This is a genomic window from Streptomyces sp. NPDC104367 (assembly GCF_055583825.1).
Map to the genome: position 1 here is coordinate 456,235 of NZ_JBVJND010000001.1, position 169,354 is coordinate 625,588.

Here is a 169,354-nt window from a genome sequence, read left to right on the forward strand (position 1 = left end):
GTCGAAGATCCACAGGGGCAGCGTCTGCACGCCGGGCCCGGCGGTGAACGTCGTCACCACGATCTCGTCGAAGGAGAGCGCGAAGGCGAGCAGCCCGCCCGCGAGCAGCGCCGAGCGCACCAGCGGGAAGGTGACGTCGACGAAGGCCCGGAAGGTGTCGGCGCCGAGGTCGGCCGCCGCCTCCTCGTAACTGCCGGAGGTGCGGCGGAGCCGGGCGACGACGTTGTTGAAGACGATCACCACGCAGAAGGTGGCGTGTCCGACGACCACGGTGAACAGGCCGAGCCCGACGCCGAGCGGCTCAAGGACCGTGCTGAACGCCGAGTTGAGGGCGATGCCGGTGACGATGCCGGGCAGCGCGATCGGCAGGACGACCACGAAGGAGAGGGCGTCGCGGCCGAAGAACCGGTACCGGGCGACGGCGAAGGCGACGAGCGTGCCCAGCACCAGCGCGATCGCGGTGGCGCCGAGCCCCGCCTTCACCGAGGTCCACAACGCCTCCCGGGCCCCGGAGCTGTGCCAGGCGACCGTCCACCACCGGGTGGTCAGACCGGGCGGCGGCCAGCTCGCGCTGCGGTCCGGGTTGAGGGAGTTGACGAGAACGAGCAGCAGCGGGACGTAGATCAGGGCGAAGCCGAAGGCGGCGGCGCAGCGGAGCGCGATACGGGCGGGGCGGGAGAGTGTCATGTGTGACATGTGAGGTACCACTCTGTCCTCAGAGGCTGCTCAACGCCCCCGTCCGCCGCATCGCCAGCAGGTACAGCACGATGACGACGACCGGGACGGTGGCGAGCGCGGCGGCCATGGGCAGGTTGAGTTCGATGTTGGCGTACACGAGGTTGCCGATCAGCTGGGTCTTGCCGCCGACGATCTGCACGGTGATGTAGTCGCCGAGGCTCAGCGAGAACGTGAACACCGACCCGGCGGCCACCGACGGCAGCACCATCGGCAGCACCACGGACCGGAAGGTCCGCCCGGCCCGGGCGCCCAGGTCGGCCGACGCGTCCAGCAGGTTGTCGGGCAGCTGCTCCAGCGCGGTGTGGACCGGCAGGATCATGTACGGCAGCCACAGGTAGGTCAGTGTCAGCACGGTGGCCGGCAGTCCGAAGCCGGGCCCGCTCAGTCCGAACGGCCTGAGCAGCCAGTCGGCCAGCCCGCCCTCGGACAGGATCAGCCGCCAGGCGTACACCTTGACCAGGTAACTCGCCCACAGCGGCGTGAGGATGGCGACCACCAGCAGGGGCCGCCGGCTGGGCTTGGCCACCCGGGCGGTGTAGAAGGCGACCGGGAAGGCGATCACCGCGCACAGGGCGGTCACCGCGAGGGCGACGCCCACACTGCGCAGGATCACCTGGCGGAACACGGGGGTGGTGAACAGCTCGTGGAAGTTGTCGGCCGACCAGACCTTCACCACCTCGGAGGTGAAGGAGTCGGTGGTCCAGAACGCGGACAGGAACAGCACCGCCAGGGAGCCGAGGTAGAGCACGGCCAGCCACAGCAGCGGGGCGGTCAGCAGCAGGGCGAGGCGGAGCCGGGGGCGCCGGTGCAGCGCCCCCGCGGTCCGGGTGAGCACGGTCATGGCTCAGCCCTTGATCTCGGTCCAGGCCTGGACCCACTTGGCGTACGGCACGCACTTGACGTCGGTGCGGCCGTCCAGGCACTGCTCGATGGGCGTGTTCCAGAACGCGATGTTCTTCCAGTAGCTCTCGTCGGTCGCGTGGTAGGTGGCGCAGAAGTTCTTGTCGCTGGTCAGGTCGCAGGCCTTGGCGTTGGCCGGGGCCTCGCCGAAGTACTCGGCGACCTCGGCGTTGACCTTCGGGGAGACGATCCAGTCGAGCCACTTGTAGGCGCAGTTGGGGTGCTTGGCCTTGGCGGAGACCATCCAGGTGTCGGACCAGCCGGTCGAGCCCTCCTCGGGCACGAAGGCCTTGACCTTGGCGCCCTCGTCGGCGGCGAGGTTGGCGATGACCTGCCAGCTGGTGCCGATGACGGAGTCGCCGCTCTTGAAGGCGGAGATCTCCTTGAGGTAGTCGCTCCAGTACTCGCCGATGTCCGCGTTCTGCTTCTTGAGCAGGGCCACGGCCGCGTCGAACTGCTTCTGGTCCAGGGCGTAGGGGTCCTTGACCTTCAGTTCGGGCTTGGTGGCCTTGAGGTACAGGGCCGCGTCGGCGATGTAGATCGGTGAGTCGTACGCCGTCACATGGCCCTTGTACTTCCCCGCGTCGTCGAAGACGGCCGCCCAGGAGGTGGGCGCGGGGCTGACCTTCTGGGTGTCGTACATCAGCAGGTTGGCGCCGCGGCCGTGCGGTATGCCGTACATCTGGCCCTTGACGGAGTTCCAGGCGCCGTTCTTCAGGCCGCTGAAGATGTCCTTGTAGTTCGGTACGAGCTTGGTGTTGACGGGGGCGGCGTCGCCGGAGGCGATCAGGCGCAGGGAGGCGTCGCCGGAGGCGGAGACGGCGTCGTACTGGCCGGTCTTCATCAGCTTGACCATCTCGTCGGAGCTGGCGGCGACCTTGGAGTTGACCTGACAGCCGGTCTGCTTCTCGAAGTCGGTGACCCAGTCGACCGCGGGGTCGTCGGAGCCGTCCTCGACGTAGCCGGCCCAGGCGACCAGGTTCACCTCGCCCTCGGTCTTGCCGAGCTTGGCGAGGGGCTTGAGGTCGGGCGGGTTCAGGCCGGACGAGGAGTCCGAGCCGGAGGAGCCGCAGGCGGTGGCGGCCAGCAGCAGGGCGGCGACGGCGGCCGAGGTGAGGGGGCGGGTGAGGCGCACGGCGTACTCCAGAGGTGAGGGACGGCGGTCCGGAGGCGGGGACGGCGGATCAGTCGGGGACGTGGACGGTGTGCCGGCGCTGCCAGCGCAGCCGGACGCGGGTGCCGCGGTAGGCGGCGACGTCCTCGGCGGAGGTGTCGAGGTTCTGCTGGAGCGCGGTGAGCCGGCCGCCGCCGTCCAGGTCGACCAGGAAGCGGGTGGCGTCGCCCAGGTAGACGACCTCGGCGACGGTGCCTACGGCGGAGGCGTGACCGGTGTCGGCGGTGTCCTCGGCGCCGTGGGTGCCCTCGGCGCTTTCGGCGTCTTCGGTTTCCCTGAGGACACGGATCTTCTCGGGCCGGACGCTGTGGGTGCCGTTCTCGCCGAGCACGCGCCGGGCGGTCTCGCCGGTGAGCAGGTTGGAGGTGCCGACGAAGGAGGCGACGAACGTGGTGGCGGGGCGGTCGTAGATCTCGGCGGGGGTGCCGACCTGTTCGATCCGGCCCTGGTGGAAGACGGCGACCCGGTCGCTCATGGTCAGGGCCTCCTCCTGGTCGTGGGTGACGAAGACGAAGGTGATGCCGACCTCGCGCTGGAGGGCCTTGAGCTCGATCTGCATCTGCTCGCGGAGCTTGAGGTCGAGGGCGCCGAGGGGTTCGTCGAGGAGCAGGACACGGGGGCGTCCGACGAGGGCGCGGGCGAGGGCGACGCGCTGGCGCTGGCCGCCGGAGAGCTGGGAGGGGCGGCGGGCGCCGTAGCCGTCGAGGCGGACCTCGGCGAGCGCCTTGCGGGCGCGGACCAGGCGTTCGGCCTTCGGTGTGCCGCGGACCTTCAGGGAGTAGGCGACGTTCTGCTCGACGGTCATGTGCGGGAACAGGGCGTAGTCCTGGAAGACGGTGTGCACGTCGCGCTCGAAGGGGGCGCGGCGGGTGACGTCCTGTCCGGCGAGTTCGATCACGCCCGCGGTGGGGGCCTCGAAGCCGGCGATCATCCGCAGGACGGTGGTCTTGCCGGAGCCGGAGGGGCCGAGCATCGAGAAGAACTCGCCGTCCCGGATGTCCAGGTCGACCCCGGCCACGGCGGTGGTGTCACCGAACGACTTCCGTAGATCCCGCAACCGGATCGCGCTGGCCTCCATGGGCGGGAACCTTTCTGCCGTTCTCTTGCGTTGCACCTGGTGACCGGAAAGATATGAAGTCATAGTTCATATCTCAAGACCCTTCCGAGGTAAAGGTTGGGTCAACGCATAGGGTGGTGGGCCGTGAGAGAGCAGCAGACGGTCGGCGGCGCCCGAAAGGCCGTCTTCGCCCCGGTGGACGGCGGGGCGCGGGTGGACGCGGTCGTGCGCCGGATCGGCGACGCCATCGAACTCGGCCTGCTCGCCGACGGGGAGCAGCTGCCCGGCGAGACGGAGCTGGCGGGGCGGCTCGGGGTGTCCACGGTGACCCTGCGGGAGGCGCTGATGGCCCTGCGCCAGCAGGGGCTGGTCGTCACCCGGCGGGGCCGCGGCGGCGGCAGCTTCGTCGCCTCCCCCGAGGTGCCCGACCAGGAGCGGCTGCGGGCCCGGCTGCGCGGCTGGAGCCCCGAGGAGCTGCGCGACCTGGGCGACCACTGGGCCGCGCTGTCGGGAACCGCCGCGTACCTCGCGGCGCAGCGCACCGAGGACCACGACCTGGACCAGCTGCGGCGCACCATGGACGAGCTGTGCAAGGCGCCGGACGCGCCGGCGCGCAGCAGGGTGTACGGCCGCTTCCACGTGGAGCTGGCCGCCGCGGCGCAGTCCGCCCGGCTCACCCGCGAACAGGTCGCGCTCCAGACGGAGATCGGGGCGCTGCTCTGTCTTGTGCTCGGCGACGACGAATATCGTGAAGAGGTGGCAGACCGTCACCGCTCCGTAATCTCGGCCGTGCAGGATGGGGCGCACACTTCGGCCAGGGAGCTGGCCGAGCGGTGCGTGCGGGACTCGACGGGGCGGCTCATCGCGCTGCGTCTGGCCCTGTAGCCGCGCCGCGCCCGGTCTTCCGTCCGCTGGAGGGCACGATGAGCCGCAGCACCGCCCCCTCCGGCCCGGCCACCACGACGCTCGACGCCGCGGAGGAGTACGTGGCCGAGCGGGTCGGCCGCGCCCTGGAGTCGGTGTTCGACGCCGTGGCGCAGACCCGCGCCGACACGGCCGCGCTGCTGGCCCGGGTGACCGCCCAGGGGCGTCCGCCCGTCACGGCGGACCTGGCCGCGCTGCGCCCGGGGCTCCATCTGCGGCTGGCCCGGCAGGAGTTGGTGTCCGGCGTCGGCTTCGTCGCCGCGCCCGGGCTGCTGGCCGACGTGCCGGCCTGGCTGGAGTGGTGGCAGTCCGACGCCCAGGGCGACGTACGGCCGCTGCTCCTCGACCTCGATCCGCGGTCCTCGGCGTACTCGGACTACACGCACTGGGACTGGTTCGCGCTGCCCCGGGACACCGGGCGGCGGGCGGTCGCGGGGCCGTACGTGGACTACCTCTGCTCGGACGAGTACAGCCTCACCCTGTCCGCGCCGGTGGAGCTCGCCGGGCGCTTCCTGGGCGTGGCCGCGGCCGATGTGTACCTGCGGCACTTCGAGGCGGCCGCGCTGCCGCTGCTGCGCGAACTGCCGGGCCCCGCACGGCTGGTCAACGCCCGGGGCCGGGTGGCCGCGTCGGCGGACCCGGCCCACCTGGCGGGCTCCCTGACCAAGGGGCCGGACTTCGCGACCGTCCTGGAGACCGGCCGCCCGGCCACCGTCCGGGGCAGCCGCCTGCTGCCCTGCGGAGCCGTGCCCCTCGTCCTGGTCGCCCCGGCGGACTGAGCACGGAGCCTGCCGGTGCGGGCCCGGACGTGGTGGAGGTGACCGGCCCGGCGCCGTCGGCGACCTGAACGCCGGCGGTGCCGGGTCAGGCGTCGGGGGCGGGGACCACGGTCAGGTGGGCGCCCAGGCCGCCCGGGCGGCGCGAGCGGCGCGGCGCGGTGACCGGACGGGGGGTGGCGCGCAGGACCAGTGTGTAACGCGCGTAGCCCATGTCCTGGAGGGTCTTGGGGGTCTCGCTCACGATCCGGCACTCGGTCGGACCCACCAGCGGGTCCGGGTGCTGGAGCGGCCGGACCGCGCCGTCGAGCCGGGCGCCCTCCTCGCCGACCGCGCGCAGCCAGTGCGGCAGGCCGTGCCGGAAGGCCGCCTCCATGATGGGGTCCTGGGCGATCTCCCGGCGGATCGACTGGAGTTCGTGGTCGTGGCCGTACCGCTCCAGGGTGGTCTTGAACTGGGCCAGCATCGGCAGGCACCAGCCCGACTCGTGCGCGCCGAGCACGGTGCCGGCGTCCGGGTGGAAGAGGACGAACCGGAGGAAGTTGTCCCCGGGCATGGCCGCGGGATACGGGGCGACCCCCCGGAAAAGTGTCCCGAACGCGCCGTTGGCCAGCACGACGTCCCAGCGGTGGTCCACCACCAGGGACGGGAAGGGGATCGCGTCCAGCAGCAGTGCGTAGTCCTGGAGGTACGCCTGGGCCGCGGGACTCCCGGGGACGGACAGCGGCTCCGGCCGCCGCCCACCTGCCTGATATGCCATCGGGAGGTCACCCCTCTTGCCTATGCGGCCTTCTCGCGGCGATGTGATCCTGCTGCCCCACCCTGAGTCATGTCAACTATCGTGGCATTTCATGCCTGTTGACGGCCGAAATTGGCCACAGTTGTGGCGAGACCTGGATGTGAGTTCGAAGCACCCGCTAATCTCCGGGACGTTCGCGCCGCATGTTCACGGCGACCGCTTGTGAGAAGCCCCTGATTCCCCTGAGAGACGTAGGAGTTCTGTCGGTGACGGATGGCTACGAGGATCCGGGCGCCACGGCGACCGCCCAGCTGCCGGCCGTCGTCGCCCGCGTCACCGCGCTCGCCGACCGGCTCGGCGTACCGTACCCCGAGGTCTTCGACATCGGGCGGCTCTCCTACGCCTGCGGTGTCCCCGAGTCCGTGGTCAAGGCTCTGCTGGGCGGCCGCCCGGCGGGCGAGCCGGACGTCCAGGCCCGCTTCCTGCAACGCCTGGACCTGCTGCGCCGCACCCGGCTCAAGCCCAATGGCCGAAAACACACCCAGCAGGAGATGGCCGACGGCGCGGGCATGTCCCGGCAGCAGGCCGGCGCCCTGCTCAACGGCGACCGGCGGCCGACCATGGAGCACTGCGACGCCCTCCAGCGCTTCTTCCGCGTGCACGCCGGCTTCCTCACCGCCGAGGACCCCGAGGCCCTCGCGGGCGCCCTGCAGCGCGTCGAGCAGGAGCTGCTGCAGAAGCTGGCCGACCGGGAGCGGGCCGCGGCCGAGGCCGCCGCGGACCCGTTGCAGCGGCTGCTCCAGGACCACGGGGTGCGCGGGATCGCCTGGCGGGCCGCCCAGCTGCCCACCGACCAGCACCGGGACAAGGTCGCGGAATGGCTGGACATGCTCCTGGAGAGCGTCAAGCGGCCCGAGTCGTGAGCCGGGGGGAGAACAGTGGGCATCGGCAGGGACATGCGCCGGCTGAGCGGTGAGCTGGTCGGGGAGCTGACGCTGCCCGCGCCCGCCGCGCCGCCGGAGCTGTACCGGGCGCTGTGCGACGCCATGGGCCGCCGCCGCGGCCGTCCCGTCACGTTCCGTACGGCCGTCTTCCCGGCCGGCACTGCCAGCGGGCTCTGGCTCGACCTGCCCGACCGGGACCTGGTCGTCGTCGAGGAACGCACCGCGCCCGACCACCAGTTGGTGATCCTCGGTCACGAACTGTGGCATCTGCACGCCGACCACCACGGTCACACCGTCGCCGTCGGTGGCGACGCGGACGTGGACGCGGACGCGGACGGCGCCGGTGTCCGGGTGGCCGCGCGGCTCCTCGGCGAGGGCGCGGGCGCGGAGGGGGTGGCGCTCCGGAGCGCGGTGCAGCGGATCGCCGCCCGGACCCGCTTCGACCGGGCCGAGGAACGGGACGCGGAGAGCTTCGGGCTGCTGCTGGCCAGCAAGTGCCGGACCTGGCTCGCGGGTTCGGCGCTGCGCGGACCGGTGCGGCGGCACGACGTGGCGGGGCGCATCGAGGTGTCACTGGGCTATCCGGGGAGGTGACGCCGGTTCGGCCGAAATCCGTTGCCGGCCGGGCGAAGAGACGTTCCCTCACGGAGGTGCGCGGGTGCGGTTCCGCGTCCGCTGAGCGGGCGAACCGGCTCGTCGCCGGAGGGCGTTGTCAGTGGCGGGCGGCAAGCTGGGGGGTGCGCACCGCACACGCGGCGTGCCCGCGCCGTACGGGCGCGTGACCGTGACGACCGACGGGGAGAGCCGACGATGCCCACCGCCGTACTGACCGACCGCGAGCGCACCGCCGTACAGGCCTATCTGCGGCTGCTGCACACCGTGCGCGCGGCCTTCGACGGACCTCCGGACGAGGACGGCCGGCCCCTCCTGGTGCCACCGGCCGTGCTGGCCGAGGCCGAGGCGGCGCTGGACCGGGCGGGCCTCAGAGGGAACGAGGAGGCGTTCTTCCGGTTGCTGTCGGACTGGTGCCCGCCCACCTGAGCCGTGCCGGGGGCGCTCAGCGGTGCGGCACGACCACGGCCGAGGTGAGCGTGGAGTGCCCCACCCGCCAGCGCCCCTCGAAGACCTGGAGCGGCTCCGCGCCGACGCGCGGGCCGGGGACGAGGAGGCGGGCGCGCAGGGTGCCGTACGGCCTGCCGCCGGGCTCCGGCACCAGCTCGATGTCGGCCTCCATGAAGTCCAGCCACTTCCCGGTGAGGGGGAACCACGCCTTGTAGACGGATTCCTTGGCGCTGAACAGCAGCCGGTCCCAGTGCACGTCGGGCCGCTGCGCCGTGAGCCGGCGCAGCCGCTCGCGCTCGGCGGGCAGCGCGACGGACTCGGCGACGCCCTCGGGCAGCGGGGCGTGCGGTTCGGCGTCGATGCCGAGGGAGACCAGGTCGGCGGCGCGGACCAGGGCGGCGGCGCAGTAGCCCTCGCAGTGGGTCATGCTGCCGACCAGCCCCTCGGGCCAGCGCGGGGCGCCGCGCTCGCCGCTCACGACCGGCTGCGGCTCCACCCCGAGCTTCTCCATGGCGCGCCGGGCGCAGGCGCGCACGGCGGAGAACTCGCGGCGGCGCTTGGGCACGGCACGCGCGACGAGCGCCTCCTCCTCGGGAAAGAGCGGGGCCTCGCGGATCGCCTCGTCACCGAGCATCTCCACGGCCACCACCGAGTCCGGGAGCAGCTCCTCGATCACCGGTTCCGACCTCCATCGGCAGAATGCGGCGCAGTTCGCCCGGGGGCCCCGGGCGCTTGCGCCACTCACGGGGGTATCCCACCGAGACCTCCTGGAAGCGGACGCCGTCCAGCCAGGTGGTCCGGGGGATGTGCAGATGACCGTAGACCATGGTCGCGACGCGGAACCGGCGGTGCCAGCCGGCGGTGCGGGTGGTACCGCACCACATGGCGAACTCGGGGTACCAGAGCACGTCCGTCGGGTGCCGGTCCAGCGGGTAGTGGTTGACGAGCACGGTCGGCAGGTCCGCCGGCAGCTCGGCGAGCCGGCGTTCGGTGGCCTCGACCCGGGCCGCGCACCAGGCGTCGCGGGTCGGGTACGGGTCGGGGTGCAGCAGGAACTCGTCGTTGCAGACGATGCCGGTGCCGTGCGCGTAGGCGAGGCCCTCGTCCTTGGTGGCGCAGCCGGCCGGCAGGAAGGAGTAGTCGTACAGCAGGAACAGCGGGGCGACGACGGCCGGGCCGCCCGGGCCCTCCCAGACCGGGTAGGGGTCCTCGGGGCTGACCACGCCCAGCTCCCGGCACAGTTCGACGAGGTGCTCGTAGCGGGCGACCCCGCGCAGGGTGACCGGGTCCTTGGGGTGGGTCCACAGGTCGTGGTTGCCGGGGGCCCACAGCACCTTGCGGAAGCGGCCGGCGAAGGTCTCCAGCACCCAGCGGATGTCGGCGACGGTCTCGGCGACGTCACCGGCGACGATCAGCCAGTCCTCGTCGGTTTCCGGTCGCATCCTCTCGACGAGCTCGCGGTTCTCCGGGTACGAGATGTGCAGGTCGCTGATGGCCAGCAACCGTCCGGCACCGGCCGTGGACTCCACCTCGCACACCCCTTCCGATCATGTCGTCGGGCACCACCTCAGCACATGACCGGTGCGGCGAACAAGGGGACCCGGCCGGGCGCCCGCGCGGTCGAGGAAACCGCCGGGGACGGTGCAGGAAAACGCGCGTGGACCGGCCGGGGGAATCCGTAACACTGGCGTTGCACGCGGGGCCCCTCGAAAGCCGTATGATCCCCCCAACACCACCGCCACGAACTTCCCTTCATCCAGGGCGGTTTGGTGACCCTCCAACCACCCTGCCCGGGCACGGGCCCGCTGAGCCCTGCCCAAAAACCCCGGAAGGCGGCATTAATGCGCTCTCGCGTACGCGTCTGGCTCAACCGCACGTACGCGGAGAACGTGTTCTTCATGGATCAGCTGCGGAAAAATCCCAGCGACCGGGCGGTCGAGATCCATGCGACGCACGGTGACGCCGACTCCCCCGTGCTGGCCGCCGCCGACACCGCCGAGCTGGAGCCGGAGGGCCTGTCCCCGGCCGGCTACGTCGAGTACGCGCTCGACCAGTGCCAGCGCCGTGGCATCGACGTGTTCGTGCCCCGGCTGCACCAGTCGGCGATCGTCGCCCACCGGGCCGACTTCGAGGCGGTCGGCACGGCGCTGCTGGCGCCGACCGCGGAGGGCGCCGCGGTCTTCGAGGACAAGGCGACCGCGTACGAGGCCGTCGCCTCGGTCGGGGTGCCGGTGCCGCCGTGGTGGCGGGTCCGCACGGCGGACGAACTGGTCGACGCGGTCGAGAAGCTGGAGGCCGACGGGCACAAGGCGTGCTTCAAGCCGGCCGCCGGTGCGGGTGGGGTGGGCTTCCGGGTGATCACCCGCTCCCCGTTCTCGCTCCTCCACCTCAGCGGGTTCCCCGGGCCCCATGTCCAGCTCGACCTGGTCCTGGACGCGCTGCGCCGCGCCGACCACGGGGTGGACTGGCTGGTGATGCCGCGCCTGGAGGAGCCCGAGGTGTCCGTGGACTGCCTCACCGGGCCCGACAACCGGGTCCGGCTGGCCGTGGGACGCACGAAGAAGGGCCGGCGGCGCGGGTTCACCCTGGACGAGCGGTGGCTGGCGCCGGCGCGGCTCATCGCCGAGGGCTTCGGGCTGCACTACCTGTCCAACATCCAGTTCCGCATGTACGGCGACGAGCCCGTGCTGCTCGATGTCAACACACGTCCCGCCGGGGGGCTGCACCAGCTCGCGCTCTGCGGCGTCAACGCACCGTGGGCCGCCGTGCAGCTGGCGCTGGGCGAGGACACCGGGGTGATCGAGCCGCCGTTCCTGGGCCAGGACTACGCGGTGATCTCGGGTCCGAAGCCGGTCCTGCCGTCGGTTCCCGTGCAGCGGGAAGAGGCGGACGAGGTGGTGCTGCCGGCGCCGGCGGCCGCGCCCGTCGCCGTGAGTCCGGTGGAGGCCGCGGCCGAGGCGCTGCCGCTCTAGCCCACAGGCCGAACATCCCACCGGTATGGACCAATTCACGTCACTCTCCTTGACACGCGGATTGGTCCATACCAGCTTTGTCTGCGCACCACCCCGCACCTTCGTGCACTCCCGAACACCCCCATTCCTTCAGGGAGATCGCGTGCGCAACTCACTCAGGCGTTCCAGACGCCGCCTACTCGCCCTGCTCGGTTCCGCCGCCCTCGCGCTCGCCGGGGCCATCGCGCTGCCCGGTACCGCGCAGGCGGCCAACATCCTGTCCAACCCCGGCTTCGAGTCCGGAAGCCTCTCGCCCTGGTCCTGCACCGGGAACCTCGGCTCCGTCGTCTCCTCCCCCGTGCACGGCGGCGCCAAGGCCCTCGCCGGGGCCGTGAGCTCCAGCGACAACGCCCAGTGCACCCAGACCGTCGCCGTGCAGCCGAGCACGACGTACTCGCTGAGCGGCTGGGTGCGCGGCTCGTACGTCTATCTCGGCGTGACCGGATCCTCCTCCACCTGGACCTCCTCGCCCTCGCAGTACAGCCGGCTCAGCGTCTCCTTCACCACCGGGGCCGCGCAGACCAGCGCCCAGATCTACGTGCACGGGTGGTACGCGCAGGGGACCTACTACGCCGACGACATCAGCCTCGACGGGCCCGGCGGGAGTTCGGACACCCAGGCGCCGAGCGCGCCCTCGAACCTCACCTCCACCGGGAAGACCTCGTCGACCGTGTCGCTGTCGTGGTCGGCCGCGAGCGACAACGTCGGGGTGACGGCGTACGACGTCTACCAGGGGTCGAGCCGGGTGCTGAGCGTCTCCGGGACCACCGCCACGGTGAGCGGGCTGTCGGCGAGCACCGCGTACTCGTTCAGCGTGAAGGCGCGGGACGCGGCGGGGAACACCTCGGCCGCCTCCAACGCGGTGAGCGTCACGACCAGCGCGGGCAGCGGCGGCGGAACCGGGTTCAAACAGGCCGCGCCCTACCTGTACGAGGGCTGGGGCGATCCGCCGAGCCCGTCGACGGTGATGAGCGCCACCGGCGTCAAGTGGTTCACGATGGCCTTCATGCTGGACTCGGGCGGCTGCACCCCCGCCTGGGACGGCAGCCGCGCGCTGACCGGCGGGGTCGACCAGACCGCGATCAACCAGATCCGGGCGGCCGGCGGTGACGTCGTGCCCTCGTTCGGCGGCTGGCAGGGCAGCAAGCTCGGCGCCGACTGCTCGTCCGCGAGCGCGCTGGCCGGGGCCCTCCAGAAGGTGATCGACGCCTACGGGCTCAAGGCCGTCGACATGGACATCGAGAACACCGACGAGTTCGAGAACGAGGCCGTGCAGGCGAGGATCCTGACCGCCCTGAAGACGGTCAAGGCGAACAACCCCGGCCTGCGGACGATCGTCACCTTCGGGACGTCCACCACCGGTCCGACGTACTACGGCAACCGGCTGATCGAACAGGCCCAGTCGATCGGCGCCGACATCGACGTCTTCACGATCATGCCGTTCGACTTCGGCGGCGGCTCCGACATGTACGGCAACACCGTGAACGCGGCCGAGGGGCTGAAGGCCAAGCTGAAGTCCACCTTCGGCTGGGACGACGCGACGGCCTACGCGCACATCGGGATCTCCGGCATGAACGGTCTGTCGGACCAGCAGGAGACCACGACCCCGGCGATCTGGACGTCCGTCCGGGACTGGGCGAACACGCACCACATCGCCCGGCTCGCCTTCTGGTCCGTGAACCGGGACCGGGGCTGCGCGGGCGGTGGCGTGGTGAGCAACTGCTCCGGGATCAGCCAGGACAACTGGCAGTTCACCAAGATCACGGCCGGGTTCACCGGCTGACCGGGGAACGCGGGGCCGGCGTGGGGATGCCTAGACGGGGTATCCCCACGCCTTGGCTATCTCCGCGAGCCGGGGCGGGAGTTCGGCGGTGGGGTCGGCCTGGCGGGCGGCCTGGATCCGGCCGGACCTGATCTCCCGGGACCAGTCGCCGAGCTTCGGCCGGAAGGAACCGTGGTCCTGCCTGCCGTAGTCGAGCATGCCGCTCTCCCACTCGACGCCGAGGTACTCGCACAGGCCGCGGGTGACCCGCTCCGGTTCGGCGGTGAGGTCCTCGTACGTGATCACGTGGGCGCCGGGGAGCCGCCGGCGGGCCTCTTCCAGCTTCTCCGCGTAGCCCAGGACCTCGGCGCGGATCCCCTCGTGGTCGGGGTCGGCGCGGCGGCTGGTCAGGGACTGGATGACGGCGCCGGGGTGGCGCAGCAGCAGGACGAACCTCGCGTCGGGCCAACATCGTTCCAGCCGGGGCCAGATGAGGGTGTTCGGCGGGGTCTTGTCGACGATGACGTCCTTGCCGCTGCGGGTGAGCTCCAGGTGCAGCACGCGGTCCCACAGGACGTGCTCCAGCTCCTCGCGGTCGAGGGCCAGCTCCTTCATCGCGTCCGCCGTGAAGTCCCGGGACATCCGGACGTGGACCGTGCGCAGGTGCATCTCGTGCGGGGCGCGGATACGGCTGTGGCTGTTGAGGACGACCCGCAGCAGCGTGGAGCCGGAGCGCACCGAGGACAGGACGAGGACCGGGCGCTCCACGAGGCGCGGGGCGCGCGGGGCCACGTAGGCCTCGGCGGCGGACCGCTGCGGCTGCTGCTGCGCCGGGCGCTGCGCCGGGATCGCGTCGAGGGTCCTGCGGGGCGGGCTCACGGCCTGGGCCATGAGCCGTCCGCGGCGCTTCAGCCCCTTCGCGATCGCTGACATTCGCGGGTCTCGCACGGTGATGCCTTTCTCTCGTCCCTGCCGTCACGCATCCCAGGGGTGGAAGGCGAACCCAAGGTGTCCGAGAGGGAAACCGGCGGGGGCTGCGCGGCCCGAAAACCCGCTGTGACCTGCCAACTTACCGATCTCTTAATTCTTCATATGAGAATTCCCGGCCTTTACGGCAAACCGGGGCGGACCCTGCCGGGTCCGGCAGGGTCCGCCCCGGGCAGGACGGCGTACCGGCCCCGGCGCGCGAGGCGCCGGGCCCGGCCCGTGGGGTGCTACCGGTCCGCGTCCGCGCGCTGGAGACGGAGCGTCAGGATCTGGAAGGGCCGCAGCGTCACGGCGACCGAGTCGCCGTCGGCGTCCGCCGCCTCCAGGGGGCGCTCCAGCAGGTCGGTCACCTGGGCGCCGGCCAGCGGGAAGCCGGTGCGCAGGACGCCCTGGGCGCGGCCGCCGCGGGACTCGTAGAGCCGGACCACGACGTCGCCGGAGCCGTCGTCGGCGAGCTTGACCGCCTCGACGGTGACGCCCTCGCCGGCCGCCGAGACGACCGGCGTCGGCTCGCCCGCCGCGTCGGCGACCCGGAGCGGGAGGTTGAGGGCGTAGCCGGCCGCGACCGCGTCCTCGACGCTCGCGCCGGGCAGCAGCGCGTAGGTGAAGCGGTGGCGGCCCTGGTCGGCGCCCGGGTCCGGGATGCGCGGGGCGCGGACCAGGGAGAGGCGGACCGTGGTGGTCGTGCCGCCGTCCTCGCGGACGGTGCGGGAGACGTCGTGGCCGTACGTCGAGTCGTTGACGACGGCGACGCCGTAGCCGGGCTCGGCGAGGTGCACCCAGCGGTGGCCTGAGACCTCGAAGCGGGCCGCCTCCCAGCTGGTGTTGGTGTGCGTGGCCCGCTGGACGTGGCCGAACTGGATCTCCGCGGAGGAGTGCGCGGCGCGGATGTCCACCGGGAAGCCGGCCTTGAGGAACTTCTCGGCCTCGTGCCAGTCGAGGTCCGTCTCGATGTCGATCCGGGGGCTGCCGGCGCGGACGGTGATCGTCTGGGTGATCCGCGAGCCCTTGCCGAAGGAGCTGGTGACGCTGATCGAGGCGAGCAGCGGGTCCGCGTCGGCGACGGTGATCTCCGACGGCTCCAGCAGGTCCGTGTAGCGGTTCTGGTAGTGCTTGTCGACGTCCCAGGCGTCCCAGTAGTTCGGCAGGTCGGTGTGGAGCCGCAGCAGGTTGCCCTGGCCGGCGAGGACCTCGCGACCGGCCCGGTGGTCGTACACGGAGGACAGGGTGCCGTCCTCGGCGACCTCCACCCGGACGAGTCCGTTGTCGATGACCCGGCCCTCGACCGTGACCGGCAGCGGGGCCTGGGCGGCGGGCGCGAGCGGGGCGCTGCCGTTCGCGGGGACCTCGACGTAGACCGGGGTGCCGGCCGCGTCGCGGACGACCTCGGCGCGGTCGTAGGGGCTGGTGTTGAAGACCCGGGCGGTGCCGCCGCCGAGCGCGGTGATCGCCTCGGTGGTCAGCGTCTCCAGTTCCGCGGCGACGCGGGCGTACTCGGCCTCCGCCTCGCGGTGCACCCAGGCGATCGAGGAGCCCGGCAGGATGTCGTGGAACTGGTGGAGCAGGACCGTCTTCCAGAGCCGGTCCAGCTTCTCGTGCGGGTAGCTGTAGCCGGGCGCGTGCAGGGCGGCCGTGGTCGCCCACAGCTCGGCCTCGCGCAGCTTGTGCTCGCTGCGCCGGTTGCCCTGCTTGGTGCGGGCCTGCGAGGTGTAGGTGGCGCGGTGCAGTTCCAGGTAGAGCTCGCCGACCCAGACCGGCGCGTCCTCGTACTCGGCGCGGGCCTTGGCGAAGAAGGCGTCCGGGTGCTCGACCTCGACCCGGGGCGAGCCCTCCAGGTCCTTCAGCCGGCGGGCCCGCTCCATGATCTCGCGGGTGGGGCCGCCGCCGCCGTCGCCCCAGCCGAAGGGGGCGAGCGAGCGGGTGGCGGCGCCCTTCTCGGCGTAGTTGCGGACCGCGCGGGACATCTCCTCGCCGCTGAAGCGGGCGTTGTAGGTGTCCACGGGCGGGAAGTGGGTGAAGATGCGGGTGCCGTCGATGCCCTCCCACCAGAAGGTGTGGTGGGGGAACGTGTTGGTCTGGTTCCAGGAGATCTTCTGGGTGAGGAACCAGTCGTTGCCGGCCAGCTTGGCGAGCTGCGGGTAGGCCGCGTTGTAGCCGAAGGAGTCCGGCAGCCAGACGCCCTTGGTCTCGATCCCGAAGTGCTCGATGAAGAACCGCTTGCCGTGCACGAGCTGGCGGGCGATCGCCTCGCCGCCGGGCAGGTTGCCGTCGGACTCGACCCACATGCCGCCGACCGGCGCCCACTGGCCCTTCTTCACGGACTCCTGGATGCGCGCCCAGACCTGCGGGTAGTTGTCGCGGACCCACTCGTACTGCTGGGCCTGCGAGCAGGCGAAGACGAACTCCTCGTACTCGTCCGCGAGCGAGGTCACGTTGGAGAAGGTCCGGGAGGTCTTGCGCTTGGTCTCGCGGATCGGCCACAGCCAGGCCGAGTCGATGTGCGCGTGGCCGACGCCGGAGATGACGTGGGCGCTGGCGTGCGCGGGCTTGGACAGCGCCGGCTTCAGGGCCTCGCGGACGGCGGCGGCGGAGCCGGAGACGTCGTCCAGGTCGAGCAGGTCCATCGCGTGGTCGAGGGCGTGCGCGATCTCGTGCCGGCGCGGGTCGCGCTCGCCCAGCTCCAGCATCAGCTCGCGCAGCACCTGGATGTCGAGGTCGAGGTGCCAGACGTCCTCGTCGAGGACGGCGATGTCGGCGCGCTTGAAGGTGTAGAGCGGCTTGTCGCCTGCGGTCAGGACGTCGCCCAGGAGCGTGGGCTCGCGGAAGTCGTTGGCGAGGATGTCCGGGTTGGAGGCGGCCTCGACCAGGTAGTCGACGACCTCGCCGCCGGTCGCCGGGTGCGCGATCCGCACGTACTGGTTGAGCGGGTTGACCGCCTTCAGCGGGGTCCCGTCGGTGAGGTGCACCAGGGCCTCGGCCTGGTTGCCGGGCCAGTCGCCGACGAAGCCTAGGTCGATGACGGCCTCGACGCGGCGGCCCGCGAACTCGGCGGGCACCTCGCCGTGCATCCGGAACCAGGTGGTGCCCCAGGGCGGTCCCCAGGGGGTGTCCATGGCGAAGGGCTCGTAGGGGGCAGCGGCCGCCTCCTCGAAGGACACCGGCTCGCCGGGGGCCTGCCAGGCGGTCACCTCGAAGGGGACCGTGGCCGCGTAGATCGCGGGCCGGATGCGCTGGTTCTGGAGGCGCTCTACGCGCTCCTCGATCCGGCGGCGTTCGTCGTGCATGGAAGTCTCCAGAAGAGGGATGGAAAGCGCTTTCCGAGCGGCTGGCTACTTAAGATACGCGAGGCCCGGGTGGACCTCGGAGTACCCCTCCACCAGCCTGCGGGCCACGTTCACCGAGTCCACCAGCGGGTGCAGCGCGAACGCCTTCACGGCCGTCGTACGGGATCCGGACTCGGCGGCGGCAAGCACCTCGCGCTCGACGGCCTTGACCGAGCAGACCAGGCCGGTGGCGTGGTCGGGCAGCGGGGCGACGGCGACCGGGTGGGCGCCGTTGGCGTCGACCAGGCAGGGCACCTCGATGACGGCCTCGCCGTCGAGCACCGAGAGGGTGCCGCGGTTGCGCACGTTGAGGATCAGGGTGGTGCGCTCGTCGCGGGCGATGGCCCGCATGAGGGCCAGGGCGACCTTCTCGTAGCCGCCGGAGAGGTCGTCGGCGTCGCGCTCGCCGGCGCCGGCCGCCTCCCGGTTCTCGGCCATGTAGGTCGCCTCGCGCTCGGCGCGGGTGCGGTCCCAGGCGTCCAGGGCCTTCACGGCCGGGTCCCCGACCTGCTCGTAGAAGTGCGCCTGCTGGTCACGCAGGAAGGCGCCACGGGTCTTCTCGGCCTCCTGGTAGGCGCGGACGGCCTCGCGGTTGAAGTAGTAGTAGTGCAGGTACTCGTTCGGGATCGCGCCCAGCGACCGCAGCCAGTCGACGCCGAAGAGCTTGCCCTCCTCGAAGGAGCCGAGCAGGCCGGGGTCGGCGAGCAGGCGCGGGAGTTCGTCGCGGCCCGCGACGCGCAGGCCGCGCACCCAGCCGAGGTGGTTGAGGCCGACGTAGTCGATCCAGGCCTCCTTCGGGTCCGCGCCGAGCACCCGGGCGATCCGGCGGCCGAGGCCGACCGGGGAGTCGCAGATGCCGATGACGCGGTCGCCGAGGTGCCGGGACATGGCCTCGGTGACCAGTCCGGCGGGGTTGGTGAAGTTGATGACCCAGGCGTCGGGCGCCAGCCGGGCCACCCGCCGGGCGATGTCGACGGCGACCGGGACGGTCCGCAGGCCGTAGGCGATGCCGCCGGCGCCGACCGTCTCCTGGCCGAGGACGCCCTCGGCGAGCGCCACCCGTTCGTCGTTCGCGCGGCCCTCCAGGCCGCCGACCCGGATCGCCGAGAAGACGAAGTCGGCGCCGCGCAGGGCCTCGTCCAGGTCGGTCGTGACGGTCACCGAGGGGGCACCGGGGACGCCCGCCGCCTGTTCGGCCAGGACCCGGGCGACCGCGGACAGCCGGCCGGCGTCGAGGTCGTGCAGCACGACCTCGGTGACCCGGCCCTCGGCCCGGTCCGTCAGCAGTGCGCCGTACACGAGCGGCACGCGGAACCCGCCGCCGCCCAGAATCGTCAGTTTCACGCTTGAGCCTTTCCTGCCAGGACCACCTCGACGCCGGCCTCCTCCAGAGCCGACCGGGTCGCCGGGTCCACCGGCGCGTTGGTCACCACCATGTCCAGGTCCTCGGGACCGCAGACCTTCGCCATGCCCGTACCCGGGAACTTGGCCGAGTCGGCCAGCAGTACGACGGTGTCGCTCGCGTCGATCATGGCGCGCTTGACCGGCACCTCCACGACCGTCGTGTCCATCACCTGTCCGCCCGGGCGGACCCCGCTGGTGCCGAGGAAGAGCCAGTCGGCGTGCAGCTGGCGCAGGTTGTCCTCGGTGAGGAAGCCGACCAGGGAGCGGTACTCGCGGCGGAGCATGCCACCGAGCAGCACCAGCTCGATGCCCTCGTCGTCGGCGAGCTCCTCGTAGACCACCAGGTTGCTGGTGATGACGGTGAGGCGGCGGCCGTGCAGCTGCCGGGCCAGCCGGAAGGCGGTGGTGCCGATGTCGAGCAGCACCGACTGGCCGTCCTTGACCAGCGCGGCGGCGCGCGCCGCTATCGCGTCCTTCTCGGCCACCCGCACCTCGGCGACCTCGGCGAAGGGCTGGTCGCCCTCGTCCGCGACGGCGCCGCCGTGGACGCGGGTGAGCAGCCCGTCCTCCTCCAGCTTGACCAGGTCGCGCCTGATCGTGGCCGGGCTCACACCCAGCTGCTCGGAGAGGTCGGTCACAGCCGCGGGGCCGCCGGAGCGCAGGGCCCGCAGGATGAGTTGGTGTCGTCGTTCTGCCAGCACCTGACGAACACTACTCGTCATCTTCAATCAAATCCATGCTCAGTTCTGCTCGGGTATTGACCAATCCCACAGAGCGGCGCACGATTCCGGTCAACCGGTTATCGGAATTGACGAGTTTTGACGAGAGGGTGTGCGCGTGGACGACGACAGGCCCGATGTGCTGCTGACCGGACTGCTCTTCTACGACCTGGTCCTCACGGGCCTCGGCAGGCCGCCGACGCCGGGCGAGGAGATCTGGACGGCGGGCATGGGCTGCGGCCCCGGCGGCATCGCCAACCTCGCGGTGGCGGCGTCCCGCTTCGGTCTGCGCACCTCGCTGGCCACGGTCTTCGGGGACGACTTCTACGGCGAGTACTGCCGGGACGTCCTGTGCGACCAGGAGGGCGTCGACCTCGCGCTCTCCCGCACCGCGGACGGCTGGCCCACCCCCGTCACCGTCTCGCTCGCCACCGGCGACGACCGGGCCCTGGTCACCCACGGCCAGGAACCCCCCTGCTCGCAGGACACGCTGATGGGCGACCCGCCCGAGGCGCGCACCGCCCTGGTGCACCTGGAGGCGGAACCCCGCGCCTGGCTCGGCAAGGCCGCCGCGAACGGCACGCACATCTACGCCGACGTGGGCTGGGACCCCACCCAGGAGTGGTCCCGCGACCTCCTGGACCAGCTGGCCCTGTGCCACGCCTTCCTCCCCAACGAGACCGAGGCGATGGCCTACACCCGCACCGACAGCGCGCGGGCCGCGCTCGGCACGCTCGCCGAACTGGTCCCGGTCGCCGTGGTGACCCGCGGCGGCGACGGCGCCCTGGCCGTCGACCAGACCACCGGCGAGTACGCGGAGGTCCCCGCCCTGCCCGTGGCCGTCCTGGACGCGACGGGCGCCGGTGACGTCTTCGGGGCGAGTTTCGTCGCCGCCTCGCTCGGCGGCTGGCCGCTGGCGGAACGGCTGCGGTTCGCGGTCCTGGCGGCCGGGCTCTCCGTCGGCCGGCACGGCGGGGCACTGGCCGCCCCCGGCTGGTACGGCGTCGACCGCTGGTGGCGCGCTCTGACCGACCCGGAGCTGAGACAGTCCTACGGCTTCCTGGCCGACCGGCTGCCGGCCGACCCCGGACCGCCGGTCCGCCACGCGCCCGTCACTCCCCCCGCACGGTCGCACTGACCCCACCCCCACGCTCATGCGAAGTCCCGAAAAGATCCGAAAGGCGGTGGGAGCTGTGCGGCTCTCACGTAGAGGCCTGCTGCGCGCGGGCCTGGCCGGTACGGCCGCCACGGCGCTCGGCGGCCTGGCGTCCGGCTGTGCCGTTCCGACCGGTTCCACCGGCCGGAACATGGTCCTGTGGTACTGGGACGGCGGCCTCGGTGACACGGTCATCAAGAACGCCAAGGCCCGCTACGACGCGAACGTCGACCTGCAGGCCATCAAGATCGGCGGCTACTACCGGTCGAAACTGCTCACCACGATGACGGGACGGGCCCACGTCCCCGACATCGCGGGCCTCAAGGGCGAGGACATGGCGTCCTACCTGCCCGACGCCGACCAGTTCGTGGACCTGCGCACGCTGGGCGCGGACACGTACGAGGACCGGTTCCTGTCCTGGAAGTGGGCGCAGGGCATCGCCGACGACGGCACGATGGTCGGCTTCCCGATCGACTGCGGCCCGGTCGCCCACTACTACCAGTACCAGGTCTTCCGGAAGGCCGGGCTGCCGTACGAACCCGACGACGTCTCGGCCGAGCTGGACACCTGGGAGAAGTTCTTCGCGGCGGGCGAGCGGCTCAGGACGCGGATCCCGGGGACGTCCCTGGTCACCGACGTCAACTCGATCTTCGAGAACGTGGTGCAGCAGGGCGCCGAGCGGTACGTCGACAAGGACCGCAACTTCATCGGCGACCAGGACCATGTGCGCCGGGCGTGGGCGCTGGCCGTGGAGGCCAAGCGGCGGGGGATCGTCTCCGACCTGGTCAGCGGTACGCCGGACCAGCTCTCCGCGCTCCAGGACGGCAAGCTGCCCAGCCAGCTCAACGCCTCCTGGGCCACCAACGACATCAAGTCGGGCGTCCCGAAGACCAAGGGGAAGTGGCGGGTCGCGCAGATGCCGGTACGGCCGTCCAACAACGGCGGCTCGTTCCTGTCGATCACCAGGGCCTGCCGGGAGCCCGAGCAGGCGTTCCGGATCATCGCCTGGATGCTGGACGCCACCAACCAGGCGCAGGGCTTCGTCGACGCGGGACTCTTCCCGTCGACCCCGGCGTCGTACGCCATGAAGACGCTGCGCGAGCCGGACCCGTTCTTCGGCGGCCAGGTCACCATGGACGTCTTCGGGCCCGCCGCGCAGAAGATCGCGGTCGCCTACAACAGCCCGTACGACGTGGCGCTCGGGCAGCCCCTGAAGGACGAGATCAAGAACGTCGGCGTCCTGGGCAAGAACCCCGACCGGGCCTGGAAGGACGCCATGAGCAAATGCCGGCGCATCGCCAAGCACCTGGGGGTGACCTACTGATGGCCACCGCACTCGAGAAGCCCGCGCCCGGCGTGGAGCGCGCACCCGCGCCCGGTCCCCGCACGGGGCTGCGCAGGTACTGGCACCTCTACGCCGCGATCTCCCCCTTCTACCTCCTCTTCGTCTGCTTCGGCCTGATCCCGGTCGGCTTCTCGCTCTACGTCTCCCTGCACCGCTGGGACGGCCTCGGGTCGATGGAGTGGGCGGGTCTGTCGCAGTACCGGTACCTGCTGAGCGACACCGACTTCTGGACCGCCGTCGGCAACACCGTCCTCATCTGGGCGCTCGCCACCTTCCCCATGATCTTCCTGGCGATGGTGACGGCCGTGATGCTCAACTCGGCGGTCCGCTTCAAGAACGTCTACCGGTTCGCCTACTTCCTGCCGAACGTCACCTCGGTGGTGGCCGTCGCGATCATCTTCGGCTCGGTGTTCTCCACCAACTTCGGCCTGGTGAACGCCTTCCTCAACGCGGTCGGCCTGGACCAGGTGGCCTGGCTGAACACCCCGTGGGGCATCAAGATCGCCATCGCCACCCTGATGACCTGGCAGTGGACCGGCTACAACGCGATCATCTTCCTCGCCGGTCTCCAGACGATCCCGGGCGAGCTGTACGAGGCGGCCCGGATGGACGGCGCCGGTCCGGTGCAGACCTTCTTCCGGATCACCCTGCCGATGATGCGGCCGGTCCTGCTGTTCGTGCTCGTCGTGTCGACGGTCACCGGTCTGCAGAGCTTCTCCGAACCGCAGGTGCTGCTCCAGACCACCTCCAACGACTCGACGTTCGCGGGCGGTCCGGGCCACGCGGGCCAGACGATGGTCCTCTACTTCTTCCAGCAGACCTTCGACAACAACGACTTCGGCTACGGCGCCGCCGTGGCGTGGGGCATCTTCCTCGTCGTGATCATCTTCTCCATCGTCAACTGGCGCCTGGTGCAGCGCCGGGGCGAAGACTAGAGAGGCCGCACACCATGGCATCCATCCAAGGAACCCGCCGGCCCAGGGCCGTCAAGGGCACCCGGGGCCGCGGCATCGCCCTGCACGCCGTCCTCGTCGTCGGTCTGCTGCTCTCGGCCTTCCCGTTCTACTGGGCCGTGATCATGTCGACGCACACGTCGTCGGAGATCTTCTCCTACCCGCCCAAGCTGCTGCCGGGCTCGCACTTCCTGGAGAACCTGCGCGGCCTGTTCGACAACATCGACTTCTTCGGCTCGATGTGGAACTCGCTGCTGGTCGCGGTCTCGGTGACCTTCCTGGTCCTGTTCTTCGACTCGCTGGCGGCCTTCGTCTTCGCCAAGTTCGCCTTCCCTGGCAAGAACGTGCTGTTCGCCCTGCTCATGGTCATCTTCATGGTGCCGGCGCAGCTGGCCGCCATCCCGCAGTTCGTGATCATGGCGAAGCTGGGCTGGATCGGCTCGATGACCTCGCTGATCGTGCCGGCCGCGGCCAACGCGTTCGGGATCTTCTGGATGCGCCAGTACATGAAGGGCGCCATCCACGACGAACTCCTCGACGCCTCCCGCATCGACGGCGCGCACTTCCTGCGCCAGTACTGGCACGTGGCCCTCCCGGTGGTCCGGCCGGGCCTCGCCTTCCTCGGCATCTTCACCTTCATGGGCCAGTGGAACGACTACGCCTGGCCCCTGATCGCCCTCACCAACCCGGACAACGTCACCCTCCAGGTGGCCCTGTCCCAGCTCAACGGCACCCACGGCACCACCGACTACGGAATGGTCATGACCGGCGCACTCCTGGCCCTCGTCCCGCTGCTGATCGTGTTCGCGATCGGCGCCCGGCAGATCATCGGCGACCTGGCCAAGGGAGCCATCAAGTGACGGACCCGCTGCTGGCCGTCCGCCCCTGGGAGGCACCTGAGGTGACCTCCTGGGGGCGTCTGCCCATGAACGCCGTCGACCGCCGTCCGGGCGCCCGCTCCCTGGACGGCACCTGGCGGTTCCAGCTGCTGCCGGACCCGCAGGCCGTACCGGCCGAGGAACTGTGGTCGACCGCGCACGTGCCCGGCGCCTGGACCATGCAGGACACCGCGGACCTCCCGCAGTACACCAACGTCACCATGCCGTTCCGGGAGTTCCCGCCCGGGGCGCCGGCCGCCAACCCGACGGGCCTGTACGAGCGTGAGCTGGACGTGCCCGCCGAGTGGGCCGGACGCCGGATCGTGCTCCAGGTGGGCGCGGCCCACAGCGTGCTGCTCGTGCACGTCGACGGGCGGCCCGTGGGCGTCTCCAAGGACTCGCACCTGGCGGCCGAGTTCGACCTGACCGGGCTGGTACGCCCCGGCGGGCGGTCCCTTCTGCGGCTGACCGTCGTCAAGTGGTCGGACGCCACGCACATCGAGGACCAGGACCACTGGTGGCACGGCGGGATCACCCGCTCCGTGCTGCTGTACGCCACCGACCCGCTGCACCTCGCGGACGTGACCGCGCGGGCGCGGCGGGACGGCGAACTGCGGGTGGACTGCCAGGTGCGCAACGCGGCCGGCGACCGGGCGCTGCCCGGGGGCTGGTACGTCAGCGCCGACCTGGACGGCACACCGCTCGCGCAGGACGCCGAGTTCGACCGGTTCAACACCGAGGACGACCGGGTCTCCGACTTCCTCGGCGAGGCCCGTGTCCACGCCGTCGTGCCCGGGGTGCGCACCTGGAACGCGGAGCAGCCGGAGCTGTACGGGCTGACCGTCCGGCTGCACCGCGCGGACGGCACGGTCGCCGACACGGCACGGCTGCGCGTCGGCTTCCGGGACGTCGAGATCACCGGCCGGGACCTGCTGGTCAACGGCGAGCGGGTGTTCATCAGGGGCGTCAACCGGCACGACTTCCACCCGCTGACCGGGCGCACCGTGTCCTACGACGACATGCGCGCGGACCTGGTGCTGCTGAAGCGGTTCGGGTTCAACGCGATCCGCACCTCGCACTACCCGAACGACCCGGCGCTGTACGACCTCGCCGACGAGCTCGGCTTCTACGTCGTGGACGAGGCGGACATCGAGTCCCACGACCACGCCCACGAGATCGCCGACGACCCGCGCTATCTGAACGCCTTCGTGGACCGGGTCTCGCGCATGGTGCTGCGCGACAAGAACCACCCGTCGGTCATCGTCTGGTCCCTGGGCAACGAGTCCGACTACGGCGCCAACCACGACGCGGCGGCGGGCTGGCTGCGCCGGCACGACCCGACCCGGCCGCTCCAGTACGAGGGGGCCGCCAAACGCGGCTGGGCGGACCCGGACGTGGCCTCCGACATCGCCTGCCCGATGTACGCGCCGCTGGCGGACTGCGTGGCGCACGCGCTGTCCGGGGAGCAGACCAAGCCCCTGATCCAGTGCGAGTACTCGCACGCCATGGGCAACAGCAACGGCACGCTGGCGGACCACTGGGCCGCCATCGAGTCAACTCCCGGGCTTCAGGGCGGGTTCATCTGGGAGTTCTGGGACCACGGAATCCTCCAACGGGTGAGCGACGGAAGACCGGTCGGGCGCACGGGCGCCGGACTGTATGCCAACGGTGTCGCCGCGCCCGGCCACCGCTGGGCGTACGGCGGCGACTTCGGCGAGGCCCTGCACGACGGGGCGTTCGTCGCGGACGGCGTCGTCTTCCCCGACCGCACGCCCAAGCCCGCGCTGTACGAGCACCGGGAGACCGCGGCACCCCTGCGCATCCGGTCCTTCCGGCACGAGGGCGTCGTGCTCGCCAACCACCAGCACTTCCGCACGCTGGACTGGCTGGCGGGCACCTGGGAGCTGGCGCTGGCCGACGGCCGGACCCTGACCGGTCCGGCGGCCCTGCCCGCACTGCGGCCCGGCGAGAGCGCGGCCGTACCGCTGCCGTTCGCGGTGCCCGCGGACGGCGGGGAGGCCTGGCTGACGCTGCGGGTGACCGTCGCCGAGGACCAGGTGTGGGCGCCGGCCGGTACGGAGGTGTGCGCACCGCGGATCCGGCTGCGCGCGGCCGGACCGCGGGGCGTGCCGGCGGCGGCCGGACCGGCCGTCGAGGTGGACGGCGAGGGGCTGCTGCGGCACCCGTCGCTGACGGCCGCGCCGACGCTGTCGCTGTGGCGGGCGCCCACCGACAACGACGAGCTGGGCGGCATCGCGGCGCGCTGGCGGACCTGGGGCCTGGACCGGCTGGTCCGCAAGCTGGTCTCGGTGCGCCGGGACGGCGGCCGGGTGACGGTGCTCGCCGAGTACGCGGGGACCACCGGGGTCGTACTGCACCGGCAGGAGTTCACACCGGTCGAGGGCGGGGTCCGGATCGACGAGTCGGCGGAGCTCCCCGAGGAGTTCCACGACGTGGCCCGGGTCGGGTCGGTGTTCGAGACGGTGGCCGGGTTCGACCGGCTGGAGTGGTTCGGTCAGGGTCCCTGGGAGTCGTACCCGGACCGGGCCGCCGGAGCCCCGGTCGGCCACCACTCGCTCCCCGTGGACGAGTTGTTCACGCCGTACCTGCGGCCCCAGGAGAGCGGCGGCCGGCACGGCGTACGGCGGTTCACGCTGTCGGCGCCCGACGCCACCGGGCTCGCGGTGGAGCTGGACGAACCCCGCCAGGTCTCCGTCACCCGCCACCGGGCCGAGGACCTCACGGCCGCCGCGCACCACGACGAACTCGTGCCGCGCGCCGGCTGTGTGGTCCACCTGGACGCCGCGCACCGGGGCCTGGGCACGGCGTCGTGCGGTCCCGACACCTTCCCCTCCTACCTCGTCGCACCGGGAATCCACCGCTGGAGCTGGACCCTGCGCACCCGCTGAATCCCCCCACGCACTCCGACGTCACTTCCGCTTTCCCACGGAGCACACGTGTGTACTTCGCATGACCACCCCCAGGGCGAGGCCGCGCAGGCCGGAGCCGGACGACGCAGTTTCCTCAGGGCGACCGCGCTCCTCGGCGCCGCCGCGACCGCCGCCACGGCGGGGGTGGCCCTGCCGGCCGCCGCCGAGGCGGCCACCGCCGCCGGCTCCGGCCGCCGGCCCGACTCGGAGAGCCGCCGCTTCACCCTCGCGGTGATGCCCGACACCCAGTACCTCTTCGACGGGCCGAGCATCGACCCGGCTCCCGTCGAGGCCTCGCTGCGCTACCTCCTGGAGCACGCGGAGGACGAGAACATCGTCTTCCTGTCCCACCTCGGCGACCTCACCCAGAACGGGGCGCGGGAGGAGTTCGCGGCGATCGGCGACGCGTTCGGGATCCTCGACCGGCACGGCGTCGGCTACAGCGTGCTGGCCGGCAACCACGACATCAGGTCGTCCACGGACGACCAGCGGGGCTCCTCCGCGTACCTCGACGCGTTCGGCCCGCGGCGCTTGCGGGACAAGTCCACGTTCGAGGAGGCCTCCCCGGACGGCTACAACACCTGCCACCTGTTCCGGGCGGGCGGGCGCGACTGGCTCGTCCTGGCGCTGGACTGGCGGCTGTCGGCGAGCGGCTACGCCTGGGCGAAGGACGTCATGGCCCGGCACCCGAGGACGCCGGTCATCCTCACCACCCACGAACTGGTCGTGGACGACGACACGTTGTCCTCGTACGGGCAGCAGCTGTGGGACCGGCTGATCGACGAGCACGACCAGATCTTCCTCACCCTGAACGGCCACTACTGGCCGGCGGCCCGCGCGACCCGGAGGAACGCGGCCGGCAACGAGGTGCACCTGCACCTGACGAACTACCAGAACCGTTACTTCGGCGGCGCGGCGATGATCCGCCTCTACCACTTCGACCTCGACCGCGACGTCATCGACGTGGAGACGGTGTCGCCGTGGATCCTCGGCCGGGCCGGGAAGGGCCTCGACGAGCTGGAGCGGCAGGAGATCGAACTCAGCGGCGACGCCGACCGCTTCTCCGTCGGCATCGCCTTCGCGGACCGCTTCGCCGGCTTCGACCCGGTGCCGGTCCGCGCCGCACGGCCGGCCGCGCAGCTGCTGGTCCGCGGCACGGCCGCCTACTGGCGGTTCGACTCGGCCGTCTCCGGCACGGTCCGCGACCTGTCGGGCCACGGCAACGACCTCACCGTGGTGCCGGTCGGCGGCGGCACCCTCGGCTGGTCGGCTGACCACCACCCGGACCAGCCGGGCCACGGCAGCCTGGAGTTCACCGGGTACAAGTCCCCGCTGAAGGGCGCGTACCTGAGGACCGTCGACGGGGCGCCGCTCAACTCGGCCGTCTTCGAGGACGGTTACACCATCGAGGCGTTCTACCGGCTGCCGGCCGACTGGGACCCGAACCACAACGCCTGGTCCGGGCTGGTCAGCCGGACCGGCACCGGCGGCGCCGCGGGCAAGACCGGTGACGACCCGGACGAGCCCCTCGCCACCCTCTCGCTGTCCAACGACCGCGAGCCGCAGTGGGCGATGCGCCCGCTCAACCAGGAGGGGATCGCCACCAACTGGGGCCAGGAGACCCCGTTGGAGACCTGGTGGCACCTGGCCGTCGTCAACGACGGCCGGCACACCACGCTGTACGTCGAGGGCTGCCCGGTCGTCCGCAACCCGAAGGCAGCGGCGGTCGGCATCGCCTCCGTCGGCCTGCCGTGGCTGCTCGGCGGCTACGCGTACGCCGACAGGATCGACCAGATCCTGCACGGCCGCCTCGGCGACGTGCGGATCGTCTCCCGGGCGCTGCCCGTCTCCTCCTTCATGACCCGCTGACCCCCCTGACGAGGATCACCGTGACCGAGCAGCAGCTCCCCACCTGGGCCGACCCCGCCGTCGCCCCCGCCGAGCTCGACGCGCAGGGCGTGTCGAGACGTCAGCTCCTTCGCCGCGCGGGCCTGTTCGGCGCCGCGTTCGCGCTCGGGTCGGCGGCGACCCCGGCGTTCGCCGCGACCCCGCAGCGCCTGGGCGGCCAGGACCCGCGCCTGGCCTACCTCGTCGGCGACCACCACGTGCACTCCGTGTACAGCCACGACGCCAAGTACACCTTCTCCCAGCAGGCCCGGGCCGCCGCCGAGTACGGCCTGGACTGGATGGTGTTCAACGAGCACTCCAACTTCGGGCACGCCTCCTACGGCGCGGCGCTGGAGCACGCCGAGATCCTGAAGGCACGGGCCGAGAACCCGCGCCAGCTGATCTTCCAGGGCCTGGAGTGGTACATCCCGGCCGCCGAGCACGGCACGGTCTTCGCCGCGCCAGGCCCGCACGAGACCGACCTGCTGACCCGGTTCGAGCTGGCCTACGACGGCAAGCTGCTGGGCTACACCGAGGGGGCCGCGGGCGCCACCGACACCGCCCGCAACGAGGCGCACGCGGTCAAGGCCATCCAGTGGCTGGCCGAGCAGCGGCGCACCGGCTACGTCGACGACGTCCTGGTGCTCGCCAACCACCCGCTGCGCCTGGGCATCGACTCCCCGCACGAGATGCGCGGCTGGCGGGACGCGGCCCCGGAGATCATGATCGGCATGGAGGGCGCGCCCGGCGCCCAGGGTGCCGCGATCCCGGGCTGGCGCGGTGCCGGCTCCGTCCGCGGCGAGTACGAGAACAAGCCCTCCGCCCAGTCCTGGGCCGGCTACCCGGCCGACGCGTACCTGACGTACGGCGGTTTCGACTGGGCGACGGCGACGGTCGGCGGTCTGTGGGACGCGATGCTGTCGGAGGGCAGGCTCTTCACGATCACCACCAACTCCGACAACCACCGCACGGTCTTCGACACCTGGAAGAACGGCGACTGGCCGGCCGGGCAGAACTTCGACAACACCGGCAGGCTGCCCGACCCGGTGAACACCGACACCGCGCAGCCCGGCAGCGACTTCTGGCCGGGCCAGTTCAGCCGCACCCACGTCGGCGTCACCCGATACGGCTACCGTGCCGTGATGGCGGGCCTGCGCGCGGGCCGGGTCTGGCTGGACCACGGCCATCTGCTGGACGGCCTCGACGTCCGGCTGAAGCGGGACCGCGACCACGGCGACGGTGTCACCCTCGGCGGCCGGCTGCGGGTCCGCAAGGGCGAGCGGATCACCCTGAACGTGACGGTGACGACCGCGTCCCGGGTCAACTCCCAGGGCATCCTGCCCCAGTTGGCGCACGTCGACGTGATCCGGGGCGCGGTGCGCGGCCCGGCCGCCGACCGGGACGGCTGGCGGGCGCCCGACACCCGGGTCGTGCGGACCGAGGACGTCGGCGGCCGCAGGGGCACGTACACGCTGCGCATCCCGGTCATCGCGGGCGACGAGTCGTTCTACGTCCGGCTGCGCGGCAGCGACGGCAAGCGCGGCGGCGCGGGTTACCTGGGCGCGTCGGTCGACCCGCACGGCCCGGTCCCGCACGAGCCGGGCGACGGCGACCCGTGGGCGGACACGTGGTTCTACTCGAACCCGATCTTCGTGGACGTGGTGGGTTCCTGACGGAACACCGACCGGCCCCGGCCCCGTTCCTGGAACAGGGCCGGGGCCGTTCAGGCGTAGAACCGCGACAGGCTCTGGAGGACCGCCGCCGGCTTGGCGGCGCCCTCGATCTCGATCGTGCCGTCGACGGCGATCTGCACCCCGCCCGGCACCTCCTCGACCGAGGCGAGCCGCCCGGACAGCCGGATACGGGAGCCGGCCTTCACCGGGGACGGGAAACGCACCTTGTTCAGGCCGTAGTTGACCTTCGTGGTGACGCCCTGGACGTCCAGCAGCCCGGTGAACAGGGGGATGAAGAGGGAGAGGGTGAGGTAGCCGTGGGCGATCGGGGCGCCGAACGGGCCCTGGGCCGCCCGCTCGGGGTCGACGTGGATCCACTGGTGGTCGCCGGTGGCGTCGGCGAAGGTGTCGATGCGCTCCTGGGTGACCTCGATCCAGTCACTGGTGCCCAGGTCGCTGCCGGCCAGCTTCTTCAGTTCGTCGAGGCCGTTGACGGTGACGCTCATGTCGCTTTCCTTAAAGAGGAGTCGGGGAGTCGGAGTTCCGGGGGCCGGCGCCGTAGCGCTTGCGCACCCGGGACTTGAGGAGTTTTCCGGAGGCGGTGCGCGGGAGTTCGTCCGCGAGCACCACGGACTTGGGGAGCTTGTACTTGGCGAGCCGCCCGGACAGCGACGCGAGCACCTCGTCGGGGTCGAGGTCGGCGCCCTCGCGGGGCACCACCACCGCCCTCGGCACCTCGCCCCACTTGTCGTCGGGCACGCCGATGACCGCGCACTCGATGATGTCGGGGTGGGCGAGGAGCAGGTCCTCGATCTCGGCGGGGTAGATGTTCTCGCCACCGGAGATGATCATGTCCTTGAGGCGGTCGACGATGAAGACGTAGCCGTCCTCGTCGACCCGGGCCGCGTCCCCGCTGCGGAACCAGCCGTCCGCGAAGGAGGCGGCGGTCTCCTCGGGCAGCCCCCAGTAGCCGGACATGACATGGGGGCCGCGGACCACGACCTCGCCGGTCTCGCCGACGTCGGCCGGGGTCAGGTCGGGCCGCACCACCCGTACGTCGCTGAAGAAGTGCGGGACGCCCGCCGAGCCGGCCTTGTCGACCGCGCGCCCGGCGTCGAGGAAGAGGGTGCCGGGCGAGGCCTCGGTCATGCCGTAGCCCTGGAGGAAGGTCAGCCCGCGTGCCTGGTAGACCGCGATCAGCGGGGTGGGGACCGGGGAGCCGCCGCAGGTGAGGATGCGCAGCGAGGACAGGTCGGCGTCCGGCCAGCGCGGGTGCCTGGCGATCCGGTCGAACATCGTCGGGACCCCGAACATGAAGGTGATCCGGTGCCGTTCGACCAGGTCGAAGGTGGCGTCGGGGTCGAAGGCCTCGACCAGCACGCAGGTGCCGCCCTGGAGGAGGACCGGCAGGGTCAGCATGTTGAGGCCCGCGGTGTGGAACAACGGGGCAAAGACCAGGGCGCGTTCGTCGGCGATCAGGTCGGTGTCGACGAGCACGTTGAGCGCGTTCCAGGTGAGGTTGCCGTGGGTGAGCATCGCGCCCTTGGGACGGCCGGTCGTCCCCGAGGTGTACATGATGATGCAGGTGTCGTCGGGGACGACGGGTTCGTCGATCGGGTCGGTGGCCGCCGACGCCAGCATCTCCTCGTACTCGGGGCCCACCTCGACGTACGTCCGGACGTCGCCGGCGCCGGGGAGCCCGGCGACGAGACCGGTGTGCGAGGGGCCGTACAGCAGCGCCCGGGCCCCCGAGTCGGCGAGCTGGTAGGCGATCTCGGGGCCGGCGAGGCGGGTGTTGAGCGGGACGAAGACGGCGCCGAGGGTGCCGGCGGCGAACAGGGTCTCCAGATAGGCGGGGTGGTTGGGGCCCAGGTAGGCGACGCGGTCGCCGCGGCGGACGCCCCGGGCGCGCAGGGCGTGGGCCAGCCGGGTGGTGCGGGTGTACAGCGTGCGGTAGTCGGACGGCCGCCCGTCGTGCACCAGGGCCGTGCGGTGCGGGGTCTTGCGGGCCCTGCGTGCGGGCCACGAGCCCAGTCCCTCGTTGCGCATCTGCGGCCCCCTACGGCTTGGTCAGCCCGAGCAGACGGGCGGCGTTCTCCTTGAGGATCTTCGGCCGGACCTCGTCCTTGATCGGCAGCTTCGCGAAGTCGGCGAGCCACCGGTCGGGGGTGAGGACGGGGAAGTCCGAGCCGAAGAGGACCTTGTCCTTCAGCAGCGTGTTGGCGTACTGCACCAGCTGCGGCGGGAAGTACTTGGGCGACCAGCCCGAGAGGTCGATGTGGACGCCCGGCTTGTGGGTGGCGACGGCGAGCGCCTCGTCCTGCCAGGGGAACGAGGGGTGCGCCAGGATGATCTTCAGGTGCGGGAAGTCGGCGGCGACGTCGTCCACGTGGAGCGGGTTGGAGTACTTCAGCCGGATCCCGCCGCCGCCCGGGACGCCGGCCCCGATGCCGGTCTGGCCGGTGTGGAAGAGGGCGATGGTGCCGGTCTCCTCGATCACCTCGTAGAGGGCGTAGGCGACCGCGCGGTCGTTCGGGAAGAAGCCCTGGATGCTGGGGTGGAACTTGAAGCCCCTGACCCCGTACTCCTCGACCAGGCGGCGGGCCTGCTTCACGCCCGCCTTGCCGCGGAAGGGGTCGACGGAGGCGAAGGGGATCAGCACGTCGGCGTTGGCGGCCGCGGCCTCGGCGACCTCCTCGTTGGGGACGGGCGGGGTGCCGGTCGCGGACTCGGCGTCCACCGTGAAGATCACGGCGGCCATGTTCCGCTCCCGGTAGTGGGCGGCGGTCTCCTCGATGGTGGGCCTGCGCGCGCCCTCGACCTTGAAGTAGGCGGAGGAGGCGTCGTGCAGGTCGTCGTCGAGGGAGGAGTGGCCCCGGGAGGAGACCTCGGCGTGCGTGTGGACGTCGATCGCGGTGAGTGCCTCGATGTCCATCACGCCTCCGGGACCACGGGCGCGGGGATGCCCACGGTCTGGAGTTCGGCGCCGACCGAGGCGGTGAAGGCGGCGGCCAGGGTGTCCGGGGTCCAGCCGCCGTCGGCGTAGGCCGCCCGGATCTCCTGGGGGTGGGACCACAGTGCCACCTTGTCGCCGCCGATGCCGATCGCCTGGCCGGTGACGGAGCGGGCGGCCTCGGAGGCGAGGAAGGGGACGAGGGCCGCGCAGTCCTCGGGGGTGCCGAAGCCCTCGCCCTTGCGGAGGAAGTCGGGGAGCGGCTCGCCGTTCTTCAGGGCCTCGACGTACGGGGCGAAGACGGGGATGGTCTCGGTCATCGCGGTGGCGGCCACCGGGACGATCGCGTTGACGGTGATGCCCGCCCGGCCCAGCTCCATCGACCAGGTGCGGGCCATGGCGGCGATGCCGGCCTTGGCGGCGGCGTAGTTGGTCTGGCCGAAGTTGCCGCGCTGGCCGGCCGGGGAGCCGACCAGGATCAGGGTGCCGCCCCCGCCCTGCTCGCGCATCCGTACGGCGGCGGCGCGGGCGCAGGTGAAGGTGCCCTTGAGGTGGGTGGTGACCACGGCGTCGAAGTCGTCGTCGGTCATCTTCCAGAGCACCTTGTCGCGCAGGATGCCCGCGTTGGTGACCAGCACGTCGAGGCGGCCGAACTCCTGGACCGCCCGGTCGACGAGCCGGTCGGCGGCCTCGGCCGTGCCGACCGGGACCACCTCGGCGACGGCGGTGCCGCCGGCCTCGGTGATGGACTTCACGGCCTGCTCGGCGACGGCTTCGTCGACGTCGTTGACGACCACGCGGGCGCCGTGGGCGGCGAGGGCGTGGGCGTAGGCGAGGCCGAGGCCCCGGCCGCTGCCGGTGACGACGGCGGCCTTGCCGGTGAGATCGATGGTGGGCACGGGCGGATCCCTTTCACGGAGGGGGACGGCTGCGAGATCGAAGCTAAGAGCAATAATTGTTGACGTCAATAGTTGTTGGTGACCTATGGGTGCGTCATGCTGGAATCACCGGAACGCATCGAGCCAGGGAGCCAGCCATCACACGCCAGCACGCCACACCACAGCCCATCGACGCGGACGAGCCGTGGATGCGCGGGCTGCACGCCGACACCGGCTACCTGCTGTACCGCCTGGGGCTGCGTTCGGGGCAGCTCTTCAACACGTTCCTCCAGGAGTCGGGGGTCAGACTGCGCCACTACGCGGTGCTGCGCTTCCTCGCCACGTCGGACGGCGTGCTCCAGCGCGAGCTGAGCACCCGGCTGGGCTACGACCCGAGCGCGATCGTCGGCCTGGTCGACGACCTGGAGAAGCTGGCCTTCGCCGAGCGCCGCCCCTCCCCCGACGACCGCCGCAGCCGGATCGTCGTCCTCACCGAGGCGGGCCGGGAGTTCCTGCGGGACACCGACGAGGCCGGCCAGCGCGTGACGAACGACCTGCTGGGCCCGCTGGACGCCGCCGAGCGCCGGGCGCTGCACGCGCTGCTGCTGCGCGTGGCCGACCGGCCATGACCGCCGCCAGGTCCGCGCCCGAGCGGCTGCTCGCGGTCCTGGCCGCCTTCGACCACCGTCATCCGGCCCTCAGCCTCACCGGCATCAGCCGCCGGGCCGGGCTCTCCCTGACCACCGCGCACCGGCTGGCCGGCGCGCTCACCGCGTGGGGCGCGCTGGAGCGGGACCCGGACGGCGTCTACCACGTGGGGCTGCGGCTGTGGGAGGTGGCCGCGCTCGCTCCGCGGGGCCTGGCGCTGCGCCAGATCGCGCTGCCGTTCCTGGAGGACCTCTACGAGGCGACGCACGAGAACGTGCAGCTGGCGGTACGGGACGGGGCCGAGGTCGTCTACATCGAGTGGCTGTCGGGGCGGTCGGCGGTGGGCGTGCACATCCGGGTCGGCGCCCGCTGGCCGCTGCACGCGACGGGCGTGGGGCTGGCCCTGCTCGCGCACGAGACGCCCGACTTCCAACAGGACTACTGCGCGGGCCCGTTGGCATCCTTCACGCCGTACACCCTCACCGATCCGGCCCGGTTGCGCCGCTCGCTCGCCGAAGTGCGGCGCACGGGCGTCGCGGTGAGCAGCCGTCAGGTGACCGACGACGCGCTGTCGGTGGCGGCACCGGTGCACGGGGCGGCCGGCCGGCCGGTCGCGGCCGTGTCGGTCGTGGTGCCCCACGCCGACGCCCAGGTACCGGTACTGGTCCCCGCGGTCCGCCTGGCGTCCCGCGGCATCTCCCGGGCCCTGGGCTGGCGGCCGTGACGGGCGGGCCGGGCAGCACCTCCGCAGCCCGGCGGCACATCCGCCCTTGCCGGGTGGACTCCCCCGGCCGCCCGGGGCGTCCAGGGTGAGCCGGGCGGCGTCCTGCGGGCGCGCGGCGCCTCGGCGAAGGTGAAGTCCTGCTCGGTGAGCGCGTCCTGGCCGCCCGGCCCCCAGGAGTTGTTCCGCACGGTCGCGTGGCCGCCGTGCAGGCCGGAAAGCAGGGAGCAGCGGGAGGGGACGCACACCGGGGCGGGCGCGTAGGCGTCGGTGGAGCGCGGTCCTTCGGCGGCGAGGGCGTCCGTGCGCGGGGTGTGCATCAGCTTCCGGCCGTAGGAGCCGAGTTCGCCGTAGCCGAGGTCGTCGGCGAGGATCACGACGAAGTCGAGCCGGTCCGGCGGCGACTGCGCGGCGGGTACGGCCGCGGCGGGCCGGGCGTCCGCGCGGGCGGGCCGCGCCCGGTCGCCGTCCTCGCACCCGGAGACCGCCGCGAGCGCGACGGGCGCGGCGGCGGCCCCGGTGAGGAAGCGGCGGCGGCTGGGCATGGGCCCCGGGGTGACGGCGCCGTGTGCTCCTGGACCGACAGTGGCCGGAGCCGTCCGTCCAGGACCACGCACACGCTGTGAACGCTCTGCTGCGACTCGGGAGAGGGAATTGGCCGGCCGGAGGTTCCCTCTCCACGACATCGGAATGATCACGAACGCGTGCGCGGACTGCGCCGCCGGGTTCAGGAGGGCAGGGCCGCGCGCAGCCTCAGGTCGCGCGGTGCCGGCTTGCGGTCCAGACGGGTGTCCAGGAGCCGGCGGGCGGCGTCGCAGCGGCCGGCCGCGACGAGCGCGTGGAGCAGGGTCTCCTCCACCACCTCGCGCTGGGCCGCACTGCCGCCGACCTTGTGCAGCACGGGCAGCAGGGCGTCGAGGCCGCGGGCCGCCTCGTGGAAGCGTTCCTCGACGAGCGCCGCGAACGCCTCGCACAGCGGCACGACGACCGTGCGCTGCACCGGGTCGGCGCCCGCCGCGTGGTCGCGCAGCCGGCGCAGCGCCGGCAGGTCGCCGGCCGCGGTGAGGGCGACGGCCGCGTGCAGCGCGGTGAAGGCCGTCGCGGGCCGCTCCAGCACCTCCCGGGCCACGGAGTCCAGCACGTCGGCCGTGGGCAGGTCGCCGTCCCAGCTGTCGCTGAGCCGCGCCCGCCACAGCAGCGAGCCGGAGTCCACCAGCGCCCGTATGCCGCGCACCCGGCCCGGCGCGAGCTGGGTGAACCAGCGGCGGCGGACGGCGGCCGGGTCGTCCAGGGCGAGTTCGTGCAGGGCGATGTGCCAGGAGAAGTGCGCCCGGTGCACGGCGCCCCGGCCCCGCCCGGACACCCACCTGTCGAGCCAGTCCCGGCCCGCCTCGTACGCCCCGCTCTCGTAGTGGACGTGGGTCAGGGCGTGCACCGCGTGCCCGGAGGCCGGCTCGGCGGCCAGCGCGCGGTGGGCCAGCTCGCCCGCCTCGTGCAGCCGCCCCTGCTCCTGGCGCAGGAAGGCCAGCAGCGAGGTGTGGAACCAGTGCCCGTCGTGGGCGGGCGAGGTCAGTTCGAGCAGTTCCAGGGCGTCGTCGTCGTGCAGGTCGCTCACGCCGGAGAACGCGATGGTCGGCACGGCGGCCGCGAGCGCCAGCGCGTCGCCCGGGTGCTCCCGCAGATGCCGTACGAGCGCCGCGTCGCCGTCCTCGCCGGTGATCCGGCGGGTGACCACCTCGACGAAGGACCGCTCCCGTTCGTCGGCGTGTTCGCGGGCGCTGCGCTGGGCGTCGGCGAGGGCGCGGGGCACGTCGACGGCGGCGGCGCACTCGTGGCCGAGCAGGGCGAGCGTGGCGTGGCCGAGGGCGAAGCCGGGGTCGAGGGCGACGGCGCGGGCCAGGGCCTCCTCGGCGCCGGAGCGGACCTTGAGGACCCGGTCGAGACCGCCGCGGTAGGCGGCGGCCGCCTCGGCGTGGGTGGACAGGGGCCGGCCGTGGCCGTCCTCCGGGCGCCGCGCGGACCGCCTGGGGCGTGGCTCCGGCAGCAGGCGCCGGGCGAGTTCGGCGGCCTGGACGCGGATCTCGGGGATCGCGGTGGTCTCCCAGAGTTCGCCGCGGCGCGGGGCGCCGAGCGTGAACAGGGGCAGTCCGCAGCGGCCCCGGGCGTCGAGGAGCTGTCCTTCGTGGGTGGCCGCGCCCATGCCGAGCGGGCCGGGGGCGGCGAGCCCCGCGGTGAACAGGGTCTGCCACAGGGGCGCGTCGAGACGGCGGCCGGGTCCTGTGCAGTCCACCACCCAGCCGACCCGCAGGGCCTGGCCGTCGGAGAGTTCGACGGTGAGGGAGCCGTCCTCGGCGGTGCGGGCGCCCACCACGGAACCGGTGTGGACGTGCAGCCGGCGGGCGGTGCGGGCGCGGGAGACGCGCTCGGCGGTGGTGGGGGCCATCCGGTGGCGGTGGGTGTTCCACAGGGCGCCCTCCCGGGCCAGGAACTCCTCGCGTTCCGGCGGGGTGAGGCTGTGCCACAGGCGGGCGGTGTGCGGGCGGAGGCTGTCCAGGCCGGGGCGCCAGTCGCCGTGGGTGCGGACCGAGCGGCTCACATGGCGGTAGACGGCGCGGCGGAGCCGGCCCAGCGAGGTGTCGCCGAGGTCCTCCGGGGCGGGCATGGCGCCGGCCGGACCGAGGGCGTGCGGCTGGGGCAGCAGCCCGCTGCGGGAGAGGGCGTGCACGGTGCGGCCGGGGCGGTCGAGGGTGAGGGCGAGGTCGACGGCGGTCAGCCCGGTGCCGACCAGCAGGACGTCGTCGGTGCCGGCCGCGGCCCCGGCGAGGGCGTCCGGGGCCCACGGGTCGCGGACGAAGCGGGGCGAGGCGCGCAGGGCGGCCGGGGCCCAGCCCGCGGTGGTGGCGGCGGGGCCGGTGGCGAGGACCGCGCCGTCCGCGAGGAGCGCACCCCCGTCGGCCAGGCGGAGTTCCACCCGGCCGTCGGGGGTGCCGGTACACTCCTGCGCGCTCGTGCGCAGCCGGCGTACGGCGACCGTGCCGTGGGCGCGGACGAGGGCCTGGCCGAGGGTGTCGGCGAGGTAGGCGCCGTAGCGGTAGCGGGTGGCGAAGTCGGCGCCGGTGACGGTGGGTTCGCCGTGCCGGCACAGCCAGCGGACGAAGTGCCCGGGGTCGTCCGGGTAGGCGCTCATGTTGCCGGCGGGCACGTTGAGGCGGTGCCGGGGGTCACGGGTGGCGTAGGCGGTGCCCCGGCCCGCTTCCGGGGCCGGGTCGATCAGGACGAGATCGAGCGGAGTCCGGCGGCGGTGGGCGGTCTCGCAGAGCTGGACGGCGGTGAGGGCACCTGCCGCTCCGGCTCCGACGACGGCCAGGCTGGGCCGCTTGCGGACGTCGGTCACGGATTACCTCCGGCGGGGTCGGCGTACTGATTCTTCACTATTCCGATCGGTTAGGTGGGAAAGCCATCCCGGGCGGGGGATCTCACCGGAAAATCAGGCCGCCGCTCGGCCGTTCATACTCTGTTCACGATCGCGGGCGGGGACAACCCGGGTTCCGGCCGACTCGGGTCCGCCCGGCGCGCCGCCCCCCGCGACCGCGCAGGGTGACGTCCCGGCTCCTCATCGGAATCTCAGGGAGCGCCCCCGGCATTCAAAGGAACCACCCATACAACGGGCGCAGGATGCGCAGACACAGGTGGACAAGTCAGGAAGGCGTGTCGTGGGCGTCCAGCACATATCGAACGGGTCCGGACGGCTGTCGGGGAAGTGGTCCCGGCGCGGGATCCTCGCCGCTCTCGGCGCGGTGCCCGCCGGGGCCGCGCTGGCCGGATGCAGTTCCTCCGCGGACGCCTCGCCCTCGACGGACGGCAAGGGTGCCACGGCCTCGGCGAAGTCCGCCGCCAAGAAGGCCACGATCACGGTCACGCCCGCCTCCGGCACCAGGAAGGCCGGCTTCGGCAGCCCGGTCGAGGTCACGGTCGCCGACGGCACGCTGGCCTCCGTGACCGTCGAGGGCAACGACGGCTCGACGCTCTCCGGCGCCTTCAACGACGCGAAGACCAAGTGGACCTCGGCCCGGAACCCGTACTCGGGGACGAAGTACACGGTGACCGCGAAGGCGCGGGGCGCGAGCGACGAGACGGTGACGACCTTCACCACCAAGTCCCCCGGCGCCACGTTCGTCGGCTACTTCACGCCCGAGGCGGACTCCACGTCCGGCGTGGGCATGCCGGTGTCGCTCAACTTCACGCACGCGGTCGCGGACCGGGCCGCGGTCCAGAAGGCGATCACCGTGACCGCCGAGCCGGAGGTCGAGATCGTCGGCCACTGGTTCAGCGACACCCGGCTCGACTTCCGCCCGGAGACCTACTGGGCGTCCGGCACCAAGATCACCCTCAGTCTGCGGCTGAAGGACGTCGAGGGCACGGACGGCGTCTACGGCGTGCAGTCGAAGGACGTCACCTTCCACATCGGCCGCGAGCAGATCAGCACCGTCGACCTGTCCACCAAGGAGATGGTCGTCAAACGGGACGGCGCCACCCACGCCACCTACCCGGTCTCCGGCGGCAACTCCCAGCACACCACCTGGTCCGGGATCATGGTGATCAGCGAGCGGTTCAAGCAGACCCGGATGGAGTCCTCCACGGTCGGGCTCGGCGACGAGTACGACATCTCCGACGTCCCGCACGCCCAGCGCCTGACCACGTCGGGCACCTTCGTGCACGGCAACTACTGGGCGTCCACCTCGGTCTTCGGCAACGAGAACACCAGCCACGGCTGTGTCGGCCTGCACGACGCGAAGGGCGCGAGCGACTCCTCGGTCGCCGGCTACAAGTTCTACGAGAGCTCGATGCTCGGCGACGTGGTGATCGTCAGGAACTCCGGCGAGAAGACCGTGGAGGCCTCCAACGGCCTCAACGGCTGGAACCTGTCCTGGGCGGACTGGAAGGCGGGCAGCGCCGCCTGACGGGCCGGGCCGGAAACCCTCCGGCGAGGGGGCGGCTTCAGAGCGTGAACTCGCTTGATAAACAAGGAGATTCTTTGTTTTAACTCTTGACGGCCGCAGGCACGGAGAGCACATTGGGCCCACTTTGAGAGCGCTCTCAGAACGATCTGGCGCTCTCGGAGCACCCACCCGCGCACCCCCTCCGTACCCGAGAGGCACCCCCATGAGCGAAACCTCCGGTATACCCCCCGCGGACCACAGACGGCGGCGCTCCTTCCGGCGCGCCCTCGTCGCCGTTCTCGCCACGATGGGCCTGGCGGCCGCGCTCGCCACGACCGCCACCCTGCCCGCCAGCGCCTCGGCACCCAGCGTGCCGTCGGGCTGGAGCCAGGTCTTCCTGGACGACTTCACCGGCACCGCCGGGACCGGCGTCAACACCTCCAACTGGCAGTACGACACCGGGACCTCGTATTCCGGCGGCGCGGCCAACTGGGGCACCGGCGAGGTCGAGACCATGACCTCGTCCACCACCAACGTCGCCCTCGACGGCAGCGGCAACCTGAAGATCACCCCGGTGCGGGACTCGTCCGGCAACTGGACGTCCGGCCGCATCGAGACCACCCGCACCGACTTCCAGCCCCCGGCCGGCGGCAAGCTGCGCGTCGAGGCCAGGATCCAGATGCCGAACGTCACCGGCACCGCCGCCTACGGCTACTGGCCGGCGTTCTGGATGCTGGGCGCGCCCTACCGGGGCAACTACCAGAACTGGCCGAGCGTCGGCGAGCTGGACATCATGGAGAACGTGCAGGGCCTGAACACGGTCTGGGCCACCATGCACTGCGGCACCAACCCCGGCGGCCCCTGCAACGAGACGACGGGCCTGGGCAGTTCGACCGCGTGTCCCAACACCACCTGCCAGTCCGGCTTCCACACCTACACGATGGAGTGGGACCGCTCGGTGAGCCCCGAGGCGATCCGCTTCTACGTGGACGGCGTCAACTACCAGACGGTCACCGCCAGTCAGGTCGACGCCACCACCTGGGCGAACGCCACGAACCACGGCTTCTTCGTCATCCTGAACGTGGCCATGGGCGGCGGCTTCCCGGACGCGTTCGGCGGCGGCCCGACCAGCGCCACCGAGTCCGGCCACCCGATGGTCGTGGACTACGTCCAGGTGCTGCAGGCCAGTGGGAGCGGTACCACCAGCTCGCCGACGACCGGCAGCCGGGACGCCTACAGCGCGATCCAGGCCGAGTCGTACGACAGCCAGTCCGGCGTCACCGCAGAGACCACCACGGACACCGGCGGCGGCCAGGACATCGGCTACATCGCCAACGGCGACTGGGCGCTCTACAAGGGGGTCGACTTCGACTCCACGGCGGCCACCCAGTTCTACGCCCGGGTGGCGAGCGGCGCGGCCACCGGGGTGAGCGGCACGGTCGAGGTACGGCTGGACAGTCCGTCCAACTCCCCCATCGGCAGCTTCTCGGTGGCCAACACCGGGGGCTGGCAGACATGGACCACGGTCCCGGCCAACATCAGCTCGGTGACGGGCACCCACGACGTGTACCTCACCTTCAGCAGCGGCCAGTCCGCGGACTTCCTGAACCTGAACTGGTTCGACTTCGGCCACTGACGGCCGGCCCGGCGGTGCCCCGCGCGCGGTGTCGCGCGGGGCACTCACGCGTCGCCGGGACCGGGCCGCCGCGTGTCTACCGCAGTTCCGCCCGGAAGGCCACCGGGGTCTGGCCGGTGTGGAGCTGGAAGAACTTGGAGAAGTTCGCGGCGTCGGGGAAGCCGACGGCCGCGCCGACACGGCCGATGGGCAGGTCCGTGTGGGCGAGCAGGCGCTTGGCCTCCAGGACCACCCGCTTGTCGATGAAGCCCTTCGGGGTCTCGCCGGTCGCGGCCCGGACCGCCCGGACCAGGGTGCGGCGTGAGTAGCCGAGGGCGTCCGCGTAGGCGCTGACGCTGTGGTTGGTGGCGAAGTCCTTCTCGACCGCGTCCCTGAAGAGGGTGAAGGTCGTGTCGGCCTGTCTGCGGGCCGCCTCCGCCGAGCTGGCGGCCAGGTGCGCGAGGCGCAGCAGGAACGCCGTGAGGGTGTGCCGCAGCACCGACGCGTGCAGGCTGGGCGGCAGCGTCTCGGTGTCCTCGTACTCGCGCCGCAGGTTCGCGAGCGAGGCCTGGAGCGCGGTGAGCCGCGCGGGGCCGGGGCTGAGCAGCGGCGGCAGGTCGTAGCGGTAGAGGCCGGTCGCCTCGACCGTGGCCCGGGGCAGGAAACCGGGCTGCATGGTCAGGACGGTTCCGCGGTACTCACTGGTGCGCGAGAACCGGTGCACCTGGCCGGGGCGGATCCACAGCAGGTCGCCGGCCCGTGCCTCGTACTCCGCGAAGTCGATCATGTGGTGCACCGGCCCCCCGGTGAACAGCATGACCACGTGGAAGTCGATGCGGTGGACGCGCTCCAGCGGGGCGTCCGCGTGCCAGCGGCGGCCGGTGCCCATCGGGCCGACCTGGATGCCGACCCCGCCGACGCTCAGATCCACCGGGAAGGGGAGCGTCCTGATCCCGTCACCGTCACCCGCCCCGCCGGGCGTTCTGTCCGCCATGTCCCTGTCGTGCCGTTCCTGCCGATGATCCGTGTCCCACTTTCACCACAGGCTGACACACTCCGACCTTCCTTCTTAAAACTCAGACTTTTACTTTTGAACGCGTCAGGGCAGCCAGACCGCTTCGAACGAGGACTTCTTGAAGATGAGCACGCAGACAGCAGACGGCTTCGAGTGGACCGACCTCGACCGCCGTGCGGTGGACACAGCCCGTCTTCTCGCGGCCGACGCGGTGCAGAAGGTCGGCAACGGACACCCCGGCACGGCGATGAGCCTGGCCCCTGCCGCGTACACGATCTTTCAGAAGGTGATGCGACACGATCCGGCCGATCCCGAGTGGACGGGCCGGGACCGTTTCGTCCTCTCCCCCGGGCACACCTCGCTGACCCTCTACACCCAGCTCTTCCTCGCCGGGTACGAGGTCGAACTGGACGACCTCAAGGCGTTCCGGACGCACGGCTCGAAGACCCCGGGCCACCCGGAGTACGGCCACACCGCGGGCGTCGAGACCACCACGGGACCGCTCGGCCAGGGCGTCGCCAACGCCGTCGGCATGGCGATGGCCGCCCGCTACGAGCGCGGCCTCTTCGACCCGGAGGCCCCCGAGGGCGGCTCCCCCTTCGACCACATGATCTGGGCGATCGTCTCCGACGGCGACCTGGAGGAGGGCGTCTCCGCCGAGGCCTCCTCGCTGGCCGGCCACCAGAGGCTCGGCAACCTGGTCCTCGTCTACGACGACAACCACATCTCCATCGAGGGCGACACCGCGACCGCCTTCTCCGAGGACGTGCTGGGGCGGTACGCGGCCTACGGCTGGCACACCCAGCGCATCGAGCCGACCGCCGAGGGCGACGTCGACGTACCGGCCCTGCACACGGCGCTGGAGGCCGCGCGGGCCGAGACCGGCCGCCCCTCGATCATCGCCATGCGCACGATCATCGCCTGGCCCGCCCCGAACGCGCGGAACACCGAGGCCTCCCACGGCTCCGCGCTCGGCGCCGAGGAGATCGCCGCCACCAAGCGGCTGCTCGGCTTCGACCCGGAGCGCAGCTTCGAGGTCGCCGACGAGGTCCTGGCCCACACCCGCCGCGCCCTGGACCGGGGCGCCGAGGCCCACGCGGCCTGGGACAAGCGCGTCGCCGAGTGGCGCGCCGACAACGAGCGGCGTGCCGCGCTCTTCGACCGCGTGCTCGCGGGCCAGCTCCCCGAGGGCTGGGAATCCGCGCTCCCCGTCTTCGAGGAGGGCACCTCCGTCGCCACCCGGGCCGCCTCCGGCAAGGTCCTCCAGTCGCTCGGCCCGGTGCTGCCCGAGCTGTGGGGCGGCTCCGCCGACCTCGCGGGCTCCAACAACACCACCATCGACAAGACGTCCTCCTTCCTGCCGGAGGGCAACCCGCTGCCCGAGGCCGACCCGTACGGCCGAACCGTCCACTTCGGCATCCGCGAGTTCTCGATGGCCGCCGAGATGAACGGCATCGCCCTGCACGGCAACACCCGGATCTACGGCGGCACCTTCCTGGTCTTCTCCGACTACATGCGCAACGCGGTCCGCATGTCGGCCCTGATGCAGCTGCCCGTGACGTACGTCTGGACGCACGACTCCATCGGCCTCGGCGAGGACGGCCCGACCCACCAGCCGGTCGAGCACCTCGCCTCGCTGCGCGCGATCCCGGGCCTGAACGTCGTCCGCCCGGCCGACGCCAACGAGACCGCGACGGCCTGGGCCGAGATCCTGAAGAGGCACGCCACGCGTCCCGCCCCGCACGGGCTCGCGCTGACCCGCCAGGGCGTGCCGACGTACGCGCCGGACCCGGACGCGGCCCGGGGCGGCTACGTACTGCGCGAGTCGTCCACCGAGACCCCGGAGGTGATCGTCATCGCCACCGGTTCCGAGGTGCACCTCGCCGTCGCGGCGCGGGACCTCCTGGAGGCCGAGGGCATCGGCACCCGGGTGGTGTCCATGCCGTCCGTGGAGTGGTTCGAGGAGCAGCCCCGCGAGTACCGCGACGGCGTCCTGCCGCCGGCCGTGCGGGCGCGGGTCGCCGTCGAGGCCGGGATCGGCCTGACCTGGTACCGCTTCGTGGGCGACGCCGGCCGGATCGTCTCCCTGGAGCACTTCGGTGCCTCCGCCGACGCCGGGACCCTGTTCGCCGAGTTCGGCTTCACCCCCGAGAACGTGGCCGCGAAGGCCCGCGAGTCCCTCGCCGCCACCCGTACCGCCTGATCAACCAGCCAGAACAGTTCCAGAAGAGGAAGATGATCACTGTGAGCGAAGCAACCGCGACCGCGGGAGCACTGAAGCGCCTTACCGACGAGGGCGTCTCGATCTGGCTGGACGACCTGTCGCGCAAGCGGATCAGCACCGGCAACCTGGCCGAGCTGGTCGCCACGAGGAACGTGGTGGGCGTCACCACCAACCCGTCGATCTTCCAGGCCGCGATCGGCTCCGGCGAGGGGTACGAGGAGCAGCTGGCCGACCTGGCCGTGCGGGGCGTCACCGTCGACGAGGCCGTGCGGATGATGACGACCGCGGACGTGCGGGCCGCCGCCGACGTCCTGCGTCCGGTGTACGACGCGTCGCACGGCGTGGACGGCCGCGTCTCCATCGAGGTCGACCCCCGCCTCGCCCACGACACCGCCGCCACCGTCGCCGAGGCGCGGCAGCTGGCCTGGCTGGTCGACCGCCCCAACGTGATGATCAAGATCCCGGCGACGAAGGCCGGTCTCCCGGCGATCACCGAGGTCATCGGGCAGGGCATCAGCGTCAACGTCACGCTGATCTTCTCCCTGGAGCGCTACCGCGAGGTCATGGCCGCCTACCTGGCCGGCCTGGAGAAGGCCGCCGCCAAGGGCCTGGACCTCTCCGCCGTCCACTCGGTGGCCTCCTTCTTCGTCTCCCGCGTCGACGCCGAGATCGACAAGCGGCTGACCGTCCTCGGCACGGACGACGCGCTCGCGCTCCGGGGCAGGGCCGCGCTGGCCAACGCGCGGCTCGCCTACGAGGCGTACGAGCAGGTCTTCGCCGGGGACCGCTGGGCGCCCCTCCAGGCCGCGGGCGCGAACCGGCAGCGCCCCCTGTGGGCCTCCACCGGCGTCAAGGACCCGGCGTACAAGGACACCCTCTACGTCGACGAGCTGGTCGCCCCCGGCACCGTGAACACCATGCCGGAGGGGACGCTGAACGCGACCGCCGACCACGGTGACATCCACGGCGACACGGTGACCGGCGGCTACGAGCGGGCCCGCGCCGACCTGGCCGCCGTCGAGGCGCTCGGCATCTCCTACGACGAGGTCGTGGGCAGGCTGGAGGACGAGGGCGTCGCCAAGTTCGCGGTGGCCTGGCAGGACCTGCTGGACGCCGTCACGAAGTCCCTGGACAGCAAGGGAGTTGACGCGTAATGAGCGAGACCGCCAAGGAGGCGCGGGTGCCGGTGGCACCCGCCGCCGACTGGGACAACCCGTTGCGGGACGCCCGCGACCGGCGGCTGCCGAGGATCGCGGGCCCCTCGGGCCTGGTCATCTTCGGTGTGACCGGAGACCTGTCCCGCAAGAAGCTGATGCCGGCCGTCTACGACCTGGCCAACCGCGGTCTGCTGCCGCCGGGCTTCTCACTCGTCGGCTTCGCCCGCCGCGACTGGGAGGACCAGGACTTCGCGCAGGTCGTCCACGACGCGGTGCGCGAGCACTCCCGGACCCCGTTCCGCGAGGAGGTCTGGCAGCAGCTGGCCGAGGGCATGCGGTTCATCCCCGGCGACTTCGACGACGACACGGCGTTCAAGCAGCTCAAGGCGGCCGTCGACGAGCTGGACGGCTCCCGGGGCACCGGCGGCAACTTCGCCTTCTACCTCTCCGTGCCGCCGAAGTTCTTCCCCAAGGTCGTCCAGCAGCTGAAGAAGGTCGGTCTGGCGACCCCGCCGGCCGGGTCCTGGCGGCGGGCGGTCATCGAGAAGCCGTTCGGGCACGACCTGGCGTCGGCGCAGGACCTCAACGCGGTCGTGCACGACGTGTTCGACCCGGACCAGGTGTTCCGGATCGACCACTACCTCGGCAAGGAGACCGTCCAGAACATCCTGGCGCTGCGCTTCGCCAACCAGATGTACGAGCCGATCTGGAACCGGTCGTACGTCGACCACGTGCAGATCACCATGGCGGAGGACATCGGCATCGGCGGCCGGGCCGGTTACTACGACGGCATCGGCTCGGCCCGGGACGTCATCCAGAACCACCTGCTCCAGCTGATGGCGCTCACCGCCATGGAGGAGCCGATCGCGTTCGACGCGGACGCGCTGCTCACCGAGAAGCTGAAGGTCCTCAAGTCGGTGCGGCTGCCGGAGGAGCTGGGCCGGCACACCGTGCGCGGCCAGTACGCGACCGGCTGGCAGGGCGGCGAGAAGGTCATCGGCTACCTCGACGAGGACGGCATCGACCCGAACTCGAAGACCGACACCTACGCGGCGGTCAAGCTGGGCATCGACAACCGCCGTTGGGCGGGCGTCCCGTTCTACCTGCGCACCGGCAAGCGGCTGGGCCGCCGGGTGACCGAGATCGCGGTCGTCTTCAAGCGGGCCCCGCACTCGCCGTTCGACTCGACGGCGACCGAGGAACTCGGCTCCAACGCGATCGTCATCCGGGTCCAGCCCGACGAGGGCATGACCGTCCGGTTCGGCTCCAAGGTGCCCGGCACCTCGATGGAGATCCGGGACGTGACGATGGACTTCGCCTACGGCGAGTCGTTCACGGAGTCCAGCCCGGAGGCGTACGAGCGGCTCATCCTGGACGTGCTGCTCGGCGACGCCAATCTGTTCCCCCGTCACCAGGAAGTGGAAGAGTCCTGGAAGATCCTCGACCCGATCGAGACGTACTGGGCGGAGCACGGCAGGCCCGCGCAGTACGAGTCGGGCAGCTGGGGACCCAAGGAAGCGGACGAGATGCTCGCACGAGACGGACGGAGCTGGCGCAGGCCATGAAGATCGACCTGACCGACACCACGGCAAGCAAGATCAACAAGGCGCTGGTGCAGGGTCGCCGCGCCATCGGAACCCCTGCGGTGGGCATGGTCCTGACGATGGTCATCGTCACGGACGAGGAGAACGCCTACGACTCGATCAAGGCGGCCGAGCAGGCCTCGCACGAGCACCCCTCGCGCACCCTGGTCGTCATCAAGCGGCACGCGCGCACCCTGCGCGACCGCACCACCTCCCGCCTGGACGCGGAGGTCAGGGTCGGCTCCGAGGCCGGCACCGGCGAGACGGTCGTGCTGCGCACCTACGGCGACGTCTCCGACCACGCCGACTCGGTGGTGCTGCCGCTGCTGCTGCCCGACGCCCCGGTGGTCGTGTGGTGGCCGGTGGAGGCGCCCGAGACGCCGTCCAAGGACCCGCTGGGCGCGCTGGCGCAGCGCAGGATCACCGACCTGTACGCGGTCGAGCAGCCGATGCGGGTGCTGGAGAGCCGCGCCCGCAGCTACGCGCCGGGCGACACCGACCTCGCCTGGACCCGGCTCACCCTGTGGCGGTCCATGCTGGCCGCCGCCCTCGACCAGGCCCGGGTGGAGGTGACCTCGGCGGCCGTCGAGGCCGAGGCGGACAACCCCAGCGCCGAACTCCTCGCCCGCTGGCTCGGGGCCCGGCTCAAGGTCCGGGTGGACCGCGTGGTCTCGCCCGGCCCGGTGGTCACGGCCGTACGGCTCGGCACCGCGAACGGCGAGATCGTCATCGACCGCCCCGAGGGCCCGCTCGCCACCCTGACCCTGCCGGGCCAGCCGCCGCGCACCCTCGCCCTCAAGGTCCGCCAGACCTCGGAACTCATCGCCGAGGAGCTCCGCCGCCTCGACGCCGACGAGATGTACGCCGTCGCCCTGCGCGGCGAGGGCACCAAGGAGAACCCCTCCCATGCCTGACACCCCCGCCGGCCCCCGGCTCACGCGGCGGCCCGAGTGGACCGCGCTGGAGGACCACCGGGCCGAGGGCCGGCCCGTCCTGCGTGAGCTGTTCGCGGCCGACCCGGCGCGCGCCGAGCGCTACGTCGTCCGCGTCGGCGATCTGCACATCGACTACAGCAAGCACCTGATCACGGACGAGACCCTCGCCCTGCTCCAGGAACTGGCCGCCGCCACCGACGTGTCCGGGCTGCGGGACGCCATGTTCCGCGGCGAGCGGATCAACGTCACCGAGGACCGGGCGGTGCTGCACACCGCGCTGCGGGCGCCGCGGGACGCGGTGGTCGAGGTCGACGGCGTGAACGTCGTGCCGCAGGTGCACGCGGTCCTGGACAAGATGGGCGCCTTCGCCGACCGGGTCCGCTCGGGCGAGTGGACCGGCCACACCGGCAGGCGCATCCGCAACGTCGTCAACATCGGCATCGGCGGCTCCGACCTCGGTCCGGCGATGGCGTACGAGGCGCTGCGCGCCTTCACGGCACGGGAGTTGACGTTCCGCTTCGTCTCCAACGTGGACGGCGCCGACCTGCACGAGGCGACCCACGGCCTGGACCCGGCGGAGACGCTGTTCATCGTGGCGTCCAAGACGTTCACCACCATCGAGACGATCACCAACGCCACCTCGGCGCGCGCCTGGCTGCTCGACGGCCTCGGGGGCGACGACAAGGCGGTGGCCAAGCACTTCGTGGCCCTGTCCACGAACGCCGGCAAGGTCACCGAGTTCGGCATCGACCCGGACAACATGTTCGAGTTCTGGGACTGGGTCGGCGGCCGCTACTCCTACGACTCGGCGATCGGCCTCTCGCTGATGATCGCCATCGGCCCGGACCGGTTCCGCGAGATGCTCGACGGCTTCCACCTGGTCGACGAGCACTTCCGCACCGCCCCCGCCGAGTCCAACGCGCCGCTCCTGCTCGGCCTGCTGGGCATCTGGTACGGCAACTTCCACGACGCCCAGTCGCACGCGGTGCTGCCGTACAGCCACTACCTCTCCAAGTTCACCGCCTACCTCCAGCAGCTGGACATGGAGTCCAACGGCAAGTCGGTGGACCGGGACGGCGACCCGGTGCGGTGGCAGACGGGTCCGGTGGTGTGGGGCACGCCCGGCACCAACGGGCAGCACGCGTACTACCAGTTGATCCACCAGGGCACGAAGCTGATCCCGGCGGACTTCATCGGCTTCGCCGAGCCGGTGGCCGAGCTGAGCGGCGAACTCAGGGCCCAGCACGACCTGCTGATGGCGAACTTCTTCGCGCAGACACAGGCGCTGGCCTTCGGCAAGACCGCCGACGAGGTCCGCGCGGAGGGCGTCGCCGAGGAACTGGTTCCACACAAGACCTTCCAGGGCAACCGCCCGACGACGACCGTCCTCGCCCGCGAACTGACCCCGTCGGTCCTCGGCCAGCTGGTCGCCCTCTACGAGCACAAGGTGTTCGTGCAGGGCGCGGTCTGGGACATCGACTCCTTCGACCAGTGGGGCGTGGAGCTGGGCAAGGTCCTGGCCAAGCGCATCGAGCCCGCGCTGACCGAGGGCGCCGACGTCCCCGGCCTCGACGCGTCCACCAGGGCTCTCGTCTCGACGTACCGCACACTCAGGAAGTGAATGACATGCAGCTCGGACTGATCGGTCTCGGCAAGATGGGCGGCAACATGCGCGAGCGGATCCGCCGCGCGGGGCACACCGTCATCGGCTACGACCGCAACCCCGACGTCTCCGACGTCAAGAGCCTCGAAGAACTGGTCGAGAAGCTCGACGCCCCGCGCGTGGTGTGGGTGATGGTCCCGGCGGGCCACGCCACCCAGTCCGTCGTCGACGAGCTCAAGGACCTGCTGTCCGAGGGCGACACGGTGGTCGACGGCGGCAACTCCCGCTGGACGGACGACGAGAAGCACGCCGCCGAACTGGCGATCAAGGGCATCGGCTTCGTCGACGCCGGTGTCTCCGGCGGTGTGTGGGGCCTGGAGAACGGCTACGCCCTGATGGTCGGCGGCGACAAGCAGCACGTGGAGCGGCTCCAGCCGATCTTCGAGGCGCTCAAGCCGGAGGGCCCGTACGGCTACGTGCACGCCGGCAAGGTGGGCGCGGGGCACTTCTCCAAGATGGTCCACAACGGCATCGAGTACGCGATGATGCAGGCCTACGCCGAGGGCTGGGAGCTGCTGGAGAAGGTCAAGTCGGTGGACAACGTCCGCGAGGTGTTCCGGTCCTGGCAGGAGGGCACGGTCATCCGTTCCTGGCTGCTCGACCTCGCGGTCAACGCGCTGGACGACGACGAGCACCTGGACCGGCTCAAGGGCTTCGCGCAGGACTCCGGTGAGGGCCGCTGGACGGTCGAGGCCGCCATCGACAACGCGGTGCCGCTGCCGGCGATCACCGCCTCGCTCTTCGCCCGGTTCGCCTCCCGTCAGGACGACTCGCCGCAGATGAAGATGATCGCGGCGCTGCGCAACCAGTTCGGCGGCCACGCCGTCGAGTCCAAGGAGTAGTGCGCCGTGGGGGACCTTCTCCTGGTCCGCCACGGTGAGACGGAGTGGAGCAGGTCGGGCCGGCACACCAGCTGGACCGATCTGCCCCTGACCGGGCACGGCGAGGAACAGGCCAAGTCGCTCGCCCCGCTGCTCACCGGCCGGACCTACGCACTGGCCCTGGCCAGCCCGCTGGACCGGGCCGCCCGGACGGCCGAACTGGCCGGTCTTTCCGGGGTCGTTCCCGAGCCCGACCTGCACGAATGGGACTACGGCGGCTACGAGGGCATCACCACGGTGGATATCCACCGCACCCGCCCCGACTGGTACCTGTGGACCGACGGCGTCCCGCCGGGCCCGCAGGGCCACCCCGGTGAGTCGCCGCGGGAGGTCGGAGAGCGGGCGGACCGGGTGCTCGCCCGGGTGGACGCGGCGCTGGCACGGGACGACGGCGATGTGGTGCTGGTGGCCCACGCGCACTTCCTGCGTGTGCTGACGGCCCGCCGGCTCGGGCTGCCGCCCGCCGAGGGACGGTTGTTCCAGCTGGCGACCGGTACGGTCAGCCGGCTGTCCCTGGAGCACGGCCGGCCCGTGATCACCGAGTGGAACAGAATGCCTTAGAAAGCTGTGTGACGGCCCGTCGGTGACAACCGGCGGGCCGTTTCCGCGTGTTGGCCGACCGGCCGGATCGGCCCCGGTGCGGGCCGCCTGTGCGAAGAGTTTCTACGGCCCCTTTCCTAACCCCTTGTCGAAAGTCCCGCCAAGCCCATAGCCTGGCGCCGCGCCGGTGCCGTCGTACGTCCCGGCCCGGTCGTGTCGGGATGGGAGGGGCAGCCGCGTGAAGCGCACATCGCGTGACATCCGCACCGCGAACCGCTACGAGGTGCTGCGCCAGATCATCGCCGAGTCGCCCACCTCCCGGCAGGAGCTGGCGGCCGCCACCGGACTGAGCGTGGCCACGGTCGCCACCCTGGTCGGCGAGCTGCTGGACCTGCGGATGATCACCGAGGTCGGCTTCGAGGACTCCGCGGGCGGCCGGCCCCGGGGGCTGGTGGCGGTCAACGCGTCGGGCGGCGCCCTGATCGGCGTCGACATGGCCGAGACGTACGTCCGCGTCGAGCTGTTCGACCTCGGACTGAACGTGCTGGCCCGGGCGGTGGAGGACCTGCGCCCCGGCGAGAGCCGCCCCGAGCAGGCGGTCGCCCATGTGGCCACGGCCGTCGGCTCGGTGGTCGCCCAGGCCGGTGTCGAGGGCGCCCGGGTGCTCGGCGTCGGGGTGAGCGTGCCGGGACAGGTCGACCGGGACACCGGGATCGCCGAGTACGCGCCCAACTGGGACTGGCACGACGTGCCGTTGCTCGACCTGCTCGCCGAGCACATCGCCTACCCGCTCTACCTGGACAACCCGCTGCGGGCGAGCGCGGTGGCCGAGCTGTGGTTCGGGGCGGCGCGCGGGCGCGAGGACGCCGTGGTGGTGAACCTCGGCACCGGGGTCGGGGCCGGACTGGTCCTGGCCGGCGGGCTGTACCGGGGCGTGAGCAACAGCGCCGGCGAGTGGGGTCACACCACGCTGGTGCTGGACGGGCGGCTGTGCCACTGCGGCAACCACGGCTGCGTGGAGACCTATGTCGGCGCCCCCGGCATCATGCTCAACCTGCGCGAACTCAGCCCGCGTTCCACGCTGTTGCACCCGGAGGACCAGACGGCGACCGTCGACGCCCTGGCCCGCGGGGTGGGCGCGGGCGATCCGGTGGCCGTCAAGGTCGTCCGCGACACCGCCCGTTACCTGGGCGCGGGCATCTCGGACCTGGTGAACCTGTTCAACCCCGAGGTGGTCGTGCTCAGCAGCTGGGTGGCCAGGAAGCTGGGCGCGCCGCTGCTCGACGAGGTGCGCGAGGCCGTCCGCCGGCACGCGCTCAGGCGGCCGTTCGCCGCCACCGAGATCGTCCTCTCCCCCGTCCCGACCGACCCGGTCTGCCTGGGCGCGGCCACCTTCGCGCTGGAGGGCGCCCTCCAGTCGGTGGGCCAGAGGACCCCCAAACGCACCACCCCCGCACGGAGCCGTACCGCACCGCCTTCATGACGACGGAAGGGATGCCGTTTTGACCCGCACCAGGAGATCGGTCCTCACCACGACCGCGGCCGCGCTGGCCGTGACCGGGGCCCTGCTCGGCTCGCCGCCCGCGAACGCCGCCGACACCGCCGGCGCCGCCGAGGTTTCCCCGCACGCCGCCCAGACCATCGACGACATCGGCGCCTCGGGCGCGTGGTGGGTCAACGACCTGCAGCACTTCGCCCCCGAGGTCCAGGCCCGGGTGGCGAGGCTGCTCTTCTCCGAGCAGGGCCTGAACCTGAGTTCGTACCGCTACAACATCGGCGGGGGCGGAGCGGGAGTCACCACCCCGGCCCGGGCCGCCGAGGACTTCCTGAACCCCGACGGCTCCTACGACTGGAGCCGAGACAAGGGCGGGCAGACCTTCCTCCGGTACGCCGCGAAGTACGGCGTCGAGGACCTGATCGGCTTCGTCAACAGCGCGCCCGCCCGGTGGACCACCAACGGGCAGAGCTGCGGAGGCCAGCTGAAGGCGGAGAACGAGGGCGACTTCGCCGGGTACGTCGCCGACGTCACCGACCACTTCGCCCGCAAGGGCGTGCGGCTGGACTACATCAGCCCCTTCAACGAGCCGGACAGCGACTTCGGTTCGTGCGGCCAGGAGGGCATGAAGGTCACCGTCGACCAGCGCGACGACATCGTGCGGGCGCTCGGCGCGGAGCAGCGGGCCCGGCACCAGAAGACGTCGGTCATCGCCGACGAGTCCAGCCAGACCACCCAGTTCGTCTCCGAGCTGCCGCAGTGGATCTCGCAGCCGGACACCGCGCAGTACGTCTCCGCGCTGGCGCACCACACGTACAACAACCCGGGCGACGGCCAGCTGGCCAACGTCTACGAGACGTCCAGGGCGGTCGGGAAGAAGTCCTGGGCCACCGAGATCTGCTGCTTCGGCAAGGGGTCGACGGGCTGGAACCAGGAGTACGACCCGTCCATCGACAACGCCCTGCTGATGTCCAGGATCATCTACAAGGACTTCGCGAGCGCCCACGACTCGGCCTTCCAGTGGTGGGTGGCCCTGGCCAGCGGCTACGGCAGCGACCCGGCCGCCAGGAACGACGAGGGCTGGAACGACGGCCTGATCTACTACGACCCCGACTACGCGACGAACGGCAACCAGACGCTGTACTTCACCAAGCGCTACTACGCGCTCGGCCAGTACAGCAGGTTCGTCACCCCGGGCTCGGTCGCGCACAACGTGACCGGGGCACCGGACGGCGTCGAGGTGTCGGCGTACGACCGCAAGGGCAAGTGGGTCGTGGTGGTCAACAACCACAACACCACGGACACGGCGCTGAGTCTGCACTTCAACAGCGGGACACCGGTGCGCGCCACGCAGGCCGTGCGCACGTCGGCCACCGAGGACTGGGCCAGGGTCGCGAAACCGTCGGTGAGTTCGGGCACGGTCTCGGCGACCCTCGCCGCCCGCTCCGTCACGACGTACGTCTTCGACCGCAAGGGACACGGCAGTTCGGCCGTGACCGGCGCGCTGGCGGGCAGGCAGTCCGGCAAGTGCCTGACGGCGGGCGCCGCCGGGGCCGCCATCGCCACCTGCACGGGCGCGGCGGACCAGTCGTGGTCGTATGCCGCCGACGGCACCCTGAAGGGCGCGAACGGCTATCTGACGGCCTCGGGTTCGGCCCTCACGACCACCGCCGACCCCACCGGCGACGCGAGCGGGCGCTGGCTCCTGAACGCCAACGGCCAGATCCTCAGCGAGGCGTCCGGCAAGTGCCTCGACGTGAGCGGGCAGGCCACCGCCGACGGCAGCAGGGTGATCCTCTACAGCTGCAACGGCGGTGCCAACGAGGCCTGGACCAGGCAGTAACGGCCACCGCTCCACCACGGACCGAGGGCCGCCGGCCACTCCCTGACCCGGCGGCCCTCAACTAGCTCCACTTCAGAGCCTGTTCGTCATTCCGAACCGGGTACAACGTTTCGCGCAGACTTCGTCCAACCTCTTGCCGAAGTATTAGCCGAAGGTTAACGTCCCGCTCCGCAGCGCAATTTCAGCCATCTGGTTCCCGAGGTTTTCAGGGCCTCACCCGGCCGCGAGCCGCAGCCGCTCTCGACAGACAAGGACGTCAGCATGTCGGCACTGAGCAACAACAACTGGTCCCGCCGTTCCATCTTCCGGGCGGCCGCGGGCATGGCCGCCGCCGGCACGCTGGCCGCGTGCGGCGGCAACAACGGGCGGGGCGGCGGCTCCGGGGCGGGCAAGCAGCTCACCCAGATGTTCCACGCGTACGGCGAGGCCGGCGTGGAGCAGGCGCTCAAGGGATACGCCGCCGACTACAAGAACGCGAACGTGACCACCCAGTGGATCACCAGCTCCGACTACGAGAGCAAGCTCTTCGCCACGCTGCTCACCAAGTCCGCGCCCGACGTGTTCGAGTTCCACCCGCAGATCCAGCTGGTGAAGAGCGGCCAGGTCGCGGACCTGAGCGACCTCATCGACCCGGTGAAGGACGACTTCAACCCGGCCGACATCAAGTCGCACACGGTCGACGGCAAGATCTACGGCATCCGGATGATCGACGACCCGCAGTTCTTCTTCTACCGGCCCTCGCTCTTCGAGAAGGCCGGGGTGAAGGTCCCGGAGACGCTCGACGAACTGATCGAGGCCGCCGCCAAGCTGACCACCAGCAAGACGAAGGGCCTCTTCCTCGGCAACGACCTGCACGCGATCATCAACCCGCTGATCTGGTCCGCGGGCGCCGACACCCTCGACGACAACAACCAGATCGCGTACCACACGGACGGCGTGGTCCAGGGCCTGAAGAAGATGCGCAAGCTGTTCACCAGCGGCGACCTGCTGCTCGGCGCCCCGACCGACTACTGGGACGCGTCCTCGCTCAACCAGGGCCTGTGTGCCATCCAGTTCTGCGGCATGTGGGCGATGCCGCAGTTCCAGAAGGTGCTCGGCGACGACCTCGGGGTCTTCCCCTTCCCGAAGACGATCGACTCCGGCAAGCAGTCCGTCTACAACGGCGGCTGGTCGATGTTCGTCAACGCCAAGGGCGACAACGTCGACGCGGCCAAGGAGTACGTCAAGTGGCTGTGGATCGACCAGAAGAAGGACCAGGAGGACTTCGCGACCTCGTACGGCTTCCACATCCCGCCGCGCTCCTCGATCGCCGCGTCCGCAAGCAAGCTCAAGTCGGGTCTGCCCGCCGAGGGCGTGAAGCTCTTCAACGAGTTCGGCCACTTCGACAACATCGGCTGGACCCAGGCGATGATCCAGGCGTCGTGGGACGTCCTGTCCAACTGCGTCCGCAAGTCCGGTGACCCGGAGAAGGCGCTCGACCAGTGCGACACGACCGTCAACCGCGAACTGAAGAAGCTCTTCGGATAAGCCGGACGGACCGGAACCATGTCGACGACCACGACGCGCGACCTCGCGCACCCCGCCCAGGCGAAGGCCGGTCCGGCCAAGCCGCGGCGGGGTCTGCGGGGCAGCCGCGCCTTCAACTTCTGGCTCTTCGTCAGCCCCTTCCTGATCGGGCTGATCGTCTTCGTCTACGTGCCGATCGGCTGGAGTGTCTACCTCAGCTTCTTCGACGCGCGCTTCACCGTCACGCCGGACAAGTTCATCGGCCTCGACAACTACACGTACATGCTGACGGACCCCAAGTTCACGGGGTCGCTCGTCACCTTCACCGTGTTCGCCGCGTTCATCGTGCCGACCACCTGGGCGGTGTCGCTGGGCCTCGCCCTGCTGGTCGAGCGCATCCGGTTCATGCGGGCGTTCTTCCGCTCGGTGTTCTTCCTGCCGACCGCGTGCAGCTATGTCGCCGCGTCGCTGATCTGGAAGATGTCCCTCTTCAGCGGGGTCCGCTTCGGCCTGCTGAACACGGTCCTCGGCTGGTTCGGCGTCGACAGCGTCGCCTGGCTGGCCTCGCCCAGCCCGCCCTGGTACTGGCTCGTCATCGTGACGCTGCGGCTGTGGCTCCAGTCCGGCTTCTACATGATCCTGTTCCTGGCGGCCCTCCAGAACATCCCGGGCGAGCTGTACGAGGCCGCCGCCATCGACGGCGCCAAGCGGGGCTGGCAGACCTTCCGGTACATCACCCTGCCCCAGCTGCGGGCCACCTCGACCGCGGTGGTGCTGCTCCTGCTCATCGCCGCCTACCAGGCCTTCGACGAGTTCTACAACCTGCTGGACAAGACCACCTGGGGCCGGCCGCCGCTGGTCGAGCTGTACTCCACCGCCCTGGGCACCTCGCAGGACTACGGCGCCGGCAGCGCGGGCGCCGTCATCCTGACCATGCTGATCATCATCGTCACCCTGTTCCAGGGCAAGATCATGGGCTTCGGAAGGGGGGAGGAGTCCAAGTGACCACCACCACGCCCGGCACACACAAGTCCGCGCCCTCGAAGGTCCGGCGCGGCGGCGGGGTGATGGGCAACACCGGTCTGTGGATCGCCACCGGTGTCGCCACCCTGCTCTTCCTCGTCCCGTTCTACGTCCTGGTGCGCAACTCGCTCACCACGGACGCCGCCATCACCGGGCCGAGCTGGCAGTTCTTCCCCACCCACCTGGAGTGGGGCAACATCAAGGAACTGTTCGACGACCCGCAGGTCGACTTCGCCCGGTCGATGTGGAACTCGCTGGTCGTCGGCGTCTCCATGACCGCCGGCATCCTGCTGGTCTGCTCCCTGGCCGGCTACGCCCTGGCCCGCATCCCCTACCGGCACGCCAACAAGGTCTTCTACCTCGTGCTGGGCACCCTGATGGTGCCGACCTCGGTGACGTTCGTGCCCAGCTTCGTGCTGGTCTCCTCGCTCGGCTGGGTGGACACCTACCGCGGCCTGATCATTCCGGGCCTGTTCAGTGGTTTCACCTGCTTCCTGTTCCGGCAGTACTTCCTGGGGTTCCCCAAGGAGCTGGAGGAGGCGGCGCGCGTGGACGGGCTCGGCTACTGGGGCTCGTACTGGCGCGTGGTGGTGCCGAACTCGCTGAACTTCTTCGCGGCGATCGCCACCATCACCTTCATCAGCGCCTGGAACGCCTTCCTGTGGCCGCTGGTCATCGGCCAGGACCCGGGGGCGTGGACCGTCCAGGTCGTGCTCTCGTCGTACATGACCAACCAGACGGTCGTCTTCCACACGATCTTCCTGGCCACCGCCATCTCCATCCTGCCCCTGGTGTTCGTCTTCCTCTTCCTCCAGCGCTGGCTGGTGCAGGGGATCGCGCAGACCGGCATCAAGGGCTGACGCCGCACACTCACGACCTGGAGACCGATGTCATTCCGCACCTCCGCCACCGACTACGTCGAGGACGTCTCGCCGGGCTCGGGCGCGCTGCCGCCCCGCGCCTGGTACCCACGCTCGGACGCCAGGTCGCTGTCGCTGAACGGCAGCTGGCGGTTCAGGCTGTCGCCGACGGCGGACGCCGGGGACGAGGCGTTCGCCGAGCCGGGGTACGACGCCGGCGGCTGGGCGGAGGTCTCGGTCCCGGGCCACTGGGTGCTCCAGGGCCACGGCGCGCCGATCTACACCAACCACCTCTACCCGTTCCCGGTCGACCCGCCGCGGGTGCCGACCGAGAACCCCACCGGTGACCACCTGCGCGTCTTCGACCTGCCGGCGGACTGGGCCGAGGGCTGGGCGGTGCTGCGCTTCGACGGTGTCGAGTCCTGCGCGCGGGTCTGGCTGAACGGCACGGAGATCGGCGAGTTCAAGGGCTCCCGGCTGCCGCACGAGTTCGCGGTCGGCCATCTGCTGAGGCCGGCCGGCAACGTGCTCGCCGTCCGGGTCCACCAGTGGTCGGCCGGCTCCTACCTGGAGGACCAGGACCAGTGGTGGCTGCCCGGCATCTTCCGGGACGTGACGCTGCTGCACCGTCCGCCGGGCGCGGCCCTCGACTTCTTCGTGCACGCCTCCTACGACCACACCACCGGCGAGGGCACCCTGTGCGTCGACTCCGACGTCGACGGGCGGGTGTCGGTGCCCGCCCTGGACATCGATGTCGCCACCGGCGAGCGGGTGACGGTCCCGGTGGCGGCGTGGACGGCCGAGACGCCGACGCTGTACGACGGGGTGCTGGCCACCGAGGGCGAGCGGGTGCCGCTGCGGATCGGCTTCCGGACGGTGGAGCTGGCCGACGGTCTGATCAAGGTCAACGGCCGGGCGGTCCTCTTCAAGGGCGTCAACCGGCACGAGTGGCACCCCGAGCGGGGGCGCGCGCTCGACCTGGACACGATGCGCGAGGACGTGCTGCTGATGAAGCGGCACAACGTCAACGCCGTGCGCACCTCCCACTATCCGCCGCACCCGGCCTTCCTCGACCTGTGCGACGAGTACGGCCTGTGGGTGATCGACGAGTGCGACCTGGAGACCCACGGCTTCACCGAGCAGGCCTGGCGGGACAACCCGGTCGACGACGACCGCTGGACGCCGGCGCTGCTCGACCGGGCCGCGCGGATGGTCGAGCGGGACAAGAACCACCCGTCGGTGGTGATCTGGTCGCTCGGCAACGAGGCCGGCACCGGGCGGGGGCTGACCGCGATGGCCGAGTGGATCCACGGCCGGGACACCTCCCGCCTCGTGCACTACGAGGGCGACATCGACTGCCGTGACACGGACGTCTACTCCCGGATGTACGCCGACCACGCCGAGGTCCAGCGGATCGGCCGGGGTCTGGACGGCGGCACCCACGGGCGCCGCCGGCTCCCCTTCCTGCTGTGCGAGTACGGGCACGCCATGGGCAACGGCCCCGGCGGGCTCGCCGACTACCAGCGGATCTTCGAGTCGTACGACCGCGTCCAGGGCGGCTTCGTCTGGGAGTGGATCGACCACGGCGTCAGGGACGAGCGTCACGGTTTCGCCTACGGCGGCGACTTCGGCGAGGAGCTGCACGACGGGAACTTCGTCTGCGACGGCCTGGTCTTCCCCGACCGGCGGCCCTCCCCCGGTCTCGTCGAGTACAAGAAGGTGATCGAGCCGGTCGGCGTCGAGGGCGACGGCTCCACCGTCCGGATCACCAACAAGCAGGATTTCGCGGACCTGTCGGCGCTGGCCTTCGAGTGGTCGTTCGAGGCCGACGGCGAGACCGTGGAGTCGGGCCGTCTGGCCGTACCGGCGCTGGCGCCCGGTGGGTCGACGGACGTGAAGCTGCCGGAACCGCCCGCCGTGACGGGCGGCGGCGAGACGAGCTGGACGGTACGGGCGCTGCTCGCGGCCGACACCGCCTGGGCGCCGCGGGGTCATGTCGTCGCCTGGGGCCGGATCCCGGTCTCGGCCCGGCGGCCGGCCTCCGTGGCCGCGACCGCGGTCCCCGGGTCCGGCGGAGGCCGGATCACCCTGGGCCCGGCCTCCTTCGACGCCCGCAGCGGCGCGCTCGCCTCCATCGGTGCGGTGGAGGTGAGCGGACTGCGCCTGGACGTGTGGCGGGCCACCACCGACAACGACGACGGCGCCCCCTGGCAGAGCGACGTCCGCCACGGGCCGCTGTGGCGCAAGCTGGGGCTGCACCGTATGCGGCACCGCCTGGACGCGGTGGAGACGGACGGCACGGCGCTGACCGTGCGCACCCGGGTGGCCCCGGCCGCCTGGGAGTTCGGCCTGTCGACGGTCTACCGCTGGACCTCGGACGGCGACCGGCTGGGGCTCACGGTCTCCGTCACCCCCGACGGCGACTGGACGGTGCCGCTGCCCCGGCTCGGCATCCGGTTCGGGCTGCCGTCCGCCGACCGGGTGCGGTGGTTCGGCGGCGGCCCCGGGGAGGCCTACCCGGACACGGCGTCGGCCTCGCTGGTGAGCCGCTGGGAGTCGACGGTCGACGCGTTGCAGACCCCCTACGTCCGCCCGCAGGAGAACGGCGCCCGCGCGGACGTCCGCTGGGCCGAGCTCGGCGGTCTGCGGATCGAGGGCGACCCGGAGTTCTGGTTCACGGCCCGCCGCTGGACCACCGAGCAGCTGGACGCGGCCGCCCACCTCACGGACCTCGTCCCGGGGGACACCGTGTGGGTCAACCTCGACCACGGCCAGCACGGCATCGGCTCGCAGTCCTGCGGACCGGGCGTCCTGCCCGAGTACCAACTGCATCCCGCACCGGCCGAGTTCTCCTTCGTGTTCTCCCCGATCGACTGAACCCGTCTGCTGAACCCGCCGGCTGGAAACAGCAGTTGGCCACATCAGCCGGGTCTGCTCCGCGCGAGGCCCCGGACCGCACCGCCGGTCCGGGGCCTCGCGCGGTCAGCGGCCCTGCCCCGGCCCGCAGCGGTACAGCGTGTAGACCGCGACGCGAACCGGCGAGCAGTGGCCGACGGCCCAGCGCACCAGCGCCCGGCCCGGAGTCCTCGCGCCCCGCGCGCGGTGGGTGAGGTCGGCGGAGGAGAGCAGGACGTAGCGGAGCCGGCCGGTGTCGATCAGACGGTGGAAGGCCGCGGCCGAGGGGTAGGGCACATGCGCGGTGAAGCCGCCCAGCGGCAGCACCGACGCGTTGTCCGAGAGGATGTACGGCGCCGCCATCTGCCAGCGGGGCACGGCGGCCAGATAGCGGGCGCCGTCCCGGTGCGCGTCGAGGTAGGCGAGGACGCGCCGCTGGGCCGGGTCCAGTTCGGCGGCGGCGTTGCGGGTGGCGATGCTGCCCGGGCCGATCCGGCCGAAGCCGCCGGGCTGGTTGTAGCGCAGGGAGACCGCGGAGGCGGACCAGACGGCGGGCACGACCAGGACGGCGGCGAGGGCGACGGCGAGCGCGGCCCGGCGCGGGCGGGAGCCGCCGACGGCGAACAGCACCAGCGCCGGCAGCGACAGGACCACCGCGACCGTCACCGACCAGGGGAAGAAGCGCGGGTAGTACAGGGTGAGGGCCGCGCACCAGCCGACGTTGACGGCCAGCGCCGCGCACAGCACGCCCCGGCGCCGTACCCGGGTCACGCCCACGGCGGCCAGGGCGGACAGGGCGACCGCCACCACGCCCATGTAGTAGGTGTGTCCGGTGACGCTGCCGAGGCTGAAGACCACGAAGAACGTCACCAGCCAGACGCCCCACAGCAGATGTCCCGCCAGCACCGGGTCGGTGCGCGGCACCCGGCGGCGCCACAGCGTCACCAGCCCGGCGGCCAGCCCGAGAACCGCCAGCGGATACAGCCAGCCCGTCTGGGTGGCGAGCCCCGGGCCGAACATCTTCCAGAGGCCGTCCCCCATCCCCGGGGTCACCCCGGCGTGCCCCGATCCGTGTCCGTGCGCCGCGACCCGGGCGGAGACGATGCTCCCGGTGCCGGCCGCGTCGATGCCCAGCGCGTGGAAGCGGGTCAGGAAGTTGTAGCCGACGACCAGGGCGAACGGGGAGTTGTCGGTGGTGCCGTCGAGATAGGGGCGGGCCGCGGCCGGGGTGAGGCCGGCCACCAGCATCCAGGACAGGGACACCGCCAGCATGACCGCGCCGGACACGGCGAGGTCCCGGAGCCGGCGGCGCAGCGGAGCGGGCGCGGCCACCAGGTAGGTCACGGCCAGCGCGGGCAGCACCGCCCAGGCCTCCAGCATCTTGCACTGGAAGGCCGCCCCGACCCAGACGCCGGCCAGGACCAGGGTGCGGGTCCGGGCGTGGAGGGTGGCCCGCCAGGTGGCCTCGGCGGCCAGCAGCAACAGCAGCACGAACGGCGCGTCCTCGGTGACCGAGCGGCCCAGGCCCACGGTCACCGGGGTGAGGGTGAGGAAGGCGGCGGCCAGCAGTCCGGCCGGGACGCCGGCCCAGCGCCGTACCAGCACGTGCAGCAGGACCACGGAGGCCACGCCCTCCAGGGCCTGCGGGATCACCAGGGACCACGGGTGGAAGCCGAGGACCAGCGCCGACAGCGCCTGCGGCCACAGGAAGCCGGGCAGCTTGTCCAGCGTGATGGAGCCGGCCGGGTCGAAGGCCCCGTAGAGGAAGGCGGCCGGGCTGTCGGTCATGCTGCGGACCGCGCTCGCGTAGAAGGCGTGGTAGGCGCTGTGCCAGATGCCCCAGCAGAAGAGGAACGCCGCGACGGCGGCGATGCCGGCGAGGAGCGGCCGCTCCAGGCGCTCGGTGCGGGTCGGCCGCGGTGCCACCGGTGGGGGCGGGCCCTCGGTGCGGACGGACGGGTCGGCGGTGACGGGGCTCGGCATCGCGGGCGGCCTCCAGGATTCCCAGGTTTCCGGGACTTCCGGCACGTCCCGGTCTCACGGCCGGCAGGACGGGCGGAATTCGGCGAACGTCACATCCGGGATGCCGGGAGCATTCCGGAACTTCGTGAGTATCCGACGTGGAACCTCGGCGAAGCCCGGACCTCGGCTGTGTCTCACCGCCCTCTCACCGAGGCCTCACCCCGGGGCCGTTCAGCGGGCGGGCCGTCCGGCGTGCTGGGCGGCGAGCCGCACCGGGGCGTTCTGGGCGCCGTATCCGCGGTAGCCGGTCCCCCTCTCCACCAGTTCGAAGAACACCCGTCCGACGGTCCGGGTGTAGCAGTGCCGGAAGAACCCGCCCGGATCGCGGTCGTAGAGGATGCCGAGTTCCCGGTACGTCTCCAGCTCGCCGTCGGCGAACTCGTACCGGGCGGCGAGGTCGTCGTAGTAGTTGGCGGGGATGGGCAGCAGGGCGCCCCCGGCCGCGCGGAAGGCACGGGCCGCGGCGACCACGTCCCCGGTGGCCAGGGCGATGTGCTGGGCGTGCAGGGTGTCGTCGGCCGGGGCCGCGCCGACGCCGAGGGCGATGCGGACGCTGCCGTCGGCGTCGGTGACGGCGCGAGAGCGCAGCAGGCCGTAGGGGTCGGCGACGTCGACGCTCTCCCGGGCGTGCAGTCCGAGGACGCTGCGGTGGAAGAGGGCCGCCTCGTCGTACTGGTGCCAGGGCTGGACCAGGGCGAGGTGGTCGATCCGGGCCGGGCCCGGCGCCGGGTCGTGCGGCACCTCGGTGAAGTCGGCCCGCCAGTCGGGGAGTCCGGGTCCGCGGCCGGTGGCGCAGAAGAACAGTTCGGTGCCGTCGGGCGCGGCGACCGCGTCCAGCGGGGCGTCCTGGGGGGCGCGGCGGCGGGGCAGCACGGGCGCGAGCAGTGCCTCGGCCCGGCGGGCGGCGGCCCGCGGATCCGGTGACTCCAGTCCGATCGCGGCGAGCTGGGTGCCGTCGCGGCGGGCGGCGGGTCCGGTGTTGACCAGGATCCGCGCCTCGCCGCGCTCCCACAGGTCGACGGGCTTGCTGCGGTGGCGGGCGGTCCGTGCGAGGCCGAGCGCCCCGAGCAGCGCCGACACGGGCTCCGCGTCCGGGGTGACCAGTTCGGCGAAGGCGATTCCGGTCGGCACCACCGGCGAGGGCAGTTCCCCGACGCCCACGGCCTCCTCCAGCACCAGCAGGGAGCGGTGCGCGTCGACGGCGGTCGGCCCGGCCTCGGCCTGGCGGAACACGTCGTTGAACACCTCCAGCGAGAGCGGCCCGTCGTAGCCGGTCCGCAGCACATGACCCACCAGCCCGGCGACATCGAACCCGCCCTGCCCCGGGAAGCACCGGTAGTGCCGGCTCCACTGGAGCACGTCCATGGCGAGCAGCGGGGCGTCGGCCAGTTGCAGGAAGAAGATCTTCTCGCCGGGTATGTCCTCGATCCCCTTGGGATCGGACCCGCGGGACAGGATGTGGAAGCTGTCGAGGCAGGTCCCGAGGGCGGGGTGGCCGGCCGCCTCGACGATCCGCCAGGCATGGTCGTAGGTGCTGACGTGCCGTCCCCAGGCGAGCGCCTCGTAGGCGACCCGGACACCGGACTCCGCCGCCAGCGCGGCGAGCCGGGCCAGCTGCTCGGCGGCGAGGTCGTCGTCGTCCAGCGCGAGCGGGGAGACGGAGGAGCAGACGAGGACGGTGTCGGCGCCCAGCTCCCGCATCAGCCCGAACTTGTGCCGGGCGCGGCGCAGGTTGCGCGCGAACTCCTCCTCCGGCACGGCCTCGATGTCCCGCACGGGCTGGTAGAGGTCGACCGTGAGTCCGAGATCCGCGCAGCGGGCCCGGATCTCACGGGGTGCCAGCGGGCTCGCCAGCAGGTCGTTCTCGAAGATCTCGACCCCGTCGAACCCGGCCCGCGAGGCGGCGCTGAGCTTCTCGGTGAGCGACCCGCTGAGCGAGACGGTGGCGATGGAAGTACGCATGACCTTTTTTCCTCACGTCCACTGCGACGCGCCCCTCGGGGGGCGCGGGGCTGTATCGATGTGCGGCCGCCATCGCGCGGGCGCGCGCAGCCACGACGGGCCGTGACCCGTCACACGACCTGGTCCGCGGAGTCGCCGGCCAGCTCCCCGATGTCGGCCAGCATCCGCGCGCTGTCCGGCTCCCTCCCCGTGAACAGCCGGAACGCGTCCGCGGCCTGGAACACGGCCATCCCGCCGCCGTCCAGCACCGCGCACCCCAGCGCCCGCGCGGTCCGCACCAGCTCCGTCTCCAGCGGCCGGTACACCACCTCGGCCACCCACAGCCCCGCGTGCAGCAGCCCGGCCGGCAGCGGCAGCCCCGGGTGCGCGGCCATGCCCGTGGGTGTCGCGTGCACCAGCCCGTCCGCGCCCGCGAGCTCCTCCGGCAGCCGGTCCGGCGTCGCGGCGACCGCGCGCCCCGCGCCGAAGTGCCGGTTCAGGGCGCCCGCCAGATCCGCGGCCCGGTCGGCGAGCGCGTCCACGACGGTGACCCGCTCGGCCCCCAGGGTGAGCGTGGCGTGCGCGACCGCGGCGCCGGCGCCTCCGGCACCGAGCTGGACGACCCGCTCCAGCGGGGCGTCCCGCAGTCCCCGGGCGAACGACGCCGCGAACCCGGTGACGTCCGTGTTGTGGCCGACCGCCCTGCCGTCGGCCCCGAACACCACCGTGTTCACCGCGCCGAGCGCCTCGGCCTGCGGGGCGAGCGCGTCCAGGTGCCCGATGACCAGCTGCTTGCAGGGATGGGTGATGTTCAGCCCGTCGAAGCCGAGGTCGCGCGCGGCCGCGACCAGATCGCCGACGGCCTCGGGCCGGGCGCCGAGCACGTCGATGTCGATCAGCCGGTACAGGTACCGCAGCCCCTGCCGGGCGGCCTCGCGCTCGTGCAGGGCCGGACTGAGCGACGGACCGATCCCGGAACCGATCAGTCCGACGAGGTATGAGTCCTTGGCCACGTGGCCCTCCCGAGCAGAACGGCGGAGCTAATGTACGAACTAGTACGTTAGCTATAACACCGGAGGCCACGGCAAGGGAAGACCCCTCGGGAACCGCCTCCGCCCGGGCTTCTACAATCTCGGCACCGGCCACCCCCGCGAAGGCACCCGTTAGGAACCCGATGACCAGCGTCGACGAACCGGCACAGACCAACGGACGGATCCGCGACGCCGCCCGCACCCGGGCCGAGATCCTCGACGTGGCCACCCAGGAGTTCGCCCGGGCCGGCTACGACGGCGCCCGCGTGGACGAGATCGCCGCCCGCACCCGCACCACGAAGCGGATGATCTACTACTACTTCGGCGGCAAGGAGCAGCTCTTCACGGCGGTGCTGGAGCGCGCGTACGGCGTGATCCGGGAGGCCGAGCAGGAGCTGGACGTCGAGCACCTGGACCCGGTGGCGGCGATCCGCAGGCTCGCCGAGCTGACCTTCGACCACCACGAGCAGCACCCGGACTTCATCCGCCTGGTCAGCATCGAGAACATCCACGGCGCCGAGCACATCGCGGCCTCCGAGAAGCTCGGCAGGATCGGCTCCCCCGCCCTGGAGGTGATCCGCCGCATCCTGGCGGCCGGGCAGGAGTCCGGCCTGTTCACTGCCGACGTCGACGCGGTCGACCTGCACGCGCTGATCAGCTCGTTCTGCTTCTTCCGGGTGGCGAACCGGCACACCTTCGGCGCCCTGTTCGGCCGCGACCTGGTGGCCCCGGCGCAGCGCGAGCACTACCGCGCGATGCTCGGCGACATGGTGATCGCCTACCTCACGGCGGAGCGCGCCGCGGACTGACCGCGGCGGGCGCCGATCCGGCACGGCCTCTTGACAGCGGCGAAACGCGAGCGCAACATCCGTACCCATCGCGACTAACTACCCAGTGGGTTAATTAGCACCCGCCCCTGGTCCGCCGACCCGTCATCCCTGGGATCCGGCCTTCTCCCCCGCCGCTCACTCCGTCTACGTTGGAGTTCCCCGAAGGAGCACCGCCGTGTCCGTCCCCGCCCGCCCCGAAGCCACCGAGGTACCACCGGGTGGCCAGCCGAAGAAGGCCGCTCTGGCCGCCTGGATCGGCAGCGCCCTGGAGTACTACGACTTCTTCATCTACGGCAGCGCGGCCGCGCTGATCTTCCCGAAGGTCTTCTTCGACGAGTCGGACCCGGCCACCGCGACCCTGCTCTCGCTGGCCACCTTCGGTGTCGCGTACGCGGCCCGGCCGGTCGGCGCGCTCTTCCTGGGCCACTTCGGGGACCGGGTCGGCCGTAAGAAGATCATGGTCTTCACGCTGATCCTGATGGGCCTGTCGACCTTCCTGATCGGCTGTCTGCCGACCCGCGCGCAGGTGGGCGGCCTCGCCCCGGTGCTGCTGGTGCTGTGCCGGGTGCTCCAGGGCATCTCGGCGGCCGGGGAGCAGGCCAGCGCGAGTTCGATGAGTCTCGAACACGCGCCGCCGGGCCGGCGCGGCTTCTTCACCAGCTTCACGCTCGGCGGCACCCAGGGCGGCCAGCTGATCGCCACCCTGGTCTTCATCGCGGTCTCCCAGCTCCCCGAGGACCAGCTGCTGTCCTGGGGCTGGCGGGTGCCGTTCTGGCTGAGCGTGGCGGTGGCGGTGGTCGGCTGGGTGATCCGCCGCAGACTGGAGGAGACCCCGGCGTTCGAGCGGCAGGCGGCGAGCGAGGGTGTCGTACGGCTGCCGCTGGCGACGCTGTTGCGGCACCACTGGGCGGACGTGCTGCGGGTGATCGGGGGCGCGCTGATCGCCTCGGTGAGCACGATCTTCACGGTGTGGGCGCTGGCGTACGCCACGAGCGACGCGGTCGGGATGTCCAGGACGTCGATGCTGTGGGTGGGCGCGCTGGCGAACCTGGTGGCGCTGGGCACGATCCCGGCGTGGGCGGCGCTGTCGGACCGGATCGGCCGGCGTCCGGTCTACCTGGTCGGCGCGGTGGGCAGCGCGGTGGCGATGTTCGGCTACCTGTGGGCGATCTCCACCGGCTCCTTCCCGCTGGTCATGATCCTCGGCGTGGTCGCCTTCGGGGTGGTCTACAGCGCGGCGAACGGGGTGTGGCCGTCCTTCTACGGCGAGATGTTCTCGACCCGGGTGCGGCTGTCGGGCATGGCGATCGGCACCCAGATCGGCTTCGCGGTGGCCGGGTTCGCGGTGACGTTCGCGGCGCAGATCGCGGGTCCGGGCGGCGACGACTGGTCGGCGGTGGCGCTGTTCACGGCGGCGCTGTGCGTGCCGCCGGTGATCGCCGCGCTGTCGGCCCGCGAGACGCACCGCGTGCCGACCGAGCTGCTCGGCGAGCGCGCGGAGCAGGAGGCGGCCCGACCGGAGACGGTCACGGCCTGAGTCCCGCAAGGGTCCCCCGGAGCCGGTGTGTACGGCTCCGGGGGACCCTTGCGTCAGCCGGTGATCCGCGCGTCAGCCGGAGACCCGCGCATCAGCCGGTGCCCCGTGCATCAGCCGGAGATCCGTGCATCAGCCCGAGACCCGCGCATCAGCCGGAACCCCGCGCATCAGCCGGAGACCAGCAGTTCCGTCCAGTCCTTCGCCACCCGGTCCAGCGAGAACCCCTCCCGCACCTGGCCGCGGGCGGCCTCCCCGGCGGCCCGCCACTCCTCCTGCCCGGCGAGCCCCGCGATCGCCTCGGCCATCGCCTCCGGGGTGTCGTGGATCCAGCGCCGGTCGTAGATCTCGTCCGCGCCCGGCCACGGCAGCAGCGCGGGCACGGCGCCGGAGGCCATGCCCTCGGCCGGGGAGAGGTGGAAGCTCTCGTCGTCGCTGGTGGAGAGCACATGGCCGACCCGGCGCAGCCAGCTCGGCACGTCGGGGCCGAACCGGTCGAAGACGACGGCCCCTTCGAGGAGCGGCGAGGTCTGCATCCGGCGCAGGACGTCGTCGTAGTGGGCGCGTTCCCCGGGCTTGTTCCAGATCCACCAGTACTCCCACGGCGGCTTGGACTTGACCGAGAGGTGCCAGCGGCGGTCGCGGGCGCGCAGCGCTTCGAGGACGTCGAGGCCGAGGTCGAGGCGTTTGCGGCTGGGCGCGATGCCGATCATGCCGAGGCGGTACCGGGCGCCTGGGGCCTTGGGCCGGTCGAGCTGGTCGACGTCGACCCAGTTGCCGATGGTGGTGATCTTCGCGGCGGGCCAGCCGGTGCGTTCCCGGGTGCTGCGGGCGTAGTACGGGCTGACGCACACCACCCGGTCGACGGCGTCGATGTCGACCTGCCGGGGATAGCCCGCGTCGAGTTCGAAGCGGTGCAGCCGCACCACGAGCCGGCTGCCGCGCCGCTTGTGGCGGCTGTACCAGATCGCGGCGGGCCCGCACCACTCGACGACCACGACGTCGGCCCAGTCGGCGAGTTCACGGCTGGCCGCCGGGTCGTGCCGGGCGAGCGCCGGCCAGGCGTCGACGCGGACCTCCAGGCCGGGCAGCGCGCGGAAGTGGTCGAGCAGGCGGGTGAGGAACTTCAGGTCGTGGCCCGCGACACCGATCCGCAGCGGGCGGGGGCGCGAGGCGACGGCGGCGGGCGCGGCCGGGAAGGCGCGGTCGAGATGGGCGCGCCAGCGGGTGGCGGCGGCCTCCATGGTGTACTCCCGGGCGGCCGCCGCGCACCGGTCGGCGGCGAGCTGCCGGGCCCCCGGGTCGCACGCGGCCACGCGGACGGCGTCGGCCGCGTCGCCGAGACTCGCGCCGCCCGCCACGAACAGCGGGTAGTCGGCGCCGAGGAGCGCCTCGTGGGCCGGGGTGCGGTTGAGCACGACCGGCAGGCCGAGGGAGCCGAACTCCAGCACCTTGGTGGAGAGTTCGAGGCTGGCGTCGAGGGCGGGGTCGCGCCAGCCGAGGCCGAGGTCGCAGTCGGCGGCGATGCGCATGGCCTCCTCGCGCGGCACCCCGCCGTGGTGGACGACCTCGGGGGTGGTGCGCAGCGCCTCGGCCATGGCGGTGTCGAAGCCGGGGTGCGCGGGATCCTTGTGGATCTTGTCGCCGACGGTGTGGAGTTCGGTCCTGACGCCGCGTTCGGCGAGCAGCGCGGGCAGCCGGGTCATCGGCAGGGTGTTCCAGCGGGGTGCGAACTTGCCGGTGTAGACGAGGCGCAGCGGGTCGTGCGGGCCGGTGCGCGGCGGGAGCGGGGGGCCGGGTTCGGGCACCGCGGGCGGGCCGAGCACGGACCGGCCGCAGGCCTCCGGCACCCAGGCCTCCAGGAAGCAGCGCAACTCCTCGGTCTGGCACAGGAGTTGCCGGGAGGCGGTGGCGATGCGGGCGAGTTCGGCGCGGGCCTCCTCGGTCATCTCGGCCGGGGACTGCGGGATGTCGGTGAGGTAGGCCCAGATCCGGCCGTCGAAGGCGCCGTCGGCGACCACCTGCCGGACCAGCCGGCGGCCGCGCAGGACCAGCAGGTCGCACGGCTCCTCCGCGTCGAGGCGGGCGAGCAGCCGCGAGGCCTGGACGGGCGAGAGCGGGTGCGCGCCCTGCCCGGGGACGAGGTGCTCCTCGTAGGGCCGTACCACGGTGACGCCGGGGAGTCCGGCCAGCGGGTCGGTCAGCCGGCCGGTCTCCACCGGGGCCTTGAGGACGAGCCGGGTGCGGCAGCCCGCGCGGGACAGCGCCTGCACGGTCGACTGGGCCCAGACCGCGGAACCGTCGATCAGGTTGAGGTCGACGTCGCCGTAGACGAGCGCCCTCGGGGCGCGGGTCATGACGGCTCCTTTCCGCGTACGGCGAACAGCCGGTGTCCCGCGCGCGACCAGGAGTCCGGCGGGGTGCCGGAGTCGAGCAGCGAGCGCCGGACGAGCAGCGGCCGCAGGGCCGGTACGAAGGCGTAGTCGTCGGCGGCGGGCGTGTGGCCCACCGCGTCCGCGCCCGAGAACTCCTGGGCGCAGAGCAGGTCGAGCAGCAGGGTGTCGGGGCGGTCCTCGGTGAGGTCCGTCCAGTCGGCGATCCAGGGCGCGGTGGCCGGTCCGGTGTGCACGGCGACCGAGGCCGCGGTGAGTTCGGCGAGGTCGAGGCCGGCCGGGTCGGCGACGACCACCTCGGCCGGGCGGTGCAGCTGGCCGAGGGTCTGGGCGACGAGCCGGGCCACGTCGGTCGCGTCCCGGGGCGCGGCCAGCACGGCGACCCGGCGTTCGGCCAACGGGTCGGGGGCGCCGACGAGTTCGGCGAGGCGGGCCAGCCGTACCCGGGTGCTGTCCTGCTGGAAGGCGTCCCGGAGGCGGTCCCGGCCGTCGGTGACGGGGTCGAGCCGGGCGAGCCGTACCCCCGTGTCGCCGTCGAGGACGGCGTCCCAGGGGAGCAGGCCCAGGCCGGGCGCGCCGTTCGCCGGACCGTCCCGCCACAGCACCGCCGTACGGCCCGACGCGCGGGCCTGGCCGACCAGTTCGGCCAGGGCGCGGTCCAGGTCGGGGGCGTGTCCGGTGCCGGTGAGCGTCCAGGGTCCGGCCTCGGCCGTGCAGGCGCCGAGCTGGACGAGGAGGACGTCCGGGTCGGTGCGCTCGACCAGCAGCCGTCCGTCGTGCGGCAGCACCCGGCTGACCACGGCGTCCGCCGCGAAGTCGGCCGCGGTGCGGTCGGTGAGCACGCCCGCGATCACCAGCCGGTCCCGGGGCGCCGTGGACAGGGCGCGGTGGGCGAGGTGGAAGCGGTCCCCGGCCCCGGTGCCCGGCTCCGGGGCGGCGGGGGCCCCGGCGCCTGCCGGGCTGGGCCGGCCCTTGCGCCGGCGCCACAGCCCGTACAGCTCGCCCGGCAGCCGGACCGCGCCGCGCCTGGGCGAGCGGGCCGCCGACACCAGGGCCCGGCCCACCCGCAGCGAGGTGGAGCCCTCCAGGCCGGTCACCCGTGACTCCAGCACGGCGACCCGTTCCCGGGCGCCGCGCAGGGCGGCCGTGAGCCGGTCCTTGTCGCGCACCGCGGCGGCGAGGCGTTCGGCGAGGCCGTCCTCGCGGGCGCCCTCCAGGGCGCGGGCGCTCTCCTCGGCGGCGCGTTCCAGGTCGAGCAGGCGGGCGCGCTGGGAGCGGGAGACGAAGTCGGCGAGGACGTACTCGTCGGCGATCCTGAGGGCGGTGGCGAAGCCGTCGGCCGGCAGCGGGCGGCCGAACCAGTCGTGCGGCGGCAGGAGTTCCTCGGTGCACGCGAAGACCGCGCCGGAGTGCAGGTGCGCGTAGCCGAGCGAGGCGGCGCGCAGCACCTGGCAGCGGTGGGCCACCAGGGCGTCGAGCAGGCGGTGGTAGGGCAGTTCGGTGCCGGGGTGGCCGAAGACGATCAGGCCGCGGCCGCCGGGGCGCATCCGTTCCAGCACGGCGAGGCAGTCCGCCTCGTCGCCGTGCAGCGCGGGGTCGGGGCCGTAGGAGAGGAGCACCAGTTCGCCCTCGCCGACGGGCTGTCCGTGGCGTCGCAGGGTGACACCGGGCGGGAGGTGCAGATAGGGGTCCAGCCGCAGTCCGCCGCTCGTCGCGTCCACGACGGAGGTCACGTCGTCCAGGTGCGGGTGGAGCAGATCGGTCAGGCGCATCAGCGGGTCCTCGTGAAGACGTGGAAGCCGACCCGGTTCTCGCGGAAGCCGTAGGGCCGGAAGAGGGTGTGGCTCAGGCCCAGGGGCTCCAGCACCCCGCGGTAGGCGGCCGCCGGGCGGTGCAGGATGTAGTCGCCGCGCGGGACGGGTTCGTCGGTGTCCTCGTCGGTGACGATGAGCCGGCCGGTGGCCCGGACCAGGGAGGCCAGGTTGCGCAGGCCGGCCGCCCACTCCTCGTCGTCCATGACGTGGAAGAGGACGTCGACGCAGAGCACCACGTCGTAGAGCCAGGGGCTGCGCCACTCGTCGAGGGCGGAGCGGGTGCAGCGGGGGCCGCCGCCCTCGGCCGTGGCGTGGGCGACGGCCTCCTCGCTGGCGTCGAAGGCGTCGACGCGGTGGCCGCAGCGGGCCAGGGAGCGGGCGAAGTGCCCCTTGCCGCAGCCCGCGTCGAGCACGAACAGCGGGGCGGCCGGGCTGGACAGGTCGCCGATCAGGGTGAGGAGCTGGCCGAGCCGTACCGCGTAGAAGATCTCGTTGCCGGGCCGGTCCAGGCCGATGTGCCCGCCGGAGGCGAGGTCGTCGCGGTCGCGGTGCCGGGCGTCCCAGTAGGTGCGGGCCGCCGCGGAGGTGTCCGGGGGGCCGGGCGCGCGGGCGGGCTGCCGGGTGCCGACGGCGTCAGTCATGGCGCTCCAGCCACTCGGTGAGCACACGGGCGATGCGGGGGCCCGCCTTGCCGTCCCACAGCGGCGGGCCCTCGGGGTCGGCGGCCGGCGGCCCGTCGAGGACCTTGCGCAGGGCGGGCACGAGTTCGCCGTGCCGCACCAGGCGGTTGGTGCCGTGGGTGACGGTGACCGGGCGCTCGGTCGTGGTGCGCAGGGTCAGACAGGGGACGCCGAGCACGGTGGTCTCCTCCTGGACGCCGCCGGAGTCGGTGATCACGGCGGCGGCCCCGCGGACCAGGCCCATGAACTCGACGTAGCCGAGCGGTTCGAGCAGGTGGATGCCGGGGGCGTCGGCGAGCCCGGCCCCCCGCAGCGCCGCGCGGCCGCGCGGGTGCAGGGGGACGGCGAGGTCGAGGTGGGTCGCGGCCTCGGTGAGCGCGCGGGCCGCCGCGGCGGCGGCCTCCGGGTCGTCGACGTTGGCCGGGCGGTGCAGGGTGACCACGCCGTAGCGCTCGGGCAGCGCGTGGGCGGCGCGGGCGGCGGCCGGGTCGAAATGGTCCAGATGGGTGAGGAGGGTGTCGATCATCGGGTTGCCGACGAAGTGCGCCCGGGCCGGGTCCACGCCCTCGCGGGCGAGGTGTCCGACGGCTTCCGGGCTGGTGACGAAGTGCAGCTCGGCCAGCTGGTCGACCAGGCGCCGGTTGACCTCCTCCGGCATCGCCGTGTCGAAGCTGCGCAGCCCGGCCTCGACATGGGCCACCGGGATGCCGAGCTTGGCGGCGGCCAGGGCCGCGGCCAGGGTGGAGTTCACGTCGCCGTAGACGACCACCAGGGCGGGGGCGCGGGCGAGCAGTTCGGCCTCCAGGGCCACCAGGAGCTCGGCGGTCTGCCCGGCGTGGGTGCCGGAGCCGACGCCGAGGTCGGTGTCCGGGGCGGGCAGGCCCAGCTCCCGGAAGAAGACGTGCGACATCCGTTCGTCGTAGTGCTGACCCGTGTGCACCAGGACCTGGTCGTGCCCGCCCGCGCGCAGCGCGGCGACCACGGGCGCGGCCTTCACGAAGTTCGGCCTGGTCCCGACGACATGCAGTACACGGCCGTCCATGTCGTACGTTCTCCGCTCTGTCGGCCTACCTTGGCGACATGGCCCGACGTCCGCTCCCCCGCCTGCCGCGCCGTGTCTCCCGGGTTCCCCGTGCACTCAGCTTGGCCGCATCCGCCGCCTGGGGCGAGTTGCGGCACGACCCGGCCCGGGCCGCGCTGCTCGGCGTACGGCTGCTGCCGGAGCGGGTGCGGCAGGGGCTGGAGCCGGTGCGCGGGCGGCTCGCCGCCCGGGCCCGTACGGACGGTCCGGCCGCGGTCCCGTCCGCCGCCCGGGTGGCGGCGCCCGCCGGGCGGCCGGTGCGGCCGGTGCCGGGCCGGGTGCTGCATCTGGTCACCAACGGGCTGCCGTTCAGGCACGCCGGCTACACCGTGCGCACCCAGGCGCTGGCCGAGGCCCAGCGGGCGGCCGGGCTCGATCCGCACGTGGTGACCCGGATCGGGTTCCCCGTGGCGCAGGGGGTGCTGGACGCCCGCCCGTCGCAGACCGTGAACGGGGTTCCGCAGCACCGGCTGCTGCCGCCGGTGCTGCCGTACGGGCAGGGCGCGCTCCTCGCCCGCAACGCGGAGCTGGCCGGGCGGCTGGTCGAGCGGCTGCGGCCGGCCGTGCTGCACGCGGCCACCGACCACGGCAACGGGCGGGTGGCGCTGGCCCTGCGCGAGACCTACGGGCTGCCCGTGGTCTACGAGGTGCGGGGCTTCCTGGAGGAGACCTGGCTGACCCAGGCGCCCGGCCGCGGCCCGGACGACGAGACGTACCGGGCCCGGCGCGCCCTGGAGACGTACTGCATGCGCCGGGCCGACCTGGTGCTGACGCTGGGCGCGGCGATGAAGGCCGAGATCGTGGGCCGGGGGGTGCCCGAGGAGCGGGTCCTGATCGTGCCGAACGCGGTCGACGAGGCCTTCCTCGCCGCGCCGCCCGACGGCGCCCGGCTGCGGGCCCGGCTGGGCATCGCGGCGGACGACTACGTGGTGGGCACCGTCAGCAGCCTTACTCCACACGAGGGAATCGGCACATTGCTCCGTGCGGGTGCCGAGCTGCGCCGCCGGGGTGTCCCGCTGCGGCTGCTGATCGTGGGCGAGGGACCCGAGCGCGCGGCGCTCCAGGCGCTGGCCGGACGGCTCGGTCTCGGCGACGGCACCGCGCTGTTCACCGGCCGGGTGCCGCACGAACAGGTCCGTGCCCACCACGCCGTTCTGGATGTCTTCGCGGTGCCGCGCACCGACGCGCGGGTCTGCCGTCTGGTCACCCCGCTCAAGCCGGTGGAGGCGATGGCGAGCGGTCTGCCGGTGGCCGCGAGTGATCTCACGGCCCTGCGGGAGCTGGTGCAGGACGGGGTGAACGGACGGCTGATCCAGCCCGGATCACCACATGCTTGGGCAGAAGCTCTCGAAGTATTGCTTTACAGTCGAGAACGGCGGCACGAATGGGGAGCGTCCGCCCACGCGCTGGTGGCGCGTGAACGCACCTGGAAAAGGGTCGCTGCCACGACCCGAGAGGCGTATCGCGCTCTTGGATGTGTCTGAGACCCCGCGCCCGGAGCCGGCACCGTCCGGGCCCTTCGGATCCACACGGCGTTCTGCCGTCGAGGGCGGAGTATCCCTATGCAGGTCGAAAAGGCCGTACCGCTCGGGGAATCGAGCCAATCGCTCGGGGACGAGGAACAGGCCGACGGCTTCGAACTGGCCGTCATCGGGCTCGGTTACGTCGGACTGCCGCTCGCGCGGGAGGCCTCGGCGGTCGGGCTGCGCGTGGCGGGGCTGGACCTCGACCCGCGGATCGTGGAGGGCCTCAACGCGGGCCACTCCCACGTCGACGACGTGTCCGACGACGATGTCGCCCGGATGCGGGAGGCCGGGTTCACCGCGTACACGGACGACGCCTGTCTGGCCCGCGCGCAGACGGTCGTGATCTGTGTGCCGACCCCGCTCGGCGAGGACGGCGGCCCGGACCTGGGCGCGGTGACCTCCGCCGTCCGGGCGGTGGCGGGCCGGCTGCGGCGCGGGCACCTGGTCGTCCTGGAGTCGACGACCTACCCGGGCACCACCGAGGAGGTGGTGCGACCGCTCCTGGAGGAGTCCGGGCTGCGGGCCGGGACGGACTTCGCGCTGGCCTTCTCACCGGAACGCATCGACCCGGGCAACACCACGCACGGGCTGCGCGAGACCCCGAAGGTGGTGGGCGGCTGCACACCGGCGTGCGCGGCGCGCGCGGCCGCCTTCTACGGCAAGCTCGTCGACACCGTCGTCCAGGCCAAGGGCACCCGCGAGGCCGAGATGGCGAAGCTGCTGGAGAACACCTACCGGCACGTCAACATCGCCCTGGTCAACGAACTGGCCATCCTGTGCCGCGAGTTGCAGGTGGACGTGTGGGACGCGATCCGCTGCGCCGGCACCAAGCCGTTCGGCTTCCAGCCGTTCCGGCCGAGCGCCGGGGTGGGCGGGCACTGCATCCCGATCGACCCCAACTACCTTTCTTACAAGGTGCGTTCGATCGGCTACGAGTTCCGGTTCGTGGAACTGGCCCGGGAGATCAACGCACATATGCCGGAGTACGTGGTCCGGCGCGCCCAGGACCTGCTCAACCACGAGGGCCGCGCCCTGCACGGTTCGCGGGTGCTGATCCTCGGCGTCACCTACAAGCCCGACGTCGCCGACCAGCGGGAGGCGGCCGCGGTGCCGGTGGCCCGGCTGCTGCGGGACCGGGAGGCCGAGATCGCCTTCCACGACCCGCTGGTGAACGCCTGGTTCGTGGACGGGGAGGCCGTGCCCCGGGTCACCGACGTGATGGCCGCCGTGCGCTCGCACGACCTGACGATCCTGCTCCAGGACCACTCGGCGTACGACCTGCCCGCCCTCGGTGACGAGGCCCGGCTGCTCTTCGACACCCGGGGGCGGATCTTCCGGCCCGGCGTCGAGGTGCTGTAGCCGACCCGCGTGGCAACTCCCCTCCCGCCGGACGGAGTCGAAGGCTCCGTCCGGCGGGGTCGAAAGGCGCTCAGATGCGGATACTCGTCGTCACCGTCGTCCACCACCCCGAGGACGCGCGCATCCTGCACCGGCAGATCGGCGCGCTGCGGGACCGGGGCCATCGCGTCGTGTACGCGGCGCCGTTCTCGGCCCGTGAGGTGCGGCCCCGCCCGGACCTCGAAGGCATCGACCTGCCCAGGGCCGCGGGCCGGGACCGCCGGACGGCGGTGGGCGCGGCCCGCGCCCTGCTGGCCCGGCGCGGCCACGAGGCGGACCTGGTCCTGCTGCACGACCCCGAGCTGCTGCTGGCGCTGCCCGGCACGTTGCGCCGCTGGCGGCGGTCCGGGACCGGGCCGGTGGTGGTGTGGGACGTGCACGAGGACACCGCGGCGGCCCTGGCCATGAAGCGCTGGGTGCCCAGGGTGCTCAGGCCGCCGCTGCGGTTCGGCGTACGGGCGGCCGAGCGGCTGGCGGAACGCCATCTGCGGCTGCTGCTGGCCGAGGACTCCTACCAGGAGCGCTTCCGCCACGCCCACCCCGTGGTCCCGAACTTCACGACCGCGCCGGTCCGGGCGCCCGAACCGCCGGGCGCCGAACGGGTCGTCTACGTCGGCCATCTGTCCCGGGCGCGCGGCGCGCTGGACCTGATCGAGACGGCCCGGCACCTGGCACCCGGGCTGCGGATCGAGGTGGCCGGCGCGGCGGACCCGGACGTGCGGGAGGCGCTGGCGGCGGCCGACCGGGACGGTGTGCTGCGCTGGCACGGCTTCCTGCCCAACGACCGCGCCCTGGCCCTGCTCTCCGGCGCCCTGGCCGGTCTCTCCCTCCTCCACGACCAGCCCAACTACCGCCGTTCGCGGCCCACCAAGGTCGTCGAGTACATGGCGCACGGCGTCCCCGTCGTCACCACGCCCACCCCGCTGGCCGCCGACATGGTCGAGCGGCACGGCTGCGGTCTCGTCGTCCCGTACGAGGACCCGCGCGCCGCGGCGGCGGCGATACGGCGGCTGAGCACGGACGCGATCCTGCGTCACACCGCGGCCCAGCGCGGCCGCGAGGCCGCCCTCACCCACTTCAACTGGCCGGACAGGGCAGACGAGTTCACCGGCGCGCTGGAGACCTGGGTACGGGAGGCGGCGGCCGGGGCCGGGCGCGCGGAGGAGGCGGCCCGTACCCGGCGGCCGCGCCGCCGCCCGGCGACCGGGGGCCCCTCACGCGGCCCCCGGCCCCGCCCCGGACGGGTCGGCTGACCCCCGCGCCCCGCGCGGGCACCCGCCGTCAGGCGCGCGGGATGCCGTACGCCCGTGCCACGCGCAGCCGCAGCACCAGCCGGCGGTCGCGGACCATCGCGGCGCGGTAGTCGTCCCAGTCCGGGTGCTCGCCGCGGACGTCGCGGTACAGGCGGATCAGTTCCTCGACGGTCTCGTCGTGCGGGTCCCGGGCGACCGGGGAGAGTTCGGCGGTGCCCTCGGCGACCGTGTAGGCCCAGCGGTCGGGGCTGGTGACGTGGTAGGAGGCGCGGGGGTCGCGGCGCAGGTTGCGGGTCTTGGCGCGGTCCTCGGTGATCGAGACGCGCACGGTCCGTTCGTCGGGGCAGTAGGCGTGGTTGACGTTGGACAGCTGGGGGCGGCCGTCGCTCCGGAGAGTGACCAGCACCCCGTCGTGGCCTTCGGCGAGCAGCTTCAGAAGAGCGTCCTGGGTCATGACGGGTTCAACCCCGCCGTGGCCGTCCGCCATTCCCCGCGCAGTAGCTCTCCGTGCGGTAGACACTGTCTACTGCCGCCTGGTAGACAGTGTCCATGACAGAGTCCGACACGGGCCTGCGGGAGCGGCTGGTCGACGTCGGCGTGCGCCTGGTCGCCGCCGAGGGCGCCCAGGCGCTGACCCTGCGGGAGATCGCCCGCCGCGCGGGCGTCTCGCACGGGGCGCCCCGCCGCCACTTCCCCACCCACCTGGAACTGCTCTCGGCCATCGCCCGCCGGGGCTTCACCGAGCTGGCCGCGCGGGCCGGGGCCGCGCCCGGCGCCGGTACGGCGGGACCGCGCGCACAGGTCGCGGAACTGGCCCGGGTGTACCTGGAGTTCGCGCGGGAGAACCCGGGCATGTACGAGCTGATGTTCCGTCACGATCTGCTGGAGAGCGGCCATCTGGGGCTGCGCGAGACCAGCCTGCCACTGTTCGGTCTGCTGGCGGAGCTGGTCGGCCGGGCCCGTCCCGGTGTGGACGCGCGGCTGGTGGCCGGCGCCCTGTGGGCGAACCTGCACGGCATCGCCCAGCTGTGGGCCTGGGGCAGCCTTCAGCTCGCCACCGGACAGGATGGCTTCGGGCCGCTGCTGGACTCGGCACTGGACGCGCACCTCGGGCCGGAGGCCGGCCGGTGAACCGGCGGCTGGCCCTGACGAGCAGTGTCGTGGGCGCCGTGGCCGTCGCGCTGGACGGCACCGTCCTCACCGTCGCGCAGCCCACCCTGCAAAGGGAGTTGCACGCCTCCTTCGCCGAGGTGCAGTGGACCAGCACCGCCTATCTCGTCGCGGTGGCGAGTCTGCTGGTGTTCGCCGGGCGGCTCGGCGACCGGTACGGGCAGCGGCGGATGTTCGGGCTCGGCATGCTCGGCTTCGGCGCCGCCTCCGCCGGCATCGGGTGCGCGCCCGGCATCGGCTGGGTGATCGGACTCCGGGCGGCGCAGGGGGTGTTCGGGGCGCTGCTGCAACCGGCCACGCTCGGCATGCTCCGGGCCGCGTACCCGGCGGACGGACTCGCCCGGCCGCTCGCGGCCCGGACGGCGGCCATCGGACTGGCCGCCGCGGCGGGGCCGTTGCTCGGCGGGGCCCTGGTGACCGCACTGGGCTGGCGGGCGGTGTTCTTCCTGCACGTGCTGCCCACGGCCGCCTTCGGGGTGCTCGCGCTGGCCGGGCGGGAGCGGCCGCCGGCGGTCCGTACGCCGCTGGACGTGCCCGGGGCGGCGCTGCTCGCGGTGGCCCTGGCCGGGCTGGTGCACGGCCTGGCCGCCGGGGCGCCGGTGTCGCTCGCGGCGGCCGTGGTCGCCGGGGCCGCGTTCGCCCGGCACGAACGGCGGACGGCGGGCCCCCTGCTGCCGCCCGCCGTGACCGGCGCCCCGGCGGTCCGGGCGGCCCTCGGCATCCTGGTCGCCGTCTCGGCCACCCTGTCCGGGACCCTGTTCGTCGGCGTGTACGCCCTGCAACGCACCCTCGGCCTCGGCCCCTTCGCAAGCGCCCTGCGCAGTCTGCCGCTGGCGGTGCTGATGGTGGCATCGGCCGCGCTGTGCCCCGTGCTCCTGCGCCGCCTCGGCCCGCGCCGCACGGTCGCGACGGCGGCGGCGCTCCTCGCGCTCGGCGTCCTGCTGCTGACCCGGCCCGCCGTCGACGCGGCCCTGTACGGCGGATTCGGGCTGCTGGGCGCCGGGTTCGGCACGGTGATGGTGGCGGCGACCCAGGTCGTCGTACGGCAGGCGGACGCCGGGACCGCCGGGGTGGCGGGCGGGCTCCAGCAGACCGCGCTCAACGTGGGGCCGACGCTCGGGGTGGCCGCGGCCGGGGCGCTGCTGGGCTCGGGGACGGTGGATCCTCTGCCGGTGCTGGCTCTGCCGGCGCTGCTCGGGGTGGTGGCGGCCCGTCGGCTGCCCGGCGTCCCCCCTATCGCGTCGGTCACACCGCACGCGGATGGGCGGGGCCGTTCCCCTCTTCCTGCGGGACGATGATGTCCGAGGTCGGACCGCACCGCGGCCGACGCGACCGGAGGAGAGCGATGGCACAGCTGCGACAGGAAGTCGATCCCGGTGAGGTCGGGCTGGACGTGAAGGCGCTGGACCGCCTCGACCAGCACTTCGCCCACTACGTCGACGAGGGGCGCCTGCCCGGCTACCTGGTGGCCGTGGCCCGCGGCGGCCGGGTCGCCCACCTCACCACGCAGGGCCACCGCGACCGCGAGGCGGGCCTGCCGGTCGAACCGGACACCATCTGGCGCGTCTACTCCATGACCAAGCCGGTCACCGCGGTCGCGGTGCTGCTGCTGGTGGAGGACGGGCTGCTGTCGCTGGACGATCCGGTCGAGCGCTATCTGCCGGAGTTCGCCGAACCCCGGGTGTACGTGTCGGGTTCGGGCGCCGACATGGTGACCCGTCCCGCCGACGGGCCGATCCGCGTCCGCCATCTGCTCACCCACACCGCCGGGTTGACCTTCGCCTTCTACCACGCGCACCCGGTGGACGCCCGGTACCGGGAGGCGGGCCTGGAGTTCTCGGTGCCTGCGGGCGCGGACCTCGCCGAGACGATGGCCGTGTACGCGCGCATGCCGCTCCAGTTCGAGCCGGGCACCCAGTGGAACTACTCCGTCGGCTTCAACGTGCTCAGCCGCGTCATCGAGGTGGTCTCCGGTCAGGACCTCGACGCGTTCTTCGCCGACCGGATCTTCCGCCCGCTCGGCATGCCGGACGCCGGCCTGCACATCGTCCCCGAACAGGCCGACCGGCTCTCGGAGTTGTACGGCGAGACGGCCGACGGCGGCATCGAGGCGATCCCCGGGCTGCCGTTGCGCGGCCGCCCCCGCATGCTCTCCGGCAGCGGCGGCCTGGCGGCGACCGCGTACGACTACCACCGGTTCATGGAGATGCTGCGCCGGGACGGCGAACTGGACGGCGTCCGGCTGCTGTCCCCCGCCTCGATCGGCCTGCTCTCGCGCAACAGCCTCCCCGGCGGCACCGACCTGCGCGCCTTCGGCGCCCCCGCCCACCAGGAGCCCGGCAACGACGGCCTCGGCTTCGGCCTGGGCGTCTCCGTGGTGATCGACCCCGCCCGCACCCTCTCCCCGAGCAGCCTGGGCGCCTACGGCTGGACCGGCGCGGCCACCACCGCGTTCTGGGTCGACCCCGCCCACGACCTGACCGTGCAGTTCCACACCCAGGTACGGCCGAAGACCCTGAAGATCTTCCCGGAGCTGCGCCGCATGGTCCACGAGGCCGTCCTGGACTGAGGCCCGGTCAGACCAGATTGGCCTCCGGACGAGGTGCGTCGGCCGCGAACCGGCCGGCGCCCAGGGGGCCGACGTCCACGAAGGGCGCCCGGCCCAGATAGAGGTCGCGGATCACCTCGCCGACGGCCGGGCCCTGAAGGAAGCCGTGGCCGGAGAACCCGGTGGCGTACAGGAACCGGGAGACCGAGGGCGCCTCGCCGATCAGGGCGTTGTGGTCCGGGGTGTTCTCGTACAGGCCCGCCCAGCCGCCGGTGCGGCGCAGGTCGAGCAGGGCCGGCGCCCGGCGCTGCATCGCGGCGCACAGACGCGGGATCCAGCGGTCGTGCGGGTCGGTGGCGAAGCCCGGCCGCTCGTCGGGGTCGGACATGCCGAGCAGCAGCCCGGGGCCCTCGGCGTGGAAGTAGAGGCTGGTCGTGAAGTCGATGGTCATCGGGAGCGTCGGCGGCAGGCCGGGCACCGGTTCCGTGACCGCGATCTGGCGGCGCAGCGGCCGTACCGGCAGGTCGACGCCGGCCATCGCGCCGACCGCGCGCGACCAGGGACCGGCCGCGCAGACCACGGTGTCGGTGGCGATCGGGCCGAGGGTGGTGTGCACGGCGGTGACACGGGGGCCGTCCAGCTCGATGCCGGTGACCTCGGTGCGGCGCAGCACGCGGGCGCCGTGGGCGCGGGCGGCGGCCGCGTAGCCGTGCACCACGGACTCCGGGGTGCAGTGGCCGTCGTCCGGGGAGTAGGCGGCGGCGAGCAGTCCGTCGGTGGTGATCAGCGGGGAGAGCCGGGCCGCCTCCTTCGGGGTGAGCAGCCGGCTGGGTACCCCGAGGTGGTTCTGGAGCCGGACACCCGCCTCGAAGGAGGCGACCTCCTCGGGCGTGGAGAGGAGGAAGAGGTAGCCGACGCGGCGCAGCCCGATGTCGTACCCGATCTCCTGCCCGAAGCGGGCGAAGGCCTCCAGGCTGCGCGCGCCCAGCTGGATGTTGAGCTCGTCGGAGAACTGGGCGCGCACGCCGCCCGCGGCCTTCGAGGTGGATCCGGCGGCCAGTTCGTCGCGTTCGACGAGGACGACGTCGCGGACGCCCGCGCTCGCGAGATGGTAGGCGATGCTGGTGCCCATCACCCCGCCGCCGACGATCACGACCTGGGCCCGAAGATTCACGCGTGTACCTCCTGTCGGTCTCCCCCGACTGCCGGTCTCCCCCGGTGCTCCTTCCCCGGGAGGCCGCCCGGTACCTCAGGACCAGTGCGCCACCGCGTCCAGGTGGGGCAGCACATGGTCGAGGCGCTCGCGCTTGGTGCGCAGGTACGTGATGTTGTTCTCGCACGGCTCGATCAGCAGCGGGACCGTCTCGGCCACCTCGACGCCGTGGCACACCAGGGACTCGCGCTTGCGCGGGTTGTTGGACATCAGGCGCACCGAACGCACCCCGAGGTCGCTGAGGATGCCGGCGGCGACGCCGTAGTCGCGGGCGTCCACCGGCAGGCCCAGGGCCAGGTTCGCCTCGACGGTGTCGAGCCCCTCCGCCTGGAGGGCCATCGCGCGCAGCTTGCCGAGCAGCCCGATGCCGCGGCCCTCGTGGCCGCGCAGGTAGACGACGATCCCGCTGCCCTCGGCGACCACCGCGCGCAGGGCGGCGGCCAGTTGGTCGCCGCACTCGCAGTGCTGGGAGCCGAACGCGTCCCCGGTCAGGCATTCCGAGTGCAGCCGGGTCAGCACCCGCTCGCTGTCGATGTCCCCGTAGACCAGGGCCACTTGTTCGTCACCGCGGTCGTGGTCCAGGTAGCCGACCGCCTGGAATTTCCCGTACACGGTGGGCAGCGGTGCATTCACGACGCGTTCCACGCCCGAACGCCGTGGGGACTTCGTGCCGAGTACGCCGATGTTTTCTGTCATGATCTGATTCCTAAGCAGAGACGAAAGGCCGTGAAAAGATGAGTGGTTCGGGCGCGCGTACGGCGGCATACGGTCTGTTGCCGGCGGACACTACGGAAGAGGTACGGGCCAGGGGGGCGGGCGTTTCAACACAGGTCGCCGTCCTTCCCGTGGGGAGTTTCGAACAGCACGGCCCCTACCTTCCGCTCGCGACGGACACCCTCGTCGCCTGTGCCATCGCCCGGGAGATCGCCGCCGCGTTCCCGGTGCACCTCCTTCCTCCGGTGACGCTCTCCTGCTCGCACGAGCACGCGGCCTGGCCGGGGACCGTCAGCATCTCCTCGGTCACCCTGCACGCGGTGGTGAGGGACATCGCCGACTCGCTGCGCCGCTCGGGCGTCGAGGCACTGGTCGTGGTCAACGGGCACGGCGGCAACTACGTGCTGGGCAACGTCGTGCAGGAGGCCTCGGCGCGGGGCGAGCGGCTGGCGCTGTACCCGGCAGCGGAGGACTGGGCGACGGCGCTGGAGCGGGCCGGGGTGGAGACCTCGGCGCTCACCGACATGCACGCGGGGGAAATCGAGACCTCCATTCTGCTGCACGCTCATCCCGAATTCGTCCGCCCTGGTTACGAGTCCGCCGATTTCACCGCTGACGACCGTCGTCATCTCCTCACCCTGGGAATGTCCGCCTATACCGAATCGGGCGTCATCGGCCGTCCGTCCCTGGGGTCGGCGGAAAAGGGGAAGGAACTCCTGGCCGCCCTGGCGGATTCCTTCGGCGCGGTTTTCGGGCTGCTCTCCTCCGGGCGGGAGTAGCGCAGCCCGGCGTACCAGCGCACGACCAGGACCGCGAGGCCGGGCAGGGCCGCCACGAAGCTGAGGACGCCGTAGACGACGGCGGTGGTGAGGCCGGCGTTCGCGCCGAGGCCCGCCGCCGCGAACGCCCAGGCGGTCACGCCCTCCCGGGGTCCCCAGCCGCCGACGTTCAGCGGCAGGCCCATGGCGACCAGGGCGAGGACCGCGATCGGGACCAGTGCCGCCACGGAGGCGGCCGAGCCCGCGACCCGCGCGGACACCACGAACATCCCGATGTGCCCGGCGAGGATGACCACCGAGGACAGGGCGACGCCCGGGCCGTTCTCCCGGGACAGCAGCGCGCGGCGGGCCTCGGCGAGGGTGGCGCGGACGGCCCCGCGGCGCCTGCCGGGGGCCTTGTTCATGCGCAGGGCGGCCACCACCGCGCAGGCGCCCACGATCCCGGCGGCCGCCAGCGGGGCGAAGCTGCGCACGTCGTCGCGGACCGGCGAGGGCAGGATCAGCAGGGCGGCGGCGCCGAACACGGTCAACGCGAGCTGCCCCGCGGTGCGTTCGAGGACGACCGCGCGCACCCCGCGCCCGATGTCGCCCTCGCTCCGCCCGTGCCGTACCGCGCGGTGCACGTCTCCCAGGACCCCGCCGGGCAGGGCCGCGTTCAGGAACAGCGCCCGGTAGTAGTCGCCGACGGCGGGCCCGAGCGGCAGCCGCAGGCCCAGGCCCCGGGCCACCAACTGCCAGCGCCAGGCGCTCAGTACGGTGGTGACCGCGCCGATCAGCAGGCCGATCAGCAGGGTCGGCGTGTCGATGCGGCGCAGTCCGTCGACGAAGACCCCGGTGCCGAGCCGCCACAGCAGCACGCCGATGATGGCGGCTCCGGCGAGGGTGCCCAGGTGGGTGCGCAGGGCGCGCAGGCCCGGGCGCCGGGACACGGCCACCGGGGCGGCGGGCGCCGTCTCCCGGACCAGGGTGGGGGTGGTCATGAGGTGCCTCCGGTGGGCCGGGCGAGCGCCAGCAGGTCGCTGTGGTGCAGGACCACCCGCAGTTCGCCGGCCGCGCAGGCGGCGAGCCGCTCGGCCAGGTAGGCCTCGGCGCGCACGGCCAGTTCGGGGCGCTGCTCGACGGCGGCGCCGACCCAGCCGCGCAGCCACTGCGCGGTGAGCGCGGCCTCGTCGGGGCCGAGCCGCCAGGGGCTGGGGTGCACCTTCACCGTGGCGCCCCGGTCGGCGAAGGCCTCGCAGGCCGCGCTGATCGCGTCGGGGCCGAGCAGTCCGCCGCGCCGCTGGTGGGCGTTGAACGCCTCGGCGATCTCCTTGTCCAGCGGGTGCGGGGGGCTCAGCTCGACGCGGCCCGCCACGGAGAGGGTGAGCAGCGCGGGGCAGCCGGCCCCGGCGCAGGCCTCGGCGAGGGTGTCGACCTCCTCCCGGGTGAGCACGTCCAGGAGCGCGGACGCGGTCACCAGCGAGGCTCCTATCAGCGCGTCCGGGGTGAGGCGGGCGACGTCGCCGCGCCGGGTCTCCACCGTGACGCGGCTGCCGTCGGCGGCGGCGCGGGGCGAGGCGACGGCGGCGAAGTGCAGCAGGTAGGGGTCGCGGTCGTGCAGGATCCAGTGCTGGGAGCCGTCCAGCCGGGGCGCCAGCCAGCGGCCCATCGAGCCGGTGCCGCAGCCCAGGTCGTGCACGACGACCCCGCCGGCCTTGCCGGGCAGGTTGGCGAGCCGGATGCGCAGCGGGTCCAGCAGGTCGTGCGCCCGGGCCGCCGCGTCGGCGCTCTCCCGCAGCTCCAGCCACTCGGGGGCGTAGCGCGGCGGCTCTTCGGGCTCGCTCTCGCGCAGCCGTACGGTGGCCCGCTCGCCCGGGCGCGTGACGGGGCCGGCCCCGGCGATCACCTCGGAAGGCGCGGGGCCGTCGGAGGCGGCCGGGTCCATTCGCTCTCGTCCCACTCCTGCATCCGTAACATCCCTGGGTCCCGGCTGCGCGGGTATCGCGCCGGTCGGAGTAGTCGTCCTCAGCTCTCCGGTCATGCCGCCCTCCGGGGTTCGTCGGGGAGCCTCAGCAGGACTCCGGCCAGGCTGCGGGCGGTGGTCGCCCAGCCGTCGAGGGCCGCGCGCCGGCCGCGCGCGGCGGCCTTGAGCCGGCGGCGCACGTCCGCCTCGCCGAACCAGCCGCGCAGTTCGGCGGCGAGCGCGGCGGGGGCCTCCGGCGGCACGAGGATGCCGGGCACCCCGCCGTCGGGGGCGCGGCCGACCGCCTCGGGCAGCCCGCCGACGTCGGTGGCGAGCACCGGGATGCCGCGGGCGAGGGCCTCGGTGACCGCCATGCCGTAGGTCTCGGCGTAGGAGGTGAGGACCATCAGGTCGGCGGAGGCGTAGCTGGCGTCGAGGTCGGCGCCTGCGCGCGGGCCCGCCAGGTGCAGCCGGTCCGTCAGTCCGTGGCGCGCGATGAGCGAGCGCAGGTGGGCGACGTACTCGGGGTCCTGGTTGAGGCCGCCGACGCAGGTGCAGGTCCACGGCAGGTCCCGGACCTCGGCGAGGGCCTCGACCAGCCGGTGCTGGCCCTTGCGCGGGGTGACGGCGGCGACGCACAGCAGGTGCGAGACGCCGTCGGTGCCGCTGGCCAGCGGGGCGATGTCGGCGCCCGGGGCGGCCACGTGGACGCGGTCGGGGGCCAGGCCGTGGTGCGAGACCAGGCGCCGTACCGCCCAGTCGCTGGTCGCGACGACCGCCGGGACCGCGCGCAGCACCTCGCGCTCCAGGGCGTCCAGCTCCGCGGCGACGGCCGGGTCGAGCCCGGTCTCGTCGCCCAGCGGCAGGTGCACGAGGACGGCGAGCCGCAGCCGTCCGGCCTCCGGGACGACGACCTCCGGGACGCCGCAGGCCACCAGGCCGTCCAGCAGGACGACCGCGCCGTCGGGCAGTTCCCGCAGGGTGCGGGCGAGGTTGTCGCGGGCGGCCTGCTCGGGGCGCGGCCAGGAGCCGGACACCACGTGCCGGGTGACCTGCCAGCCGAAGCCGGGCAGGTCCAGGCAGACCCGGCGGTCGTAGGCGTTGCCGCCGCTCGGCTGGGCCGGGTCGTCGACGCCGCCCGGCATGAGGAAGTGCACGGTGCGCAGGGACATGGGCAGGATCCCGATGTTCGCCGGGGCGTGGGTGTCAGCGGTGGCCGCGCGCTGCGCGGGCACGTAGGTGAGGGCCGGCGGCCGGCCGATCGTCACGTCGGTCACAGCGCACGCTCGTAACTCGCCCAGGCGACGTGCGACTCGTGGAGGGTGACGGTGAGCCCGGCCAGGCCCTTGGCGCTCTCGCCCAGCGCGCCCTTCTCGATCCGCTCGGCGAGCCGGTCCGCGACGACCTTGGCGAGGAACTCCGTGGAGGTGTTGATCCCGGCGAAGTCCGGCTCGTTGTCGAGGTTTCTGTAGTTCAGCTCGCTGACCACGGCGCCCAGTTCCTGGGTGGCAAGACCGATGTCGACGACGATGTTGTCGTCGTCCAGCTGCTCACGGCGGAAGGTGGCGTCCACCAGGAAGGTGGCGCCGTGCAGTCGCTGCGCGGGTCCGAACACGTCGCCGCGGAAACTGTGGGCGATCATGATGTGATCGCGGACGGTGATGCTGAACAACGGACGACCCTCCAGGTGCGGCGCGTCTGGTCCCCCGGCTGATACCTGCCGGGGGATGCCCTTAATACGGGTGCTGACTTCCCCGCGTTCAGCCCGATCTCACTCTTTTCTCAGGTCAGGCGCTCTTGCCGGGCCAATTGGACGTTCTGTCAGCCGTTGCCGGGGTAGCGGACCCGGTGACAGAGGGCCGGAATCTCCCCGGCGGCGAGCCTCGGAAGCACCTCCGGCAGCTCCTCGAACATGCTTTCCCCCGTGATGAGGGCGTCCAGCGCGGGGTCGGCCAGCAGGTCCAGCGCCAGGGCGAGCCGGTCGGCGTAGCTGCGGCCGGCCCGGCGCGGGGAGACGGTGCCGACCTGGCTGCTGCGCACGGTGAGCCGGCGGGAGTGGAAGGCCTCGCCGAGCGGCAGGGCGATCCGCCGGTCGCCGTACCAGCTGAGTTCGAGGACCGTGCCCTCGGGCGCGAGGAGTTCCAGCGCGCGGGTGAGGCCCTGCTCGGTGGCGCTGGCGTGCACGACCAGGTCGCAGTCGCCGAGGGCGTCCTCGGGAGCCGCGAAGTCCACGCCGAGCGCCTCGGCGGTCCTGGCGCGGGCGGGGTCGGCGTCGACCAGCTGGAGCCGTACGCCCGGGAAGCGGGCCAGCAGGGCGGCGACCGAGCAGCCGACCATGCCGCCGCCGATCACCGCGATCCGGTCGCCGACCAGGGGCGCGGCGTCCCAGAGGGCGTTGACGGCGGTCTCGACGGTGCCCGCGAGCACCGCGCGCGAGGGGGGCACCCGGTCCGGGACCACCGTCACCGCGCTCACCGGAACGACGTAACGCGTCTGGTGCGGATACAGGCAGAAGACCGTACGGCCGATCAGCTCACCGGGTCCCTGCTCGACCACGCCGACGCTGAGGTAGCCGTACTTCACCGGTCCGGGGAACTCGCCCTCCTGGAACGGCGCGCGCATCACGGCGTGTTGGCTGCTCGGCACGCCGCCGCGGAACACCAGGGTCTCGGTGCCACGGCTGACGCCCGAGTACAGGGACCGCACCAGCACCTCGCCCTCGCCGGGCTCCGCGAGGGTGACGTCACGCAGCTCTCCGTGGCCCGGAGAGCGGAGCCAGAACGCGCGGGCCGAGCGGTTCATCGGCATCCTCCTGAACGATCGGGAAGTTGTTCACGTACCGAGATGTGCACTGCGAGAGGTGCACAGGCCGCGCACAGTACGCGGCGTTGATCGACTCTGTCACTCGGCCGGAGGACGTGCGGTGGCCCTGAACAACACTTACGAAGCCAGGCTGGTCCAGCAGGAGACCGCTGTGGGAGCGGGCGTACAGGTCCTGTTGCTGGCCCTGCTGGGCTCGGCGATCGGCATGGGGCCGGCCGGCTGGCTGACGGGGCTCGCGTTCGCGACAGCCACGTGGGCGGTGCTCTCCCGGGCCCTGCGCCGGAGCCGGCCGCGCTCCTTCGGCCCCGCCAACCGGGTCACCCTCGGCCGCGCGATCCTGGTCGGCGGTGTGACGGCGCTGGTCGCCGACTCCTTCGAGAGCTCCCCGCCGGTCACGCTGCTGGTGGGCCTCACGGCGGTCGCGCTCATCCTGGACGGCGTCGACGGCAAGGTGGCCCGCAGGACGGGCACGTCGACCGCGCTGGGCGCGCGTTTCGACATGGAGGTCGACGCCTTCCTGATCCTGGTGCTGAGCGTGTACGTCTCGACGCAGCTGGGTCCGTGGGTGCTGCTGATCGGCGGGATGCGCTACGCGTTCGTGGCGGCGGCGAAGGCCGCGCCGTGGCTCAACGCCCCGCTGCCGCACTCCATGGCGCGCAAGACGGTCGCCGCGATGCAGGGCGTCTGCCTGCTGCTGGCCGGCGCGGACCTGCTGCCGTACCTGGCCAACCTGGGCGTGGTCCTGCTGGCGCTCGGTTCGCTGCTCTGGTCGTTCGGGCGGGACGTGCTGTGGCTGTGGCGGAACTCCCGGGTGACCGTCGCGGCGCCGGCGGAGGAGCGTCTGCGGGTTCCCGCCGAGGATCTGGAGCTGCTGGAGCTGGCGGTGCGCTGAACCGGGACGCCGAGCGGAGCGAAAGGGGGCCGGGACCGCGTTCGCGGTCCGGGCCCCCTTCGGTTCGCCCACGGGCGTCCGGCTACGACCGGGTGCCGCGCGTCCGTACGAAGGTGAACGCGGCGGCGGCCAGGCCGAGGGCGCCGACGACCAGGCCCGCGACGCCGAGGCCGCGGGCGGTGGAGTCACTGGAGCCGGCCGCGGCGGCCGTCGCTCCGGCGGTGCTCTCGGCGGCCGGCGCGGTGCTCGCGCCGGACTCGTCACCCGCCGTCAGTTCGAGGGTGGGCGCCGGGTTCTCCGGCTCGTCGTCGCCGCTCTGCGCCTCCTCGATCCAGCGCACGACCTTGCCGTCGGAGTAGGTCTGGAGGGTCTTGAAGGACAGCCGGCCGGTGTCCTCGGGCAGTTGCCCGAAGGCGATGTCGAAGTCCTCGTACTGGCCGGCGCCGATCCTGCCGCCGGTCCAGGTGACCTCGGAGACGGCCTCGGTGATGGTGCCGTCGTCGGTCTTCACGGGCGTCTTGAGCTTGGTGGTGGTCACCTTGGCGGTCCAGCCGTCCCGCGGGGTGACGAGGACGCCCAGGACCGGGTGGTCGGTGGGCAGGTAGACCTGGACCTTGGTGGTGGAGGCGGTGTCCTCCTCGTTGGGCACGCGGAAGGTCAGCACGCCGTCGGTGGCGCCCTTGGCGTAGCTCTCGGGGTGGACGGTGACGTGCGCGGAGGCGGCACCGGCGGCGACGAGGACCGAGGCCGCGGCGAGCGCGGTGACGGTACCGGCCCGGCGCAGGGTGCGGCGGGCCGCAGGGATGGCAGACATGGGTGAGTGGATCTCCGTACGAGTGAAGTCTGTAAGAGGGTCTTACCGATGGGGGACCGGGTACGGGATCAGGTACGGAGGGCCGCGCCGGCTCACCGCGTGCCGCAGCGCGAGCAGCCGGCGGGGGCGGGCCCGGTCGGCCGGGGCGCGGAGCGGGCCGTCGGCCGGGGCGGGCAGCGGGGCGTTTCGCCACCAGGCCGCGAGGCCGGGCACGAGTGCGGCCGCCCGGCGCAGCACTGACCACAGCGCGGCCTCGCCGCGCCGCAGCCACCAGGAGGCGACCAGGGCGGCGAGGACGTGGGCGGCGGTGGCGTGCGCGGTCATGGCGTGCGGGTGCTGCGCCATGGCGGCCATGGCGTGGCCGTGCGCCTGGGCCGTCTGGGTCATGTGCGCCATGTGGGGCATGCTCACGGCCGGCGCGGGGACCGTCCGGCGGGCCGCGTCGAAGCCGAGGTGCAGACCGGCCTGGGTGAGGAGCATGCCGACGCCGATCTCCGGCAGCCCGCGCTCACGCCCGGCCAGGGCCCGGACCGGGGCGAACACCACCAGGAACCCGGCGGCGTCGGCCCACAGCGGGGGCATGTCCCCCATGGCGAGCCCGTGACCGGCGGCGGCCAGGAGCACGCACACCGCGGCGAACACCGCGGCACGCAGGCTCCGCACCTCCGGTGACGCACTCATGGTGAGGGATCCTCCCATGGCCGCAGGACACGTGGGGCGCGGACGGCGGGTTCAGTCGCGCGTGGAGAGCGGGTTCCGGCCGCGCCGGGGGTCGCCCTGCCGCGCCCGCACCCGACCGGTGACCGCCGCCGCCTCCGCTCCCGCCCCCGCCCCTGCTTCCGCCCTTGCTTCCGCCCTTGCTTCCGCCCCCGGCAGCAGGACCACCGCGGAAGCGGTCACCCCGGCCAGCACCGCCCACGGCACGGCCGGCGGCAGCCACCCCGCGTCCAGGAGGGTGCCGGTCACCGCGCTGCCCGCGAGGACGATCAGGCCGCAGAGCGAGGACAGGGCACCGGTGTAGAGGCCGAGCCGGCCGTCCTGCGCGAGGTCGGGGACCCACGCGCGGGCGACGGGCGCGATGAGCATCTGTCCGACGGTGAGCAGGACGACGAACAGCGCGGCGGGCAGCAGTCCGGCCGTGCCGGTGAGACCGGCCGGCCGCAGCGCGGCGACGGCCGCGAACCCGGCGGCGGTCAGCAGCAGCCCGGCGGCCATGGACCGGCGCGGTGCCAGCCGCTCCCCCGCCCAGCGGGTGACGGGCAGCTGCGCGGCGACGACCAGCAGCGAGGACAGCGCGAACAGCCAGGCGAGCGCCGCCTGCGAACCCGTGGCGCGGGCCACCTCGGCGGGCAGGGCGAGGTAGAGCTGGTTGTAGGCGAGGAGGTAGGCGCCGTAGCCGCAGCACAGGCCGAGGAAGGCCCGGTCGCGGACCAGGTCCCCGAGGCCGCCGCGCGGTTCGGTCCGGCGCCGTCCCGGGACGTGCTGCGGAAGGAGCACGGCGTGTCCGGCGAGGACGAGGACGAAGACGCCGGCCCCGGCCAGGCAGACCGCGCGGAAGTCCACGGCCAGCAGCAGCGCCCCGAGCAGCGGTCCGGCGAACGCGCCCGCCTGTCCGGCGACGGTGAAGAGGGCGAGCACCCGGGTGCGCGGCCCCGCGCCCGCCTCCTCCCGAAGGACCGCCTGGCGGGCCACCTCGGACTCCACGGCGGGTGAGAACAGCGCCGCCGCGAACCCGATGAGCAGCACCGCGCCGATCACCGCCCAGGTCCGCTCGGCGTACCCGAGCCAGCCGAACCCGGCGATCCGCAGCGCGCACCCGGCGAGGACGACGGGCCGGGTGCCGTACCGGTCGGCCAGTGCCCCGCCCACCACGAACAGCCCCTGCTGGCTGAACGTCCGCAGTCCGAGGACGAGCCCGACCAGCCAGCCCGCCATGCCGATCGTCCGGCCGAGGTGCTCGGCGAGGAAGGGGAGCACCGCGAAGAAGCCTATGTTGAAGGCGAGTTGGGTGAGGATCAGCAGGCGCAGGAGGGGCGTCATGTCAACTCCCTTGATGTGCGGGAGCCTTCGGACGCGGCGGTCACGGCCAGCGCGCCGAGCAGGGCGAGCACGGCGGCGGGGGCGAGCACCGCCCAGGGGGCGCGTTCGGCGTACGGCTGGTTCTCGGCGAGGAGTTGGCCCCATTCGGGGGACGGCGGCAGGGCGCCGAGTCCGAGGAAGCCCAGCGAGGCGAGGGCGAGGGCGACGCCGGGCAGCCGGAGCAGGGCGTGGCGGACGACGGGCGGGAGCACGGCGGGCAGCAGTTCGTGCCGGAGCAGGTCGCGGCGGCCGGCGCCCAGCGCGCGGGTGGCGGTGAGGTGGAGGGTGGCGCGTTCCTGGCGGAGCAGTGCGGAGGTGTGGGCGGCGAGGGGTGCCCAGGCCACGGCGGCGACGGCGACGGCGGGGGTGAGCGGGCCGCCGCCGACGACCGCGGTGACCAGCAGGGCCGCCAGGACGGGCGGTACGGCGTTGACGGTGTCGACGAGCGGTCCGGACAGCCGGGGCAGCAGTCCGAGGAGGACCCCGGTGAGGAGGGCCGCGGCGCTGATCGCGAGGGCGAGCAGCAGGGTGTCGAGGGCGCCGTGCGCGACCCGGGCGAGCAGGTCCCGGCCGAGCGCGTCGGTGCCGAACGGGTGGCTGGGGGAAGGGGATCGCAGCCGTCGGCCGGTGTCGAGGGCGAGCGGATCGCGGGGCAGGCCGGTGGCGACCACGGCGAGGAGGACGGCGGCGAGCGCGACCGGTGTGCGACGGCCGCGGGCCCGGGCGGTGCGGGGCGGGGCGGGCAGCGCGCCGTCGCGCAGGGCGGGGCCGGTGAGCAGCCGGACGAGCAGCCTGGAGGCGAACGCGACGGCGGTGGCGAGCAGCAGGAGGGCGAGGGTGCCGGCCTGGAGGACGGGCAGGTCCTGGGCGAGGGCGGCCTGCAGGGTGGTGCGGCCGAGGCCGGGGATGTCGAAGATCTGCTCCACGGCGACGGCGCCGCCGGTGAGTCCGACCACGAACAGCCCGGCGTTGGGGAGGAGTCCGGGTACGCAGCGGCGTACCGCCTGCCGGGCGATGCGCCGGGCGGGCAGGCCCCGGGCGGCCGCGGCGCGGACCCAGGGTTCGGCGAAGGCACCGGGCAGCAGGTCGTCGAGGAGGCGCCCGAGGACGGCGCCGGCGGGCAGACCGAGGGCGAGGGCGGGCAGGACGGTCCACCGGGGGCCGTACCAGCCGAGGGCGGGCAGCCAGCCGAGCTGGACGCCGACGACGGTGGCGAGGACGGAGGCGGTGAGGAACTCCGGGAGCGCGGCGAGGGCGGCGGAGCCGGTGCCGGCGGAGGTTCGGGCGCCGCCGGTGCGCAGGGTGCGGGCGCAGACCGCGGCGGCCGTGCAGCCGGCGACCGCGAGGGCGGCCGACATCAGGAGCAGGGAGGCGCCGAGTGCCTGGAGCACGGCGGGGGTGACCTGCGCGCCGGAGATCCAGGACCGTCCGGCGTCCCCGCGCAGCAGCCCGCCGGCCCAGTCGGCGAGGAGGTGGAACGGGCCTTCGCCCAGGCCGAGTCGGGCGCGGATGTCGGCGAGTACGTCGGGGGTGGGGGCGCGGTCCTGGGAGCGCGCCCTGAGGACGGTGAGGGCCGGGTCGGTGTGGGCGAGCCAGGGCAGCAGGCCGATCCCGCACACCAGCGCGGCCGCGAGGGCGGCCCGCCACAACAGGGTCCGCATCGGTCAGCGCCGGGTCCCGGTGCCGACGAGGACCCGCTCGTAGGGGTCGAGGCGGACGCCCTTGACCCCGGTGCGGATGCCGGTGATCACGCGCTGGTGGACCAGCGGGACGACGGCGTCGGTGCCGAGGATCTCGGCCTCGGCGGCCAGGGCTGCGGCCTGCCGCTCGCCGGTGCCGGTGGCGGCCTCGGCCCGGGCGACGGCGCGGTCGACGTCCTCGTCGCAGAGCTGGGCGAGGTTGTAGCCGCCGTCGCAGGTGTAGTCGCCGGCGAGGACGGCGACCGGGTCGCCGGTGTCGACGAGGGTGTTGCGGGCGAGGACGAGGGCGTCGAACTTCCCGGCGAGGGCGTCGGCCTCCAGCCGCGAGTAGTCGCGCACGACGAGCCGGACGGTGAACCCGGCCTTCTCCAGCTGCTGCTTCAGCACCTGTGCCACTTCGGGGAGTTCGGGCCGGTTGTCGTAGGTGGCGAGGGTGACGGAGGTGCCGGCGGGCCGGACCGCCCCCGCCCGTCCCGTCACCGCCACGCGCCCGCCCTCGGCCCAGGTCACGGCGGGTCCGTAGATGCCGGTTCCGGCGTCGGCGTGGCCTTCGTAGACGTCCTCGGCGAGTGCGGAGGTGTCGACGGCGGCGCGGGCGGCGGCACGCAGCCCGGCCGTCCTGAACGGCCCCGACCGGGAGTTGAGGAGGAGGCTGGTGGTGCGGGTGGTGGCGGTCTCGTGGCGGGTGTCCCGGTCCAGCGTCGCGGCCTGGGCGACCGGCACCGCCTCGGCGATGTCGACGTCGCCGGTGCGCAGGGCGTTGGCGCGGGCGGTGCCGTCGGCGACGAAGCGGACGTCGATGCCGGCGGCCCGGGCGAGGCCTCCCCAGTAGTCGTCGTTGCGGTCGAGGGTGGCACTGGTGGAGCCGGTGGCCCGGGTGAGTTCGAACGGGCCGGTGGCGGTGCCGGCCGGGTCGACGCGGCCGTTCGCCTTGTACGCCCCGGCGGACAGGACGGCGAGTCCGGGGCCGGCGAGCCGCAGCGGGAGCACGGGGTCGGCGGCGCCGGTCGTGACGCGCACCGCGTGGTCGCCCTCGGCCGTGGCGGTCAGGCTGACGCCGGTCAGGGCGGCCGGGGCGGGCTCGGCCCGGGCGGCGTGGCGCAGGGCGCGGACGACGGCGGCCGGGGTGACGTCGGTGCCGTCCTGGAAGGCGGCCTCGCGCAGGGTGAAGACCCAGTCGCGGTCGCCGTCCCGGTACCAGGACTCGGCGAGCGCGGGCGTGGCGCTGCCGTTGGCGTCCAGCGAGGTGAGGCCCTCGGTCACGCCGAGCCTGCTGAGGATCGTGGCGTCGGCGCCGTACGGCGAGAGTTGTTCGGTGGGCGGGAAGGCGAGCGCGACCCGGAGCCGGGAGCCGCCTTCACCGCCGGCGGCCTGTCCGGCGCCGCCGGACTCGGCGAAGCAGCCGGCGAGCAGCGGCGTGAGCAGGAGGGCGGTGAGCAGCCGGGGACGGCGCGTGGGGCGCGGGAGAGACATGTTCCTCACATTACATGACAATCATTTTCATCAAGCCGGGACGGTCCGGCCCAGCGGAAGCTCGAAGTGCACGATCCCCTGCCCCCCGCCCGGCTCCTCGCCGCGCTCGTCCAGCACGACCTTCCCGAGCGACCGCCAGAACGCCTCGGCGCCGGGCACGGCGGGGTCGGTGTGCAGATACACGGCGCGGTACCCGCCGTCCGCGACGGCAAAGTCGACCAGCCGGGCCACCAGTTGCCGGGCGATCCCCCGCCGGCGGCACTCGGGCCGCACATACAGCCGCCGCACCTGAGCGGTCTCCCCCGAGGGGTACCGCTCGGCCAGCTCCCGGGGGTTGGGCGGATGCACGGGCCCCCGCGAGTCGAGCGCCCCGGTCCCGATCACCCGCCCATCCGCGTCGACCGCAACGAGAAGGGTGTGCCGACGGGAGGCGAGATAGGCCGCACCGGGATCGACTATGTCCCCGTGCCAGCGCGGCACATACCCGGTCCCGAAGTCCCGGTAGACGGTGTCGAGCATGACGGCGCGGGCGCCGCCGAGGTCGTCGGGGGTCGCCGCCCTGATGAGATGATCACGCACTTGCACATCATACGCAATTACTTATAGAGCATGTGTGGCCGACCCTGCCGGAGTCGAGCCGCCTGGATCAGGTCTCGGCGACGAACGCCACGAACTCCGTCCAACCGTCCCGGCCCACGGCGAAGGGCGGTCGGGACACGTCCTTGGAGTCCCGCACACAGACGGCCTGTTCGGTGACAGCGACCTCGATACAGTCGTCCCCCTGGCTACCGCTGTAGCTCGACTTGAACCAGGCGAGTTCCGTCGTGCTCATAGTTCTCCTCGCAGTCGCTCCAACAAGCCCTGCGATTCTGTGGGGTTGAGGGCCTGAGAGCGCAGTGTGTCATAGCGCTGCTGGAGCAGGCTCACTCTTTCATGTCACCGATCAGCCGCCCGTTCTGCTGCCCTTCGGAGTACGCGAACCGCCGCCCCTCCGACGTCTCCAGAAGCCGCACCGGCCCATCCAGACACGCATGCAGCCCCGCCTCCAAGGGCACGATCTGCAGCGTCACGTTCCGCAGAGCGGCCCGCTCCAGCACATGGCCGTACATCTCCCGCATCTGCTCCGCGTCCCCGAACCGCTGCCGGAACACGTGCTCCTCGACGATGAAGCTGAACGGCACCGTCGGCCGCTCGTACAGAATGCGCTGGCGCCTCATCCGTACGTCGAGCAGGTTCTCCAGCCCCTCGTCCGTGACCACCGGAATGGTGCCGTCGAACACGGCCCGCGCGTAGCGGTCCGACTGCAACAACCCCGGCACCAGCCTGCACTCGTACGTACACAGGCTGACCGCGATCCTCTCCAGCCGCGCCCACCGCCGGAACCAGACCGCCAGCCCCCTTTCCCCCCGCGTCAGGAACTGGGCCGCCTTCCGTAACGCCCCCGTGTTCCCCAGCACCTCCTCAGCCAGCTCCACGAACGCCCGGTCCGGCATCCGCCTCCCCAGCTCCACGGACGCCACCGTGTGTTTGGAGAACCGCACCAGCCCGGCGAACTCGGTCCTGCTGTACCCGGCGTGCTCCCGCAGTGCCTGGACGACGGCCCCGAAGGTCCGCAGGCTGTCGGAGGGGTCGGGCTCGCGCTCCGGCTCGCAGCCCGTCGGATCGTCGCCGTCACTCTCTTCCACACCGTTCGTCATGACGCGGCCACCTCCAGGTACGTGCGCGCTCCACTCCTCGCGATCAACGCACCCAGCGTGACGGCAAGATCCGCGTACCGTCCACGGATTGCCCTCGTACGCTGACGCAGCGTACGCACCGCACACCTGGAGCCGCCCCCGACTCCCACCAATGAGGAGGAGGCGGCGCGCGTCTCGTCCTGGGCGGGCGGAGAGGGCGGGGCCCGTCGGGCGGGGCGAGTGTCCCGCCCGGCGGGGTCCGGCGTGCCGGAGGGTCGGCTGGGGTGTCTGCGTCCGTCTCAGCGCTTCTGTTCCACCCGCACCCAGTCCACCTCGGCCTGCACTCCCCCGGCCGCGATCTTGTCCACGCTGGACTGGGGCAGGCCCCAGTAGGGGGTGGTGACCTGGTTCCAGCCGGCGGGGTAGGCGCCACCGAGGGCGAGGTTGAGGATGACGTACTGGTTGTGGTCGTAGACCCACTGGCCGCGGGTCGACTCCAGGACGTTGCGGGTGGTCTCCTGGACCAGGGTGTCGTCGACGTAGAAGCGCATGGCCGTCGGCGTCCACTCGACGGCGTAGGTGTGCCACTGGTCGACCGTGCCGCCGCCGGGGAAGGTCTGGCGGGCGCCGATGTTGCCGTCGGCCGAGTAGCCGGGGCCGTGCAGCGCGGTGCTGGTCCAGGTCGGGTAGCCGATGTTCTCCATGATGTCGGTCTCGCCGGCTGCGGGCCAGGAGACGGACGGGTTGTCGACGTTGCTGCCGAGCAGCCAGAAGGCGGGCCAGTAGCCGTCGCCGACCGGGAGCTTCATCCGGGCGCTGACCTTGCCGTACGTGAAGTCGAAGTGGGTGTTGGTGTCGATGCGGCCGGAGGTGAAGTCGTAGGTGCCGCCGCCCGCCTGGGTGCAGCCCTTGCAGTACTTCGCCTTCAGGATCAGCTCGCCGTCCCGGGTCTGGATGTTGTCCGTGGAGTCGACGTACGCCTGTGACTCGCCGTTGACCGGGCCCGTCTCGGCGCCGGTGCGCACCACCCGCCACTTGGAGCGGTCGAGGGAGGAGCCGGTGAAGTCGTCGAAGAACGTGGTCTGGTAGGTGCCGGACTGGTCGCCGGGGAGGGCGGGGTAGGCGGCCGCGGCGCTGCCGCCGGTGCCCCAGACCTGGAACTCGTAGAGGGAGTAGCCGAACTGGGCCGTGTACGGGGCCGGGTTGTAGAAGCTGCGGCGCTCCTTGCCGAGCATGCGGACGTAGCGGCCGGTCGCCGGGAAGGGGAGGGTGACGGTGTCGTGCAGGCCCGAGGCGTCCGAGGGCGACTGCACGTTCGCCCGGCGGGCGGCGATGTCGGCGGCCGAAGGCTCGTACACCGTGCCCCAGTTGACGTTGTCGTCGGAGACCTGGAGCAGGTAGTCGACGGCGAACGCCGACTCCCAGTAGAGGTCGACGGAGGAGATGGTGGAGGTGGCGCCGAGGTCGACCGAGATCCAGCGGTCGGCGTTCCAGTCGCTCGACCAGCGGGTGGAGTCGCTCTTCAGGTCGGCCGGCCAGCCGCCGTCGGTGGCGAAGGCCGGTGAGTTGCCCGCGTGCTGGTAGTAGTCGGAGTACGCCGGGTGGTTCAGGGCGAGGTTGGTGACGGTCGAGGAGGCCGGGGCCGTTTCACCGCCGTAGACCTTGAAGTTCCAGAGCGAGTAGCCGTAGGGCGTGGCGCGCTGGATGCCGCGCATGCGGACGTAGCGGCCGGTGACCTCCTGCGGGTAGGTGTGCGCGGTGACCGAGCCGCCGGTGCCTGCGGTCTCGGTGTAGAAGGGTGTCCAGTCGGTGCCGTTCTTCGAGGCCTCCAGGACGTATTTCCTGCCGTACGCGGCCTCCCAGTCCAGGACGACCCGGTCGATGCGGATCGTGCTGCCGAGGTCGATCCGGATCCAGGCGTCGTCGGCGAAGTCGCTGGACCAGCGGGTCGCGCCGTTGCCGTCGAAGGCCAGGGCGGGGGTGGTGCCGGCGTTCTCGTAGCCGGAGGCGGTGACGGCGGCCGGGTTCGCGGCGTAGGCGGTGCCCGCGCGGTCGGTGTCCCAGGCGACGGCGGCAGCGGCGGACGCCGGTGCCGCCAGGGCCGTGACGCCCGAGCCGAGCAGGGCGGCCGTCGCGAGGGCGGCGAGGAGGGCGCGGGGAATACGGGAGCGCATGCGGGTCTCCTGAGCGTCGGCGGTACTTGCATATGTATGACATGGGCATGACAGATAGGCCCATGACAGATCAAGCTCTGTGCCTGGTTCAGGTGCTTGTGCCTGTTGCTCGTACGCATGACGGTCGGGTGAGCGGTGGGCGCGGAACTCCCCTGGGCCGCGCCCACCGCGGTCGTGCCGGGTCAGGCCGCCCTGCGGACCTGTCCCCGGTGGTCGCGGATGATGTCCGCGTACCGGCGGCCACTGCCCTTGATCGTGCGGACCTGGGTGCCGTAGTCGACGTGGACGAGACCGAAGCGCTTGTCGTAGCCGTACGCCCACTCGAAGTTGTCCAGGAGCGACCAGGCGAAGTACCCCGCCAGCGGGGCGCCCTTGCGGGCCGCCGAGGCGCAGGCGGCGAGGTGGGTGACCAGGTAGTCCTGGCGCTCGGGGTCGTCGATCGTGCCGTCGGGGCGGACGGTGTCCGGGTAGGCGGAGCCGTTCTCGGTGACGTAGAGCCTGCGGGCGCCGTACTCGTCGGTGAGGCGCAGCAGCAGGGTCTCGATGCCGCTCGCGTCGATCTCCCAGTCCATGCCGGTGCGCGGGACGCCGGGGCGGCGGACCGGGCGGGCGTAGGGCGCGGGGCCCGAGGGGTCGTCCTCGATGTACGCCGGGAAGTAGTAGTTGAGGCCCAGCCAGTCGAGCGGGGTGGCGATGGTCTCCAGGTCGCCGGGGCGTTCGGGGAGTTCGACGCCGTACGTGTCGACCATGTCGTCCGGGAAGCCGCGGCCGTGCACCGGGTCGAGCCACCAGCGGTTGACGTGTCCGTCGTGGCGGCGGGCGGCGGCCGCGTCCTCGGGGCGGTCGGTGGCGGGGAACACGGTGGAGAGGTTGTTGACGAGGCCGACCTCGGCGCCGGGCGCGGCGGCGCGGATCGCCCGGGCGGCCAGGCCGTGGCCGAGGAGCAGGTGGTAGGAGGCGCGGACGGCGGCCGTGAGGTCGGTCAGGCCGGGGGCCATCGTGCCCTCCAGGTGGCCGATCCAGGCCGAGCAGGAGGGCTCGTTGAGGGTGGTCCAGTGGTGGACGCGGTCACCGAGGCGCTCGGCCACGACGGCGGCGTACGCGGCGAAGTGCTCGGCGGTGTCCCGTTCGGGCCAGCCGCCCCGGTCCTGGAGCGCCTGCGGCAGGTCCCAGTGGTAGAGGGTGACGGAGGGCGTGATGCCGGCCGCCAGCAGGGCGTCGGTCAACTCGTCGTAGAAGTCGAGGCCCTTGGCATTGGCCGGGCCGTCGCCGCCGAACCGCACGCGCGGCCAGGCGACGGACAACCGGTAGGCGTTGGTGCCGAGTTGCCGCATCAGACCGATGTCCTCGCGCCAGCGGTGGTAGTGGTCGCAGGCGACGTCGCCGTTGTCGTCGCCCGCGATCCTCCCCGGGGTGTGCGAGAAGGTGTCCCAGATGGAGGGTGAGCGGCCGTCCTCGGCGACGGCTCCCTCGATCTGGTACGCCGCTGTGGCCGTGCCCCACAGGAAGTCGTGCGGGAGTGCGGCGAGGTCGATGGTCACGTGGGTCCCTTCGGAACGGGGTGGGTTCACTTGACGGCGCCCGCCGTCAGTCCGGCGACGAGATAGCGCTGGAGGAGCAGGAAGCCGGCCACCACGGGGACGCTCACCACCAGCGAGGCGGCCATGATCTGGTTCCAGTACACGTCGTTGAGCGTGGAGTAGCCCTGGAGGCCGACGGCGAGGGTGCGGGTGGTGTCGTTGGTCATGACGGAGGCGAACAGGACCTCGCCCCAGGCGGTCATGAAGGCGTAGACGGCGACCGCGACGATGCCGGGGATCGCGGCCGGCACGACGATCCGGAACAGCGCGCCGAGCGGGCCGCAGCCGTCCACCAGCGCGGCCTCGTCCAAGTCCCTTGGTACCGAGTCGAGATACCCGATCAGCATCCAGATCGAGAACGGCAGCGAGAACGTCAGGTAGGTGAGGATCAGCCCGCCGCGCGAGCCGAACAGGGCGACGCCGGTGGCGTTGCCGATGTTGACGTAGAGGAGGAACAGCGGGAGCAGGAAGAGGATGCCCGGGAACATCTGGGTGGACAGCACGGTGACCGTGAAGACGCGCTTGCCGCGGAAGTCGTAGCGGCTGACCGCGTAGGCGGCGAACACCGCGACCACGACCGAGCAGACGGTCGCCGAGACCGCCACGATCAGCGAGTTCACGAAGTACCTCGCCAGCGGGACCGTCGACCAGATGTCGATGTACGGGCGGACGGTCAGCCCGCTCGGCAGCCAGCGGAACTTGCCGGTGACGTCCGCGAGGGGCTTGAGCGAGCTGGAGACCATCACGTACACGGGGACCAGCACGAACCCGGTGAGCAGCGTGAGGAAGATCCGCCGGGACCAGAGGAAGGAGCGCGGCGGGGCCGTCGGCGAGCCGGACGGGCTAGACATCGGCGGTCCTCCGTCCGCGCGAGGTGACGGCCAGGTATCCGCCGGTCACCACCAGCAGGAAAAGCAGCAGGAGCACGGACATGGCCGAGCCGGTGCCGAAGTTCCAGGTGACGAAGGAGGCCTGGTAGATGTGGACCGAGATGAGGTCCGCGGCCTCGGGGGCGGACCTGCCGAACAGGACGTAGGGCGTGTTGAAGTCGTTGAACGTCCACAGGAACAGGACCAGGACCAGCACCTGGTTGACCGGGCGCAGCGACGGCAGGGTGATGCGGCGGATCTGCTGCCACAGGCCGGCGCCGTCCAGCGCGGCCGCCTCGTACAGTTCCCGCGGGATGTTCTGGAGTCCGGCCGTCACGATCAGGAAGGCGAACGGCCAGCCCTTCCACACCGACACGACGAGCAGCGCCCAGAAGCTGTTGTCGCCGATGAGCCAGAAGGACGGCTTGTCGGTGAGGTGCAGCTGGTCGTGCAGGACGTGGTTCACCAGGCCGTTGTCGTGCTGGAACATGAACACCCAGGTGATGACGGCCGCGTAGACCGGAAGCGCGTACGGGACGAGGAACAGGGCGCGCAGCAGGCCGCGGCCCCGGAAGGTGTCCTGCATGAAGACCGCCGCCGCGGTGCCGATCAGCCAGCACAGGCCGACCGAGAGCAGGGTGAAGGCGACGGTGACGAAGAAGGAGTGCAGCAGGGCCTCGCCGACCGGCGCGTCGAAGTCGACGGACATCCTGTAGTTGTCGAGCCCGGACCAGGGGGCGGTGCCCCAGTCGCGGATGTAGAACTGGGTGAGTTCCTTGAAGCTCATCACGACGCCGATGACCATCGGCACGAGATGGACGAGGAGTTCGAGCAGCAGGGCGGGCAGGAGCAGCAGGTACGGCAGTCCGGTCCGGCGGATCCGCCCGGGGCGGCGGCCCGAGCCGCCCGCCGCCCCGGGGGAGTTCGCACGCACCGGCTCGCGCACGGCGGTGGTGGTGGTCGTCATCGTGTTCAGGCCGCCGGCATCTGCTGCTGGGCCTTCTCCAGTTCGGCCTTCACGGAGTCGGTGGTGACGGCGCGTCCGGCGGCCGCCTCGGCGAACAGGTTCTTCACGGCCGTGCCGACGGTCGTCTCGAACTGGGACTCCGAGGCCACCTGGGGCAGGGCGGCGGCGCTGGTGGCGAGGGTGTTCTTCAGGACGGAGTTGGCGGGCGTGTTGAACGCCGCGTCCTCCTGGGCGGTCTTGACCGGCGGGATGGAGCTGTAGGCCGTGTTCAGGATCTTCTGCTCGTCGTCGCCGGTCATGAACTTCACGAACTCGGTGGCGCCGTCCAGGTTCTTGGTGTTCTTGAAGACGGCGAGGTTGATGCCGGCGACCATCGAGTTGACCTGGGCGCCGGTGCCGGGGGTGCCGGACTGCACGGGCACCGGCGCGATGCCGTAGTCGCTGTCGCTCATGCCCTGCGACGTGAGGTTGGCGGACGCCGACTGCCACAGCAGCATCGCCTGCTTGCCCTTGGCGAAGTCGCTCACCGACTGGTTCTGCGCGTACTCGGCGTCGCCGGACGGGATGACCTTGTCCTTGGCCATCAGGTCGACGTACTGCTTGACCGCGGCGACGATCTTGTCGTTGGTGAAGTCCGGTTTGCCGTCGGAGGTGAAGAAATCGGCGCCGTGCTGCTTGGCGAAGACGAAGGCGTGGTGGATGTTCTCCGAGACGTTGCCGCCCTCGGCGCCGAGCACCGACTTGCCCTTCGCCGATATCTTCCTGCCGTCGGCGATCAACTCGGCCCAGGTGGCCGGGGGCTGGGAGATGCCCGCGTCGGCGAAGATCTTCTTGTTGTAGTAGAGCGCGTACGCCATCGAGTACAGCGGTACGGCCGCCGGGTCCTTGCCCTCGGCGCCGGTGGAGCCGAGCGCGGAGTCGACGAAGCGGTCCTTGCCGCCGATCTTGGCGAGGTTCTTGGCGTCCCAGGGCAGCAGCGCGCCGGTCGCCTGGAGCGAGGCGCTCCAGGTGTTGCCGATGTTGAGCACGTCGGGGCCCTGGCCCGACGTGGTCGCGGTCAGGATCCGGTTGAGCAGGTCCGACCAGGGCACGACCTCCAGCTTGACCTTGATGCCGGTCTGCTTCTGGAACTTGTCGAGCTCCGGCTGGAGCACCTTCTTGTCGGCCTCGATGCTGGCGCCCTGGTTCGAGGCCCAGTAGGTGAGCGTCTTCGGGGAGTCGTTGGACCCGCCTCCGGTGGACGAACCGCCACCGCAGGCCGTGGCCGCGAGGGCGAGGGACATGGAGACGGCGCCTACGGCCGCGGCTCGGATGCTGCGCATGGCTCCAGCTGTGCCTTTCCGGGAGTCGGGAACCCCGAGAGGACGTTCGGCTCCCGACGCCCCTCACGGCTTAATTTAGGACGTGAGTTAATCCGCGCAAGCCACGCACGTCAAGAGATCCCGCAGCAACGGTTGGGTTTCGGCGGGGCGTTGCGGAGGCGGACGGGGGCAGGCCGGGGCGGAGGCCGTCGAGGCCGGGGGCGAGGCGGAAGCCGGGGCCGTCGGGGCCAGGGGCGAGGCGGAAGCCGGGGCCGTCGGGCCGGGGCCGAGGCGGAGCCGGGGCCGTCGGGCCGGGGCCGAGGCCGGGCCAGTCGGGGCCGGGGAGGCGCCTCCCCGGCCCCGACTGGTTTCACGGGACGGCAGCCGTCACCGTCACCGGACGGCAGCCGACGCCGATGCCGGTCCCGGGGCTGATCCCGAGACCGGGGCCGATCCCGGGGCCGGGGCCGATCCCGGGGCCGGGGCCGATCCCGGGGCCGGGGCGTAGCCGGTCGGGCGGGTGGTGAAGGTGCCTCGGCCCTGGGTGCGGCCGCGCAACCGGGTCGCGTAGCCGAACAGTTCGGCCAGCGGCACGGTCGCGGTCAGCACCGCCGCCCCGCCCCGGGTCCCGGAGCCGGCGATCCGGCCGCGCCGGGCCGCCAGGTCGCCGAGGACCGCGCCCACCGCGTCCTCGGGCACGGTGACCGTGACCTCGGCGACCGGCTCCAGCAGCACCGGCGTACAGGCCCGCAGGGCTTCTCGGAGCCCGAGCCGGCCCGCCGCGCGGAACGCCGTGTCCGAGGAGTCCCGCACATGCGTCGAGCCGTCGGTCAGGGTGACCCGGACCCCGGTGACCGGGTGCCCGCCGAGCGGCCCCTCGGCGAGGGCCTCCCGGCAGCCGGCCTCGACCGCGCGGACGTACTCCTGCGGCACCCGGCCACCGGTGACGGTCGAGCGGAACTCGAAGCCCGTGGCGCCGGGTTCGGGCCCGAGCGGTGCCACGTCCAGCACGACATGCGCGAACTGCCCGGCGCCGCCGGTCTGGTGGACGTACCGGTGGACCAGGCCGGTGACCCCGGTGGTCACGGTCTCCCGGAGGGCGACGCGCGGCCGGCCCACCGCGGCCTCGGGGCCGCCGTCCCGGCGGATCTTCTCCACCGCGACCTCCAGGTGCAGTTCACCCGACCCGGACAGCACGGTCTGCCCGGTCTCGGCGTCGGTGCGCACCACCAGCGACGGGTCCTCCTCGGCGAGCCGGGCCAGTGCCCGGGCCAGCCGGCCGGTGTCACCGGCGCGGCGGGCCTCGACGGCGACCGACACCACCGGCTCCGCGACCGCAGGCGGTTCCAGTAGCAGCGGGGCGTCCGGGGCGCACAGCGTGGAGCCGGCGCGGGCCGACTTCAGCCCGACGACGGCGACGATGTCACCGGCCACCGCCCGGTCCAGGGGTTCGTGCCGGCCGGCCATGACACGCAGGACGCGGGCGACGCGTTCGGTGCGCCGGGTCGACGGGTCCCACACGGTGTCCCCCTTCTCGATCGTGCCGGAGTAGACGCGGACATGGGTCAGACGGCCGGCGGCGGTGGCCGTCACCTTGAACGCCAGCGCCGCGAGCGGCCCTTCGGGGTCGGCGCTCCGCCGTACCTCGGCGCCCCGGTGGGTGCCGCGGACGGCGGGCACGTCGAGCGGCGAGGGCAGATAGGCGACGACCGCGTCCAGCAGCGGTTCGATGCCCCGGTCGCGGTAGGCGGAGCCGCACAGCACGACGACGCCGTCCCCGCTGCGGGTGAGATCGCGCAGGGCGGTGACCAGCGTGCCGGTGGTGAGACGGCCGGACGGCGCGCAGAACTCCTCCAGCGCGGCCGGGTGCAGCGCGGCCACCGCCTCCTCCAGCGCGCGCCGCCGCCGCTCCGCCTCCGGGCGCAGTTCGCCGGGCACCGGCACCTCGGTCGCCGTACCGCCGCCGTCGGCCCGGACCAGCGCGCGCATGCGCACCAGGTCGACGACGCCCGTGAAGCCGTCCTCGGTGCCGATGGGCAGTTGGACGACGAGCGGGGCCGGGTGCAGCCGGGCGCGGATCGACTCCACGGCCCGGTCGAGGTCGGCGCCCGCGCGGTCCAGCTTGTTGACGAAGGCGATCCTGGGGACGCCGTGCCGGTCGGCCTGCCGCCACACCGACTCGCTCTGCGGTTCGACGCCGGCGACCGCGTCGAACACGGCGACGGCGCCATCGAGGACCCGCAGGGAGCGTTCGACCTCGTCGGCGAAGTCGACGTGGCCGGGGGTGTCGATGAGGTTGACGCGATGGCCGTCCCAGACGCAGCTGACGGCCGCGGCGAAGATGGTGATGCCGCGGTCGCGTTCCTGCGGGTCGAAATCGGTGACCGTGGTGCCGTCGTGGACCTCGCCGCGTTTGTGGATGGTTCCGGTGGCGAAGAGGATGCGTTCGGTGACGGTGGTCTTTCCGGCGTCGACGTGGGCGAGGATGCCCAGGTTGCGAACGGCGGCGAGGGGGTTGACGGAGTTCGGGCGGAGTTCGGCGCGCATGGCCGATGCCTTTCGAATGCGGCGGCTCCCCGGGGGGCCCGGGAATGGACAGCGCAATTTCCCGTGCGGCGAGTTCACCGGATCACGACTGACGGCACGTCAGCGTTTTGGCATATGCCGGGAGTTGGTGAACGGTCCGGACATCACGGGTTCCGGTACCGGCCGCGCGGCGGGCACCGGAGAGACGGGGACACGAGGATCACCTCGGAGCGGGAACGGGGCGAGAGGACAACGACGCGGTCACGCACGGCCCCTCTCCCCTCAATTCGTCCGAACTCGTCACGACAGCACACCGCCCGGAGCGTTCCACGGCTACGGTGCGTGATTCCGCAGCGAGTGTAGGCAGTGGCCACGGGGTACGGCACCAGGTTTTCCGTCCGGCGGGCACACCCTTCCCGGAGATGCCGGTTCGTTCCTTTTCTCCACCCCCCGGAGAATGGGAACCGTCGTTGTCCCGACATTTTCCGGTCATTCATCCGACCGGCACCGATAACTCCGCCCACCCGGAAGGCGCTGTCCGGTCCGACGACCGGGGGCGGCGCGCTTCACCGGCCGAGATCGCCGCAACTCCAGCGATTGGCCGAAAACCACGCTTTACGACTCCCAGTCGGACATCGGGACGCCCATCCGGCCCACCAAAGCCGTCACTACGGGAAAGGACGCCCGGAACGCCCCGGATGCACATCATCCCGGGTGGAGTGCGGCACACGCCTTCTCCGACCGGGGCAGCCGGAGTTGGTGTGGAACATGTGTGGACTTTCGGTGAAGTGCTGCTCATGGCCGAGAAATTAGGATCCCGCACCCGGTTCCGGCGGGACACGCAAAGGCCGGACAGTGGTCTCTCACAGTGGCCGGACGACGCTCTACCACTCAGGGAACAGGCCTAATCTGATGCGCGAGCAGGGGGGAATGGAACTCGCGAGCGGACGGATTGGACTGGATTGGACACGGAAAAGACGCGGAGAGCGCCGTTCGCCGCGCTGCGCCGCGGAACCGCGATGCCGGTCGCCGCGCAGGTGCTCATCGCGGGAACGCTGTTCTCCCGTCTCGGCGACACACTCGCCTCCCTGGGGCTGGTGCTGCACGCGGCGGACCGGAACATCGGCTTCGGGGTGTCCGAGGTCATGCTCGCCGAACTCATCCCCACGGTGCTCGCGGCACCGGTGATCGGTGCCGTGGTGGACCGGTTCAGCACCCGGGCGGTGTGCCTGAGCGCGCTGCTGGTCCAGTCGCTGTCCCTGGGCGCGGCCGCCACGGTCGGCGGCTTCCATCTGAAGGTGGCGTTCATCGCGCTGTCGGCGCTGGCCGGTGTGGCCTCGGTGGCCGCCGGGTTCAAGATGCTGCCCGCCGTCTCCGGCGAACAGCACACCGGCCGGGCGAACAGCCTGCTGACGGCGGGCCTGTCCGTCGCCGGACTGGCCGGACCGCCACTGGCCGGCTTCCTCAACTCCCTGTGGGGCACCCGCGCGCTGCTCGCCACCGACGCGCTCTCCTTCCTGGTGCTCGCGGGCTGCACCATGCTGGCGGTGCCGCCCACCGCGGACGTGGCCGTCCGCCGCCGTCCGGCCACCAGGCTCTCGGACGGCTACCGGGCGCTGCGCGACGCGCCGGTGGTGGGCGCGCTGATGCCGGCGCTGGCCGCGGCGATGCTGGCCACCAGCATCGAGAGCGTCGCCGGCGTCTACTACCTGCGGGGCGTGGCCGACGGCAACGACACCGTCTTCGGCCTCTTCCTGGCCTCCTGGGCCCTGGGCGCGATCCCCGGCGCACTGCTCGGCGGCCGGGCCGGCTGGTCCGACCGGCACACCCTGCTGATCGTCGGCGGAGTCATGGGGATATCGCTGGCGCTGATCCTCGCCGGTCTGCTCCCGGTCGTCGGGGTGATCTTCCCGCTGTTCCTGCTCGGCGGCTTCGGCAACGGCGCGTGCAACGTCGGGCTGCGCAACGCGGTGCACTCGAACGTGCCGGCCGACGTGCACGGCAGTGCCTGGGCCTGCTTCCAGGCGCTGTCCCGCAGCTGCATCGGTCTCGGCTACCTGCTGGGCACCCCGAACGGCCTGGTCTCCAGCCGGGGCCAGGTGATCGTCTCCGGCATCATCCCGCTGGTCGCGATGGTGTGGGCGGCCCTGGTCACCCTCCGCCGCGGCGGATCCGTCGTACCGGAGTCCTCCGGCTGAGCGACCGACCGGCTGGTCGGAAAGTAGCGGGCGGGTCCGGGCCGGTCATACGGGGGTGCGCGCGAGGTGGCCGAGGAGCACCGCGTTCACCGCCTCGGGCCGCTCCGTGGGCGAGTCTGCGGAGGTGGCCGGGTTCGCGGCGGAGCGGGAAGCCGACCAGGGAGACGGCGCCGGAACTGAGGCTCTTCAGGTCGACGCCGGCGCCGAAGACCCGCCTGCCGCGGTGGCGGAGGTGGGTCATCTCGCCGCCGCGCGCCAGGCCGGTCCGGACCCCGGGGTCGAGCAGGGCGAGGGCGACGGCGGTCTCCATGTCCTCGCCCTGCCGCCCGTCCTCGGCGTTCAGGCGGTCGCCCCGGCACAGCGTCAGCCGGGCGACCCCGTCGCGGCGTTCGAGCCGTACCGACTCCGTCTCCAGTACGCCCGTGCGCTACCGGCGGGGTGGGTCGGGGGCGCCGCTGTCCAACCCCGAGGTCGGACCGGTCAGTTGGTCGCGATGGCCTCCGTAGGGGGGAGCCGGGCCGCTCGGACCGCGGGACAGAAACCGGCCAGCCCCCCGATGACGAGGGTGGCGGCCAGGCCGCCGGCCATGGCCCACAGCGGGACCAGCACGGCCCACCCCTGGTAGGTGGCGTACCCGCCGGTGACCCCGATGCCCAGCAGCACCCCGCCCACACCGCCGAGTCCGGACAGCAGCAGCGCCTCGGCGAGGAACTGGATGCTGATCTGGCCGCGGGTGGCACCGAGCGAGCGGCGCAGCCCGATCTCCGAGCGGCGTTCGAGCACCGAGATGACCATGGTGTTGGCCACCCCGACGCCCCCGACCAGCAGCGCGACCCCGCCCAGTCCCACCAGCAGCCCGCTCAGCGCGTTGTCGGTGGCGTGCTTGGCGGCCAGTGCGTCGGAGGGACGGGAGACCTTGACCTCGTTCGGGTCCTGCGGGGAGACCGTGGCGCCCAGCACCCCGTGCAGCTTCTCGACGTCCGCGTCCTGGGCGCGGGTGTAGACCGTCGTCGGGTATCCGTCGAAGGACAGCTCCCGCTCCGCCGCCGGCCAGCCCACGAACGCCTGCGTGTCAAGGGCGGGCAGCAGCTGGTTGGACGCCAGGACGCCGACCACGGTGAACCAGTGGTTGCCGATCCACACCTGGACGTCCGCACCGGCCCGGTGGATGCCCAGGCTCCGGGCCGTCTCCGCGCCCAGCACCACCACCGGGTAGCGGCTGTTGGCGGCGTTGAGCCAGCGGCCGTCCACGATCTTCCCGCCGATGGAACCGAGCAGGTCGGTGCGGGCCGCGCTGACCGAGAGGCCGCCGGACTCCACCGACGGAATGCGGTCGCTGCGGTAGATCTGCGCGTCCGTGGTGCCCAGCGCGGAGACCGAGATCACCTCGGGCCGGTTCGCGATCATCGCGACGGAGTCCTTGGACAGATGCGCGGTCCCGCCGTTCATGGTGGTTCCGGGAGCGACCGTGAGCAGGTTGGTGCCGAGTGCGGCCAGCTGTCTGTTCAGGTCGTTCGCCGACGAGGTGGAGATGCCCACCACGCCGATCATCGCGGCGATGCCGATCGCGATGCCCAGGGCGGACAGGAAGACCCGCACGGGCCGCGAGCGCAGCCCCGAACCGCCCACGCGGGCCACGTCGGCCAGGCTCAGCCGGGCCGCCCGGGGCCGCGGCGGAGGGGGCAGGTCGGCCCAGGGCCGGGCCTGTCCGGTCGAGTCCAGCGGATGCGCGGTGCTCATCGTCCCACCCCCACGGGCGGCGGCATCCGGGGCTGCGTCGTCGCCGAGTCACGCTCGATACGGCCGTCCCGGACCCTGACCTCGCGCGGCAGGGAGGCCGCGATGTCCCGGTCGTGGGTGATGACGATCACCGTCGTCCCGGCCTCGTGCAGTTCGTGGAGCAGCTCCATCACCACCGTCCCCGAGCGGGAGTCCAGGGCGCCGGTCGGCTCGTCGGCCAGCAGCAGCGGCGGGTCGCCGACCACCGCGCGGGCGATCGCGGCACGCTGCTTCTCACCGCCGGAGAGCTGTTGCGGCTCGTGGAAGAGCCGGTGTCCCAGGCCCACCCGGCGCAGCGTCTCCTCGGCGATCTCCCGCCGCCCTCGGCGCGGCCGCCCGCTGTACAGCAGGCCGTCCGCCACGCTGTCGAGGGCCGGGACGCCGGACGCGAGGTGGAACTGCTGGAACACGAAGCCGATGGTGCCGGCGCGCAGTGCGGACAGTTCGCGGTCGTTCAGGGAGTCCACCCGGTGACCGGCGATCGACACCGTCCCGGCGGATGGCCGGTCCAGGGTGCCCATGATGTGCAGCATGGTGGACTTGCCGGAGCCGGACGGGCCGACGACCGCGAGCATCTCGCCGCGGTGGACCACCAGGTCCGCCGCGACCAGCGCGGCGACGTCCCCGTAGGACTTGCTGACCCCGGACAGCTCGATCACCGGGTAGGCGACGGTCACTGCGGAACCCCCACGACCGTGCCCTCGGTGATGCCGGCGCCGGAGACCTCGACCATGCCGTTGCCGAACATGCCGAGCTTCACGTCCCGGTACTCCGTCTTCGAGCCGGTGACCACCTCGACCGCGTATCCGCCGCGGGGCAGCGCGAACAGGGCGTTGATCGGCACGGCCGGCACGTTCTCGCGGGTCTCGGCCGCGAACTCGACGCTGACGGAGGCGGCCTGGTAGGAGCCGAGCTTCGCGGCGTCCTCGACGGTCAGTTCCACCGGGACGGTGGCGTTCGAGGAGGACGCGGCGTCGGAGGAGTCCTGCGGGGAGTTGCCCGAGCCGGCCGTGTCGCTCGACGACGTCGGGGTGCCGATCTCTGTCACCACCGCGTCCACCGTGGTGTTGTCCGGCAGGGTGACCGTCGACCTGCCGCCCTTCTTCGCCAACTCCGCGTACTGCACCGGAAGATCGACGGAGATGACCCGGTCGGTACCGGTCCAGGTGAGCACGTCGCCGGCCAGGGCGTTGCCCATGGCGAGCTCCGCCCTGGCGACCCGGCGCGCGCCGGAGGCCACCACGGCGTCGCCGACCCCGACCTCGCCGTTCTGCGAACGGCCCAGCTTCCGTTGCCACTTGCGTACGGCCGCGGCCGTGTTCGCGTCGAAGGAGTCGTCGACGGTGAAGCCCGAGTAGCCGAGCGGCCGGAGGTTCTTCTCCAGCATCGCGACATCGCGGCCGGTACTGCCGTCCCGCAGCGTCCGGTACAGCGGCACCGAGCCGTACAGCAGCGGCACCGACTCGTCGTCGACCTTGTAGACCGGCCGGCCCCGGGTGATGGTGTCGCCGTCCGAGGGCATCCAGGTGACGATCCCGGCGGAGGCCGCGGCGCCGCCCTGTGCCGCGCCCGACGAGGACGAGGGGGCCTGGACGGCCGAGCCCGCGCCGAAGCCGAGCTGCCCGTCCATGGTCTGGGAGCTGGTCAGCGTCGTCCGCCGCACCGTGGCCGTGGCCGGCGGCCCGGCCGGTGCTGCGGCCCCGCTGTCGCCGTCCCCGCCGCCGAACGCGCCCGAGGCGGCGACCGCCGCGGTCACGGCCACCACCACCGCGACCGCGGCGACCACCAGCATGCGCATCCGGCGGCGGCCGCCCGCGGGCCGCGCCGTGGCCACAGCACCGCCGTCCCTGTCAAGGGTGGCCAGTTCTCCCGCCGCGGGCCCCGTGCTCTCGTCGTCGGCGGCGCTGACGGCGCCTCCGGCCGGCGTCCGTTCGACGGTCCTCTCCTGCTGATCGGTCACTTCAGCGCCTGCACGATCATCAGGTTGCCGCCGGGACGGATGCTGTAGCAGGCCTGCGTGGCCTTGGTGAACTTCGGGTCGTCGCGGCTGGTGATGCCGGCCGCCTGGGCGGAGACGATGATCGTGGCGCCCTGGACCGTCGGGTCCGGGAAGTCGGGCATGCCGTGCGAACGGATGCACTTCGCCCAGGGCGCGACCTTCGTCGCGTCGAAGGACTTCGTCCCGGCGGCGTCGCTGTCACTCTGGAACAGCTTGGACTGGCAGGCGGACTGGGCCGACTGGAATGTCGACGAGTTCCGGTCGATGCCGTCGGGAACACCCAACTGCACCGCGCCCTGCCCGTCCACCTTCGGGTCCGGATAGTTCGTGACACCGTGCTCGCGCATGCATTTCGAATAGGCCAGGGCCGAAGTCGCGGCCCCACTCAGCGAATTCGACGAGGGAGAACTCTGACCGTCGGCGGACACGTCGGCCGAGTCGGAACCCGACGAGCAGCCGGCGAGAAGTGTTCCGGCCGTCACCAGGGACAGGACTGCCACCAGGGGCCCGGCCATTCGCTTCCGTTGATTGTTCGGCATACCACCAGTTCTACGGGGGCCCCGGTCACACGGCGGTTGCAGCGAGCACCCCGCGGAACCGCTCAGCCGCTCCGGTCCTGCGCCGTACTCCCCCGCGTCTCCTGCGGCACCAGCACGATGGCGCCGGCCGGACGGCGGACGGCGGCCGCGCGCAGCGCCGGCAGCGCCCTAACCGATGCTCCAGCATGTCGAGGCGGTGCGCGACGATCCGCTCCATCGCCGGCTCCAGCCGCCGCATCGGCCGCACGGTGAACATGGGGGCCGCCAGCCGCCGCAGCCGCCCGTGGTCCGGCGGATCCATGTGCGGCAGGCTCCCCTGGTGCTGTTCCAGCCCGCGACCGGGCTCGGGCGGCGGCACGTTGGAGAACCGCTCGACGTCCCCGAGGATCTCCCACGCCACCTCGCGCCCGGTCGCGATCCAGCCGGGCCGTCCCCCGGGAGCTCGAAGACCTGGGTCATACGGGTTCTGCCTTTCTGACGCGGGGCGGAGTCGACGTGGGGGCGGGGAGGCTTCGGAGGCGGGACCGAAGAGGGCCCGGGACCGCTGCTCGGCCGACGTGGCGGGCGTGACGGACGGCGCGACTGGGCGACTGGGCGACTGGGCGACTGGGCGACTGGGCGACTGGGCGACCAGCATCTCCGCCCCATCCGAAGCCGCGTCCGGAGTCCGCACAGCCCACTCACGGAAACGGTCCAGTGCCGCGTCGGGCCGGGGCGTATTCCGCTTCCGCTCGGGTTCCGGGCTTTCCGTGCCCTCACTCAGGGGGAAAGTGCGGCCCAGGCAAGGAGCTTTCGCCGGGAAAGCCCCTGGAACTGGAATCGACCCGTCGCGGGCGTGGTCAGGTGAAACGTCGTCAAATACCGGATCGTTCAACGGTCGTTCTTCATGACCCGATCAGACAGAAGAATACCCAGGGGAATGGGGCGTCCGACTCCGCGTTCTGGTCACTTGGACGCGGTGGCGGCGTGCGGCTGCGCCGGCCGGCTTTCGAAGGGGTCCGTGCCCTTGGCAAGAAGGGGGAAGGAGACCTCGACGACGAGTCCGCCGCCGGTGCGGGCGTGGGCGGTGAGGCGGGCGTCGTGGGCCGCGGCGATGGCGCGGACGATCGACAGGCCGAGGCCGTGGTGGCCGTCGCCCGCGGTGCGGTGCATGCGCTGGAACGGCTCGAAGAGCTGGTCGACGCGGTCCTTCGGGACCTCGGGGCCTGTGTTGGCGACCGTGAGGACGGCCAGGCGGTCGTGCCGTCGTACGGTGATGTGCACGGTGCCGTCGGGAACGTTGTAGTAGGCGGCGTTGTGGACGAGGTTGGCGACGAGCCGTTCCAGGAGCCCGGTGTCGCCGGCGACCTGTGCGGGCTCCGTGCGGTCCTCGATCCGTACGCCGTGGCGTTGGGTCTCGGGCAGTTGGGTGAGCAGTACGGACTCGGTGACGTCGGCGAGGTCGACGGGTTCGGTCCGGTCCGTGCCGCGCTCGCTCACGGCGAGTGTGAGGAGGGATTCGAGCAGGGCTCCCTGGTGGGTGCTGATCCGCAGCAGGCGTTCGAAGTTCTCGCGGAACGCGTCGACGGTGGCGTCGCGGTCGAGCAGGGATTCCTCCAGGAGGGCGCGTTCCACGGTGAGCGGGGTGCGTAGTTCGTGGGCCGCGTTGGCGACGAAGCGTTTGTGGGACTCCAGGGCCGCTTCGAGGCGTTCGAGGAGTCCGTCCACGCTGTCGGCGAGTTCGCTGACCTCGTCGCGGGGGCCTGCGACGGCGAGGCGTTCGTGGACGTTGCTGGCGGAGATGCGGCAGATGCCGGCGGTGAGGGTGCGCATGGGCCGGAGCACGCGTCGGGCCAGGAGCCAGCTCAGTACGACGGAGATCGCCGCCATGATGGCGAGTGCGATCCCGGACTGCACGAGGAGTTCGTGCATCTGGGCGTTGTGCATCTCGTCGCTCTGCCTGCGCAGTTGGTCGTTCAGCCATTCGGTGACGTCCGTCGGGGAGCCGTTGCCGGGGCCGGGTCCTGGCTGGATGTGGGTCTCCGGTTGCGAGCCGTCCTGCTGCGGTGCCACGTGGAAGGCGATGACGGTCTTGTGGGCGGGGCGGTTGACGAGGAGGTAGGTGATGCCGAGCAGGACGGCGCCGGAGGTGATGAAGAGCAGGCCGAAGAGCAGGGCGAAGCGGACCCGGACCCGGCGGGGCAGGAGGCGGCGGATCAGGGCGCGGCCTCTGGTGACGGCGGCGGAGCTGTGCAGGAGGGTGCGGGCGCGGGTCAGCGGGGTGGTGGCCATGGTCAGATCCGGTAGCCCTCTCCTGGCACGGTCTGGATCACGGAGCGGTCCACGAGTTTGGTCCGGAGCCGGTTGACCGTGGCTTTGACGGTGGTGGTGCCGGGGTCGGCCACCTCGTCCCACACCTTGGCGAGGAGTTCGTCGGTGGCCACGGTGCGGCCGCGGGCGCCGAGCAGGTACTCCAGGACCGCGAACTCTTTCGCAGTGAGGGGCAGTGGGAAACCTGCGTGGGTGGCGGTGCGGCGGGCCGGGTCGAGGCGCAGCGGGCCGTGCACGAGTGCGGACCGGCGGACCGGGTGGGCGCGGCGGCCGAGGGTGCGGGTGCGGGCGATGAGTTCGGCCCAGGCGAAGGGTTTGGCGAGGTAGTCGTCGGCGCCGAGGCCAAGGCCCTCGACCCGGTCGGTGATGGAGGCGGAGGCGGTGAGCATGAGGACCTTGGTGCGGACGCCGTCGGCGGCGAGTTCGGCGCAGACGTCGTCGCCGTGCACGTCGGGGAGGTCTCGGTCGAGGATGACGACGTCGTAGTCGACTTCGAGGATGAGGTCGAGGGCGGTCCTGCCGCCGTAGGCGGTGTCGACGGCCAGGCCCTCGCGGCGGAGGACTCTGGTGATCGAGTCGGCGAGCTCCGTGTGGTCCTCGACCACCAGTACTCTCATTGTTCCCCCTACGAACCGCGGGTCACCGAGGGCAGTGTCCACCATGCCGGGTCACATCCGGGTTACTCCGTTCTTCACAGGCCGGCGCACGGTCGTCCGCCTGGCGACGACGTCGTGTCGTGTGCCGCGGCGGCGCGGGTCAGATCCGGTAGCCGACGTGCGGCAGCGTCTCGATGACCGGTGGGTCCCCGAGTTTGCGGCGCAGTCGGCTCACGGTGACCTTGACGGTGTTGCTGAACGGGTCGGCGTCCCGGTCCCAGGCGCGTTCGAGCAGTTCCTCCGCCGAGACGGCGGCGCCGCCCGCGGCCAGCAGCAGCTCCAGCACGGCCATCTCCTTGGGTGACAGGTCGAGAGCTCGTCCGGCGCGCAGCGCGGTGCGCCGGGCGGGGTCGAGTTCGATGTCGCCGTGGGTGAGGACGGGCGGTACGGCGGGCTGGTCGCGTCTGTCGAGGGCCTGGACCCGGGCGATGAGCTCGGCGAAGGAGAAGGGTTTGGCGAGGTAGTCGTCGGCGCCGAGGCCGAGGCCCTCGACCCGGTCGGCGAGGGTGCCGGAGGCGGTGAGCATCAGGACGCGGGACGGGCAGCCCCGCTCGACCAGGGCTCGGCAGATGTCGTCGCCGTGCACGAGCGGCAGGTCGCGGTCGAGGACGACGACGTCGTACGTGCCGCTGGACGCCTGTTCCAGTCCCTGCGCGCCGTCGTAGGCGAGCTCGACGTCCATGGCGTGCCGGCGCAGCCCCCTGGCGACGCTCTCCGCGAGATCCCTGTGGTCCTCCACGATCAGTACGCGCATGCCTTCACCTTGGCAGCCGGCGGATCACACGGCGGTAACAGAGCCCGGAAGCGACCGGTTACGTCCGCTTCCAGGCCGACATGGCAAAGACCCCGACCCTGGGGTCGAGGTCTTTCGTTCTGTGTGTCCGAGGGGGAGTCGGCCGCTGACGGTACGGTCGTGGTCCCCCTGGCAGCCCGGCCGGCACGGTGATCGAGATGTCGGGCGAAGCCTTACCGATGGTGGACGCTGACGGCATAGCCGCCGCCTGTGTAAGGGACCGCGTCCCAGGAGGCGAAGCGGTCCACCGGGGTAAGGCCGGCCGCAACGCAGCACTCGTCGTACTCCGGCAGGGTGATGCCGGGCGGCACCGGCAGGTGGGCCTCGTCCAGGCCGAAGCCCGCGACCAGCAGACCGCCCGGACGCAGGGCCGCGGCCAGGCTCTTGACCACCGTGGCCTCAGTGCCCACAGCGAGCAGCGGGAGAACGTTGCCCGCAGCGACCACGAGATCGAAGTCCGCCGCGAGGCCGAGCGAGGCCGGGTCGAACTCGGCCAGGTCGACCTGGAGCCACGGCAGGCCCGGCGCCTGCCTCTGCGCCACCGCGAGCATCGAGGCATCAAGATCCACGCCGACGCAGTCGTACCCGAGTTCCGCAAGCCGGATCATGACCCGTCCGGTACCGCACCCGGCGTCCAGCACCCGCGCTCCGGCAGGCACCAGCGCCGAGCAGAACCGCGCCTCACCGTGCACGTCCTGCCCGCTGCGGGCCAGAGCCGCGAACCGTGCGGCGTAGTCCTGCCCGGACGTCCCCCCGGTCAACTCCTGCCAACGGCTCATGACACCAACTATAGGTCGACCGTGTGCCAGTGCATCCGACCAGGTCAGGCAGGGCCTCTCCCAGGCTCGCCACGATGTGCGTCAGGCCGGCGCCGACGAGAGGGCGCCTTCCGGTCGGACGGTGCGCGGCACCACTCGGGCAGGTGCTCCGGAGCACCTGCCCTTGTGGTGTGAGGCGGCTCGGCGACACCTTCACCTTCGGCTCACGGGGCTTCGACGCGGGCAAGAAGATCAACGGCCGCAAGCGGCACCTGCTCACCGACACGCTCGGACTTCTCCTGGCCGTGGTGGTCACACCGGCGTCCGTGACCGACCGGGACGGCGCCCGGGCACTTCTGCCGCAGGCAACGGGCCGCTTTCGGCGGCTGGCGCGGGTCCGGGCCGACGGCGGCTACACCGGCCCCCTCACCGACTGGACCGACCCGCACCTCGGACTCGTCCTCGACATCGTCCGCCGCAGCGAGGACGTCCGCGGCTTCCAGCCACTGCCCCGCCGCTGGGCCGTCGAACGGTCCTTCGCCTGGTTTCTGCGCAGCCGGCGCCTGGTCCGGTACTACGAACGACGCACCGACACGAGCGAAGCCGTCATCCGCCGGTCGATGACCGCCCTGATGAGCCGCCGCCTGGCCGCCCGATCTCGTCGGCCTGCAGTCCTGTCGGCAGGGTGAAGCTCCCGGGCTTCGTCTCCACCAGCCAGCCCCGTTCCACCAGCCTCTTCAACCGTGCTCTCACGCCCTCGACGCGTGAGGCGGAGGCGCTGTCCCAGCCGAGCACCACGGCCGCCCGCCGGGCACCCGGCCCGTCCTTCCCGGCCTCGGCCGCGGCGACCATCACCGCTTGGTAGTCCACCGACAGGTCCTCGACCCCGGCCGCGTTCCGGCGATGGGGCACCGCACGGCGCGGGCCCACCGGCTTCCTCGGCGACGGGCCAACGACCGTCCCGGCCGGCTGTTCCTCCTCGGCGAGCGCTTCCAGATACTGATCGAGGCCGATCGTCCGTAGCCTGAGAACCTCCTCGGTATCCGCCAAGTCCACCCGCACCGGCTCCAGTTCGGCTTCGAGTTCCTCCACCCGCAGAGCAGCGGTCGTCCGCCGTGTTTCCAGGACTGCCCGCATCGACGGCATCCGCCACCCCCAGGCCGACTCGATCAGCAACGAGTCAAGCCTCCCGCCACAGCCGCAATCTCATGCCTGACCACCGGGATCCGCACACGGCATTCGGAAACCGAACGAACGACCTCTCACCTGAGCCCCTCACCGCAGGTGTGAACAGCAAGCCCCACAGAGTTCCTCGACGGCTCACCGCTTACCGTGCCGGAGCTCGTCAGCCGAGGTGTACCTCGACAACGCCACCGGACGGCCGGTGGCTGACTGAGCGGCCGGACAACGCTTGGACGACGGTGGCGACCGCGTCCAGATGCTCCGTCCAACGCTCCGTCGTCCAGCAGGCGTCCTCGCCACGGACCGCCGCCCACATCAGAAGCTGTTCCAGCAGGAAACGGCTGACGTGTCTGGTGAACCGGCTCTCGGACAGCACCCGTTCGTACGCCTGCCGGGCGGAAAGAGGCAATCCCTCCTCGCTGCACACGCTAACGTCCCGTGTCCATTCGCCCCCCAGCAGGAAAAGCTGCTGAATCCTGGGGACCGGGTACGCCACGCGGACCACGTTGGTGTGCAGCGGGCCCGGCAGATGGCGTAGTAGACCGTCCCGCCACCGCGCGGCCACATCGTCACCGACGTCGCCGAAGAGGTAGAGCAGTGCCGCCGTTCCGGGCACCGGCACAAGCAGGGCCCCGGCATCGGACACCGGTCCGGCCGTCGCGGTCACCTCGCCTCCACCGATCCCTATGCAGCCGCGCCGCACGACGGACATGGTCAACCGCACCCCGAACTGGGCGGTCAGCGCGGGCAGCAAGACGTATCGGACTGCGTCGGCGAAGGGCGCGCCCGCCGTTTCGGTTCCACCCCGTACGGTCGCCGAGGCGCCAGGGCCCATCAGAGGCAGCAGCGCCATCAGCGGGGCGCACGCCGAATAGCCGCGTACAGAACGGCCGCCCTCATCGGGCAGACCGCCGGGAAATACGTCCTTGGCACCGCTGTAGTCGCGCCTGACGACGATGCCGCGACGTTCAAAAGTACGGACCGGGTCGTCCAGGTCCAGGTGTGCCGGGCCGGTCGGACGGGTCAGGCCAGGCCGGAAGATCACCTCGGTGTCGCCGAGGCGCACCTCACCGGCGTCGCTGTCCGTCCATTTGCTCAGCACCTGCAGCAGCCGGACGTGCGGCCAGGCCAGGCCCCGCTCCGGGGCGGCCACGCGGACGTTGAGCAGCCTGACCGGAACGCCCAGCGCGACCGAGAGCGGAAGCGCGGTGCGCAGAAGGCCGCCGCCACCAGCACCGGCGTCTATCGTCAGCATCCGGCCTCCTCTGCGCCATCGCCGCCCAGGGCGGCCCTGTCGGTGTCGGGCGCGAGCTTGGCGCGTACCGTTGCGGCGTCCGTGTGCCCGAGGTCGTCAAGAAGGGCGAGTGCCTCGAACCAGACCCTTCGTGCGACCTGTGCGTCACCGCTCGCCTGATGGGAGTCACCCAATCGGTGCAGCGCGGACGCCTCTTCGAAGCGGTTCTCAAACACGCGCCAGAGCTCCACAGCCCCCTGAAACTGCGTGATCGCCTCGTCGTACGCGCCGAGTCGGTGGTGGATCAGTCCTAGAGTGGCCAGCACATGAGCCTGGTAGTAGCGGTCCTCCAGGTCCACCAGCATCTCCAGTGCCTCCGAGCAGCACGCCAGGGCTGCACGATGGTCGCCGACCGCGGTGAGCGCGGACCCGAGACGGCTGAGTGCTGCGGCTCGCCAGGCATCGTTGCCTTCTGTCTCGTAGAGCTCCACGGCGTGCCGGGCATGAGCTGTCGACTCCTCGGGAGCGTCCAGTCGCTCCAGAGCAAGACTGAGCGCGTTATGGCTGTGGGCCTGTCCCGCGATGTCGCCGGACGCCGTGCACAGGGCCAGCGCCTCCATGTGGCGGTCCCTCGCTTCGTCGTACCGGCCCAGCCGCAATGCGACCCGGCCCAAATCACGACACGCCCGGGCCTGCGCAGCGACGTCGCCCGAGCGTGAGGCCGCCTCGCCGGCGGTGCTCTGGACGGTGATCAGGTCCGCCCAGTGGCCGCAGCGGTACAGATGAGTGGTCATCACCCAGGGAAGCTGCCAGGCATAGGTGTCGAGGCCGTGCGTCGCCGCGTCCTCCACCGCCGCGACAAGGTTCGGTCGCTCGCGAGCGAACCACGTGTTGGCATCAGCCAATCCGTTGACGGGTTCGACCACCGCACCGGAGACCGGGAGAGCAAGGGCGATGCCCTGGCGGAATCGCGCGTGACTCCGGTTGGCTGCCAGCCCGGTATGCAGGAAGTGATCGAGCAGCCGGCGCCTGGCGAGTTCGCGCGTCGATTCTCCGTCCTCGGCCAGCAACTCCGCTGCGTAGACCCGGAGCAGGTCATGGCTGCGGTACCTGCCGGGCAAATACTCCTCCAGGAGTCCACTGGAGACCAGTTGCCGCAGCAGGGCTCTGACGGTGGCCTTCTCCACGCCTGCCAGTGAAGCAGCGGCAGCCGGTGTGAGGTCGGGGCCACGGTTTACGGCGCTGAGCCGGAAGAGTTGTGCTGCTGCGGAGGAAAGCGCACGAGTGGACCAGGAGAACACGGCCCGCAGGTCGGTGTCCTCCTCGTCGAGAGCAAGGTGATCGAGGCGGGAGCGTTCGTCCCGCAGCTCGCGTGCCGTCTGGGCGAGGCTGGTGCCCGGCTCGGCCGACGCCCGTGCTGCCAGCAGGCACAGGGCCAGCGGCAGGCGCGCGCAGGCCTGGACCAGAGCTCCCACCGTGGTGGGTTCGGCGCTCGTGCGTTCGGCTCCGAGCCGGTTGGCGAGCAGGTCGTGGGCATCTGCCGGCGAGAGAAGGCCGAGCCCGATGTGAGGAAGCCCCTCGCGCGCGGCCAGGCTGTCGAGCCGGTGCCGACTGGTGAGGACCGTCATGCTCGCCGTAGCCGCGGGAAGCAGCGGCCTGGCCTGGGCGCTGTCGCGCACGTTGTCCAGTACGACCAGCATGCGCCGCCCGGCGACGGCGCTGCGGTAGGCGGCTGCCCGGGCGGACTCATCGGGCGGAATGGCGGATTCGGAAACGCCGAGGGACAGAAGGAAGCCGCGCAGGACGTCTGCGGCGTCCGCGGGGGCGCTCGGCGCGAACCCGCGCAGATCGGCGTAGAGCTGACCGTCGGGAAACCGGTCTGCCTCCTGATGGCCGAACTGCACTGCGAGCGCGGTTTTTCCGACGCCGGCAGTGCCGTGCAACACACAGCTCCCCGTCGCGGAGATCAGCGCGAGGTCCTTCGTCCGCCCCACGAACTGAGCGCCCAGTCGCGGCAGTTGACGAGGCGGGCGCGCTGCAGCCTGGTACAGGTGCACTCCGCCATGGACCACTCCGGCCTGTACCACAGCCCCGTGCACCACTCCACCGGCGTGGTTGTCGACCCGATCGACCATGGCGGCATTGTCACACCCGACAGGGCCGGCGGATCTGTCATTCACCAGGATGCGCCAGCCGCCGGGTCCGCTTCGGGCCCGGTTGAATCCGTCGATGACGCCGGCATCATGGTGAAGGAGATGTCACCGAAGTCGCGGCCCTGAAGGACCGGACCGTGCTGGGTGCCCCCGCTGATGGTGTTGTTCACCGTCCCCAAGCCAGTCACCTCGACTGTGCACCGGTGCCACTGGTTCAGTGCCTCGGCGAAGTCCTCATCCCACGCGGCACGCAGCGCAAGGGCATCGCGCAGCGCCCGGGCCAGCCCTCGATCATCAGGGGCCTGTGCCAGCGCGATCATCTCCGTCTCGCCCGAAACCAACGCCGTTGCATCCGGCGCTCCGTCGCACGCGGGCTGTGTTCCGCGGAAGGGTCGACGGACGATGTCGCTCAGCCCCGCCCATGCCTGACGGCCCAGTTCGCCGCCCGCCCCACCGGCCAGCGCCGCCAGCAACCCCAACGACACAGGATCCATGACACACCCCCCAGTCGTGGCCATTTCAGATCAAGCGAGTCACAGGCTACTGCCGTATGCGGCTCCCTGGCCATGTGCCGGTGTAACACCGTCCTGCTGGCCTTCACGCAGCAGAGCGAGGATGCCGGGCAGAGCCTCGTGCGGGTGACCTGATCGTCGGTCGTCCACCGCCAGGAGAGCTCGCGCTGCTGGTCACAGGTGAGGCTGCGGCTGCGGAAGCCATTGCGTTCCTTCAAAACCAGGCTGCTTCACCTGTCACGTGTTTCGGGGATGCCGGCGAGGGGGCCACGAGTTCAGCATTTCCGAAGGACTGTTGAGTGGACGTCAAGTCCGCTTCTGGTGGCGGCCTCGTCCGGGTTGAGTGAGGAAACCTTGGCGGGTAAGGCGTCCGAGGCGGCTGCGGGTGATGTTGACGGATGCCTCGTCGGTGGGCATGCCGAGGCGTTCGTGCAGCTCACGGGCTCGGAACTCTTGATCCGGATGCTGGTTGAATGTGTTCACGATGGCCTGGTAGGCGGTGTTCGTCTCGGGCGGTGCGGGTCGGCCTGAAGCCGGTGCGAGTTCGGCGATGACCTTCCGGGTGGTGACCAGGTTCGCGAGTCGCGCTTCGATCTCGATCAGGGCGGCGGTCAAGTGCTGCATCTGGTCACGCAGTTCGTCGGCACGGGCTGCGGTCTTGTCGTGCTGGGCCTGGAGGTCGGCCAAGAGCTCGATGACGTTCACGCGGCCAGTCCGAGGGTGTCGCGCCAGGCTGGACTCGGTGCGGTGAGGCGGCGGGACATGTTCGCGATCGAGGCCCAGCAGACGCGCGAGGCGGACGTGTCGGGGCGGTGGTCGTACTCGTGGGCCAGTCTGCGGTGCAGCATCAACGTGCCGTTGACCTGCTCCACGATCCACCTCTTCGGTTGCGGGACAACGACGCCGACGACGTCACCCTCGGCCACCGCACCCGCATGACACACACCCCGGCCGAACAGTGGGTGTGGTCCAACGACACCGCTCACGAGGCCATCGTCACCACCCAGCTCTTCGACACCGTCAAGAAGATCCGCCGGCAGCGCGCCCGCATGCCCCAGCGCCTCGAACGCCCCGGCCGACAACCGCAGGGGCAACGCGTACGCACTGCGCGGGCGGGTGCGATGTGATGTGAGACGTGCGGGCGCAAGATGCAGCCCGCGACCATCCGCAACACCGTCTACTACCGCTGCGCGTTCAAGGAACAGGAACAGTCCCTCCACCCCGGCATGGATCACCCCCGGACCGTCTACCTCCGGGAGGACGCGGTGTGCCGGGCCCTGGACCGGTGGATCGCGAAAGCCTTCGCCCCCGACCGGCTCACCGCCACCCTCACCGCCCTCGCCCAAGCCAGCGCGGCAGCGAACGCGGCCGAGACGCCCACGCCGGAGCAGACCCAGGCCCGCACAACGGTCAAGGAGTGCGAGCGGCGTCTCGCCCGCTACCAGGCCGCCCTCGAAGCCGGCGCCGACCCCGCCGTCGTCACCCGATGGATCAACGAAGCACAGGCGGACAAGGAGGCAGCACGCAAGAAGCTCGACACGCCACCTGCCGCCACTCGCAAGAAGGAAACCCACCTCAGCGCCGACCAGATCCGGAAGATCTCTGAGAGGCCCGGAAACATCGCACAGCGCGTGCAGGTCGTCGAAGCGGAGAAGAAGAGCCCGCTCTACGAAGCGCTCGGGATCACGATCAGTTACGAACACGCAGATAGGGCCGCGACTGGTAGGTCGAGGCCCTTGTTTGCGTATCGCTATAGCGAGTCGAGTGTCCGAGGGGGGACTTGAACCCCCACGCCCGATAAAGGGCACTAGCACCTCAAGCTAGCGCGTCTGCCATTCCGCCACCCGGACCAGGTGTCTGTCGCCTGGCCGGGGGTGTTCCCCGCGGCGACATGGACAACAATACCAAGCTTTCGGAGTGCCTTTCACCTGCGTTTCCGTCCCTGTATCCGCAGGTCGGCGGCCCGTCACGGGATGTGCCCGGACGGTCACCGGGATGACGTCCGCCGAGCGGGCCGAGGGGCTGGGGCTCGGCCCGTGCGGTGGGTGGGAGCCGGGTCCGGTGGTCGGTTCATCGCGGGGGGGGGTGATCAAGGGGCGGCGCAGGGCGGGTGGTCAAGGGGCGGCGCGGGGCGGGACGTGTCCCGGTGGTCACCGGCCGGTGTCCGCTGTCACGGCATGAGCTGGTACTCGGGGAAGTTCCCGGGGAGCCGTTCACCCGGCGGGCCCTGGGTGACCGCTCGGACCAGGAGTTCCCCGCCGACGAAGGCGCCCCGCCAGGACGCGCCGAGGCCGCCGAAGAGCTCGTCCCGGTCGCCGCGGGAGCGGGGGGCGCCGTGGCCGACCTTGAAGGCGCGGATCTGTGGCGCGAGCCGCGCGAAGGTGGCCTCGTCGTCGGTGGAGAGGGTGGCGACCAGCGCACCGTTGGACGCGTTCATGGCGGCCAGGAGTTCGGCCTCCGTGTCGACCAGGACGACGGTGTCGACCGGGCCGAAGGGTTCCGCGTGGTGGAGGGGGGAGGACGGGGGCGGGTTGAGGAGGGTGACCGGGTGGACGTAGGACGAGGTGTCCTGGCCGGGCAGGAAGCGCGCGTCGGCGGGGCTGCCGCGGTGCAGCGGGACGGCGCCGCGGTCGACGGCCTCGGCCACCTGGTCGTCGAGGTCCTTGGCCTTGGCCGCGTTGATCAGGGGTCCGAAGTCCAGTTCGGGGAGCGGATCGCCGGGGTCGGCGACCGCGAGGGGGTGGCCGACCCGCAGTCGCCGTACCGCGGGGAGGTAGGCGGTGAGGAACTCGTGGAACAGGTCGCGCTGGACGACGAAGCGCGGGTAGGCGGTGCAGCGCTGTTTGCCGTAGTCGAAGAGCCGTGGGACGACGGCGGTGAGCGCGGCCCAGTCGGTGAAGTTCCAGATGCCCCAGGTGTTGAGTCCCTCCTGTTCGAGTACGTGCCGTTTGCCGAGGTCGGTGACGGCGGTGGCCACCGCGGCGCCGGTGTCGCGGCCGCCGACGAAGGAGACGCAGCCGATCTCGGGCGCCCGCACCAGCGCCTCGGACAGCTCGCCCCCGCTGCCGCTGAGCAGGGTGACGGGCAGGCCCTCGCGGGCGGCCAGCGCGCAGGCGAGCGTGAGGCAGGCGACGCCGCCGTCGGTGGGGGTCTTGGCGACCACGGCGTTGCCCGCCAGGGCCTGGACCAGCATCGCGTGGACGAGGACGCTCATCGGGTAGTTCCAGCTGGCGATGTTGGAGACCGGTCCGTCCAGCGGGGCGCGTCCGGCGAGCATCGCCTCGGCGCCGTCGGCGTACCAGCGGACCCCGTCGACGGCCCGGTCCACGTCGGCCAGGGCGAGCCGCCAGGGCTTGCCGATCTCCCGGACGAGGAGCAGGGCGAGGAGTTCGCGGTGTTCGGCGAGGGCGTCCAGGGTGGCGGTCAGCCGGGCGCGGCGTTCGGCGAGGGGGACGTGGCGCCAGGCGCGGTGCTGGTCGAGGCAGGCGCGGACGGCGCGGTGGGCGGTGTCCCGGTCCAGGCGCGGGGCGCCGGCGACGGGGGTGGCGTCGACGGGGCTGGTCGCGGGCAGCGGGTGGCCGTCGGGCCGCCAGGCGGCGGCCCAGAGGTTGAGGACGCGGTCGCTCTGGAAGGCCTCGGGTGCGACGGCGAGGCAGCGTGCCCAGGCGTCGTCCCAGTCGGTGCCGGGTTTGCGGACGAGGGTCATGGTCAGCCCTCCGCGCGCAGGAGTTCGAGGACCAGCCGGGCGGTCTCGGTGGGTGTGCTGCCCACGCGTACGCCGGCCGCTTCCAGCGCCTCCTGTTTGGCCCGTGCGGTGCCGGCCGGGCCGGAGACGATGGCGCCGGCGTGGCCCATGGTGCGGCCCTCGGGCGCGGTGAAGCCGGCGATGTAGCCGACGACGGGTTTGGTGACGTGTTCCCGGATGTGGGCGGCGGCCCGCTCCTCCGCGTCGCCGCCGATCTCCCCGATGAGGACGACGAGTTCGGTGTCGGGGTCGTTCTGGAAGGCGGTGAGGCAGTCGATGTGGTCGGTGCCGACGACCGGGTCGCCGCCGATGCCGACGCAGGTGGAGAAGCCGATGTCGCGCAGTTCGTACATGAGTTGGTAGGTGAGGGTGCCCGATTTGGAGACGAGGCCGATGCGGCCGGGTTTGGTGATGTCGGCGGGGATGATGCCGGCGTTGGACTGGCCGGGGGTGATCAGTCCGGGGCAGTTGGGGCCGATGATCCGGGTGCCGTTCCGCCGGGCGTACGCGGTGAAGGCGACCGTGTCGTGGACGGGGATGCCCTCGGTGATCACGACGGCGAGGCCGATTCCGGCGTCCGCGGCCTCCAGGACCGCGGCCTTGGCGAAGGCCGGTGGCACGAAGACGACGGTGGTGTCGGCGCCGGTGGCCGCCATGGCCTCGGCGACCGTGCCGTGGACGGGGACGGCGCGGTCGTCGAAGTCGACGGTGCGGCCGGCCTTGCGCGGGTTGACGCCGCCGACGACGTCGGTGCCGGCGGCGAGCATGCGCCGGGTGTGTTTCATGCCCTCGGCGCCGGTCATGCCCTGGACGAGGACCTTGCTCTCCTTGGTGAGGTAGATCGCCATGTCGGAACTCCTCAGGTGGTGTGGGCGAGTTCGGCGGCGCGGCGGGCGGCGCCGTCCATGGTGGCGGCCTGTTCGACCAGGGGGTGGGCGCGGGCGTCGAGGATCGCGCGGCCGCGCGCCGCGTTGTTGCCGTCGAGGCGGACGACCAGCGGTTTGGTCAGGCGGACGGTGTCCAGGGCCCGGACGATGCCGTCGGCGACCGCGTCGCACGCCGTGATCCCGCCGAAGACGTTGACGAACACGGACTTCACGGACGGGTCGGCGAGGATCACGGCGAGTCCGTCGGCCATGGTGCGGGCGGAGGCCCCGCCGCCGATGTCGAGGAAGTCGGCGGGGCGGGCGCCGCAGCCGGCGACCACGTCGAGGGTGGACATCACCAGCCCGGCGCCGTTGCCGATGACGCCGACCTCGCCGTCCAGTCTCACGTAGTTGAGGCCCTTGGCGGCGGCCGTCCGTTCCAGCAGGTCGTGGTGCTCGTCCTGCTCGGCTCCCCAACGGGTCTGCCGGAAGCGGGCGTTGTCGTCGAGGGTGACCTTGCCGTCGAGGGCGAGGATCTGTCCCTGCCGGGTGCGTACGAGCGGGTTGACCTCGACGAGGAGCGCGTCCTCGCGTACGAGGACGTCCCAGAGCCGTACGAGGACGTCGACCGTCCGGTGGGGCAGTCCGGCGGCCTCGGCGATCTCGCCGGCCTTCGCGGAGGTGACGCCCCTGGCGGGGTCGACGGGGATGCGGGCCACCGCCTCGGGGCGGGTCGCGGCCACTTCCTCGATCTCCGTGCCGCCCTCGGCGGAGGCGATCGCCAGGAAGCGGCCGGCCGCCCGGTCGAGGACGTAGGAGACGTAGAACTCGCTCTCGATGTCGACGGGTTGGGCCAGCATCACCTTGCCGACCCGGTGTCCCCTGATGTCCATGCCGAGGATCTGACGTGCGGTCAGTTCCGCGGCGGCCGGGTCGGCGGCGAGCTTCACGCCGCCCGCCTTGCCCCGGCCGCCCGTCTTGACCTGGGCCTTGACGACGGCCCGGCCGCCGAGCCGGCGGGCGATCTCGCGGGCCTCCTCGGCCGAGTCGGTGACCTCGGCCCTGGGGACCGGGATGCCGTGGTCCTCGAAGAGTTCCCTTGCCTGGTGCTCGTACAGGTCCATTCCGGCTCCTGTCTCGAAAGTGCCGCACGCCCCCTGGACACCACCCACCGGATGCGGGATAACAAGGTTCATACAGTATTCGTCGACTGTATGCAATGTACGAGGACTCGTACCCAGACGGCATCCCACCCCCCTACGAAGGGAACAGGACCTCGCCATGCCCGACGACACCCAGGACGTGATCTCCGGTGGTCATCTCGTTGCCAAGGCGCTGAAGGCCGAGGGGGTCGACCGCGTCTACACCCTGTGCGGCGGCCACATCATCGACATCTACGACGGCTGCGTCGACGAGGGCATAGAAGTCGTCGACGTCCGCCACGAGCAGGTGGCCGCCCACGCCGCCGACGGCTACGCGCGGGTCACCGGCAAGCCGGGCTGCGCGGTCGTCACCGCCGGACCGGGTACGACCGACGCCGTCACCGGGGTCGCCAACGCCTTCCGCGCGGAGTCCCCGATGCTGCTGATCGGCGGCCAGGGGGCGCACAGCCAGCACAAGATGGGGTCCCTCCAGGACCTGCCGCACGTCGACATGATGACGCCGATCACCAAGTTCGCGGCGACCGTCCCGGACACCGCGCGCGCCGCCGACATGGTGTCGATGGCGTTCCGCGAGTGCTACCACGGCGCGCCCGGCCCGTCCTTCCTGGAGATACCGCGCGACGTGCTGGACGCCAAGGTCCCGGCGGCGAAGGCGCGGATACCGGCGGCGGGCGCCTACCGGGCCTCCACCCGCTCGGCGGGCGACCCCGAGGCGGTCGAGAGGCTCGCCGACCTCCTCGTGCACGCGGAGAAGCCGGCCATCCTGCTGGGCAACCAGGTCTGGACGACCCGGGGCACCGCGGCCGCCATCGAGCTGGTGCGGACCCTGAACATCCCGGCGTACATGAACGGCGCCGGCCGCGGCACCCTGCCGCCCGGCGACCCGCACCACTTCCAGCTCTCGCGCCGGTACGCGTTCTCGGGCGCCGACGTCATCGTGATCGTCGGCACGCCCTTCGACTTCCGCATGGGCTACGGCAAGCGCCTCTCCCCCGCCGCGACCGTCGTGCAGATCGACCTCGACTACCGCACGGTCGGCAAGAACCGGGACATCGACCTCGGGATCGTCGGCGACGCCGGGCTGGTGCTGAAGTCCGTCACCGAGGCCGCCTCGGGGCGTGTCGACGGCGGGGCGTCCAGGCGCAAGGAGTGGCTGGACGAACTGCGGGCCGCCGAACAGAGCGCGATCGAGAAGCGGTTGCCGCACCTGCGGTCGGACGCCTCCCCCATCCACCCCTACCGCCTGGTCGGCGAGATCAACGACTTCCTCACCGAGGACTCGATCTACATCGGCGACGGCGGTGACATCGTCACCTTCTCCGGGCAGGTCGTGCAGCCCAAGTCGCCCGGCCACTGGATGGACCCGGGACCGCTCGGCACCCTCGGCGTCGGCGTCCCCTTCGTGCTCGCCGCCAAGCAGGCCCGCCCCGACAAGGAGGTGGTCGCCCTCTTCGGCGACGGCGCCTTCTCGCTCACCGGCTGGGACTTCGAGACCCTGGTCCGCTACCGCCTGCCCTTCGTGGGGATCGTCGGCAACAACTCCTCGATGAACCAGATCCGTTACGGCCAGGCCGCCAAGTACGGCAAGGAGCGCGAGCGGGTCGGCAACACCCTCGGCGACGTCCACTACGACAAGTTCGCCCAGATGCTGGGCGGTTACGGCGAGGAGGTCCGCGACCCCGCCGACATCGGCCCCGCGCTGCGCCGGGCTCGCGAGTCGGGGCTGCCGTCGCTGATCAACGTCTGGGTCGACCCGGACGCGTACGCCCCCGGAACCATGAACCAGACCATGTACAAGTGAGGTGAACGCCGATGACCGCCAAGGCACTCGAGGGCATTCGCGTCCTCGACATGACCCACGTCCAGTCGGGCCCCTCCGCCACCCAGCTGCTGGCCTGGCTCGGCGCGGACGTGGTCAAGCTGGAGGCGCCGACCGGTGACATCACGCGGCGGCAGCTGCGCGACCTCCCGGACGTCGACTCCCTCTACTTCACGATGCTCAACTGCAACAAGCGGAGCATCACCCTCAACACCAAGTCCGAGCGCGGCAGGCAGCTGCTGACCGAGCTGATCCGCCGCTCGGACGTGATGGTCGAGAACTTCGGCCCGGGCGCGGTCGACCGGATGGGGTTCACCTGGGACCGCATCAAGGAGATCAACCCGCGGATCGTGTACGCGTCCATCAAGGGGTTCGGGGACGGCCCGTACACGGACTTCAAGGCGTACGAGGTCGTCGCCCAGGCGATGGGCGGGTCGATGTCGACGACCGGCTTCGAGGACGGGCCGCCGCTGGCCACCGGCGCCCAGATCGGCGACTCGGGCACCGGGGTGCACACGGTGGCCGGGATACTGGCGGCGCTCTTCCAGCGCGAGCGCACCGGCCGCGGCCAGCGCGTCAACGTCGCCATGCAGCACGCCGTGCTCAACCTGTGCCGGGTGAAGCTGCGCGACCAGCAGCGGCTGGCCCACGGCAGGCTCGCCGAGTACCCCAACGAGGACTTCGGCGCCGAGGTGCCCCGCTCCGGCAACGCCTCCGGCGGCGGCCAGCCGGGCTGGGCGGTGCGGTGCGCGCCGGGCGGCCCGAACGACTACGTGTACGTCATCGTCCAGCCCGTCGGCTGGCAGCCGATCACCCGGCTCATCGGCCGGCCGGAGCTCGCGGACGACCCCGAGTGGGCGACCCCGGAGGCCCGCCTGCCCCGGCTCAACAAGATGTTCCAGCTGATCGAGGAGTGGTCCTCGACGCTCCCCAAGTGGGAGGTGCTGGAACGGCTCAACGCCCACAACATCCCGTGCGGGCCGATCCTGTCCACCAAAGAGATCATCGAGGACGAGTCGCTGGTCGCCAACGAGATGGTGGTCACCGTCCAGCACCCCGAGCGCGGCGAGTTCGTCACCGTCGGCAGCCCGCTCAAGCTCTCCGACTCCCCTGTGGAGGTGGTCGGTTCACCGCTGCTGGGCGAGCACAACGAAGAGGTCTACATCGGCGAACTGGGCCTCGGCGACGAGGAGCTGCGCCTGCTCAAGTCGAACGGGGTGATCTGACGTGATGGCAGAGGACCGGGAGCGGCGGGTGCGTGCGCTCCTCGACTCCGTGCGCGCGCAGGGCCGTACGGCGCTCACCGCCCCCGAGGGCAAGGTGGTCGCCGACGCGTACGGGATCGCCGTACCGGGTGAGGAGCTGGCCACCGACGTCGACGAGGCGGTGGCGTTCGCGGCGCGCTTCGGCGGGCCGGTCGTCATGAAGATCGTGTCGCCGGACATCCTGCACAAGACCGACGCGGGCGGGGTGATCGTCGGGGTGGAGGGCGCGGCGGACGTGCGCGCGGCCTTCCACCGGATCGTCGAGAACGCGCGCGGCTACAACGCCGAGGCCCGCATCGAGGGCGTCCAGGTGCAGGAGTTGCTGCCGAAGGGCACGGAGGTGATCGTCGGCGCGGTCACCGACCCCACCTTCGGGAAGGTCGTCGCCTTCGGGCTCGGCGGGGTGCTCGTCGAGGTGCTGAGGGACGTGACGTTCCGGCTCGCGCCCGTGACCGCCGACGAGGCGCTGTCGATGCTGGACTCGATCCGGGCGGCCGAGGTGCTGCGCGGGGTGCGCGGGCAGGCCGGTGTGGACCGGTGGGCGGTCGCCGAGCAGATCCGGCGGGTCTCCCGACTGGTCGCGGACTTCCCGGAGATCGCCGAGGTGGACCTCAACCCGGTGATCGCCGCACCGCAGGGCGCGGTCGCCGCCGACATCCGGATCATCCTCGCGCAGAAGCAGCCGCCCGAGCGCAGGAAGTACACGCGCGAGGAGATCCTGGAGTCCATGCGCCGGCTGATGCAGCCCCGTTCGATCGCCGTGATCGGTGCCTCCAACGAGCAGGGCAAGATAGGCAATTCGGTGATGCGCAACCTCGTCGACGGCGGTTTCGCCGGGGAGATCCATCCGGTGAACCCCAAGGCCGACGACATTCTGGGCCGCAAGGCGTACAAGAGTGTCGCGGACGTTCCCGGTGAGGTGGATGTGGCCGTCTTCGCCATTCCCGCCAGGTTCGTCGCGGCGGCGCTGGAGGAGGTGGGCCGCAAGCGGATCCCCAACGCCGTGCTCATCCCCTCCGGTTTCGCGGAGACCGGCGAGCACGCGCTCCAGGAGGAGATCGTGGCGGTCGGCGAGCGGTACGGCATCCGTCTGCTCGGCCCGAACATCTACGGCTACTACTCCACCTGGCAGGACCTGTGCGCCACGTTCTGCACGCCGTACGACGTGAAGGGCGGGGTGGCGCTGACCTCGCAGTCCGGCGGGATCGGGATGGCGATCCTGGGCTTCGCGCGGACCACGAGGACGGGGGTGTCGGCGATCGTCGGGCTCGGCAACAAGTCGGACCTGGACGAGGACGACCTGCTGACCTGGTTCGGCGAGGACCCGCGCACCGAGTGCATCGCGATGCACCTGGAGGACCTCAAGGACGGCCGGGCGTTCGTCGAGGCCGCGCGGAGGACCGTGCCCAGGAAGCCCGTCGTGGTCCTGAAGGCGGGGCGTACGGCGGCCGGTGCCCGGGCGGCGGGTTCGCACACGGGGGCGCTCGCGGGCGACGACGCGGTGTACGACGACGTCCTGCGGCAGGCCGGGGTGATCCGGGCGCCGGGGCTCCACGACATGCTGGAGTACGCGCGGGGCCTGCCGGTGCTGCCGGCTCCGCGGGGCGACAACGTCGTGATCATCACGGGTGCGGGCGGCAGCGGTGTGCTGCTGTCCGACGCCGTCACCGACAACGGGCTGTCCCTGATGGAGATCCCGCCGGACCTGGACGAGGCGTTCCGGCGCTTCATCCCGCCGTTCGGCGCGGCCGGGAACCCGGTGGACATCACGGGCGGCGAGCCGCCGTCGACGTACGAGGCGACGATCCGGCTGGGTCTGGAGGACCCGCGGATCCACGCGCTCGTCCTCGGCTACTGGCACACCATCGTCACCCCGCCGATGGTGTTCGCGGAGCTGACCGCGCGGGTGGTCGCGGAGTTCCGGGAGCGGGGCGTGCACAAGCCGGTCGTCGCCTCGCTCGCGGGGGACGTCGAGGTCGAGGAGGCCTGCCAGTACCTGTACGAGCGGGGTGTCGTGGCGTACCCGTACACGACCGAACGGCCGGTGGCCGTGCTCGGCGCCAAGTACCGCTGGGCGCGGGCGGCCGGGCTGCTGGGGGGCGCGTCATGACGTAGCCGAGGAAGGGGCCGGCCGGCGGAGCGCGTCCCCGGCCGGCCCCGGGACCCGTGCGCGCGCGAAAGGCATTGGACAGGGGGCGCTGGCCAGAACTTTCGACGCAAGGGGTGCTGAGCAGACATGTCATCCATCGATCTATCGGCTTCCGTCCCTTTCAGGGAGGTGACGGACCGCAACGGCCGCAGGTACCGGATCGGCGAGACAGATGTCGATCTCATGGGCCGGACACGGAAATGGATGGTCGTCCTGCCCTGGGTGGGCATGATGGGCATCAGTTCCGCCGAGTACGCGTTCACGTCGGCGGAGGAGACGCTCCACGAGGCGCATCTGTGGAGCAGCGGGCACATCTTCTGGCTGATGGGCGTCTGGGTGTTCTTCCAGGCGGCCGTGGCCTTCCCGGCCGGGCAGTTGCGGGAGAGCGGACGGCTCCCCGCCCGTACGGCCATGCTGATCGGCGCGGCCGGCACCCTGCTGGGCTATCTGGCACTGGCGTTCGCACCGAACGTCGTGGTCGCCTATCTCGGCTTCGGCATGTGCAGCGGTATCGGCGCCGGTCTCGTCTACACGACCTGCGTGAACATGGTCGGCAAGTGGTATCCGGAGCGCAAGGGCGGCAAGACGGGCTTCGTGAACGGCGGATTCGCCTACGGGTCGGTGCCGTTCGTGTTCCTGTTCACCTCCGTGCTCGACCTGGGCAACTACCGGGCCGTGCTCTCGGCGGTCGGGGTCGGGCTGTGTCTGGTGGTGGCGTCGGCCGGCTGGTTCTTCCGGGACCCGCCGAAGAACTGGTGGCCGCCGCACGTCGATCCGCTCAGGGTCACCCAGGACCCGAGGATCCGGAGGGCGTTGGCGAAGAACCCGCCCGCCGTGAAGCAGTACACCCCCAAGGAGGCCGCCCGTACGCCCGTCCTGTGGATGATGTGGTTCTGTCTGCTGTGCACGGCCGGCATCAACATCTTCGGCATCGCCTTCCAGGTGCCGTTCGGCAAGGACATGGGCTTCGCGGGCGGGATCGTGGCCACCGCGATGTCGTTGAAGGCCGTCGTCAACGGCACCGGCCGCGGGGTCATCGGCTGGATCTCCGACCGCTGCGGCCGCCGCAGCACCCTGACCCTCGTGTGCGTCGTGCTCGGCAGCGCGCAGTTCGGCGTGCTGGTCTCCGGCCAGACGGGCAGCATGCCGTTCTTCCTGTTCTGCTCCATGGTCTCCGGCTTCGGCGGCGGGGCGATCTTCCCGCTCTTCGCGGCGATGACGGCGGACTACTTCGGTGAGAACAACAACGCCACCAACTACGGGATGGTCTACAGCTCCAAGCTGATCTCCGGCCTGGTGGGCTCGGGTCTGGGCGCGGTCGTCGTCGGCGAGTGGGACTACGACGGCGCGTTCGTGCTCGCGGGCTCCGTCGGCCTGGCCTCCGCGGTTCTGGCGCTCTTCCTCAAGGCACCGGGCAGGCCCAGCGCCCGGCGCATCGTCCCCAATCCGCATCCGCTCGGCGAGGAGATGGCGTGACATGACGGCTGACCCTGTGGCCACGAACAGCACCGGCGCCGAACGGCGTCCGTACCGCGAGGTCACGGACGCCCGCGGCCGGGTGTACCGGATCGGGGAGACCGACCGGGACATCCTCGGCCACTCCCGCAACCTCATGGTGTATCTGCCGTGGATCGCCATGATGGCCATCAGCGTCTTCGAGTACGCGTACGGCTCCGCGGAGGACACCCTGTCCCACGCGCACGGCTGGACGCAGTCCAACACCTTCTGGATCCTGAGCATCTGGGTGTTCTTCCAGGCCGGTATCGCCTTCCCGGCGGGCTGGCTGCGCGAGCGGGGCGTCCTGACCGCGCGGCGGGCGATGTACACGGGCTCGGTGATGTGCCTGATCGGCTTCCTGGCCCTGTCCCATCTGCACAACGTGTGGCTGGCGATCCTGGGCTTCGGCGTGATCGGCGGACTCGGCGCCGGTCTGGTCTACGCGACCTGCATCAACATGGTCGGCAAGTGGTTCCCCGAACGCCGGGGCGCCCGCACCGGGTTCGTGAACGGCGGCTTCGCCTACGGCTCGCTGCCCTTCATCTTCATCTTCAACTACGCCTTCGACACGGCCAACTACCACCGGGTCCTGGACCTGATCGGCGCCTACGTGATGGTCGTGGTCCTGGTCTCGGCGTTCTTCTTCAAGGACCCGCCGAAGAACTGGTGGCCGGCCGACATCGACCCGCTCACCCACGGCACCGGCTCCAGGACCGGGACGGCGCTCGCCAAGAACCCGCCCGCGGTACGGCAGTTCACCCCGAAGGAGGCGATCCGCACCGGCATGCTCCCGCTGATGTGGATCTCGATCGTGATGACGGCGGGCGTCTCGATCTTCGGTATCTCGTTCCAGGTGGACTTCGCGAAGGAGGTGGGCTTCGGCCCGCTGGTCGCGGCCTCCTCCATGGGCGTGATGGCGGTCATCAACGGGGTGGGCCGCGGTGTGGTCGGCTGGCTCTCCGACCGCTTCGGCCGCAAGCCGACCCTCGTCTTCGTGATCGTCGTCCTGGGTCTCGCCCAGTTCGGGGTGATCTGGGCCGGTGACGTCAGGAGCGAGTGGCTGTTCCTGTTCTTCGCCTTCCTCTCCGGCTTCGGCGGCGGCGCCTTCTACCCGCTCTTCGCCGCCCTCACCCCGGACTACTTCGGCGAGAACTACAACGCCACCAACTACGGCCTCGTCTACAGCGGCAAGCTGGTCAGCGGCCTCTTCGGCGGGGGCCTCGGCTCCATGGTCGTGGGCGCCTGGGGCTACAACGGCGCGTACGCCCTGGCGGGCGGCGTCTCGATGGTCGCGGCCGCGATAGCCCTCCTGCTCCGCCGGCCGGGCCGCGAGCCGGACACAGGCACGAGGGCGGTGAGCGCCCAGCCGCAGACGGCGGCGTGACGGCACCGCGACTCCCTCCGCACCGTCCGTGTCCGGCACCCGACGGGCTCCGGGGCACCCCCGCCCAGGAGCCCGTCGGCCTGCCCGAAACAGAACGGGGCGGGGCGCCGGGGGCCGGGGCGGGGGTCGGAGCCTGGGTCGGAGGCCGGAGGTCGGGTCGGAGGTCGGAGATCGGAGCAGGCCGGGACCGAGGCGGGGCCGGTGCGGGACCGGGGCGGGGCGTGGCGGGATCGGGCCGGAACCGAGGCGGAGCCCGAGGCAGGCCGGGGGCCGGGGGCCGGGACGAGCCGGGCCGGGCCGGAACCGAGGCGGAGGCCGGGAGAGGTCGGGCCGAACCGAGGCCGGGGGCGGGCATGTGGTCCCGGTCGAGCGGCACGAGGGGGTCGTGAGCGCAGCGGCACGAGGGAGTCGTGAGCGCAGCCGGACCGCGGCTGCTGGATCGGGCCCGCGCGGGGCGCCGAAGTGGCCGGTCGTGCGCGAGGAGGCGCCGGCGGTGGGTCCCTCAGGCCTGCGCGCGCTCGTGGTACGAGCGCCTGGTGTGTTCCGTGTGTTCGCGCATCAGGGTGGTGGCGAGCTGCTCGTCGCGGGCCGTGATCGCCGCGATGAGTTCTCGGTGTTCGATCCAGGACTGGCGGCCCCGCTGGCGGGCGACCGGGGTGTAGTACCAGCGGACCCTGCGGTCGACCTGGCCGGCGAGCTCGGCGAGGACCGTGTTGCCCGCCAGGTCCATGATCTTGGCGTGGAACGCGGCGTTCAGGGCGACGGCCGCGTCCACGTCGTCCGCGGTGACCGCCTTCTCGCCCTCGGCGCACAGCGACTCCAGCGCGGCCACCCCCGCGCTGCCCGCGTTGGCCGCGGCGAGCCGGGCCGCCTCGGCCTCCAGCAGCGTGCGCACGGTGAGGAGCTGGTCGGCCTCCGCCTCCGTCGGCTCGTGCACGAACGCGCCCTGGGCGGGCCGCAGATCGACCCAGCCCTCGGTGTTCAGCCGCTGCAACGCCTCGCGGACCGGCTGCCGGGAGACGCCGAGGTGCCCGGCGAGTTCGCTCTCCACGAGGTGCTGGCCGGGCTGGAGGGCGCGGGTGGTGATGAGTTCGAGCAGCGCCTCGTACACGCGGTCGCGCAGCGGGCCGGGCCGTTCGAGCTTCGGCACCGCGCCCTGCGGCAGTCCGGCAGACAACATCGGGTCCCCCTTCGGCAGACAACCCGTACACGCGGACACTCAGTATCGATTGTCTTTCGTCTACAGTCTACGGTGCCCTGCCGAGGGGGAGACGGGCGAAGCGGGGAACTCAGGGACAGCGCACGACCTGTCCGGCGTACGACAGGTTGCCGCCGAAGCCGAACAGCAGGACCGGGTCGCCGCCCGACACCCGTCCCTGTTCGACCAGCTTGGACAGGGCGAGCGGAATGCTCGCCGCCGACGTGTTGCCGGACTCGGTGACGTCCCGCGCGACGACCGCGTTGACCGCGCCGATCTTCTGGGCGAGCGGTTCGATGATCCGCAGGTTGGCCTGGTGCAGCACGACCGCGGCGAGGTCGACGGGGTCCACCCCGGCCTTCTCGCAGGCGCGCCGGGCGATGGGCGGCAGCTGGGTGGTGGCCCAGCGGTACACGCTCTGCCCCTCCTGCGCGAACCGGGGCGGGGTGCCCTCGATGCGTACGGCGTGGCCCATCTCGGGGACGGAACCCCACAGCACCGGCCCGATGCCGGGTTCCTCGCCGGGCCCGCACGCCTCGACCACGGCCGCGCCCGCCCCGTCACCGACGAGGACGCAGGTCGTGCGGTCGGTCCAGTCCGTCACCTCGGACATCTTGTCGGCGCCGATGACCAGCGCCCGGGTGGCCGCGCCCGCCCGGACGGTGTGGTCGGCGGTGGCGAGCGCGTGCGTGAACCCGGCGCACACCACGTTGACGTCCATCGCGGCGGGTCCCGGGATGCCGAGCCGGGCGGCGACGCGGGCGGCGGTGTTCGGGGAGCGGTCGATCGCCGTGGAGGTGGCGACCAGGACCAGGTCGATGTCCGCGGGGGTGAGTCCGGCGGCGGCCAGGGCCTTGGCGGCCGCGTGCGCGGCGAGCTCGTCGACGGGTTCGTCGGGACCGGCGATGTGCCGGGTGTTGATGCCCACCCGGCTGCGGATCCACTCGTCACTGGTGTCGACCATGCCCGCGAGGTCCTCGTTGGTGAGAACCCTGGCGGGCTGGTAGTGGCCGACGGCGGCGATGCGCGAGCCGTTCATGGGTGGTGGATCCCCCTCGTTGCCTCGGTGTGGGCCCACCAGTCTGTTCAGTGACTCACGGGTACGACGGCACGTAAGGCCACAGGAAACGGGCGCCCGGGTTGTCGGCTTCTTGCAGACCCTCGGACGCCCGAGCAAGTTCCCGGTTCACCCGTTGAAGAGCTGTGTCGCCTTCTGTACGAGTTCGTACACCCCGTAGGCGAAGGGGGCGCCGACCCAGAGCCAGGCGAGCGCGATCAGCCCCCGGCGGTCAGGACTGGGCGGGCTGCTCTCGTTCGGCATCGGTGGCCTCCCTCTGTGCTGGGACGTGGTGGCGGGCGTCGACGGGCCGGACGAGTTCGTTGGCGACGAAGCCGACGACGAGGAGTCCGATCATGATGCCGAAGGACAGGGTGTAGAGGTCGGAGCCGTGCTTGCCGGCGTCCTTCTGGCGGTCGGCGATCCAGTTGACGATCAGCGGTCCGAGCACGCCGGCGGTGGACCAGGCGGTGAGCAGCCGGCCGTGGATGGCGCCGACCTGGTAGGTGCCGAAGAGATCCTTCAGATAGGCGGGGACGGTGGCGAAGCCGCCGCCGTAGAAGGAGAGGATCACCAGCGCGCAGAGGATGAACAGCGGCTTCGAGGTGTCGCCGAACAGCGTGATGAGCAGGTACATCAGGGCGCCGACGCCGAGGTAGACGCGGTAGATGTTCTTGCGGCCGATCAGGTCGGAGGTGGACGACCAGCCGATGCGGCCCGCCATGTTGGCGGCGGACAGCAGGGCGACGAACCCGGCCGCCGCGGACACCGTGACCGGGGTGGAGCTGTCGGCGAAGAAGTCCGTGATCATCGGGGCGGCCTTCTCCAGGATGCCGATGCCGGCGGTCACGTTCATGCAGAGCACGACCCACAGGCACCAGAACTGCGGGGTGCGGATCGCGCTGCTCGCGGAGACCTGCACGCCCGCGGGGGCGCTCGGCGCGTCCGCCGCGCTCCCGTGGTCCGCCGTCCGCGGGACGCGGACCAGCAGCACCCCGAGGGTCATGAAGACGGCGTACGACAGCCCGTGCACCAGGAAGGCGAGGGCGATGCCATCGTTGTCGGAGCCGAAGGACGAGAGCATCTGCGCGGACCAGGGCGAGGCGATCAGCGCGCCGCCGCCGAAGCCCATGATGGCGATGCCGGTGGCCATGCCGGGCCGGTCAGGGAACCACTTGATCAGGGTGGAGACCGGTGAGATGTAGCCGATGCCCAGGCCGATGCCGCCGACGAAGCCGTAGCCGAGGACGATCAGCCAGTACTGCTCGGTCCGGGCGCCGAGCGCGGAGATCAGGAAGCCGGAGGAGAAGCAGATCAGGGCCACCGTCATGGCCCAGCGCGGGCCGTTGCGCTCGACGAGGGTGCCGCCGAAGGCGGCCGACAGGCCGAGCATCACGATCGCGAGCTGGAAGGGCAGCGCGCTCTCGGTGCCGTTCAGGTGCAGTGCGGATTCGAGCGGCGGCTTGAACACGCTCCAGGCGTAGGCCTGGCCGATGGAGAGGTGGACGGAGAGTGCGGCGGGCGGGACGAGCCATCGGCTCCAGCCCGGCGGTGCGATGGGGGGGCTGCTCATGAGACCCGGACGGTAGGACCCCACAAGGTAGTTGAGAACCCAACCGTTCGATCGTATGCGGTGAGCGGTATCCAGCATGCGCCGAACGGTCATGGTCGGAACCCTTGTCGAGCCCAAATCCATACTGTAGACAATATTTCATCGACACGTTCCGGCCCTCCGGGCCACCTCCGCGGTATCCCTCGAACCGAACGGAGCGTTCAGTGAAAGTCGCAGTCCTCGGCGCCGGTGCGATCGGCGCCTACGTCGGCGCCGCGCTCCACCGCGCGGGCGCCGACGTGCATCTCATCGCCCGTGGACCCCATCTGGCGGCCATGAGGCAGTACGGAGTACGGGTGCTCAGCCCGCGCGGCGACTTCACCGCGCACGCCCACGCGACCGACGACCCGGCCGAGGTCGGCCCGGTCGACTACGTCTTCCTCGGCCTGAAGGCCCACTCGTACGCGGCGTGCGGGCCGCTGATCGGGCCGCTGCTGAACGAGCGCACCGCGGTGGTCGCGGCCCAGAACGGCATCCCCTGGTGGTACTTCCACCGGCACGGCGGCCCGCACGACGGCCACCGCGTCGAGAGCGTCGACCCGGGCGGCGCGGTCAGCGCGGTCCTCGCCCCCGAACGCGCCGTCGGCTGCGTGGTCTACGCCGCCACCGAACTCGAAGCACCCGGCGTGGTGCGGCACTTGGAGGGCACCCGGTTCTCGATCGGCGAGCCGGACCGCGGCGAGTCCGCGCGCTGTGCGCGGCTGAGCGAGGCGATGCGGTCCGGCGGGCTCAAGTGCCCGGTGGAGCCGGACCTGCGCAACGACATCTGGCTCAAGCTGCTCGGCAACATCTCCTTCAACCCGATCAGCGCGCTGGCCCGCGCCACCATGCGGCAGATGTGCCTGCACGGCGGCACCCGCCGGGTCATCGAGATCATGATGCGCGAGACGCTCGCCGTCGCCGAGGCCCTGGGCTGCGAGGTCGGTGTCTCCATCGAGCGCCGGCTCGCGGGTGCGGAGAAGGTCGGCGACCACCGCACCTCCACGCTCCAGGACCTGGAGCGCGGCAAGCCGCTGGAGCTCGACGTGCTGCTCGCGGCCGTCGTCGAGCTGGCGGAGATCACCGGCGTGGAGGTGCCCACCCTGCGCACCGTGCACGCCATCTCGGACCTGCTCGCGCTGAGGAGCGCCGCATGAGGAAGCGTGCACCGAAGACCTACACCCGGCTGACCCATCCCTTGATCAGGGACGCGCGCGACGAGCCGTTCCGGCGGGCGGACTGGGCGGAGGCCCTGGACCGCACGGCCCGCGGTCTGGCGGCGGCCCGCGGCGCGTTCGGGATGTTCTCCTGCGCCCGCGCCACCAACGAGATGAACTACGTGGCCCAGAAGTTCGCCCGGGTGGTGATGGGCACCAACAACGTCGACTCCTGCAACCGGACCTGTCACGCGCCGAGCGTGGCCGGACTGAGCGCCGCCTTCGGCTCCGGCGGCGGCACCTCCTCGTACGAGGAGATCGAGCACACCGACGTCATCGTGATGTGGGGCTCCAACGCCCGCTTCGCGCACCCGATCTTCTTCCAGCACGTGCTCAGGGGCATCAGGAACGGCGCCCGGATGTACGCCGTCGACCCGCGGCGCACCTCGACCGCCGAGTGGGCGGAGAGCTGGCTCGGTCCGAACGTCGGCACGGACATCCCGATGGCGCACGCGATCGGCCGCGAGATCATCCACGCCGGGCTGGTCAACGAGGCGTTCGTCGAACGGGCGACGACCGGCTTCGAGGAGTACCGGGCGCTGGTCGAGCCCTGGACGCTCTCGCTCACGGAGAAGGTGACCGGCGTACCGGCCGCCGCGATACGGGAGTTGGCGCACGCCTACGCCCGCGCCGAGCGGGCCCAGCTGTGCTGGACGCTCGGCATCACCGAGCACCACAACGGCACCGACAACGTGCGGGCCCTGATCAACCTCTCCCTGCTCACCGGCCAGGTCGGCCGGTGGGGTGCCGGGTTGCAGCCGCTGCGCGGCCAGAACAACGTGCAGGGCGGCGGCGACATGGGCGCGATCCCCAACCGTCTGCCGGGCTTCCAGGACATCCTCGACGCGGACGTCCGGCTGAAGTTCGAGTCGGCCTGGGGCTCGGTCATCGAGCCGCACTACGGGCTGAACCTCACCGAGATGTTCGAGGCGATGGAGGAGGGCTCGCTCAGGGCGGTCTACTGCATCGGCGAGAACCCGGCCCAGTCGGAGGCGGACAGCGAGCAGGCCGTACGGCGGCTCGGGGCCCTCGACTTCCTCGTCGTCCAGGACATCTTCCTCACCAGGACGGCGGAGCTGGCGGACGTGGTGCTGCCCGCGACCGCCGGCTGGGCGGAGACCGAGGGCACGACGACCAACAGCGAGCGCCGGGTCCAGCGGGTGCGCCGGGCGGTCGCCCCGCCCGGCGAGGCCCGCGAGGACATCGACATCCTCTGCGAGCTGGCGGCCCGGCTCGGCCACGACTGGAAGTACGCCGGCGCGGAGGCCGTCTGGAACGAGCTGCGCTCGCTGTCCCCGGACCACCACGGGATGACGTACGACCGGCTCGTCGAGCACCAGGGCATCCAGTGGCCCTGTCCCAGCGCCGAACGCCTCGAACCGAGCTATCTGCACGGCAGGTTGTGGGAGACGGACCCGGGGCGGCGCGGGAGGCCGGCGCCCTTCGGGCTGGTCCGGCACGATCCGCCGGTCGACCTCACCGACGAGGAGTACCCCCTCCGGCTCACCACCGGGCGACGCCTCGACTCCTACAACACCGGTGTGCAGAGCGGTGGTTACGCCTCCCCGCTGCGGCGCGGCGAGTACGTCGAGCTCGCCCCGGAGGACGCCGAGCGGTACGGGGTGGCCGTCGGCGAGCAGGTCCGGGTGTCCTCGCGGCGGGGCGCGGTCGTCGCGCCGGTCTGGATCGACCCGGCCCTGCGTCCCGGACTCGCCTTCATGACCATGCACTTCCCCGACGAGGTGGACACCAACCAGCTGACGATCGAGGCCAACTGCCCGATCGCGGGGACGGCGGAGTTCAAGGCGTCGGCGATCCGTGTCGAGAAGCTCCCGGTCGCGACCATCGTGAGGTGACGCAAGTGGACCTGCACTTCGGTGACAGCAAGCCGACGGACGACGAACGGGCCGCCGTGGACGCCCTGCTGGGCCCGCCGGAGTCGTCCTGGGAGGGCGGCGACCGCTTCGACCAGGACCTGCGGTGGGCGCGCGGCGGCCGTGCGGCCCGGGACCGCCGCGATCTGCTGCTGCCGGGGCTGCACGCGGTCAACGACCGGATCGGCTGGATCAGCGAGGGCGCGCTCGGCTACCTGTGCCGCCGTCTGACGGTCCCGCCGGCCGAGGCCTACGGCGTCGCCACCTTCTACTCGATGTTCTCCGTGCGGCCCCGCCCGGCGACCGTCCTGCACGTCTGCACGGATCTCGCGTGCACGGCGGCCGGGGCCGCGGACCTGTGCGCCGGCGTCGAGGAGAGCGCCGGCCCCGGGGCCGTGGTCGAGCGCGGTCCGTGCCTCGGCCTGTGCGAACGCGCCCCGGCCGCGCTCGCCGTCCGGGCCGGCGATCCGGTGCGTACGGCGGTGTCGGCCCCGGCGACGGTCCGGACGGCCCTCCTCGCGGCCGCCGCGCCCGACTCGGCGCCGGCGGAACCGCCGGCGGCCGCGGCCGTGCCCCAGGCCGGTCAGGAGGGTCTGGTCCTGCTGCGGCGGGTGGGCGTGGTGGACCCGTCCTCCCTCGACGACTACCGGGCGCACGGCGGCTACACCGCCCTGCGCCGCGCCTTCGGCCTCGGCCCCGCCGGGGTCATCCGCGAGGTCACCGACTCGGGTCTGGTCGGGCGCGGCGGCGCCGCCTTCCCCACCGGCCGCAAGTGGCAGGCCACGGCGTCCCAGCCGGACCACCCGCACCACCTCGTCTGCAACGCCGACGAGTCCGAGCCGGGCACCTTCAAGGACCGCGTGATCATGGAGGGGGATCCGTACGCCCTGGTGGAGGCGATGACCGTCGCGGCGTACGCGACCGGTGCGCGCCGGGGCCACCTCTATCTGCGCGGCGAGTACCCGAGGGCGCTGCGCCGCATGGAGCACGCCGTGGCGCAGGCACGCGCGCGCGGCTTCCTCGGCGACGACGTCCTCGGCCAGGGCTTCGCCTTCGACATCGAGATCCGGCGCGGGGCGGGCGCCTACGTCTGCGGTGAGGAGACGGCCCTGTTCAACTCCATCGAGGGGTACCGCGGCGAGCCCCGCTCCAAGCCGCCGTTCCCGGTGGAGAAGGGGCTGTTCGGGAAGCCGACGGTCGAGAACAACGTGGAGACGCTGGTCAACGTACTGCCGGTGCTGACCATGGGCGCCCCGGCGTACGCGGCGATCGGGACGGGGAGGTCCACCGGCCCCAAGCTGTTCTGCGTGTCGGGGAGCGTGGCCCGCCCGGGTGTCTACGAACTCCCCTTCGGCGCCACCCTCGGTGAACTCCTCGAACTGGCCCGAGTGCGCGGCGACTTGCGGGCGGTCCTGCTCGGCGGGGCCGCCGGCGGCTTCGTACGGCCGGACGAACTCGACATCCCGCTCACCTTCGAGGGCACCCGGGAGGCGGGCACCACGCTCGGCTCGGGTGTGGTGATGGCCTTCGACGGCACCGTGCCGCTGCCCCAACTCCTTCTGCGCATAGCCGAGTTCTTCCGGGACGAGTCCTGCGGGCAGTGCGTGCCGTGCCGGGTGGGGACGGTCCGGCAGGAGGAGGCGCTGCACCGGATCGTCGCGCGTACGGGTGCCGAGGCGGCCGGGGACGTCGCGCTGCTGCGCGAGGTCGGCCGGGCGATGCGGGACGCCTCGATCTGCGGTCTCGGACAGACCGCGTGGAACGCCGTGGAATCCGCCATCGACCGTCTGGGGGCGTACGAATGACCGCCGTACCGCTGGGCATCCCGCGCCGGCTGCTGGAGTTCACCGTCGACGGGGAGGAGGTCCGGGTCCCGGAGGGTTCGACGGTCCTGGACGCCTGCCGGGCGGCCGGGAAGGACGTGCCGACCCTGTGCGAGGGCGACACCCTGCGCCCGAAGAACGCCTGCCGGCTGTGCGTGGTGGAGGTGGAGGGGGCCCGCACGCTCGTGCCGGCCTGTTCCCGGAGGGCCGAGCCGGGGATGGCCGTCGGCACCGGCACCGAGCGCGTCCGGCACAGCCGCAGGATCGTGCTGGAGCTGCTGGCCTCCTCGGTGGACCTGTCGACGACGCCCCGGGCCGCCGAGTGGATCGAGGAGTACGGGGCGGAGCCGGACCGCTTCGGCCCCGGCGCGGCCCGGCTCGACGAGCCGCCCAGGGTCGACAACGAGCTGTACGTGCGCGACTACGACAAGTGCGTGCTCTGCTACAAGTGCGTGGACGCGTGCGGCGACCAGTGGCAGAACAGTTTCGCGATCTCCGTCGCCGGGCGCGGTTTCGACGCCCGGATCGCCGTGGAGCACGACGCCCCGCTGACCGACTCCGCCTGCGTCTACTGCGGGAACTGCGTGGAGGTCTGCCCCACGGGGGCGCTGTCGTTCAAGTCGGAGTTCGACATGCGGGCGGCGGGTACCTGGGACGAGTCGCGGCAGACGGAGACGACCACCGTGTGCGCGTACTGCGGTGTGGGCTGCAACCTCACTCTGCACGTGCAGGACAATGAGATAGTCAAGGTCACCTCGCCGCACGACAACCCGGTGACCCACGGCAACCTCTGCATCAAGGGCCGTTTCGGCTACCAGCACGTACAGAACCGGGGCTGATCAGGACAATGGGACGAGTCACGGAACGACGCAAGGTCATCCGGATCCGCGGTGAAGCGGTCTCCGCCCGGCCGGACACGCTCGTGGCCGAGGAACCGCTGGAGATCAGACTGAACGGGAAACCCCTCGCGATCACCATGCGCACGCCCGGCGACGACTTCGCGCTGGCGGCCGGGTTCCTGGTGAGCGAGGGGGTGCTGGCGACCGCCGAGGACCTGCAGAACATCGTCTACTGCGCGGGGGCGACGGTCGACGGCTCCAACACGTACAACGTGGTCGACGTGCGGACCGCGCCGGGCGTGCGGCTCCCCGATTTCACGCTGGAGCGGAACGTCTACACGTCCTCGTCCTGCGGGCTGTGCGGCAAGGCGAGCCTCGACGCGGTGCGGACGACGGCCCGCTGGCCGATAGCCGACACTCCCCCGGTCCGGGTGGAGCCCGAGCTGCTCGCGAGCCTCCCCGACCGGCTCCGTGCGTCGCAGCGGGTGTTCGACCGGACCGGGGGGCTGCACGCGGCGGCGCTGTTCGCGGAGGACGGCGAGCTGCTGGACATCCGGGAGGACGTGGGCCGGCACAACGCGGTGGACAAGCTGGTGGGCCGGGCTCTGCAGAACGGCGGCCTGCCGCTGTCCCGCGCCATCCTGCTGGTCTCCGGACGGGCCTCCTTCGAGCTGGCGCAGAAGGCCGTGATGGCGGGGATCCCGGTGCTCGCGGCGGTCTCGGCGCCGTCCTCGCTGGCGGTGGACCTGGCGGCGGAGACCGGTCTGACCCTCGTCGGTTTCCTGCGGGGCAGCAACATGAACGTGTACGCGGGCGAGGACCGCGTCGTCCTGCGGGCCGCGGCCGCCCAGGGCTGACCGGCCTCGCCGCGGCACGGCGGCGGGGCCCCGACCGGCGGGGAGCGCCCCCTGCGCCGCAGGGGCTCCGCCTCGGCCGGGGGTGCGGACGAGGACCGAGGGCGGCCTCAGGAACCGGACGCGTTCACGGTGCCGACCGCGGTGCGTGACTCCGTCGCCGGGGCGGGCGGTGCCGGGGGCTCCTCCGGGTCGTGGGCCCGGCGCTTGGCGATGACCGCGCAGACCATGAGCTGCATCTGGTGGAAGAGCATCAGCGGCAGCACGGCGAGCGAGGCGTGGGCACCGAACAGGACGCTGGCCATGGGCAGTCCGGAGGCGAGGGACTTCTTCGACCCGGCGAACTGGATGGCGACGCGGTCGCCGCGGCCGAAGCCGAGCGCCTTGCCGCCGTACCAGGTCAGCAGGAGCATCACGGCGAGGAGTACGGCCTCGACGGCGAGCAGTGCGGCCAGCCGGACGGCGCTGACCTGGTGCCAGATGCCCCGGACCATGCCCTCGCTGAACGCGGTGTAGACGACCAGCAGGATCGAGCCGCGGTCGACCAGGCCGAGGATCTTCTTGTGCCGGGCGACGAACTCCCCGATCCACGGGCGCAGCAGCTGTCCGGCGACGAACGGCACCAGCAGCTGGAGCACGATCTTGACGATCGAGTCGGCGGAGAAGCCGCCCCCGCTGTTGCCGAGCAGCGCGGCGGCGAGCAGCGGGGTGATCACGATGCCGACGAGCGAGGAGAAGGAGCCGGCGCAGATCGCCGCGGGCACGTTGCCGCGGGCGATCGAGGTGAACGCGATCGACGACTGGATGGTCGAGGGCACCAGGGTCAGGAAGAGGAGGCCCTGGTAGAGCGGCTGGGTGAGGAGGACGGGGACCAGTCCGCGGGCGGCCAGGCCGAGCAGCGGGAAGACCACGAAGGTGCAGGCGAGGACCGCGGTGTGGAGCCGCCAGTGGCGCAGTCCGTCGACCGCCTCGCGGGTGGAGAGGCGGGTGCCGTAGAGGAAGAAGAGGAAGGCGATCGCGGCCGTGGAGGCGCCGGACGCCACCTCGGCGGAGGTGCCCCTGGCCGGCAGGACGGCGGCGAGACACACCGTGCCGAGCAGCAGGAGGACGTACGGGTCGATCGGCATCCAGCGGGGCCAGCTCAGGCGTTTCACGGTGCTCCACTTGCGGGTCGGTCAGGGTGTCGCGCCGACGGTGCGGCCGGCTCTCGCCGGGGCCGGAAGGCCCCTCTCCATCGTCCTCCTCAGCTTCGTGATCGGGAATCCGGTATACCACTCTGACTGTCATCACGTTCCGCGATAACATGTCGGCGTGTACGACCCCTCCCAGCTGCGCACCTTCCTGGCCGTGGCGCAGACGCTCAGCTTCACCCAGGCCGCCCGCCGGCTGGGACTGCGCCAGTCGACGGTCAGCCAGCACGTGCGCCGGCTGGAGGACGCGGCCGGCCGCCAGCTGTTCTCCCGCGACACGCACTCCGTGGAGCTGACCGAGGACGGCGAGGCGATGCTCGGGTTCGCGCGCCGCATCCTCGCGGTGCACGAGCAGGCGACGGCGTTCTTCACCGGCACCCGGGTGCGCGGCAGGCTCCGCTTCGGCGCGTCGGAGGACTTCGTCCTGACCCGACTGCCGGAGATCCTGGAGGGCTTCCGCTACGACCACCCCGAGGTCGACCTCGAACTGACGGTGGAGCTCTCCGGCACCCTGCACGAGCGGCTCGCCGCCGGGAAGCTGGACCTGGTGCTGGCCAAGCGGCGCGCGGAGGACCCGCAGGGCGAGCTGGTGCGCCACGACGACCTGGTCTGGATCGGCGCGGAACGGCTCCGCCTGGACCCCGACCGGCCGGTCCCGCTGATCGTGTACCCGCCGCCCGGCATCACCCGTGCCCTCGCCCTGGAGTCCCTGGAACGCCAGGGCCGCGAGTGGCGCATCGTCTGCACGAGCGGCAGCCTCAACGGCCTGATCGCGGCGGCGCGGGCGGGCCTGGGCGTGATGGCCCATTCGCGGGGTCTGATCCCGCCGGGCCTGTTCCGGGTCCCGGACCGGGCGGGCCTGCCGGAGCTGGGCAAGGTCGACTTCGTCCTCGTGCACCACCCGAGACGCTCACCTGCGCAGCCGGCCGCGGACGCGCTCGCGGCGGCGATCCTGGCCGGCGGCGGACACCTGCGGCGCCCCTAGGACGCCGGTGACGGCTGCACCCCCTGGTAGGTCAGCTGCTTCACCCGCCGCAGGAACGGCATCGTCTCCACGTGCTGGACCCCGTCCAGCCGTCCCAGGGGCCCGCTCAGGTAGGCGTACAGATGGGCGGTGTCGCGCAGCACCGCCGTCACGACGATGTGGGACGGGCCCGCCGTGGCCGCGGCGAACGCCACCTCGTCGTGTCCCGCCAGCGCCTGCCCCACCGAGTGCAGCGCGGCCGGCGCGGTGGTGATCCACAGCAGCGCGCCCCTGGGATGGCCCAGCGCCTCGGACCGGTACTCGACGTCGATGTAGACCGCCCCGGAGCCGATCAGCGCGGCCAGCCTGCGCTTGACCGCCGACTCGGAGCGTCCCGTGGCCCGTTGCAGCTCGGGGCAGGTCGCCCGCCCGTCCCGTTCCAGCGCGGCCAGCAGCGGCGCGTCCTCCGGCTCCAGCCGTGCCGGCCCGTCGGTCCCGGCCGGGGCGGGGCGCAGCGCCGCCGTCTGCTCCGCGGACAGCGCCCGGAACTTCTGCGCCCACCCGGTGGGGCCGCCGTAGAAGCGGTGCAGGAGCTGCTGGGCGCGGATCTCCACCACGCTCGGGGTGCGCGGCAGCTTGCCGAGGAGCAGGTCGTCGTGGTCGCCGGGGCGGCGCGGCCGGGTCATGCAGGCGATCTCCGTGCCGCCGGACGCCAGCCCGATCCAGGCGGTGTCGGGGCGCTTGGCGAGCGCGTCGGCGATGACGGTGGCGCTGTCGGGCGCGCAGCGCATCCGGAGCATCCACTGGTCCTGGCCGAGCCGTTCGGCGTCCCGGACGGCGACGACCCGCAGCCCGGCCTCGGCGCGCAGCCGCCGGTAGCGGCGGGCGATCGTCTGGTCGGAGACGCCGAGCACGGCCGCGATCCGGCTGAAGGAGGCCCGGCCGTCGATCTCCAGCGCGCAGAGCAACTGGACGTCCAGCAGATCGAACGTATCGGATTCCAGCTTCAGCACGGCAACTCCTGTCGGGTTTCGCCGGATGACCGTGCTCTGCCGGTCGGATCGCTCGCGGTGCGGCCATCCTACGGAGCGGAAACGGCAGTCGAGGCAGTGAGGAGCGGACGGATGCGCACTTGGGGGCCGCTGACGGCGGTGTGCCTGGGGACGTTCATGTTGTTGCTGGACGTGACGATCGTGGTGGTGGCGCTGCCGGACATGGCGGCGGCGCTGCACGCGTCGCTGAGCGATCTGCAGTGGGTGGTGGACGGCTACGCGCTGGCGCTGGCCGCGCTGCTGCTCGGGGTGGGGGCGGCGGCCGACATCCTGGGCCGGCGGCGTACGCATGTGGCCGGGGTGGTGGTGTTCGCGGCGGCGAGCCTGCTGTGCGGGCTGGCCCCGGGGCCGGGGACGCTGGTGGCGGCGCGGGCGGTGCAGGGGGTCGGCGCGGCGGCGATGTTCGCGACGACGCTGCCGCTGCTCGGCTCGGTGTACCAGGGGCGGCGGCGGTCGGTGGCGCTCGGGGTGTGGGGTGCGGTCAGCGGCGGGGCCGCGGCGGTCGGGCCGGTGCTGGGCGGGCTGCTGACGGCGGGGCCCGGCTGGCGCTGGATCTTCCTGGTGAACCTGCCGGTGAGCGTGGTCGCGATATGGCTGACGCTGCGGGTGGTGCCGGAGTCGCGGGGGCCGCGCGGGATGCGCGTGGACTGGGCGGGGACGGTCGCGTTCGCGCTGTTCGCGGGCGGGGTGACCTACGGCGTGGTGCGGGCCGGGGAGGACGGGTGGGCGGCGCCGGTGCCGCTCGGGGCGTTCGCCGCGGCGGCGGCCGGGCTGCTGGCGTTCGTCCTGGTGGAGCGGCGGGCGGCCCATCCGCTGCTGGAGCTGTCCCTGCTGCGGGAGCGGTCGTTCGCGGGCGTGATGCTGGGGGCGCTGGCGTTCAGCGGGGTGGCGTTCGGTTCGCTGCCGTACGTGTCGATCTGGATGCAGACGCTGCTCGGGATGACGCCGGTGCGCGGCGGGCTGACGCTGCTGCCGCTGACGGTGGCCGCGATGGTGGTCGCGGTGCTGGTGGGACGGCTGCTGCACGGGGTGCCGGCCCGGCTGACGGTCGGCGGCGGGCTGCTGCTGATCGGCTCGGGCGACTTCTGCCAGGCGGTGCTGGGCGCGGGCTCGGACTGGACGGCGCTGGTGCCGGGGTTCGTGCTGGTGGGGGTCGGCACCGGGCTGGTGTCGCCGACGGTCGCGGGCGCGGCGCTGGCGGCGGTGCCGGCCGAGCGGTCCGGGATGGCGGGCGGTGCGGTGAACACGGTCCGGCAGCTCGGGTACGCGCTCGCGGTCGCCGTCTTCGGGACCGTGCTGACGTCCCGGATGAGCGGGACGCTGCCGCACGGCGCGGCGCACACGCTCGCGGGTGGCGGTGCGGGGGCGCTGCGCGGCACGCTCGGCGAGCACACGCTGCGCACCGCCTTCGCCTCGGGGCTGAACACCGGGCTGCTGGTCATGGGAGGCGCCGCGACGTTGGCAGGCGCGCTGGTCCTGGCGCTGGTCAGGGCGCCGGACGGGGACCGGGGAGTGACGGAATCGGGCGCCGCGGCGCAGTCTTCGGCAGGAGCCGCCGCACCCCGCCGCTGACCGGCCGGTAACCGGACGGGGGCGGTAACCGGGTCGTACAGATTCCGTGGAGATTACGGAGCCGGAACTTACTCCACCGTAGGGATTCTGTCCGGCCCTTCCCCATGTGAGCGTATTTTCCGAACAGGAACGCGGCCGTACGGGAGCAATGCTCGTTTTCGCACCCCCCTCCCGAACGGTCTTCCGGTGGGGTAGCTTTCACGGCGCTGTGCGGAGCGTCACCAGCGAGACTGTGGAGCGAGAGGCGGGGAGCGGGGTTTGCGCGAGTTCACCAACCCGCCGTCGGCGTCGGCACCGCCGCCGGTCGGCGGCCTGGCCGACTGCGTGTTCGAGCATGCCCAGAAGGACCCGCTGCATGTCGCGCTGGGCCGCAAGGACGAGCTCGGCCAGTGGCGTGACGTGACCTCCGCCGAGTTCCGCGACGAGGTCCTGGCGCTCGCCAAGGGGCTGCTCGCGCGAGGCGTCCGGTTCGGCGACCGGGTCGCGATCATGTCCCGCACCCGGTACGAGTGGACGCTGTTCGACTTCGCGCTGTGGACGGTCGGCGCCCAGGTGGTGCCGGTGTACCCGACCTCGTCGGCCGAGCAGTGCTTCTGGATGCTGTACGACGCCGAGTGCACGGCGGCGGTCGTGGAGCACGAGGACCACGCGATGACGATCGCCACCGTCATCGACCGGCTGCCGCGGCTGCGCCAGCTGTGGCAGCTGGACTCGGGCGCGGTGCAGGAGCTGTACGACGCCGGGGCGCACCTGGAGGACGCGGTCGTGCACCGGCACCGGGAGGCGGTCACCCCGGACTCGATCGCGACGATCATCTACACCTCGGGCACCACGGGCCGTCCGAAGGGCTGCGTCCTGTCGCACGGGAACTTCATGTTCGAGGCGGACACGGTCGTCGCGCGCTGGGAGTCGGTGTTCCGCGCCAAGAAGGGCGAGGAGGTCTCCACCCTGCTCTTCCTGCCCCTCGCGCACGTCTTCGGGCGCATGGTGGAGGTGGCCGCGATCCGGCACGGCGTCCGTTTCGGCCACCAGCCGCAGCTGCACGCGGCCGCGCTGCTGCCCGATCTGGCCGCGTTCCGGCCGACGTTCATCCTGGCCGTGCCGTACATCTTCGAGAAGGTGTTCAACGCGGCGCGGCGCAAGGCGGAGAAGGAGGGCAAGGGCGGGCCGTTCGAGAAGGCCGTCGAGATCGCGGTGAAGTACGCGGACGCGGTCGAGGCCAAGGCGTGGGGCACCGGTCCCGGGCCGTCGGCGGGGCTGCGCATGCAGCACCAGCTCTTCGACAAGCTCGTCTACGCCAAGGTCCGCACCGCGATGGGCGGCCGCATCCGCAACGCCATGTCCGGCGGCTCGGGGATGGACCGCAGGCTCGGTCTGTTCTTCGCCGGCGCGGGTGTGCACATCTACGAGGGCTACGGACTGACCGAGTCCACGGCGGCCGCGACCGCGAACCCGCCCGAGCTCACCCGCTACGGCACGGTCGGCCAGGCCATCCCGGGCACGACCGTGCACATCGCGGACGACGGGGAGATCTGGCTGAACGGCGGCAACGTCTTCCAGGGCTACCTGAACAACCAGAAGGCGACCGACGCCACCCTGCACGACGGCTGGCTGGCCACCGGCGACCTGGGCTCCCTGGACGAGGACGGCTATCTGACCATCACCGGCCGCAAGAAGGAGATCCTGGTGACCTCCGGCGGCAAGAGCGTCTCCCCCGGTGTGCTGGAGGAGCGGGTGCGGGACCATCCGCTGGTCAGCCAGTGCATAGTCGTCGGCAACGACCGCCCCTACATCGCCGCCCTGGTCACCCTCGACACCGAGGCGGTCGAGCACTGGCTGGCGATGCGCGGCAAGGCGCGGATGCCGGCGTCCCAGCTGGTGCGCGACGCCGATCTGGAGGCCGAGGTGCGGCGGGCGGTGGTGGCCGCCAACACCCTCGTCTCGCAGGCCGAGTCGATCCGCACGTTCCGCATCCTGGCCCAGCCCTTCACCGAGGAACACGGCCTGCTGACGCCGTCGTTGAAACTCAAGCGCAAGGCGATCGAGAACGCCTACGCCAACGAGGTCGAGGCCCTCTACCGGGCCTGACGGATGTTTCCGGCCAATCTCGGCACGGCGGGGCCCGCCCGGTGGCCACTTCCGGCGGATTGCCCGGTCAGGAATGCATCGCGGCCGGTGATCGTTGACGATGGGAGTACCACCTGTCGACAACCTAAGGATCGAGAGCTCGTGACCAGCAAGGTCCCCCCGAAAATCCTCAACAACGGCGTCGAGATGCCGCAGCTGGGCTTCGGCGTCTGGCAGGTGCCGGACGACGAGGCCGAGCGGGCCGTCGCCACGGCACTGGAGGCCGGGTACCGCAGCATCGACACAGCGGCGATCTACGGCAACGAAGAGGGCACCGGCAAGGCCATCGCCGCCTCCGGCCTGCCCCGTGAGGACATCTTCGTCACCACCAAGCTCTGGAACTCCGACCAGGGGTACGACGCCACACTGCGCGCGTTCGACACCTCGCTGGCGAAGCTGGGCCTGGAGTACCTGGACCTGTACCTGATCCACTGGCCGCTGCCGGCCCGGGACAAGTACACCGACACCTACAAGGCGTTCGAGAAGCTGTACGCCGACGGCCGCGTCAGGGCGATCGGCGTCTCCAACTTCGTCCCGGAGCACCTGGAGCGGCTGATCGAACAGACGTCGGTCATCCCGGCCGTCAACCAGATCGAGCTGCACCCGCACCTCCAGCAGCGCGCCGCCCGCGAACTGCACGAGGAGCAGGGCATCGCCACCGAGGCCTGGTCGCCGCTCGGCCAGGGCAAGGGGCTGCTGGAGGTACCGGCGATCGTCGCGATCGCGCAGAAGCACAACCGCACCCCCGCCCAGGTCGTGCTGCGCTGGCACCTCCAGCTGGGCAACGTGGTGATCCCCAAGTCCGTGACGCCGTCCCGGATCAAGGAGAACATCGAGGTGTTCGACTTCAGCCTGGACACCGAGGACCTCGCCGCGATCAGCGCGCTCAACGAGGACCGGCGGCTGGGTCCGGACCCGGCCACCTTCGACGTGGGCTGAGCCAGGACGCACCGTGTGAGGGCCGTCCCGCCGCGCCCGCGGCAGGGCGGCCCTCAGGTGTCGGCGGGCCGGGCCGCTCAGCCAGGGTGCACGTCCGCGTGGACGACCTCGAACTCCTCCAGCCCGACCACGGTCACCCGCGCCTTCGCGGCGTCCGCGCGCCGGGCCGCCGCCTGGCCGCCGCGCGAGGCGGCCATCGAGGCGCGGTCGACGAAGAGCGCGCCGACCACACCGCGCCCCCGCTCCCGGTCGACGAACAGGGAGCACCGGGCGAAGCCGGGCAGCGCTTCGAGCCGGGGTACCGCCGAGGCCCGGAACGTCTCGGCGAACAGGTCCGCGTCGGCGGGGTCGAACTCCACCCGGGTGGAGCGCAGGCCGCCGCCCGCCCTCGGCATCTGCACCGAGTGGAAGACGGCCACCTCGTAGTTCTCGACGGCCACGGTGCCCGCGAACGGTTCCAGCATCGGCCCGCGCCGCTCGCGCATCACCTGGTCGCTGTTGCGGCGGGCCGCCTCGGAACCCCACCAGCTCACCGCGAGCAGCTTGCCCAGCTCCCGGTCGACGAAGACGCCGGCGCCCCGGTACTCGGGGCGGTCCTCCAGCAGACCGCGCCCCTCGCTGTTGAGGGCCCTGACGGCGGATTCGACCCGCGTCGGATCACCGGTGACGTAGACCGAGCGTACGAACATGACCCCTCGCCTCCCAGGGGCCACCGGAGCCACCGCTCAACCCCCGCACGGCCCCTGCGCATATGTCTGGAATGTTCTGCCCCACCAGTGTTCCCCGGGGTACATGTCACCGCAATGCGCGACACATCGCCGACTTCGCGGCCCGAGGGTTGACGCGAACATGTAGCCGGGGTCACCTTGTAGCGCACCCGGTAAGGAAACTTTCCTAACAGAAGGGCACCCCCCACAGTGCGCATCCGAACACTGACCCTCGCCGCGGCCTCCGGGGCCGCGCTGCTCGCCGCCGGAGTGCTCCCCGCGAGCGCGTCCGGCACCCCGAGATCCGCCCGGGAGGGCTCGGTCGGCGCGGCGGACCTGCTCGCCGCGGTGACGTCCTGCACGCAGATCTCCAACGGCACGTACCGGACCGACGACGAGGCGTCGGCCACGGTCCCGGTCTGCGGCAAGAACGGCGCGGTCTTCTGGAAGGCCGACATGGACATCGACTGCGACGGCCGGCGCACCACCGCCTGCAACGAGGACAGCGACCCCTGGTACCAGGAGGACACCGCGTTCCACCAGTCCGACGGCAAGGCGCTGAAGGCCGAGTCGCTGCCCTACGTCGTGGTGCCCGGTGCCGGCGACATCTGGGACTACGCCGGCGCCGGCATCAAGGGCGGCGGGGTGGTGGCCGTGATCTACGGCGACAGGGTGGAGTACGCGGTGGTCGGCGACACCGGCCCCACGAAGATCATCGGCGAGGCCTCGTACGCCACCGCCAAGGCGCTCGGCATCGACCCCGACCCGGCGACCGGCGGCGTCGACTCCGGCGTGACCTACATCCTCTTCAAGAACTCCAAGGTCTCCCCCATCGAGAGCCACAGCGCGGCGGTGACCCTCGGCGACCAGCTGGCGAAGCAGTTCCTGGCCGACAACTGACCGGTCCCCGGAGCGGCGGAACGGCCCGGCACCACGGGGTGCCGGGCCGTCGGGCCGTCCCGGGACGACGGCTGTTCTCCGCGAGCCCGGTCACCGGCCCACCCGGTGACGCCGTCTGTCCCGGACCGGCGCTAGACGGGCCGTACCGCCGTGTGGACCGTCCGGACGCCGAGGACGAACACGTCGGGCCTGCGGTGCACGCTCGCCGGGTCGGCCGGGTCCAGCAGGCGGTCCAGGGTGGCGTGGTCCTCGGCGTCGAGCTCGTCGGCGACCGTGTCGCGCAGCCGGGTGAGGATCTCGGCGACATAGGCGCGGGCCCGCTCGGAGGCGGGGGCGGGCAGGTCGACGAGGAAGCTGCGGGTGCGGGCGTGCTTGAGCCCGGCGGCGGCCAGCAGGGCGGGCCAGTCCTCGGTCTCGGTGACCGAGCCCGGCAGCTCGGCGCGCATCCGCGCGAACCACTCCTCCTGGAGCGCGTCCAGCCGGGCCTGGAGTCCGGGCCGGCCGATGCCGATGTCACGGGGCAGGAAGCGGCTGGGCAGGCCGCCTTCGAGGACGGCCAGGGTGCCGCCGGGGGCCAGCCGCCCGGCGAAGGCGCTCAGCGCGGCCCGCTGGTCGCCGAGGTGGTGCAGGCTGTGCCCGGCCCAGAGCAGATCCGCCGGGTAGTCCAGCTCCTCCAGGATTCCCGGGAGTTCACCGGTGAGCACACCGAAGCGGTCGGCCACGCCCTGCCGCTCGGCGCGGGCCGCGGCCCGGTCCAGCAGCGGTGCGCTGCCGTCCACCGCCAGCACCCGGGCGCCCGGGAAGACCTCGGCGAACAGACACGCCACCACCCCGGGCCCGCTGCCCGCGTCGACGATCAGCCCCGGCTCGGTGACCTCCCTGCCGAGCCATCCCAGGGCCTGCTCGTACAGGGGGGCGAAGAGCTCCGCCTGCGACTCCAGGTGACCGGCCATCTCCGCCCAGTCCAGTTCCGTGCCGGAGTGCGCGTGGGTGTGGTCGTGGGATCGCGAACGGGTGTGGGTGCGGGTGTGCCGGTCGCTGTGGTCCTGGTGGTGGTCGTGCGCCATGGGATCAGCCTCTCGTCCTGGTGCGGACAGCGTGCGCCGACGCACCGCCCGAGGGCCAGTCCCGTTGCCGTTGCGGCAAAAAGACATCCGCGAACGGCAAGCCGCACGGGCCCCGGCGGACACCGCGCCCCCTGCCCAGGGGGCGCGGTGCCGTGTGGACGGGCGGGCCTACAGCGGCGGGTAGGCGTTCGCCATCAGCTGCTGGAACTGGGCGGAGAACCAGTGCCCGGACAGCGGCGCGTTCGGCAGGGCGCCGGACAGGCTGTTGCCGTTGCGGGCGTTGCCCGTGTACGTCGGGTCGCACATCTGGTCGAAGCCCTTGCCCTCGTCGTTCGCGATGGCGCTGCTGGAGCCGTCGGACTCACCCGGCGGCTTCATCCAGACGTAGGCGTCGATCCCGGTCGCGGGGCTGGCCTGCGGGCGCTCGCCGAGGCCGGCTCCGGACTGGTTGCACCAGTTGCCGACGTGGATCCGGCGGTCGTAGCGGCCGCCGTCGACGTACGTGTCCACGCTGGTCGTCGGTCCGGCGCCGGTGGGACGCGCGCTGCCGCCCCAGCCGTTGCGGGAGGTGTCGATCAGCATGCCGATGCCCGAGTTGAAGCCGACCGAGACCAGTTCGGTGCGGAAGGCCTGGGCGAAGGACAGCTCGTCGACGTAGCGGTTCCAGTCCACCCACTTGGACTGGCGGACGGAGGTGCCGTTCACCGTGTCGTTGATGGTGAAGTTGTCCTCCTTCAGGGCGCTGTAGTTGGCCGTGTTGGTGATGAAGCCCTGGACGTCGTCGACGGTCGCGCCCTCGGCGTTGGCGGCCTGGTAGAAGAGGTTCGCGGCGGGGGCGAAGTTGTCGTCCCAGCCGAGCCAGCCGTGGTGGCCGGCGTCGAGGTAGTTGTAGACGTTCGGGATCGCGCCCAGCTTGGCCAGCGCGTAGCCGACGCCCTTCACGTAGTTGCCGTTGGCGAGCATGGTGTCGCAGTTGGCGGTGGCGGTGGCCCGGCTGCCGGTGTTGGTGACCAGGTTGGGCAGCGAGTCGATCTCGATGGTGGTGACGATCCGCAGCGAGGCGTACTTGCTGTCGGACAGGATCGCGGCGATCGGGTCGATGAAGTCGCTCTTGTACTTGTCGATCTCCGTCGCGCCGAGTTCGCCGTTGGAGGCGAGGGCCGCGCAGTCACGCCCCGGCAGGTCGTAGACGACCAGCTGGACGACCTCCTCGCCGCTGCCCTGCTGGGTCAGGGCCGCGTCCAGGTGGTCGCGCAGGCCCATGCCGCCGTCGACGCCGTCGATCGCGGCGATGCGGTCGAGCCAGACGCCGGTGGGCTGGCTGGAGATCCGGCTGCCGCCCGTCTCGGCGGCGGCCTTGGCCGACCACTCCGGGTTCACGTACACCTTGGCGCCGGAGTACGGGTTGTCGACCCGCGTGTCGGTGCCGCCTCCCCCGCCGCCGCCCCCGCCGCTGCTGCCGTCGTCGACGTTGCAGGTGACGCCGTCGAGGGTGAAGGCGGTCGGCACCGCGTTGGTGCCGCTGTAGGACCCGTTGAAGCCGAAGCTGACCGAACCGCCGGTAGCCAGCGTGCCGTTGTAGGTCTCGTTGCTCGCGGTGACGGCGGTGCCGCTCTGGGACAGCTTGGTGTTCCAGTAGCTGGTCACCTTCTGGTTCCCGGCGTAGGACCAGTTCACCGCCCAGCTCGACTTGGCGGCCGAGTTGTTGGTGATGGTGACGGCGGCGGTGAAGCCGGAGCCCCAGTCGTTCTGGATCTTGTAGTCGACGGTACAGGGCACCGCGGAGATCGCCGCCTCGGAGGAGGGGGTCGCGGCGAGGGCGGGTCCCGAGACCCCGGCGACGAGCGCCAGGGCGGCGAGTACCGCTGTTCTGGTACGGCTCATGAGTGCGGGTTTCCTTCTTCCTCGGTGGACGTGCTTACGGGTTGATGGCCTGCAGGTGGTCGCGCAGCCCGACGCCGTACGCCGTGGGCGTACCGGTGTAGTCGGAGATCAGGGACGGGCCGGAGGAGCAGTCCCAGGTGTTCCAGGTCCAGCCCAGGTAGGACAGGTCACGGTCGTCGAACCACTTCATGACCTGGTCCACGAACGCGTGCGAGCAGGTGTTCTCGCCGATCTCCCCCGCGACCAGCGGCACCTGGGCCGCGACCGGGGCGAGGGTGGAGTTCCAGCAGCTCTCGCCGGCACAGGTGTTGAAGTTGTAGACGTGGTAGGCGGCGACGAGATTGCCCGCCGGGTCGGTGGGCCGGTAGGTCAGCCACTGGCTGAGGTCGTTGGAGTAGGCCAGCCCGCCGATCATGATGACGTTCTGGGCGCCGGCGTCCCGGACGGCGTCCACCAGGTCCTGCATGCCGGCGACCTCGTAGCCGATCCCCGAGCAGGTGCCGCCGTCCCGCCAGCACTCCCAGGCCTGGGTGGTGGTGGCGGTCGCCCGGTCCGGGTAGGGCTCGTTGAACAGGTCGAACACGGCCGCCGGGTCGTCCTTGAAGGTGCCGGCCACCGAGGACCAGAAGGACGGGGTGTACTGGGCGTCGGGCATCGGCTTCTGGCAGGTGGCGTGGACGTCGGAGCAGCCCGCCGAGTTGCCGGTGTACTGGCCGTAGGACCAGTGGAGTTCGAGGATCGGCGTCATGCCGAACGACTCCACGCGGGCCACCAGCTCCTTGACGGCGTCGATGTAGTTGGCGCCCGCGTACTCGGACTTGACGTTGGACAGGCCGAGCCAGCACTCCTCGTTGAGCGGGATGCGGACCGCGTTGGCCTTCCAGTCGGCGATCGCCTTGATCGCCGCGTCGTCCACGGGTCCGTCCCAGATCCCGTAGCCCTGCACGCACATGAACTCGCCACCGGAGCGGTTCACGCCGAGGAGGCGGTGGGCCGTCCCGTCGGCGTCCACGAGCTCGGTACCGGAGACGTGCAGGGCGGGAGCCGTCCCGGTGGCGGGCGGCTCGGTCGGGGTCGGAGTCGGGGTCGGCTCCGTGTCGACGTTGCAGGTGGTGCCGTTGAGCGTGAAGGCCGCCGGTACGGCGTTGCTCCCCGACCAGGAGCCGAGGAAGCCGGCGCTGACGCTCGCACCGGTGGCCAGGGAGCCGTTCCAGCTCTCGTTCGCGGCGGTGACCGCCGTACCGGACTGGGACCACTTGGCGTTCCAGCCCTGGGTGACCTTCTGGCCGCCCGTGAAGTCGAAGCCAAGGCTCCAACTGCTCATGGCGGCCATGTTGTTGGTGATGGTCACGGAGCCCTGGAAGCCGGTGTCCCACTGGCTCGTGACCGCGTACTCGACCGTGCACGCAGGTGTGGCGCCGGACGCCGACACCACCGGCACCAGCGCGGACCCGACGAGGGCGACCGCACCGGTGACGGCTAAAAGAACTGAACGCGGGGGGTGTCGCATGAGCGACTCCTTGCAGCTCGGGCGCGTCGTGACGGACGCGTCGACTGAACGGAATCGCTCCCACTGGTGCGAAGGAAGGTAGCGCCAAGTGACGGCAAAGAACAGAGGAGTTGCTTGACTTTTCCGAGGCGGGATCCGTCGAATCTTTTCGACTCTTCAACCTCCTTGACCGAACCATGCCACGTCTCCACTATGGGAGCGCTCCCACTGGTTCAAGCCTTGACTTCTTCCCCGAGCCGCAAGCGCAAGGAGGAACCAGCACATGCATCCCGCACACCCCCAAGGTCCCGGGAGGAGGCGCAGAGCCGTGCGGCGGTTGTGGACCGCCGTCGTCGCGGCCCTCGCCCTGCCGCTGTCGATGCTCGCGACCGGAACGACCCCCGCCCAGGCGGCGACCGTCCAGTGCAGCGTGGACTACACGACCAACGACTGGGGCACCGGCTTCACCGCCGACCTCACCCTCACCAACCGCGGTACGGACGCGATCAGCGGCTGGACGCTGACCTACGCGTACACCGGCAACCAGAAGCTGTCCAACGGCTGGAACGGCACCTGGTCCCAGTCCGGCACCTCGGTCACCGTGCAGAACGCGTCGTACAACGGCACCATCGCGGCGGGCGCGGCGGTGTCGACGGGCGCGCAGTTCTCGTACAGCGGCACGAACACGGCGCCGACCTCCTTCGCGGTCAACGGCACGACCTGCGCCGGCGCGCACCAGCCGCCGGTCACCGTGCTGACCAGCCCGGCCGCGGGCGCGGTCTACACCCAGGGCGACGCGATCCCGCTGGCGGCGACCGCGGCGGCGGCCGACGGCGCGACCATCAGCAAGATGGAGTTCTACGACGACACCACCCTGCTGGGGACGGACACCTCGTCGCCGTACTCGCTCTCGGTCTCCAGTTTGACCGTGGGCAGTCATTCTCTGGTGGCGAAGGCGTACGACAGCCTGGGCGCGTCCGCCTCCTCGACCCCGGTCGGCATCACGGTGGCCTCGGGTCCGGCGGTGGTCGCCTCGCCCACCCAGCTGGGCGTCCAGCAGAGCGCGACCGGCACCTTCGGGGTGAGCCTGTCGAAGCAGCCGAGCGCCAGTGTGACGGTCTCCGTGGCCCGCACGGCCGGCAACACCGGGCTCTCGGTGAGCGCCGGGGCGTCGCTGACCTTCACGCCGTCCAACTGGAGCACCGCGCAGAACGTGACCGTCGCCGCGGACTCCGCCGGCACCGGCACAGCCACCTTCACGGCGTCGTCGAGCGGCTACACGAGCGCGACGGTCACCGTGACGGAGCTGGCCGCGTCGAACACGTACGACGCGCGCTTCCTGGACCTCTACGGGAAGATCACCGACCCGGCCAGCGGCTACTTCTCGCCCGAGGGCATCCCCTACCACTCGGTCGAGACGCTGATCGTCGAGGCCCCGGACCAGGGCCACGAGACCACGTCCGAGGCGTACAGCTACCTTCTCTGGCTGCAGGCCATGTACGGCAAGGTCACCGGCGACTGGTCCCAGTTCAACGGCGCGTGGGACCTCATGGAGAAGTACATGATCCCGACCCACGCCGACCAGCCGACCAACTCGTTCTACAACGCGTCCAAACCGGCCACGTACGCACCGGAGCTGGACACGCCGAACGAGTACCCGGCGGCGCTGGACACGTCGGTGTCGGTGGGCTCGGACCCGATCGCCTCGGAGCTGAAGAGCGCCTACGGCACGGACGACGTGTACGGCATGCACTGGCTGGAGGACGTCGACAACGTCTACGGCTACGGCGACACGCCGGGCGGTTCGTGCGAGGCGGGTCCCACCGCGGACGGGCCGTCGTACATCAACACCTTCCAGCGCGGTGCGCAGGAGTCGGTGTGGGAGACGGTTCCGCAGCCGACCTGCGACGCCTTCAAGTACGGCGGGACCAACGGGTATCTGGACCTGTTCACCGGTGACTCGTCCTACGCCAAGCAGTGGAAGTACACGGACGCCCCGGACGCCGACGCGCGTGCGGTGCAGGCCGCGTACTGGGCGGACGTGTGGGCCAAGGAGCAGGGCAAGGGCGGCGACGTCTCCGCCACCGTGGGCAAGGCGGCGAAGATGGGCGACTATCTGCGCTACGCCATGTACGACAAGTACTTCAAGAAGATCGGCAACTGCGTGGGGCCGACGACCTGCGCGGCCGGCACCGGCAAGGACGCCTCGGACTACCTGCTCTCCTGGTACTACGCCTGGGGCGGCGCGACCGACACCAGCGCGGGCTGGGCGTGGCGGATCGGGTCGAGCCATGTGCACGGCGGCTACCAGAACCCGCTGGCGGCCTACGCGTTGAGCTCGTACGCCGACCTGAAGCCCAAGTCGGCGACGGGGGCGACGGACTGGGGCACGTCCCTGACCCGGCAGCTGGAGTTCTACCGCTGGCTGCAGTCCTCGGAGGGCGCCATCGCCGGTGGCGCGACCAACAGCTGGCAGGGGCGGTACGCGAGCCCGCCGTCGGGTACGTCGACGTTCTACGGCATGTACTACGACTGGGAGCCGGTCTACCACGACCCGCCGTCCAACCAGTGGTTCGGCTTCCAGGCCTGGTCGATGGAGCGGGTCGCCGAGTACTACCAGCAGACCGGCAACGCCACCGCCAAGACGGTCCTGGACAAGTGGGTGGCGTGGGCGCTGTCCAAGACCACGGTCAATCCGGACGGCACGTACCTGATCCCGTCCACGCTCCAGTGGTCGGGCCAGCCCGACACCTGGAACGCGTCGAGTCCCGGCTCCAACAGCGGACTTCATGTCACCGTCGCCGACTACACCGACGACGTGGGCGTGGCGGCCGCGTACGCCAAGACGCTGACGTACTACGCCGCCAGGTCCGGTGACGCTACGGCGAAGTCGACGGCCAAGGCGCTGCTCGACGGCATGTGGGACAACTACCAGGACAGCCTGGGGATCGCGGTGCCGGAGACGCGGGCCGACTACAACCGCTTCGACGACACGGTGTACGTCCCCAGCGGCTGGAGCGGGACGATGCCGAACGGGGACGCGGTCAACTCGTCCTCGACGTTCGCCTCGTTGCGGAGCTTCTACAAGAACGACCCCGCGTGGTCGAAGATCGAGAGCTACCTGGCGGGCGGGGCCGCGCCCGTCTTCACGTACCACCGGTTCTGGGCTCAGGCGGACATCGCCCTGGCCATGGGTTCGTACGCGGAGCTGCTGGAGTAGTCCAGCTGCGGGTTCGTCGTGGCTGGTCGCGCAGTTCCCCGCGCCCCCGAAGGGGCGCCGCGGGCCGGCCGCGCTTCAAGAGAACCGTCGCCGGGGCGCCCCCACCCGCACTGGGGGTGACCCGGCGACTCGCGCCCCTGCCGGAAAGCGCTTGCCAACCCCCTCCCGGAAAGGATCCCCCGTGCGAAGAACCCGTATCCTCACCGCCGTTCTCGCCCTCGCGGCCGGGCTGCTCGCCGGCACCCCGCCCGCACTCGCCACCACCCAGCGGGTGGCGCTCGCCGCCGACACGTACACCTGGAGCAACGCCCGGATCGACGGTGGCGGATTCGTCCCCGGCATCGTGTTCAACCGCTCGGAGAAGAACCTCGCCTACGCCCGCACCGACATCGGAGGCGCCTACCGCTGGTCGGAGTCGACGCAGAGGTGGACGCCGCTGCTGGACTCGGTCGGCTGGGACGACTGGGGGCACACCGGGGTCGTGAGCCTGGCCTCCGACTCCGTCGACCCGGACAAGGTGTACGCGGCCGTCGGGACGTACACCAACAGCTGGGACCCGACCGACGGCGCGGTGCTGCGCTCCTCTGACCGGGGCGCCAGCTGGCAGAAGACGGACCTGCCGTTCAAGCTGGGCGGCAACATGCCGGGCCGCGGCATGGGCGAGCGGCTGGCGGTCGACCCGAACAAGGACAGCGTGCTGTACCTGGGCGCGCCGAGCGGCAAGGGGCTGTGGCGGTCGACCGACTCGGGGGTGACCTGGTCGCAGGTCGCGAACTTCCCCAACGTCGGCAACTATGTGCAGGATTCGACCGACACCACCGGCTACGCCTCCGACAACCAGGGCATCGTGTGGGTCACCTTCGACGAGTCGACCGGCACGTCGGGCACGGCGACGAAGACGATCTACGTCGGGGTCGCCGACAAGGACAACGCGGTGTACCGCTCGACGGACGCGGGCGCCACCTGGAGCCGGCTGGCCGGTCAGCCCACCGGCTACCTCGCCCACAAGGGCGTGCTGGACGCCCGGAACGGCTACCTCTACCTGGCCTACAGCGACAAGGGCGGCCCGTACGACGGCGGCAAGGGACAGCTGTGGCGGTACGCGACGGCGACCGGCACCTGGACGGACATCAGCCCGGTCGCGGAGGCGGACACCTACTACGGGTTCAGCGGCCTGACCGTCGACCGGCAGCACCCCGGCACCGTCATGGCCACCGCCTACAGCTCCTGGTGGCCGGACACCCAGATCTTCCGCTCCACGGACAGCGGGGCGACCTGGACCAGGGCGTGGGACTACACGTCGTACCCCAACCGCTCGAACCGCTACACGATCGACGTGTCGTCGTCGCCGTGGCTGACCTTCGGCGCGAATCCGTCACCGCCCGAACAGACCCCGAAACTGGGGTGGATGACGGAGTCGCTGGAGATCGACCCGTTCGACTCGGACCGGATGATGTACGGGACGGGCGCGACGCTGTACGGCACCGAGGACCTGACGAAGTGGGACAGCGGCGGCCAGTTCACCGTGAAACCCATGGTGCAGGGGCTGGAGGAGACCTCGGTCGACGACCTGGCCGCTCCCCCGTCCGGCGGCGCCCAGCTCTTCAGCGCGCTGGGTGACATCGGCGGCTTCCGGCACACGGACCTGACCAAGGTCCCGTCGATGATGTACACGTCGCCCACCTTCACGACCACCACGAGCCTGGACTTCGCCGAGTCGAACCCCGACACCGTGGTCAGGGTGGGAAATCTGGACTCCGGACCGCACATCGCGTTCTCCACGGACAACGGCGCCAACTGGTTCGCGGGCACCGACCCTTCGGGGGTGAGCGGGGGCGGTACGGTCGCCGCGGGCTCGGACGGCGGCCGGTTCGTGTGGAGTCCGGCGGGGACCGGCGTGCAGTACACGACCGGCTTCGGGTCGTCCTGGTCGGCGTCGAGCGGCATCCCGGCCGGCGCGGTCGTGGAGTCGGACCGGGTGGACCCGAAGACCTTCTACGGCTTCAAGTCCGGGACGTTCTACGTGAGTACGGACGGCGGCGCGACGTTCACGGCGTCCGCCGCGAGCGGGCTGCCGAGCGGGGACAGCGTGCGGTTCAAGGCGCTGCCCGGGACCAGGGGCGACGTGTGGCTGGCGGGCGGTGCGACGGACGGCGCGTACGGGCTGTGGCACTCCACCGACGGCGGCGCCTCCTTCACCCGGCTCAGCGGTGTCGAACAGGCCGACACCATCGGCTTCGGCAAGGCGGCGACCGGTGCCTCGTACCAGACCCTCTACACCAGCGCGAAGATCGGCGGCGTGCGCGGCATCTTCCGTTCCACGGACGCGGGCGCGAGCTGGACGCGGATCAACGACGACGCCCACCAGTGGGGTTGGACCGGCGCGGCCATCACGGGTGACCCGCGGGTCTACGGCCGGGTGTACGTCTCGACGAACGGCCGGGGCGTGATCTACGGCGACACGAGCGGAGGCGACGACGGGAGCGGCGGGGGCGGCGGCACCGATCCCACGCCGACCGGCGCCTGCGCCGTCACCTACACGATCACCAACCAGTGGTCCGGCGGCTTCCAGGCGGACGTCCGGCTGGCCAACACGGGATCGACGGCGTGGAGCGGCTGGTCGCTGGGCTGGTCCTTCCCGGACGGCCAGACGATCGGCCAGCTCTGGAACGCGGACTGGACGCAGTCCGGTGCGGCGGTGACGGCCGGCAACGTCAGCTGGAACGGCACGGTCGCGGCCGGCTCCTCGGTGTCCTTCGGCTTCACCGGGAGCTGGACCGGGTCCAACGCGAAGCCCGCGTCCTTCCGGCTGGGCGACCAGACCTGCACGGTCGCCTGACCAACGGGGGCGCGTGCCGCACCGGGCACGCGCCCCTCCCGCCGGTCCTCGGCCGCCGGTGTGCCGGAGGCGCTGTGGCCTCGGGTGCGCCGGGCGGACCGGGCCGCGCCCGTACGTCAGTTCGTGTTGCCGAGGGTGGTGCGGACCGCGAGGCGGAAGTCCTCGACCGCTCGGCGGAGGACGTGCCCGCGCTCCGCGGCCGGAGCGGCGTGCTCGGCGCTGCGGGTGGCGTCTCCCGCACGAGCGTTCTCGGCCGTCCGCCGCATGACGAGGGAGAGGACCCCGAAGGCCCGCGTGACCCGTTCGGCGACCTCCACTAGGGGGGCCGTCCCTTCGAGCACGACGACCTCGACGGCCCGGTGGACCTCGCGGGCCGACCCCGGGGTCACCCGCCGACCGGTACCCGCCACACCAGGGTCGTACCGCCGCCCGCCGGGCAGTCCCACTCCAGGCGGCCGCCGAGCTCCGCGGCGCGTTCGGCCATGTTGCC

At 72.1% G+C, this 169,354-nt stretch carries 135 protein-coding genes, 1 tRNA gene and 3 pseudogenes (1 of these 139 cut by a window edge); 62 read left to right on the plus strand and 77 right to left on the minus strand.

Annotated features, from left to right (window positions below; genetic code table 11):
- The 4 genes in view from ACZ619_RS02040 to ACZ619_RS02055 are tightly spaced (at most 49 nt apart) and all read right to left on the minus strand, a layout consistent with a single transcriptional unit that may run on beyond the window.
- Positions 1-687, minus strand: partial view of an ABC transporter permease gene (locus ACZ619_RS02040; RefSeq protein ID WP_469593007.1) — the 5' portion only. 129 nt of this gene lie to the left of the window's left edge; 687 of the gene's 816 nt are visible here — the first part of the coding sequence; it begins with the start codon at positions 685-687; its stop codon lies off the left edge, out of view.
- Positions 688-715: 28 nt separating this feature from the next.
- Positions 716-1,579 carry an ABC transporter permease gene (locus ACZ619_RS02045; protein WP_469593009.1) on the minus strand — a complete coding sequence of 288 codons (864 nt, stop codon included), beginning with the start codon at positions 1,577-1,579 and terminating at the stop codon, positions 716-718.
- Positions 1,580-1,582: 3 nt separating this feature from the next.
- Positions 1,583-2,773 carry an ABC transporter substrate-binding protein gene (locus tag ACZ619_RS02050; protein ID WP_469593011.1) on the minus strand — a complete coding sequence of 397 codons (1,191 nt, stop codon included), beginning with the start codon at positions 2,771-2,773 and terminating at the stop codon, positions 1,583-1,585.
- A 49-nt stretch (positions 2,774-2,822) separates the two neighbouring features.
- Complete coding sequence (locus ACZ619_RS02055; RefSeq protein WP_469593013.1) at positions 2,823-3,890, minus strand: ABC transporter ATP-binding protein; 1,068 nt, start codon at positions 3,888-3,890, stop codon at positions 2,823-2,825.
- Between the two features lie 123 nt (positions 3,891-4,013).
- Between ACZ619_RS02055 and ACZ619_RS02060 the strand changes: the two genes are divergently transcribed.
- On the plus strand, positions 4,014-4,754 hold the full coding sequence (locus ACZ619_RS02060) for a FadR/GntR family transcriptional regulator (RefSeq protein WP_469593015.1): 741 nt from the start codon (positions 4,014-4,016) through the stop codon (positions 4,752-4,754).
- Between the two features lie 38 nt (positions 4,755-4,792).
- Complete coding sequence (locus tag ACZ619_RS02065; RefSeq protein ID WP_469593017.1) at positions 4,793-5,572, plus strand: cache domain-containing protein; 780 nt, start codon at positions 4,793-4,795, stop codon at positions 5,570-5,572.
- A gap of 85 nt (positions 5,573-5,657) precedes the next feature.
- Here ACZ619_RS02065 and ACZ619_RS02070 read toward each other — a convergent pair whose 3' ends face one another.
- Positions 5,658-6,329 carry an MmyB family transcriptional regulator gene (locus ACZ619_RS02070; RefSeq protein ID WP_469593019.1) on the minus strand — a complete coding sequence of 224 codons (672 nt, stop codon included), beginning with the start codon at positions 6,327-6,329 and terminating at the stop codon, positions 5,658-5,660.
- 245 nt (positions 6,330-6,574) lie between these two features.
- Between ACZ619_RS02070 and ACZ619_RS02075 the strand changes: the two genes are divergently transcribed.
- From ACZ619_RS02075 to ACZ619_RS02085, 3 genes are all read left to right on the plus strand, one after another.
- Complete coding sequence (locus ACZ619_RS02075) at positions 6,575-7,231, plus strand: helix-turn-helix domain-containing protein (RefSeq protein ID WP_469593020.1); 657 nt, start codon at positions 6,575-6,577, stop codon at positions 7,229-7,231.
- Between the two features lie 15 nt (positions 7,232-7,246).
- Positions 7,247-7,846 carry a toxin-antitoxin system, toxin component gene (locus ACZ619_RS02080; protein WP_469593022.1) on the plus strand — a complete coding sequence of 200 codons (600 nt, stop codon included), beginning with the start codon at positions 7,247-7,249 and terminating at the stop codon, positions 7,844-7,846.
- A gap of 216 nt (positions 7,847-8,062) precedes the next feature.
- Complete coding sequence (locus ACZ619_RS02085) at positions 8,063-8,293, plus strand: hypothetical protein (RefSeq protein ID WP_469593024.1); 231 nt, start codon at positions 8,063-8,065, stop codon at positions 8,291-8,293.
- Between the two features lie 16 nt (positions 8,294-8,309).
- Here the strand turns inward: ACZ619_RS02085 and ACZ619_RS02090 are convergent, their stop codons facing one another.
- Both ACZ619_RS02090 and ACZ619_RS02095 read right to left on the minus strand, forming a co-directional pair.
- On the minus strand, positions 8,310-8,990 hold the full coding sequence (locus ACZ619_RS02090; RefSeq protein WP_469593026.1) for a 4'-phosphopantetheinyl transferase family protein: 681 nt from the start codon (positions 8,988-8,990) through the stop codon (positions 8,310-8,312).
- On the minus strand, positions 8,938-9,843 hold the full coding sequence (locus ACZ619_RS02095; RefSeq protein ID WP_469593027.1) for a metallophosphoesterase family protein: 906 nt from the start codon (positions 9,841-9,843) through the stop codon (positions 8,938-8,940). The genes ACZ619_RS02090 and ACZ619_RS02095 overlap by 53 nt, the downstream gene beginning before the upstream one ends.
- 312 nt (positions 9,844-10,155) lie before the next feature.
- Between ACZ619_RS02095 and ACZ619_RS02100 the strand changes: the two genes are divergently transcribed.
- Positions 10,156-11,286 (plus strand): ATP-grasp domain-containing protein, encoded by a 1,131-nt coding sequence (locus tag ACZ619_RS02100; RefSeq protein WP_469593028.1) that lies wholly within the window; start codon positions 10,156-10,158, stop codon positions 11,284-11,286.
- A 142-nt stretch (positions 11,287-11,428) separates the two neighbouring features.
- The gene (locus tag ACZ619_RS02105) at positions 11,429-13,108 is read left to right on the plus strand and encodes a carbohydrate binding domain-containing protein (RefSeq protein ID WP_469593029.1); all 1,680 of its coding nucleotides are present in this window, start codon (positions 11,429-11,431) and stop codon (positions 13,106-13,108) included.
- Between the two features lie 30 nt (positions 13,109-13,138).
- On the opposite strand, the gene ACZ619_RS02110 is transcribed toward ACZ619_RS02105, so the two are convergent.
- The 4 genes from ACZ619_RS02110 to ACZ619_RS02125 all read right to left on the minus strand — a co-directional run bounded on the left by ACZ619_RS02110 (position 13,139) and on the right by ACZ619_RS02125 (position 19,502).
- Positions 13,139-14,020, minus strand: coding sequence for a sulfotransferase family protein (locus tag ACZ619_RS02110; RefSeq protein WP_469593030.1), 882 nt, complete (start codon positions 14,018-14,020; stop codon positions 13,139-13,141).
- A gap of 281 nt (positions 14,021-14,301) precedes the next feature.
- A complete protein-coding gene (locus tag ACZ619_RS02115) occupies positions 14,302-17,358 on the minus strand; it encodes an alpha-mannosidase (RefSeq protein WP_469593031.1) in 3,057 nt (1,018 codons plus the stop codon).
- A 45-nt stretch (positions 17,359-17,403) separates the two neighbouring features.
- Positions 17,404-18,741, minus strand: a complete 1,338-nt coding sequence (locus ACZ619_RS02120; RefSeq protein ID WP_469593032.1) for a 6-phospho-beta-glucosidase — start codon at positions 18,739-18,741, stop codon at positions 17,404-17,406.
- Positions 18,738-19,502 carry a DeoR/GlpR family DNA-binding transcription regulator gene (locus ACZ619_RS02125; protein ID WP_469593270.1) on the minus strand — a complete coding sequence of 255 codons (765 nt, stop codon included), beginning with the start codon at positions 19,500-19,502 and terminating at the stop codon, positions 18,738-18,740. The genes ACZ619_RS02120 and ACZ619_RS02125 overlap by 4 nt, the downstream gene beginning before the upstream one ends.
- 136 nt (positions 19,503-19,638) lie before the next feature.
- On the opposite strand from ACZ619_RS02125, the gene ACZ619_RS02130 reads away from it, so the two are divergent.
- The 7 genes from ACZ619_RS02130 to ACZ619_RS02160 are packed head-to-tail and all read left to right on the plus strand — an operon-like array spanning position 19,639 to position 30,342.
- Positions 19,639-20,658: a carbohydrate kinase family protein gene (locus ACZ619_RS02130; RefSeq protein WP_469593033.1), complete on the plus strand. Its 1,020-nt coding sequence runs from the start codon at positions 19,639-19,641 to the stop codon at positions 20,656-20,658.
- Between the two features lie 55 nt (positions 20,659-20,713).
- The gene (locus ACZ619_RS02135; protein WP_469593272.1) at positions 20,714-22,000 is read left to right on the plus strand and encodes an ABC transporter substrate-binding protein; all 1,287 of its coding nucleotides are present in this window, start codon (positions 20,714-20,716) and stop codon (positions 21,998-22,000) included.
- On the plus strand, positions 22,000-22,956 hold the full coding sequence (locus tag ACZ619_RS02140; RefSeq protein WP_469593034.1) for a carbohydrate ABC transporter permease: 957 nt from the start codon (positions 22,000-22,002) through the stop codon (positions 22,954-22,956). The genes ACZ619_RS02135 and ACZ619_RS02140 overlap by 1 nt, the downstream gene beginning before the upstream one ends.
- Positions 22,957-22,970: 14 nt before the next feature.
- Positions 22,971-23,834, plus strand: coding sequence for a carbohydrate ABC transporter permease (locus ACZ619_RS02145; RefSeq protein WP_469593035.1), 864 nt, complete (start codon positions 22,971-22,973; stop codon positions 23,832-23,834).
- Positions 23,831-26,761: a glycoside hydrolase family 2 TIM barrel-domain containing protein gene (locus ACZ619_RS02150; RefSeq protein ID WP_469593036.1), complete on the plus strand. Its 2,931-nt coding sequence runs from the start codon at positions 23,831-23,833 to the stop codon at positions 26,759-26,761. The genes ACZ619_RS02145 and ACZ619_RS02150 overlap by 4 nt, the downstream gene beginning before the upstream one ends.
- Positions 26,762-26,809: 48 nt before the next feature.
- Complete coding sequence (locus tag ACZ619_RS02155) at positions 26,810-28,651, plus strand: LamG-like jellyroll fold domain-containing protein (protein WP_469593038.1); 1,842 nt, start codon at positions 26,810-26,812, stop codon at positions 28,649-28,651.
- A gap of 20 nt (positions 28,652-28,671) precedes the next feature.
- Entirely contained in the window at positions 28,672-30,342 is a 1,671-nt protein-coding gene (locus tag ACZ619_RS02160; RefSeq protein WP_469593040.1) for a histidinol-phosphatase, read from the plus strand.
- Positions 30,343-30,392: 50 nt separating this feature from the next.
- Here the strand turns inward: ACZ619_RS02160 and ACZ619_RS02165 are convergent, their stop codons facing one another.
- The 4 genes from ACZ619_RS02165 to ACZ619_RS02180 are packed head-to-tail and all read right to left on the minus strand — an operon-like array spanning position 30,393 to position 34,194.
- The gene (locus tag ACZ619_RS02165) at positions 30,393-30,848 is read right to left on the minus strand and encodes a MaoC family dehydratase (RefSeq protein ID WP_469593041.1); all 456 of its coding nucleotides are present in this window, start codon (positions 30,846-30,848) and stop codon (positions 30,393-30,395) included.
- A 10-nt stretch (positions 30,849-30,858) separates the two neighbouring features.
- On the minus strand, positions 30,859-32,391 hold the full coding sequence (locus tag ACZ619_RS02170) for an acyl-CoA synthetase (protein WP_469593043.1): 1,533 nt from the start codon (positions 32,389-32,391) through the stop codon (positions 30,859-30,861).
- 10 nt (positions 32,392-32,401) lie between these two features.
- Complete coding sequence (locus tag ACZ619_RS02175) at positions 32,402-33,277, minus strand: amidohydrolase family protein (RefSeq protein ID WP_469593044.1); 876 nt, start codon at positions 33,275-33,277, stop codon at positions 32,402-32,404.
- Positions 33,277-34,194 (minus strand): SDR family NAD(P)-dependent oxidoreductase, encoded by a 918-nt coding sequence (locus tag ACZ619_RS02180; protein ID WP_469593046.1) that lies wholly within the window; start codon positions 34,192-34,194, stop codon positions 33,277-33,279. Before ACZ619_RS02180 ends, ACZ619_RS02175 begins: the two co-directional genes overlap by 1 nt.
- A 188-nt stretch (positions 34,195-34,382) precedes the next feature.
- Between ACZ619_RS02180 and ACZ619_RS02185 the strand changes: the two genes are divergently transcribed.
- A complete protein-coding gene (locus ACZ619_RS02185; protein ID WP_469593048.1) occupies positions 34,383-34,802 on the plus strand; it encodes a MarR family winged helix-turn-helix transcriptional regulator in 420 nt (139 codons plus the stop codon).
- Positions 34,799-35,545 (plus strand): IclR family transcriptional regulator, encoded by a 747-nt coding sequence (locus tag ACZ619_RS02190; protein WP_469593050.1) that lies wholly within the window; start codon positions 34,799-34,801, stop codon positions 35,543-35,545. The genes ACZ619_RS02185 and ACZ619_RS02190 overlap by 4 nt, the downstream gene beginning before the upstream one ends.
- Before the next feature lie 206 nt (positions 35,546-35,751).
- On the opposite strand, the pseudogene ACZ619_RS02195 reads toward ACZ619_RS02190, so the two are convergent.
- Both ACZ619_RS02195 and ACZ619_RS02200 read right to left on the minus strand, forming a co-directional pair.
- Positions 35,752-36,228 (minus strand): annotated as a pseudogene (locus ACZ619_RS02195) (sulfatase-like hydrolase/transferase); the annotation flags it as partial.
- Between the two features lie 41 nt (positions 36,229-36,269).
- On the minus strand, positions 36,270-38,936 hold the full coding sequence (locus ACZ619_RS02200; RefSeq protein ID WP_469593051.1) for an FAD/NAD(P)-binding protein: 2,667 nt from the start codon (positions 38,934-38,936) through the stop codon (positions 36,270-36,272).
- Between the two features lie 319 nt (positions 38,937-39,255).
- Here ACZ619_RS02200 and ACZ619_RS02205 point away from each other — a divergent pair, with 319 nt between their 5' ends.
- Positions 39,256-40,503 carry a L,D-transpeptidase gene (locus tag ACZ619_RS02205; RefSeq protein WP_469593053.1) on the plus strand — a complete coding sequence of 416 codons (1,248 nt, stop codon included), beginning with the start codon at positions 39,256-39,258 and terminating at the stop codon, positions 40,501-40,503.
- 202 nt (positions 40,504-40,705) lie between these two features.
- Positions 40,706-42,118: a glycoside hydrolase family 16 protein gene (locus ACZ619_RS02210; protein WP_469593055.1), complete on the plus strand. Its 1,413-nt coding sequence runs from the start codon at positions 40,706-40,708 to the stop codon at positions 42,116-42,118.
- Between the two features lie 76 nt (positions 42,119-42,194).
- Here the strand turns inward: ACZ619_RS02210 and ACZ619_RS02215 are convergent, their stop codons facing one another.
- Positions 42,195-43,091, minus strand: a complete 897-nt coding sequence (locus ACZ619_RS02215) for a helix-turn-helix domain-containing protein (RefSeq protein ID WP_469593057.1) — start codon at positions 43,089-43,091, stop codon at positions 42,195-42,197.
- 145 nt (positions 43,092-43,236) lie between these two features.
- Between ACZ619_RS02215 and tkt the strand changes: the two genes are divergently transcribed.
- From tkt to ACZ619_RS02280, 13 genes are all read left to right on the plus strand, one after another.
- Entirely contained in the window at positions 43,237-45,315 is a 2,079-nt protein-coding gene (tkt, locus tag ACZ619_RS02220; protein WP_469593058.1) for a transketolase, read from the plus strand.
- A 32-nt stretch (positions 45,316-45,347) separates the two neighbouring features.
- On the plus strand, positions 45,348-46,490 hold the full coding sequence (gene tal / locus ACZ619_RS02225) for a transaldolase (RefSeq protein WP_469593060.1): 1,143 nt from the start codon (positions 45,348-45,350) through the stop codon (positions 46,488-46,490).
- Positions 46,490-48,058: a glucose-6-phosphate dehydrogenase gene (gene zwf, locus ACZ619_RS02230; RefSeq protein WP_469593062.1), complete on the plus strand. Its 1,569-nt coding sequence runs from the start codon at positions 46,490-46,492 to the stop codon at positions 48,056-48,058. Before tal ends, zwf begins: the two co-directional genes overlap by 1 nt.
- Positions 48,055-48,990, plus strand: a complete 936-nt coding sequence (gene opcA / locus ACZ619_RS02235; protein WP_469593064.1) for a glucose-6-phosphate dehydrogenase assembly protein OpcA — start codon at positions 48,055-48,057, stop codon at positions 48,988-48,990. The genes zwf and opcA overlap by 4 nt, the downstream gene beginning before the upstream one ends.
- Positions 48,983-50,632, plus strand: a complete 1,650-nt coding sequence (gene pgi, locus ACZ619_RS02240) for a glucose-6-phosphate isomerase (protein ID WP_469593066.1) — start codon at positions 48,983-48,985, stop codon at positions 50,630-50,632. Before opcA ends, pgi begins: the two co-directional genes overlap by 8 nt.
- A 5-nt stretch (positions 50,633-50,637) precedes the next feature.
- Positions 50,638-51,516, plus strand: coding sequence for a phosphogluconate dehydrogenase (NAD(+)-dependent, decarboxylating) (gene gnd, locus ACZ619_RS02245; RefSeq protein WP_469593274.1), 879 nt, complete (start codon positions 50,638-50,640; stop codon positions 51,514-51,516).
- A 6-nt stretch (positions 51,517-51,522) separates the two neighbouring features.
- Complete coding sequence (locus ACZ619_RS02250; RefSeq protein WP_469593067.1) at positions 51,523-52,116, plus strand: histidine phosphatase family protein; 594 nt, start codon at positions 51,523-51,525, stop codon at positions 52,114-52,116.
- Between the two features lie 217 nt (positions 52,117-52,333).
- Entirely contained in the window at positions 52,334-53,578 is a 1,245-nt protein-coding gene (locus ACZ619_RS02255) for an ROK family transcriptional regulator (protein ID WP_469593069.1), read from the plus strand.
- 19 nt (positions 53,579-53,597) lie between these two features.
- On the plus strand, positions 53,598-55,433 hold the full coding sequence (locus ACZ619_RS02260; RefSeq protein WP_469593071.1) for a glycoside hydrolase: 1,836 nt from the start codon (positions 53,598-53,600) through the stop codon (positions 55,431-55,433).
- A 261-nt stretch (positions 55,434-55,694) separates the two neighbouring features.
- Positions 55,695-56,960 carry an ABC transporter substrate-binding protein gene (locus tag ACZ619_RS02265; RefSeq protein ID WP_469593072.1) on the plus strand — a complete coding sequence of 422 codons (1,266 nt, stop codon included), beginning with the start codon at positions 55,695-55,697 and terminating at the stop codon, positions 56,958-56,960.
- Between the two features lie 18 nt (positions 56,961-56,978).
- Positions 56,979-57,944, plus strand: a complete 966-nt coding sequence (locus ACZ619_RS02270; protein ID WP_469593074.1) for a carbohydrate ABC transporter permease — start codon at positions 56,979-56,981, stop codon at positions 57,942-57,944.
- The gene (locus tag ACZ619_RS02275) at positions 57,941-58,822 is read left to right on the plus strand and encodes a carbohydrate ABC transporter permease (RefSeq protein ID WP_469593076.1); all 882 of its coding nucleotides are present in this window, start codon (positions 57,941-57,943) and stop codon (positions 58,820-58,822) included. The genes ACZ619_RS02270 and ACZ619_RS02275 overlap by 4 nt, the downstream gene beginning before the upstream one ends.
- A gap of 27 nt (positions 58,823-58,849) precedes the next feature.
- A complete protein-coding gene (locus ACZ619_RS02280; protein WP_469593078.1) occupies positions 58,850-61,699 on the plus strand; it encodes a glycoside hydrolase family 2 TIM barrel-domain containing protein in 2,850 nt (949 codons plus the stop codon).
- A gap of 105 nt (positions 61,700-61,804) precedes the next feature.
- Here ACZ619_RS02280 and ACZ619_RS02285 read toward each other — a convergent pair whose 3' ends face one another.
- The 3 genes from ACZ619_RS02285 to ACZ619_RS02295 all read right to left on the minus strand — a co-directional run bounded on the left by ACZ619_RS02285 (position 61,805) and on the right by ACZ619_RS02295 (position 66,693).
- The gene (locus ACZ619_RS02285; RefSeq protein ID WP_469593080.1) at positions 61,805-63,700 is read right to left on the minus strand and encodes an ArnT family glycosyltransferase; all 1,896 of its coding nucleotides are present in this window, start codon (positions 63,698-63,700) and stop codon (positions 61,805-61,807) included.
- Between the two features lie 210 nt (positions 63,701-63,910).
- Positions 63,911-65,701 carry a bifunctional sugar phosphate isomerase/epimerase/4-hydroxyphenylpyruvate dioxygenase family protein gene (locus ACZ619_RS02290; RefSeq protein WP_469593082.1) on the minus strand — a complete coding sequence of 597 codons (1,791 nt, stop codon included), beginning with the start codon at positions 65,699-65,701 and terminating at the stop codon, positions 63,911-63,913.
- Between the two features lie 110 nt (positions 65,702-65,811).
- Positions 65,812-66,693: a shikimate dehydrogenase gene (locus tag ACZ619_RS02295; protein WP_469593084.1), complete on the minus strand. Its 882-nt coding sequence runs from the start codon at positions 66,691-66,693 to the stop codon at positions 65,812-65,814.
- 161 nt (positions 66,694-66,854) lie between these two features.
- On the opposite strand from ACZ619_RS02295, the gene ACZ619_RS02300 reads away from it, so the two are divergent.
- Both ACZ619_RS02300 and ACZ619_RS02305 read left to right on the plus strand, forming a co-directional pair.
- Positions 66,855-67,520, plus strand: a complete 666-nt coding sequence (locus tag ACZ619_RS02300) for a TetR family transcriptional regulator (RefSeq protein WP_469593086.1) — start codon at positions 66,855-66,857, stop codon at positions 67,518-67,520.
- A 196-nt stretch (positions 67,521-67,716) separates the two neighbouring features.
- Positions 67,717-69,078: an MFS transporter gene (locus ACZ619_RS02305; RefSeq protein ID WP_469593087.1), complete on the plus strand. Its 1,362-nt coding sequence runs from the start codon at positions 67,717-67,719 to the stop codon at positions 69,076-69,078.
- Positions 69,079-69,245: 167 nt separating this feature from the next.
- Here the strand turns inward: ACZ619_RS02305 and ACZ619_RS02310 are convergent, their stop codons facing one another.
- Genes ACZ619_RS02310 through wecB form a run of 4 tightly spaced genes read right to left on the minus strand, consistent with a single transcriptional unit; the run spans position 69,246 to position 75,004 of the window.
- Positions 69,246-71,432 carry a glycosyltransferase family 4 protein gene (locus ACZ619_RS02310; RefSeq protein WP_469593089.1) on the minus strand — a complete coding sequence of 729 codons (2,187 nt, stop codon included), beginning with the start codon at positions 71,430-71,432 and terminating at the stop codon, positions 69,246-69,248.
- Positions 71,429-73,240, minus strand: coding sequence for a hypothetical protein (locus ACZ619_RS02315; RefSeq protein ID WP_469593091.1), 1,812 nt, complete (start codon positions 73,238-73,240; stop codon positions 71,429-71,431). The genes ACZ619_RS02310 and ACZ619_RS02315 overlap by 4 nt, the downstream gene beginning before the upstream one ends.
- Positions 73,240-73,923, minus strand: coding sequence for a class I SAM-dependent methyltransferase (locus ACZ619_RS02320; protein ID WP_469593093.1), 684 nt, complete (start codon positions 73,921-73,923; stop codon positions 73,240-73,242). Before ACZ619_RS02320 ends, ACZ619_RS02315 begins: the two co-directional genes overlap by 1 nt.
- Entirely contained in the window at positions 73,916-75,004 is a 1,089-nt protein-coding gene (gene wecB / locus ACZ619_RS02325) for a non-hydrolyzing UDP-N-acetylglucosamine 2-epimerase (RefSeq protein WP_469593095.1), read from the minus strand. Before wecB ends, ACZ619_RS02320 begins: the two co-directional genes overlap by 8 nt.
- Positions 75,005-75,105: 101 nt before the next feature.
- Here wecB and ACZ619_RS02330 point away from each other — a divergent pair, with 101 nt between their 5' ends.
- The 3 genes from ACZ619_RS02330 (at position 75,106) to ACZ619_RS02340 (ending at position 79,220) form a co-directional block, all read left to right on the plus strand.
- Complete coding sequence (locus tag ACZ619_RS02330) at positions 75,106-76,527, plus strand: glycosyltransferase family 4 protein (protein WP_469593097.1); 1,422 nt, start codon at positions 75,106-75,108, stop codon at positions 76,525-76,527.
- A gap of 78 nt (positions 76,528-76,605) precedes the next feature.
- Positions 76,606-77,928, plus strand: a complete 1,323-nt coding sequence (locus ACZ619_RS02335) for a nucleotide sugar dehydrogenase (RefSeq protein ID WP_469593099.1) — start codon at positions 76,606-76,608, stop codon at positions 77,926-77,928.
- 74 nt (positions 77,929-78,002) lie between these two features.
- Entirely contained in the window at positions 78,003-79,220 is a 1,218-nt protein-coding gene (locus ACZ619_RS02340; protein WP_469593101.1) for a glycosyltransferase, read from the plus strand.
- Between the two features lie 28 nt (positions 79,221-79,248).
- On the opposite strand, the gene ACZ619_RS02345 is transcribed toward ACZ619_RS02340, so the two are convergent.
- Complete coding sequence (locus ACZ619_RS02345; RefSeq protein WP_469593103.1) at positions 79,249-79,674, minus strand: PPOX class F420-dependent oxidoreductase; 426 nt, start codon at positions 79,672-79,674, stop codon at positions 79,249-79,251.
- 95 nt (positions 79,675-79,769) lie between these two features.
- Here ACZ619_RS02345 and ACZ619_RS02350 point away from each other — a divergent pair, with 95 nt between their 5' ends.
- The 3 genes from ACZ619_RS02350 to ACZ619_RS02360 are packed head-to-tail and all read left to right on the plus strand — an operon-like array spanning position 79,770 to position 82,959.
- Positions 79,770-80,351 (plus strand): TetR/AcrR family transcriptional regulator, encoded by a 582-nt coding sequence (locus ACZ619_RS02350; protein ID WP_469593105.1) that lies wholly within the window; start codon positions 79,770-79,772, stop codon positions 80,349-80,351.
- Positions 80,348-81,688 (plus strand): MFS transporter, encoded by a 1,341-nt coding sequence (locus ACZ619_RS02355; protein WP_469593107.1) that lies wholly within the window; start codon positions 80,348-80,350, stop codon positions 81,686-81,688. Before ACZ619_RS02350 ends, ACZ619_RS02355 begins: the two co-directional genes overlap by 4 nt.
- 47 nt (positions 81,689-81,735) lie before the next feature.
- Entirely contained in the window at positions 81,736-82,959 is a 1,224-nt protein-coding gene (locus ACZ619_RS02360; RefSeq protein WP_469593109.1) for a serine hydrolase domain-containing protein, read from the plus strand.
- 7 nt (positions 82,960-82,966) lie between these two features.
- Here ACZ619_RS02360 and ACZ619_RS02365 read toward each other — a convergent pair whose 3' ends face one another.
- Together ACZ619_RS02365 and ribA are read right to left on the minus strand one after the other, a co-directional pair.
- Complete coding sequence (locus tag ACZ619_RS02365) at positions 82,967-84,112, minus strand: NAD(P)/FAD-dependent oxidoreductase (RefSeq protein ID WP_469593111.1); 1,146 nt, start codon at positions 84,110-84,112, stop codon at positions 82,967-82,969.
- Between the two features lie 75 nt (positions 84,113-84,187).
- On the minus strand, positions 84,188-84,847 hold the full coding sequence (gene ribA, locus ACZ619_RS02370) for a GTP cyclohydrolase II (RefSeq protein ID WP_469593113.1): 660 nt from the start codon (positions 84,845-84,847) through the stop codon (positions 84,188-84,190).
- A gap of 38 nt (positions 84,848-84,885) precedes the next feature.
- Between ribA and ACZ619_RS02375 the strand changes: the two genes are divergently transcribed.
- Complete coding sequence (locus ACZ619_RS02375) at positions 84,886-85,644, plus strand: creatininase family protein (RefSeq protein ID WP_469593115.1); 759 nt, start codon at positions 84,886-84,888, stop codon at positions 85,642-85,644.
- Between the two features lie 101 nt (positions 85,645-85,745).
- On the opposite strand, the pseudogene ACZ619_RS02380 reads toward ACZ619_RS02375, so the two are convergent.
- The 5 genes and pseudogenes from ACZ619_RS02380 to ACZ619_RS02400 form a co-directional block, all read right to left on the minus strand.
- Positions 85,746-86,624 (minus strand): annotated as a pseudogene (locus ACZ619_RS02380) (lysylphosphatidylglycerol synthase transmembrane domain-containing protein); the annotation flags it as partial.
- Positions 86,621-87,664: a trans-aconitate methyltransferase gene (locus ACZ619_RS02385; RefSeq protein ID WP_469593117.1), complete on the minus strand. Its 1,044-nt coding sequence runs from the start codon at positions 87,662-87,664 to the stop codon at positions 86,621-86,623. The gene ACZ619_RS02385 and the pseudogene ACZ619_RS02380, both read right to left, overlap by 4 nt.
- Positions 87,661-88,863, minus strand: coding sequence for a glycosyltransferase family 4 protein (locus ACZ619_RS02390; RefSeq protein WP_469593119.1), 1,203 nt, complete (start codon positions 88,861-88,863; stop codon positions 87,661-87,663). Before ACZ619_RS02390 ends, ACZ619_RS02385 begins: the two co-directional genes overlap by 4 nt.
- Entirely contained in the window at positions 88,860-89,258 is a 399-nt protein-coding gene (locus ACZ619_RS02395; RefSeq protein WP_469593120.1) for a 6-pyruvoyl trahydropterin synthase family protein, read from the minus strand. Before ACZ619_RS02395 ends, ACZ619_RS02390 begins: the two co-directional genes overlap by 4 nt.
- Positions 89,259-89,407: 149 nt before the next feature.
- Complete coding sequence (locus tag ACZ619_RS02400) at positions 89,408-90,388, minus strand: zinc-dependent alcohol dehydrogenase (protein WP_469593122.1); 981 nt, start codon at positions 90,386-90,388, stop codon at positions 89,408-89,410.
- 121 nt (positions 90,389-90,509) lie between these two features.
- Between ACZ619_RS02400 and ACZ619_RS02405 the strand changes: the two genes are divergently transcribed.
- Positions 90,510-91,301, plus strand: a complete 792-nt coding sequence (locus tag ACZ619_RS02405) for a CDP-alcohol phosphatidyltransferase family protein (RefSeq protein ID WP_469593124.1) — start codon at positions 90,510-90,512, stop codon at positions 91,299-91,301.
- 82 nt (positions 91,302-91,383) lie between these two features.
- On the opposite strand, the gene ACZ619_RS02410 is transcribed toward ACZ619_RS02405, so the two are convergent.
- The 14 genes and pseudogenes from ACZ619_RS02410 to fusA form a co-directional block, all read right to left on the minus strand.
- Positions 91,384-92,115, minus strand: coding sequence for a YcnI family copper-binding membrane protein (locus ACZ619_RS02410; RefSeq protein WP_469593126.1), 732 nt, complete (start codon positions 92,113-92,115; stop codon positions 91,384-91,386).
- Between the two features lie 42 nt (positions 92,116-92,157).
- The gene (locus ACZ619_RS02415; RefSeq protein WP_469593128.1) at positions 92,158-92,796 is read right to left on the minus strand and encodes a hypothetical protein; all 639 of its coding nucleotides are present in this window, start codon (positions 92,794-92,796) and stop codon (positions 92,158-92,160) included.
- Between the two features lie 51 nt (positions 92,797-92,847).
- Positions 92,848-94,155: an MDR family MFS transporter gene (locus tag ACZ619_RS02420; RefSeq protein WP_469593129.1), complete on the minus strand. Its 1,308-nt coding sequence runs from the start codon at positions 94,153-94,155 to the stop codon at positions 92,848-92,850.
- On the minus strand, positions 94,152-95,855 hold the full coding sequence (locus tag ACZ619_RS02425) for an ABC transporter permease subunit (protein WP_469593131.1): 1,704 nt from the start codon (positions 95,853-95,855) through the stop codon (positions 94,152-94,154). The genes ACZ619_RS02420 and ACZ619_RS02425 overlap by 4 nt, the downstream gene beginning before the upstream one ends.
- A gap of 3 nt (positions 95,856-95,858) precedes the next feature.
- Positions 95,859-97,367 (minus strand): ABC transporter substrate-binding protein, encoded by a 1,509-nt coding sequence (locus ACZ619_RS02430; RefSeq protein ID WP_469593133.1) that lies wholly within the window; start codon positions 97,365-97,367, stop codon positions 95,859-95,861.
- 30 nt (positions 97,368-97,397) lie between these two features.
- Positions 97,398-97,946: a GNAT family N-acetyltransferase gene (locus ACZ619_RS02435; RefSeq protein ID WP_469593135.1), complete on the minus strand. Its 549-nt coding sequence runs from the start codon at positions 97,944-97,946 to the stop codon at positions 97,398-97,400.
- Positions 97,947-98,013: 67 nt separating this feature from the next.
- Positions 98,014-98,199, minus strand: a complete 186-nt coding sequence (locus tag ACZ619_RS02440; RefSeq protein WP_469593137.1) for a DUF397 domain-containing protein — start codon at positions 98,197-98,199, stop codon at positions 98,014-98,016.
- Positions 98,196-99,064 (minus strand): annotated as a pseudogene (locus ACZ619_RS02445) (helix-turn-helix domain-containing protein). The gene ACZ619_RS02440 and the pseudogene ACZ619_RS02445 overlap by 4 nt, the downstream one beginning before the upstream one ends.
- 278 nt (positions 99,065-99,342) lie before the next feature.
- A complete protein-coding gene (locus ACZ619_RS02450) occupies positions 99,343-101,217 on the minus strand; it encodes a discoidin domain-containing protein (protein ID WP_469593138.1) in 1,875 nt (624 codons plus the stop codon).
- Between the two features lie 182 nt (positions 101,218-101,399).
- Complete coding sequence (locus ACZ619_RS02455; protein WP_469593140.1) at positions 101,400-102,758, minus strand: GH1 family beta-glucosidase; 1,359 nt, start codon at positions 102,756-102,758, stop codon at positions 101,400-101,402.
- Between the two features lie 26 nt (positions 102,759-102,784).
- The gene (locus ACZ619_RS02460) at positions 102,785-103,648 is read right to left on the minus strand and encodes a carbohydrate ABC transporter permease (protein ID WP_469593142.1); all 864 of its coding nucleotides are present in this window, start codon (positions 103,646-103,648) and stop codon (positions 102,785-102,787) included.
- On the minus strand, positions 103,641-104,633 hold the full coding sequence (locus ACZ619_RS02465; RefSeq protein ID WP_469593144.1) for a carbohydrate ABC transporter permease: 993 nt from the start codon (positions 104,631-104,633) through the stop codon (positions 103,641-103,643). Before ACZ619_RS02465 ends, ACZ619_RS02460 begins: the two co-directional genes overlap by 8 nt.
- 5 nt (positions 104,634-104,638) lie before the next feature.
- On the minus strand, positions 104,639-105,955 hold the full coding sequence (locus ACZ619_RS02470; RefSeq protein WP_469593145.1) for an ABC transporter substrate-binding protein: 1,317 nt from the start codon (positions 105,953-105,955) through the stop codon (positions 104,639-104,641).
- A gap of 372 nt (positions 105,956-106,327) precedes the next feature.
- Positions 106,328-108,481, minus strand: a complete 2,154-nt coding sequence (gene fusA / locus ACZ619_RS02475; RefSeq protein ID WP_469593147.1) for an elongation factor G — start codon at positions 108,479-108,481, stop codon at positions 106,328-106,330.
- 998 nt (positions 108,482-109,479) lie between these two features.
- On the opposite strand from fusA, the gene ACZ619_RS02480 reads away from it, so the two are divergent.
- Entirely contained in the window at positions 109,480-110,658 is a 1,179-nt protein-coding gene (locus tag ACZ619_RS02480) for an MFS transporter (protein ID WP_469593149.1), read from the plus strand.
- A gap of 480 nt (positions 110,659-111,138) precedes the next feature.
- On the opposite strand, the gene ACZ619_RS02485 is transcribed toward ACZ619_RS02480, so the two are convergent.
- From ACZ619_RS02485 to ACZ619_RS02525, 9 genes are all read right to left on the minus strand, one after another.
- Positions 111,139-112,398: an ABC transporter permease gene (locus ACZ619_RS02485; protein ID WP_469593151.1), complete on the minus strand. Its 1,260-nt coding sequence runs from the start codon at positions 112,396-112,398 to the stop codon at positions 111,139-111,141.
- Positions 112,395-113,114, minus strand: coding sequence for an ABC transporter ATP-binding protein (locus tag ACZ619_RS02490; RefSeq protein ID WP_469593153.1), 720 nt, complete (start codon positions 113,112-113,114; stop codon positions 112,395-112,397). Before ACZ619_RS02490 ends, ACZ619_RS02485 begins: the two co-directional genes overlap by 4 nt.
- Positions 113,111-114,397 carry a peptidoglycan-binding protein gene (locus ACZ619_RS02495; protein ID WP_469593155.1) on the minus strand — a complete coding sequence of 429 codons (1,287 nt, stop codon included), beginning with the start codon at positions 114,395-114,397 and terminating at the stop codon, positions 113,111-113,113. The genes ACZ619_RS02490 and ACZ619_RS02495 overlap by 4 nt, the downstream gene beginning before the upstream one ends.
- Entirely contained in the window at positions 114,394-114,783 is a 390-nt protein-coding gene (locus ACZ619_RS02500; RefSeq protein WP_469593157.1) for a hypothetical protein, read from the minus strand. Before ACZ619_RS02500 ends, ACZ619_RS02495 begins: the two co-directional genes overlap by 4 nt.
- 217 nt (positions 114,784-115,000) lie before the next feature.
- A complete protein-coding gene (locus ACZ619_RS02505) occupies positions 115,001-115,375 on the minus strand; it encodes a hypothetical protein (RefSeq protein ID WP_469593159.1) in 375 nt (124 codons plus the stop codon).
- Between the two features lie 545 nt (positions 115,376-115,920).
- Positions 115,921-117,246: a sensor histidine kinase gene (locus ACZ619_RS02510; protein WP_469593161.1), complete on the minus strand. Its 1,326-nt coding sequence runs from the start codon at positions 117,244-117,246 to the stop codon at positions 115,921-115,923.
- A 2-nt stretch (positions 117,247-117,248) separates the two neighbouring features.
- Positions 117,249-117,902, minus strand: a complete 654-nt coding sequence (locus tag ACZ619_RS02515; RefSeq protein WP_469593163.1) for a response regulator transcription factor — start codon at positions 117,900-117,902, stop codon at positions 117,249-117,251.
- A gap of 139 nt (positions 117,903-118,041) precedes the next feature.
- A complete protein-coding gene (locus tag ACZ619_RS02520; RefSeq protein ID WP_469593165.1) occupies positions 118,042-118,695 on the minus strand; it encodes a response regulator transcription factor in 654 nt (217 codons plus the stop codon).
- A gap of 212 nt (positions 118,696-118,907) precedes the next feature.
- Positions 118,908-119,513, minus strand: coding sequence for a class I SAM-dependent methyltransferase (locus ACZ619_RS02525; protein WP_469593167.1), 606 nt, complete (start codon positions 119,511-119,513; stop codon positions 118,908-118,910).
- Between the two features lie 170 nt (positions 119,514-119,683).
- On the opposite strand from ACZ619_RS02525, the gene ACZ619_RS02530 reads away from it, so the two are divergent.
- Entirely contained in the window at positions 119,684-120,181 is a 498-nt protein-coding gene (locus ACZ619_RS02530) for a transposase (protein ID WP_469593169.1), read from the plus strand.
- On the opposite strand, the gene ACZ619_RS02535 is transcribed toward ACZ619_RS02530, so the two are convergent.
- From ACZ619_RS02535 to ACZ619_RS02560, 6 genes are all read right to left on the minus strand, one after another.
- On the minus strand, positions 120,099-120,629 hold the full coding sequence (locus ACZ619_RS02535; protein WP_469593276.1) for a hypothetical protein: 531 nt from the start codon (positions 120,627-120,629) through the stop codon (positions 120,099-120,101). The genes ACZ619_RS02530 and ACZ619_RS02535 overlap by 83 nt on opposite strands.
- A 208-nt stretch (positions 120,630-120,837) precedes the next feature.
- A complete protein-coding gene (locus ACZ619_RS02540; protein WP_469593171.1) occupies positions 120,838-121,929 on the minus strand; it encodes an RNA 3'-terminal phosphate cyclase in 1,092 nt (363 codons plus the stop codon).
- Positions 121,923-124,043, minus strand: coding sequence for a tetratricopeptide repeat protein (locus tag ACZ619_RS02545; RefSeq protein WP_469593173.1), 2,121 nt, complete (start codon positions 124,041-124,043; stop codon positions 121,923-121,925). The genes ACZ619_RS02540 and ACZ619_RS02545 overlap by 7 nt, the downstream gene beginning before the upstream one ends.
- A 41-nt stretch (positions 124,044-124,084) precedes the next feature.
- Positions 124,085-124,555 carry a hypothetical protein gene (locus ACZ619_RS02550; RefSeq protein ID WP_469593175.1) on the minus strand — a complete coding sequence of 157 codons (471 nt, stop codon included), beginning with the start codon at positions 124,553-124,555 and terminating at the stop codon, positions 124,085-124,087.
- Between the two features lie 324 nt (positions 124,556-124,879).
- A complete protein-coding gene (locus ACZ619_RS02555; protein WP_469593176.1) occupies positions 124,880-125,278 on the minus strand; it encodes a hypothetical protein in 399 nt (132 codons plus the stop codon).
- Positions 125,275-125,445 (minus strand): hypothetical protein, encoded by a 171-nt coding sequence (locus tag ACZ619_RS02560; RefSeq protein WP_469593178.1) that lies wholly within the window; start codon positions 125,443-125,445, stop codon positions 125,275-125,277. The genes ACZ619_RS02555 and ACZ619_RS02560 overlap by 4 nt, the downstream gene beginning before the upstream one ends.
- 15 nt (positions 125,446-125,460) lie before the next feature.
- Between ACZ619_RS02560 and ACZ619_RS02565 the strand changes: the two genes are divergently transcribed.
- Entirely contained in the window at positions 125,461-125,700 is a 240-nt protein-coding gene (locus tag ACZ619_RS02565; RefSeq protein WP_469593180.1) for a hypothetical protein, read from the plus strand.
- A 21-nt stretch (positions 125,701-125,721) separates the two neighbouring features.
- Positions 125,722-126,357: a hypothetical protein gene (locus ACZ619_RS02570; protein ID WP_469593182.1), complete on the plus strand. Its 636-nt coding sequence runs from the start codon at positions 125,722-125,724 to the stop codon at positions 126,355-126,357.
- Here the strand turns inward: ACZ619_RS02570 and ACZ619_RS02575 are convergent.
- The 4 genes from ACZ619_RS02575 to sucC all read right to left on the minus strand — a co-directional run bounded on the left by ACZ619_RS02575 (position 126,339) and on the right by sucC (position 130,308).
- A tRNA-Leu gene (locus tag ACZ619_RS02575) sits at positions 126,339-126,423 on the minus strand. The genes ACZ619_RS02570 and ACZ619_RS02575 overlap by 19 nt on opposite strands.
- Before the next feature lie 320 nt (positions 126,424-126,743).
- Entirely contained in the window at positions 126,744-128,279 is a 1,536-nt protein-coding gene (locus ACZ619_RS02580; RefSeq protein WP_469593184.1) for an aldehyde dehydrogenase family protein, read from the minus strand.
- A gap of 2 nt (positions 128,280-128,281) precedes the next feature.
- On the minus strand, positions 128,282-129,166 hold the full coding sequence (gene sucD / locus ACZ619_RS02585) for a succinate--CoA ligase subunit alpha (RefSeq protein WP_469593185.1): 885 nt from the start codon (positions 129,164-129,166) through the stop codon (positions 128,282-128,284).
- 11 nt (positions 129,167-129,177) lie between these two features.
- Positions 129,178-130,308 carry an ADP-forming succinate--CoA ligase subunit beta gene (sucC, locus tag ACZ619_RS02590; protein WP_469593187.1) on the minus strand — a complete coding sequence of 377 codons (1,131 nt, stop codon included), beginning with the start codon at positions 130,306-130,308 and terminating at the stop codon, positions 129,178-129,180.
- A gap of 157 nt (positions 130,309-130,465) precedes the next feature.
- Between sucC and ACZ619_RS02595 the strand changes: the two genes are divergently transcribed.
- The 5 genes from ACZ619_RS02595 to ACZ619_RS02615 all read left to right on the plus strand — a co-directional run bounded on the left by ACZ619_RS02595 (position 130,466) and on the right by ACZ619_RS02615 (position 138,461).
- The gene (locus tag ACZ619_RS02595) at positions 130,466-132,148 is read left to right on the plus strand and encodes a thiamine pyrophosphate-binding protein (protein WP_469593189.1); all 1,683 of its coding nucleotides are present in this window, start codon (positions 130,466-130,468) and stop codon (positions 132,146-132,148) included.
- Between the two features lie 11 nt (positions 132,149-132,159).
- Positions 132,160-133,392, plus strand: coding sequence for a formyl-CoA transferase (gene frc / locus ACZ619_RS02600; RefSeq protein ID WP_469593191.1), 1,233 nt, complete (start codon positions 132,160-132,162; stop codon positions 133,390-133,392).
- Between the two features lie 4 nt (positions 133,393-133,396).
- Complete coding sequence (locus ACZ619_RS02605; RefSeq protein WP_469593193.1) at positions 133,397-135,541, plus strand: acetate--CoA ligase family protein; 2,145 nt, start codon at positions 133,397-133,399, stop codon at positions 135,539-135,541.
- Positions 135,542-135,667: 126 nt separating this feature from the next.
- Positions 135,668-137,056, plus strand: coding sequence for an OFA family MFS transporter (locus ACZ619_RS02610; protein ID WP_469593195.1), 1,389 nt, complete (start codon positions 135,668-135,670; stop codon positions 137,054-137,056).
- A gap of 1 nt (position 137,057) precedes the next feature.
- A complete protein-coding gene (locus tag ACZ619_RS02615; RefSeq protein WP_469593197.1) occupies positions 137,058-138,461 on the plus strand; it encodes an OFA family MFS transporter in 1,404 nt (467 codons plus the stop codon).
- 502 nt (positions 138,462-138,963) lie between these two features.
- Here ACZ619_RS02615 and ACZ619_RS02620 read toward each other — a convergent pair.
- From ACZ619_RS02620 to ACZ619_RS02635, 4 genes are all read right to left on the minus strand, one after another.
- The gene (locus ACZ619_RS02620) at positions 138,964-139,641 is read right to left on the minus strand and encodes a GntR family transcriptional regulator (RefSeq protein WP_469593199.1); all 678 of its coding nucleotides are present in this window, start codon (positions 139,639-139,641) and stop codon (positions 138,964-138,966) included.
- Positions 139,642-139,750: 109 nt separating this feature from the next.
- Positions 139,751-140,698: a beta-ketoacyl-ACP synthase III gene (locus tag ACZ619_RS02625; protein ID WP_469593200.1), complete on the minus strand. Its 948-nt coding sequence runs from the start codon at positions 140,696-140,698 to the stop codon at positions 139,751-139,753.
- A 147-nt stretch (positions 140,699-140,845) separates the two neighbouring features.
- The gene (locus tag ACZ619_RS02630) at positions 140,846-140,980 is read right to left on the minus strand and encodes an MFS transporter small subunit (protein WP_469593202.1); all 135 of its coding nucleotides are present in this window, start codon (positions 140,978-140,980) and stop codon (positions 140,846-140,848) included.
- On the minus strand, positions 140,949-142,289 hold the full coding sequence (locus ACZ619_RS02635) for an OFA family MFS transporter (RefSeq protein WP_469593204.1): 1,341 nt from the start codon (positions 142,287-142,289) through the stop codon (positions 140,949-140,951). The genes ACZ619_RS02630 and ACZ619_RS02635 overlap by 32 nt, the downstream gene beginning before the upstream one ends.
- A 203-nt stretch (positions 142,290-142,492) precedes the next feature.
- On the opposite strand from ACZ619_RS02635, the gene ACZ619_RS02640 reads away from it, so the two are divergent.
- Genes ACZ619_RS02640 through fdhD form a run of 5 tightly spaced genes read left to right on the plus strand, consistent with a single transcriptional unit; the run spans position 142,493 to position 148,917 of the window.
- On the plus strand, positions 142,493-143,464 hold the full coding sequence (locus tag ACZ619_RS02640; RefSeq protein ID WP_469593206.1) for a 2-dehydropantoate 2-reductase: 972 nt from the start codon (positions 142,493-142,495) through the stop codon (positions 143,462-143,464).
- A complete protein-coding gene (locus ACZ619_RS02645; protein WP_469593208.1) occupies positions 143,461-145,380 on the plus strand; it encodes a molybdopterin oxidoreductase family protein in 1,920 nt (639 codons plus the stop codon). The genes ACZ619_RS02640 and ACZ619_RS02645 overlap by 4 nt, the downstream gene beginning before the upstream one ends.
- Positions 145,381-145,385: 5 nt before the next feature.
- Positions 145,386-147,203: an NADH-ubiquinone oxidoreductase-F iron-sulfur binding region domain-containing protein gene (locus tag ACZ619_RS02650; protein WP_469593278.1), complete on the plus strand. Its 1,818-nt coding sequence runs from the start codon at positions 145,386-145,388 to the stop codon at positions 147,201-147,203.
- A complete protein-coding gene (locus ACZ619_RS02655) occupies positions 147,200-148,060 on the plus strand; it encodes a 2Fe-2S iron-sulfur cluster-binding protein (protein ID WP_469593209.1) in 861 nt (286 codons plus the stop codon). The genes ACZ619_RS02650 and ACZ619_RS02655 overlap by 4 nt, the downstream gene beginning before the upstream one ends.
- A gap of 8 nt (positions 148,061-148,068) precedes the next feature.
- Entirely contained in the window at positions 148,069-148,917 is an 849-nt protein-coding gene (gene fdhD, locus ACZ619_RS02660) for a formate dehydrogenase accessory sulfurtransferase FdhD (protein ID WP_469593211.1), read from the plus strand.
- Positions 148,918-149,024: 107 nt separating this feature from the next.
- Here the strand turns inward: fdhD and ACZ619_RS02665 are convergent, their stop codons facing one another.
- On the minus strand, positions 149,025-150,068 hold the full coding sequence (locus ACZ619_RS02665; protein WP_469593213.1) for a bile acid:sodium symporter family protein: 1,044 nt from the start codon (positions 150,066-150,068) through the stop codon (positions 149,025-149,027).
- Positions 150,069-150,225: 157 nt separating this feature from the next.
- On the opposite strand from ACZ619_RS02665, the gene ACZ619_RS02670 reads away from it, so the two are divergent.
- Positions 150,226-151,089 (plus strand): LysR substrate-binding domain-containing protein, encoded by an 864-nt coding sequence (locus tag ACZ619_RS02670; RefSeq protein ID WP_469593215.1) that lies wholly within the window; start codon positions 150,226-150,228, stop codon positions 151,087-151,089.
- Here the strand turns inward: ACZ619_RS02670 and ACZ619_RS02675 are convergent.
- Positions 151,086-152,078 (minus strand): Lrp/AsnC family transcriptional regulator, encoded by a 993-nt coding sequence (locus tag ACZ619_RS02675; protein WP_469593280.1) that lies wholly within the window; start codon positions 152,076-152,078, stop codon positions 151,086-151,088. The two genes, ACZ619_RS02670 and ACZ619_RS02675, sit on opposite strands and share 4 nt — an antisense overlap.
- Before the next feature lie 114 nt (positions 152,079-152,192).
- Here ACZ619_RS02675 and ACZ619_RS02680 point away from each other — a divergent pair, with 114 nt between their 5' ends.
- The 3 genes from ACZ619_RS02680 (at position 152,193) to ACZ619_RS02690 (ending at position 156,758) form a co-directional block, all read left to right on the plus strand.
- Positions 152,193-153,692: an MFS transporter gene (locus tag ACZ619_RS02680; RefSeq protein WP_469593216.1), complete on the plus strand. Its 1,500-nt coding sequence runs from the start codon at positions 152,193-152,195 to the stop codon at positions 153,690-153,692.
- 258 nt (positions 153,693-153,950) lie between these two features.
- Positions 153,951-155,780 carry an AMP-dependent synthetase/ligase gene (locus ACZ619_RS02685; protein ID WP_469593218.1) on the plus strand — a complete coding sequence of 610 codons (1,830 nt, stop codon included), beginning with the start codon at positions 153,951-153,953 and terminating at the stop codon, positions 155,778-155,780.
- A gap of 141 nt (positions 155,781-155,921) precedes the next feature.
- Positions 155,922-156,758, plus strand: a complete 837-nt coding sequence (locus tag ACZ619_RS02690) for an aldo/keto reductase (protein ID WP_469593220.1) — start codon at positions 155,922-155,924, stop codon at positions 156,756-156,758.
- A gap of 77 nt (positions 156,759-156,835) precedes the next feature.
- Here ACZ619_RS02690 and ACZ619_RS02695 read toward each other — a convergent pair whose 3' ends face one another.
- Positions 156,836-157,447, minus strand: coding sequence for a hypothetical protein (locus tag ACZ619_RS02695; protein WP_469593222.1), 612 nt, complete (start codon positions 157,445-157,447; stop codon positions 156,836-156,838).
- Between the two features lie 228 nt (positions 157,448-157,675).
- On the opposite strand from ACZ619_RS02695, the gene ACZ619_RS02700 reads away from it, so the two are divergent.
- Positions 157,676-158,365 (plus strand): glycoside hydrolase family 75 protein, encoded by a 690-nt coding sequence (locus ACZ619_RS02700; protein ID WP_469593224.1) that lies wholly within the window; start codon positions 157,676-157,678, stop codon positions 158,363-158,365.
- Positions 158,366-158,496: 131 nt separating this feature from the next.
- On the opposite strand, the gene ACZ619_RS02705 is transcribed toward ACZ619_RS02700, so the two are convergent.
- The 3 genes from ACZ619_RS02705 to ACZ619_RS02715 form a co-directional block, all read right to left on the minus strand.
- A complete protein-coding gene (locus tag ACZ619_RS02705) occupies positions 158,497-159,432 on the minus strand; it encodes a class I SAM-dependent methyltransferase (RefSeq protein ID WP_469593225.1) in 936 nt (311 codons plus the stop codon).
- A 168-nt stretch (positions 159,433-159,600) separates the two neighbouring features.
- The gene (locus tag ACZ619_RS02710) at positions 159,601-161,316 is read right to left on the minus strand and encodes a glycoside hydrolase family 6 protein (RefSeq protein WP_469593227.1); all 1,716 of its coding nucleotides are present in this window, start codon (positions 161,314-161,316) and stop codon (positions 159,601-159,603) included.
- A 34-nt stretch (positions 161,317-161,350) separates the two neighbouring features.
- Complete coding sequence (locus ACZ619_RS02715) at positions 161,351-162,826, minus strand: cellulose binding domain-containing protein (protein WP_469593229.1); 1,476 nt, start codon at positions 162,824-162,826, stop codon at positions 161,351-161,353.
- A gap of 262 nt (positions 162,827-163,088) precedes the next feature.
- On the opposite strand from ACZ619_RS02715, the gene ACZ619_RS02720 reads away from it, so the two are divergent.
- Positions 163,089-166,025: a glycoside hydrolase family 48 protein gene (locus ACZ619_RS02720; protein ID WP_469593231.1), complete on the plus strand. Its 2,937-nt coding sequence runs from the start codon at positions 163,089-163,091 to the stop codon at positions 166,023-166,025.
- 181 nt (positions 166,026-166,206) lie between these two features.
- Positions 166,207-168,864, plus strand: coding sequence for a cellulose binding domain-containing protein (locus tag ACZ619_RS02725; RefSeq protein WP_469593233.1), 2,658 nt, complete (start codon positions 166,207-166,209; stop codon positions 168,862-168,864).
- A gap of 116 nt (positions 168,865-168,980) precedes the next feature.
- Here ACZ619_RS02725 and ACZ619_RS02730 read toward each other — a convergent pair whose 3' ends face one another.
- A complete protein-coding gene (locus tag ACZ619_RS02730; RefSeq protein ID WP_469593235.1) occupies positions 168,981-169,253 on the minus strand; it encodes a hypothetical protein in 273 nt (90 codons plus the stop codon).
- Positions 169,254-169,354 lie beyond the last annotated feature (101 nt).

Bases quoted from the DNA above. Each gene is read 5' to 3' on its own strand.
- ACZ619_RS02045 (WP_469593009.1), bottom strand. From the start codon at position 1,579: ATGACCGTGCTCACCCGGACCGCGGGGGCGCTGCACCGGCGCCCCCGG.
- ACZ619_RS02055 (WP_469593013.1), bottom strand. From the start codon at position 3,890: ATGGAGGCCAGCGCGATCCGGTTGCGGGATCTACGGAAGTCGTTCGGT.
- ACZ619_RS02065 (WP_469593017.1), top strand. From the start codon at position 4,793: ATGAGCCGCAGCACCGCCCCCTCCGGCCCGGCCACCACGACGCTCGAC.
- ACZ619_RS02070 (WP_469593019.1), bottom strand. From the start codon at position 6,329: ATGGCATATCAGGCAGGTGGGCGGCGGCCGGAGCCGCTGTCCGTCCCC.
- ACZ619_RS02085 (WP_469593024.1), top strand. From the start codon at position 8,063: ATGCCCACCGCCGTACTGACCGACCGCGAGCGCACCGCCGTACAGGCC.
- ACZ619_RS02100 (WP_469593028.1), top strand. From the start codon at position 10,156: ATGCGCTCTCGCGTACGCGTCTGGCTCAACCGCACGTACGCGGAGAAC.
- ACZ619_RS02110 (WP_469593030.1), bottom strand. From the start codon at position 14,020: ATGTCAGCGATCGCGAAGGGGCTGAAGCGCCGCGGACGGCTCATGGCC.
- ACZ619_RS02115 (WP_469593031.1), bottom strand. From the start codon at position 17,358: ATGCACGACGAACGCCGCCGGATCGAGGAGCGCGTAGAGCGCCTCCAG.
- ACZ619_RS02140 (WP_469593034.1), top strand. From the start codon at position 22,000: ATGGCCACCGCACTCGAGAAGCCCGCGCCCGGCGTGGAGCGCGCACCC.
- ACZ619_RS02145 (WP_469593035.1), top strand. From the start codon at position 22,971: ATGGCATCCATCCAAGGAACCCGCCGGCCCAGGGCCGTCAAGGGCACC.
- ACZ619_RS02165 (WP_469593041.1), bottom strand. From the start codon at position 30,848: ATGAGCGTCACCGTCAACGGCCTCGACGAACTGAAGAAGCTGGCCGGC.
- ACZ619_RS02170 (WP_469593043.1), bottom strand. From the start codon at position 32,391: ATGCGCAACGAGGGACTGGGCTCGTGGCCCGCACGCAGGGCCCGCAAG.
- ACZ619_RS02175 (WP_469593044.1), bottom strand. From the start codon at position 33,277: ATGGACATCGAGGCACTCACCGCGATCGACGTCCACACGCACGCCGAG.
- ACZ619_RS02185 (WP_469593048.1), top strand. From the start codon at position 34,383: ATGCGCGGGCTGCACGCCGACACCGGCTACCTGCTGTACCGCCTGGGG.
- ACZ619_RS02190 (WP_469593050.1), top strand. From the start codon at position 34,799: ATGACCGCCGCCAGGTCCGCGCCCGAGCGGCTGCTCGCGGTCCTGGCC.
- ACZ619_RS02210 (WP_469593055.1), top strand. From the start codon at position 40,706: ATGAGCGAAACCTCCGGTATACCCCCCGCGGACCACAGACGGCGGCGC.
- ACZ619_RS02215 (WP_469593057.1), bottom strand. From the start codon at position 43,091: ATGGCGGACAGAACGCCCGGCGGGGCGGGTGACGGTGACGGGATCAGG.
- tkt (WP_469593058.1), top strand. From the start codon at position 43,237: ATGAGCACGCAGACAGCAGACGGCTTCGAGTGGACCGACCTCGACCGC.
- tal (WP_469593060.1), top strand. From the start codon at position 45,348: ATGATCACTGTGAGCGAAGCAACCGCGACCGCGGGAGCACTGAAGCGC.
- zwf (WP_469593062.1), top strand. From the start codon at position 46,490: ATGAGCGAGACCGCCAAGGAGGCGCGGGTGCCGGTGGCACCCGCCGCC.
- opcA (WP_469593064.1), top strand. From the start codon at position 48,055: ATGAAGATCGACCTGACCGACACCACGGCAAGCAAGATCAACAAGGCG.
- pgi (WP_469593066.1), top strand. From the start codon at position 48,983: ATGCCTGACACCCCCGCCGGCCCCCGGCTCACGCGGCGGCCCGAGTGG.
- gnd (WP_469593274.1), top strand. From the start codon at position 50,638: ATGCAGCTCGGACTGATCGGTCTCGGCAAGATGGGCGGCAACATGCGC.
- ACZ619_RS02265 (WP_469593072.1), top strand. From the start codon at position 55,695: ATGTCGGCACTGAGCAACAACAACTGGTCCCGCCGTTCCATCTTCCGG.
- ACZ619_RS02270 (WP_469593074.1), top strand. From the start codon at position 56,979: ATGTCGACGACCACGACGCGCGACCTCGCGCACCCCGCCCAGGCGAAG.
- ACZ619_RS02280 (WP_469593078.1), top strand. From the start codon at position 58,850: ATGTCATTCCGCACCTCCGCCACCGACTACGTCGAGGACGTCTCGCCG.
- ACZ619_RS02285 (WP_469593080.1), bottom strand. From the start codon at position 63,700: ATGCCGAGCCCCGTCACCGCCGACCCGTCCGTCCGCACCGAGGGCCCG.
- ACZ619_RS02290 (WP_469593082.1), bottom strand. From the start codon at position 65,701: ATGCGTACTTCCATCGCCACCGTCTCGCTCAGCGGGTCGCTCACCGAG.
- ACZ619_RS02300 (WP_469593086.1), top strand. From the start codon at position 66,855: ATGACCAGCGTCGACGAACCGGCACAGACCAACGGACGGATCCGCGAC.
- ACZ619_RS02310 (WP_469593089.1), bottom strand. From the start codon at position 71,432: ATGACCCGCGCCCCGAGGGCGCTCGTCTACGGCGACGTCGACCTCAAC.
- ACZ619_RS02315 (WP_469593091.1), bottom strand. From the start codon at position 73,240: ATGCGCCTGACCGATCTGCTCCACCCGCACCTGGACGACGTGACCTCC.
- ACZ619_RS02320 (WP_469593093.1), bottom strand. From the start codon at position 73,923: ATGACTGACGCCGTCGGCACCCGGCAGCCCGCCCGCGCGCCCGGCCCC.
- wecB (WP_469593095.1), bottom strand. From the start codon at position 75,004: ATGGACGGCCGTGTACTGCATGTCGTCGGGACCAGGCCGAACTTCGTG.
- ACZ619_RS02335 (WP_469593099.1), top strand. From the start codon at position 76,606: ATGCAGGTCGAAAAGGCCGTACCGCTCGGGGAATCGAGCCAATCGCTC.
- ACZ619_RS02340 (WP_469593101.1), top strand. From the start codon at position 78,003: ATGCGGATACTCGTCGTCACCGTCGTCCACCACCCCGAGGACGCGCGC.
- ACZ619_RS02345 (WP_469593103.1), bottom strand. From the start codon at position 79,674: ATGACCCAGGACGCTCTTCTGAAGCTGCTCGCCGAAGGCCACGACGGG.
- ACZ619_RS02350 (WP_469593105.1), top strand. From the start codon at position 79,770: ATGACAGAGTCCGACACGGGCCTGCGGGAGCGGCTGGTCGACGTCGGC.
- ACZ619_RS02360 (WP_469593109.1), top strand. From the start codon at position 81,736: ATGGCACAGCTGCGACAGGAAGTCGATCCCGGTGAGGTCGGGCTGGAC.
- ribA (WP_469593113.1), bottom strand. From the start codon at position 84,847: ATGACAGAAAACATCGGCGTACTCGGCACGAAGTCCCCACGGCGTTCG.
- ACZ619_RS02375 (WP_469593115.1), top strand. From the start codon at position 84,886: ATGAGTGGTTCGGGCGCGCGTACGGCGGCATACGGTCTGTTGCCGGCG.
- ACZ619_RS02385 (WP_469593117.1), bottom strand. From the start codon at position 87,664: ATGACCGGAGAGCTGAGGACGACTACTCCGACCGGCGCGATACCCGCG.
- ACZ619_RS02400 (WP_469593122.1), bottom strand. From the start codon at position 90,388: ATGAACCGCTCGGCCCGCGCGTTCTGGCTCCGCTCTCCGGGCCACGGA.
- ACZ619_RS02410 (WP_469593126.1), bottom strand. From the start codon at position 92,115: ATGTCTGCCATCCCTGCGGCCCGCCGCACCCTGCGCCGGGCCGGTACC.
- ACZ619_RS02415 (WP_469593128.1), bottom strand. From the start codon at position 92,796: ATGAGTGCGTCACCGGAGGTGCGGAGCCTGCGTGCCGCGGTGTTCGCC.
- ACZ619_RS02420 (WP_469593129.1), bottom strand. From the start codon at position 94,155: ATGACGCCCCTCCTGCGCCTGCTGATCCTCACCCAACTCGCCTTCAAC.
- ACZ619_RS02425 (WP_469593131.1), bottom strand. From the start codon at position 95,855: ATGCGGACCCTGTTGTGGCGGGCCGCCCTCGCGGCCGCGCTGGTGTGC.
- ACZ619_RS02430 (WP_469593133.1), bottom strand. From the start codon at position 97,367: ATGTCTCTCCCGCGCCCCACGCGCCGTCCCCGGCTGCTCACCGCCCTC.
- ACZ619_RS02440 (WP_469593137.1), bottom strand. From the start codon at position 98,199: ATGAGCACGACGGAACTCGCCTGGTTCAAGTCGAGCTACAGCGGTAGC.
- ACZ619_RS02450 (WP_469593138.1), bottom strand. From the start codon at position 101,217: ATGCGCTCCCGTATTCCCCGCGCCCTCCTCGCCGCCCTCGCGACGGCC.
- ACZ619_RS02460 (WP_469593142.1), bottom strand. From the start codon at position 103,648: ATGTCTAGCCCGTCCGGCTCGCCGACGGCCCCGCCGCGCTCCTTCCTC.
- ACZ619_RS02465 (WP_469593144.1), bottom strand. From the start codon at position 104,633: ATGACGACCACCACCACCGCCGTGCGCGAGCCGGTGCGTGCGAACTCC.
- ACZ619_RS02470 (WP_469593145.1), bottom strand. From the start codon at position 105,955: ATGCGCAGCATCCGAGCCGCGGCCGTAGGCGCCGTCTCCATGTCCCTC.
- fusA (WP_469593147.1), bottom strand. From the start codon at position 108,481: ATGCGCGCCGAACTCCGCCCGAACTCCGTCAACCCCCTCGCCGCCGTT.
- ACZ619_RS02480 (WP_469593149.1), top strand. From the start codon at position 109,480: ATGCCGGTCGCCGCGCAGGTGCTCATCGCGGGAACGCTGTTCTCCCGT.
- ACZ619_RS02485 (WP_469593151.1), bottom strand. From the start codon at position 112,398: ATGAGCACCGCGCATCCGCTGGACTCGACCGGACAGGCCCGGCCCTGG.
- ACZ619_RS02500 (WP_469593157.1), bottom strand. From the start codon at position 114,783: ATGCGCGAGCACGGTGTCACGAACTATCCGGACCCGAAGGTGGACGGG.
- ACZ619_RS02510 (WP_469593161.1), bottom strand. From the start codon at position 117,246: ATGGCCACCACCCCGCTGACCCGCGCCCGCACCCTCCTGCACAGCTCC.
- ACZ619_RS02515 (WP_469593163.1), bottom strand. From the start codon at position 117,902: ATGAGAGTACTGGTGGTCGAGGACCACACGGAGCTCGCCGACTCGATC.
- ACZ619_RS02520 (WP_469593165.1), bottom strand. From the start codon at position 118,695: ATGCGCGTACTGATCGTGGAGGACCACAGGGATCTCGCGGAGAGCGTC.
- ACZ619_RS02525 (WP_469593167.1), bottom strand. From the start codon at position 119,513: ATGAGCCGTTGGCAGGAGTTGACCGGGGGGACGTCCGGGCAGGACTAC.
- ACZ619_RS02535 (WP_469593276.1), bottom strand. From the start codon at position 120,629: ATGCGGGCAGTCCTGGAAACACGGCGGACGACCGCTGCTCTGCGGGTG.
- ACZ619_RS02540 (WP_469593171.1), bottom strand. From the start codon at position 121,929: ATGCTGACGATAGACGCCGGTGCTGGTGGCGGCGGCCTTCTGCGCACC.
- ACZ619_RS02545 (WP_469593173.1), bottom strand. From the start codon at position 124,043: ATGGTCGATCGGGTCGACAACCACGCCGGTGGAGTGGTGCACGGGGCT.
- ACZ619_RS02550 (WP_469593175.1), bottom strand. From the start codon at position 124,555: ATGGATCCTGTGTCGTTGGGGTTGCTGGCGGCGCTGGCCGGTGGGGCG.
- ACZ619_RS02570 (WP_469593182.1), top strand. From the start codon at position 125,722: ATGCAGCCCGCGACCATCCGCAACACCGTCTACTACCGCTGCGCGTTC.
- ACZ619_RS02580 (WP_469593184.1), bottom strand. From the start codon at position 128,279: ATGACCCTCGTCCGCAAACCCGGCACCGACTGGGACGACGCCTGGGCA.
- sucD (WP_469593185.1), bottom strand. From the start codon at position 129,166: ATGGCGATCTACCTCACCAAGGAGAGCAAGGTCCTCGTCCAGGGCATG.
- sucC (WP_469593187.1), bottom strand. From the start codon at position 130,308: ATGGACCTGTACGAGCACCAGGCAAGGGAACTCTTCGAGGACCACGGC.
- ACZ619_RS02595 (WP_469593189.1), top strand. From the start codon at position 130,466: ATGCCCGACGACACCCAGGACGTGATCTCCGGTGGTCATCTCGTTGCC.
- frc (WP_469593191.1), top strand. From the start codon at position 132,160: ATGACCGCCAAGGCACTCGAGGGCATTCGCGTCCTCGACATGACCCAC.
- ACZ619_RS02605 (WP_469593193.1), top strand. From the start codon at position 133,397: ATGGCAGAGGACCGGGAGCGGCGGGTGCGTGCGCTCCTCGACTCCGTG.
- ACZ619_RS02610 (WP_469593195.1), top strand. From the start codon at position 135,668: ATGTCATCCATCGATCTATCGGCTTCCGTCCCTTTCAGGGAGGTGACG.
- ACZ619_RS02615 (WP_469593197.1), top strand. From the start codon at position 137,058: ATGACGGCTGACCCTGTGGCCACGAACAGCACCGGCGCCGAACGGCGT.
- ACZ619_RS02620 (WP_469593199.1), bottom strand. From the start codon at position 139,641: ATGTTGTCTGCCGGACTGCCGCAGGGCGCGGTGCCGAAGCTCGAACGG.
- ACZ619_RS02625 (WP_469593200.1), bottom strand. From the start codon at position 140,698: ATGAACGGCTCGCGCATCGCCGCCGTCGGCCACTACCAGCCCGCCAGG.
- ACZ619_RS02630 (WP_469593202.1), bottom strand. From the start codon at position 140,980: ATGCCGAACGAGAGCAGCCCGCCCAGTCCTGACCGCCGGGGGCTGATC.
- ACZ619_RS02635 (WP_469593204.1), bottom strand. From the start codon at position 142,289: ATGAGCAGCCCCCCCATCGCACCGCCGGGCTGGAGCCGATGGCTCGTC.
- ACZ619_RS02645 (WP_469593208.1), top strand. From the start codon at position 143,461: ATGAGGAAGCGTGCACCGAAGACCTACACCCGGCTGACCCATCCCTTG.
- ACZ619_RS02655 (WP_469593209.1), top strand. From the start codon at position 147,200: ATGACCGCCGTACCGCTGGGCATCCCGCGCCGGCTGCTGGAGTTCACC.
- fdhD (WP_469593211.1), top strand. From the start codon at position 148,069: ATGGGACGAGTCACGGAACGACGCAAGGTCATCCGGATCCGCGGTGAA.
- ACZ619_RS02680 (WP_469593216.1), top strand. From the start codon at position 152,193: ATGCGCACTTGGGGGCCGCTGACGGCGGTGTGCCTGGGGACGTTCATG.
- ACZ619_RS02695 (WP_469593222.1), bottom strand. From the start codon at position 157,447: ATGTTCGTACGCTCGGTCTACGTCACCGGTGATCCGACGCGGGTCGAA.
- ACZ619_RS02705 (WP_469593225.1), bottom strand. From the start codon at position 159,432: ATGGCGCACGACCACCACCAGGACCACAGCGACCGGCACACCCGCACC.
- ACZ619_RS02710 (WP_469593227.1), bottom strand. From the start codon at position 161,316: ATGAGCCGTACCAGAACAGCGGTACTCGCCGCCCTGGCGCTCGTCGCC.
- ACZ619_RS02715 (WP_469593229.1), bottom strand. From the start codon at position 162,826: ATGCGACACCCCCCGCGTTCAGTTCTTTTAGCCGTCACCGGTGCGGTC.
- ACZ619_RS02720 (WP_469593231.1), top strand. From the start codon at position 163,089: ATGCATCCCGCACACCCCCAAGGTCCCGGGAGGAGGCGCAGAGCCGTG.